Origin of the sequence: Pseudomonas oryzihabitans (assembly GCF_006384975.1) — a bacterium.
In the GTDB taxonomy this organism is placed as follows: Bacteria; Pseudomonadota; Gammaproteobacteria; order Pseudomonadales; family Pseudomonadaceae; genus Chryseomonas; species Chryseomonas psychrotolerans_B.
Genome location: NZ_CP021645.1, coordinates 2,308,042 through 2,534,083 on the forward strand (window position 1 = coordinate 2,308,042; position 226,042 = coordinate 2,534,083).

201 protein-coding genes, 2 tRNA genes, 3 rRNA genes, 1 other RNA gene, 2 pseudogenes and 1 riboswitch (1 of these 210 cut by a window edge) are annotated in these 226,042 nt (G+C 65.2%); of the genes and pseudogenes, 85 read left to right on the top strand and 124 right to left on the bottom strand.

All coding sequences use genetic code 11. The features are described 5' to 3' along the window. Positions 1-530 carry the 3' portion of a phosphonate ABC transporter, permease protein PhnE gene (gene phnE, locus CCZ28_RS24675; RefSeq protein WP_240795284.1) on the top strand. The gene continues 202 nt to the left of window position 1, outside the view, so 530 of the gene's 732 nt are visible here — the last part of the coding sequence; its start codon lies off the left edge, out of view; the stop codon is at positions 528-530. Positions 531-538: 8 nt separating this feature from the next. Here phnE and selA read toward each other — a convergent pair whose 3' ends face one another. Continuing rightward, a complete protein-coding gene (selA, locus tag CCZ28_RS10255) occupies positions 539-1,948 on the bottom strand; it encodes an L-seryl-tRNA(Sec) selenium transferase (protein WP_140217765.1) in 1,410 nt (469 codons plus the stop codon). Between the two features lie 256 nt (positions 1,949-2,204). Here selA and CCZ28_RS10260 point away from each other — a divergent pair, with 256 nt between their 5' ends. Next, complete coding sequence (locus tag CCZ28_RS10260) at positions 2,205-3,296, top strand: hypothetical protein (protein WP_140217767.1); 1,092 nt, start codon at positions 2,205-2,207, stop codon at positions 3,294-3,296. A gap of 93 nt (positions 3,297-3,389) precedes the next feature. Beyond that, positions 3,390-3,914 (top strand): ankyrin repeat domain-containing protein, encoded by a 525-nt coding sequence (locus CCZ28_RS10265; RefSeq protein WP_058766664.1) that lies wholly within the window; start codon positions 3,390-3,392, stop codon positions 3,912-3,914. Here the strand turns inward: CCZ28_RS10265 and CCZ28_RS10270 are convergent, their stop codons facing one another. From CCZ28_RS10270 to fdnG, 11 genes are all read right to left on the bottom strand, one after another. Beyond that, positions 3,915-4,838 (bottom strand): SdiA-regulated domain-containing protein, encoded by a 924-nt coding sequence (locus tag CCZ28_RS10270; protein WP_140217769.1) that lies wholly within the window; start codon positions 4,836-4,838, stop codon positions 3,915-3,917. Positions 4,839-4,906: 68 nt separating this feature from the next. Continuing rightward, on the bottom strand, positions 4,907-8,902 hold the full coding sequence (locus CCZ28_RS10275; protein WP_140217771.1) for a Pls/PosA family non-ribosomal peptide synthetase: 3,996 nt from the start codon (positions 8,900-8,902) through the stop codon (positions 4,907-4,909). A 96-nt stretch (positions 8,903-8,998) separates the two neighbouring features. After that, positions 8,999-10,234: an OprD family porin gene (locus CCZ28_RS10280; protein WP_140217774.1), complete on the bottom strand. Its 1,236-nt coding sequence runs from the start codon at positions 10,232-10,234 to the stop codon at positions 8,999-9,001. Positions 10,235-10,419: 185 nt separating this feature from the next. Beyond that, complete coding sequence (locus CCZ28_RS10285) at positions 10,420-11,340, bottom strand: dihydrodipicolinate synthase family protein (RefSeq protein ID WP_140217776.1); 921 nt, start codon at positions 11,338-11,340, stop codon at positions 10,420-10,422. Positions 11,341-11,413: 73 nt separating this feature from the next. Continuing rightward, entirely contained in the window at positions 11,414-12,847 is a 1,434-nt protein-coding gene (locus tag CCZ28_RS10290; RefSeq protein ID WP_140217778.1) for an MFS transporter, read from the bottom strand. 132 nt (positions 12,848-12,979) lie between these two features. Next, positions 12,980-13,813: an IclR family transcriptional regulator gene (locus CCZ28_RS10295; protein WP_140217780.1), complete on the bottom strand. Its 834-nt coding sequence runs from the start codon at positions 13,811-13,813 to the stop codon at positions 12,980-12,982. Between the two features lie 215 nt (positions 13,814-14,028). After that, positions 14,029-16,290: a catalase/peroxidase HPI gene (katG, locus tag CCZ28_RS10300; protein WP_140217782.1), complete on the bottom strand. Its 2,262-nt coding sequence runs from the start codon at positions 16,288-16,290 to the stop codon at positions 14,029-14,031. A 499-nt stretch (positions 16,291-16,789) separates the two neighbouring features. Next, the gene (fdhE, locus tag CCZ28_RS10305) at positions 16,790-17,707 is read right to left on the bottom strand and encodes a formate dehydrogenase accessory protein FdhE (RefSeq protein ID WP_140217784.1); all 918 of its coding nucleotides are present in this window, start codon (positions 17,705-17,707) and stop codon (positions 16,790-16,792) included. A 175-nt stretch (positions 17,708-17,882) separates the two neighbouring features. Next, the gene (locus CCZ28_RS10310) at positions 17,883-18,506 is read right to left on the bottom strand and encodes a formate dehydrogenase subunit gamma (RefSeq protein ID WP_058766656.1); all 624 of its coding nucleotides are present in this window, start codon (positions 18,504-18,506) and stop codon (positions 17,883-17,885) included. Positions 18,507-18,552: 46 nt separating this feature from the next. Continuing rightward, positions 18,553-19,512 (bottom strand): formate dehydrogenase subunit beta, encoded by a 960-nt coding sequence (gene fdxH, locus CCZ28_RS10315; RefSeq protein WP_140217786.1) that lies wholly within the window; start codon positions 19,510-19,512, stop codon positions 18,553-18,555. Then, positions 19,512-22,592, bottom strand: coding sequence for a formate dehydrogenase-N subunit alpha (fdnG, locus tag CCZ28_RS10320; RefSeq protein WP_140217788.1), 3,081 nt, complete (start codon positions 22,590-22,592; stop codon positions 19,512-19,514). Before fdnG ends, fdxH begins: the two co-directional genes overlap by 1 nt. A 499-nt stretch (positions 22,593-23,091) precedes the next feature. Between fdnG and CCZ28_RS10325 the strand changes: the two genes are divergently transcribed. Then, positions 23,092-24,552 (top strand): SulP family inorganic anion transporter, encoded by a 1,461-nt coding sequence (locus tag CCZ28_RS10325; protein WP_140217790.1) that lies wholly within the window; start codon positions 23,092-23,094, stop codon positions 24,550-24,552. 60 nt (positions 24,553-24,612) lie between these two features. Next, complete coding sequence (locus CCZ28_RS10330; RefSeq protein ID WP_140217792.1) at positions 24,613-25,461, top strand: universal stress protein; 849 nt, start codon at positions 24,613-24,615, stop codon at positions 25,459-25,461. A 185-nt stretch (positions 25,462-25,646) separates the two neighbouring features. On the opposite strand, the gene CCZ28_RS10335 is transcribed toward CCZ28_RS10330, so the two are convergent. Next, positions 25,647-26,522 (bottom strand): DMT family transporter, encoded by an 876-nt coding sequence (locus CCZ28_RS10335; protein WP_140217794.1) that lies wholly within the window; start codon positions 26,520-26,522, stop codon positions 25,647-25,649. A gap of 121 nt (positions 26,523-26,643) precedes the next feature. Between CCZ28_RS10335 and CCZ28_RS10340 the strand changes: the two genes are divergently transcribed. Further along, positions 26,644-27,522: a LysR substrate-binding domain-containing protein gene (locus CCZ28_RS10340; RefSeq protein WP_140217796.1), complete on the top strand. Its 879-nt coding sequence runs from the start codon at positions 26,644-26,646 to the stop codon at positions 27,520-27,522. Here the strand turns inward: CCZ28_RS10340 and arfB are convergent. The 5 genes from arfB to CCZ28_RS10365 all read right to left on the bottom strand — a co-directional run bounded on the left by arfB (position 27,519) and on the right by CCZ28_RS10365 (position 30,743). After that, positions 27,519-27,929 carry an alternative ribosome rescue aminoacyl-tRNA hydrolase ArfB gene (gene arfB / locus CCZ28_RS10345; protein WP_140221321.1) on the bottom strand — a complete coding sequence of 137 codons (411 nt, stop codon included), beginning with the start codon at positions 27,927-27,929 and terminating at the stop codon, positions 27,519-27,521. The two genes, CCZ28_RS10340 and arfB, sit on opposite strands and share 4 nt — an antisense overlap. A gap of 2 nt (positions 27,930-27,931) precedes the next feature. After that, positions 27,932-28,567 (bottom strand): DsbA family protein, encoded by a 636-nt coding sequence (locus CCZ28_RS10350; protein WP_140217798.1) that lies wholly within the window; start codon positions 28,565-28,567, stop codon positions 27,932-27,934. A 1-nt stretch (position 28,568) separates the two neighbouring features. Continuing rightward, positions 28,569-29,522 carry an oxygen-dependent tRNA uridine(34) hydroxylase TrhO gene (gene trhO / locus CCZ28_RS10355; RefSeq protein ID WP_140217800.1) on the bottom strand — a complete coding sequence of 318 codons (954 nt, stop codon included), beginning with the start codon at positions 29,520-29,522 and terminating at the stop codon, positions 28,569-28,571. A 264-nt stretch (positions 29,523-29,786) separates the two neighbouring features. Then, positions 29,787-30,098: a BolA family protein gene (locus CCZ28_RS10360; RefSeq protein WP_058759932.1), complete on the bottom strand. Its 312-nt coding sequence runs from the start codon at positions 30,096-30,098 to the stop codon at positions 29,787-29,789. 120 nt (positions 30,099-30,218) lie between these two features. Next, a complete protein-coding gene (locus CCZ28_RS10365; protein ID WP_140217802.1) occupies positions 30,219-30,743 on the bottom strand; it encodes a DUF2059 domain-containing protein in 525 nt (174 codons plus the stop codon). Between the two features lie 172 nt (positions 30,744-30,915). Between CCZ28_RS10365 and CCZ28_RS10370 the strand changes: the two genes are divergently transcribed. The 5 genes from CCZ28_RS10370 to CCZ28_RS10390 all read left to right on the top strand — a co-directional run bounded on the left by CCZ28_RS10370 (position 30,916) and on the right by CCZ28_RS10390 (position 36,378). Continuing rightward, the gene (locus CCZ28_RS10370) at positions 30,916-32,310 is read left to right on the top strand and encodes a class II fumarate hydratase (protein ID WP_140217804.1); all 1,395 of its coding nucleotides are present in this window, start codon (positions 30,916-30,918) and stop codon (positions 32,308-32,310) included. Further along, complete coding sequence (locus CCZ28_RS10375) at positions 32,297-32,917, top strand: NAD(P)H-dependent oxidoreductase (RefSeq protein WP_140217806.1); 621 nt, start codon at positions 32,297-32,299, stop codon at positions 32,915-32,917. Before CCZ28_RS10370 ends, CCZ28_RS10375 begins: the two co-directional genes overlap by 14 nt. Before the next feature lie 202 nt (positions 32,918-33,119). Further along, a complete protein-coding gene (locus CCZ28_RS10380) occupies positions 33,120-33,680 on the top strand; it encodes an RBBP9/YdeN family alpha/beta hydrolase (protein WP_140217808.1) in 561 nt (186 codons plus the stop codon). 531 nt (positions 33,681-34,211) lie between these two features. Further along, on the top strand, positions 34,212-35,624 hold the full coding sequence (gene dgt / locus CCZ28_RS10385) for a dGTP triphosphohydrolase (protein WP_140217810.1): 1,413 nt from the start codon (positions 34,212-34,214) through the stop codon (positions 35,622-35,624). Next, entirely contained in the window at positions 35,602-36,378 is a 777-nt protein-coding gene (locus CCZ28_RS10390; RefSeq protein WP_140217812.1) for a hypothetical protein, read from the top strand. The genes dgt and CCZ28_RS10390 overlap by 23 nt, the downstream gene beginning before the upstream one ends. A gap of 43 nt (positions 36,379-36,421) precedes the next feature. On the opposite strand, the gene CCZ28_RS10395 is transcribed toward CCZ28_RS10390, so the two are convergent. From CCZ28_RS10395 to CCZ28_RS10430, 8 genes are all read right to left on the bottom strand, one after another. Next, complete coding sequence (locus tag CCZ28_RS10395) at positions 36,422-36,637, bottom strand: TOBE domain-containing protein (protein WP_007163030.1); 216 nt, start codon at positions 36,635-36,637, stop codon at positions 36,422-36,424. A 23-nt stretch (positions 36,638-36,660) separates the two neighbouring features. Then, entirely contained in the window at positions 36,661-37,470 is an 810-nt protein-coding gene (ssuB, locus tag CCZ28_RS10400; protein WP_058780053.1) for an aliphatic sulfonates ABC transporter ATP-binding protein, read from the bottom strand. Next, positions 37,467-38,255, bottom strand: a complete 789-nt coding sequence (gene ssuC / locus CCZ28_RS10405; RefSeq protein ID WP_140217814.1) for an aliphatic sulfonate ABC transporter permease SsuC — start codon at positions 38,253-38,255, stop codon at positions 37,467-37,469. Before ssuC ends, ssuB begins: the two co-directional genes overlap by 4 nt. Positions 38,256-38,267: 12 nt before the next feature. Beyond that, the gene (gene ssuD / locus CCZ28_RS10410; RefSeq protein WP_140217815.1) at positions 38,268-39,416 is read right to left on the bottom strand and encodes an FMNH2-dependent alkanesulfonate monooxygenase; all 1,149 of its coding nucleotides are present in this window, start codon (positions 39,414-39,416) and stop codon (positions 38,268-38,270) included. A 24-nt stretch (positions 39,417-39,440) separates the two neighbouring features. Beyond that, positions 39,441-40,406 (bottom strand): sulfonate ABC transporter substrate-binding protein, encoded by a 966-nt coding sequence (locus CCZ28_RS10415; protein ID WP_140217817.1) that lies wholly within the window; start codon positions 40,404-40,406, stop codon positions 39,441-39,443. A gap of 14 nt (positions 40,407-40,420) precedes the next feature. Next, positions 40,421-41,008 carry an NADPH-dependent FMN reductase gene (ssuE, locus tag CCZ28_RS10420; RefSeq protein ID WP_140217819.1) on the bottom strand — a complete coding sequence of 196 codons (588 nt, stop codon included), beginning with the start codon at positions 41,006-41,008 and terminating at the stop codon, positions 40,421-40,423. A gap of 162 nt (positions 41,009-41,170) precedes the next feature. Then, the gene (locus tag CCZ28_RS10425) at positions 41,171-41,809 is read right to left on the bottom strand and encodes a peroxiredoxin (protein WP_140217821.1); all 639 of its coding nucleotides are present in this window, start codon (positions 41,807-41,809) and stop codon (positions 41,171-41,173) included. 318 nt (positions 41,810-42,127) lie between these two features. After that, positions 42,128-43,816, bottom strand: a complete 1,689-nt coding sequence (locus tag CCZ28_RS10430) for an AMP-binding protein (RefSeq protein WP_140217823.1) — start codon at positions 43,814-43,816, stop codon at positions 42,128-42,130. Positions 43,817-44,031: 215 nt separating this feature from the next. On the opposite strand from CCZ28_RS10430, the gene CCZ28_RS10435 reads away from it, so the two are divergent. The 8 genes from CCZ28_RS10435 (at position 44,032) to mnmC (ending at position 53,271) form a co-directional block, all read left to right on the top strand. Then, the gene (locus CCZ28_RS10435; RefSeq protein WP_058759918.1) at positions 44,032-44,430 is read left to right on the top strand and encodes a MerR family transcriptional regulator; all 399 of its coding nucleotides are present in this window, start codon (positions 44,032-44,034) and stop codon (positions 44,428-44,430) included. 49 nt (positions 44,431-44,479) lie between these two features. Continuing rightward, entirely contained in the window at positions 44,480-45,643 is a 1,164-nt protein-coding gene (locus CCZ28_RS10440; RefSeq protein WP_140217825.1) for an isovaleryl-CoA dehydrogenase, read from the top strand. 60 nt (positions 45,644-45,703) lie between these two features. Beyond that, a complete protein-coding gene (locus CCZ28_RS10445) occupies positions 45,704-47,311 on the top strand; it encodes a carboxyl transferase domain-containing protein (RefSeq protein WP_140217827.1) in 1,608 nt (535 codons plus the stop codon). 4 nt (positions 47,312-47,315) lie between these two features. Continuing rightward, positions 47,316-48,110 carry an enoyl-CoA hydratase-related protein gene (locus CCZ28_RS10450; protein WP_140217829.1) on the top strand — a complete coding sequence of 265 codons (795 nt, stop codon included), beginning with the start codon at positions 47,316-47,318 and terminating at the stop codon, positions 48,108-48,110. After that, on the top strand, positions 48,107-50,065 hold the full coding sequence (locus CCZ28_RS10455; RefSeq protein ID WP_140217831.1) for an acetyl/propionyl/methylcrotonyl-CoA carboxylase subunit alpha: 1,959 nt from the start codon (positions 48,107-48,109) through the stop codon (positions 50,063-50,065). The genes CCZ28_RS10450 and CCZ28_RS10455 overlap by 4 nt, the downstream gene beginning before the upstream one ends. Further along, positions 50,062-50,979 carry a hydroxymethylglutaryl-CoA lyase gene (locus CCZ28_RS10460; RefSeq protein ID WP_140217833.1) on the top strand — a complete coding sequence of 306 codons (918 nt, stop codon included), beginning with the start codon at positions 50,062-50,064 and terminating at the stop codon, positions 50,977-50,979. The genes CCZ28_RS10455 and CCZ28_RS10460 overlap by 4 nt, the downstream gene beginning before the upstream one ends. An 80-nt stretch (positions 50,980-51,059) precedes the next feature. Next, positions 51,060-51,275, top strand: a complete 216-nt coding sequence (locus CCZ28_RS10465; RefSeq protein WP_058765549.1) for a DUF6316 family protein — start codon at positions 51,060-51,062, stop codon at positions 51,273-51,275. A 55-nt stretch (positions 51,276-51,330) separates the two neighbouring features. Beyond that, on the top strand, positions 51,331-53,271 hold the full coding sequence (gene mnmC / locus CCZ28_RS10470) for a bifunctional tRNA (5-methylaminomethyl-2-thiouridine)(34)-methyltransferase MnmD/FAD-dependent 5-carboxymethylaminomethyl-2-thiouridine(34) oxidoreductase MnmC (protein ID WP_140217835.1): 1,941 nt from the start codon (positions 51,331-51,333) through the stop codon (positions 53,269-53,271). Here mnmC and CCZ28_RS10475 read toward each other — a convergent pair. Beyond that, on the bottom strand, positions 53,268-54,101 hold the full coding sequence (locus CCZ28_RS10475; protein ID WP_140217837.1) for an aldo/keto reductase: 834 nt from the start codon (positions 54,099-54,101) through the stop codon (positions 53,268-53,270). The two genes, mnmC and CCZ28_RS10475, sit on opposite strands and share 4 nt — an antisense overlap. A gap of 167 nt (positions 54,102-54,268) precedes the next feature. On the opposite strand from CCZ28_RS10475, the gene CCZ28_RS10480 reads away from it, so the two are divergent. After that, positions 54,269-55,252: a DctP family TRAP transporter solute-binding subunit gene (locus CCZ28_RS10480; RefSeq protein WP_140217839.1), complete on the top strand. Its 984-nt coding sequence runs from the start codon at positions 54,269-54,271 to the stop codon at positions 55,250-55,252. Here CCZ28_RS10480 and CCZ28_RS10485 read toward each other — a convergent pair. From CCZ28_RS10485 to CCZ28_RS10505, 5 genes are all read right to left on the bottom strand, one after another. Further along, positions 55,249-55,458: a hypothetical protein gene (locus CCZ28_RS10485; protein ID WP_140217841.1), complete on the bottom strand. Its 210-nt coding sequence runs from the start codon at positions 55,456-55,458 to the stop codon at positions 55,249-55,251. The genes CCZ28_RS10480 and CCZ28_RS10485 overlap by 4 nt on opposite strands. 220 nt (positions 55,459-55,678) lie before the next feature. Continuing rightward, positions 55,679-56,101 (bottom strand): group I truncated hemoglobin, encoded by a 423-nt coding sequence (locus tag CCZ28_RS10490; protein WP_167509294.1) that lies wholly within the window; start codon positions 56,099-56,101, stop codon positions 55,679-55,681. Positions 56,102-56,106: 5 nt separating this feature from the next. Beyond that, positions 56,107-56,940: a DUF3034 family protein gene (locus CCZ28_RS10495; protein ID WP_140221322.1), complete on the bottom strand. Its 834-nt coding sequence runs from the start codon at positions 56,938-56,940 to the stop codon at positions 56,107-56,109. A gap of 14 nt (positions 56,941-56,954) precedes the next feature. Beyond that, entirely contained in the window at positions 56,955-59,273 is a 2,319-nt protein-coding gene (locus CCZ28_RS10500) for a putative bifunctional diguanylate cyclase/phosphodiesterase (RefSeq protein WP_140217845.1), read from the bottom strand. Continuing rightward, positions 59,257-59,904, bottom strand: a complete 648-nt coding sequence (locus tag CCZ28_RS10505; RefSeq protein WP_167509295.1) for a methylamine utilization protein — start codon at positions 59,902-59,904, stop codon at positions 59,257-59,259. The genes CCZ28_RS10500 and CCZ28_RS10505 overlap by 17 nt, the downstream gene beginning before the upstream one ends. A gap of 244 nt (positions 59,905-60,148) precedes the next feature. Here CCZ28_RS10505 and lon point away from each other — a divergent pair, with 244 nt between their 5' ends. The 4 genes from lon to cmoB all read left to right on the top strand — a co-directional run bounded on the left by lon (position 60,149) and on the right by cmoB (position 64,761). Next, positions 60,149-62,539, top strand: a complete 2,391-nt coding sequence (lon, locus tag CCZ28_RS10510; RefSeq protein ID WP_140217849.1) for an endopeptidase La — start codon at positions 60,149-60,151, stop codon at positions 62,537-62,539. A 63-nt stretch (positions 62,540-62,602) separates the two neighbouring features. Continuing rightward, positions 62,603-62,995, top strand: coding sequence for a protease inhibitor I42 family protein (locus tag CCZ28_RS10515; protein WP_058764184.1), 393 nt, complete (start codon positions 62,603-62,605; stop codon positions 62,993-62,995). 63 nt (positions 62,996-63,058) lie between these two features. Beyond that, on the top strand, positions 63,059-63,796 hold the full coding sequence (cmoA, locus tag CCZ28_RS10520) for a carboxy-S-adenosyl-L-methionine synthase CmoA (RefSeq protein WP_140217851.1): 738 nt from the start codon (positions 63,059-63,061) through the stop codon (positions 63,794-63,796). Beyond that, positions 63,793-64,761, top strand: a complete 969-nt coding sequence (gene cmoB, locus CCZ28_RS10525; protein WP_140217853.1) for a tRNA 5-methoxyuridine(34)/uridine 5-oxyacetic acid(34) synthase CmoB — start codon at positions 63,793-63,795, stop codon at positions 64,759-64,761. The genes cmoA and cmoB overlap by 4 nt, the downstream gene beginning before the upstream one ends. 452 nt (positions 64,762-65,213) lie before the next feature. Here cmoB and rrf read toward each other — a convergent pair. The 6 genes from rrf to CCZ28_RS10555 form a co-directional block, all read right to left on the bottom strand. Beyond that, positions 65,214-65,329 (bottom strand): 5S ribosomal RNA (gene rrf, locus CCZ28_RS10530). Between the two features lie 158 nt (positions 65,330-65,487). Continuing rightward, positions 65,488-68,380 (bottom strand): 23S ribosomal RNA (locus tag CCZ28_RS10535). 317 nt (positions 68,381-68,697) lie between these two features. Continuing rightward, positions 68,698-68,773 (bottom strand) — tRNA-Ala (locus tag CCZ28_RS10540). A 6-nt stretch (positions 68,774-68,779) separates the two neighbouring features. Then, positions 68,780-68,856 (bottom strand) — tRNA-Ile (locus CCZ28_RS10545). A 96-nt stretch (positions 68,857-68,952) separates the two neighbouring features. Beyond that, a 16S ribosomal RNA gene (locus CCZ28_RS10550) occupies positions 68,953-70,489 on the bottom strand. Together the 16S, 23S and 5S rRNA genes with 2 tRNA genes alongside form the textbook arrangement of a ribosomal RNA operon. A gap of 509 nt (positions 70,490-70,998) precedes the next feature. Beyond that, the gene (locus CCZ28_RS10555) at positions 70,999-71,376 is read right to left on the bottom strand and encodes a hypothetical protein (protein WP_140217855.1); all 378 of its coding nucleotides are present in this window, start codon (positions 71,374-71,376) and stop codon (positions 70,999-71,001) included. A gap of 285 nt (positions 71,377-71,661) precedes the next feature. Between CCZ28_RS10555 and CCZ28_RS10560 the strand changes: the two genes are divergently transcribed. From CCZ28_RS10560 to copD, 8 genes are all read left to right on the top strand, one after another. After that, the gene (locus CCZ28_RS10560) at positions 71,662-72,459 is read left to right on the top strand and encodes an outer membrane protein OmpK (protein WP_140217857.1); all 798 of its coding nucleotides are present in this window, start codon (positions 71,662-71,664) and stop codon (positions 72,457-72,459) included. A gap of 69 nt (positions 72,460-72,528) precedes the next feature. Beyond that, the gene (locus tag CCZ28_RS10565; RefSeq protein WP_140217859.1) at positions 72,529-73,905 is read left to right on the top strand and encodes a uracil-xanthine permease family protein; all 1,377 of its coding nucleotides are present in this window, start codon (positions 72,529-72,531) and stop codon (positions 73,903-73,905) included. 70 nt (positions 73,906-73,975) lie between these two features. Continuing rightward, on the top strand, positions 73,976-74,641 hold the full coding sequence (locus CCZ28_RS10570; RefSeq protein WP_074528455.1) for a TetR/AcrR family transcriptional regulator: 666 nt from the start codon (positions 73,976-73,978) through the stop codon (positions 74,639-74,641). Next, a complete protein-coding gene (locus CCZ28_RS10575; protein WP_140217861.1) occupies positions 74,638-75,222 on the top strand; it encodes an IMPACT family protein in 585 nt (194 codons plus the stop codon). The genes CCZ28_RS10570 and CCZ28_RS10575 overlap by 4 nt, the downstream gene beginning before the upstream one ends. A 196-nt stretch (positions 75,223-75,418) precedes the next feature. Then, complete coding sequence (locus CCZ28_RS10580) at positions 75,419-76,630, top strand: ammonium transporter (protein ID WP_140217862.1); 1,212 nt, start codon at positions 75,419-75,421, stop codon at positions 76,628-76,630. A 233-nt stretch (positions 76,631-76,863) separates the two neighbouring features. Beyond that, on the top strand, positions 76,864-78,648 hold the full coding sequence (locus CCZ28_RS10585) for a SulP family inorganic anion transporter (RefSeq protein ID WP_140217864.1): 1,785 nt from the start codon (positions 76,864-76,866) through the stop codon (positions 78,646-78,648). A 33-nt stretch (positions 78,649-78,681) separates the two neighbouring features. Next, positions 78,682-79,056, top strand: a complete 375-nt coding sequence (copC, locus tag CCZ28_RS10590; RefSeq protein WP_140217866.1) for a copper homeostasis periplasmic binding protein CopC — start codon at positions 78,682-78,684, stop codon at positions 79,054-79,056. Positions 79,057-79,064: 8 nt separating this feature from the next. Then, entirely contained in the window at positions 79,065-79,964 is a 900-nt protein-coding gene (copD, locus tag CCZ28_RS10595) for a copper homeostasis membrane protein CopD (RefSeq protein WP_240795257.1), read from the top strand. A 33-nt stretch (positions 79,965-79,997) separates the two neighbouring features. Here copD and CCZ28_RS10600 read toward each other — a convergent pair whose 3' ends face one another. The 8 genes from CCZ28_RS10600 to ptsP form a co-directional block, all read right to left on the bottom strand. After that, positions 79,998-80,603 (bottom strand): hypothetical protein, encoded by a 606-nt coding sequence (locus CCZ28_RS10600; protein ID WP_140217868.1) that lies wholly within the window; start codon positions 80,601-80,603, stop codon positions 79,998-80,000. Positions 80,604-80,762: 159 nt separating this feature from the next. Then, positions 80,763-81,773, bottom strand: a complete 1,011-nt coding sequence (locus CCZ28_RS10605) for a class 1 fructose-bisphosphatase (protein WP_140217870.1) — start codon at positions 81,771-81,773, stop codon at positions 80,763-80,765. Positions 81,774-81,928: 155 nt separating this feature from the next. After that, positions 81,929-84,025, bottom strand: coding sequence for a glycogen debranching protein GlgX (gene glgX / locus CCZ28_RS10610; RefSeq protein ID WP_140217872.1), 2,097 nt, complete (start codon positions 84,023-84,025; stop codon positions 81,929-81,931). Positions 84,026-84,202: 177 nt separating this feature from the next. Then, positions 84,203-86,644 (bottom strand): glycogen/starch/alpha-glucan phosphorylase, encoded by a 2,442-nt coding sequence (locus tag CCZ28_RS10615; protein ID WP_140217874.1) that lies wholly within the window; start codon positions 86,642-86,644, stop codon positions 84,203-84,205. A gap of 243 nt (positions 86,645-86,887) precedes the next feature. Further along, on the bottom strand, positions 86,888-88,258 hold the full coding sequence (locus CCZ28_RS10620; protein ID WP_140217876.1) for a chloride channel protein: 1,371 nt from the start codon (positions 88,256-88,258) through the stop codon (positions 86,888-86,890). Positions 88,259-88,331: 73 nt separating this feature from the next. Further along, positions 88,332-90,089 (bottom strand): PTS fructose-like transporter subunit IIB, encoded by a 1,758-nt coding sequence (locus CCZ28_RS10625; protein WP_140217878.1) that lies wholly within the window; start codon positions 90,087-90,089, stop codon positions 88,332-88,334. After that, positions 90,086-91,054, bottom strand: a complete 969-nt coding sequence (gene pfkB, locus CCZ28_RS10630; protein WP_140217880.1) for a 1-phosphofructokinase — start codon at positions 91,052-91,054, stop codon at positions 90,086-90,088. The genes CCZ28_RS10625 and pfkB overlap by 4 nt, the downstream gene beginning before the upstream one ends. Then, entirely contained in the window at positions 91,051-93,933 is a 2,883-nt protein-coding gene (gene ptsP, locus CCZ28_RS10635; protein ID WP_140217882.1) for a phosphoenolpyruvate--protein phosphotransferase, read from the bottom strand. Before ptsP ends, pfkB begins: the two co-directional genes overlap by 4 nt. A 280-nt stretch (positions 93,934-94,213) precedes the next feature. Between ptsP and cra the strand changes: the two genes are divergently transcribed. After that, a complete protein-coding gene (cra, locus tag CCZ28_RS10640) occupies positions 94,214-95,206 on the top strand; it encodes a catabolite repressor/activator (protein ID WP_140217884.1) in 993 nt (330 codons plus the stop codon). Beyond that, on the top strand, positions 95,203-96,000 hold the full coding sequence (locus tag CCZ28_RS10645) for a TatD family hydrolase (RefSeq protein WP_140217886.1): 798 nt from the start codon (positions 95,203-95,205) through the stop codon (positions 95,998-96,000). The genes cra and CCZ28_RS10645 overlap by 4 nt, the downstream gene beginning before the upstream one ends. On the opposite strand, the gene ampD is transcribed toward CCZ28_RS10645, so the two are convergent. Beyond that, positions 95,997-96,548 (bottom strand): 1,6-anhydro-N-acetylmuramyl-L-alanine amidase AmpD, encoded by a 552-nt coding sequence (gene ampD, locus CCZ28_RS10650; RefSeq protein ID WP_140217888.1) that lies wholly within the window; start codon positions 96,546-96,548, stop codon positions 95,997-95,999. The two genes, CCZ28_RS10645 and ampD, sit on opposite strands and share 4 nt — an antisense overlap. Beyond that, positions 96,548-97,024 carry an FAD/FMN-containing dehydrogenase gene (locus tag CCZ28_RS10655; RefSeq protein WP_205894659.1) on the bottom strand — a complete coding sequence of 159 codons (477 nt, stop codon included), beginning with the start codon at positions 97,022-97,024 and terminating at the stop codon, positions 96,548-96,550. The genes ampD and CCZ28_RS10655 overlap by 1 nt, the downstream gene beginning before the upstream one ends. Before the next feature lie 83 nt (positions 97,025-97,107). Between CCZ28_RS10655 and CCZ28_RS10660 the strand changes: the two genes are divergently transcribed. Beyond that, positions 97,108-97,587, top strand: a complete 480-nt coding sequence (locus tag CCZ28_RS10660) for an MOSC domain-containing protein (protein ID WP_058766352.1) — start codon at positions 97,108-97,110, stop codon at positions 97,585-97,587. A 255-nt stretch (positions 97,588-97,842) separates the two neighbouring features. Further along, positions 97,843-99,135: an NAD(P)/FAD-dependent oxidoreductase gene (locus tag CCZ28_RS10665; RefSeq protein WP_140217890.1), complete on the top strand. Its 1,293-nt coding sequence runs from the start codon at positions 97,843-97,845 to the stop codon at positions 99,133-99,135. A 68-nt stretch (positions 99,136-99,203) separates the two neighbouring features. On the opposite strand, the gene CCZ28_RS10670 is transcribed toward CCZ28_RS10665, so the two are convergent. Beyond that, a protein-coding gene (locus CCZ28_RS10670) for an IS3 family transposase (protein ID WP_140217892.1) occupies positions 99,204-100,423 on the bottom strand; the annotation gives its coding sequence in 2 pieces (ribosomal slippage) (positions 99,204-100,075 and positions 100,075-100,423; 1,221 coding nt in all). Positions 100,424-100,528: 105 nt separating this feature from the next. Continuing rightward, positions 100,529-102,718: a DUF1631 domain-containing protein gene (locus CCZ28_RS10675; RefSeq protein WP_140217894.1), complete on the bottom strand. Its 2,190-nt coding sequence runs from the start codon at positions 102,716-102,718 to the stop codon at positions 100,529-100,531. A gap of 286 nt (positions 102,719-103,004) precedes the next feature. Here CCZ28_RS10675 and nadC point away from each other — a divergent pair, with 286 nt between their 5' ends. Together nadC and CCZ28_RS10685 are read left to right on the top strand one after the other, a co-directional pair. Next, the gene (gene nadC, locus CCZ28_RS10680; RefSeq protein WP_140217896.1) at positions 103,005-103,853 is read left to right on the top strand and encodes a carboxylating nicotinate-nucleotide diphosphorylase; all 849 of its coding nucleotides are present in this window, start codon (positions 103,005-103,007) and stop codon (positions 103,851-103,853) included. 119 nt (positions 103,854-103,972) lie between these two features. Next, on the top strand, positions 103,973-104,191 hold the full coding sequence (locus tag CCZ28_RS10685) for a hypothetical protein (RefSeq protein ID WP_058766354.1): 219 nt from the start codon (positions 103,973-103,975) through the stop codon (positions 104,189-104,191). On the opposite strand, the gene CCZ28_RS24680 is transcribed toward CCZ28_RS10685, so the two are convergent. Together CCZ28_RS24680 and purU are read right to left on the bottom strand one after the other, a co-directional pair. Next, positions 104,179-104,427: a hypothetical protein gene (locus CCZ28_RS24680; RefSeq protein ID WP_140217898.1), complete on the bottom strand. Its 249-nt coding sequence runs from the start codon at positions 104,425-104,427 to the stop codon at positions 104,179-104,181. The two genes, CCZ28_RS10685 and CCZ28_RS24680, sit on opposite strands and share 13 nt — an antisense overlap. Next, positions 104,399-105,250: a formyltetrahydrofolate deformylase gene (gene purU, locus CCZ28_RS10695; protein WP_058763590.1), complete on the bottom strand. Its 852-nt coding sequence runs from the start codon at positions 105,248-105,250 to the stop codon at positions 104,399-104,401. The genes CCZ28_RS24680 and purU overlap by 29 nt, the downstream gene beginning before the upstream one ends. A gap of 312 nt (positions 105,251-105,562) precedes the next feature. Between purU and mvaT the strand changes: the two genes are divergently transcribed. Then, on the top strand, positions 105,563-105,946 hold the full coding sequence (gene mvaT / locus CCZ28_RS10700) for a histone-like nucleoid-structuring protein MvaT (RefSeq protein ID WP_140217900.1): 384 nt from the start codon (positions 105,563-105,565) through the stop codon (positions 105,944-105,946). 344 nt (positions 105,947-106,290) lie between these two features. Here mvaT and sbcB read toward each other — a convergent pair whose 3' ends face one another. Continuing rightward, positions 106,291-107,745 carry an exodeoxyribonuclease I gene (gene sbcB, locus CCZ28_RS10705; protein WP_140217902.1) on the bottom strand — a complete coding sequence of 485 codons (1,455 nt, stop codon included), beginning with the start codon at positions 107,743-107,745 and terminating at the stop codon, positions 106,291-106,293. Positions 107,746-108,004: 259 nt separating this feature from the next. On the opposite strand from sbcB, the gene CCZ28_RS10710 reads away from it, so the two are divergent. From CCZ28_RS10710 to CCZ28_RS10720, 3 genes are read left to right on the top strand one after another with little or no spacing between them, the layout of a single operon-like run. Beyond that, a complete protein-coding gene (locus tag CCZ28_RS10710) occupies positions 108,005-109,234 on the top strand; it encodes a DUF4350 domain-containing protein (RefSeq protein WP_140217904.1) in 1,230 nt (409 codons plus the stop codon). Further along, positions 109,212-110,207, top strand: coding sequence for an AAA family ATPase (locus tag CCZ28_RS10715; RefSeq protein WP_140217906.1), 996 nt, complete (start codon positions 109,212-109,214; stop codon positions 110,205-110,207). Before CCZ28_RS10710 ends, CCZ28_RS10715 begins: the two co-directional genes overlap by 23 nt. Beyond that, on the top strand, positions 110,204-111,007 hold the full coding sequence (locus tag CCZ28_RS10720; protein ID WP_240795258.1) for a hypothetical protein: 804 nt from the start codon (positions 110,204-110,206) through the stop codon (positions 111,005-111,007). The genes CCZ28_RS10715 and CCZ28_RS10720 overlap by 4 nt, the downstream gene beginning before the upstream one ends. Here the strand turns inward: CCZ28_RS10720 and CCZ28_RS10725 are convergent. Together CCZ28_RS10725 and CCZ28_RS10730 are read right to left on the bottom strand one after the other, a co-directional pair. Beyond that, positions 110,992-111,354 (bottom strand): PilZ domain-containing protein, encoded by a 363-nt coding sequence (locus tag CCZ28_RS10725; RefSeq protein ID WP_058763602.1) that lies wholly within the window; start codon positions 111,352-111,354, stop codon positions 110,992-110,994. The two genes, CCZ28_RS10720 and CCZ28_RS10725, sit on opposite strands and share 16 nt — an antisense overlap. Before the next feature lie 55 nt (positions 111,355-111,409). Further along, positions 111,410-111,796 (bottom strand): tetratricopeptide repeat protein, encoded by a 387-nt coding sequence (locus tag CCZ28_RS10730; RefSeq protein ID WP_140217910.1) that lies wholly within the window; start codon positions 111,794-111,796, stop codon positions 111,410-111,412. A gap of 196 nt (positions 111,797-111,992) precedes the next feature. Here CCZ28_RS10730 and pyk point away from each other — a divergent pair, with 196 nt between their 5' ends. Beyond that, the gene (pyk, locus tag CCZ28_RS10735) at positions 111,993-113,444 is read left to right on the top strand and encodes a pyruvate kinase (protein ID WP_140217912.1); all 1,452 of its coding nucleotides are present in this window, start codon (positions 111,993-111,995) and stop codon (positions 113,442-113,444) included. Positions 113,445-113,545: 101 nt separating this feature from the next. Here pyk and CCZ28_RS24435 read toward each other — a convergent pair whose 3' ends face one another. After that, on the bottom strand, positions 113,546-113,716 hold the full coding sequence (locus CCZ28_RS24435) for a hypothetical protein (RefSeq protein ID WP_167371447.1): 171 nt from the start codon (positions 113,714-113,716) through the stop codon (positions 113,546-113,548). A gap of 124 nt (positions 113,717-113,840) precedes the next feature. Between CCZ28_RS24435 and CCZ28_RS10740 the strand changes: the two genes are divergently transcribed. After that, complete coding sequence (locus CCZ28_RS10740) at positions 113,841-116,456, top strand: DEAD/DEAH box helicase (RefSeq protein WP_140217914.1); 2,616 nt, start codon at positions 113,841-113,843, stop codon at positions 116,454-116,456. A gap of 204 nt (positions 116,457-116,660) precedes the next feature. Here the strand turns inward: CCZ28_RS10740 and CCZ28_RS10745 are convergent, their stop codons facing one another. After that, entirely contained in the window at positions 116,661-117,134 is a 474-nt protein-coding gene (locus CCZ28_RS10745) for a phosphate-starvation-inducible protein PsiE (RefSeq protein WP_140217916.1), read from the bottom strand. Positions 117,135-117,391: 257 nt separating this feature from the next. Between CCZ28_RS10745 and CCZ28_RS10750 the strand changes: the two genes are divergently transcribed. Then, on the top strand, positions 117,392-118,198 hold the full coding sequence (locus tag CCZ28_RS10750; protein WP_140217918.1) for a SirB1 family protein: 807 nt from the start codon (positions 117,392-117,394) through the stop codon (positions 118,196-118,198). Here CCZ28_RS10750 and CCZ28_RS10755 read toward each other — a convergent pair. From CCZ28_RS10755 to CCZ28_RS10765, 3 genes are all read right to left on the bottom strand, one after another. After that, a complete protein-coding gene (locus CCZ28_RS10755; RefSeq protein WP_140217920.1) occupies positions 118,195-118,884 on the bottom strand; it encodes an LrgB family protein in 690 nt (229 codons plus the stop codon). The genes CCZ28_RS10750 and CCZ28_RS10755 overlap by 4 nt on opposite strands. Beyond that, positions 118,877-119,260: a CidA/LrgA family protein gene (locus CCZ28_RS10760; protein WP_058773692.1), complete on the bottom strand. Its 384-nt coding sequence runs from the start codon at positions 119,258-119,260 to the stop codon at positions 118,877-118,879. The genes CCZ28_RS10755 and CCZ28_RS10760 overlap by 8 nt, the downstream gene beginning before the upstream one ends. A 100-nt stretch (positions 119,261-119,360) precedes the next feature. Next, positions 119,361-119,825, bottom strand: a complete 465-nt coding sequence (locus tag CCZ28_RS10765) for a flavodoxin (protein ID WP_140217922.1) — start codon at positions 119,823-119,825, stop codon at positions 119,361-119,363. Between the two features lie 213 nt (positions 119,826-120,038). Between CCZ28_RS10765 and CCZ28_RS10770 the strand changes: the two genes are divergently transcribed. From CCZ28_RS10770 to CCZ28_RS10785, 4 genes are all read left to right on the top strand, one after another. Continuing rightward, a complete protein-coding gene (locus tag CCZ28_RS10770; RefSeq protein WP_140217924.1) occupies positions 120,039-120,599 on the top strand; it encodes an antibiotic biosynthesis monooxygenase in 561 nt (186 codons plus the stop codon). 95 nt (positions 120,600-120,694) lie between these two features. After that, positions 120,695-121,393: a dihydromonapterin reductase gene (folM, locus tag CCZ28_RS10775; protein WP_140217926.1), complete on the top strand. Its 699-nt coding sequence runs from the start codon at positions 120,695-120,697 to the stop codon at positions 121,391-121,393. A gap of 15 nt (positions 121,394-121,408) precedes the next feature. Next, on the top strand, positions 121,409-121,702 hold the full coding sequence (locus CCZ28_RS10780; protein ID WP_140217928.1) for a DUF1244 domain-containing protein: 294 nt from the start codon (positions 121,409-121,411) through the stop codon (positions 121,700-121,702). After that, positions 121,699-122,037 carry a HopJ type III effector protein gene (locus tag CCZ28_RS10785; RefSeq protein WP_140217930.1) on the top strand — a complete coding sequence of 113 codons (339 nt, stop codon included), beginning with the start codon at positions 121,699-121,701 and terminating at the stop codon, positions 122,035-122,037. Before CCZ28_RS10780 ends, CCZ28_RS10785 begins: the two co-directional genes overlap by 4 nt. Before the next feature lie 58 nt (positions 122,038-122,095). Here CCZ28_RS10785 and lpxC read toward each other — a convergent pair whose 3' ends face one another. The 17 genes from lpxC to rsmI all read right to left on the bottom strand — a co-directional run bounded on the left by lpxC (position 122,096) and on the right by rsmI (position 140,498). Then, a complete protein-coding gene (gene lpxC / locus CCZ28_RS10790; protein WP_140217932.1) occupies positions 122,096-123,010 on the bottom strand; it encodes a UDP-3-O-acyl-N-acetylglucosamine deacetylase in 915 nt (304 codons plus the stop codon). Between the two features lie 109 nt (positions 123,011-123,119). Next, positions 123,120-124,301 (bottom strand): cell division protein FtsZ, encoded by a 1,182-nt coding sequence (gene ftsZ / locus CCZ28_RS10795; RefSeq protein ID WP_058763627.1) that lies wholly within the window; start codon positions 124,299-124,301, stop codon positions 123,120-123,122. A 54-nt stretch (positions 124,302-124,355) separates the two neighbouring features. Next, positions 124,356-125,600, bottom strand: coding sequence for a cell division protein FtsA (gene ftsA, locus CCZ28_RS10800; RefSeq protein ID WP_140217934.1), 1,245 nt, complete (start codon positions 125,598-125,600; stop codon positions 124,356-124,358). 16 nt (positions 125,601-125,616) lie between these two features. Next, on the bottom strand, positions 125,617-126,468 hold the full coding sequence (locus CCZ28_RS10805) for a cell division protein FtsQ/DivIB (protein ID WP_058763631.1): 852 nt from the start codon (positions 126,466-126,468) through the stop codon (positions 125,617-125,619). 65 nt (positions 126,469-126,533) lie between these two features. Then, positions 126,534-127,952, bottom strand: a complete 1,419-nt coding sequence (murC, locus tag CCZ28_RS10810) for a UDP-N-acetylmuramate--L-alanine ligase (protein WP_240795285.1) — start codon at positions 127,950-127,952, stop codon at positions 126,534-126,536. A gap of 34 nt (positions 127,953-127,986) precedes the next feature. Continuing rightward, positions 127,987-129,057 carry an undecaprenyldiphospho-muramoylpentapeptide beta-N-acetylglucosaminyltransferase gene (murG, locus tag CCZ28_RS10815; RefSeq protein ID WP_140217938.1) on the bottom strand — a complete coding sequence of 357 codons (1,071 nt, stop codon included), beginning with the start codon at positions 129,055-129,057 and terminating at the stop codon, positions 127,987-127,989. Then, complete coding sequence (gene ftsW / locus CCZ28_RS10820; RefSeq protein WP_140221324.1) at positions 129,047-130,246, bottom strand: putative lipid II flippase FtsW; 1,200 nt, start codon at positions 130,244-130,246, stop codon at positions 129,047-129,049. Before ftsW ends, murG begins: the two co-directional genes overlap by 11 nt. After that, positions 130,246-131,589, bottom strand: coding sequence for a UDP-N-acetylmuramoyl-L-alanine--D-glutamate ligase (gene murD, locus CCZ28_RS10825; RefSeq protein ID WP_140217940.1), 1,344 nt, complete (start codon positions 131,587-131,589; stop codon positions 130,246-130,248). The genes ftsW and murD overlap by 1 nt, the downstream gene beginning before the upstream one ends. A gap of 5 nt (positions 131,590-131,594) precedes the next feature. After that, a complete protein-coding gene (gene mraY, locus CCZ28_RS10830; RefSeq protein ID WP_058763639.1) occupies positions 131,595-132,677 on the bottom strand; it encodes a phospho-N-acetylmuramoyl-pentapeptide-transferase in 1,083 nt (360 codons plus the stop codon). Continuing rightward, positions 132,677-134,044: a UDP-N-acetylmuramoyl-tripeptide--D-alanyl-D-alanine ligase gene (locus CCZ28_RS10835; RefSeq protein ID WP_140217942.1), complete on the bottom strand. Its 1,368-nt coding sequence runs from the start codon at positions 134,042-134,044 to the stop codon at positions 132,677-132,679. Before CCZ28_RS10835 ends, mraY begins: the two co-directional genes overlap by 1 nt. Continuing rightward, positions 134,037-135,506 (bottom strand): UDP-N-acetylmuramoyl-L-alanyl-D-glutamate--2,6-diaminopimelate ligase, encoded by a 1,470-nt coding sequence (locus CCZ28_RS10840; protein ID WP_140217944.1) that lies wholly within the window; start codon positions 135,504-135,506, stop codon positions 134,037-134,039. Before CCZ28_RS10840 ends, CCZ28_RS10835 begins: the two co-directional genes overlap by 8 nt. Next, positions 135,503-137,197 carry a peptidoglycan D,D-transpeptidase FtsI family protein gene (locus CCZ28_RS10845; protein ID WP_437179216.1) on the bottom strand — a complete coding sequence of 565 codons (1,695 nt, stop codon included), beginning with the start codon at positions 137,195-137,197 and terminating at the stop codon, positions 135,503-135,505. The genes CCZ28_RS10840 and CCZ28_RS10845 overlap by 4 nt, the downstream gene beginning before the upstream one ends. A gap of 59 nt (positions 137,198-137,256) precedes the next feature. Then, on the bottom strand, positions 137,257-137,550 hold the full coding sequence (ftsL, locus tag CCZ28_RS10850) for a cell division protein FtsL (protein ID WP_140217948.1): 294 nt from the start codon (positions 137,548-137,550) through the stop codon (positions 137,257-137,259). Then, positions 137,547-138,488 (bottom strand): 16S rRNA (cytosine(1402)-N(4))-methyltransferase RsmH, encoded by a 942-nt coding sequence (rsmH, locus tag CCZ28_RS10855; protein ID WP_140217950.1) that lies wholly within the window; start codon positions 138,486-138,488, stop codon positions 137,547-137,549. The genes ftsL and rsmH overlap by 4 nt, the downstream gene beginning before the upstream one ends. Positions 138,489-138,490: 2 nt before the next feature. Beyond that, positions 138,491-138,946 carry a division/cell wall cluster transcriptional repressor MraZ gene (gene mraZ, locus CCZ28_RS10860; protein WP_058763651.1) on the bottom strand — a complete coding sequence of 152 codons (456 nt, stop codon included), beginning with the start codon at positions 138,944-138,946 and terminating at the stop codon, positions 138,491-138,493. A gap of 288 nt (positions 138,947-139,234) precedes the next feature. Beyond that, positions 139,235-139,590, bottom strand: an RNA gene (gene rnpB, locus CCZ28_RS10865) — RNase P RNA component class A. 62 nt (positions 139,591-139,652) lie between these two features. Further along, positions 139,653-140,498, bottom strand: coding sequence for a 16S rRNA (cytidine(1402)-2'-O)-methyltransferase (gene rsmI / locus CCZ28_RS10870; protein ID WP_140217951.1), 846 nt, complete (start codon positions 140,496-140,498; stop codon positions 139,653-139,655). A 123-nt stretch (positions 140,499-140,621) separates the two neighbouring features. On the opposite strand from rsmI, the gene CCZ28_RS10875 reads away from it, so the two are divergent. The 4 genes from CCZ28_RS10875 to CCZ28_RS10890 are packed head-to-tail and all read left to right on the top strand — an operon-like array spanning position 140,622 to position 143,975. Beyond that, the gene (locus tag CCZ28_RS10875) at positions 140,622-142,409 is read left to right on the top strand and encodes a penicillin-binding protein activator (RefSeq protein ID WP_140217953.1); all 1,788 of its coding nucleotides are present in this window, start codon (positions 140,622-140,624) and stop codon (positions 142,407-142,409) included. Further along, complete coding sequence (locus CCZ28_RS10880; RefSeq protein WP_058763658.1) at positions 142,406-142,780, top strand: YraN family protein; 375 nt, start codon at positions 142,406-142,408, stop codon at positions 142,778-142,780. The genes CCZ28_RS10875 and CCZ28_RS10880 overlap by 4 nt, the downstream gene beginning before the upstream one ends. Positions 142,781-142,812: 32 nt before the next feature. Then, positions 142,813-143,406 (top strand): phosphoheptose isomerase, encoded by a 594-nt coding sequence (locus CCZ28_RS10885; protein ID WP_058763660.1) that lies wholly within the window; start codon positions 142,813-142,815, stop codon positions 143,404-143,406. After that, on the top strand, positions 143,403-143,975 hold the full coding sequence (locus CCZ28_RS10890) for a BON domain-containing protein (protein ID WP_058763662.1): 573 nt from the start codon (positions 143,403-143,405) through the stop codon (positions 143,973-143,975). The genes CCZ28_RS10885 and CCZ28_RS10890 overlap by 4 nt, the downstream gene beginning before the upstream one ends. Positions 143,976-144,037: 62 nt before the next feature. On the opposite strand, the gene CCZ28_RS10895 is transcribed toward CCZ28_RS10890, so the two are convergent. Continuing rightward, complete coding sequence (locus tag CCZ28_RS10895) at positions 144,038-144,274, bottom strand: DUF2171 domain-containing protein (RefSeq protein ID WP_058763664.1); 237 nt, start codon at positions 144,272-144,274, stop codon at positions 144,038-144,040. A 144-nt stretch (positions 144,275-144,418) separates the two neighbouring features. On the opposite strand from CCZ28_RS10895, the gene CCZ28_RS10900 reads away from it, so the two are divergent. Next, the gene (locus CCZ28_RS10900) at positions 144,419-145,072 is read left to right on the top strand and encodes a sulfite oxidase-like oxidoreductase (RefSeq protein ID WP_140217955.1); all 654 of its coding nucleotides are present in this window, start codon (positions 144,419-144,421) and stop codon (positions 145,070-145,072) included. A 7-nt stretch (positions 145,073-145,079) separates the two neighbouring features. Here the strand turns inward: CCZ28_RS10900 and CCZ28_RS10905 are convergent, their stop codons facing one another. Both CCZ28_RS10905 and CCZ28_RS10910 read right to left on the bottom strand, forming a co-directional pair. Further along, on the bottom strand, positions 145,080-145,484 hold the full coding sequence (locus tag CCZ28_RS10905) for a hypothetical protein (protein WP_140217957.1): 405 nt from the start codon (positions 145,482-145,484) through the stop codon (positions 145,080-145,082). After that, complete coding sequence (locus CCZ28_RS10910) at positions 145,481-146,701, bottom strand: N-acetylmuramoyl-L-alanine amidase (RefSeq protein ID WP_140217959.1); 1,221 nt, start codon at positions 146,699-146,701, stop codon at positions 145,481-145,483. Before CCZ28_RS10910 ends, CCZ28_RS10905 begins: the two co-directional genes overlap by 4 nt. Before the next feature lie 278 nt (positions 146,702-146,979). On the opposite strand from CCZ28_RS10910, the gene osmE reads away from it, so the two are divergent. The 11 genes and pseudogenes from osmE (at position 146,980) to CCZ28_RS10960 (ending at position 158,605) form a co-directional block, all read left to right on the top strand. Further along, the gene (gene osmE, locus CCZ28_RS10915) at positions 146,980-147,318 is read left to right on the top strand and encodes an osmotically-inducible lipoprotein OsmE (RefSeq protein WP_058763673.1); all 339 of its coding nucleotides are present in this window, start codon (positions 146,980-146,982) and stop codon (positions 147,316-147,318) included. Between the two features lie 192 nt (positions 147,319-147,510). Next, positions 147,511-148,032 carry a hypothetical protein gene (locus tag CCZ28_RS10920; RefSeq protein WP_140217961.1) on the top strand — a complete coding sequence of 174 codons (522 nt, stop codon included), beginning with the start codon at positions 147,511-147,513 and terminating at the stop codon, positions 148,030-148,032. Positions 148,033-148,263: 231 nt separating this feature from the next. After that, positions 148,264-150,099: a dihydroxy-acid dehydratase gene (gene ilvD, locus CCZ28_RS10925; RefSeq protein WP_058763677.1), complete on the top strand. Its 1,836-nt coding sequence runs from the start codon at positions 148,264-148,266 to the stop codon at positions 150,097-150,099. Positions 150,100-150,446: 347 nt separating this feature from the next. Further along, the gene (locus CCZ28_RS10930; RefSeq protein WP_240795259.1) at positions 150,447-151,691 is read left to right on the top strand and encodes a maltoporin; all 1,245 of its coding nucleotides are present in this window, start codon (positions 150,447-150,449) and stop codon (positions 151,689-151,691) included. A gap of 63 nt (positions 151,692-151,754) precedes the next feature. Then, positions 151,755-152,783, top strand: a complete 1,029-nt coding sequence (locus tag CCZ28_RS10935) for a sugar ABC transporter substrate-binding protein (protein WP_140217963.1) — start codon at positions 151,755-151,757, stop codon at positions 152,781-152,783. A gap of 107 nt (positions 152,784-152,890) precedes the next feature. After that, on the top strand, positions 152,891-153,973 hold the full coding sequence (locus CCZ28_RS10940) for an ABC transporter permease (RefSeq protein WP_140217965.1): 1,083 nt from the start codon (positions 152,891-152,893) through the stop codon (positions 153,971-153,973). Then, on the top strand, positions 153,973-154,740 hold the full coding sequence (locus CCZ28_RS10945) for an ATP-binding cassette domain-containing protein (protein WP_058766380.1): 768 nt from the start codon (positions 153,973-153,975) through the stop codon (positions 154,738-154,740). The genes CCZ28_RS10940 and CCZ28_RS10945 overlap by 1 nt, the downstream gene beginning before the upstream one ends. Positions 154,741-155,719: 979 nt before the next feature. Continuing rightward, positions 155,720-155,950 (top strand): annotated as a pseudogene (locus tag CCZ28_RS25090) (HAMP domain-containing protein); the annotation flags it as partial. A gap of 144 nt (positions 155,951-156,094) precedes the next feature. Beyond that, the gene (locus tag CCZ28_RS25095) at positions 156,095-156,808 is read left to right on the top strand and encodes a methyl-accepting chemotaxis protein (RefSeq protein ID WP_437179217.1); all 714 of its coding nucleotides are present in this window, start codon (positions 156,095-156,097) and stop codon (positions 156,806-156,808) included. Between the two features lie 114 nt (positions 156,809-156,922). Further along, complete coding sequence (locus CCZ28_RS10955; protein WP_140217967.1) at positions 156,923-158,281, top strand: nucleobase:cation symporter-2 family protein; 1,359 nt, start codon at positions 156,923-156,925, stop codon at positions 158,279-158,281. A 123-nt stretch (positions 158,282-158,404) separates the two neighbouring features. After that, the gene (locus tag CCZ28_RS10960) at positions 158,405-158,605 is read left to right on the top strand and encodes a hypothetical protein (protein WP_058763689.1); all 201 of its coding nucleotides are present in this window, start codon (positions 158,405-158,407) and stop codon (positions 158,603-158,605) included. Here CCZ28_RS10960 and CCZ28_RS10965 read toward each other — a convergent pair. Beyond that, positions 158,602-159,096 (bottom strand): DUF523 domain-containing protein, encoded by a 495-nt coding sequence (locus CCZ28_RS10965; protein WP_140217970.1) that lies wholly within the window; start codon positions 159,094-159,096, stop codon positions 158,602-158,604. The genes CCZ28_RS10960 and CCZ28_RS10965 overlap by 4 nt on opposite strands. 24 nt (positions 159,097-159,120) lie before the next feature. Further along, on the bottom strand, positions 159,121-159,753 hold the full coding sequence (locus tag CCZ28_RS10970; protein WP_140217972.1) for a 2OG-Fe(II) oxygenase: 633 nt from the start codon (positions 159,751-159,753) through the stop codon (positions 159,121-159,123). A gap of 179 nt (positions 159,754-159,932) precedes the next feature. Here CCZ28_RS10970 and CCZ28_RS10975 point away from each other — a divergent pair, with 179 nt between their 5' ends. After that, positions 159,933-160,670, top strand: a complete 738-nt coding sequence (locus CCZ28_RS10975) for a DUF2059 domain-containing protein (RefSeq protein ID WP_140217974.1) — start codon at positions 159,933-159,935, stop codon at positions 160,668-160,670. A 6-nt stretch (positions 160,671-160,676) separates the two neighbouring features. Here CCZ28_RS10975 and CCZ28_RS10980 read toward each other — a convergent pair whose 3' ends face one another. Continuing rightward, complete coding sequence (locus CCZ28_RS10980) at positions 160,677-161,615, bottom strand: alpha/beta hydrolase (RefSeq protein ID WP_140217976.1); 939 nt, start codon at positions 161,613-161,615, stop codon at positions 160,677-160,679. Between the two features lie 180 nt (positions 161,616-161,795). On the opposite strand from CCZ28_RS10980, the gene CCZ28_RS10985 reads away from it, so the two are divergent. The 4 genes from CCZ28_RS10985 to CCZ28_RS11000 are packed head-to-tail and all read left to right on the top strand — an operon-like array spanning position 161,796 to position 166,526. Continuing rightward, complete coding sequence (locus tag CCZ28_RS10985; protein ID WP_140217978.1) at positions 161,796-162,266, top strand: MarR family transcriptional regulator; 471 nt, start codon at positions 161,796-161,798, stop codon at positions 162,264-162,266. Between the two features lie 3 nt (positions 162,267-162,269). Beyond that, positions 162,270-163,724, top strand: a complete 1,455-nt coding sequence (locus tag CCZ28_RS10990; protein ID WP_140217980.1) for an efflux transporter outer membrane subunit — start codon at positions 162,270-162,272, stop codon at positions 163,722-163,724. A 16-nt stretch (positions 163,725-163,740) separates the two neighbouring features. Beyond that, positions 163,741-164,952, top strand: a complete 1,212-nt coding sequence (locus CCZ28_RS10995; protein WP_140217982.1) for an HlyD family efflux transporter periplasmic adaptor subunit — start codon at positions 163,741-163,743, stop codon at positions 164,950-164,952. A gap of 47 nt (positions 164,953-164,999) precedes the next feature. Then, positions 165,000-166,526 (top strand): DHA2 family efflux MFS transporter permease subunit, encoded by a 1,527-nt coding sequence (locus CCZ28_RS11000; RefSeq protein WP_140217984.1) that lies wholly within the window; start codon positions 165,000-165,002, stop codon positions 166,524-166,526. On the opposite strand, the gene CCZ28_RS11005 is transcribed toward CCZ28_RS11000, so the two are convergent. Genes CCZ28_RS11005 through CCZ28_RS11015 form a run of 3 tightly spaced genes read right to left on the bottom strand, consistent with a single transcriptional unit; the run spans position 166,527 to position 168,561 of the window. Continuing rightward, positions 166,527-166,901, bottom strand: coding sequence for a c-type cytochrome (locus tag CCZ28_RS11005; RefSeq protein WP_140217986.1), 375 nt, complete (start codon positions 166,899-166,901; stop codon positions 166,527-166,529). After that, on the bottom strand, positions 166,898-167,710 hold the full coding sequence (gene mutM / locus CCZ28_RS11010; RefSeq protein WP_140217988.1) for a bifunctional DNA-formamidopyrimidine glycosylase/DNA-(apurinic or apyrimidinic site) lyase: 813 nt from the start codon (positions 167,708-167,710) through the stop codon (positions 166,898-166,900). Before mutM ends, CCZ28_RS11005 begins: the two co-directional genes overlap by 4 nt. 26 nt (positions 167,711-167,736) lie before the next feature. Continuing rightward, the gene (locus CCZ28_RS11015) at positions 167,737-168,561 is read right to left on the bottom strand and encodes an HDOD domain-containing protein (RefSeq protein ID WP_140221327.1); all 825 of its coding nucleotides are present in this window, start codon (positions 168,559-168,561) and stop codon (positions 167,737-167,739) included. Between the two features lie 219 nt (positions 168,562-168,780). Between CCZ28_RS11015 and CCZ28_RS11020 the strand changes: the two genes are divergently transcribed. Together CCZ28_RS11020 and CCZ28_RS11025 are read left to right on the top strand one after the other, a co-directional pair. Further along, positions 168,781-169,320 (top strand): type 1 glutamine amidotransferase domain-containing protein, encoded by a 540-nt coding sequence (locus CCZ28_RS11020; protein ID WP_140217990.1) that lies wholly within the window; start codon positions 168,781-168,783, stop codon positions 169,318-169,320. A 398-nt stretch (positions 169,321-169,718) separates the two neighbouring features. Next, a complete protein-coding gene (locus tag CCZ28_RS11025; RefSeq protein ID WP_140217992.1) occupies positions 169,719-169,919 on the top strand; it encodes a hypothetical protein in 201 nt (66 codons plus the stop codon). A gap of 330 nt (positions 169,920-170,249) precedes the next feature. Here the strand turns inward: CCZ28_RS11025 and CCZ28_RS11030 are convergent, their stop codons facing one another. The 8 genes from CCZ28_RS11030 to CCZ28_RS11065 form a co-directional block, all read right to left on the bottom strand. Then, positions 170,250-170,840: an LON peptidase substrate-binding domain-containing protein gene (locus tag CCZ28_RS11030; RefSeq protein WP_140217994.1), complete on the bottom strand. Its 591-nt coding sequence runs from the start codon at positions 170,838-170,840 to the stop codon at positions 170,250-170,252. A 107-nt stretch (positions 170,841-170,947) separates the two neighbouring features. Beyond that, complete coding sequence (locus tag CCZ28_RS11035) at positions 170,948-171,655, bottom strand: PqiC family protein (protein ID WP_140217995.1); 708 nt, start codon at positions 171,653-171,655, stop codon at positions 170,948-170,950. 85 nt (positions 171,656-171,740) lie between these two features. Beyond that, positions 171,741-173,993: a DNA topoisomerase IV subunit A gene (gene parC, locus CCZ28_RS11040; protein ID WP_140217997.1), complete on the bottom strand. Its 2,253-nt coding sequence runs from the start codon at positions 173,991-173,993 to the stop codon at positions 171,741-171,743. Positions 173,994-174,113: 120 nt separating this feature from the next. Continuing rightward, a complete protein-coding gene (parE, locus tag CCZ28_RS11045) occupies positions 174,114-176,012 on the bottom strand; it encodes a DNA topoisomerase IV subunit B (RefSeq protein ID WP_140217999.1) in 1,899 nt (632 codons plus the stop codon). Between the two features lie 7 nt (positions 176,013-176,019). Continuing rightward, positions 176,020-176,628: a YqiA/YcfP family alpha/beta fold hydrolase gene (locus tag CCZ28_RS11050; protein ID WP_140218001.1), complete on the bottom strand. Its 609-nt coding sequence runs from the start codon at positions 176,626-176,628 to the stop codon at positions 176,020-176,022. A gap of 85 nt (positions 176,629-176,713) precedes the next feature. Continuing rightward, a complete protein-coding gene (gene cpdA / locus CCZ28_RS11055) occupies positions 176,714-177,520 on the bottom strand; it encodes a 3',5'-cyclic-AMP phosphodiesterase (protein ID WP_140218003.1) in 807 nt (268 codons plus the stop codon). A gap of 139 nt (positions 177,521-177,659) precedes the next feature. After that, positions 177,660-178,115 carry a DUF1249 domain-containing protein gene (locus CCZ28_RS11060; protein WP_140218005.1) on the bottom strand — a complete coding sequence of 152 codons (456 nt, stop codon included), beginning with the start codon at positions 178,113-178,115 and terminating at the stop codon, positions 177,660-177,662. Further along, positions 178,106-178,726 (bottom strand): NUDIX domain-containing protein, encoded by a 621-nt coding sequence (locus tag CCZ28_RS11065; protein ID WP_140218007.1) that lies wholly within the window; start codon positions 178,724-178,726, stop codon positions 178,106-178,108. The genes CCZ28_RS11060 and CCZ28_RS11065 overlap by 10 nt, the downstream gene beginning before the upstream one ends. 200 nt (positions 178,727-178,926) lie before the next feature. On the opposite strand from CCZ28_RS11065, the gene CCZ28_RS11070 reads away from it, so the two are divergent. Beyond that, the gene (locus tag CCZ28_RS11070; protein ID WP_140218009.1) at positions 178,927-179,676 is read left to right on the top strand and encodes an RsiV family protein; all 750 of its coding nucleotides are present in this window, start codon (positions 178,927-178,929) and stop codon (positions 179,674-179,676) included. A 449-nt stretch (positions 179,677-180,125) separates the two neighbouring features. Here CCZ28_RS11070 and cytX read toward each other — a convergent pair whose 3' ends face one another. Then, a complete protein-coding gene (cytX, locus tag CCZ28_RS11075; protein ID WP_140218011.1) occupies positions 180,126-181,388 on the bottom strand; it encodes a putative hydroxymethylpyrimidine transporter CytX in 1,263 nt (420 codons plus the stop codon). A 253-nt stretch (positions 181,389-181,641) separates the two neighbouring features. Continuing rightward, positions 181,642-183,519 (bottom strand): phosphomethylpyrimidine synthase ThiC, encoded by a 1,878-nt coding sequence (gene thiC, locus CCZ28_RS11080; RefSeq protein ID WP_140218013.1) that lies wholly within the window; start codon positions 183,517-183,519, stop codon positions 181,642-181,644. Positions 183,520-183,621: 102 nt separating this feature from the next. After that, positions 183,622-183,748, bottom strand: a riboswitch (TPP riboswitch). A gap of 109 nt (positions 183,749-183,857) precedes the next feature. Between thiC and CCZ28_RS11085 the strand changes: the two genes are divergently transcribed. Beyond that, positions 183,858-185,354, top strand: a complete 1,497-nt coding sequence (locus CCZ28_RS11085) for a TolC family outer membrane protein (RefSeq protein WP_140218015.1) — start codon at positions 183,858-183,860, stop codon at positions 185,352-185,354. Here the strand turns inward: CCZ28_RS11085 and waaA are convergent. The 3 genes from waaA to CCZ28_RS11100 all read right to left on the bottom strand — a co-directional run bounded on the left by waaA (position 185,300) and on the right by CCZ28_RS11100 (position 189,752). Beyond that, a complete protein-coding gene (gene waaA / locus CCZ28_RS11090) occupies positions 185,300-186,565 on the bottom strand; it encodes a lipid IV(A) 3-deoxy-D-manno-octulosonic acid transferase (protein ID WP_140218017.1) in 1,266 nt (421 codons plus the stop codon). The two genes, CCZ28_RS11085 and waaA, sit on opposite strands and share 55 nt — an antisense overlap. A gap of 187 nt (positions 186,566-186,752) precedes the next feature. Next, entirely contained in the window at positions 186,753-188,537 is a 1,785-nt protein-coding gene (locus CCZ28_RS11095; RefSeq protein ID WP_140218019.1) for an IlvD/Edd family dehydratase, read from the bottom strand. Positions 188,538-188,570: 33 nt separating this feature from the next. Beyond that, positions 188,571-189,752 (bottom strand): fumarylacetoacetate hydrolase family protein, encoded by a 1,182-nt coding sequence (locus tag CCZ28_RS11100; RefSeq protein WP_140218021.1) that lies wholly within the window; start codon positions 189,750-189,752, stop codon positions 188,571-188,573. A 108-nt stretch (positions 189,753-189,860) separates the two neighbouring features. On the opposite strand from CCZ28_RS11100, the gene CCZ28_RS11105 reads away from it, so the two are divergent. The 4 genes from CCZ28_RS11105 to CCZ28_RS11120 all read left to right on the top strand — a co-directional run bounded on the left by CCZ28_RS11105 (position 189,861) and on the right by CCZ28_RS11120 (position 193,959). Then, positions 189,861-190,808 (top strand): LysR family transcriptional regulator, encoded by a 948-nt coding sequence (locus CCZ28_RS11105; protein ID WP_140218023.1) that lies wholly within the window; start codon positions 189,861-189,863, stop codon positions 190,806-190,808. Positions 190,809-190,976: 168 nt separating this feature from the next. Then, positions 190,977-192,347 carry an MFS transporter gene (locus CCZ28_RS11110; RefSeq protein WP_140218025.1) on the top strand — a complete coding sequence of 457 codons (1,371 nt, stop codon included), beginning with the start codon at positions 190,977-190,979 and terminating at the stop codon, positions 192,345-192,347. Then, positions 192,344-193,084: an SDR family oxidoreductase gene (locus tag CCZ28_RS11115; RefSeq protein WP_140218027.1), complete on the top strand. Its 741-nt coding sequence runs from the start codon at positions 192,344-192,346 to the stop codon at positions 193,082-193,084. Before CCZ28_RS11110 ends, CCZ28_RS11115 begins: the two co-directional genes overlap by 4 nt. Before the next feature lie 26 nt (positions 193,085-193,110). Further along, positions 193,111-193,959 (top strand): ureidoglycolate lyase, encoded by an 849-nt coding sequence (locus CCZ28_RS11120; protein ID WP_140218029.1) that lies wholly within the window; start codon positions 193,111-193,113, stop codon positions 193,957-193,959. Here CCZ28_RS11120 and CCZ28_RS11125 read toward each other — a convergent pair. Next, positions 193,947-195,224 carry an MFS transporter gene (locus CCZ28_RS11125; protein ID WP_240795261.1) on the bottom strand — a complete coding sequence of 426 codons (1,278 nt, stop codon included), beginning with the start codon at positions 195,222-195,224 and terminating at the stop codon, positions 193,947-193,949. The genes CCZ28_RS11120 and CCZ28_RS11125 overlap by 13 nt on opposite strands. A 222-nt stretch (positions 195,225-195,446) precedes the next feature. Continuing rightward, positions 195,447-196,331 (bottom strand): LysR family transcriptional regulator, encoded by an 885-nt coding sequence (locus tag CCZ28_RS11130; protein WP_140218033.1) that lies wholly within the window; start codon positions 196,329-196,331, stop codon positions 195,447-195,449. 84 nt (positions 196,332-196,415) lie between these two features. Between CCZ28_RS11130 and CCZ28_RS11135 the strand changes: the two genes are divergently transcribed. Further along, the gene (locus CCZ28_RS11135; protein ID WP_058763764.1) at positions 196,416-196,748 is read left to right on the top strand and encodes a DMT family transporter; all 333 of its coding nucleotides are present in this window, start codon (positions 196,416-196,418) and stop codon (positions 196,746-196,748) included. A gap of 22 nt (positions 196,749-196,770) precedes the next feature. Here the strand turns inward: CCZ28_RS11135 and CCZ28_RS11140 are convergent, their stop codons facing one another. Further along, positions 196,771-197,271, bottom strand: a complete 501-nt coding sequence (locus CCZ28_RS11140; protein ID WP_140218035.1) for a cysteine hydrolase family protein — start codon at positions 197,269-197,271, stop codon at positions 196,771-196,773. 111 nt (positions 197,272-197,382) lie between these two features. Here CCZ28_RS11140 and CCZ28_RS11145 point away from each other — a divergent pair, with 111 nt between their 5' ends. From CCZ28_RS11145 to CCZ28_RS11160, 4 genes are all read left to right on the top strand, one after another. Beyond that, a complete protein-coding gene (locus CCZ28_RS11145) occupies positions 197,383-198,321 on the top strand; it encodes a GlxA family transcriptional regulator (RefSeq protein ID WP_140218037.1) in 939 nt (312 codons plus the stop codon). Positions 198,322-198,411: 90 nt separating this feature from the next. Continuing rightward, a complete protein-coding gene (locus CCZ28_RS11150; protein WP_140218039.1) occupies positions 198,412-199,587 on the top strand; it encodes an FAD-dependent oxidoreductase in 1,176 nt (391 codons plus the stop codon). Then, entirely contained in the window at positions 199,584-200,390 is an 807-nt protein-coding gene (locus CCZ28_RS11155; protein WP_140218041.1) for an aldo/keto reductase, read from the top strand. The genes CCZ28_RS11150 and CCZ28_RS11155 overlap by 4 nt, the downstream gene beginning before the upstream one ends. A 99-nt stretch (positions 200,391-200,489) precedes the next feature. Then, positions 200,490-201,386, top strand: a complete 897-nt coding sequence (locus tag CCZ28_RS11160; RefSeq protein ID WP_140218043.1) for a metal ABC transporter ATPase — start codon at positions 200,490-200,492, stop codon at positions 201,384-201,386. On the opposite strand, the gene CCZ28_RS11165 is transcribed toward CCZ28_RS11160, so the two are convergent. From CCZ28_RS11165 to CCZ28_RS11200, 8 genes and pseudogenes are all read right to left on the bottom strand, one after another. Then, positions 201,383-202,126 carry a TIGR00266 family protein gene (locus CCZ28_RS11165; RefSeq protein WP_140218045.1) on the bottom strand — a complete coding sequence of 248 codons (744 nt, stop codon included), beginning with the start codon at positions 202,124-202,126 and terminating at the stop codon, positions 201,383-201,385. The two genes, CCZ28_RS11160 and CCZ28_RS11165, sit on opposite strands and share 4 nt — an antisense overlap. A gap of 310 nt (positions 202,127-202,436) precedes the next feature. Beyond that, positions 202,437-202,745: a chaperone modulator CbpM gene (locus CCZ28_RS11170; RefSeq protein ID WP_140218047.1), complete on the bottom strand. Its 309-nt coding sequence runs from the start codon at positions 202,743-202,745 to the stop codon at positions 202,437-202,439. Beyond that, on the bottom strand, positions 202,742-203,689 hold the full coding sequence (cbpA, locus tag CCZ28_RS11175; RefSeq protein ID WP_140218049.1) for a curved DNA-binding protein: 948 nt from the start codon (positions 203,687-203,689) through the stop codon (positions 202,742-202,744). Before cbpA ends, CCZ28_RS11170 begins: the two co-directional genes overlap by 4 nt. Positions 203,690-203,752: 63 nt before the next feature. Further along, positions 203,753-204,622, bottom strand: a pseudogene (locus tag CCZ28_RS11180) (transporter); the annotation flags it as partial. Positions 204,623-204,876: 254 nt separating this feature from the next. Then, a complete protein-coding gene (gene lysS, locus CCZ28_RS11185) occupies positions 204,877-206,379 on the bottom strand; it encodes a lysine--tRNA ligase (RefSeq protein ID WP_140218051.1) in 1,503 nt (500 codons plus the stop codon). 116 nt (positions 206,380-206,495) lie between these two features. Then, positions 206,496-207,591, bottom strand: a protein-coding gene (gene prfB, locus CCZ28_RS11190) for a peptide chain release factor 2 (protein ID WP_140218053.1) whose coding sequence is annotated in 2 segments (ribosomal slippage) — positions 206,496-207,518 and positions 207,520-207,591 — 1,095 coding nt in all. Because the reading frame shifts where the segments join, the coding sequence is not laid out codon by codon here. Positions 207,592-207,691: 100 nt separating this feature from the next. Further along, entirely contained in the window at positions 207,692-209,314 is a 1,623-nt protein-coding gene (locus tag CCZ28_RS11195) for an MFS transporter (protein WP_140218055.1), read from the bottom strand. A gap of 94 nt (positions 209,315-209,408) precedes the next feature. After that, positions 209,409-211,082: a GMC family oxidoreductase gene (locus tag CCZ28_RS11200; protein ID WP_140218057.1), complete on the bottom strand. Its 1,674-nt coding sequence runs from the start codon at positions 211,080-211,082 to the stop codon at positions 209,409-209,411. A 145-nt stretch (positions 211,083-211,227) separates the two neighbouring features. On the opposite strand from CCZ28_RS11200, the gene CCZ28_RS11205 reads away from it, so the two are divergent. Continuing rightward, the gene (locus tag CCZ28_RS11205) at positions 211,228-212,145 is read left to right on the top strand and encodes a LysR family transcriptional regulator (RefSeq protein WP_140218059.1); all 918 of its coding nucleotides are present in this window, start codon (positions 211,228-211,230) and stop codon (positions 212,143-212,145) included. Positions 212,146-212,148: 3 nt separating this feature from the next. Here the strand turns inward: CCZ28_RS11205 and CCZ28_RS11210 are convergent, their stop codons facing one another. Then, a complete protein-coding gene (locus tag CCZ28_RS11210; protein ID WP_140218061.1) occupies positions 212,149-212,850 on the bottom strand; it encodes a tellurite resistance TerB family protein in 702 nt (233 codons plus the stop codon). Between the two features lie 192 nt (positions 212,851-213,042). On the opposite strand from CCZ28_RS11210, the gene CCZ28_RS11215 reads away from it, so the two are divergent. Continuing rightward, complete coding sequence (locus CCZ28_RS11215; protein WP_140218063.1) at positions 213,043-213,513, top strand: nuclear transport factor 2 family protein; 471 nt, start codon at positions 213,043-213,045, stop codon at positions 213,511-213,513. Between the two features lie 47 nt (positions 213,514-213,560). Here the strand turns inward: CCZ28_RS11215 and CCZ28_RS11220 are convergent, their stop codons facing one another. The 13 genes from CCZ28_RS11220 to ffh form a co-directional block, all read right to left on the bottom strand. Beyond that, a complete protein-coding gene (locus CCZ28_RS11220) occupies positions 213,561-214,664 on the bottom strand; it encodes an NADH:flavin oxidoreductase/NADH oxidase (RefSeq protein ID WP_140218065.1) in 1,104 nt (367 codons plus the stop codon). Between the two features lie 299 nt (positions 214,665-214,963). Further along, a complete protein-coding gene (gene recJ / locus CCZ28_RS11225) occupies positions 214,964-216,685 on the bottom strand; it encodes a single-stranded-DNA-specific exonuclease RecJ (protein WP_140218067.1) in 1,722 nt (573 codons plus the stop codon). Then, the gene (locus CCZ28_RS11230; protein WP_058768642.1) at positions 216,685-217,224 is read right to left on the bottom strand and encodes a YaeQ family protein; all 540 of its coding nucleotides are present in this window, start codon (positions 217,222-217,224) and stop codon (positions 216,685-216,687) included. Before CCZ28_RS11230 ends, recJ begins: the two co-directional genes overlap by 1 nt. Positions 217,225-217,442: 218 nt before the next feature. Beyond that, a complete protein-coding gene (gene thrC / locus CCZ28_RS11235; RefSeq protein ID WP_140218069.1) occupies positions 217,443-218,852 on the bottom strand; it encodes a threonine synthase in 1,410 nt (469 codons plus the stop codon). Positions 218,853-218,898: 46 nt separating this feature from the next. Then, positions 218,899-220,203 carry a homoserine dehydrogenase gene (locus CCZ28_RS11240; RefSeq protein ID WP_140218071.1) on the bottom strand — a complete coding sequence of 435 codons (1,305 nt, stop codon included), beginning with the start codon at positions 220,201-220,203 and terminating at the stop codon, positions 218,899-218,901. Between the two features lie 53 nt (positions 220,204-220,256). Then, the gene (locus tag CCZ28_RS11245) at positions 220,257-220,991 is read right to left on the bottom strand and encodes a thioredoxin fold domain-containing protein (protein WP_140218073.1); all 735 of its coding nucleotides are present in this window, start codon (positions 220,989-220,991) and stop codon (positions 220,257-220,259) included. A 62-nt stretch (positions 220,992-221,053) separates the two neighbouring features. Continuing rightward, the gene (xerD, locus tag CCZ28_RS11250) at positions 221,054-221,944 is read right to left on the bottom strand and encodes a site-specific tyrosine recombinase XerD (protein WP_058768639.1); all 891 of its coding nucleotides are present in this window, start codon (positions 221,942-221,944) and stop codon (positions 221,054-221,056) included. After that, on the bottom strand, positions 221,941-222,354 hold the full coding sequence (locus CCZ28_RS11255; RefSeq protein WP_058768638.1) for an acyl-CoA thioesterase: 414 nt from the start codon (positions 222,352-222,354) through the stop codon (positions 221,941-221,943). Before CCZ28_RS11255 ends, xerD begins: the two co-directional genes overlap by 4 nt. A gap of 71 nt (positions 222,355-222,425) precedes the next feature. Beyond that, positions 222,426-222,776 (bottom strand): 50S ribosomal protein L19, encoded by a 351-nt coding sequence (rplS, locus tag CCZ28_RS11260; protein ID WP_007160957.1) that lies wholly within the window; start codon positions 222,774-222,776, stop codon positions 222,426-222,428. Between the two features lie 42 nt (positions 222,777-222,818). Next, positions 222,819-223,559 (bottom strand): tRNA (guanosine(37)-N1)-methyltransferase TrmD, encoded by a 741-nt coding sequence (gene trmD / locus CCZ28_RS11265; protein WP_058763822.1) that lies wholly within the window; start codon positions 223,557-223,559, stop codon positions 222,819-222,821. 3 nt (positions 223,560-223,562) lie between these two features. Continuing rightward, the gene (gene rimM / locus CCZ28_RS11270; RefSeq protein WP_058763823.1) at positions 223,563-224,099 is read right to left on the bottom strand and encodes a ribosome maturation factor RimM; all 537 of its coding nucleotides are present in this window, start codon (positions 224,097-224,099) and stop codon (positions 223,563-223,565) included. 5 nt (positions 224,100-224,104) lie between these two features. Next, complete coding sequence (gene rpsP, locus CCZ28_RS11275) at positions 224,105-224,353, bottom strand: 30S ribosomal protein S16 (RefSeq protein WP_058763826.1); 249 nt, start codon at positions 224,351-224,353, stop codon at positions 224,105-224,107. A 250-nt stretch (positions 224,354-224,603) separates the two neighbouring features. Then, a complete protein-coding gene (gene ffh / locus CCZ28_RS11280; protein ID WP_140218075.1) occupies positions 224,604-225,983 on the bottom strand; it encodes a signal recognition particle protein in 1,380 nt (459 codons plus the stop codon). Between the last annotated feature and the right edge of the window lie 59 nt (positions 225,984-226,042).

Genomic DNA, 226,042 nt, shown 5'->3' on the forward strand with positions numbered 1-226,042 from the left:
TGCTCGGACTGTCGCTGGCCCTGCCGGCAGCCGGTCGCCTTGGCCTGGCTGCCCTGGCGCTGGCCCGACTGCTGCTCAATGCCCTGCGCGCCGTGCCCGAGCTGGTCTGGGCGGCGCTGATGGTCTTGGCGGCGGGACTGGGGCCCAATGCCGGGACCCTGGCCCTGGCGTTGCACACTGCCGGGGTACTGGGTCGGCTGTTTGCCGAGGCCCTGGAAAACACGCCCAAGGCACCGGCCGTGGCGATCCGCCTGGCCGGGGGCGGCCCGCTGACGGCCTTTCTCTACGGCACCCTGCCGGCGGTCTGGCCGCAGTTGCTGGCCTATCTGCTCTATCGCTGGGAAAACAACATCCGCATGGCCAGCATCCTCGGCTTCGTCGGCGCGGGCGGCCTGGGACAGCAGCTGTATTTCAGCCTCAGCCTGTTCCAGCAGGCTCAGGCCGCCACCGTGATCCTCGGCATGCTGGTGCTGGTGTTGGGCGTGGATGGGTTGAGCAATTGGGCCCGGCAGCGTTGGGTGGTCCGTTAGGCGTTCGGCTAGCGGATCTCCGGCAGCAGCAACTCCGGCAACTGGGCGAGGAAATTCGCTTCGTCGTCGAGCTGGCGCAGGTCCAGCCAGAGGGCGTCGGCGTCGATCCGGCCCACCACCGGGATGGGTAGCTGACGCAGGCCCTCTTCCAACTGTCGCAGGGCACGCCCACGCAGCCGCTTGCTGACCTGGGGGCGACAGCGCAGCGCCGCGCCGGGCAGTCGCGCCACCGGCTGGGCGCCGCTGCCGATCATGCCCAGGGCCGGCTCCACACTGACCGCGTAGGTATCGCCCAGGACGGCGGCGAAGGTCGGCAACAGCCGCTGGGCCTGGGTGGTGATGTCCGCAGCCGGGCGCGACAGCAGACGCAGGCTGGGCAGCCGCTCGGCCAGCCGATCCGGATCGCGATAGAGCGCCAGGGTCGCCTCCAGGGCGGCCAGGGTCAGCTTGTCCACCCGCAGGGCGCGCTTGAGCGGATTCTTCTTGATGCGCTCGATGAGGTCGCGGCGGCCGACGATGAGGCCGCACTGGGGCCCACCGAGCAGTTTGTCGCCACTGAAGGTGACCAGGTCCGCACCGTCGCGCAGGGCCTGCTGCACCGTGGGTTCGGCCGGCAGGCCCCAACGGGTCAGGTCCACCAGGGTGCCGCTGCCCAGATCTTCCAGCAGGGGCACCTGGTGGGCGCGGGCAATGGCGGCCAATTCGGGAGTGGCGACGCTGGCAGTGAAACCCTGCACGCTGTAGTTGCTGGTATGGACCCGCATCAGCAGCGCGGTGCGCGGGCCGATGGCGGCTTCGTAGTCGCGGGCATGGGTGCGATTGGTGGTACCCACCTCCACCAGCTTGACCCCGGCGCGGGCCATGATGTCGGGGATGCGGAAGGCGCCGCCGATCTCGATCAGCTCGCCGCGGGACAGCACTCCCTCCTTACGCGCGCCGATGGCGTGCAGGGCCAGCAGCACGGCGGCGGCGTTGTTGTTGACCACGGTTACCGCTTCGGCACCGGTGAGTTCGCGCACCAGCTCGGCCACCAGGTCGTCGCGATCACCGCGCTTGCCGGTGGCCAGGTCGAATTCCAGATTCATCGGCTGGCGCGCCGCCTCAATCACCGCGGCGATGGCTTCCTCCGCCAGCAATGCCCGGCCCAGGTTGGTGTGCAATACCGTCCCGGTCAGATTGAACACCCGGCGCACCCGCGGCCGGCTGCTCAGGGCCAGGCGTTCGCCCAGCCGCCCGGCCAGTACGCCCTCTTCCACTTCCACGGCGGTGAGGGTGCCGGCTCTCAGGGCTTCGCGCAGATCGTCCAGCAACGAGCGGTAGCCACCGAGGACCTGCTCGCGGCCATGGCGCTCCTCCAGCGGACGCGAAGCGGGATGGCGCAGCAGGCGGTCGATGGAGGGCAGGCGGATGGCGGTCATGAAGGCCTCTTGGGTCGCGTCGATCCCCAGTGTAGCCCGAACTCCCGGCGGGTCGACCCCGCCTCCCGTCGTCCGCCCAGCTTGGCCGGAGCGACGCGGCGCCAGACCTCCAGCGTCTGGAAATGACCTCCGGGTTCCCGGTTTGCCGCGCGCCAGAGCCCGTCCTAGGATGGATTTTCAGGCCTTTTGCGCCCCGGCAGTCGAAGGCTTGGCGACGACCATGCCCACCGTCCACGACAACAACAAAGGTGCCGTCATGTCCAAGAAAGCGTCCCCCTGGGCGAGCGATACCCTGTTCGATAACAGCGACATCGTCAGCCTCGGCAACTTCACCTATCTGCACACCCTGCAGACCACCGCCGCGCAACCGACCCAGCAGACCGCCCTGGCCGCCACGCCAACGGTGAGCGAATTCCTCAACGGCGCCATCAGCGAATACGTGCTGGGTGGCACCCCGGATGGCATGCGGCCGTTCCTGGTCGATGGCCATCAAATGACGCTGCACAACTCGCTCAACGGCGCGGTGGCTCACACCTGGGTCACTGCCGAGAACCAGATCCTCATCACCTACGCCGGCACGACTAGAGGCGAGAATCTGCTGATCGATCCCCTGGCCACGGCGGGCGGCCTGCTCAGCGACCTGCAAATCCTCAGCCAGCAGGTCTCCAGTGCGCAGCGGCAGTCGCTGGGGTTCGCCCATCAGGTCATCGAGGCGGCGGCCAAGCAGGGCTACGGCACCCAGGACATCTTCGTCACCGGCCATTCCTTGGGCGGCATCTCGGCGGAATACGTCGCCCAGCAGACCGGCCTCGGCGGCATCAGCTTCGAGGCCTCGGGCATTCCCCGCGATGCCCAAGCCGCGGGCCACGGCGGCAACTTCGTCAATGTGGTCACCCTCGGTGATCCGGTAGCCAACTACAGCTCCGACATCCGTGGCGAGCAGCCTTTCGCCCCCACCTTCGTCAGCCAGGCCGAGGGTGGTGGCAGCCTGCCGCACTATGGCTCGCTGTTTTTGATCGGTGCCCAGTCCGACCAGCACGATCTGACCCAGGCCGCGGCCAAGGTGGGCCATCTGTTCAACGGCGACAACGGCGGCCAGGTCAGGCCGGTGGATGCCGCCCTGCATCCGCTCAGCGTGGCGGCAGGCTTGGCCGAGGCGGTGCGACTGGTCGCCGAATTCCACCTGCCGGCCGCCGAATACACCAACCTGGGGGTGACGCCCACCGGCGGCTTCCTCGACACCCTGCCCGCCCATATCGGCACGGCCCATGGGCCGGTGCTGATGGTCGGCAACTACAGCGTGGCGGAACTGCAGGCCTTTGCCGAGACCCACGCGACCTTCGGCTAGCCGCCAGGAAACTTACAGCCTGCCGTCTGGGTCTGCCTCCCTATCGCCCAGGGCCCTCAGGGTCCTGCTGCCCGTATTGACCAGGAGAGAGCCATGACCGACAACGGCCCCCAGCGCATGACCGACGAAGAAGCCCAGGAATTCGCCACAGAGGTGTTCAACCTCGCCCGTACCGGCAATGCCGAGATGCTGGGCCTGGTGCTGGACAAGGGACTGACGCCCAACCTGCGCAATCACAAGGGCGACAGCTTGTTGATGCTGGCCAGTTACCACGGCCATCTGGAGGCCAGTCGTGTGCTGCTGGAACATAAGGCCGATCCGAATCTGGCCAACGACATGGGGCAATCACCGTTGGCCGGGGCGGCCTTCAAGAACAACCTGGCCATGGCCGAATTGTTGCTGGACCAGGGCGCTGCGGTGGAAGGCGCCATGCCCGACGGCAAGACCGCGCTGATGATGGCGGCCATGTTCAATCATGTGCAGATGGTGGAGCTGCTGGTCGCCCGCGGCGCCGATCCGCAGGCGCGTGACGCCGCTGGCAACACGGCGCTGAGCGTGGCCCGGGCCATGGGCGCCCAGGACACGCCGGCGGTATTGGAGCGGCTGGGCGGCGCCTGATCAGCGCTTCTGGTAGCGATAAAAGAGGTTGGGTTCGCTGACCACATAGAGGTTGCCCGCCGTATCCAGGGTGACCCCTTCGGGCTGGCGGATACGCCGCGACAGGCCGCCGAAGGGGGCCAGCAGGGAGCGGGTATCCAGGGTGCGGCCCTCATCGTCGAGTTCGATCAGCATGCGCGATTCGTCGCTGAGCAACAGCAGGTGGCCGGTGCGGCGGTCGACATGGATGGCGGATAGATCGCCGGTGGCCGGCGCCTGGTCCAGCCAGGCCTGGCGATCGATGATGCGCAGGGCGAAGTCGCCATCGAAGCTCTTGAGCAGGCCGCGGATTTCATAGAGCTTGCGCGGTGAGTGCTCCTTGACCACGTAGAGGCGATCCCGGGCCGCGTCATAGTCCAGCCCTTCGAAACCCTGGTTGCCGCGGGGGAAGAGATCCAGGGTCAGGCTGCGATAGTCGCTACGGTGCAGGACATCGTCACCTTCGGGAATATTCACCAGGGTCAGGGCATTGGCGCCCTCTTCCGCCAGCAGCAGGCGGTCGTTGCCCAGATAGGTGACGCCCTCGACGTCGTCGAAGCCTTCCAGGCGGTGCCGCTCCAGCAGAGCGCCGTCACGACTCAGGGCCAGCAGTTCCGGTGGATTATTGACCACCGCCCACAGCCGGTCGCGCACCGGGTCGTAGCTGAGATCGGAGAGGTTCTCGCTGATGCCGACCACCGGCTTGGCTTCCACCACTACCCGGTAGCGGCCGAGTTCCAATGAAGTACGAGGCTCGCTCTGCCATTGCTGGCCGAGCCAGAACAGCAGTTGGCTATCCAGGTGGCTACTGCGCAGCCCCTGGGTGAGCCCCAGCGCCAGCAGCAGGGCCAGGCCCAGTAGCCAGCCCGTTCGGCCAATCCTGATCCGCCTTACCCATGCCGTCATCGCCTACGCCCCGTCATTGTTGTACGGGGCGGAGTATCTAGGGCTGTCTTTATAGTTGTATGACAGTCTCAGCGGCGCGGCTGGACCGGGTTACCTTCCCAGCGCGACCGTGCCGGCAGGGTTTCGCCCTTCATCACCAGTGACAGCGGGCCCAGCTCCACGTTGTCGCCGACCTGGGCGCCATAGAGCACCACGCTACGCGGCCCCAGGTTGACGCCCTTGCCCAGCTCGACTTCACCGACCTTCATCACCCGGTCTTCGAACAGGTGGGTCTGGGGCCCGGCCAGGGCGTTGAGTTCGCCATGGTCGCCGAGGCGCACGCAGTCGAATTCGGTGAGGTCGGTGGTATCCAGGTAGGTACCGCGGCCCAGGCGCGCGCCGAGCAGGCGCAGGGCCAGCGGCAGCCAGGGCGTACCGCGCAGGGGAGCGAGCAGGTTGGGCACCGCCAGGGTTTCGTAGAGGCTGGTGATGGCCTCGCTACGCCAGACGAAGAAGGTCCACATGGGCGCCGAACGCGGACGATAGCGCCCCACCACCAGCCATTTGAGCGCCAGCACCACCCCGAAGCTGGCCAGGGCGAAGAGACTACCGGCCGCCAGGGTCTCGCCCAGCAGACTCAGCCAGGCGCCCTGCTGCCACAGCGGCACCAGGGCTTCGGCGATGGCGCAGCCGGCGGCCACGGTGAAGCCGGTGGGCAGCACGATACGCAGGGCTTCGATCAGGCCGCGGACCAAGCGGCGCCAGGGCGCCGGGCGGAAGGTCAGGCTTTCCGGGTAGCCCGTGAGGGTTTCCCGCGCCGGCAGCCGCACCGCCGGCGAGCCGAGCCAGGTCTCGCCCTGGCGCAGGGGCACGCCTTCGTCGAGGCGTCCCAGCACACCGACCAGGGCATCCTCGGGGATATGGCAGCCATCGGCCACGTAGGCGCCATTGCCGACGAAGCTGCGGCGGGAGACGGAGGTTCTTTTGAGAGTGATCCAGCCCTGGGCGATCTGCTCGTCCCCCAGCATCACGGCATCGGCGATAAAGGTCTCGTCACCCAGCTCCAGCAACGAGGACACCGGCCCTGCGGCGGTGGAGATCTCCGCGTCACGCCCGACCCGGGCGCCCAGCAGACGGTACCAAAGGGACGAATAGACCGTGGCATAGAGCCCCTGCAGACTTTGCAGCGCCGATTCCTGGATCAGGTTGGCCAGCCACTTGCGCCAGTAGAAGAGACTGTCGATCGACCACTGGCCTTCTTCCAGGCGCGGCAGGATCAGCCGACGCGCCAGGGCGCAGCCGAGCAGGGTCAGGGCGACACTGACCACGCCCAGCGGCAGGGCCAGCACGCCGTACTGCACGGCGTCGAGCACCAGCGAAGAGGTGTGCCACCAGGGTAGGCCACCGAGGTTTTCCAGCTGGTCGATCAGCAGCGCCAGGGGGAACAGCGGCATGAAGAACAGTACGGATACCGCCAGGCCGCTCACCGCATAGAGTCCGTTCAGCAGACTGCGCCTGGCCCGGGAGCTGGCCGCCGGCGGGACGATGCGAGCGCCCACGGCGCCCTGGTCATGGGCCGGGGCACCGCCCCAGTTACGCCCCGCCGGGACGCTCTGCCCGGCGCGCAGCGCGGATTGGGCCTGCAGCCGACCCCTGTCACCGATGGCGGTGTCGCCTTCGAGGATGGCATAGGAGCCGACCTGGGCTTCCTGGCCGAGGGTCACGGCGCCGAGCAGCAACTCACCACGCAGCACCCGGGCGTTCTCGAAGTTGACGCCGTTGCCCAGGCTGACGCCCTGCCCCAGGGTCAGCAACTCGGGCACGCGCAGGGTGATGGTGCCGATGAACGCCTGGTCACCCACCTTGGCCCCCAGCAAGCGCAACCAGCCACGCGCCAGCGGCGAGCCGCTGAGCAGATAGGCCGGTGCCATAGCCAGGAAGCGCTCGCCGAGCCACCAGCGGTAGTAGGTCAGGCCCCACAGTGGATAACGTCCAGCTTCCAGGCGACCGGTCAGGCGTTTACCGACCAGGGCCACGGCGAATTCCAGGCCGATGGCTAGGACGAACAGCCCCAGGGCGGTCAACATGGCCAGCGGCAGCGCCGTGCCGGAATGGATCAGCAGGGGGAAGGCCAGGAAGGGCGCCAGCCAGCGCCCCAGGCGCAGGGTCAGCAGCGGCGGCAAGGCTACCGCCTGGGCCAGCCCACAACGCCAACGCCGCCAGCGACTGGGCGGGGCCCAGGCCTCGGTGGCCGTGGCCTGGCCCGCTTGCTCAGCATCGGCTTCGAGGGCCTCGGCGATGGCGCCCAGGGTCCGGCCGGCATAGACCGCCTTGACCGTGGCGCTGGCATAGCGCGGGTCCTGGCGCAGCCGCGAGACCAGGCGGGCGGCGAACAGCGAGTGGCCACCCAGGTCATCGAAGAAATCCAGCTCGGTCTGCAAGGGCTGGCCGGGGAACAGCTCGGCGGTGGCCGCCAGCACCGCACCCAGCGCGCCGCTGGCCGCGGCAACCGGGGCCACGGCGGCGATGGCCAGCGGGCGGGCGCGCAGTTGCTTGCGGTCGATCTTGCCGGAATTCAGTCGCGGCATCTCGCTGAGCCACTCGAAGCGACTCGGCACCATGTACAGCGGCAGGCAGCCGGCCAGTTCGGTCCGCAAGAGATCGCTACGCGGCGCCGGGCCGCCATCGCCGACCATGAAGGCCACCAGTTGCTCCACGCCACCCTCTTCGCGGAGCACCACGGCCACGGTGCCCACGCCGGGTTGGCGGGCCAGGGTGGCTTCGATCTCGCCCAGTTCGACGCGATAGCCGCGGATCTTCACCTGATCATCGACCCGGCCCAGGCAATGCACCTGACCCTGGGCATCGACCCGCGCCAGGTCACCGGTGCGATAGAGCTTGAGGTCGTGGCTGCCGCTGCTCCAGGGATTGGCGAGGAATTTCTCGGCGGTCAAATCCGGCCGGCCCAGGTAGCCATCGGCAACACCCGGACCGGTGATGCAGAGTTCGCCCACCTGCTCGCGCGGCAGCAGCGCCAGCGGCTGGCTGGCATCGGCAGGCACCACCAGCAGGCTGTAGTTGGGCAGCGGACGACCGATGGTCACCGGCTCGCCCGGCTGCAATGGCGCCAGGCTCGCCGAAACGGTGGCCTCGCTCGGCCCATAGGTGTTGAACAGCCGTCGCTGGGGTCGGCTCCAGCGCGCCACCAGCGGCTCCGGGCACATCTCGCCGCCGAGGTTGATCAGGCGCAGGCTGGGCACGTCTTCCGGCAGCAGCGCCAGCAGGGTCGGCACCACGTGCAGGACGCTGATGCGATTGGCGGTCAGCGCCCGGGCCAGGGCCTCGGGATCGGCGGTGATTTCCCGCGGGGCCAGCCAGAGGGTGGCGCCTACCAGGTAGCTGATCCAGATCTCTTCGAAGGACATGTCGAAGGCCACCGAGAAGCCTTGGTAGACCCGGTCGCCGGCCTCGATGCCGAGCAGCGCATTCTCGCTGCGCAGGAAGTGGCAGATGCTGTCCTGGCGGATACCGATGCCCTTGGGCTTGCCGGTGGAGCCGGAGGTGTAGATGAGGTAGGCCAGATTGTCCGGCGACACCTGACCGCGGCGGCGCAGGGTCTCGTCGGCCGCCAGGGGCGCGCTCAGCAGATCGGGGGTCCAGCACTGCAGGCCGGGGCGCGCCAGCAGGTCGGCGAAGGGCGCCCCGGTGATCACGCCCACCGCCTGGGCATCTTCCAGGCACAGCGCCACGCGCTCGACCGGGGTCTCGGCATCGCAGGGCAGCCAGGCGGCGCCGGTCTTGGCGATGGCCAGTTGCATCACCAGCAGCTCGATGCCGCGCGGTAACCAAAGGCCCACTACCCGACCGGGCCCGGCACCGGCCGCCAGCAGCCGCGAGGCGGCGCGATCGGCCCAGGCGTCCAGCTCGCCGTAGCTCAGGCTGCGCTCGCCTTCGAGCAGGGCGGGCCGCTCCGGCGCACGGGCCGCGGTGGCCTCGAACAGATCGGCGAGGACTTCATCGCGGCACAGGTCGGGACGGGCAGCGCCTTCGACCAGACTGAGGGAGAGTTCGGCAAGCGCTTCCATGGGGACAGCCTCTGGTTGTTTAGCGCAGTGTGTATCTCTCCGGTTACGCGCTCCTTAAGGCGGGCTTAGGGTTTGCTTAAGGCGAGGTGGCGTGGCTTATAGAAGGCTCAAGGGATAGCTGACGATGACCCGATTCTCGTCGTAATCGAGGTTACTGAAGTCACGCCTCACGCTGGCGTTGCGCCAGCGCAGCGACAGATCCTTGAGGGCGCCGCTCTTGAACACATAGGCCAGCTCGGACTCACGCACCCATTCGCGGCCATCCCGCACTTTGGCCAGGCGCACGTCGTCGCCCCTGACGTAACGGGTCATGAGCGACAGCCCAGGCAGGCCCAGACCGGTGAAGTCATAGTCGTACCTGAGTTGCCAGGAGCTTTCGTGGGGGTTGTCGAAGGCTGTGTTGAAGGTATTGTTGGCCAGGTAGATCCCGCCCGTGCCGTTCACCCTCATCCAGCCAGTCGCGCCCTGGTTGAGCTGGCGCCCCAGGCTGAAGACCTGCGCGCCGCTGCGCAGCGACACCAGCAACGAATAGGTGGTGTTGTCCAGATCTCCCGCCAGCGCCCGCCCCGTCTCCCGACCGCGATAGACGCCGAGGTTGGCGTCGAGCCGCCGGTCGCCGCCCAGCGGTAGGCTCTGGATCACCCCCAGATAGTGCTGTCGATAGACATCTTCCAGTTCGCCGCTCCAAAGGCGCAGGGTGGTCCTGGTCGCGGCGATCTCGTAGTCGGCGCCGACGAAGTCGAAGCTATCCGCGGCGATCTTGCCGTATCCCAGCTTCTCCAGACTGTCGTCGCTGCGCAGGCTGGTGCGCCGAAAGCGGCCGAGTTGGAGCTTTAGATCTTTGATCTCGGTCGAGGTCAGTTGCATGCCCTCGAAGGTCTGCGGCAGCGCACGGAAGTCGTCGGCATTGAGCAGCGGTAGATTGGGCATCCACTCGCCGTACTTGAATTCGGTCTTGGCAAAGCGGGCCTTGGCGGCCAGGCCAAGTCTGCCGAAATCCGCGGCGGGCTCACCGTCGCTGTGGCGCGGCAGCAACAGGGCGCCATAACGTCCGGCTCCGCCATCGAGCTTGACCGCGTACTTGCCCAGCACATCGACGCCAAAACCCACGGGGCCGGGCGTGAAACCCGAACGGGCATCGAGGATGAAGCCCTGGGTCCACTCTCGCGCCTGGTCGAGTGGATAGCTCTGCTGGGTGAAGTCGCGCTGGAAAAAGAAGTTGCGAAAGGTCAGGACCGCACGGGAATCCTCGAGGAAACCGGCTGCCTCGGCCTGACCAGTCAGGACGGCGAGGCTCAACAGCAGGAAGCGCTGGGCAAGACGAACGACCATGGCAAGTACTCCTAATTATAATTGTCGAGTCGTTGCGAACGGGTACGGCGCTGCCGTCCGCAGGGCAGTCGGCAGTTGCAGAAATGAGCGAGGGTGCCAGGAGTGCAACTTGGCGCCGCGTCCGGACAGGAGAACCCGGTCCGGGCGGGCGACCCGCGCCGAGGACCCGGCGCGGGCGGTAACGGTCAGATCAAGCCGGCGAATTTGAGCGCCTCGGCGATCTCGCGATCGGCCCCCTCCTGCAGCGGCAGCAGCGGCGAACGCACGGTGGCGTGTTCGAGGATGCCGCGCGCGACCAGGCCATGCTTGAGCGCCACGGTGCCTTCCATGTGCGATCCGCGGTGATAGACGCTCTTGGTCAGCGGCAGCAGGCGATCGTGCAGTTCGCGCGCCCGGGCATAGTCCTTGGCCTTGCCGGCGGCGATCAGCTCGATGAGCAGTTCCGGGGCGATGTTGCCGTAGCCGACCAGGGCGCCATCCACGTCGAACATGGTGTGCAGCAGGTATTCGTCGTGGCAGGTCAGCACCGGTACATTCGGCCGCTCCTTGCGGAACACCGGGATCTCGGTGTCCCAGCGACGCATGTTGCGCACCCCGTTCTTCATGGCGATGACGCCCGGCTGGGCGGCGATGTCGAGCAGCGTCTGCAGGTTGTAGGTGGCCTTGGTGACATCGGGGTACTGGAACAGGATCAGCGGCAGGCCGCTCTCTTCGTGGATGGCCTTGTAGCGATCCTGGGGGGCGCCGTCCTGGTAGCCGAAACGCAGCCAGCCGTGGGACGGATAGACCAGCCCGGCCGAGGCGCCGGCGGCCACCGCCCGCTTGGCTTCCAGGGCCGCTACCTGGGTCCCTTCCCCGGTGATGCCGGCGATGATCGGCAGGCGGTCACCGACCGACTCGCGGAAGCTGCGAATCACCGCGCACTGTTCGTCGGCGGTGAGGAAGGTGCCCTCCCCGGCATGCCCGAGGATCACCAGCCCCTTGACGCCCTCGAAGCCGGCCAGCCAGGAGCCGAGTTTCTGGATGGCGGCATGATCCACTTCGCCGTCGCGGGTGAAGGGAGTGACGGGGGCCGGAACCAAGCCTTTCAGATCGAAGTTTTTCATCTTGTTCTTCCTTTTGCTTGCACAGGGGGTTGTCCGCATTTGGCGTATGCGGGGACGCGGTAAAACGGATCGTTCAGGGCGACAGCTCTTCCAACACCTTGCCCTTGGTCTCGATGGCGAACAGCGCGGCCACCCCGGCAGTGGCCAGCAGCACCCCGGCGAAGGCGGCGAACACCAGGTGCACGCCGTAGCCGCCGATGATGAAACCCACCAGGATCGGGCCAGTGGCCGAGCCCAGGCGCAGCCAGGCACTGCCGACACCGGTACCGATGGCGCGCAGCCGGGTGGGATAGAGTTCGGCCGAATAGAGGTACAGCGAGAAGGTCACGGTCTGCACCGCGGCATAGGCCAGCGCGGCCAGCACCAGCACCTGGGTAGCGGAAGTAGCGCCGAGGGTGGCCAGGGCCAGCAAGGGCACGCAGGCCACCAGCAACGCCAGTACATACCAGCGCTTGCGCCCGACCCGGTCGATACAGAGGGCGCAGATCACCGCGGCGACCACACCCAGGGCCGAGGTCATGAAGCCGTAGGACAGACTGGTGTGCAGCGGCAGCTTGAAGGTCTCGCGATAGAGCGTCGGCAGCCAGGTGATCAGGCCGTTGGCGACCATGTAGGAACCGAACCAGAGCGCCCAGATGACCAGGGTGCGGCGGCAATAGACCCGGCTGAAGAGCTCACGCCAGTTGCTCTGTCCGGACGTGGCCACGGCCTTGACCGGTACCGGCTCCGGCAGGGCTTTGCCACTGGCCAGGACGCTGCGCTCCAGCCGCGCAACGATTTGATCCGCTTCCGCGTAGCGCCCCTTGGACGCCAGCCAACGGGGGGATTCCAGCAACAACAGACGCAGCGGAATCATCAGGATGGCGGGGATCAGGCCGACGACGAACATGGCCTTCCAACCATACAGGGGCACCAGCAGGTAGCCGATCGCCCCGGCCCCGACCAGGCCGAACAGGAACATCACCTCATAGAGCAGGAAGAACCGCCCGCGCTTCCTGGAGCCTATGTATTCGTTGATATAGGCGCTGGCGACCGGCACCTCGCCGCCCGTGCCTATTCCCTGCAGGAAACGGAACAGCATCAGCGAGCCGGCGCTCCAGGCGAACAGGCAGGCCAGATCCATGGCGACGAACAGCAGGATGGTGAAGGTCAGAACCCGCAACCGCCCCACCCGCTCCGCCAGCCAGCCGAAGCACACCGCGCCGATCAACTGCCCCAGGTAACCGAACGCCAGGATCATGCCGATCTGCGCGGGGGTCAGACTCCATTCCTTCACCAGTACCGGCATGGCGTAGGCGATGGCGATCACCGTGTAGCCATCGAAGAAGGTAGCGGCACCTATGACGTTGCGGGTCCAGAACACCCGCCGGGTAATGGGCAGGCGTTCGATGCGCGCACTGATATCCGCCTGCTCGGCGGCGAGGGTTGGAGCGGCGACGGCTGCCGCGGGATGCGTCGTCGCCGCGGACTGCGAATGGGGGCCTAGGGCCGAAGGTTCGGTCAACATGGAGCGTCCTCTTGTTGTTATGTGAAATCTGCTGGAACAGCGGTCGTTGAACCTCTTTCTCGGGGTGTAGCGACCCGCGCCCCTGCCCGAGGCAGGAACGAAGGCGTGAATCCGTAAGGGCGGCGGCCGGCGCTAGAGCGTGAAACCTATGCTGCCGCTGGCCGCCACGGCACCGGCGATCTGGCGGGCCGCCGCACTGGCCATGTCCAGGGCCCGCTCGCGCAGGTCGTCCGCCGAGCAGCGGACCATGGGTGCCGCGATGCTGATGGCGCCAATCGGATAGCGCTCGGTGTCCAGCACCGGCACGGCCAGGATCAGCAGGCCCTCGGTGAACAGCGAAGGCGACAGGGCATAGCCCTGAGCGCGAATGCCGGCGAGCCGTTCGGCGAGGTCGGTCGGCTGTTGCGCTGGCTGCCAGGCGGGTGCGCTATCGCGGTTCTGGGCCTCGATCTTCTGCAACTCGGCGGGTGGCAGGAAGGCCAGCATCGACTGACCAATGGCGGTCTGGGTCGCGGGTACGGTGGTGCCAATGCGGATATCCACCCCCAGACGGGTGATGCCGGCGCGGACCCGCTCGATGTAGAGCACATCGACGCCATTGAGCACGGCGAAACTCGCCGCCTCCTGGGTCTCGCTGACCAGGCCCTTGAGGATGGGTCTGACCAGGCTCCGCAAGTCACGGCGCGCGATGGCGTGGAAACCCAGGTCCAGCACCCGCAGCGTGAGGCTGAAGCGACGACTCTCCGGCAGGCGCGCCACATAGCCCAGGTCGACCAGGGTATTGAGCATGCGGAAGGTGGTGCCCGGGTCCAACTCGGCCGCCTGGGCGATCTGCGACAGGGTCATTTCCTCCTGCTCGCTGGAAAAGGCCTCCAGCACCCGGAAGCCCTTGGCCAGGGACTGCACGGTATTTCTCAGGCGCTTGTCGTCGCCATCGAGGATCGTCTCCGAAGTCTTGGTCGCCATGGTCACCTGCCTGATATTTTTTGTTTTTTCGGATTGCGAAAAATATTTCGTTCTATTAGGATAACACTATCCCTCCCTGCGGCCAGCTATCTTTGGTTATAGATGGCTAGCTTTTAATTACCTCAATTTGCTTACTCACCGCTGCCCTGCCAGCGGTTTTTGCTCCAGGCAAAAAAAACGCCTCCCGAAGGAGGCGTCTCATTGCCGCGTGGCGATCAACGCAGATCGAAGCGATCCAGTTCCATCACCTTGGTCCACACCTTGACGAAGTCCTTGACGAACTTCTCCTGGGAGTCGGCACTGCCGTAGACCTCGCTCAGCGCTCGCAGCTGAGCATGGGAGCCGAACACCAGGTCGACCCGGGTACCGGTCCACTTCACGGCACCGGTCTTGCGATCGCGGCCTTCGAAGGTGGTCTTATCCGGACCGGTGGCCTTCCACTCGGTGCCCATGTCCAGCAGGTTGACGAAGAAGTCGTTGGTCAGGGTCTGCGGCCGCTGGGTGAAGACGCCATGCTTGGCGCCGCCCACGTTGATGTCCAGCACGCGCAGGCCGCCCAGCAGCACCGTCAACTCCGGCGCGGTCAGGTTGAGCAGGTGCGCCTTGTCCACCAGCAGGAACTCGGACTTCACTTTGAACTGACCGCCGACGTAGTTGCGGAAGCCATCGGCCCAGGGCTTCAGGTGCCCGAAGGACTCGACATCGGTCTGCTCCTGGGAGGCGTCCACGCGACCCGGGGTGAAGGGTACGGTGATCGAGTGACCGGCGGCCTGGGCGGCTTTTTCCACGCCGACGCTACCGGCCAGCACGATCAGGTCGGCGATGGACACCTGCTTGCCCTGCCCTTGGAAGTCTCGCTGGATCCCCTCCAGCACGCCCAGCACCTTGGCCAGTTGCGCCGGCTGGTTGACCTCCCAATCCTTCTGCGGCGCCAGGCGCAGGCGACCACCGTTGGCCCCGCCGCGCTTGTCAGAGCCACGGAAGCTGGAGGCGGCGGCCCAGGCGGTGCCGACCAGTTCGGACACGCTCAGGCCGGAGACGGCCAGCTTGTCCTTGAGCACCTTGACCTCGGCGTCGCCCAACGGCGCGCCTTCGGCCTTCGGCAGCGGGTCTTGCCACAGCAGTTCCTCGGCCGGGGTTTCCGGGCCCAGGTAGCGGGCCAGCGGGCCCATGTCCCTGTGGGTCAGCTTGAACCAGGCGCGGGCGAAGGCGTCGGCCAGTTGGTCCGGGTTCTCCAGGAAGCGCCGGGAGATCTTCTCGTAGGCCGGATCGAAGCGCAGCGCCAGGTCCGAGGTGAGCATGGTCGGCTGGTGACGTTTGCTCGGATCATGGGCGTCGGGCACGGCGTTGGCACCGGCGCCGTCCTTCGGCCGCCACTGGTGGGCACCGGCCGGGCTCTTGAACAGCTCCCACTCGAACTTGAACATGTTCTCGAAGTATTCATTGCTCCAGCGGGTCGGCGTGGAGGTCCAGGTCACTTCCAGACCGCTGGTGATGGTGTCGGCGCCCTTGCCGGTGCCATAGCTGTTCTTCCAGCCCAGGCCCTGTTCTTCCAGGTCGGCGGCTTCGGGCTCGGCGCCCACGCTGGTGGCCGGACCAGCACCGTGGGTCTTGCCGAAGGCGTGGCCGCCGGCGATCAGGGCGACGGTTTCTTCGTCGTTCATGGCCATGCGGCCGAAGGTTTCGCGGATGTCGTGGGCCGAGGCCACCGGATCGGGGTTGCCGTTCGGACCTTCCGGGTTCACGTAGATCAAGCCCATCTGCACCGCGGCCAGCGGATTCTCCAGCACGCGGCTGGAACCCAGGTTGCGGCTCTGCTCGACCGGATGCTGCTCGGGCTGCGCGGTCAGCACGCCGTCGCCGGGCTGCTCCATCTGCTTGTGCTCGCCGTAGCGGACATCACCGCCCAGCCAGACGGTTTCCGAACCCCAGAACACCGCATCGTCCGGTTCCCAGACGTCCTGGCGACCGCCGGAGAAACCGAAGGTCTTGAAGCCCATGGATTCCAGGGCGACGTTGCCGGTGAGGACGATGAGGTCGGCCCAGGAGATCTTGCGCCCGTACTTCTGCTTGATCGGCCAGATCAGCCGGCGCGCCTTGTCCAGGCTGACGTTGTCCGGCCAGCTGTTGAGCGGGGCGAAGCGCTGCTGACCCTGACCGGCGCCGCCGCGGCCGTCACCCACGCGATAGGTACCGGCACTGTGCCAGGCCATGCGCACGAACAGCGGACCGTAGTGGCCGAAGTCGGCGGGCCACCAGTCCTGGGAGTCGGTCATCACGGCGCGCAGGTCGGCTTTCACCGCTTCCAGATCAAGGCTTTTGAATTCCTTGGCGTAGTCGAAATCCTCGCCCATCGGATCGGACAGGGACGAGTGCTGGTGCAGGAAGTTGAGATTGAGCTGGTTCGGCCACCAATCCTTGTTGGTGGTACCACCGCCGGCGGCATGATTGAACGGGCACTTGGATTCGGTCGACATCTTCTTGGCTACCTTAGGTCTTGTTCATCCGGTTGGTCAGCCGCGACGGCGCGCGGCGCTCTGGAATCGTGGTTCCGGCTGGAAGGTCTAGCGGACCAGCGGGCGCGGGTACCGGATTCGAGCCGGCACCACGGGGAGCCCCACCACGGGCAAAGCGGACGTTGCGTTCATTGTTATCCCCTCATCACGATGGGTACGCCGACGAAGCGGCGTAATGTCCATACTAGACAGCTTCTCGAAGGCGTGTGATAGAAGGTTTTTCGCTCATCGATAGACTCACTCTGCAGGATGACCGCGCCGTGACAAGGCCCTCCCTCTTCATCCTTTGCGCGATAACGAAGGATCTCGACCGCTTTGCCGAGGTTCGTGCGGCTTGACATCAAGAAGTACCGGGTCGCCCTGGGGAAGCAGGCCCGAGCGAGAGAGCGGCGCTCACATGCGGAAACAGAAAACCGTCGGGTAGCCGGTCGCCCTGCGCCGGGCGACCGGTCGATAGACCTCAGCCAGGCGCGAACAGCAGATTGGGTGCATGGCGCTGGTAGCCCTCTTCCGCCAGGCGCACGTCCAGCGCCAGGCTGGCGAGATCGGCGGAGAGCGGCTCGCTACGCGCGTCATGGTCGCGGTAGAGATGCTTGAGATAGGTCTTGCAGTGGGCGCAGGTCTCGGCGCGCAGGGGCGCCTGCTGGGCATTGGCGTCGTCGGTGCCCAGGGAGTAATAGCCCAGGCCCTTGCCGGTCTCGCAGTGGCTGCATTTGACCCGCACGAAGTGCCACTCACAGGCGCACAGCGAGCAGGTGAGGTATCTCAGGCCATTGGCCTTGCCCAGGTGATGGATGACCCCGGCCATGGGGGGCGACCCGCAGCAGGGGCAGGCCGTCTGGCTGCCCTGTTCGCGCAGGGCAGTGAAGTCGCTGCGCTGCAGCCAGTGGGTCCAGGCCACCTGCAGGGCGGCGCCAAGGAAGGGCACCACGCCGGCCGGCACCAGCTCGTAGCTGCCCGCCAGCAGGGCGATGGCCCAGGCCTTGCGCTGACCGGCATCGGCATGGCGCAAGGCGTCGAGGGCGGCCTGTACGGGCGACTGCTCGATCTGGAGGGCCGCCAGCAGGGCGTCCAGCGCCGGTAGCCAGTCGCCTTCGCGGACCAGGGTGTCGTAGCTCAGCGGCGGCAGGCCATGCTGCAGGCTCTGGGCGCTGCGCGCCTCGTCCAGCGGCAGGGGCGCGAGGCTATCGAAGACCTGCTGCTGGGCCTCGCAGAGGTCGGCCATCAGCAGGAGGTAGTCGCCGAGGGCATTGCCGGCAGCCAACAGGCGCAGGCGGTCGGCGCGATAGCCGAACAGCTCGCCACCGGGCAGCAGGATGAAATCGGGATTGACGGCCGCGGCTTCGATTTCGCCGGGCTCGAGGATCTGGCCCGCCATGGCAGGGCTCCTTAGGAAAACGGTGGAAGATTCAGGATAGCGGGAGGGTTGAGGTGTCGGGTTTCGTAAGTCTGCCCCCTCACCCCAACCCTCTCCCGGAGGGAGAGGGGGCAAAATGCCGCGTACCCCATCCGGTAGGTTGGGTTGAGCGTAGCGAAGCCCAACAGCAAAGGGCTCACTTCTTCTCGCGGGTGACCTTCTCGTACCACAGCGAGTGGTGCTTCTTGGCCCAGGCACGGCTCACCCAGCCGGTCATCATCGCGGTCACCGAACCCTTGATCCAGATCCCGGCATAGATGTGCACGATGATCGACAAGACCAGCACGAAGGCCGCGAAGGCATGAGCCAGAGCGCCCAGGCGGATCACCGGGATAGGGAACAGGTGGGCGAAGTACTGCCGCCAGATGACCACGCCGCTGACCAGCAGGACTAGCATGCAGGCCAAGAGCACCCAGAACAGGATCTTCTGCCCGGGGTTGTACTTGTCGATCGGCGGCAGCTTTTCCTCGCGGTTGTTCAGCACGTCGTTGATCTGCTTGAGCCACTGGGCGTCTTCGCGACCGATCTTGTTGTGCCGCCAGAAGCGGATCACCAGGAAGGCGAAGAAGACGAACATCGCCACGCCCATGAAGGGATGCAGGATGCGCGTCCAGGTGCCGCCACCGAACAGGTTGGACAGCCAGAACAGCGCGGGGTGGAACAGCGCCAGCCCCGACAGCCCGGCCATGAAGAACAGGATCGCCACGATCCAGTGGTTGGTCCGCTCGTTGGCGTTGTAACGCTGGATTTCCGGTTTCATCTGAAGTCTCCCAAGACGCCCCCGGCCTAACCGGGGGCCTCCGGCTCTAGGGCTGCTTGTCGTGCGGATCGAAGATCTGCACGGACGGACTCAGCTGCTTGACCTCGCCCTTGGGCGCATCGCCCGGGGTGGAGGGCGGCGCCTCGACCACCTCGTCGTCGTCATCGGTCCGGTTGGGGCCGACGCGCACGTAGTGGAAGAAGCCGGCCAGCACCGCCGCGCCCATGGCGAACAACGCCAGGGGTTTGGTGATGCCCTTCCACAGGCCCACGCTGGGGCTGATGGTCGGATCCTCGGGCAGATGGTTGTACAGCTGCGGCTGGTCGGCATGGTGCAGCACGTACATGACGTGGGTGCCCCCTACCCCGGCCGGGTCGTAGAGCCCGGCGTTCTCGTAGCCCCGGCTCTTGAGATCGACGATGCGCTCGGCGGCGTGCTCCTTCATGGCGTCCTTGGTGCCGAAGGTGATGGCGCCGGTCGGACAGGTCTTCACGCAGGCCGGTTCCAGGCCGACGCCGACCCGGTCCGAACACAGCGAGCACTTGTAGGCCTTGTTGTCCTTCTTCGAAATCCGCGGGATGTCGAAGGGGCAACCGGCGATGCAGTAGCCGCAGCCGATGCAGAGATCCTGGTTGAAGTCGACGATGCCATTGGCGTACTTGACGATGGCCCCCGGACTCGGACAGGCCTTCAGGCAGCCTGGCTCGGCGCAGTGCATGCAGCCGTCCTTGCGGATCAGCCACTCCAGCTTGCCGGCCTCGTCCTCGTATTCGGTGAACCTCATCAGGGTCCAGGAATCCGCGGTGAGGTCCGCCGGGTTGTCGTAGGTGCCATGGTTGTGGCCCACCTCGTCGCGCAGCTCGTTCCATTCCGAGCAGGCGACCTGGCAGGCCTTGCAGCCGATGCACTTGGACACGTCGATCAGCTTGGCCACTTCCGACTGGGTGCGCACGGACGAGTAGGCCGTGGTGGTCGCGGAGCGGGCATAGATATCTTGGCTTGCCATCACGCTTTCTCCACGTTGACCAGGAAGGACTTGAACTCGGGCGTCTGGGTGTTCCCGTCACCCACGAAGGGGGTCAGGGTGTTGGCCAGATAGCCCATGCGCGCCACGCCGGAGAAACCCCAGTGGATGGGGATGCCGACGTGGTGCACCGTCTCGCCGTTGACCTGCAGCGGCCGAATGCGCTTGGTCACCACCGCCTTGCAGACGATGTGGCCGCGCTTGGAGGTGACGCGTACCAGATCACCGGCGGCGATGCCCTTCTGCTTGGCCAGCACCTCGCCGATCTCGACGAACTGCTCGGGCTGGACGATGGCGTTGAGCCGGCAGTGCTTGCTCCAGTAGTGGAAGTGCTCGGTCAGGCGGTAGGTGGTGGCCGCATAGGGGAAGTCCTTGCGGTCGCCGAAGTCCGCCCAGTCGTCCTTGAGCACCCGTGCCGCCGGACTGTTCAGGGCCTTGCGGTTGTTGGGGTGCAGCGGGTTGACGCCGATGGGGGTCTCGAACGGCTCGTAGTGCTCCGGGAAAGGCCCCTCGGCCAGCTTGTCCAGGGCGAAGAAGCGCGCCACCCCTTCGGGGTTCATGATGAAGGGACTCATGCCGTCGGCCGGCTTGGCGTCGATCTTGTAGTCCGGCACGTCGGTGCCGCCCCACTTCTGCGCCTTGTCGTTCCACCACACCAGCTTCTTGCTCGGGTCCCAGGGCTTGCCCTGGAGGTCCGAGGAGGCGCGGTTGTAGAGGATGCGTCTGTTGTTCGGCCACGACCAGGCCCAGCCCAGGGTCTGCCCCATATGGAACGGGTCGCTGTTGTCGCGCCGCGCCATCTGGTTGCCCTGCTCGGTCCAGGAGCCGCAGAAGATCCAGCAACCCGAGGCGGTGCTGCCATCGTCCATCAACTGGCCGAAGCCGGCGAGTTGCTGACCGGCCTTGGCCGAGACCGCCCCCTTGGCGTCCAGCACGTCGGTGACGGCGTAGCCGTTGAACTCCTTGGCGAGTTCCTCCGGCGAAGGCTCCTCGGGCTTGGCGTAGGGCCAGGACAGCCCCAGGATCGGCTCGGGGAAGGCCCCGCCGTCCTTGGCATAGGCCTCGCGCAGCTTGAGGAACAACTCGGCCATGATGGCGATGTCGCTGCGCCCTTCGCCGGGTGCCTCGGCGCCCTTGAAGTGCCACTGCAGCCAGCGGCTGGAGTTGACCAGGGAGCCGTCTTCCTCGGCGAAGCAGGTGGTGGGCAGGCGGAACACCTCGGTCTGGATCTCGGCGGTGTTCACGTCGTTGTGATCGCCGTGGTTGCGCCAGAACTCGGAGGTCTCGGTGGCCAGCGGGTCCATGATCACCAGCCACTTGAGCTTGGACAGCCCACGCAGCACCTTGGCCTTGTTGGGGAAGGCGGCGATGGGGTTGAAGCCCTGGCAGACGTAGCCGTTGACCTGGCCCTTGCCCATCATGTCGAAGTAGCGCAGCACGTCGTAGCCGGCGCCGGTGACATCGACCTTGGGCAACCAGTGGTAGCACCAGTCGTTGTCCTTGGTGGCCTTGTCGCCGTACCAGGCCTTCATCAGGCTGACGTGGAACTTGCCGTAGTTCTGCCAGTAGCTCATCTGCCCCGGACGCAGCGGCTTGCTGGCGCGCCGGGTGATGAAGGCGTTGTAGTCCTGCTCGCCGTCGCCACCGATGGTCAGGTAGCCGGGCAGCTGGATCGACAGCAGGCCCAGGTCGGTGAGGCCCTGGATGTTGGAGTGACCGCGCAGGGCGTTCATGCCGCCACCCGGCATACCGATGTTGCCCAAGAGCAGTTGCACCATGGCGCCGCAGCGGATGATCTGCGCGCCGATGGAATGCTGGGTCCAGCCCAGGGCGTAGAGGATGGTCATGGTGCGACCGGGCGCCGAGGTCTCGGCGATTTCCGCCCAGACCTTCTGGATCGCCTCGGGAGGCGTGCCACAGGTCTGGCTGGCCACTTCCAGGGTGTAGCGGCTGTAGTGCTGCTTCATCAGCTGGAAGACGCAGCGCGGATCCTGCAGGGTCGGATCGATCTTGACGAAGCCGTCGTCGCCGATCTGATAGCCCCAGTTCACCTTGTCGGTGTAGGTGCGCTTCTCCGCATCGTAGCCGTTGTACAGGCCGTCCTCGAAGGTGAAGCCTTCCTTCACCAGGAAGCCGGCGTCGGTGTAGTTGCGGACGTACTCCTGCTGGATCTTGTCGTTCGTGATCAGGTAATTGATCAGCCCGCCCAGGAAGGCGATGTCGCTGCCGGTACGGATCGGCGCGTAGTAATCCGCCACCGAGGCGGAACGGGTGAAACGCGGATCGACCACGATCAGCCGGGCGTTGTTGTGCGCCTTGGCCTCGGTGACCCATTTGAAGCCGCACGGGTGCGCTTCGGCGGCATTGCCGCCCATGATGAGGACGAGATTGGCGTTCTTGATGTCACTCCAATGGTTCGTCATGGCACCACGGCCAAACGTCGGGGCAAGACCTGCCACCGTCGGGCCGTGTCAGACGCGTGCTTGGTTGTCGAAGGCCAGCAGGCCCAGACTCCGCGCGATCTTGTGCGTCAGATAACCGGTTTCATTGGAGGACGCCGAAGCGGCCAAAAAGCCCGTGGTCAACCAACGATTGACCGTCTGGCCCTTGTCGTTGGTGGCGATGAAGTTGGCATCGCGGTCTTCCTTCATCAGGGTGGCGATGCGCCCGAGCGCCTCGTCCCAGCTGATGCGGGTCCACTCGTTGCTGCCGGGCTTGCGGACTTCGGGGTACTTGAGGCGATTGGGGCTGTGGATGAAATCCAGCAGGCCGGCGCCCTTCGGGCAGAGGGTGCCGCGATTGACCGGGTGGTCGGCGTCGCCCTCGATGTGAATGATGTTCTGGGCCACGTTCTTGGCCCGGTCGCCCATGCTGTACATGATCAGGCCGCAGCCGACCGAGCAGTAGGGACAGGTGTTGCGGGTTTCCACGGTGTGCGCCAGTTTGAAATGGCGCACCTGGTCGGCGAAGGCAGCTGTGGGAGCCATGCCTAGCGCCGCCAGGCTGGATCCCGCAAGGCCGACTCCCGCGACCTTGAAGAATTGCCGACGGTTCATATCCACGGTTCTTATCCTCGTTTCAGGCTGGGCCCGGTACTTAGCCGGACCCTGAGGAAAGAGTAACCGAATCGTTTGGCTTATCTAGCGCTTCGCTGTGCTCGCCGATCAATGGAAGTAGCCCTTCCGTCCGCTCGTCCAAGACCTAGGCCTGGACCGGGGCCGCCGTAGCTTGACGACGAGGCCCTTGCGCCCTGTACCGGGAGGCGGGAATTCGCCAGACCATTAGCAGCAAGAGCGCAGGCGGCACCCTTGCAATGGCCTGCACGCCGTCCGGCCGGTTCGGCAGCAGCGGCAAGTCATGCTAAGCTCGCTGACTCTCCCAGCGATGTTCCGGACCCCTCTTGTCATGTCCAGTCGCCTGCTGACGCCGCCATAGCTGAGTCGCACCCTCTCGCCACCCGGTGACCGCTCCCGTCGCGGACCACCGGCGCTCGCTCGTCCTGCCGTTTGCTCATGTTTTCCGACCGCGCCTTGCCGCGCTGTCGCCTGTCTTGGATACGCCATGAAAAACGTTTCGCCCCGCGCCGACATCCTGGCCGGCCTCACCACGTCCTTCGCCCTGGTGCCCGAGTGCATCGCCTTCGCCCTGGTCGCCCATCTCAATCCGCTGATGGGGCTCTATGGCGCCTTCTTCATCTGTACCCTCACCGCTCTCTTCGGTGGCCGCCCGGGCATGATCTCCGGCGCCGCCGGCTCCATGGCGGTGGTGATCGTCGCCCTGGTGGTGCAGCACGGCGTGCAGTACCTGCTGGCCACGGTGGTACTCGGCGGACTGTTGATGATCGCCTTCGGCCTGCTGCGCCTGGGCAAGTTGATCCGCATGGTGCCGCACCCGGTGATGCTCGGTTTCGTCAACGGCCTGGCCATCGTCATCGCCCTGGCCCAGCTGGAACATTTCAAACAGGGCGAGGCCTGGCTCAGCGGCACGCCGCTGTACCTGATGCTCGGCCTGACCCTGGCCACCATGCTCATCATCTGGCTCTTGCCGCGACTGACCCGCGCCGTGCCGCCAGCCCTGGCCGCCATCCTCGGCGTGGGCCTGGCGGTCTACTGCCTCGACCTGCCGACCCGCACCCTGGGCGACATGGCCCATATCGCCGGCGGCCTGCCGCAGCTGGCGCTGCCCGACATTCCCTGGAACCTCGACACCCTGCAGATCATCCTGCCCTATGCGGTGCTGATGGCCCTGGTCGGCCTGCTGGAAACCCTGCTGACGTTGAATCTCACCGACGAGATCACCGAGAGCCGCGGCTATCCCAACCGCGAATGCGTGGCCCTCGGCGCGGCCAATCTGGCTTCGGGACTGTTCGGCGGCATGGGCGGCTGCGCCATGATCGGCCAGACCATGATCAACCTGAGCTCGGGTGGACGCGGGCGGCTGTCCGGCCTGGTCGCCGGGGTGCTGATGCTGCTCTTCGTGCTGTTTCTCTCGCCGCTGATCGAACGCATCCCGCTGGCGGCGCTGGTGGGCACCATGTTCGTGGTCGCCCAGCAGACCTTCGCCTGGGCCTCGCTGCGGGTGCTGCACCGGGTACCGCGCAGCGACATGCTGATGATCGTTGCGGTCACCGTCATCACCGTGTTCGCCGACCTCGCCACCGCCGTGCTCTGCGGCATTGTCCTGGCGGCGCTCAACTTCGCCTGGCAGCACGCCCGCCGGCTCTATGCCGACAGCCACCTGGACGCCGATGGCAGCAAGAGATACCAGGTGCACGGCACCCTGTTCTTCGCCTCCACCGCCACCTTCCTCAACCAGTTCGATCCCGCTGGCGACCCCGCCAGGGTGGTGGTGGACTGCAGCCATCTGAGTTTCGTCGACTACTCCGCCGTGGCGGCGCTACGCACCCTGCACGAGCGCTACGCAAAGGCCGGCAAGCGGGTATGGGTGCTGCACCTGTCCACTCGTTGCAAGCAGCTCTTGCGCCGGGGCGGTATGGCAGACGACCTCGCCCTCAGCGATTGAACCCAGGGCGTCGCCGCTGGGTCTGTCGCAGCAACACCTTGTTCTCGGAGACCCGCGGCCATGTCCAAGATCCTCGCCTGCCTCGACGGCTCGGCCGTCAGCGCCGCCGTCTGCGACTTCGCCGCCTGGGCCGGGACCGCCCTGGATGCCCCGCTGACCCTGCTGCACGTGCTGGACCAGCGGCGCTTTCCCCGCCCCGGTCACGGTACCCCGCCGCCCCTGCTGGTCAATCGTGAACACCTGCTCACCGAGCTGGCGGCGCTGGACGCCCGCCGTGGCAGCCTCGCGGAAGACCAGGGCCGGCTGCTGCTGGATGCGGCGCAATTGCGGGTCGAGGAACAGCAGGCCCGTTGCGCCGGCGCCGTGCTGCAACATGGCGACCTGATGGACTCCCTGGAAAGCCTGCAGGAGGATTTCGATCTCATCGTGCTGGGGCGTCAGGGCGAGGACAGCCCACCCAAGCGGCTGATCGGTCGCCACCTGGAAAGCGCCATCCGCCTCCTGCACCGCCCCCTGCTGGTGGCCGGCCACACCTTCGTCAAACCCCAGGGCGTGCTATTGGCCTATGACGACAGCAGCAGCGCGCGCAAGGCGGTGACCTGGGCGGCCAACTGCCGGCTGTTCGATGGCCTGGCCTGCCACCTGGTGACCGTCGGCCGCGACCGCGAAGAGCGTCGTGCTGCCCTTGCCCGCGCCGCCGACGAACTCCGCGCCGGCGGTCGCCAGGTCATCACCGCCCTCACCGACGGCGACGTGGAACTGGGTCTGGAACGCTATCGCAAGCAGCATGGCCTGGAACTGGTGGTGATGGGCGCCTTCGGCCATTCCCGGCTGCGTCACTTCTTCATGGGCAGCAATACCCGCAACATGCTGGAAACGGCCGGCAGTGCGCTGATCGTGGTGCGCTAGGCTCTGTACGAAAATTCGCCGAGCGAAGGTCAGGCGAGGCCTAGGCGGCCCCGCGAAAAAGGCTGAGGAAGCGGACCGGGCTCGCGAACGAGTTTACGAGCGGTAAATGAGCATTGCGACCGGGCTGGCGATCCAGGCCTTTTTCAACGAAGCATCACCGAGCGCAGGCATTTTTCGTACAGAGCCTAGGGTCTTCGTCCTGCCTGTACCACGGCGACCCCCAGCAAGATCACCCCGGCAGCCGCCACCTCGCGCAGGCCGACGGCTTCACCGTTGGCCCAGCCGATCGCCAGGGCGACGGTGGGCGTCAGATAGGTCGCGGCCGCCGAGGCCACTGCGCCCAGGCGTTCGAGCAGGGCGTAATAGAGCAGGAAGGCCATTCCAGTACCCAGCACGCCCAGCCCGATCGTCACCCCCACCAAGGCCCACGGATGCTGCCACAGGGCAGCCAGGCCGGAGGTATCGGTGACCAGCAGCAGCGCCAGCAAGGCCAGGCCCATCTGCCAGGTCACCAGCGCCAAGGGCGGCAGGCCATGGGGTGCGAGATACCGGCTGACGTAGACATAGGAGCAGCCGAACAAGGCAGCGGCTCCCAGCATCCAGAGCACGCCCTGGCCATCCAGTGCCAAGCCTGCGGCCTGCCAAGGTGCGATCAGCAACACCACGCCGAGAAAGCCCAGCAACACGCCCGCGACCATAGCCGCATTGGGCCACTCGGCGCGCAGCAACGCCAGGCTGGCCAGGGTGGTGAAAAGGGCGATGGTACCGCCCAAGACCCCGGCGACGGCCGAGGGCAACAGCGCGGTGCCCTTGGCGATGGCGAAGTAGTAGAAGGCCGTGGCCAGCAGCGCCATGACCAGGAAGTGCGGTAGCAGGCGCCACTGATCAAGGCGCAGCACGCCTCGCTGCCAGGCCACCACGGCCAGGGGGACGAAGCCACAGCCGACCCGCAGCAGCGTCATCTGGGCCGGCGAAATGAAATCGGCAGCCAGCTTCATGTAGATGAAGTTCGAGCCCCAGCACACACCGAGCGCGCCGAACATCAGGGTAGTAAGCCACATTTTTCCCTCCTGGCAGCTTGAGTCCAATCCTGCAATAGAGGCTTCTATGTAGCGGGTTTCGGTGAATTCCTGGCACGCTATCGGCTGTATTCAGCCAGTAGCCAAACTAGGGTCAGGAACCATGGCAGCCAACCCACGCCTACCGCCGTTGAAAGCGCTGCAAGCCTTCGAAGCCACCGGCCGCCGGGCCAGCTTCCAGGCGGCGGCCGTGGAGCTGTGCGTCACCCAGGCGGCGGTCGCCCAACAGGTGCGCCAACTGGAGGAACGCCTGGGTTTCCCCCTGTTCCTGCGCCAACGCCGCGGCGTGCAATTGACCGACCGTGGCCGCGCCTATTTTCTCGAGGTACAGCGCGCCTTCGACGTGCTGCGCGAAGCCACCGACGCCCTGCTCAGGCGCAAGCGAATCGTCACCGTCAGCGTGACGCCCAGCTTCGCCGCCAAATGCCTGATTCCCGCGCTGCCCGCCTTCGCCAGCGCCCATCCAACTATCGATCTACGGGTGCTGGCCAGCGATGTCCTGGCCGACTTCGCCCGGGATGGCGTCGATCTGGCCGTGCGTCTCATCCGCCGTCCCACCCTGCGCGGGGTGACGGCGGAATTCCTCTTCGCCGAACTGGTGGTCGTGGCCAGTCCCGCCCTGATCGGCGCCGAGCCGCTACCCCTGAGCGGCGCGGCGCTCGCCCGCTATCCGCTGCTCAACGATGGCCAGGCCGACTGGTCGGCGGTATTGGAAGGCGAACCGGTGCATCAGGAGCTGCACATGAACCAGGCCGCCCTGGCCATCGATGCGGCGCTGGCGGGCCAAGGACTAGCCATGGTCAATCGGCGCTTCGTGCACAAGGCCCTGGCGACCGGCCGCCTGCTCCAGGTGACGGCTGAGCCGGTACAGACCGAGTTGGGCTATTACCTGGTGATGCCCAGCCGTAGCCGCCAGGACCCGGCCCTGGTGGCAGTCAGCGATTGGCTGAAGACGCTGGCGAAGGAAGAGGCCGAATTCTAGAAATCCACCCGCCCGCGACTGGCCTTCAGCCCGCTGCGACGGGACTTGCCTTCCAGGCGGCGCTGCTTGGAACCGTAGGTCGGCTTGGTGGGGCGCCGGGGCTTTTCCGGGACGTTGGCCGCGGCGATCAGCGCGGCCAGGCGCTCCAGGGCGTCGGCGCGATTCTGCTCCTGGGTGCGGTATTGCTGCGCCTTGATCACCACCACGCCGTCACGGCTGATGCGCTGGTCGCGCAGCGCCAGCAGGCGCTCCTTGAGCGCCTCCGGCAGCGAGGACGCAGTGATGTCAAAGCGCAGATGGACGGCGCTGGAGACCTTGTTGACGTTCTGCCCACCGGCGCCCTGGGCGCGCACCGCAGTGAGCTGGATCTCCTGCTCGGGCAGCGTCAGGCGTTCGTCGATGACCAGAGTCACGCCGGTTGCGCGCCGCGGGTCAGCCAGGCGTCCAGCAGTGGCTCCAGCTCGTCCAGCGGTTGGTAGCCATTGGTGATCAGCGCCAGCTGGCCATTACGCTCGGCCAGCAGGGTCGGGAACCCAGCGATGCCCAGATTCAGCGCCCAGGCGAAGTCCGCCTGGGTGGCCTGGTGCGCCGGTTCGCCATCGAACAGCGGGGCGAATTCGATGCGCGGCAGGCCGCTGGCCTCGGCCAGCTCCACCAGCAGCGCCGGTTGAGTGACATCGCGCGCCTCGACATAGAAGGCCTGCTGGATACGCTTGGCCAGCCCCCAGACCGCATCTTCGTCGAGTTGGCGCGCGGCGACCAGGGCACGACAGGCCGGCTCGGTGTCGTACACCAGGCCTTCCGGCGGCCCCACATCCAGGGCGAAGGGTTGGCCGGTGGTCTCCTGTACCGCCTGCCAATAGGCCAGGGTACGCACCCGGCTGGCGGTGTCCTGGGCTACCCGCTCGCGGCGCAGGCCACCAACCACCAGGCGCAGGGGAATGCCATGGGCGGCCGCCCGCTCGGCCAGGCGATCCACCACCGGGGCGAAGCCCCAGCACCAGGAGCACATGGGGTCCATCACATAGAGCAGGCGACCGGGCATCCTAGACCTCCTCGGGGTGGGGTGTAGCATTCAGCCGCGGATCGCGGCCGATGGGATGGGGCTCGTTGCGCAGCCGGGCGAGCTCGATCTGCTTCTGCCGCTCACGCGCCCCGGCACGGGTCTTCTCCGACAGCGAATCCCAGCAGTGCGGGCAACTGATACCGGGGCTGTAGTGCGGTGATTGCATGTCCTGCGGCGAGACCGGATTGCGGCAGGCGTGGCACTGGTCATAGGCGCCTTCGGCCAGTTCATGGGTCACGGTCACGCGATTGTCGAAGACGAAGCACTCGCCTTCCCAACGCGACTCGGCCGCCGGCACCTCTTCCAGGTATTTGAGAATGCCACCCTTGAGATGGAACACCTCGGGGAAGCCCTCCTGCAGCATGAAGCTGGAGGCCTTCTCGCAGCGGATGCCGCCGGTGCAGAACATGGCGACCTTCTTATGCCGGGCTGGATCGAAATGCTCACGAATGTAGGCGGGAAAATCCCGGAAGCTCTTGGTCTTGGGATCGATGGCGCCCTTGAAGCTGCCGATGCCCACCTCGTAATCGTTGCGGGTATCGATCACCAGCACCTCGGGGTCGTCCACCAGGGCATTCCAGTCCTGCGGCTCGACGTAGGTGCCGACGCGCTGGTTGGGATCGACGCCCGGCACGCCCAGGGTGACGATCTCCTTCTTCAGCTTCACCTTGGTGCGGTAGAACGGCTGCTCGGCGCAGTAGGATTCCTTGTGGTCGATATCGACCAGGCGCGGATCGGCGCGCAACCAGGCGAGTACGGCATCGATGCCTGCACGGCTGCCGGAGACGGTGCCATTGATGCCTTCCTCGGCCAGCAGCAGGGTGCCCTTGACGTCGTGCGCCAGCAGGGTCTGCAACAGGGGTTCACGTAATTGGACGTAGTCGTCCAGGGTGACGAACTTGTACAAGGCCGCCACGACGATATTGTCGGTCATCTTCGATTTCCCAGAGGTCACCCGCGCAAAGGGCGGACCGGTTAGACGAAAACGCCGGTAAGAGTCTGTTCAAAGGCTCGCGAGCTAGAGACAAACAAGGCGAAAGGGGCGGAGGGAGCGCAGTTTACACAGCGTAAATGAGCATCCCGACGCCCTTTTCAACGCCGTTTGGCCGACGCGCAGCAGACTTTGGACGGGCTCTTGGAGCCGGCGCCGGTCAAATTTTAACCAAATGGCTGGGCGCCGAACAATGGCGCCTTGAGATCAGCCCGCCAGGTCGTGCTTGCTGCCGCCGCGGCAGGTGGGCGAATCCGGCGCCTGGCCCTGGCTGGCCCACTCCTCCGGCGTATAGGTGTGCAGTGCCAGCGCATGGAACTGGCCCATGAGTTCGCCGAGGGTGCCGTAGACCTTCTGGTGGCGCTTCACCGCGTTGAGTCCGGCGAAGTGTTCGCTGACCACCACCGCCTTGTAATGGGTCTCCTGGCCGCGGCTGTGCATGTGGCTTTCGTCCAGCACCTCCAGGTGCTCGGGTTGCAACAGGCCCAGGCTGGACTGGATACGTTCGCGCATGCTCATGGGGATACCTCGACTGTAAGAGCCGTCATTCTAACGAGCGCGGCCCCCGGCCGGAATCGCCGCCGTCGCCCGGAAACGACGAAGCCCGGAACAGGTCCGGGCTTCGCGTGGAGCAGAGGCTTAGCGCTTGGCGGGAGCCTCGCCAGCCGGCGGCTTGACGCCCAGCTGCTTGTCCATCTCGGCGAGGATGGCGTTGACCTTGGGCACCGCCTGCTCCAGCTTGGCCTGGGTCAGCTCGGCGGACTGGGCCGACAGGCGCGGCAGGTTGGCCAGCATCTTCTTGCCCAGATCCGACTGGTAGAACTTGATCAGGCTTTCCAGCTCGTCCTCGGTGAAGGTGTCGGTGTAGAGCTTGACCAGGTCCGGCTTGATCTTGTCCCAGCCGATGGTGCTGTCCAGCGCCTGGTTGGCGCGGGCCGTGTAGCTCTCCAGTACGGCCTTCTTGCCGGGCTCCTTGGCCTGGGCGAAGTGCTGGGCAAAGAGTTGCTGCACCTGGCCATAGACCGGGGCCGTCAACTTGTCGGCATTGGCCAACTGCAGGAAGCGCTCCGCGTCGGCCGCGTGGCTCTTGGCATCGGCCAGGGCGAAGCTGCTGGCGCTGGCGAGCAGGACTACAGCGCCGAGCGTACGGAGGGTCTTCTTCATGGGCGTCCTTCAGGATGCTGAAAATGGACCGCGAGTGTGCCATAGAGCGGCTGAACCTGGCCTGAATTTATCGAGGACGCACCAACAAATGAGAAAACTTCCTATTTGGGAACCCTGGCGCTAACCTGCTGCCCAAGGTAGCTTGACCCACACCTCATACATGGAGACCGCCATGAGCCGTACCGAAACCGATAGCATCGGCCCCATCGAAGTGGCCGACGACGTCTACTGGGGCGCCCAGACCCAAAGATCGCTGGAGAACTTCGCCATCGGCAACCAGCAGATGCCGCTGGCGGTGGTGCATGCCCTGGCCACGGTGAAGAAGGCGGCCGCGCGGGTCAATCTACGTCTCGGCGAATTGCCGGAGGATGTCGCCACCCTAATCGAGAAGGCCAGCAGCGAGATCCTCGACGGTTTCCATGACGACCAGTTTCCCCTGGTGGTCTGGCAGACCGGCAGCGGCACCCAGAGCAACATGAACGTCAACGAAGTCATCGCCGGGCGCAGCAACGAGTTGGCCGGCGCCGGGATGGGCGGCAAGAAGCCGGTCCACCCCAACGACCACGTCAATCGTGGCCAGAGCTCCAACGACTGCTTCCCCACCGCCATGCACATCGCCACCGCCTTGGCGGTACAGAACGATCTGCTCCCCGCCATCGCCGAACTGTCCGGTGGCCTGGCGCTGCAGTCGGCGCGCTACCAGCACCTGGTCAAGACCGGCCGCACCCACATGATGGATGCCACCCCGGTGACCTTCGGCCAGGAGCTGTCGGCCTTCGTCGCCCAGCTCGACCTCGCCGAACGCGCCATTCGCAATGCCCTGCCGGCAGTCCTGGAACTGGCTCAGGGTGGTACCGCCGTGGGCACCGGCCTCAATGCGCCCAAGGGCTTCGACGAAGCCATTGCCAAGGAAATCGCCGAACTCACCGGCCTACCTTTCGTCACCGCGCCGAACAAGTTCGCCGCCCTCGCCGGCCATGAGCCGCTGGTGGCCCTGCACGGCGGTCTCAAGACCCTGGCGGTGGCGCTGATGAAGATCGCCAACGACCTACGCCTGCTGGGTTCCGGTCCGCGTGCGGGCTTCGCCGAGGTCAAGCTGCCGGCCAACGAACCGGGCAGCTCCATCATGCCGGGCAAGGTCAATCCGACCCAGTGCGAGGCGCTGTCGATGCTGGCTTGCCAGGTGATCGGCAACGACGTCACCGTCGGCTTCGCCGCCAGCCAAGGCCATCTGCAACTCAACGTCTACAAGCCGGTGATCGCCCATAACGTGCTCGAATCCATCCGTCTGCTGGCCGATGGCTGCCGCAACTTCAACACCCATTGCGTCACCGGCATGGAGCCGGACGAGCACAAGATGGCCGAGCACCTGGAACAGGGGCTGATGCTGGTGACCGCGCTCAATCCGCACATCGGCTACGACAAGGCCGCCGAGATCGCTAAGAAGGCCTATGCCGAGAACAAGACCCTGCGCGCCGCCGCGCTGGAACTCGGTTACCTGACCGATGCCCAGTTCGACGAGTGGGTACGGCCGGAAACCATGCTGGAAGCCGGTGGCCGTGGCTGAAGCCCGCGGCGCCACGCCGCTGGAAGGGGATGGCCGGCGCCTGCTGGTCATCCAGGGCAATCCCAAGCGCACCAGCTTCTGCCAGTCGCTGGCCGACGCCTATGTCCAGGGCGCCCAGGCCAGCGGCCAGGTGGTGCGTCAGCTCAAGCTGGCCGAGGCCCAGTTCGACCCGGTGCTGCGCGAGGGCTATGACCTCTCGCAGACGCTGGAGCCCGATCTGTTGGAAGCCCAGCGGCAGATCCACTGGGCCGAGCATCTGGTGTTCGTCTACCCGGTGTGGTGGAACGGCCTGCCCGCCCTGCTAGCGGGCTTTCTCGAACGCGTCCTGCAACCGGGCTTCGCCTTCGCCCAGCGCGACCAGACCTGGGGCGGCGAGCCCCTGCTGACCGGGCGCAGCGCCGAATTGCTGGTCACCTCCGATACCCCACCCTCCCCCTGGCAACGCCTGCGCAACCAGGCACCCCACCGCCAGGGCATCCAGGAAGGCCTCGAAGCCTGCGGCATCCAGGTGCTGCAGGTGCACGAATACTCGCCGGTACGGGCGGCCGACGAGGAGCAGCGCTTGCGCTGGTTGCAAGAGGTGGAACGGTTGGGGCGGGGCGAGTAGGTCTGTCGCCAGGATTTATCGATGCTATCGCGGCCATGGGCCGCTCCTACAGGTACAGGCAAGACTGTAGGAGCGGCCCATGGCCGCGATATAACCGTTGTGTGTGAATATCCCGACATAACCAAAGCGCTTTTTATTCTTTCTCGTACGGATCATCCGCCGTCACTATCGGCTCTCCCCTTTCGTCCGCGGAGATTCCGCCATGACCCGCTATCTCATCCTTCCCGGCTGGCAAGGTTCTGGCCCCGATCATTGGCAAAGCCATTGGCAGCGCCGTCTGCCGGATGCCCGTCGCGTCGAGCAGGACGATTGGCAACGTCCCGACCCGCAGCGCTGGGTGGCCGCCCTCGACCAGGCCATCGCCCAGGCCACCACTCCTGTGGTGCTGATCGCCCATAGCCTGGGCTGCGTGACGGTAGCGCACTGGGCGGCCAGCGCCACGGTGGCGCGGCGGCAACGGGTGCTGGCCGCGCTGCTGGTGGCGCCGGCCGATGTGGAGCGCCCCGGCTGCCCGGCGGAACTGGTGGGGTTCGCCCCGCTGCCCCGGCATCCGCTGCCCTTCCCCTCACGGGTGGTGACCTCGGACAACGACCACGCCATCAGCTTGCCGCGGGCCGAAGCCCTGGCGCAGGACTGGGGCAGCGAGTTGGACATCCTGCCAGGTGCCGGGCACATCAATACCCGTTCCGGCCATCGGCAATGGGAAGATGGCCTGGTCTATCTGGCCAAGCTGGGTTCGCCCCAGGGATTGCGCGTCGCCTGAGCACGCTTGCGCTGTCAGAAGCGTATCACCGACTGGGTTTGGCCGACGCTGAGCTAACCGATAATCTACAAAACCAGAGCAATTTTACTGCTAATCTAACCTACGATGTGCAACTGACCTCGCCGGTTGCTAGAGCGAAGCTCCAGGCGACGCCAGCCAAGACGCTCTTACTCAGGGTCGATTCAGCCCCTGCACGACCGTTTGCTCAGCCGCCTACCAACGCCTAGCCGGGGTCATGCTCGAACTCGTGCTTCAGCCATGGTGAACACTGCAACTCGCCACGCTTCTTGGCTAGCAATACCGTCCGCAGCGCCACCACCAACGCAAGTGCCTATAGGACTATCGGTAAATAGGCTTTTTTTGCCGCATGACTATCCTTTGCCGTCAAATCCAGCTATTAAATACCTTTGGATCACAAATCCTTACCACTACCTCACCAACAGATTCCCGTATAAAAGTCAGCAGCTACTGCATAGCAAACAGAAAGATTAATCCAACTAAGACAGTAATCCAGCCACATAGAGAATAATCATGTCAAAATGGGAAATGGCTTTCAACCAAAGTCGTCGAAAAGACAAATTTAGCATTACAACTGAAAATAGTCTTGCTAACGGCAGGCTTGAAATAGAAAGAGACTACGACCGTATTTTATTCGCAGCACCAACCAGACGACTTGCAGATAAAACACAGGTCTTTCCTTTAGATAAAAACGATAGCGTCAGAACGAGACTAACTCACTCGCTCGAAGTTTCAGCAATTGCTAGAAATATTGGCACTAGATTGGCGTACGAAAGCCCGAGCATCTTTACAGGGCTAGAAGAAAAAACAATACAACGCTGCATACCCAGCCTACTAGCCGCTATAGGCCTTGTACATGACATGGGTAATCCTCCATTCGGGCACCAAGGGGAATATTCTATACAAGCCTGGTTTGAAAAGAATTGTGAAGAAGTTTTCGGAAGCAAGATAAACCACGCCCCACCCACTGCAAAAGATTTTTTAAAATTTGATGGAAACTCACAAACATTTCGACTTCTAACACGACTTCAGATACTTTCCGACAAATATGGCCTGAATCTTACATATGGTACACTTGCGGCACTTATAAAATATCCCGTATCTAGTGCAGATATAGGTCCGGGCAGCTGGAAAAAGCACGGATATTTTCATTCAGAGAAAGACGTTGCTGAAGAGATATGGAAAGAAACTGGCCTTGGCTTGGGCATACGTCATCCATTTACTTATATCATGGAGGCATGCGATGACATCGCATATGCCGTGATGGATGCAGAAGACACTATAAAGAAGGGATTAGCCTCTTTCCCAGATCTTGTAAACTTTCTTGAACAAAATTGTAGCGACGACAAACTCACAAAAAAAATCATAAATAAGTCCAAAGAAAAATATGATGAATTTAAGAAGATTGACCTTAGCCCAAGAGAACTAAACGATTGCGTAATGCAGATGTTTAGAGTTTATTCGATACACGAAATGACATCTGAAGTCACTAACTTCTTCGTAGACAAGGCACAGTCCTTACTAGGAGGAGAATGCTATTTTGACGGGATATTAAAAGAAACCCAAGCCGCCAGTTTCTGTAAAGCCCTAAAGAAATTTGACTTTACCTACGGATTTCGCCACAAAAGTGTATTAGAGCTAGAACTGAAAGGACACACATACATCCACACAATGATGGACATGCTGTGGGTTGCTGTTCATGGAAACCAAGAAAAAGCTTATGACTCCATTACTCCTTTTGGAAAATATGCATTCTCTAGAATATCTGAGAGCTATAGAAGAATATTTAAGGAAGACAACGGCTTAAGTCAAAGCTACAAAGAGGCTCAGCTAATCACCGATGCGGTGTCAGGTATGACTGACAGTTATCTAATATCTCTGCATGACGAGCTGCTCCCTTTTTATGAAAAACATTGCAAAAAATGAAGCAAATTTAAAAAAAAGGATAATTCGTTTTTTTGATGGCAAAAGCAACGGACGACCCGAACTAAGTTGCTTCATAGAAGAACTCCTACCTATTGGAGACGTACTTTTATTCGGAGGAACGCTTAGAGACATAGCCCTCTATGGAACAAAAAAATTCAAATCAGACATAGACCTAGTTATAGACACCAACCCGGAATCTTTAAAGATACTCATAGAAAACCTAGATATCAAATGCAAAAAAAACAGGTATGGCGGATATAGAACAGCAATAGGAGAGTGGGAAGTAGATCTCTGGCCAATTAGCGAAACATGGGCATTCAAAAACAACAAGGTAAAGCTAAACGACAAAAAATCACTAATAAAAACAACACTAACAAATTGGGATGCAATAGCCTACTCATTCTTGGAAAACAAAATAATTTGCAAAGAAAGTTATTTTTCAGAAATAACTGAAGGACTGCTCGACGTGATCCTTACAGAAAACAATGATGAGATAAGCGCTATTGTTAGAGTCTTAAGAAGCATATATGACAAGGAAGCAAAAAAACTTACTCCAAGAGCCACAGCTTACGTATCAGAATCACTAAAAAAATGGAACAAAGAGCTGATCTTCAAACACCAAATAAAAACCTTTCACAAAAACTATTTTTCAATAGCAGATTTGGAAGCTCTGGACAACCGAATAGGAAAACAACAAATATCGCTATTAGATGAAGATCTGGAGCAAATTCAGGATTGTTTTAATTTTAAATAAAAAACCCGCCACCAGGGCGGGTTTCGTCACGACCAAAGCCGCCTCACAGCTTGGCGATGGACACCTCGGTGGATTTGACGAAGGCGATCACCTCGCTACCCACTTGCAGCTCCAGCTCCTTGACGGAGCGGGTGGTGATGACGGAGGTGACGATGCCGGCGGCGGTCTGGACATCGATCTCGGAGAGTACCGAGCCTTCGATGATTTCCTTGATGGTGCCCTTGAACTGGTTGCGAACGTTGATGGCCTTGATGGTCATGGCAAAACTCCTCGGATGAACGATCAGTAGGCCCAGCGCAGTTGCGTGGGCAGGGGTTGCACGATTTCCGGTAGATCGGGATTGAGTGGCTGCTGCAGCACCCGGGCCAGTACCTCGGCTTCCAGGCGGGCCAGGTTGGCATCGCCCGCGGCGCGGGGACGCGGCAGGTTGACGTCGAGATCCAGGCCGACGTGGCCGTCTTCGATGAGCACCACGCGGTCGGCCAGGGCCACCGCCTCGCCCACGTCGTGGGTGACCAGCAGCACGGTGAAGCCGTGGCGCTGCCAGAGGCGCTCGATGAGTTGCTGCATCTCGATGCGGGTCAGGGCATCCAGGGCGCCCAGCGGCTCGTCCAGCAGGAGCAGGCGCGGCTGGTGGATCAGCGCCCGGGCCAGGGCCACGCGCTGCTTTTGGCCACCGGAGAGCGCCGAGGGCCATTCACCCGCGCGATCGGCCAGGCCGACCGCTTCCAGGGCTTCCAGCGCCTTGGGCTTCCAATCGCCCTTGAGGCCCAGGCCGACGTTGTCGATGATGCGTTTCCAGGGCAGCAGGCGCGCGTCCTGGAACATCAGCCGGGTGTCTTCGCGATGCTGGGCCAGGGGCTCGTCCTGGCCCAGCAGGTCGCCACCGCTGGCCTGGTCGAGACCGGCCACCAGGCGCAGCAGGGTGCTCTTGCCGCAACCGCTGCGGCCCACCACGGCGACGAACTGGCCGGCCGGGATATTCAGGTCGATCCCGTGCAGCACAGTGCGCTCGCCGAACTTCTTCACCACCTGTTGCAGCTTGAGGGCGATACCCCGCGCCAGCGGCGGGATGGCTTGGAGATTGGTCATGCGTTGGCCCCCTTCTGATAGGCCGGATGCCAGCGCAGCCAAGCACGCTCCAGGCCGCGGGCGGCGAGATCCGCCAGTTTGCCGAGTACGGCGTAGAGCAGGATGGCCAGCACCACGACATCGGTTTGCAGGAACTCCCGGGCGTTCATCGCCAGGTAGCCGATGCCGGAGCTGGCGGAAATGGTCTCGGCGACGATCAGCGTCAGCCACATCAGGCCGAGGGCGAAGCGCACCCCTACCAGGATGGACGGCAGCGCGCCCGGCAGCACCACGTGCCAGAACAGCCGCGCCCCGGAGAGGCCGTAGCTGCGGGCCATCTCCACCAGCGCCGGATCGACGTTGCGGATGCCGTGGTAGGTGTTCAGGTAGATGGGGAAGAACACCCCCAGGGCCACCAGGAACAACTTGGCCGACTCGTCGATGCCAAACCAGAGGATCACCAGCGGGATCAACGCCAGGTGCGGCACGTTACGGACCATCTGCAGGGTACTGTCGAGCAGGCGCTCGCCCCATTTCGACAGGCCGGTGATGAAGCCCAGCGCCAGGCCGATGCTGCCGCCGATGGCGAAGCCGATGCCGGCGCGCCAGCCGCTGATCGCAAGGTTTTGCCAGAGCTCGCCGCTCTTGACCAGGGCCCAACCCGCTTCCAGTACCGCCGCCGGGGACGGCAGGATGCGGCTGGACAGCAGGCCGCTGCTCACCGACAGCTGCCAGGCGACGATCAGGGCCACCGGCACCACCCAGGGTGCCAGGCGCTGCAATTGACGTTCGAGGGTGCTGTTCATGCCCGGCCTCCCTCAGCTCTGCGACGCTTTCTGCGGCAGGATGTCGTTGGCCACCATCTCGCCGAAGGGACTCACATAGTTGACACCTTCCACCTGGGTCGGCCGCTTGACCGGCAGGTGCGGGAACAGCAACTCGGCCACCCGGTAGGACTCTTCCAGGTGCGGATAGCCGGAGAAGATGAAGGTGTCGATGCCCAAGGCGGCGTATTCCTTGACCCGCTCGGCCACGGTGGGACCGTCGCCGACCAGGGCGGTACCGGCACCGCCACGGACCAGGCCGACCCCGGCCCAGAGATTGGGGGCGATTTCCAGGTTGTCGCGGCGGCCCTTGTGCAGGGCGGCCATGCGTTGCTGGCCGACCGAATCGAAGCGGGCGAAGGCGGCCTGGGCCTTCTCGATGGTGGCGTCGTCCAGGTTGGCGATCAGGCGGTCGGCGGCCTTCCAGGCTTCTTCATTGGTCTCGCGGACGATCACGTGCAGGCGGATGCCGAAGCGCACGGTGCGCCCCAGGGCGGCCGCCTTGGCCTTGACCGCCTCGATCTTCTCGCGCACCGCGTCCAGCGGCTCGCCCCAGGTCAGGTACAGCTCCACCTGCTCGGCGGCGAGGTCCTGGGCGGCATCGGAGGAACCGCCGAAATACAGCGGCGGACGCGGTTGCTGCAGCGGTGGATAGAGCAACTTGGCGCCCTTGACCTGGATGTGCTTGCCCTCGTAGTCCACCTGCTCGCCTTCCAGCACACGGCGCCAGATGCGGGTGAATTCCACCGAGGCTTCGTATCTTTCGCTGTGGGACAGGTGCAGGCCGTCACCGGCTAGTTCGTCCGGATCACCGCCGGTGACCAGGTTGAACAGCGCCCGGCCGCCGGAGAGGCGATCCAGGGTCGCCGCCTGCCGCGCCGCCACGGTGGGCGAGATGATCCCGGGGCGCAGGGCCACCAGGAACTTGAGTTTCTGGGTGACCGGGATCAGCGAGGCGGCCACCAGCCAGGAATCCTCGCAGCTGCGGCCGGTGGGGATCAGTACCCCGCCGAAGCCCAGGCGGTCGGCGGCCTGGGCGATCTGGGTCAGGTAGCCGTGGTCGACCGCGCGGGCGCCTTCGGCGGTGCCCAGGTAATGGCCATCGCCGTGGGTCGGCAGGAACCAGAAGATATCGAGACTCATGAGGCGTTCTCCAGCTAAGCGAAATCAGGGTTTGGCGGCGGCGGTCTGCAGACTGGCGGGCGGGGTCCACACCACGTCGCGGATGACCAGCGGCTTGGGAATCAACTTGAGGGCAGTGAAGGCGTCGGCGATCTTCTGCTGCTGCGCGGTCACCTCGGGGGTGATGAAGCGCGCGCCGTAGCCCTGGCGCTTGACCACGGTCAGGGCGGTATCCAGCGGCAGGTTGAGCAGCGGCGCCACCTGGGCGGCTACCTCGTCCGGGTGGGCCTTGGCCCAGTCGCCCACCGAGCGCACCTCGTCGACGATGGCACCGACCTGCTCGGGATGGGCCTTGGCGAAGCTGCGGGTGGCCAGATAGAACTGGTGGTTGTCGGCCAAGCCCGTGGCATCGGTCAGGGTGCGGGCATGCAGCTGGGTCTCGGCGGCGGCCTGGTAGGGGTCCCAGATCACCCAGGCATCCACCGCGCCGCGTTCGAAGGCGGCGCGGGCATCGGCGGGCGGCAGGTACACCGGCTGGATGTCCTTGTAGTCGATACCGGCCTTGGCCAGTGCCTGCACCAGCAGGTAGTGGACGTTGGAGCCCTTGTTCAGGGCGATCTTCTTGCCCTTGAGATCGGCCAGGGAATGGATCGGCGAATCCTTGGGCACCAGGATGGCCTCACTGGTGGGCGCTGGCGGTTCGTTGGCCACATAGACCAGATCGGCACCGGCCGCCTGGGCGAACACCGGCGGCGTCTCGCCGGTCACGCCGAAGTCGATGCTGCCGACGTTGAGGCCTTCGAGCAGCTGCGGGCCACCGGGAAACTCGGTCCACTGGACCTTGACGCCATCCTTGGCCAGGCGCTTCTCCAGGGTGCCGCGGGCTTTCAGGGTGATGAGGGTGCCGTACTTCTGGTAGCCGATACGCACCACCTCTTCCGCCTGGGCGAGGCCCGCGGCCAGGGTCAGCAGGGTGACGGCGAGAAGTGAACGCTTGAACGAAAACTGCATGGATAACGCTCCGATCAGATACCCCAGCGCGCCTGGCCTATCCGGTTGGCCAGGAGCTCGGGGGTCAGGGGCTGGGGACGTCGCGCCAGGGCGGCGTGGAATTGTTCGAGGGATTCGTACAGGCGTTGCTCCAGTGCCGGGACCAGGGCCACGCCGGTCTCGGTGTAGCTGACTTGGCTGTCGTCGGCGAAGACGCCATTGAGGATTTCCTGGGCCTTGAGCGCCGAGAGCACGGGCTTGAGTGCATAGTCGATGGCCAAGAGGTGGCCGCTGGAGCCGGCGGTGGCCAGGGGCAGCACCACCTTGTGGGTCAGGGCGCGCTCGGGCAGTAGATCCAGCAGGGTCTTGAGGGCGCCGGCCAGGGAGGCCTTGTACACCGGGGTGGCGATCACCAGGCCATCGGCGGCCTGCAACTGGGCGATCAGCTCCACCACTGGCGGACTGTCGAAACGGGCACCGATGAGATCGGCGGCGGGAAAGTCCTGAATGCGCCAGCGCGACAGTTCCACGCCGCGCGTCTGCAGCCAATTCGCCGCCAGATCCAGCACCCCACTGGAGCGCGACCGCGCTGCCGGACTGCCCGCCAAAGTCACCACCTGCATCGCCGTCTCCTGGATAAAAAAGAGCGGTGTCGCGCCGCTCGAAAAGGAATGAGCGGACCTTAGCAGTGGGCGTTTATTCCCTAAAAATATCCTTTAGGCACTTGGTTATAACCAGAAAAACAAAACCCCGGCCGGAGCCGGGGTTTCTTGTCACGGAGGATTTCAGCGATTGGGCTGCGGCGTCAGGCGTAGATAGGGTTTGACCGCGGTGTAGCCCTTGGGAAAGCGCCGCTTGATCTCTTCCTCGTCCTTGAGCGAGGGCACGATGACCACGTCGTCGCCATCCTTCCAGTTACCTGGCGTGGCGACCTTGTGGTTGTCGGTGAGCTGCAGGGAATCGATCACCCGCAGGATCTCGTCGAAGTTGCGCCCGGTGCTGGCCGGATAGGTGATGGACAGGCGCACCTTCTTCTGCGGATCGATGACGAACAGCGAACGCACGGTCAGGGTGTCGTTGGCATTGGGATGGATCATGTCGTAGAGGCCCGCCACCTTACGGTCGGCATCGGCCAGGATGGGGAAGCCCACGGAGGTGGCCTGGGTCTCCTCGATGTCCTTGATCCAGCCCTGGTGGGATTCCAGGCTGTCCACCGACAGGGCGATGGCCTTGACATCGCGCTTGGCGAATTCGTCCTTGAGCTTGGCGGTCAGGCCCAGCTCGGTGGTGCATACCGGGGTGAAGTCGGCCGGATGGGAGAAGAGCACACCCCAGCTGTCGCCCAGCCATTCGTGGAAGCGAATGCGGCCCAGGCTGGAATCCTGTTCGAAATCGGGGGCGATGTCGCCCAGACGGATACTCATTGGCAGTTCTCCTGATACAGGTAGGGATAAAGGCACTATGCCGCCCGCCGCGCACGACGGGAAAGATCGGATCGCGCTGTGGTTATAACGCGAAAGACCGCGCAGGCCGACCCCGGGGGGACGTGCCCTCGCCTATCCGACCATGCTCGGGCCGCCAGACTCCCGCCCTCTGCGCCCAGAGCCTGTTCAAAGTCTCGCGAGCTAGAGAAAAACAAGGCGAAAATGCCTGAGGAAGCGGAGTTTACGGGTGGTAAATGAGCATTCCGAAGGCATTTTCAACGCCGTTTGGCCGACGCGCAGCAGACTTTGAGCAGGCTATCAGAAGTTGTCCAGGCGCCCCTCGGCCAACAAGGCCAGGCTGAGTTCACGCATGCGGAATTTCTGGATCTTGCCGGTCACCGTGAGCGGAAAGGCCTCGGCGCGATGGAAATGCCGTGGCACCTTGAAATGGGCGATGCGCTCGCGCGCCCAGTCGCGCAGATCCGCGCCGCTCACCGCCTGGTTGGGATGCAGGCGCACCCAGGCCACCACCTGCTCGCCATAGCGCGAGCAGGGAATGCCGATCACCTGGACATCGGCGATGGCCGGATGGGTGAAGAAGAATTCCTCCAGTTCGCGCGGATAGATGTTCTCCCCGCCGCGGATGATCATGTCCTTGCTGCGCCCGAGGATGCGCACGTAGCCCTCGGCATCCATGGCTGCCAGGTCGCCGCTGTGCAGCCAGCGGCTGGCGTCGAGGATCTGGGCGGTGGCCTCGGGCTGCTCCCAGTAACCCAGCATCAGGCTGTAGCCCCGGGTGCAGAGTTCACCGATGGCGCCACGCGGCACGATGCGGCCGGCGGCGTCGACCAGCTTGGTCTCCAGGTGCGGCTGGGTGCGACCGACACTGGTCACGCGCCGCTCCAGGTCGTCGTCCGGACCGGTCTGCAGGGATACCGGGCTGGTCTCGGTCATGCCGTAGGCGATCTGAACTTCGCGCAGGTGCAACTCGGCGATGACCCGGCGCATGACCTCGATGGGGCAGGTCGAGCCGGCCATGATCCCGTTCCTCAGGCTGGACAGGTCGAAGTCGCCCCGGCGCGGATGATCGAGCAGGGCGATGAACATGGTGGGCACCCCGTAGAGCGCGGTGGCGCGCTCCTCGGCCACCGCCGCCAGGGTCGCCAGGGGATCGAAGGCCGCCTCCGGATAGACCAGGGTGGTGCCGTGGGTCAGGGCGCCGAGATTGCCCATGACCATGCCGAAGCAGTGATACAGCGGCACCGGCACCACCAGCCGGTCACGCGCGGAAAGGCCCAGGCTCTCCCCGACCAGGTAGCCGTTGTTGAGCAGGTTGTAGTGGCTGAGGGTGGCGCCCTTGGGCAGGCCGGTGGTGCCCGAGGTGTACTGGATGTTGGCCGGATCGTCGAATTCCAGGGTCGCCTCGCGCTCCGCCAGGGCCGCCGTCGACACCTCGTCCGCCCGCGCCTGCAAGGCTGGCCAGGCCAGGAAGCCGGCCGGTGGCGTGGCGGCCAGGCTGATCACCCCGCGCAACTCGGGCAGGTCGGCGTTGCGCAATTCGCCCAGCGGCGCCGTGGCCAGTTCGGGGAGCAGCTCCTGCAGCATCCCCTGGTAGTCGGAGGTCTTGAAGGCGGCGGCGCAGACCAGCCAACGGCAGCCGGACTGGCGCAGGCTGAATTCCAGCTCGCTACGGCGATAGGCCGGATTGAGGTTGACCAGGATGGCACCGACCTTGGCGCAGGCGAATTGGGTGATGCACCACTCCGCGCAGTTGGGTGCCCAGAGGCCCAGGCGATCGCCCCGCTGCAGGCCCAGGGCCAGCAGGCCACGGGCGGTGCGCTCCACCGCCTCGGCCAGTTCCGCCCAGGTGAATCTGAGCCCCTGGTGGCGGACCACCAGCGCCTCGCCCTGGGCAAAGCGCCTCGCGGTGGCATCGAAGGCCGCCCCCAGGGTCATGGCCAACAGCGCGGGCTCGCGGCTGCCGCAGGTATAGCTCAGGTGTTCCATGGTCGCCTCTTGTCGTTGTTTTGCGCCAGGGTGCCGCCAACCTCCGCAGAGACGGCGCACGGAATTACCTTTACGGAAACGTAAAACAGTCGCTGCTGACTGTCCAGCCCTGCGCGGCGCGTGCCGATCGGTCTGCACGTGCCAGCCAAGCCCCCTTGACGACCCGTGAACGGCAAGCCTACCTTTACGTAAAGGTAAAGCACCCAGAGTCGTCGATGGCCAAGACCTACAGCATTTCCGAACTCGCCCGCGAGCTCGACATCACCACCCGCACCATCCGCTTCTACGAGGAGCAGCAGATGCTATTTCCCGAACGGCGTGGCCTGGAGCGCATCTTCAGCGCCAAGGACCGGGTGGCACTCAAGCTGATCCTCAGGGGCAAGCGTCTGGGCTTCTCCCTGGGCGAGTGCAAGGAATTGATCGACCTCTACGACCCCAGCAGCGGCAATCGCCGGCAGTTGGAAACCTTCATGCAGAAGATCACCGCCCGCCGGGCCCAGCTCCAGCAGCAGTTGCTCGACATCCAGCAGATGCAGTTGGAACTGGATACCGCCGAGGAGCGCTGCCTGGCGGCCCTGGCCGATACCGAACGGGGGGTGGTGGGCCAGTCCTAGCCACCCCCCCGCCCTCGCCGACCGACAACAACAATGATGGAGGCGCCCCTTGTACTATCCGAGCCTGAACTTCGCCCTCGGCGAGACCCTGGATCTCTTGCGTGACCAGGTCCGCCAGTTCGTCGCCACCCAGGTGGCGCCCCGCGCCGCTGCCATCGACCGCGACAATGCCTTTCCCAACGATCTCTGGCGCCAATTCGGCGATCTGGGCCTGCTCGGGGTCACCGTCCCCGAGGCGGACGGCGGCGCCGGCCTCGGCTACCTGGCCCACGTGGTGGTGATGGAGGAACTCAGCCGAGGCTCCGGCGCCGTGGCGCTGTCCTACGGCGCCCATTCCAACCTGTGCATCAACCAGATCAACCGCAACGGCAGCGCGGAGCAGAAGCGCCGCTATCTACCCAAACTCCTCAGCGGCGAGCACATCGGCGCCCTGGCCATGAGCGAGCCCAACGCCGGCTCCGACGTGGTATCCATGCGCCTGCGCGCCGAGCGGCGGGGCGATCGCTTCGTGCTCAACGGCAGCAAGACCTGGATCACCAACGGACCCGACGCCCAGGTCTACGTGGTCTATGCCAAGACCCAGCCGGACCAGGGAGCTCACGGCATCACCGCCTTCATCGTCGAACGCGACTGGGCCGGTTTCAGCCGCAGTCCCAAGTTCGACAAGCTGGGCATGCGCGGCTCCAACACCGGCGAGTTGTTCTTCGACGATGTCGAGGTGCCGCTGGAAAACGTGCTCGGCGAGCTGGACGGTGGGGTGCGGGTGCTGATGAGCGGCCTGGACTACGAGCGGGTGGTGCTCGCCGGCGGGCCCACCGGGCTGATGCAGGCCTGCCTGGACGTGGTGCTGCCCTATATCCACGAGCGCCAGCAATTCGGCCAGAGCATCGGCGAATTCCAGCTGATCCAGGGCAAGGTGGCCGACATGTACACCGAGCTCAATGCCTGTCGCGCCTACCTCTATGCCGTGGCCCAGGCCTGCGACCGCGGCGAGACCACACGCAAGGACGCCGCCGGGGTGATCCTCTACAGCGCCGAACGCGCCACGCGCATGGCCCTGGAAGCCATCCAGATCCTCGGCGGCAACGGCTACGTCAACGACTTCCCCACCGGGCGCCTGCTGCGCGACGCCAAGCTCTACGAGATCGGCGCCGGCACCAGCGAGATCCGCCGCATGCTGATCGGTCGCGAACTGTTCAAGGAAACCCACTGAGCGCGCCCGGCGCCGCTTGTCGAGGCCACCTGTCGAGGCCACCTATCGAGGAGAGTGTCGATGGCCATCCTGACCACCCAGCTGGACCCACGCTCGGCGGATTTCGCCGCCAATCGCGCGGCCCTGCTCGCCCAGGTGCAACAATTGCGCGAGCTGCTGCTGCACATCCAGGCCGGCGGCGGCCCCAAGGCCCAGGCGCGGCACAGTGCCCGCGGCAAGCTGCTGCCGCGCCAGCGCATCGATCGCCTGCTGGACCTGGGATCACCCTTCCTGGAGATCGGCCAGTTGGCCGCCCATGAGGTCTATGGCGAAGAGGTGCCGGCCGCCGGACTCATCGCCGGCATCGGGCGCGTCGAGGGTGTGGAGTGCATGATCGTGGCCAACGACGCCACGGTGAAGGGCGGCAGCTACTATCCACTGACGGTGAAGAAACACCTGCGCGCCCAGGCCATCGCCGAGCAGAATCGCCTGCCCTGCCTCTACCTGGTGGATTCCGGCGGCGCCAACCTGCCGCGCCAGGACGAGGTGTTTCCCGACCGCGAGCACTTCGGGCGGATCTTCTTCAACCAGGCGCGGCTGAGCGCCCAGGGCATCCCCCAGATCGCCGTGGTGATGGGCTCCTGCACCGCCGGCGGCGCCTATGTGCCGGCCATGAGCGACGAGACCATCATGGTGCGCGACCAGGCCACCATCTTCCTGGCCGGTCCGCCGCTGGTGAAGGCCGCCACCGGTGAGGTGGTGAGCGCCGAGGCCCTGGGCGGCGCCGACCTGCATTGCCGCACCTCCGGCGTGGCCGACCACCTGGCCGAGGACGACGCCCATGCCCTGGCCCTGGCGCGCCGCTGCGTGGCCAATCTCAACTGGCACAAGCTCGGCCAGTTGGCCCAGCGTCCGGCGCGCCCCCCGCGGCTGCCCGCCGAGGAGCTCTATGGCGTGATCCCGGCCGACACCAAGCAGCCCTACGACGTACGCGAGGTCATCGCGCGCCTGGTGGACGATTCGGAATTCGACGAATTCAAGGCGCTGTTCGGCACCACCCTGGTGTGTGGCTTCGCCCACCTGCACGGCTATCCGGTGGCCCTCCTCGCCAACAACGGCATCCTCTTCGCCGAGGCCGCGCAAAAGGGCACGCACTTCATCGAGCTGGCCTGCCAGCGCGGCATCCCCCTGGTGTTCCTGCAGAACATCACCGGCTTCATGGTCGGCCAGAAGTACGAGGCCGGCGGCATCGCCAAGCACGGTGCCAAGCTGGTCACCGCGGTGGCCTGCGCCGAGGTGCCCAAGTTCACCGTGGTCATCGGCGGCAGCTTCGGCGCCGGCAACTACGGCATGTGCGGGCGCGCCTACGATCCGCGCTTCCTGTGGATGTGGCCCAACGCGCGCATCGGCGTCATGGGCGCCCAGCAGGCCGCCGGGGTGCTGGTGCAGGTCAAGCGCGAGCAGGCGGAGCGCGCCGGCCAGGCCTTGAGCGCCGCCGACGAGGCCGCGCTGGCCGCGCCCCTGGTCGAGCAATACGACCGCCAGGCCCAGGCCGTCTACGCCAGCGCCCGCCTGTGGGACGACGGCGTGATCGATCCCGCCCAGACCCGCGACGTGCTCGGCCTGGCCTTGTCCGCCAGCCTCAACGCCGCCATCCCGCCGACCCGCTTCGGCCTCTTCCGGATGTGACGCCATGCCCTGTGCCCAACTGATCGAGGATCCGCGTGGCTTCGCCACCCTCTGGCTGGATCGCCCGGAGCGCCGCAACGCCCTGGACGCCGCCCTGATCGACGAACTCAACACCCACCTGCAGGCCGTGGCCGCCCGGCCGCACCTGCGCTTCCTGCTGCTGCGCGGCCGTGGCGAGCACTTCAGCGCCGGCGCCGACCTCGCCTGGATGCAGGCCTCGGCGCAACTGGACTACGCCGCCAACCTGGCCGATGCCCAGGCCCTCGGCGAACTGCTCTACCGTCTCGATGCCCTGCCCCTGCCGACCCTGGCGGTGGTCCAGGGCGCGGCCTTCGGCGGTGCTCTCGGCCTGATCAGCGCCTGCGACTTGGCCCTGGGCAGCACCGACGCCCTGTTCTGCCTGTCGGAAGTCCGCCTGGGCCTGGCGCCGGCGGTCATCAGTCCCTTCGTGGCTCGTGCCCTCGGCCCGCGCCAGGCCCAGCGCTACGCTCTCAGCGCCGAACGCTTCGACGGCCAGCGCGCCCTGGCCCTGGGCCTGCTCAGCGACTGCCTGCCCGCGGATCAGCTGGAGGCCGGCGTCGAGACTTGGATCGCCCGGCTCCTGGCCAACGGGCCCCAGGCCATGCGCGCGACCAAGGCCCTGCTGCGGGCCTGCGGCGACCCTGCGCTCACGCCCGTCGCGCTGCGTGAGCTGACCGAAACCACCATCGCCCGCCTGAGGGTCAGTGCCGAAGGCCAGGAGGGTCTGCACGCCTTCCTCGACAAGCGCCAGCCCAGCTGGCAGGAGCGGCAGCCATGATCACCACCCTGCTGGTCGCCAACCGCGGCGAGATCGCCTGCCGCATCCTGCGCACCGCCAAGGCCCTGGGGCTACGCGGCGTGGCGGTACACAGCGCCATCGACCGCCAGGCCCGCCACGTGCGCGAAGCCGACCTGGCCGTCGACCTGGGCGGCAGCAAGCCGGCCGACAGCTATCTGCGCGGCGACCTGATCGTCGCGGCGGCCCTGGCCAGCGGCGCCCAGGCCATCCATCCCGGCTATGGCTTTCTCTCGGAAAATCCCGACTTCGCCCGCCAGGTGGCCGCGGCCGGTCTGCTCCTGATCGGCCCCCCGGTAGCCGCCATCGAAGCCATGGGCAGCAAGTCCGCGGCCAAAGCGCTGATGGCAGCGGCCGGGGTGCCCCTGGTGCCGGGCTACCACGGCGCGGCCCAGGACCTGGCGACCTTCCAGGCCGCCGCCGAACGCATCGGTTATCCGGTGCTGCTCAAGGCGGCCGCAGGCGGCGGCGGCAAGGGCATGAAGGTGGTGCAGGGCCCCGCCGAGCTGGCCGACGCCCTGGCCTCGGCGCAACGCGAGGCACGCGCGGCCTTCGGCGACGACCTCATGCTGGTGGAGAAATATCTGCTGCGGCCGCGCCACGTGGAGATCCAGGTGTTCGCCGACCAGCACGGCCACTGCCTCTACCTGCACGAGCGCGACTGCTCCATCCAGCGCCGCCACCAGAAGGTCCTGGAAGAAGCGCCGGCGCCCGGGCTGGCACCGGAGCTGCGCCGCGCCATGGGCGAAGCCGCCGTACGCGCGGCCCAAGCCATCGGCTACGTGGGCGCTGGCACCGTGGAATTCCTGCTGGACGAGCGCGGCGACTTCTTCTTCATGGAGATGAATACCCGCCTGCAGGTCGAGCACCCGGTCACCGAGGCCATCACCGGCCTCGACCTGGTGGCCTGGCAACTCAAGGTGGCGGCGGGCGAGCCGCTGCCCCTCGAACAGCACCAGGTCCCGCGCCACGGCCATGCCCTCGAGGTGCGCCTCTATGCGGAGAATCCGGCCCAGGACTTCCTGCCCGCCAGTGGCCGGCTGCTGCTCTATCGCGAACCGGCCGCGGGGCCGGGCCGGCGGGTGGACAGCGGGGTGGTCGAGGGCGACGAGGTCTCGCCCTTCTACGATCCGCTGCTGGCCAAGCTGATCGCCTGGGGCGAGACCCGCGAGGAAGCCCGCCTGCGCCTGCTGGCCATGCTCGACGAGACGGCCGTGGGTGGCTGCGCGACCAATCTGGCGTTCCTGCGGCGGGTCCTGGCCCATCCGGCCTTCGCCGCCGCCGAGCTGGACACCGGTTTCATCGAGCGTCACCGGGAGCGACTGTTGCCCTCCCCCCAACCCCTGCCAGACGCTTTCTGGCAGGCGGCCGCCGCGGCCTTCCGCCAGAGCGAACCCAGGCGCCAGCGTGCCGATGATCCCGCTTCGCCCTGGAGCCGGCAGGACGGTTGGCGTCTGGGCCTGCCGGCGGCGAGCGAGCTGGAGCTGAGCTGCCAGGGCGAACGGCGACAGGTCGCCCTGGGGCAGGCGCAGGCCGCCAGCTGGGAGGGCGACGCCTTGCTGCTGGAGTACCAGGGCCTGCGCCAGCGCTATCCGGCCCGGCGCCGTGGTGAGCGGCTGTTCCTCGACTGGGCGGGCGACAGCTACGAGGTCGAACGGGTGGACGTCCTGGCCCTGGCGGCGCAGCAGGCCGCGGTCGCCGGTGGTCTGACGGCGCCCATGAACGGCAGCATCGTGCGCTTGCCGGTCGCGCCCGGACAGCAGGTTGCCGCCGGTGAACTCCTGGTGGTGCTGGAGGCGATGAAGATGGAACACGGCATCCGCGCGCCCCAGGCCGGTATCCTGAGCGCCCTGCACTGCCGGGAAGGCGACCTGGTCAGCGAAGGCCAGGTGCTGGTCGCGCTGGAGCCCATCGCCGAGCCCGGGGAGGACGCCTGATGCTGCCGCCCCGGGTGCGACTGGTGGAGGTGGGTCCGCGCGACGGCCTGCAGAACGAATGCCGGCCGCTGACGGTGGCCAGCCGCGTGCAACTGGTCGATGACCTCACCGCCAGCGGCCTCACCCATATCGAGGTGGGCAGCTTCGTCTCGCCGCGCTGGGTGCCGCAGATGGCCGACAGCGCCGCGGTATTCCAGGGCATCGCCCGGCGCCCCGGGATCGTCTATGCCGCCCTGACGCCCAATCTGCGCGGGTTCGAAGCGGCCCTGGCGGCCGGCGCCAGCGAGGTGGCGGTGTTCGCCGCGGCTTCGGAAGCCTTTTCCCAGCGCAACATCAATTGCAGCATCGCCGAGAGCCTGCAGCGCTTCCTGCCCCTGCTCGACGCCGCGCGCCAGGCGGGCCTGCGCGTGCGCGGCTATGTGTCCTGCGTGCTTGGCTGCCCCTACCAGGGGCCGGTGGCACCCGTGGAGGTTGCCGCCGTGGCCGGTGAATTGCTGGCGCTGGGCTGCTACGAGATTTCCCTCGGCGACACCCTCGGCCTGGGCACCGCCGGCGCCACTCGCGCGCTGATCGACCAGGTCGGCGTCCGGGTCCCCCGTGAACGCCTCGCCGGCCACTTCCACGACACCTATGGCCAGGCCCTGACCAATGTCTACGCCAGCCTGCTGGAGGGCGTCGCCGTGTTCGATGGCGCGGTGGCCGGCCTGGGCGGCTGCCCCTATGCACCGGGCGCCACCGGCAATGTCGCCAGCGAAGACCTGCTCTATCTGCTCCAGGGGCTGGGCATCGAGACCGGCGTGGCGCTGGAGCCGCTCTGCCAAGCCGGTCAGCGGATCTGCGCCGCCCTGGGTCGTGACAATGGGTCGAAGGTGGCCCGCGCCTTGGCGGCCCGCCCGGCAGCGGTCACGTCCTGACGCCCGTCGCCCGCGCAGGCACCATCGGCAACCTGCGCTAGGCTTCGTGGTCAGTTGCCAAGACAGCAGGAGAATCGTCAATGTTCGACAAGCGCAGCAACGACCCCAACGCCTCCACGCACTTTCGCAGCGAGCGCATCAGCGTGGTCAATGGCCAATTCTTCTTCACCACCCGCGAGGGCACCCTGGAAGGTCCGTTCTTCAGCCGCGACGATGCCCAGCAGCAGATTGATCGCTATCTGGAACGACTGCAGACCGCCAAGGACCTCATGCGCCACTCCGTCAGCGACGCCTGACCGCTCTGCGCCGATCCTTTAGACTGCGCGCCCTGTTCCCCAGGCCGCGCCGTCCATGACCGACTTCCAGCACGCCCAGCTCGACTGGGACCCCACCGGGCAACCCCTGTCCCGCACCTATGGCGATGTGTACTTCTCCCGCGCCAGCGGCCTGGAAGAGACCCGCTACGTCTTCCTGCAACAGAATCGCCTGCCCGAACGCTTCGCCGCGCTCCAACCCAGCGAGGTGTTCTGCATCGGCGAAACCGGCTTCGGCACCGGCCTCAATTTCCTCTGCGCCTGGCAGCTGTTCGAGGCCCTGGCGCCCCAGAGTGCCCGCCTGCACTTCGTCAGCGTCGAGCGTTTTCCGCTCACCGCCGCCGATCTCGCCCAGGCGCTGGCGCTGTGGCCGGAGCTGGCGCCCTACAGCGCCGCGCTGCAACGGCAGTACCAGGCCATTCACCCGGGCTTCCAGCGCCTGATCCTGGGTGACGGCCGGGTCACCCTCACCCTGCTGGTGGGCGATGTGCTGGAGCGTCTGCCGGAGCTGGACGCCCGCTGCGATGCCTGGTTCCTCGATGGCTTCGCCCCGGCCAAGAATCCGGAGATGTGGACGCCCGCGCTGTTTGCCGAATTGGCGCGGCTATCCGGCCCCGCCACCACCCTCGCCACCTTCACCTGCGCCGGCTTCGTGCGGCGCGGGCTCAACGAAGCCGGCTTCGCCATGGGCAAGGTGCCCGGCTTCGGCCACAAGCGGGAGATGCTGGCCGGCGTACTGGAGCGCCCGGTCGCCACGGCAACGCCCCCCTGGTATGCCCGCCCGCCCCGCCCCACGGGCCCACGCACCGCCGTGGTGATAGGCGCGGGGCTGGCCGGCTGCGCCACCGCCGCCAGTCTCGCCCGGCGCGGCTGGCAGGTACGGGTGCTCGAACGGCATGCCGCCCCGGCGCAGGAAGCGTCCGGCAATCCCCAGGGCGTGCTCTACCTCAAGCTGTCGGCCCATGACACCCCGCTCAGCCGGCTGATCCTGGACGGCTTCGGCCTGACGCTGCGCGAATTGCAGGCCCTGCCGCCGGGATCGGCCTGGTCGCCCTGTGGGGTCTTGCAACTGGCACTGGACGCCAAGGACGCCGCGCGCCAGGCACAGCTTTCAGCGCACTTTCCCCATGGCCTGCTCCAGCCGTTGACCCAGACTGCCGCCAGCCAGCGTGCCGGGCTCGGCCTGACAGCGGGCGGCTTGTTCTTTCCGGAAGGCGGCTGGGTCCATCCGCCGGCGCTGTGCGCGCACTGGCTGGCTCACCCGAACATCGAGTTGATCACCGGCGTGGAGGTCGTCGACCTGCAGCAAACCCCAGCAGGCTGGCGTCTGGGCACCAACGATGCGGCCTTCGAGGCGACGGTGGTCGTCATGGCCAGCGCCGCCCAGGCCAAGACCTTGCTCCCCGAACTGCCGCTCAAGGCCATTCGCGGGCAACTGTCGAATCTGCCGGAAACCCCGCGCAGTCAGGCGTTGAACACCGTGGTCTGCGGTGAAGGCTACCTGGCCCCGGCGCGCGAGGGTCGGCACTGCCTGGGCGCCAGCTTCGTCTTCGACCGTGAAGATACCGAGCCCAGTCAGGCGGAGCATGCCAGCAACCTGGAATTGCTCGCCGAGCTTTCGCCCGAATTGGCCGCCAGCTATCGCGCCGCAGACCTCGACGGCCGCGTGGCCTTTCGCTGTACCTCGCCGGACTACTTGCCGTTGGTTGGCCCGGTGGTGGACGAAGCCCTGTTTGCCCAGCGTTATCAGGTACTCGGCCAGGACGCGCGCCAGGTACCGGATCTCCCTGCGCCCTGGCGTCCCGGTCTCTACCTGAACCTGGCCCATGGCTCACGCGGCCTGGTCACCACGCCCCTGGCAGCCGAACTGCTGGCTGCCTGGCTGGAGGACGAACCCCTGCCGGTGGCGCGGCGGGTCGCCGAGGCCTGTCATCCCAATCGTTTTCCCCTGCGCCGGCTGATCCGCGGCCAGGGTTAGACGATGGCCAAGGGCGTCTTGCTCTGCGGCGGCGGAAAGGCACCGTCGAGCAGGGCGAAATCCTCTTCGCCCAGGCGCAGGTCCAGGGCGCGGGCATTTTCTTCCAGGTGTCCGGCATCGCCGGCCTTGGGAATGGCGATGACGCCGGGCTGACGCAGGACCCAGGCCAGGGCGATCTGCGCCGGCGTGGCCTGATGTCGCTCGGCGAGGGTCGCCAGGGTGGGGTGGCGCAGCAGATCGCCGCCCTGCCCCAAGGGGCAGTAGGCCATCAGCGGCAGTTGCTGACGCTGGCACCAGGGCAGCAGATCATGCTCGATGCCGCGTTGCTCCAGGTTATAGAGCACCTGGTTGGCGCTGCAGCGGTCGTCCGCCAATTCGAGCATGTCATTGGTATCGAAGTTGGAAACGCCCCAATGGCGGATCTTGCCTTCGTCACGCAGCTTCTCCAGGGCCATCACCGTCTCGATCAGCGGCACCTGTCCACGCCAGTGCAGCAGATAGAGATCGATGACGTCGGTGCCCAGCCGCTTGAGGCTACGCTCGCACGCCAGGGGTACTCCGGCTTCCGTCGCGTTCTTCGGATAGAACTTGCTGACCAGGAAGACCTCGTCACGCCGCCCGGCGATGGCTTCGCCGACCAGTTCCTCGGCGCGGCCATCGGCGTACATCTCCGCCGTGTCGATCAGGGTCAGACCGAGATCCAGGCCCTGGCGCAACGCACTGATCTCCTGGCGGTGCAGATCGGGATTCTCGCCCATGTGCCAGGTGCCCTGGCCCAGCGCCGGAACGGTAGTGCCATCGGGCAAACGAACGGTTTGAGCGGTATTCATGGGCGCATCCTTCTCGTGGGTGTACCCCCTTAGAACGCCAGCGCGATGCCGATTCTCCCCGCCTTCCGCCAAACGGCAGTAAAGGCCCTCTGGCAGGGACTGCGACTCAGGGTCGCCCTGGTAAAGTAAGGCTATAAGGAATCCACAATAACAACCCAGGAGCCCCCATGAAGTCGCCTGCCCTTGGCCTATGCACCCTGCTGCTCGCTACCCTGCCTCTGATCAACGCCAAGGCCGACGTCATAACACTGAGATTTTCCCACGTCGTGGCGCCCGATACCCCCAAGGGCAAGGGCGCATTGCTGTTCCAGCAACTGGTGGCGCAGCGGCTCGCGGGCCAGGTCCAGGTGGAAGTGCTGCCCAATGGCACGGCCTTCGACGATGCCAACGAGTTGCAGGCACTACAGGACGGCAAGGTGGACATCCTCGCCCCGGCCATCAGCAAGCTCACCGCGCTCAGCCCGAAATTGAAGCTGTTCGATCTGCCGTTCCTGTTCGAGAGTCGTGCCGCGCTGGACCATTTCCAGACCCGTCCCAGCGGCAAGCAACTGCTACTCAGCCTGGAAAAGGTAGGCATCATCGGCCTGGCCTACTGGCCCAACGGTCTCAAGCAATTGTCGGCGCGCAAGCCGCTGCGCGAACCCGGCGATGCCAAGGGCCTGGTGTTTCGTATCCAGAATTCGGACGTACTCCAGACCCAGTTCGAAGTACTCGGCGCCAGCGCCGTCAAGCTGCCCTTCAACCAGACCCTGCCGGCACTCGCCAACGGCACCGTCAATGCCACCGAGAACACCTGGTCCAACTACTGGAGCCAGCGTCTCGACCAGCAGCAGCGCTACTTCACCGAAACCAACCACGGCGCCCTCGACTACCTGTTGATCGTCAGGGCCGACCGTTGGCGCACCCTGCCCTTCGCCGTGCGCAGCACCCTGGAAGAAATCATCGACCAGGTGACCTTCGAGGTGAAGAAGCAATCCGAAGCCGAGAATCAGCGTGACCGCGCCCGCATCGCGGCCACTGGCGGCAGTGAGATCCTGACGCTCACGCCCGAGCAGCGCGCCCGCTGGCGCGAGACCATGCGGCCGGTGTGGCAGCACTATGAGGGTGAGATCGGTGCCGCGCTGCTCAAGGCAGCGGAGACCTCGAACTAGAAGCGCCGCTGCGGCGGCTCGGCCCAACGCCGCAGGGGTACGCTGCCCGGCTCGCGGCACTGGAGATCGCGGAACGGCCCGGCGACCTGGGTCCAGCCCGGTCCCGGCGAGGTCTGGCTACAGAACTCCTGGCCATTGCTGGTGCTGCGCCAGCGCCAGTAGGCCGCCGGCTCGGCGAGAGCGTCCTGCGCCAGCATCGCCAGCATCGCGCCGGCCAATACCCGGCCGGCGCTCAGCCAGAACCTCCCTTGCGGTAGCCCGGTTGGTCTTTCGTCGTTGCCCAGGCTCTCGTCCTTCCCTCTTCGCCTTATGCGTAGCAAACCTACCCTCCTCGCCTTGGTCCTGGTCAGTACCAACCGCGTACCAGCGGTGTGCGCTCAGCTAGGAACGATACGGACAACGGCGGCTCGGATCCACCGTGACGACCTAGCGGCGCAGCATCTCGCCCCGTTGCGGCGCCAGGCGCGCCAACAGGCCATTCTGCGCGCGCTGCGGTACGCCCTGTTGCTGCATCGCCAGTTGCAGATCCTCTACCAAGGCATTGAAGTCGGCCGGTTGCAGATTCAGACCGCGATGACTCTCCGCCATGCTCGCCCCCTGGTAGCGACAGGGGCCGCCCGTCTCGGCACAGAATTGCTGGATGAGCAGCCTACGCAGACGGCCGATATCGACATTAGCGAAGTAGTGCCGAATACGCTCATCGCGCGCGACATTGAGCAACATGCCCTCGACGATCCGGGTGATGCCCGGCTGGCCGCCCAGCTCCTGGTAGAGCCGGTCATTCGCGGGCGGTTGGGGCGTACAGCCGAGCAGACTCGTCAGCAGGGCCACCAGCAGCCAAGGCTTCAGCTTCATCAGTAGCTCCCCTGCAACGACAGGTAGAGGCCCTGCTGGTGGTCCAGGGTGGCGATCTCGCCCAGCCAGGCGTAGGCCAGCACCAGCGACAGGTGCTTGTTGGGGAAATAGCCGACGAAGGTATCCACCCAGTCGCTCTCATGGGTGAAGGACAGATTCTGCGGCTTTTGCCGATACTCCATCCCCACAGCCCAGTGCGGATTGAGGAACACCGCCGCCGAGCCCTCTTTGAGCCACTGGCGACTGTCGTTGCGATCGCCACCGAAACCGAGCAGCCCCAGCTCGTTGGCGCGGCTGTAGCGCAGTCCGGCGTTCACCAGCAGGTTGTAGCCGAAGGCCCCACCGAGAAACAGCCGACTGGCGCCCAGATAACCTTCCACGTCACTGTCGCGCTGGGCACCCACCGCGGCGGGAATGGCGAAATCGCGCTGATGCTTGTACTGGATACCCAGGCTCACCTGCGGCATCCGGTCGTAGATCAGATCACCGGCGAGGCGCACCTTGGCGCCCACGACATCCTGGCTGAGGCTGTCTTCAGCGAGACTCAACCGGCGCCTCAGGGTTGGCATGTCCAACCGTTGGCGAGCATAGGACAGCTCCACCCGGTTGTCGTAGGCCACCGCGGCGCCGGCCACATCGAGTCGGTAATCGCCGGTCCATACGCGGGTGGCGAAGGCCGTCGCCCCGGGCTGCCCGCTTTCGCCATAGCCACCGATCACCGCCCAGGGCGTGATACCGCCGCCCGCGGCGCCCTCCAAACTGCTGGCGCCGCCGGTAGCCAGCAACTTGCCACCCTCAGCCTGCGCCCCCGTCGCCAGCAGCGCCAGGCCCATCAACCACCACCGCCTCACGAAAGCTCCTCTACCGCTGGCTCGGCCTGCCGTTCCATCCAGGCTTCGAACTCTCCGGCCGGAACCGGGCGGCTGATGTAGTAGCCCTGGATCACGTCGCAACCCCAACTGCGCAACAGTGCCAGGGTGCGACCTTCTTCGACGCCCTCGGCGACGACTTCCAGACCCAGGTTGTGCCCCATCTCGATGGTCGAACGCACGATGACGGCGTCATCGTTGCCCGGCTCCAACTCCCTGATGAAGGACTGATCGATCTTCAGCTCGTCCACTGGCAGGCGCTTGAGATGTGCCAGCGAGGCCTGGCCGGTGCCGTAATCGTCCACCGACAACCGGATGCCCATGACGGAGAGGCGCTTGAGCAGGGCAATGGCGGACTCGGGATCGGCCATGATGGCGCTCTCGGTGATCTCGAAGGTCAGCTGTCGCGCCGACACCCCTGCCTCGTCGAGCCAACGGATCACCCGCTCCGGCAGCTGGCTGTCGGCCAGATCCACCGCGGAGACGTTCAGCGACACCTTCACTTCGCGCCCCTCGGCCTGCCAGAGCGCCAGTTGACGAATGGCCGTCTGGATCACCCAGCGCGTGAGCCCAGCCATGCTGCCACTGCGCTCGGCCAGGGGAATGAACTCACCAGGCGAAATCATCCCCAGCTCGGCGTGCCGCCAGCGCAGCAACACCTCCGCCTGAGGCGACCCATCGCCACGCAAGGCCACCTTGGGCTGGAACACCAACATCAGCTCGCCGCGCTCGTCCGCCAGTGGCAGGTCGTGGACCAACTGCAGCCGTCGTTGCTGGGCCGCATCGCGTCCCTCGTCATAGACCCGCAGGCGATCCGGCAGCTGGCCGGCATCGAGCATAGCGCCACGGGCACGCTCGATCAGCACGCCGGCATCGTCACTGTGGCGCGGATACTCGGCGCCCCCGATCCGACAGCAGAGCCGGAATACCTGGCCCTCCCACTCAATGGGTTCGGCCAACAGCAGGCGCAGCTCCTCGGCCAACCCCACCGCGCCTTCGAGACTCATGCGACACACCTGCACGAGGAACTCGTCGCCGACCGGACGGGAAACGCAGCCACGGCCGGCGAGCAGGATCTGGGCGCGCTCGGCCACCACCTTGAGAATATGATCGCCGCCAGCGACCCCGGCGCTCTCGTTGATCGTCTGGAAGTCATCCAGGCCCACATACAGCAGCGATACCTGCGCCTGGGTCGCCATGAACACCCGTAGCCGCTCCTCGGCCAACATCCGATTGGGCAGGCCGGTCAAGGGATCGTGCAGGGCGTTGTGGTTAAGGCGCTGCTCCCGCTCGGCGATACCCTGCCGCATCCCCTCGAGCACCCGTCCCAGCCGGCCGAATTCATCGCGCCGCTGCACGTCCACCTTCACCGAATAATCGCCCTGGCCAATTCGCCAGGACACCACCGACAGCTGGCGCAGCGGCTGCGCCAGGTTGCGCGCCAGCAACAGGGCACCCAGCAGCGCCGCGAGCAGCGCGCCCCCGGCAATCAGCGCAAGTTGCCGCAGCAAAGGCTCGAACTCGGCCAAGGCGACGTCGAGCGAGCGCAGCAGATAGATGTACACCGGACTGTCGTTCGCGCCCAGCGTCAGCCGCTGGACCTGATAGAGATGACCCGCCAGGGTCACCTGCCAGGTATCGCCCACCGTCGGCGCCCCGGCAGCCGCCTGCACCAGCAATCGGCTCTGCTCGACCGGCAGCGTGCTGGCCACGGCCGACGCACCGCCCAGGAACACCACATGCAGGTTGATCAGCGAGCGAAATTCCTTCGCCATGGCCTGATCCATGGCGAAGGTCATCACCACCTGGGCGATGGGTAACGGCGCCCGTACCGGCACGGTTACCCTTAGCAGCGGCAGACCCGGACCTGCCACCACGCAACTGCCATCGTTGCCTGCAGCCGTCGGCGCGGGCAGGCGTTCGCCCTGGCTATGGGCCGCCACGGTACTGGCCATCAGCCGACCGTCCAGATCCAGCAAATAGGTATCACCGGCGCCAACCCGTGCGCCGTGGTTGGCCAGCACCGACCTCAGGGTCGGCACATCGCCATTGGCCACGGCATCGCGAAAGCCGAAATCGGCCGCCAGCACCTGCACCGCGTCGTTCAACCGGCGACAACGGCTATCCAGCACCTGGCGGAAGACCCGCGCACCGGTATCGAGCTGATCGTAGGACTGCCGGACCACACTGGCTTCGGTCGCGGCCTTGACCGTGAGATAGACCAGCGCAATCACCACCAGCATCAGCAGGAAGAGACTGCCGGCGATGCGGGTCTGAAAACTATGGATGAGTTTCATCGTGTGCCGCCTTGTGGAAGGCGTCCTCGAAGGCCGAGCTGGCCGGCTCCGCGGGTTGCGGTTTCGGCTGCACCGCCAGTTGGAGCCTGAGGGTCACCGGCTTGCCAGCTACGTTCAGATCGGGCTGGGCGATCTCGCGCTTGTCGCTCAGATCGGGATGCCAAAGTGCCAGCTTATAATGGCCGTCCGGCACCTCCAATCGGGCACGGCCCTGACCATCGGTCACCGCGGAGCGCCCTGCGGCCGTTACGTAGACATAGCCCACCATCCAGTCATGGATGTTGCAGCCCACCACCACCACGCCGGGTTGATCGAACACCACCGGCGTACTGGGAATGCCGTGATAGAGCGGTAGCTCGAAATGCTTGGGACTGGAAAAGGAATACACCTGGTGGCGGATGTCGTCGGTGTTGGGAAAACTGACCGCCGTCCCCGTGGGCACGACCAGGACATGGGGGACGAAACGGCGATTCTGCTGGTCGATGGCCGCGGAATGCCGCTCGGGCTGCAACCCCTGTCCGGACACCATCACCACCGCATCCGCCAGCGGCGCATCCTGGCTGTCGACCACCTGAACCGCGACCTCCGCGGCTTGCGTGGTGCCCAACGCCAACGCCAGCAACCCCACCATCACCTGCTTATTGTTCACTGCCTGACCTACCACACGCCTGTCCGATTCAACGCCGGCTATTCGGCGTGACCTCTGCTTTAGCGGCAATAGTCAGGGATTCTTTATCAGACAAGCGATGACTCATCACCCCAGCGGTCGCACTTCGCCCAACCAGCGGCGGTCAAGAGAGACAAGAGTCGCCCTGCGTTGAAAAAGCCACGGGCTCGCCCCATGTTGGCCTCACATCCAAGCCCAAGGTACGCCAATGAGCGATCAGGATAATCAAGCGGAAATTCTCAGCGAAGAAGCCGGCCAGACCGGCCTGGTACTGCCCGGCCAGAATCTTCCCGACAAGCTCTACATCATTCCCATCCATAACCGGCCATTCTTTCCGGCGCAGGTCCTGCCCGTCATCGTCAACGAAGAGCCCTGGGCGGAAACCCTGGAGCTGGTGGCCAAGACCGATCACCACTGCCTCGCGCTGTTCTACATGGACCAGCCACCCGCGGACGCCAACGACTTCGATCCCGATCAGCTCCCGCAGCACGGCACCCTGGTACGCATCCACCACGCCAGCCGCCAGGACGGCAAACTGCAATTCGTCGCCCAAGGCATCTCCCGGGTGCGTATTCGCGGCTGGCTGCGCCGCCAGCGTCCGCCCTACCTGGTGGAAGTCGAACACCTGCGCCCCAGCCCCGATCCCAGCGACGAGGTGAAGGCCTACGGCATGGCGCTGATCAACGCCATCAAGGAGCTGTTGCCGCTCAACCCGCTCTACAGCGAAGAGCTGAAGAACTACCTCAACCGCTTCAGCCCCAACGATCCCTCGCCGCTGACCGACTTCGCCGCCGCCCTGACCACCGCCCCGGGCGATGAACTGCAGCAGGTGCTCGACACCGTGCCCATGCTGCAGCGCATGGAGAAAGTCCTGCCGCTGCTGCGCAAGGAAGTGGAGGTCGCGCGCCTGCAGAAGGAGCTCTCCGCCGAGGTCAATCGCAAGATCAACGAACGCCAGCGCGAATTCTTCCTCAGGGAACAGCTCAAGCTGATCCAGCAGGAACTGGGTATCACCAAGGATGATCGCAGCAGCGATATCGAAAGCTTCCGCCAGCGCCTGGACGGCAAGGTCCTGCCCGAGGCGGCGCAGAAGCGCATCGACGACGAGCTCAACAAGCTCTCCATCCTCGAAACCGGCTCGCCCGAATATGGCGTCACCCGCAACTACCTGGACTGGGCCACCGACCTGCCCTGGGGCGTCCATGGCCAGGACAAACTCGACCTCAAACGCGCGCGCAAGGTGCTCGACCGGCACCATGCCGGGCTCGATGACATCAAGAATCGCATCCTCGAATTCCTCGCCGTAGGGGCCTTCAAGGGCGAGGTGGCCGGCTCCATCGTGCTGCTGGTAGGTCCGCCCGGCGTGGGCAAGACCAGCATCGGCAAGTCCATCGCCGAGTCCCTCGGCCGCCCCTTCTATCGCTTCAGCGTCGGTGGGATGAGAGACGAGGCCGAGATCAAGGGCCACCGCCGCACCTACATCGGCGCCATGCCCGGCAAACTCGTCCAGGCCCTGCGCGACGTCAAGGTGATGAACCCGGTCATCATGCTCGACGAGATCGACAAGATGGGCCAGAGCTACCAGGGCGATCCCGCCTCGGCACTCCTAGAGACGCTGGATCCGGAGCAGAACGTCGACTTCCTCGACCACTACCTGGACCTGCGCCTGGACCTGTCCAAGGTACTGTTCGTCTGTACCGCCAACACCCTGGACTCCATCCCCGGTCCGCTGCTGGATCGTATGGAGGTCATCCGTCTCTCCGGCTACATCGCCGAGGAGAAACAGGCCATCGCCAAGCGCCACCTGTGGCCCAAGCAACTGGACAAGGCCGGTGTGCCCAAGGACCGCCTGACCCTGACCGACAGCGCCCTGAAGGCCCTGGTGGAAGGCTACGCTCGCGAGGCCGGCGTGCGGCAACTGGAAAAGCAGCTGGGCAAGCTGGTACGCAAGGCCGTGGTCAAGCTCATCGAGACGCCAGAACTCAAGATCAAGATCGGCGCCTCGGATCTCGAGGACTACCTGGGCAAGCCCACCTTCCGCAAGGAGCAGGTGCTCTCCGGCGCCGGCATCATCACCGGCCTGGCCTGGACCAGCATGGGCGGCGCCACCCTGCCGGTGGAGGCGACCCGCATCCATACCCTGAACCGCGGCTTCAAGCTCACCGGCCAACTCGGCGATGTCATGAAGGAATCGGCCGAGATCGCCTACAGCTACGTCACCGCCCATCTCAAGGACTTCAAGGGCGACCCGAACTTCTTCGACCAGGCCTTCGTGCACCTGCACGTTCCCGAAGGCGCCACGCCCAAGGACGGCCCCAGCGCTGGCATCACCATGGCCTCCGCCCTGCTGTCGCTGGCGCGCAACCAGGCACCGAAGAAGAACGTGGCCATGACCGGCGAGCTGACCCTCACCGGCCAGGTACTGCCCATCGGTGGGGTCCGGGAAAAGGTCATCGCCGCGCGGCGCCAGAAGATCAATGAACTGATCCTGCCGGAGCCCAATCGCGGTGACTTCGAGGAGCTGCCCGCCTACCTCAAGGAAGGCCTGACCGTTCATTTCGCCCGGCGCTTCGCCGACGTGGCCAAGGTGCTCTTCTAAAAGCCGACCGCCCGGCCTCTTGGGGTATGCTCTGCGTTTTGCCGTCATACCCCGGAGGTTTCCATGTCCCCCCGCCACCTGTTCTGGAGCTGCCTGTTGCTGGCCGGTTGCAGCAGCACCCAGCCGAGCGGCAACCTCATCCTTGGCGACGACAGCGAATGCACCCCGCTGGCCATGCACACCGGCCAGGAGCTGACGCTGACCCTGCCCAGCGATCCCACCAGCGGCTATCGCTGGACCATTCTCCAGCGCAGCGACAACCTCAAGCAGCTGGGTCCGGAAGTCTTCCGCGAACAACGCCAGGATCAAGGCGGCGTCGGTAGCGCCGGTCAGTCTCTCTGGCGCTTCCGTGCCCAGAGTGCCGGCACGGCCCACCTCGAACTCCAGGCCCGCCAACCCTGGGATGCCGAGGCCGAGCCCCAGGCGCGCTTCGACTGCCGCATCGAAATCCGCTAGAGCAGCGTCCTGCGTCACCGGCCGGGGGTACAATGCCCCCTTTCGATTTTCCAGGTACCGCCCATGAGCGAAGCCGACCGCCTGTTCGCGTCGCCGCAGCCTCCTGCCGACTTCACCTTCAACGAAGACGTGGTGCGCGTCTTTCCCGACATGATCAAGAGATCCGTGCCGGGTTACCCCACCATCGTCGAAAACCTCGGCGTCATCGCTGCGCGTTTCGCCCAGCCCAACAGCCGCCTCTATGACCTCGGTTGCTCGCTGGGCGCCGTCACCCAAGCCCTGCGACGCCACGTCCGCGTCCAAGGTGCCCGCGTGGTGGCCATCGACAACTCCACGGCCATGGTCACCCGCTGTCGTGAATACCTGAGTGCCCAGGATTCCATGCATGAGGAGCTGCTGCCGGTGGATGTCATGGAAGCCGATATCCTCGAAGCTTCGCTCGAGCCGGCCTCGGTCATCGCCCTCAACTTCACCCTGCAGTTCATCGCACCGGAACACCGTCTGCCCCTACTCGGCCGACTGCGTTCCAGTCTGCTCTCCGGTGGCGCCCTGCTGTTATCGGAAAAGATCCGCTTCCCGGACGACCAGACCCAGCAATTGCTCAACGGCCTGCACCTGGACTTCAAACGCGCCAATGGCTACAGCGAGCTGGAAATCGCGCAGAAACGCACCGCGCTGGAAAATGTCATGCTGACCGACACCCTGGACGAACACCGCGCCCGCTTGCAGGCCGCTGGCTTCTCCACTGTCGTCCCCTGGTTCCAATGCCTGAACTTCGCCTCCCTGATCGCCCTGCCATGACCCTGCCTGCTTATATCGCTGAACTGCAACAGGCCCTTGCGGACACCCCACTCGCCAGTTGGTCCCACGCCCTCGAAGCCGTACTGGCCGCCAAGTACGCTCGAGGTCATGGCGACCTCCAGCGCTGGCAGGCCGGCCTCGATGCCCTGCCCGACCTCGTCGTCGAGCACGTTGAATTACGCGACAGGTTGCGCCTCGACGGCAGTCTTTCCACCGAGCAATACCAGGCACTGCGCGATGCCCTGTTGCAACTGCGTCCCTGGCGCAAAGGCCCCTTCCAACTGTTCGACCTGCACCTGGACACCGAATGGCGTTCCGACTGGAAATGGGATCGGGTATCTCCGCACCTCGACCTGCAGGGTAAGCGTGTCCTGGACGTCGGTAGCGGCAATGGCTACTACCAGTGGCGCATGCTCGGCGCCGGAGCCAGCACCGTGATCGGCGTCGACCCCAACTGGCTGTTCCACTGCCAATTCCAGGCCCTGCGCCGCTATCTGCCCGACCTGCCCACCTGGCACCTGCCCCTTACGCTGGAAGAATTGCCTGCATTGGAAGGCGGCTTCGATACGGTCTTCTCCATGGGTGTGCTCTATCACCGCCGCTCACCCATCGATCATCTGCTGGACCTCAAGAACTGCCTCGATAGCGGCGGTGAGCTGGTCCTGGAAACCCTGGTCGTCGAAGGCGATGCCACCACCGTTCTGGTACCCGAAGACCGCTACGCGCAGATGCGCAACGTTTGGTTCCTGCCCTCCGCGGCCGCCCTGCAACTCTGGCTGCAACGCGCCGGTTACCGCGACGTCCGCCTGGTGGACCTCACCCCCACGACGGTAGACGAACAGCGCTCCACCGAATGGATGGGCTTCCAATCGCTGCCGGACTTCCTGAATGCGGAAGACCCACGCCTGACCGTCGAAGGCCTCCCCGCCCCCCTGCGCGCCACCCTGATAGCCCGCAAACCCTGAACGCAAAAAGCCCGGCATCTACCGGGCTTTTTCTTGCTCTTGTAACGCTGTGGTAGGTTGGGTTGAGCGCAACGACGCCCAACATCCAGCTGATCGCGGCCATGGGCCGCTCCTACGACTTGCCTCCTAGTAAGAGCGGCCGCATCGGCGGACTGCCATGGCCACAACAGCCCGGCGCAGCCGGGCTGTTGTGGCAATTTTGCTCTTTTCGGAGTGCCACCAGTGACCGTCTAGCAGGCTCTGCGCCAAGCTCTCCGCCACTCCGCTCCTGGTCCCCTCTCCCCCGGGAGAGGGCTAGGGTGAGGGCAACCTCAGCGACTTAGCCCCAGGCTTTCGCTGGCCAATTCTCTGCCCCCAGCGCCTAGGCGCCCCGAGGCCCAGCCAAACTTTTTCCCGCCCCAAAGACAACACCCCCGCCAGAATGAACTGAGCGGGGGTGCTGGGTATTAGGCGCTTGACGATGACCTACTCTCACATGGGGAAACCCCACACTACCATCGGCGATGCATCGTTTCACTTCTGAGTTCGGGAAGGGATCAGGTGGTTCCAATGCTCTATGTTCGTCAAGCAATTCGGTTGGCTGGCCAGGCGATGACGCTGCCTGGTTGGCCCAATTGGGTCGGTGACAGAAGTAAACGTGTCGTCTTGGGTCTTGCGAACCCACGCGTCGTTTTCGGCGTCGTCTTCCTCACGCTCTGACACACGGTCAGATTGTTTGGGTGTTATATGGTCAAGCCTCACGGGCAATTAGTATCGGTTAGCTCAACGCCTCACAGCGCTTACACACCCGACCTATCAACGTCGTAGTCTTCGACGGCCCTTCAGGAAGCTCAAGGCTCCAGTGAGATCTCATCTTGAGGCAAGTTTCCCGCTTAGATGCTTTCAGCGGTTATCTCTTCCGAACATAGCTACCCGGCAATGCCACTGGCGTGACAACCGGAACACCAGAGGTTCGTCCACTCCGGTCCTCTCGTACTAGGAGCAGCCCCTCTCAAATCTCAAACGTCCACGGCAGATAGGGACCGAACTGTCTCACGACGTTCTAAACCCAGCTCGCGTACCACTTTAAATGGCGAACAGCCATACCCTTGGGACCGGCTTCAGCCCCAGGATGTGATGAGCCGACATCGAGGTGCCAAACACCGCCGTCGATATGAACTCTTGGGCGGTATCAGCCTGTTATCCCCGGAGTACCTTTTATCCGTTGAGCGATGGCCCTTCCATACAGAACCACCGGATCACTAAGACCTACTTTCGTACCTGCTCGACGTGTCTGTCTCGCAGTCAAGCGCGCTTTTGCCTTTATACTCTGCGACCGATTTCCGACCGGTCTGAGCGCACCTTCGTACTCCTCCGTTACTCTTTAGGAGGAGACCGCCCCAGTCAAACTGCCCACCATACACTGTCCTCGATCCGGATGACGGACCAGAGTTAGAACCTCAAGGTTGCCAGGGTGGTATTTCAAGGATGGCTCCATGGGAACTGGCGTCCCCACTTCAAAGCCTCCCACCTATCCTACACAAGCAAGCTCAAAGTCCAGTGCAAAGCTACAGTAAAGGTTCACGGGGTCTTTCCGTCTAGCCGCGGATACACTGCATCTTCACAGCGATTTCAATTTCACTGAGTCTCGGGTGGAGACAGCGCCGCCATCGTTACGCCATTCGTGCAGGTCGGAACTTACCCGACAAGGAATTTCGCTACCTTAGGACCGTTATAGTTACGGCCGCCGTTTACCGGGGCTTCGATCAAGAGCTTCGCTTGCGCTAACCCCATCAATTAACCTTCCGGCACCGGGCAGGCGTCACACCCTATACGTCCACTTTCGTGTTTGCAGAGTGCTGTGTTTTTAATAAACAGTCGCAGCGGCCTGGTATCTTCGACCGGCATGAGCTTACGGGGTAAACCCTTCACCCTCACCGGCGCACCTTCTCCCGAAGTTACGGTGCCATTTTGCCTAGTTCCTTCACCCGAGTTCTCTCAAGCGCCTTGGTATTCTCTACCCGACCACCTGTGTCGGTTTGGGGTACGGTTCCTAGTTACCTGAAGCTTAGAGGCTTTTCCTGGAAGCATGGCATCAACCACTTCCCCTTCTAAAAGAAGGGTCGTCATCAGCTCTCGGCCTTGACCGTCCGGATTTACCTAAACGATCAGCCTACCACCTTAAACTTGGACAACCAACGCCAAGCTGGCCTAGCCTTCTCCGTCCCCCCATCGCAGTAACTAGAAGTACGGGAATATTAACCCGTTTCCCATCGACTACGCCTTTCAGCCTCGCCTTAGGGACCGACTCACCCTGCGTCGATTAACGTTGCGCAGGAACCCTTGGTCTTTCGGCGTGCGAGTTTTTCACTCGCATTGTCGTTACTCATGTCAGCATTCGCACTTCTGATACCTCCAGCAAGCTTCTCAACTCACCTTCACAGGCTTACAGAACGCTCCTCTACCGCATCACCAGAGGTGATACCCGTAGCTTCGGTGCCTGGTTTGAGCCCCGTTACATCTTCCGCGCAGGCCGACTCGACTAGTGAGCTATTACGCTTTCTTTAAAGGGTGGCTGCTTCTAAGCCAACCTCCTAGCTGTCTAAGCCTTCCCACATCGTTTACCACTTAACCAGGACTTTGGGACCTTAGCTGACGGTCTGGGTTGTTTCCCTTTTCACGACGGACGTTAGCACCCGCCGTGTGTCTCCCATGCTCGGCACTTCTGGGTATTCGGAGTTTGCATCGGTTTGGTAAGTCGGGATGACCCCCTAGCCGAAACAGTGCTCTACCCCCCAGAGTGATACATGAGGCGCTACCTAAATAGCTTTCGAGGAGAACCAGCTATCTCCGAGCTTGATTAGCCTTTCACTCCGATCCACAAGTCATCCCCTACCTTTTCAACGGGAGTGGGTTCGGTCCTCCAGTCAGTGTTACCTAACCTTCAACCTGCTCATGGATAGATCGCCCGGTTTCGGGTCTATTCCCAGCGACTAGACGCCCTATTAAGACTCGCTTTCGCTACGCCTCCCCTATTCGGTTAAGCTCGCCACTGAAAATAAGTCGCTGACCCATTATACAAAAGGTACGCAGTCACCTAACAAAGTAGGCTCCCACTGCTTGTACGCATACGGTTTCAGGTTCTATTTCACTCCCCTCTCCGGGGTTCTTTTCGCCTTTCCCTCACGGTACTGGTTCACTATCGGTCAGTCAGGAGTATTTAGCCTTGGAGGATGGTCCCCCCATATTCAGACAGGGTTTCTCGTGCCCCGTCCTACTCGATTTCATTGATAAGAGCGTTTCGCGTACAGGGCTATCACCCACTATGGCCGCACTTTCCAGAGCGTTCCGCTACTCTCAAATCAACTTAAGGGCTGGTCCCCGTTCGCTCGCCACTACTAAGGGAATCTCGGTTGATTTCTATTCCTCAGGGTACTTAGATGTTTCAGTTCCCCTGGTTCGCCTCTTAACCCTATGGATTCAGGTTAAGATACCTAGGTTATCCTAGGTGGGTTCCCCCATTCAGAGATCTCCGGGTCACAGGTCATTTGCCACCTCACCGAAGCTTATCGCAGGCTATCACGTCTTTCATCGCCTCTGACTGCCAAGGCATCCACCGTATGCGCTTCTTCACTTGACCATATAACCCCAAGCAATCTCGCTGGCATCCAAGGATGCTACCGATCTGCAGGCGTTAGATGAGTGAAGACGACATTTCGCCGAAAACTTGCGCTTGAGTTCGCAAGATTTTACCTTGACGACATCGATTGCCAGTGAAAACAATCAATGCAGTCTACTTCTATCACTTTCCCAATTTTTTAAAGAACAGTTCTGATCAAAGACCAGACATCAGAGTTTGGGCAGCACCAAGCGGTGCATCAAACGCTCATGTCTGAGCTTTCAAGCAATTGTGTTAGTCAGGTGACTGGCAGTGACGCGCATGGGCCACCAAGGAAATGGTGGAGCCAAGGAGGATCGAACTCCTGACCTCCTGCGTGCAAAGCAGGCGCTCTCCCAGCTGAGCTATGGCCCCATCGATTGGTGGGTCTGGGCAGATTCGAACTGCCGACCTCACCCTTATCAGGGGTGCGCTCTAACCAACTGAGCTACAGACCCAATCGTCTTACCTTGAGTCTATCTAACTCAATTGCTCTTCTATCAGTGAATCAAGCAATTCGTGTGGGAGCTTGTCAGCAAGCTGACATCTTCGATTAAGGAGGTGATCCAGCCGCAGGTTCCCCTACGGCTACCTTGTTACGACTTCACCCCAGTCATGAATCACTCCGTGGTAACCGTCCTCCCGAAGGTTAGACTAGCTACTTCTGGAGCAACCCACTCCCATGGTGTGACGGGCGGTGTGTACAAGGCCCGGGAACGTATTCACCGTGACGTTCTGATTCACGATTACTAGCGATTCCGACTTCACGCAGTCGAGTTGCAGACTGCGATCCGGACTACGATCGGTTTTATGGGATTAGCTCCACCTCGCGGCTTGGCAACCCTTTGTACCGACCATTGTAGCACGTGTGTAGCCCTGGCCGTAAGGGCCATGATGACTTGACGTCATCCCCACCTTCCTCCGGTTTGTCACCGGCAGTCTCCTTAGAGTGCCCACCATAATGTGCTGGTAACTAAGGACAAGGGTTGCGCTCGTTACGGGACTTAACCCAACATCTCACGACACGAGCTGACGACAGCCATGCAGCACCTGTGTCTGAGTTCCCGAAGGCACCAATCCATCTCTGGAAAGTTCTCAGCATGTCAAGGCCAGGTAAGGTTCTTCGCGTTGCTTCGAATTAAACCACATGCTCCACCGCTTGTGCGGGCCCCCGTCAATTCATTTGAGTTTTAACCTTGCGGCCGTACTCCCCAGGCGGTCAACTTAATGCGTTAGCTGCGCCACTAAGATCTCAAGGATCCCAACGGCTAGTTGACATCGTTTACGGCGTGGACTACCAGGGTATCTAATCCTGTTTGCTCCCCACGCTTTCGCACCTCAGTGTCAGTGTCAGTCCAGGTAGTCGCCTTCGCCACTGGTGTTCCTTCCAATATCTACGCATTTCACCGCTACACTGGAAATTCCACTACCCTCTACCGCACTCTAGCCAGACAGTTTTGGATGCAGTTCCCAGGTTGAGCCCGGGGATTTCACATCCAACTTATCAAGCCACCTACGCGCGCTTTACGCCCAGTAATTCCGATTAACGCTTGCACCCTTCGTATTACCGCGGCTGCTGGCACGAAGTTAGCCGGTGCTTATTCTGTTGGTAACGTCAAAACTCACAGGTATTCGCTGTAAGCCCTTCCTCCCAACTTAAAGTGCTTTACGACCCGAGGGCCTTCTTCACACACGCGGCATGGCTGGATCAGGCTTTCGCCCATTGTCCAATATTCCCCACTGCTGCCTCCCGTAGGAGTCTGGACCGTGTCTCAGTTCCAGTGTGACTGATCATCCTCTCAGACCAGTTACGGATCGTCGCCTTGGTAGGCCTTTACCCCACCAACTAGCTAATCCGACCTAGGCTCATCCAATAGCGTGAGGTCCGAAGATCCCCCACTTTCTCCCGTAGGACGTATGCGGTATTAGCGTTCCTTTCGAAACGTTGTCCCCCACTACTGGGCAGATTCCTAGGCATTACTCACCCGTCCGCCGCTGAATCGAGGAGCAAGCTCCTCTCATCCGCTCGACTTGCATGTGTTAGGCCTGCCGCCAGCGTTCAATCTGAGCCATGATCAAACTCTTCAGTTAAGTAGACTGATCGGGTTTTGAGAAAACCCTAAACTTGGCTCAGCAATCGCAAAAAACTCATGAATTCACGAGTTACTTGTGTTGCTGATAATCTTGCGACATCAGACTTATCTCACAAGCACCCACACGAATTGCTTGATTCAACTTGTTAAAGAGCAGTTGGTTGCGACCGTGTCGTCAACCGAGGCGCGCATTCTACGCTAGCCTCACATCCTGTCAAGCGTTGATTTGAACTTTTTCGTTTCAACTCAACCACTTGCACCACCGTGACCAGATCAACCGATCGCGGCAGCGGGAGGCGAATCCTACAGCACCCCAAGACGCTGTCAACCCCTCCCCTTCATTTCGTCAGCACCCTGAGGTGAAGACTCAATGGCGAGGACTCTGTAGACCCCTCGCCCGGCTCAGATCTAAGTGCTTGATTTTCAAGCCCCTTCAGCGTCTGCGCCGGAAGTGGGGCGCATTATAGGGGAGTTTCGGAGCAGGTCAACAGGTTATTTCAAGAATCTTCAATAAAGAGGGGTAGGCGCCAGGCGATAGCCCGCCTCGGTCGCGATGATCCGGTACTGCTTGATCTCGCCCGGTGCTAGCAGGATGGACTGGGAGACGCTGCTGGCCATGGGGGCAGCACAGGCGCCGGGACCGGAAGAGGTAAGACTCACCGAGACTTCGCCAGGCGGGAGATTGAAGGAAGCACTCTGGCCGGCCATGAGGGTAGTGGCCAGGCGTCCCTGGATTATCAAGCCGATATCGCAGCCCGAGCCTGAATAGGCATCGCCGCGGGTCACCATGAGGATGCCCGGTTGCCCTGTACCGCCCTGGGGGACCTGGGCAAATACAGAGGCGCTACAGAGCAGGGTCGCGAAAACACCAGCAAGCCACTTCATGACGGTCTCCTCCAGGTCGTTACGAACCTTATCACCGGCCAGCCGGAATCGCGCTCTCTTTCGAAGCACACAGCCCGAACGAGCGCCGGTCACGCACAAAAACTGAGCGAGTGGTCAGGTTCAAGAGCCAGTCGACTAGCAAAAATCATCCAAAACATATCCTAAGTTATTGAAATAAATAAAATTATTAAAATTAAGAACTATTGGCTTCGATCTTGCTAACCACGGCGAGACCTGACCACAAGGACAGGAACTCACAATGAGAGAGTCTTCTGGGGAGCCGAAATGCAAAAAATCGTTATCGCCACGTTACTGACGAGCAGTCTGATGGCCGCTGGCGCGGCCAACGCCGCCGACAGTCCGCTGCTGTGGCATGGCGAAAGCCTCACCTATCTATATGGCAAGGATTTCCGGGTCGATCCGCGCATCCAGCAGACGGTCACCTTCGAACATGCCAGCTCCTGGACCTGGGGCGATCTCTTCCTGTTCGTCGATAGCATCTGGTTCAACGGGGCGAGCAATCCCAGCGATGGGCACCAGGGCTTCTATGGCGAAGTCAGCCCACGGCTGTCGTTTGGCAAACTTTCCGGCAAGGATCTCTCCTTCGGTCCCGTCAGCGATGTCCTGCTGGCCACGACTCTGGAATACAACCAGAACGATGGCAGGGGGGCTGGTAATGATCAGCGCAACTACCTGATCGGCCCAGGCTTCGATCTCAAGGTGCCAGGCTTCAACTATTTCCGCTTGAATCTCTACTACCGCAAACCCGATGGCGGCAGTGCCCCCTCGGGTGCCTGGCAGCTGACGCCGGCATGGGCCTACACCCTGCCCCTGGGCAATTCGGATCTGCTCATCGATGGCTATATGGATTGGGTGATGAACAACAAGGGCAGCTATCACGCCAACCTGCACTTCAATCCGCAGATCAAGTACGACCTGGGCAAGGCCCTGGGCTACGACGCCAAGCATCTTTATGTGGGTACCGAGTACGACTACTGGTCAGATAAGTACGGCATCAAGGACAGCAAGGGTTTCCGTACCGACCAGAGTGTCTTCAGCTTTTTGGTGAAGTATCAATTCTAAATCGTCCAGGGCCGCCTGCGGCCCTGGAGCTGTCGTTCATGTCGGCAGAGCCGATGCGAGGAACCACTCATGACCACTCCCCTTCAGGACGATCTTCTCTATGGCCTGGAAGAGCGCCCAGCGCCTCTTGCCGCCTTTTGCGCCGCTCTGCAGCACGTGCTGGCAAGCTTCGTCGGCATCATCACGCCACCGCTGATCATCGCTGGCGTGCTGGGCCTGCATGAGCACCTGCCCTATCTGATCAGCATGGGCCTAATGGTGTCGGGCGTCGGCACCTTCTTGCAGGCCCGGGGGGCTGGCGGCCTGGGGGCAGGCATGATTTGCCTGCAGGGCACCAGCTTCGCCTTCCTGTCAGCCGTGCTGGCGGCGGGGATGCTGGTCAAGCAGCGCGGTGGCACGCCGGAGGACATTCTGGCGATGATCTTCGGGGTGTGCTTCTTCGGCGCCTTCGTCCAGATCGGCCTGAGTCGCTGCCTGGGGCTGTTGCGTCGGGTGATCACGCCACTGGTGACGGGCATCGTGATCACGCTGATCGGTGTCAGCCTGATCAGGGTGGGCATCACCGACCTCGGTGGTGGCGCCAAGGCGACGAACTTCGGCGCACCGGCCAATCTGGCACTGGGTGGCCTGGTCTTGGTCATCATCATCGCCCTGAATCTGTCGCGGCGGCCCTGGCTACGGCTATCGGCGGTGGTGATCGGTCTGTTGGTAGGGTCACTGGCTGCCTGGGCCTGCGGCCTGCTGAAGCCACAGCCCTTGCCATCACTACCTTTGGTTAGCGTCCCCCTCCCCTTCCACTTCGGTTTCGCCTTCGACTGGTCGGCCTTTCTGCCCGTGGCGTTGATCTATGTGATCAGCACCATAGAAACCACCGGCGACCTGACCGCCAACTGCCTGATCTCGCGGCAGCCCATCGAGGGACCGGCCTATATAAGGCGCCTCCGGGGTGGGGTATTGGGTGATGGTGTCGCCTGTCTGTTGGCGGCGACTTTCAATACCTTTCCCAGCACTACCTTCGCGCAGAACAACGGGGTGATCCAACTGACCGGCGTGGCCAGCCGCTACGTGGGCTATTGGATCGGCGGCATCCTGCTGCTATTGGGGCTGTTCCCGGTGCTGGGCGCCATCCTGCAGCAGATCCCCAAGCCGGTATTGGGTGGCGCCACCCTGGTGCTGTTCGGCAGTGTGGCGGCAGCGGGTATCCGCCTATTGGCGCAATGCCGCCTGGATCGCCGCAACCTGCTGATCATCGCCACCTCGCTGGGCGTGGGGCTGGGCATTGCCAGTCAGCCGATGTTGTTGGATCAGTTGCCACCCCTGGTGAAGAATCTCTTCGATACCGCGATCACCAGCGGCGGTATCACCGCTATCCTGCTCAACCTGTTGCTACCCGAGGAGCGAACCGCTCAGGCGACAGAATGCAGCACGCCGGCGCCACACCCTTGAGTCGAGGCTTGTGTCCGAGGCGGGGGGTGCGCTATTGATGCCAACCTCGCCTTCGGACCCTGCAGTTGTCATGACCCTACTCGTACCCGCGCACCATGCCGGCCAGGACAAGCCAGCCGGACGGATTCGGCAGAAGAATGAGGAGTCGATCCTGATCGCGGCGGAGGAGGAATTCGCCCGCCACGGTTTCAAGGGCACCAGCATGAATACCATCGCCCAGCGCGTTGGGCTGCCCAAGGCCAACCTCCACTACTATTTCAACAACAAGCTCGGCCTCTACATGGCGGTGCTGGGCAACATCCTCGAGTTGTGGGACAGCACCTTTAACCACCTGACCGTGGATGACGACCCGGCCGAGGCGCTGGCCCGCTATATCCGCGCCAAGCTGGAATTCTCCCGGCGCCAGCCGCTGGCCTCGCGGATCTTCGCCATGGAGATCATCGGTGGCGGCACCTGCCTGTATGAATACTTCAACCAGGACTATCAGACCTGGTTTCGCAGCCGGGCCGCGGTGTTCGACGCCTGGATCGCCGCGGGGAAGATGGACCCGGTGGACCCGGTCCATCTCATCTTCCTGCTGTGGAGCAGCACCCAGCACTATGCCGACTTCGCCAGCCAGATCTGTCGGGTGACGGGCCGTACCCGGTTGACCCGCCAGGATTTCGAGGAAGCGGCGCAAACGCTCACCCATGTCATCCTCAAGGGTCTCGGCCTCAAGACAGCCGCAACCCCATGACCTTCACCCTCAGTAGCGAAGCCTCCTGCGAAGAAGAGGTGCGCAAGAGTCGTTTCCTCGCGCTCGCCGCTCCGGTCACCAGCGTGGAAGCCGCCATGGCCTTCCTCGAACGGGTGAGCGTGCCCACCGCGACGCACAATTGCTGGGCCTGGAAGCTCGGTAATCAATACCGCTTCAACGATGACGGCGAGCCTGGCGGCACCGCAGGCAGGCCGATCCTGGCGGCCATCGAGGGGCAGGAGTGCGATCAGGTCGTCGTGGTGGTCATCCGCTGGTACGGCGGGATCAAGCTGGGAACGGGTGGATTGGTGCGGGCCTATGGCGGTTGCGCTGCCCGTTGTCTGCAGCAGGCGGACAAGCAACCCCTGGTGGTGCGTGAGAGCCTTGGTTTCTCCTGCACCTATGCGGAATGGCCACTGATCAAGGCGCGATTGATGACGTTGGATGTCGTGGTGCTTGCTGAAGACTACCAGGCGCTGGAAGTCGCACTGCAGATCGCCGTGGAGCCACAGCGCCGGGATGAGCTGGCGACGCTACTGGCCAATGTCAGCAGCGGTCGTATCGTTTTGCGCGCCATTTAGCGGCACGACCTTTGCTTTTTAGCGGTGCACGCCCTCACGACTCGCACCGCCTTGGCGCAATGCTGCGCTAGCCCGGCCCTGTGTTTCGTCTGGCGGCAAGACTGAACCTGCCAAAGAGCTGCGTATCGCACCAAAAGCGATCAAAAAGCAGCCGAAAGGCATGTTTTTGGTGCAACTCTTTCAGACGACTGCCTTGATGAACGAACTGCCTTCCGCCGTGGCCACCCTGGTCCACAGTGCCAATACCCTATTCCTGCTGCTCGGCGCCGTGATGGTGCTGGCCATGCACGCCGGCTTCGCCTTTCTCGAAGCGGGTACGGTCAGGCACAAGAATCAAGTGAATGCCCTGTCCAAGATTCTCGCCGATTTCGCCATCTCGACCCTGGTGTACTTCTTCGTCGGGTACTGGATCGCCTATGGCGTGACCTTCTTCGCCCCGGCCCAGGTACTGACCGCCGACAGTGCCTATGGACTGGTGAAGTTCTTTTTCCTGGCGACCTTCGCCGCAGCCATTCCGGCGATCATCTCCGGGGGGATCGCCGAGCGCGCCCGCTTCGTCCCGCAACTGTGCGCCACCGCGTTGATCGTGGCCTTCGTCTATCCCAGCTTCGAGGGCCTGATGTGGAACAACAACCTGGGCCTGCAGGATGGCTTCGAGGCATTGTTCGGGGCGCGCTTCCACGACTTCGCCGGCTCGGTGGTGGTCCATGCGGTGGGCGGCTGGCTGGCGCTGGCCGCGGTGATGCTGCTGGGCCCGCGGCAGGGTCGTTATCGGGAGGGTCGCCTGGTGGCCTTTCCGCCGTCGAACATTCCCTTCCTGGCGCTGGGTTCCTGGATCCTGATCGTCGGCTGGTTCGGCTTCAACGTGATGAGCGCCCAGAGCTTGGCGGGCGTCAGCGGCCTGGTGGCGCTGAATTCGCTGATGGCCATGGTCGGGGGGACAGCCGCTGCCCTGCTGCTGGGACGCAACGACCCGGGCTTCTTGCACAACGGCCCCTTGGCTGGGTTGGTCGCCGTCTGTGCCGGCTCCGACTTGATGCATCCCATCGCCGCGCTGGTCACGGGGCTGGTGGCAGGCGCCCTGTTCGTCTGGGCCTTCACCGCCGTGCAGACGCGCTGGAAGCTGGATGACGTCCTGGGCGTATGGCCGCTGCACGGACTCTGCGGTGCCTGGGGTGGTATCGCTTGCGGTCTGTTCGGTCAGACGGCGCTCGGCGGACTGGGCGGCGTGAGTCTCATGGCACAGCTGGCCGGGACGGCGCTGGGCATCGCCATCGCGCTGGTCGGCGGGCTGGCGGTGTACGGTCTGCTCAAGGCGCTGCTGGGGCTGCGCCTGAGTCAGGAAGAGGAATACCAGGGCGCCGATCTGTCGATCCATCGCATCGCCGCCAACAGCCACGACGGCTGACCGCTCGGGTTACCCACAGGGCGCGTGCACAGGGATGTGGATAACCCGTGCATGAAGTCACGAGAACGCCATCCAGACCGCTTCGCCGGCGACTGGCGAAGAAATGAACACAGGGCCAAGGACCAGGAGTCGCCCTAGCCCTGTCGCGAGGACGATCATGGAAGGCGGGACATCGGTAGCCTGCTGACAGCCGGAGTCGGTAGAGTGGGCGACCCCTTTTCCAGGAGCGCCCCATGCCCGCCCTTTCCACCCTGCTGCCCTGGCTCCGCGAGGTGGACCGCACCAGTCTGAGGGCGGACCTCGGCGCAGGCCTGCTGGGCGCGGTGCTGGCACTACCCCAGGGCGTGGCCTTCGCTACCCTGGCCGGATTGCCGCCGCAATATGGGGTCTACGGGGCGGTGGTACCCTGCATCGTCGCGGCCCTGGCGGGCTCCAGCCGGCATGTGGTGACCGGACCGACCAACGCCAATTCCCTGGCCTTGCTGGCGGCACTGTCGCCCTTGGCGTTGGCCGGCTCCAGCCCCTATATCGACCTGGCCCTGGCGGTGACGCTGCTGGTCGGCCTGCTGCAACTGATGGTGGGGGCGCTCCGGCTCGGCGCGGTGGCCAACTTCATCTCGCCCTCGGTGCTGCTCGGTTTCATGAGCGGCGCCGCCGTACTCATCGGACTCTATTCGCTCAAGGATCTGTTCGGCCTGTCGCCGCCCCTGGGTACCTCGGCGTTCGGCGTGCTGGGCTACCTGCTCGCCCATCCCCTGGCGATCCACTGGCCGTCGCTGGCGATCGGCGTGGTGACCCTGGCCGCCACCCTGCTGCTGCGTCGGCTGCGGCCGCGCTGGCCGAACATGCTGCTGGGCCTGCTGGCCGGTTGCCTCTGCGCCTGGGTGCTGGAACGCAGCCTGCCCGGTGCGGCCCAGGGCATCGCCACGGTCGGCCGCATTCCTTCGGCGTTGCCGCCCTTTCACCTGCCCGACGTCACCCTGACGGACCTGGGCAATCTCTCCGGGATCGCCGTGGCCCTGACGCTGGTGGCGCTGGGACAGTCGCTGTCCATCGCCAAGGCAGTCGCCCAACGTTCCGGCCAGCGGCTGGACATCAATCGCGAATTCATCGGCCAGGGGCTGGCAAACCTGGCCGGCGGCTGCTTCTCGGCCTATGTCTCCTGCGGCTCGCTGAATCGCTCCATGCCCAATCTGGAGGCGGGTGCCCGTACGCCGCTGGCGGCGGTATTCGCGGCGTTGCTGGTCGTGGCCCTGGTGGCCTTCGGGGGCGCCCTGATCGCCACCATTCCGCTGGCGGCGATCTCCGCCACCCTGTTGCTGGTGGCACGAGGTCTGCTGGACCTGGGACGCTGGCGCGAGGTGCTGCAGGTCAGCCGTACCGAGGCGCTGGTCGCCGGCGTGACCTTCCTGGCGACGCTGACCATCCCGCTGGACCGCGCCGTACTGCTGGGCACCCTGGTGTCCCTGGTGGCCTACCTCTATCGCACCTCCCATCCGGCGATCCGCCCGCTGGTACCGGATGCGAGCACCCCTGAACGCCGCTTCACCCCGCTGGACGAATTGGGCCATCGGGCGCAGGAATGCCCACAGCTCAAGCTGGTGCGCGTGGAGGGCTCGGTGTTCTTCGGCGCCGTCCAGCATGTCACCGATCAACTGGATGGCTTTCGCCGTACCCAGCCGGGTCAGAAGCATGCGCTGTTCATGACCAAGAGCATGAATTTCATCGATCTGGCGGGTAACGATCTCTGGCGTCGCGAATGGCGCGAGCGACGGGGCCTGGGCGGTGATCTGTATTTCCATCGACCGCGCACCCCGGTGCTGCAATTGTTCGCCAAGACCGGCTTCCTCAAGGAACTGGGCGAAGGACACGTGTTTTCGTCCAAGGACCAGGCCCTGCGCAGCATCTATCCGCGGCTGGACCCGGAGGTGTGTCGGACCTGCACCGCGCGAATCTTCGTGGAGTGCGCGGCACGGGCGGCGGAACAGGCCAGGGACGAGACCCGCACGGACTGCTAAGCTGGCGGTTTTACCCTGCCGCTGGAGAAGCTCATGCCTGCCGTCCTGTCTCGCGCCCGTTCGCTCGCCCTGGCCTGCCTGCTGTTACCGGGCCTGGCGCTGGCCCATGGTCATCTCAAGAGCGCCGAGCCGGCGCCCGACAGCACCAGCAGCCAGGCACCGAAGCAGCTGAGCCTGACCTTTTCCGAAGGTATCGAGGCGTCACTGAGCCAGGTGCAGTTGCAGCGTCTGGATGGCCAGGCCAGCACGGCGATCACCACCGGCAAGGTCATTTCCGGTACCGATGCCCGGACCCTGGAAGTCCCGCTGGAAGCGCCGCTGCCGGCGGGCCGTTATCAGGTGAAGTGGCGGGTACTGGCCAAGGATGGACACAAGACCCAGGGCGACTACCGCTTCACCGTCCAATAAGCCTTCCCGTGTTGGAGGTCGGACTGGCGACGCCCGAGGCCTGGCGTCCGCTCACCCGCGCCCTGCTCCTGCTGCCGCTGCTGCTGACCTGGGGTTACCTGGCGCTCGCGCTCTGGCTGGCTCGGCCCGGGCTGCGCGCCTGGCTGCTGGAGCGGGCGCGAGGGAGCGCGCGGGCGTTGGGTGCCCTCCTGCTGCCCGGCGTCGTCGCGCAGTTGCCGGTGCAGGCTGCGCTGGTGGGCGATGGCTGGACGGACGCCTTCAACCTGGCGGTCTGGCGACTCTTCCTGGCCACCGACGCGGGACAGGCCTGGCGCTGGCAACTACCCCTGGGTGCGCTGGTGGCACTGTGGCTGCTGGGCGGACCCTTGAAAGGAGGCACTAGCGTGCTCTGGGGCCTGAGTGGCACGCTGCTGGCCAGCCTGGCGCTGGGCGGCCATGCGGCGGCAACGGGGGGCGCCCTGGGTATCGCGCACCAGCTGAATCAAGGGCTGCACCTGCTGAGCGCCGGTCTCTGGCTGGGCAGTCTGCCCGGCGTGCTGCTCTGTCTGCAGCGGCCACCGGCGACGCTGAAGGCCGAGGTCCGCGAGCTGTTGCGCGGTTATTCGTTGCCGGGTCAGGTGTGCGTGGCGCTGGCGCTGCTCAGTGGCGCGCTCAACACCCTGTTGATTCTGGGGCCTGCAGGACTCTTCCAACTGACGCCCTACTCGGGGCTGCTGCTGGGCAAGGTGCTGGTGGTGGCGGGGATGGTCGGGCTGGCGCTGCTCAATCGCTATGTGCTGGTGCCGCGACTGGCTCAGGGACCCGGTGCGCTGCTGTGGCTGCGGCGGGCCACCGCCATGGAGATCGCCCTGGGCGTGCTCGCCGTCGCCCTGGTGGCGGGCTTTTCCGGTCTCGATCCCTACAGCTAGCAAGTGGGGCGGCTCGCACCGCCCCGGTAATCCTCAGAAATAGACGTTCATGCCCAGGTAGATTTCCTTGGTGCTGTCGAGTTGGGTCGAGCCGAGCTTGGTGCCGTCTTCGTCGATGTCCGGCTTGGCGTTGCTGCGCAGGTAGCGATAGCCGGCTTCCAGCGAGGTGCGGTCGTTGACCTGCTGCAGGATGCCCGCCTGCACGCCGGCCAGGTAGCCGGTATCGCCGTTGTGGCTGTAGCTGGAGCCATCCTGGGTGACCCGCGTCAGACCCAGGGTGCCGCCGCCGAACAGCTTGGTGCTATTGCTCAGCGGGTAGAAGGCGTCGTAGCTGCCGGTGAGGTCTTGCTGGCGCAGCTTGATGCCATCGCTGCTGCCGCTGACCTGATCGAGGGTGGCGTAGTAGCGACCGGCATCGTTCTGCTGACCGAGGCGCAGACCCCAGGTGTTGTTGCCGTCGATGGCACCGTCGGTGTCGGGGCTATTCAGGTTGCTATTGAGCGCGTGACTGTTGTTGAAGTTGTCGTAGCTCCTGCCGTAGGTGAGGCCGGCAAAGTTCTGCGTATCAGCAGCGAAGACCGAGTGGCTGGCCACCGCCAGCAGACCGAAGAGGACGACACGGGATTTCAGGGCATTCATCTAACTAGCTCCTCACGCATTTCAGATACAGCCCGACCGGCTGTGCCGCCATCTTCGCTAGACGCAGGTTATCGGCGGATTAACGGTACTGAATCGGAGCTGAACGGCATGCGGAGGGGAGCGACCGGACCGCCCGTTGCAGGCGGTCCGGCAGAAGCATCAACGCTGACGGTGGTACTCGGTCACGCGCAGGACTTCTTCCTTGGAGCCCAGGAACACCGCGACCCGCTGGTGCAGGGCATCCGGCTGGACGTCGAGGATGCGCTGGTGACCGTTGGTGGCGGCACCACCGGCCTGCTCGACGAGCATGGCCATGGGGTTGGCCTCGTACATCAGGCGCAGCTTGCCGGGCTTTTCGGGCTCACGGGCATCGCGGGGGTACATGAAGATGCCACCGCGGGTGAGGATGCGATGGACGTCGGCCACCATGGAGGCGATCCAGCGCATGTTGTAATCCTTGCCCAGCGGGCCTTCCTTACCGGCCAGCATCTCGTCGACGTAGCGCTTGACCGGGGCATCCCAGTGGCGCTGGTTGGACATGTTGATGGCGAATTCGGCGGTGCTTTCCGGGATGGAGATGTCTTCGTGGGTGAGCACGAAGCTGCCCAGCTCGCGATCCAGGGTGAAGCCCTTGACGCCGTCGCCCAGGGTCAGCACCAGCATGGTCTGGGGACCGTAGATGGCGTAGCCGGCGGCGACCTGCTCGGTGCCCTTCTGCATGAAGGCTTCTTCGGTCACGTCACCGGTGGTGCTGCTGACGAAGTCCTTGCGCAGGATGGAGAAGATGGTGCCGACGGAGACGTTGACGTCGATGTTGGACGAGCCGTCCAGCGGGTCGAACATCAGCAGGTAGGCGCCCTTGGGGTAGTGGCCGGGGATCTGATGGACCTGGTCCATCTCCTCGGAGGCCATGCCGGCCAGGGTACCGCCCCACTCGTTGGCTTCCAGCAGGATTTCGTTGGACAGCACGTCCAGCTTCTTCTGCACCTCGCCCTGGACGTTCTCGGTGCCCATGCTGCCGAGTACGCCGCCCAGCGCTCCCTTGGACACCTCGTAGCTGATGCGCTTGCAGGCCCGTGCCACCACCTCGATGAGGAAGCGCAGGTCCGCAGGCGTCTTGTGGCTGCGGGTCTGTTCGATGAGGTAACGACTGAGGGATATGCGGTTCATCAGAGCGACTCCTTGTAATGATGGGCGCGAGTGTAGCGCCAAAGCTCAAGCTCCGTCTCAAGCAGAGCGGACAGACCAGCCAGGTCGGGACACGATGCACAGCAACGCCTGCCCGAAACGGGCGTTGCCATTATCACCGTTGGCGACGGCAGGCGTCAGGGCGCGTCCGGAGTCTCCACGGCCAGCAGTACGCCTCGGCCCACACGGAGATTTTCGGCGCTGGGATAGACTACCCCTTCCGGTTCCAGTTCAGGCTGGCTGCTGTCCAGCTGTATCACCCAGTGATGTCCGTCACGTGACGGCGGCAGACGCAGCTCGATTTGCTCGCGCCGTGGCTGGAAGGCCAGCCAGATTCGCGCGCCCTGGGCCTGGTCTTCGCCATCGAGGGGTTCGAAGGTGAGACTCAGCGGCAGGCTGCCAGGCGCCTGCCAGCGTCCTTCGTCCATCGCCGTAGCATCGGCGTCGAGCCACTCGATCCTGACCCAGCCATTGGCATCGGGCCGCCCCAGCAGTCGTTGCGCATGCAGGGCCGGAAGCCCCTGACGCAGGGCCATGAGCCGCCCGACGAAGGCGCTCTGCCGTTGCCCGGCGGGGCTGGCAGCCTGCTGCCAATCCAGCCAGGAGAGTTCGTTGTCCTGCACATAGGCATTGTTGTTGCCCTGTTGGGTACGGCCGAATTCGTCACCGGCCGTGAGCATGGGTTCGCCACCGGCGAGGATCAGGGTCGCCAGCAGGGCGCGCTGGTCGGCGGCGCGGGCCTCCTGCACGGCCGGATCATCGCTCGGCCCTTCCACGCCGTTATTCCAGCTCTTGTTGTCGGTGGTGCCGTCGCGATTGCCTTCGCCATTGGCCTCGTTGTGCTTCTCGGCGTAGCTGACCAGATCGGCCAGGGTGAAGCCATCGTGGGCGGTGATGAAGTTGACGCTGGTGCGCAGCAGACGATCGCCCGTGCCGAAGAGGTCGGCGCTGCCCGCCAGCCGGGTAGCCAGGGCGCCGCGCAGGCCTTCGTCGCCGCGCCAGAAGCGGCGCACGTCGTCACGGAAGGCATCGTTCCACTCCTGCCAGGGCGCGCGGAAGGCGCCGACCTGATGGCCACCGGGGCCGATGTCCCAGGGTTCGGCCACCAGTCGTACCTGGCGCAGCACCGGGTCTTGGGCCAGAGCCTGTAGCAGCGGCGCATCGCGGTCGAAGCCGCTTTCCAACCGGCCCAGAGCGGGGGCCAGGTCGAAGCGGAAGCCATCGACGCCCGCGGCGGTGACCCAGTGGCGCAGGCTGTCCAGGGTCAGGCGCAAGGCAGGCGGACTGTAGAGCGCCAGGCAATTACCGCAGCCCATGTCGTTGATGTAGCGCGCCGGATCGTCCGGCTGCAGCCGGTAATAGCCGGCATTGTCCAGGCCGCGCAGGTTGAAGGTGGGGCCGAGTTCGTCGCCTTCGCCCGTGTGGTTGAAGACCACATCGAGCAGCACCTCGAAGCCGGCGCCTTGCAGCGCCGCTACCGTCTCGCGCAACTCGCCCAGTGCATCGGCGCCCGCCAGGCGCGGATCGACGGCGGCCATGACTACCGGATTGTAGCCCCAGTAATTGGCCAGCCCGAGGGCCGGCAGATGGCGATCGTCGGCCCAGGCGGCGATGGGCAGGAGCTCCAGGGTGGTGACGCCGAGGCGCTGCCAGTGCTCGATCAGCGCCGGATGCCGCAGCGCGGCCAGGGTCCCGCGCTGACGCGCCGGAACCTTGGGATGCAGCTTGGTCTGGCCGCGCACGTGCAGTTCGTAGATGAGGCCAGCGTCGCGGCGCTTGGGGCTGGGCGCGAAAGTGTCCAGCGGTGGCAGGACGATGGCCTTGGGGACGTGGGCGCCGCTATCGCGCTCGTCCGCACGATTGGGGTCGTCGGGATGGAAGCCATAGGTGCTGGGATGGAGTTGGAAGGGTCGATCCACTGCCAGGGCCCAGGGATCTACCAGTAATTTGTGGGCATTGAACCTGAGGCCGTCCTGGGGTCGATAGGCGCCCTGGGCACGCAGGCCGTAACTCAGCCCAGGCTTGGCGCCGGGGAGGAAGCCGTGCCAGACACCGCCTTCGTGCTCGCGAAAGACCAGGCGCTGGGTCTCGGCTTCACCCTTGGCATCGTAGAGGCAGAGTTCGACGGCCTCGGCGGCGGGCGACCAGACGGCGAAGTTGATCCCGTCGTCGACGACGGTGGCACCGTAATGGGCGGGGCTGCCCGCCTCGAGGCGGGTGAAGGTACGGGGCATGGGGGCTCCAGGTGAAAGGCTGGCGGGACGGATTCTTCTGGGATGTAGACGTCGAGAGGGATGGGGGTTCTCATTCCGGGCGTTGCTTATCGCGGCCATGGGCCGCTCCTACAGGAGTTCAACTTTGTAGGAGCGGCCCATGGCCGCGATGGTCGGGATGACCACGTAAGAACCCTCTTACAACGCCTTCCAGATTTCCGTGGCGTACTCGCGGATGGTGCGGTCCGAGGAGAACCAGCCCATGCTGGAGGTGTTGATCACCGCCGATTGCCACCATTTGTCCGGCTGCTGCCAGCGGGTCTCGACCTGGCGCTGGGCGTCCCAGTAGGCGTCGAAGTCGGCGCAGACCAGGAAGCGGTCGTGCCAGGTCAAGACGTCCAGCAGGCTGTTGTAGCGCGCCGGATCCTCGGGTGAGAACTGCCCACCACGCAGGCCCGCCAGTACCTGGGACAACCGTGGCGAATTCTCGATGATGTCCGAGGAAATGCCGCCGCTGCGCTGGCGCTCTTCCACCTCGGCGGCCTTGAGGCCGAAGATGAACATGTGCTCGGCACCGATCAGTTCGCACATCTCGACGTTGGCGCCGTCGAGGGTGCCGATGGTGAGGGCACCGTTGAGGCCGAACTTCATGTTGCTGGTGCCCGAGGCTTCCATGCCGGCGGTGGAGATCTGCTCGGACAGATCCGCCGCCGGGATCATGACCTCGGCCAGGCTGACGTTGTAGTTGGGCAGGAAGACCACCTTGAGCAGGTCGCGGGTCAGGGGGTCGTTGTTGACCACCTTGGCCACGTCGTTGGCCAGTTTGATGATCAGCTTGGCCTGGTGGTAGCTGGCCGCGGCCTTGCCGGCGAAGATCTTGACCCGCGGCGTCCAATCGCCATTGGGGTTGTCGCGAATCGCCTGGTACAGCGCGATGGTCTGCAGCAGGTTCATCAGCTGCCGCTTGTACTCGTGGATGCGCTTGATCTGGACGTCGAACAGCGCGCTGGGATCGAGACTGATCTCCAGCCGCTGCTTGACCAGGCCGGCGAAGGTGTCCTTGTTGCGCTGGCGCTGCAGAGCGAAGCGCTCGCGGAAGGTGCTGTCGTTGGCGTAGGGCTTGAGCGCCGGCAGGGTCTTCTCGGGATCGTGCAGCACGCCTTGGCCGAGGGTGTCCACCAGCAGGTCGGTGAGCGCCGGGTTGGCCTGGTGCAGCCAGCGGCGGAAGGTGATGCCGTTGGTCTTGTTGTTGATCCGGTCCGGATAGAGCCGATGCAGCGAGCGGAAGACCGTCTTGCGCATCAGGTCGGTGTGCAGGCCGGAGACGCCATTGATGCTGTGGGAGCCGAGAAAGGCCAGGTTGCCCATGCGCACACGGCGGCCTTGGCTTTCATCGATCAGGGAGACGTAGGAGATCATGCCGCCGTCGGTCTCGCCGCGGGCACGCAGGGAGTCGAGGAACTGGGCGTTGATCAGGTAGATGATCTGCATGTGCCGCGGCAGCAGACGTTCCATCAGCTGCACCGGCCAGGTCTCTAGGGCCTCCGGCAAGAGGGTGTGGTTGGTGTAGCTGAGGGTGCCGACGGTGGTGCTCCACGCGGCGTCCCAGGGAATGCCGTGGACGTCCACCAGCAAGCGCATCAGTTCGGCGACGGCGATGGCCGGGTGGGTGTCGTTCAGTTGGATGGCGACGTGCTCGGGCAGGCTGAGCAGGTCGTGGTGCTGCTTGAGGTGGCGACGGGTCAGGTCGGCCAGGGAGGCGGCGACGAAGAAGTATTCCTGGCGCAGGCGCAGTTCTTGGCCGGCCTCGCTGCTGTCGGCGGGATAGAGCACGCGCGAGATGCTCTCGGCGCGGGCCTCGTTGGCCACGGCACCGACGTGGTCGCCGGCGTTGAAGGTCTCCAGGTGGAGGATCTCCAGCGGCCGGGCCCGCCAGAGTCTCAGGGTGTTGGCGCCCTCCCCGCCCCAGCCGATCACCGGGGTGTCGTAGGCCACCGCGCGGATGCGCTCGCCGGGATGCCAGATCTGCCGCCGCGGATCGCCTTCGCCATAGGGCGCGACGCTGCCGCCGAAGCCGATCTCGTACACCACCTCGGCGCGCTCGAATTCCCAGGGGTTGCCGAAGTCCAGCCAGTTCTCCGGTTGCTCCAGCTGGAAGCCGTCGGCGATCACCTGGCGAAACAGACCATGTTCGTAGCGGATGCCGTAGCCATGGCTGGCGATGCCCAGGGTAGCCATGCTTTCCATGAAGCAGGCGGCCAGACGGCCGAGGCCACCGTTGCCCAGGGCGGCGTCCGGCTCCAATCCGCGGATGCGTTCCAGGTCGACGCCGAGATCAGCCAGGGCCCGGCGGGTTTCCTCGAGGATGCCCAGGTTGGAGAGGCTGTCGATCAGCAAGCGGCCGATGAGGAATTCCAGGGAGAGGTAGTAGACCCGCTTCTGCCCGGTGCGATAGGCCTCGCGGGTACGGCTCATCCAGCGGTCGACGATGTAGTCGCGCGCGGCCAGGGCGGTGGCCTGGAACCAGTCGTGATCGAGGGCGTTGTCCGGGTCCTTGCCGACGGCGTAGGTGAGCTTGGAGAGGATGTTGGTGCGCAGGGCGGAAACTTCGTTGGGCGAGATGAAGCGGGGTCTCGTCATCAGGATTGACCTCTGCAAGCGCTTAGGAATCAGATCGCGAAGTGGCCGCGGATAAGGCAGCGCGTGCCGCTTTTCTTACTTTTTAGGCGAAACGACAGAGACGTCCAAGCTTTTTCGGACAGCAAGGCGGCGGAAGGCCCGCCGCTAGCAGGCTAATAGATGGCTTTAGTCGTTCTTTTCAGATGAACGCCGCTAATAAGCGTACCTCGCACGGGCTGGGATCGATGTCTTGCTGAGCACCTTTCAATCACGCTTGGGTGTCAGGGCGTCCAGCACCTGCTTCGACAGCGCGTGGTACAGCGGCACCGGCATCAGCCAGCCGGACACGGCGGAGGACAGCAGGCAGACTGCCAGCACCGGCAGCGTCATGTCCGGGCTGCCGACCATTTCCAGGGTGATGACGGTAGCGGTCAGCGGCGTGCGGGTGACCCCGGCCAGGTAGGCGGCCAGTCCCAGCAGGGCGCATTGCGCCAGGCTGACGCCCGGCAGCCAGTCGGCCATCCAGGGGCCCAGGGCGGCGCCCACGGCCAGGGCCGGCGAGAACAGGCCACCCGGGATGCCCGCCAGGTAGGAGACGACATTGGCGAGGAATTTCCACAGCAGGAAGCCGTCGCCGGTCACCGGTTCGCCGGAGAGGATGGCATGGGTCTCGGCATAGCCGGTACCGAAGACGTGCTGCCCCGAGCACAGCCCCAAGGCCGCCAAGGCCAGGCCGCAACCGGCGGCGAAGGCCACCGGGCGGCGCCGGCGCAGGGCGTTCATGCGCCCCAGCCAGCCCTTTTCAGTGGGCAGGATCAGGCGGCCATAGAAACCCCCGAGCACGCCACCGAGTACCCCGGCGACGGGGACCGCCAACCAGCCGATCCCCCAGGTCAGATGCAGGTTCAGGTCCCCGAGGTAGCTGTAGGGCCCCATGACCCCCAGGGTGACGATGCCGCCGAGCAGCACCGCGGTCAGCACCAGGCCGCTGAAGCGCTGCTCGAACATATGGGTGAGTTCCTCGATGGCGAAGACCACCCCACCCAGGGGCGTGTTGAAGGCCGCGGCGATACCAGCGGCACCACCGGCGAGAATCAGCCCGGACAGGGTGCGCCGGCCGTGCAGGCCAAGGCGCTTGCCGAAGCCATAGAGCAGCGCGGCCCCGACGTGCACCGTGGGACCTTCACGGCCTATCGAGCCACCTACCAGCAGAGCCCCCGCGGTGAGCATCATCTTGCCCAGGGCCACGGGAGCACCGAGCAAGCGCGCGCGCAGATCCGGCTCCTCGCGCTGGATGCTGGCGATGACCTGGGGAATACCACTGCCGCGAGCCTCGCGCAGCACCCCCTGGGTGAGCCAGGCCAGCAAGGCGAAGCCCAGCGGCGTGACCAGCCAGGGCCAGAAGGCGCTGTGCTGCAGCAGTTGCTGGAACAGTCCGAAGGAGTGATCGGACAGCCAGGCGAAGGCCAGGCCGGCCAGGCCCACCAGGACAGCCCCGACCCAGAAGGCGATGCGCTGGCGCCACTCGCGCAGGCGACGACGACGTCGATGCCGTTGCAGGTGCAGGCGACGGCGGGCAGCGACTTCGGGATCGGTATCGGGAAAGACGGGATCGGGCGAGACGGAATCGGACATGGATACGGCTACACCGGGAGGCTAGAGCCTCCCAGTGTAACCGCTTGTTACCGCAAAGTTGCTGCCGGCGGGATCAGGTCGCAGGAGCCAGCTCGACGGCCGTCGAGCTGCGCTTGAGCACGGCGTAAATCACGCCAGTCACCAGGCTGCCGGCGGCGATGGCGCCCAGGTACAGCCAGGCATGGCTGATGGCATTGGGGATCAGCAGCACGAAGAGGCCTCCGTGGGGCGCCATCAACTTGCAATTGAACAGCATCACCAGGGCACCGGTCAGGGCACCGCCGATGACGCTGGCCGGGATCACCCGCAGTGGGTCCTTGGCGGCGAAGGGAATCGCCCCCTCGGAGATGAAGCACAGGCCCAGCACCGAGGCCGCCTTGCCCGCTTCACGCTCGCTCTGGGCGAACTTGTGCCGCGCCAGCAGGGTGGCGATACCCATACCGATGGGCGGCACCATGCCGGCAGCCATGGTGGCGGCCATGGGGCCGTAGGTCTTGGACGCCAGCAGGCCGACGGTGAAGGCATAGGCCGCCTTGTTGATCGGGCCGCCGAAGTCGATGCACATCATGGCGCCGAGGATCAGGCCGAGCAGCACGGCGTTGCTGGTACCCAGGTTGTTGAGGAAGTCGGTGAGGCGGCTCAGGGCACCGGCGACCGGAGTGCCGACCAGGTAGATCATCACCAGGCCGACGATGAGGCTGGCGAACAGCGGGATGATCAGGATCGGCTTGAGCGCCTCGACGCTGGCCGGCAGTTTGACGTGCTGGGCGATGGCCTTGGCCACGTAGCCGGCCAGGAAACCGGCGATGATGCCGCCGATGAAGCCGCTGCCCAGACTGGCCGCGAGCCAGCCGCCGATCATGCCGGGCGCCAGGCCCGGACGGTCGGCGATGGAATAGGCGATGTAGCCGGCCAGTACCGGCACCATCAGCTTGAACGCCGAGTCGCCGCCGATCTGCATCAGCGCCGCGGCCAGGGTTCCCTGTTCCTTGAAGGCCTCGATGCCGAAGACGAAGGACAGGGCGATCAGCAGACCGCCCGCCACCACCATCGGCAACATGTAGGACACCCCGGTGAGCAGGTGCTTGTAGACACCCGAGCTTTCCTTCTTGGCCGGTTTGGCGCCCTCGCCCGCGGCGGGGGCGGCGCTGCCGGCCAGGGTCTCGCCCTCGGCCAGGGCCTTCTTGATCGTCGCCTCGGGTTGCTTGAGGGCGACGCCGGTGCCGCAGCGATAGACGCGCTTACCGGCGAAGCGCTCGACGTTGACCTCGATGTCGGTGGCCAAGAGCACCACGTCGGCCTCGCGAATGGCGTCGGCCGGCAAGGGATTGCGCGCGCCCACCGAGCCCTGGGTCTCCAGGTGCAGGCGATAGCCGAGCTTCTTGGCAGCGTTCTGCAAGGCTTCGGCGGCCATGAAGGTGTGGGCGACTCCGGTCGGACAGGCGGTGATGGCGACCAGCCGCGGCGTCTCGCTGGCGCTGGCCGGCGCACTGGGCGCAGCGCCACTGGCGGCCGGGGCCTGCTCCAGCACCTTGGCCTCGCTGGCGGCGCGCTGCAGGAAGGCGTCGACATCGCGCAGGGCTTCCGCCGGCGCGGCGCGGTAGACCCGCTTGCCGACGAAGCGCGACAGATCGACCGCGCCGGTGTGCACCACCACTACCAGTTCGGCACGGGCCAGTTGGTCGTCGGTCAGCAGGGTGGCCTCGGGGCCGTCGTGGATCTCGACGCTGGTGGTCCAGCCGCGGCGCTGGGCCGCGGCATCCAGCAGGCGCGCGCTGAGCACGCTGGTGACCATGCCGGTCGGGCAGGTCGTGACGATGGCGATATTCATGGGTTTACCCCTGATTCTTGTTCTAGCGGAAAGTCGGGAAGGACGCGCACCCGCACCTGGTTTTCGAAGGTTGCGAGTTGCGCCGGATCATTGATGCCGAAACCGATCTGGGTGACCGCCAGGGCGGCGATGGCGGTGGCCGTGGTCAGGGTGCGCTCCGGCGTCTGGCCGGTGAGCAGGCCGTGCAGCATGCCGGCCAGCAGGGAATCCCCGGCGCCGACGGTGCTGGCCACGGTGACCTTGGGCGGCTGCGCCTCCAGGGTCTGGTGACCGTACCAGCGCACGCCCTCGGCGCCCTGGGAGATCACCAGGTGCTCGATGCCCAGGGCGCGCAGTTGCTCGACCAGCAGCGCCTGCTCGGTGGCGGTCTCGGCGGGGGCGTTGCAGGCCTCGGCCAGTTCCTCGGTATTGGGCTTGATCAGCCAGGGACCGGCGGCCAGGGCGGCGCGCAGGGCGGCACCACTGGTGTCCAGCGCCACCGGCAGCCCCAGCGACTTGAGCCGGCCGATCAGCGCCGCCAGCCATTCGGGCGTCACCCCGCGCGGCAGGCTACCGGCCACCACCACGGCGTCATGCCCCGCGGCGATGCGGTCGAGGGTCGCCAACAATTCCTGCTGGGCGGCGGCGGAGACCTCGGGGCCGGGCCCGTTGATGTCGGTGATGCGGCCATCGGCCTCGGCCAGCTTGAGGTTGCTGCGCGTCTCCCCCGGCACCCGGATGAAGGCGTCGGTGAAGCCGCGGCGGGCGAACAGCGCATCGAAGGCACTGGCGTTGTCGGCGCCGAGGAAACCGCTCACGGTCAGCTCGTGGCCGAGATCGGCCAGCACCTGGGCGACGTTGAGGCCCTTGCCGGCGGCATGCACGATCACCGCCTCGCTGCGATTCACCGCGCCGGGCTTGAGTTCGGGCAGCTGGACGGTGAGATCCAGCGCCGGGTTGAGGGTCAGGGTGAGGATGCGACTCATCGCAGCGCCTCCACGCTCTGCCGCACTTCAGCGGCGGTGGCCAGCTCCAACGCCCGCGCGGCACAGGACTGCACCAGGCGCAGCTCCAGCTCGCGTACCCGCGCCTTCACCAGCGGCACGCTGCGCGCCGAGACCGACAGCTCGTCCACCCCCAGGCCGACCAGCACCGGCACCGCCAGCGGATCGGACGCTAGCTCGCCGCAGACGCCGACCCACTTGCCATGGGCATGGGCGGCGCGCACCGTCATGTCGATCAGGCGCAGCACGCTGGGATGCAGGCCGTCGGCCTCGCCGGACAGCAGCGGATGGCCGCGGTCGATGGCCAGGGTGTACTGGGTGAGGTCGTTGGTGCCGACGCTGAAGAAGTCCACTTCCGGCGCCAGCACCGGCGCCAGCAAGGCCGCCGAGGGCACCTCGATCATGATGCCGACCTGCAGGTCGGTGGTGGGAATCTCCTGGCGCAGGCGGTCCAGGATGTCGCGCGCCTGGCGCCACTCCTCGACCCGCCCGACCATGGGGAACATGATCCGCAACGGGCGACCATCGGCGGCCTTGAGCAGGGCGCGCAGCTGGGTTTCCAGCAGTTCGGGACGGCGCAGGGTGAGGCGGATGCCGCGGATGCCGAGGAAGGGATTCTCTTCCGGCGGCAGCGGCAGATAGGGCAGCGGCTTGTCGCCGCCGACGTCCAGGGTACGCACCACCAGTGGTTTGCCGGCCAGGCCATCGAGGGCGCGGCGGTATTCCTGCTCCTGGGCGGCTTCGTCGGGGGCGGCATCATGGCTCATGAACACCAGCTCGGTGCGCAGCAGGCCGACGGCTTCGGCGCCCTGCTCCACCGCGTCGGCGGCCTGGGCGGTATCGCCCAGGTTCACCGCGATCTCGACCTGATGGCCGTCGCGGGTGGTAGCACTCTCGAAACGGTGAGCCTCGGCAGCACGACGGCGCTCGGCCTGGAGCTCACGCTCACGCTGCACGGCTTCGATACGGCTGGCATCCGGGGCGATCTCCAGGGTGCCCTTGTCGCCATCCAGCAAGAGCACGCTGCGCGGCGCCAGCTCCAGCACCCGCCGGCCAGCGCCGACGATGGCCGGGATGCCCAGGGCGCGGGCGACGATGGCACTGTGGGAACTGGCGCCGCCACGGGCGGTGAGGATGCCGCAAACGCGCTCGCGGTCGAGCCGGGCCACATCGCCGGGGCCGACCTCGTCCATCACCAGCACATAGGGTTCCTCGGGTTCGCGGAGCTCTTCCACGCCACAGAGTTGGGCCAGCACCCGGCGGCCAACGTCGCGCAGATCGGCGGCACGCTCGGCGAGCAACCTGTCGTGCAGGGCCTCCTGCTGGCTGGCCGCCTCTTCGATCTGGGTATCCCAGGCCGCAGCGGCGCTGGCATTGGCCTTGAGCCGGGCGGCGATGCCCTGCTGCATATCGGGATCGTCGAGCATCTCCAGGTGGGTCTGGAAGATCTCGCGCAAGGCGCTGGACTCACTGCGGGCAATGAGCGCCTCGATATCGGCGCGCACCGTGGCCAGGGCCAGGTCCAGGCGCTGCCGCTCGGCGGCGGCGCCTTCGCCAGTGGCTGGATAGTCGAAGTGCTGGGGCGCCACCACATGGGCCGGGCCGACCGCCAGACCGGGAGCGGCGGCCACGGCCTGGGCGCGATCGCCCGGCGCCAGCGGCAGTTGTTCGGACGGGTCCACCAGGCTGATGGCGGTGACCCGGGCGGCACCGGCCGGGGCCGGGGCGCTGGCGGTGACCGGCTCGACTTCTTCGCCGAGTCCGGCCTGCACTGCGCCGATCAGATCGTTCAGGGCCGCCTCGGCCGGAGTGCCGGGTTCGACCAGGAATTCCAGGGTCTGGCCACGACGGGCGCCCAAGGCCAGCAGGCGCGACAGACTCTTGGCCGAGACCGGGGCGCCGCCGTCGACCCGCACACGGATCTCGCCGTCATAGGCCTTGGCCAGCCGTGCCAGCTCCTTGGCCGGACGGGCGTGCAGGCCGTGGGCATTGGCCAGGACCACCTGGGCACTGGGCCAGTCGGGAGCGACTTCGCCGCCCAGGGCTTCGAGCACGGCACGGCGCGAAGTGGCCTGGGCCAGCTCCTGGCCACGACCGGCGACGAGCAGATCGCAGAGGCGCTCGAGCAAGGCGCGATGGCCTTCGCCCAGGCTGGCCAGACAGAACAGGCCACGTACCGGCTGGTCCTGATGGTGCAGCAGTTGCAGCGGGGTGACGAAAGCCAGGCCCGGGCGCTTCACCGCAGTCTCGCTGTTCAGCCACCAGAGGCCGTCGCCCAGGGGCAGCGGTTGGCTGGCCTGCAGGGCGGCGGCGAAACCGGCATCCACGCATTCCATGTGCTTGAGCATGCGCGCGCCTTGCCAGGCCAGGTCTTCCAGGTCCTCGGCGTCGATGGCCAGCTGCACCAGCTCTTCGTCCAGGGCCAGGGCCTGGGGCGCCCCCTGCAGCAGATCGAGGATCTGCTGGGGTTCGCGGGCCTCGCGCAGGGCTTGTTGCAGCTCGCTCTCGCCGAGGGCGCGGGTCAGCAACTGCAGGATGCGCAGGTGCTCGTCGGATTTGGCGGCGATGGCGATGGCCAGGTAGGTCAGTTGGCCGTCGCCCCAGTCCACCCCGTCGGGAAACTGCATCATCCGTACGCCGGTGACGAATACCTGGTCACGGGTCTGGGGGGTGCCGTGGGGAATGGCGATCCCCTGGCCGAGATAGGTGGAGCCCTGGGCCTCGCGGGCCTTGAGCCCTTCGAGATAGCCCGGGGCGACCAGGCCGTCGGCGACGAGGGACTCAGCGAGCATGGCCAGGGCGGTCGCCTTGTCGGGCGCCTGTTGGGCCATGCGGATATGCTGGGCATTGAGTTCGAACATGGAAGGATACCTCCGGCGCCGCGCGCCCGATCCCGGCGCCGTGCCTTTCTTGTAATAGATGCTTGCCGGCTCGCTTAGCCCTGCGGACACGCCAGAAACAGCGGCGCAGGGCACTGGGTGTAGCGTGACAGCCCTCGGACAACAGAAAGCTGAAACGTTTCACCCAATGTAACTGGAACGTTACTCGATAATCGTCGATCCTTGAAGCACAACACACAATAAAGACCGTCCCGCTCGCGCCGTACAGCGCGAGACCTTTCAGGTCCGACGAGGTATAGGCGTGAAACTCAGCGACATCGCTCAACTGGCTGGCGTATCCCTCACCACTGCCAGCTACGTCATCAACGGCAAGGCCGAGCAGCGACGTATCAGCGCGGCCACCGTGGCGCGGGTCATGGCCGTGGTCGAAGCCCACGGCTACCAGCCCGACCAGCGCGCCGCCGGCCTGCGTCGCGGAGCCACCCATACCCTGGGTTTCCTGCTGCCCGATCTGGAAAACCCGAGCTATGCCCGCCTGGCCAAACAGCTCGAGCGGCGGGCACGTGCGCGTGGCTACCAGTTGCTGATCGCCTGCACGGACGACAACCCGGACAGCGAACGCCAGCTCATCGCGCTGTTCCGCGCCCGGCGTTGCGACGGCCTGTTCACCGCCAGCAGCCTGGCCGAGGACGACGCGCCCTACCGGCAACTGCAGGAGCACAACATCCCGATCATCGCCATCGACCGCCAACTGGATCCGATGCAATTCTGCTCGGTGGTCAGCGACGACCACGCCGCCGGTCGGCAGCTGGCGGCCACCCTGCTCACCCCCGACACCCACAGCATCGCCCTGATCGGCGCCCGCCCCGACCTGGTCATCAGCCGCGAGCGCGCCGCCGGCTTCGCCGCCGCCCTCGCCGACCATCCCGCGCGTCATTGGGAGCGTCACGCCCCCCACTACAGCCGCGACGGTGGTCGCGCCCAGGCGCAGGCGATGATCGACGAACTCGGCCATTGGCCCGAGGCGTTGCTGACCACCTCCTATGTCTTGCTGCAGGGCGTGCTGGACGTATTGCGCGATCACCCGCTCGCCGAAGGCGAAGACCTGCGCCTGGCCACCTTCGGCGACACCCAGTTGCTGGACTACCTGCCGTTCAAGGTCAACGCCATCTCCCAGCAGCATGAGATCATCACCGAGCGCGCCCTGGAGTTGATGCTGGACGCCCTGGAAAACGATCAGTACCTGCCGGGTGTCCGAGCCATACCGAGGGTCCTCAAACGCCGCCTGCCATGAGCCTGCTGATCGATACCCACAACCACCTGGACTATCCGGACTTCGACGCCGAGCGTCGGGCGCTGCTCGCTGACTGCGCACGGCTGGGGGTCGTCCGCCAGGTGCTGATCGGCGTCGAACTCAGCCAATGGCCGCAACTTTGGCAGGTCGCCACCGACCATGACGCCCTGTACGCAGCGCCGGGCCTGCATCCCTGCTACCTGCACCGTCATCGGGAGGACGATCTGGAGGCGCTGCGGGCCTTCTGCCTGGAACGCCGCGCGGATGCCCGTCTCTGCGCCCTCGGCGAGATCGGCCTGGACTACTACATCGAAGCGCCGGACAAGCCGCGCCAGGCCTGGTTCTTCGAGCAACAGGTGCGCCTGGCCATGGAACTGGAGCTGCCGGTACTGCTGCATGTGCGGCGCGCCCATGCCGAGGTGGTGAAGATCCTCAAGCGGCTCAGGCCACCCCGCGCCGGCATCGCCCACGCCTTTTCCGGCAGCTACGAGGAAGCGCGGGAATACCTGCGCCTGGGCTTCAAGATCGGCCTCGGCGGCGCGCCCACCTGGCCCCAGGCCAAGCGCCTGCAGCGCGTGCTCCCCCAGTTGCCGCTGGACGCCATCGTCCTGGAGACGGACGCGCCGGACATGCCGCCGGCGATGCACCCCGACGTGCGCAACAGCCCGGCCCATCTGCCAGCCATCTGCGCGGCCCTCGCCCCGCTGTGGCAGATCTCGGCCGAGACCCTGGCGGCGACCACCACCCTCAATGCCTGCGCGGTGTTCGGCTGGGACCCCGACCGTCTGATCTAGCCTTGCAACTCGGAGTGCAGACGCGCCCAATCGAAGGCCGGACCGGGATCGGTCTTGCGTCCCGGCGCGATGTCGCTGTGCCCCTGGATGCGCTCGGCGGTGATCGCCGGATAGGCCCGCTGCAGCGCTCGCGTCAGGCGGCCCAGGGCACGATACTGAGCCTCGGTGTAGGCCAGGTCGTCCGTCCCCTCCAGCTCGATGCCCAGCGAGAAGTCGTTACAGTTCTCGCGCCCCGCGAAGCAGGACACCCCGGCATGCCAGGCCCGTCGCTCGCAGGACACGAACTGGGTCACCGCCCCATCGCGCTCGATGAGAAAGTGGGCAGCCACCTTGAGCTCGGCGATTTCCGCGAAGAAGGGATGGGCCGAATGATCCAGGCGATTCTGGAAGAAAGCCTGGACGCAGCCGGTACCGAACTGCCCGGGCGGCAGGCTGATGTTGTGGATGACCAGCAGGGACACCTCGGTGCCGGCCGGACGTTCGTTGTGGTTGGGCGAAGGACACAGGCGCGCCTCGCGGTACCACCCCTCAACGAAGACGCCTTCCATCAGCGCGCCTTGGCCTTGAGCGCGTCACGCAGGGCATTGGCATCGCCGAATTCACGCTGGCCGACGAAGCGTCCATGGTCGAGCATCACCCAGAGCACCTTGTTCGCATCGCCGGGGAAACGCGGCACGACGCGTGATTGGCGATCCAGCAGCACGGGATAGCCGTACTTGCGCATGGCCGGCACGGCGAACATCCGGGTGATGGCCGCCGGCATGCTGCTGATGTCGGCGATATAGGCCACCCGGGTACCATCGATGAAATCCGCGGGCTGGTCGCGCATGGCTTCCTTCACCAGGCCGGAACCGGTCATGCTGCGGGCAACGAGCAGGACCTGCAGGCGGTCATCGAAGGTATAGGGCCGGTCGCGCTGATCGAGCAGCGTGAAAGGCGCGATGCGCTCCCCCGGCTCCAAAGCGAAAGCAGTCAACGGCAGTACCAGACACGACAGCAACAACGCCAGGCCTCTTGCGCGCATGGCATCCTCTCTTGAGCGACCTATCGAGGCCGTTATCCTGCCCTACCCTTCTGGCAGGCACCACCATCGCAGCGAGGAGCGGCATGATCCCACTCAAAGAATTGCTGGCCGAGGTTCCCCAGGCCGGGGCGGTACGCTGGATCGGCGTGCGGCCGGCTTCCCGCGCGCCCATGGTCGAGATCGAGGCGGTGGAAGCCCGCCGCGACGCCGGTCTCACCGGCGACCATGCCCGCCCCACCGCGCGCAACCAGCGCCAGGTCACCCTCATCCAGTGGGAGCACCTGCCGGTAGTGGCCGCCCTGATCGGCAAAGCCATCGCGCCAGCTGATCTCAGACGCAACCTGGCCATCGCCGGGATCAACCTGTTCAGTCTGAAGAATCGGCGCTTCCGTATCGGCCAGGCGGTATTGGAAACCACCGGCTGGTGCCAACCCTGCGCACGACTGGAAGAACGCCTGGGCGCCGGCACCTTCCAGGCCATGCGCGGCCACGGCGGCCTCACCGCGCGGGTGCTGGAGAGCGGCATCATCCGCCTGGGCGATGCGGTGCAGGTGCTGGATTGACCTCAATTTCCCGAGGGTCGAATGCCCGCGCCAGCCCGGTTAAACTAGGCTACCTCCCGTCGTCACAGACGTCTTTGCCCAGGCGGATGTATGCCGTTTCCCTTGAAAACCGCTGCTTTTCGCCCATCTTCCAGCCTAGACGCCGAGCTTTTCGCTCGAATCGACGCCTCCAGATTCCGTCCGATCCGGGACTGCGCCCGCTTGCGGCGACGCGCTCGGCTCGGCCACCGCTTTCCCTCTCTATGAGTACTCTCCATGACCCATCGCATCGTTATCGTCGGCGGCGGCGCCGGCGGCCTGGAACTGGCTACCCGCCTGGGCCGTAGCCTGGGCAAGCGCGGCCAGGCGCAGATCGTGCTGATCGACGCCAATGCCACCCATATCTGGAAACCTTTGCTGCACGAGGTCGCCGCCGGCTCGCTCAACTCCACTGATGACGAACTGAGCTACGTGGCCCAGGCCAAGTGGAATCACTTCGACTTCCAACTGGGTCGCATGACCGGCCTGGACCGCGAGCGCCGCAAGGTCCAGTTGGCTGCCATCGAAGACGACGGCGCCGTGCTGGTGCCCGAGCGGGAGATCGGCTACGACTCCCTAGTGCTGGCCATCGGCAGCACCACCAACGACTTCGGCACCCCCGGCGCCGCGGAAAATTGCATTTTCCTCGACACCCGCGCCCAGGCCGAACGCTTCCACCGCAAGTTGCTGACCCACTACCTGCGCGCCCATGTCAGCGAGCAACCGGGTGAATTCATCGAGGTAGCCATCGTCGGCGCGGGCGCCACCGGTGTGGAGCTGGCCGCCGAACTGCGCAACGCCGCCGAGGAGCTGCAGGCCTACGGTCTCGATCGCATCCGTCCCGAAGACCTGCGCATCACCGTGGTCGAAGCCGGCCCGCGCATCCTGCCCGCCCTGCCCGAGCGCATCGCCGACCAGGCCCATCGCACCCTGGAGAAGCTCGGCGTGCGCGTGCTGACCGGTTCGGCGGTCAAGGAAGTCCGCGCCGACGGCTTGCAGACGGCGAGCGAATTCGTCCCGGCCAGCCTCAAGGTCTGGGCGGCGGGTATCCGGGCCCCGGCCTTCCTCAAGGATCTGGCGGGTCTCGAGACCAATCGCATCAATCAACTGGTCGTGCACTCGACGCTGCAGACCACCCGCGATCCCAACGTCTTCGCCCTGGGCGATTGCGCCGCCTGCCCGCTCACCCCGGGCGACACCCGCACCGTGCCACCGCGCGCCCAGTCCGCGCACCAGCAGGCCTCCCTGCTGGTCAAGACCTTCAAGGCACTGCTGGACGGCAAGCCGCTGCCGGAATACCGCTACAAGGACTATGGCTCGCTGATCTCCCTGTCGCGCTTCAGCGCCGTCGGCAACCTCATGGGCGGCGCCCTGGGCAGCCTGACGTTGGAGGGCTGGCTGGCACGGACCTTCTACGTTTCGCTCTACCGGATGCACCAGGTCGCCCTCTACGGCCCGCTGCGCGCCCTGGCGCTGTTCGCCGGCGATCACCTCAGACGCAAGACCGAACCGCGCCTGAAGCTGCACTGAGTCCTAATCGCCAGGCTGTGTCTAGTCCTGAAATAGGTTTACAGCTGTTCAGGTAGGCCCGATAGGCCTCAAAACGCCCGGTGCACCGCCTCGGGCGTTTTGTATTTCAGGGCTGTGTGTGGTCGCTCCGTGTTGTAGATTCGCACCGCCTCCTCGACCATCTTCCTGGCTTGCTCCAGATTCTCCGGGTTGCGTAGCAGCAATTCTGTCTTGAGGATGCCATTGACTCGCTCGGCCAGCGCGTTCTGGTAGCAGTCGTACCCATCTGTCATCGAGCATCGAACGCCGTGTCGTTCGTGCAGGGACTGATACAGCGCCGAACAATACTGGATGCCCCGATCCGAGTGATGCACCAATTCATGCGGACGACTCCGCCTTCGCAACGCCTGCTTGAAGGCCTGTGCTACCGACTCGGCATGCAGACTCTCATGCACGTGGTGACCGACGATCTTTCGGGAGTACGCATCCGTGACCAGGCTGAGGTACAACGGGCCACTGCCTGAGGGTAGATAGGTGATGTCAGCCACCCAAACCTGCTCCGGTGTGGTCGGAACGATCTGATTCACGCCTGGCTTGAGTAAGTTGTGATGGCGATAGAAGCGATGAAAGCTCTGCGTGGTCTTGTGATACGCCCGAGTGGGACGCACCAGTAAACGGTGCTCGCCCAAGACCTGAAACAGGCGGTCGCGGCCCACCTGAAGTCGCCGGTCAGGCTGGCAATGCAAGAGATGGTGCAGCTTGCGAGTCCCCAGCCGAGGCTGTCGCATTCGAACCTGACAAACGAACCCTACGACTCGCTCTGCCTGAAGCGCTTTGTCATCGGCTGTTCGGTTGCGCTTGTAGTAAGCCTGCCGACTGATCCCTAGAAACTGGCAAGCCCTGACAATACTCAGTCCTGCGACTTGGTCTTGCGAGAGGACTTGCCGGGTCGCTTTTTTACGATCGAAACGCCGTAATCCTTCTCCAGCACCTCAACCACCGCTTCGAAGAATTGGGCCTTTTGGCTCATGAACTGCAGTTGCTGCTCCAGCTCCTTGATGCGTTGCTCAGGCGTCAGGTCTTTGGGATCAGTCACGGTTTGACTCCTGCCGGCTCGAATAGAGGCCCCCTGGCTCCAATCCTGCCGACCATGCTTACGCAACCATACCAAAACCGTGGACCTGCCTTGGATCCCATACCGCTCCTGAGCTTGCTTGTAGGTCAGCTCGCCCTTTTCGACTTGATCGACTACGGTCAATTTAAAAGTCAGCGAGTAATCACGCTGCGTGCGCTTTACACCTTGCTCCATCTGGCTCTCCAGATCGTGGGATGGAAGGTGTAAACCTTATTCAGGACGGGACACTGGCCACAAAAAAGCCGTCCCGAGGGACGGCTTTTTCCATTGCACAGCGCCTCAGGACGAAGACTGGCTGCGCAGGCTGCCCAGTACCGAGGTCATGGCCCGATCGAACAGCAGGGCGTCGTCGAGCAGTCGTACCCGACCCTCCTGATAATCCAGCGCCAGTTCCTCGCGGGTACGATCCAGCACCTTCATACCGGTACGATTGACGAACACCAGCCGCCCCATGGGCCGGATGACCGCCGCCAACTTGCAGCGCAGCTTCTGTTCGAGATCCAAGATCTCCAGCCAGGCGCCCACGGACAGGCCATCCACCCACTCCAGCGAATCCTGCTGCAGGCCGGCGATCCGATCACCAGCGCGCGGCAACTCGAAAGGCTCGTCGGCGATGACCGGCGCGGCCGGGGCCAGCTTGGCATCCACAGCGGCCGTATCCACCGACTCGGCACGGGCCTGCTGGAAGGTCTGCACGTGGAGCGATTCGAGCTCGGTGAAGAATTCGGAGGTGGAGAACGGATCGAAGGCGGCGCTCGCCAAGCCTTCGCGCAAGGCCTTGAGCAAGCCGGGCACCATCTCCAAGAGACGCTGGCGCGACGCCACGTCGTAGTGCGGCTGGATGCTCCAGATCAGGTCATCCATCGTCTGGAGCGCGGCGCGCCATTCGCTCGAGTCGTAGCCTTGCTTGAGGCAGGTCAGCAGCAGCACCTGGCTCCAGGCTTCGCGCAGCACCCGCTGCACGGCAGCCGGCAACTGATGTCCTTGCAGGCGCTGGCTCAGCACATGCTCGACCTGCAGGCGGGCAATTTCGGCGCGCGCCCTACCTTCTTCGGCATCGCGCGTGCGCTGCTCGAGCAACTCGCTGCGGCGCTGCTCGTCACCGACATAGGCCATGAAGTCGGCCAGCAACTCGGCGAAGATCTCCGGATCATCGACGAAATCGGTCAGCAGACGCTGCACGATCTGTTCGATCTTCTGATAGAGGCCATCGCGTTGCAGATCGCTCTGCTCGCCCCAGCCCAACGAGGCCGCGGCGATCTCGTTCAGCAGGCGCCGGGCCGGATGGCTGCCCCGGCTGAAGAAGGTCTTGTCGAGCACCGCTACCTTGAGCATCGGAATCTGCAGCCGCGCGATCAGGGCCTTGAGCGAGTCGGGCAAGGTGAGGTCGTCAAGGATGAACTCAAAGAGCATCGCCACCAGATTGATGACATCTTCATCGACCTGCCCCACTACCCGCTGTCGACCCGAGCGCTCGCTGATGCGTCCCAGCGCTATGCCCAGCTGTTGCTTCAGATCGTAGCCGTCCAGGGGCTGGCCGGAGATCTGTTGCTGCAGGTGGGAAAGCAGGCGCATGAGATCGTAGCTGGTGATCGCCTGGCTATCCCCGGAGGCCGCGGCCTCCCCGCCGGAGCCGGCACCAACGCCGCCAACGGCGGCCGGGTTACGCAATTGCGCCAGCAAGCCCTGCAAGGTACCGAAGAGTTCCTGACCGTCGTCCTCGGCATTCACATGGGCCGGGGTACGGCCGCTATAACCCTTGGCCGTGCGCCCCGGCACCTGTTGGGGAATGGCCTTGAGTTGCGGCAGCACCCCGGCATCCACCAGTTGCCGGTTGGATTCCGCATAGAGCTGGCCCAGGCCGTTGAGCACGAAGCGCTCGAACAGTTTGTAGATGATCAGCTTGACCTTGATGTCGGTATCGAGATCGCGACAGGCCTCGACGAAGGCCTCGCACAGCCGGCGCGGCCCCAGCGGATGGGTCGCATCGTCGACCTTGCTCGACAGCTGGGTATTGAACCTGATGGTGAGATGGCTGATGGCCATGGCGTTGTTGCTGAGCGCCTTGGCCACCATGGTATCCACGGCGACGCTCTCTTCCAGCGCATCGTTCTGCACCAGGCTGAGGTCTTCGTAGGACACGCTGTCCAGGCGCATTTCCGGCTTGCTGCCGACCACATTGTTCAGCGCCGCGAAGCGCTCGAAATACTGCTGCAGAAAACTGCGCTCGATACTCTTGCGCCGCAGACGCAGGTCGCGCATGGCTTCGAAGTAGAGGCTCTGTTCCTGATTGCTGCCGGCCCGGTCCGCCATCTCGAACAGGGCATCGTCAGCATTGTCGAACAGCTGCTGCAAAGAGGCATTGAGTCGCTGAGCGGCGCGATCTCGTACCGGCAAAAGTACCGCGGGCAATCGGGAAGAAGACTCCCCGAGCGCCTTGAAATGAACCACATTTACGTCGTTCTGCACCACCGCCTCCCACAACCGTTCTTGCGTTCGGCTGAATCGCGTTCCACTACAGGAGCATTGAACAACGTTGGCCGCCCTGGCCGCGAGGTGAAACGTTGTCGATGTGCCATTATTTGCTCAGCTAAGGCATCGACCAATCAGCATCTGCACAGTACATGACAGGGTTCACAGGGTACCTGTAGTACAACGCCTGCCCTTCAAATAATTCAACGTTGTCTATCTCGGATCGTCAACCTGCCATAAAGTTGCCGCCGGCGTCTCGCCGTCCCTTCATTGGAGTCCATTCATGTCCAGCGATACCCCGTCCGACCTCGCCCAGGTCATCACCGAAAACGTCGCCGCCGCCCTGCGCGAAGACATCGGCAGTGGCGATCTCACGGCGGGCCTGATCCCCGAGGGACAGAGCGCCCGGGCCCGCATCATCACCCGCGAGGCAGCGGTAGTGGCAGGTACTGCCTGGGTCGACGAAGTCTTTCGGGTGCTGGACCCGCGGGTCGAGGTCACCTGGCAGGTGCGCGATGGCGAAAGAGTCGCTCCCGATCAGGTGCTGTTCGAACTCCAGGGGCCGGCCCGGGCCCTGCTCACCGGCGAACGCAGCGCGCTCAACTTCCTCCAGTTGCTGTCCGGCACCGCTACCCGCTGCCGACATTACGCGGATCTGGTGCAGGAGACCGCCGTCCGGCTGCTGGACACCCGCAAGACCCTGCCCGGCCTGCGCCGCGCGCAGAAGTACGCGGTCACCTGCGGCGGCTGCTACAACCATCGCATCGGCCTGTTCGACGCCTTCCTGATCAAGGAAAACCATATCGCGGCCTGCGGCGGCATCGCCCAGGCGGTAGCGACCGCACGGCAACTCGCGCCGGGTCGTCCGGTAGAGGTGGAGGTGGAAAACCTGGGCGAACTGGAACAGGCCCTGACCGCCGGTGCCGACATCGTCATGCTCGACGAGCTGAGCCTGGCCGACATGCGCACCGCCGTCGCCCTGACGGCGGGCAAGGCCAAGTTGGAGGCTTCCGGTGGCGTCAACCAGGACACCCTGCTGGGCATCGCCCAGACCGGCGTCGACTACATCTCCATCGGCACCCTGACCAAGGACGTCAAGGCCATCGACCTGTCGATGCGGGTGCTGGCTTGAACCCGGTAGGCAAAGTTCTTCGCGGCGGCTAGACTTCGCAGCCGCGCCTCCTGCGCACCGGACTTCGAGCGGTCTCGTCGACCGCTCGCCCCTCGTGACACCCGAACAAGATCGAACCCGTGACCAAAGATCAACTGCGCGCTGAACTGGAACGCCAGGCCCAGCGCTATCAAGATATCTACGGTGGCGAAATCGTCACCTACGCCGCCCAGCCCAAGCCCGATCGCAAGCCCTGGAAGAAAAGGCCCACCGTGCAGGACGAGGTGTTCGCCTCGGAAGTGCGCAAGATCGCCGATCGCAAAGCCAAGACCGTGGCGGAAAATTCTCAGGAAGACTGAGGCGAACCGGCATCCCCCGCCGCTGCCGCGCCCTCTGCGGGTTCGGCACCCGCTGCTTCCACCTGCAGCCATCGCCACAGCGCGGCGGCGGCGCTGAAATCCGCGCCAGCCGCCTCGTCCATGGCCGCCACGTCGTAGCGCGCCAGGCACCCCTCGCCGAGGCACGGCGGTGCCTCCGCGGTACCTGGGGCCGCGCCGGACTCGCTGTCAGTCGAAGATGACGGTCTTGTTGCCATGGACCATGACCCGCTCTTGCAGGTGGTATCTCAGACCCCGCGACAGCACCATCTTCTCCACGTCCTTGCCCAGGCGCACCATGTCTTCGACGTTGTCGCGATGACTGACCCGCTCCACGTCCTGCTCGATGATCGGCCCGGCATCCAGCTCCTCGGTCACGTAGTGGCAGGTGGCACCGATCAACTTCACGCCCCGCTGCGCCGCCTGGTGATAGGGCTTGGCGCCGACGAAGGACGGCAGGAAGCTGTGGTGGATGTTGATCACCTGGTGGGCATAACGCGCGCAGAGATCGGGCGGTAGGATCTGCATGTAGCGCGCGAGGACCACCGTATCGGCCTGATGCAGATCGATCAGGCGGGAGACCTCGTCGAACGCCGGCTGTTTGTCACTGGGATCGACCGGCACATGGAAGAAGGGAATGCCGTGCCACTCCACCATGCTGCGCAGGGTGTCGTGGTTGGAGATGACGCAGGGAATCTCACAGTCGAGTTCGCCGCTGTGCCAGCGATGCAGCAGATCCGCCAGGCAATGGGATTCGCGACTCGCCATCAGCACCACGCGCTTGCGCTGGGCCGAATCGGTGATCCGCCATTGCATCGAGAACTCGCGGGCGATGGGCGCGAAGGCCTGGCGAAAGCCTGCCAGATCGAAGGGCAGGGAGTCGGCGCGGATCTCATGGCGCATGAAGAACCAGCCACTTTCCGTATCCGAATGATGGCTCGCTTCGGTTATCCAGCCGTTATAGGTCGCCAGGAAGTTGCTGACCTTGGCAACGATACCCACCCCGTCCGGACAGGCGATCACCAGACGAAACGTTTGCATAGGAAAACCTCGAGCGAAAAGGGGCTGCATTCTAGGCGTACTCGCGTGCAGCGTCGAGCGCGACACGGCGGGATCACGCCATGCCGCCAGTTCCTGCATTTGCCGAAAAAATCACAATTAGCCCGTGAAAAAGTTCCGCAATTAAATGACTATAAAATAATCACGACCGTGTAAACCGTCTGGCCTACGCACTACCAATGCGCCGCGACATTAATTGAGCGCGCCCCATGCGACTCCCAGTTTACTTATTCCAATAGCCAATCTATGATTAGGGCACTTTCATCTCTGCACCACCACGTACAAAGGCCAACCATGTCGCTCATCAATGAATATCGCCAAACCGAAGAAGCCATCAAGGAATTGCAGGAGCGCCTGAAGTCCCTGCAGGCAGACGACAAACTGCAAAAGGAACTGGAGTTCGAAAAGAAACTCCGTTCGTTGATGGGCGAATATCAGAAATCCCTGCGGGATATCATTGGCATCCTCGACACCGAAGCCAAGCCCGCTCGCCAGACTCGCACCAACAAGGCCGGCACGCCTGCGACTCCCAAGCGCGCCCGTAAAGTTAAGCAGTACAAGAACCCGCACAACGGCGAAGTGATTGAAACCAAGGGTGGCAATCACAAGACGCTGAAAGAGTGGAAGGCCAAGTGGGGCTCGGACGAAGTGGAATCCTGGGCCACGTTCCTGGATTGATCGAAAAACGCCGGCTTGCCGGCGTTTTTTTTGCCTTCTCGCCAGGCGCACGACCACAGCGCCTGGCGCAGACGCTCCCACCCAGGCTCTGCTTCAAAAGTCGCCGAGCTTAGGCACTGTCCGTACAGAAGCCAGAACGAATGCCATAGCTCGAACATGCATCCGCCCGGGCTCAAGTGATCCATCTCCCCGTCTATATTCGGAACGCCCCCTAATTTCGCATATCGGGATTCAGGCCTGTCTAGGCACATGAAGCGTCCGGAACGACATCTGCACTATGCTGGCCGATTATGGCGTTATTTTTTCCGAACCTTCACAAGCCAAGGGCGCCGATCTCCGTGACCTTAGGTCGCAGCGGCGACACTTTCATCCAGTCGCCGAATCAACGCCTGAACATGGGCGCACCAGGCATCCAGGATGGGCAAGACATCCACGGCTACTTCGCGGCGAAACTCCTCGGTCAGCGTCATGAATTGAGCGCACGTCAGTTGCCCCTGACGCTCTTCGCTCAACAATCGCTGGCGGCAGAAGTCGCGCCAACGGCTCCCCTCCTCCGCCGTCAGCAACTCCGGAAAGTTGCGGGCCCGGTAGCGAAAGAACAGCTCCGGATGCCGATCATCACGGAAGGGCCAAGTTCTCCCGGCAAGTTCCTCGGCCGGGCACAGTCGAACTTGCTCGCAAAGTTGCCGCTCCTCGGCATCGACAAAGCCGTCATAGAGCCGTAATTCGGCATCCAACTTTTCCACTTGAAAGGCTGAAGCCTCGGCATAGATCGCCTGCACCTTGGGTTGCCAGTTGGAGCGCTGCTCGAGAATCCGGCGGACGGTGCGCCACACCTCAGCCGGATCGAATTGCAGTCGCTCGCTATCTGCAGGACGCAATACGCTGAAAGGCGCCAGGATCGGACACTTGTTGATCTGCACCAGTTTGAGCGGTACGGGTAACTCACCCTCGACCAGGTCGTCCCGGCGGGTATAGAGGCGCTGGCGCAAGGTATCGGCATCGAGGTCGAACAGCGGGTCGGGCGCCGCGCCGAGATCGCAGACGATCAGCGCATTGCGATTGACCGGATGCCAGGCCAGCGGCAGGACGGGGGCGAGGAAGTGGCGCTCGGCGCTGAAGCGTCCGGACACGTGCAGCAGGGGCTCGAGCAGGCGAATGCGCGCCAGGGCCGCCTTCTTCTGCCGCTGCACCCAGAGATAGTCATACAGTCGCGGTTGGGCTTGCTTGACCAGGCGTGCCAGGGCAAGCGTCGCCCGCACATCCGCCAGGGCATCGTGGGCCTGCCCATGCTCGATGCCATTGGCCAGGGTCAGGCGATCCAGCCGCAGGGACACGCGAGCGTTTTCCTGCGGCCAATTCAGGCTTTCCGGGCGAAAGGCATAGAGCGCCCTGATCAACCCGAGCACATCCCAACGGCTGTTGCCTTGCTGCCACTCCCGCGCATAGGGATCGTGAAAATTACGGTACAGGCTGTGCCGCACCATTTCGTCATCGAAGCGCAGGTTGTTGTAGCCGACCGTGCAGGTCTGGGGTCGACTGATCTCGGCATGGAGGCGCTGCATGAAGTCCCGCTCGCGCAAGCCCAGACGCCGCAGCGTATCCGGCAGGATACCGGTGACCAGGCAGGCGGCAGGGTGCGGCAGGATATCGTCGCTCAGCCGACAATAGAGATTGAGCGGCTCCCCGATCTCGTTGAGGTCCAGATCGGTACGCACCCCGGCGACCTGCAGCGGGCGATCCCGCCGCGGATCGATACCCGTGGTCTCGAAGTCGTACCAGAAGATGCTCTGAGTCACACTACCCTCCCTCAAGGTTCTGTACGAAAAGTCGCCGAGCGAAGGTCAGGCAAGGCGAAAAAGGCTGAGGAAGCGGAGTTTACGAGCGGTAAATGAGCATTGCGACCGGGCTGGCGATCCAGGCCTTTTTCAACGAAGCATCACCGAGCGCAGGCAGTTTTCGTACAGAACCGAGGCACAGTCTAGCATCGCCTATTACCTTGCTCGCCAACGCCCGTACCCGCTAGGCTCTGGACCTTGTCCTCTCGCGTACCCTTGCATGCGTTCAGCTGATCGGCCCTCCCTTCGCGCCCGGTACCGCCTTGCCGGCCTGCGCCTGAGCGCCGCCGTCTTCGCCCTCGCCTTGTCCTGCGCCGCTCCGGCCCAACAGGAGCCGCTGTCCTGCCCATTGCCGCCGCAGTCGGATAGCGGCCCGGCGAGCCTACGGCTGACCCACCAGGCGCTCGATAGCCAGGCGGCGCGCCAGATCGTCATGCAACTGGCCAAGGCCAGCGGAGAAGGCGCCGAGCCCCTGGCCCTCGCCACGGCCTACCTGCAGCACTTCGGCAGCCAGGTGCACCACGAGCCCCCTGCGCAACTCGACGCGCTGCCTCCTAAGGGCGTACTGCTCTGGCTGGCCGGTAATTCGCCGCTTGCGGACGCTCAGGCGCAGCAACTACTGGACTGGGTGGCGGCGGGAGGACATCTGGTGGCGATAGCGGACGACAGTACCCTCGCCCTGAGCGCCACCCTCGGCGTACGGCCAATGCCCACTCGCGAACTGGGGAGCGTCCCGCAACCGATCATGGCGCTGCCGCTCTGGCCGAGTCTGACGCAACTCTATCTGGCCGAGGACGATGCCCCGGCCTACCTGGGCTTCGACGACAGTCGTCATCTCTATGATGTCGGCGATCAGGCGGTGGCCTGGGCCAGCAGCGCCAGCGCGACCCATATGCTCTTGCTGCCCTGGGGCGAAGGCAGCGTGACGCTGCTGTCGGATACCGAGCTCTGGAACAATGCCCACCTCCCCCAGTACGACAATGCCTGGCTGCTGTGGTACCTGACCCAGGGCGCGCCGGTCGCGATCATCGCGCCGCTGCCGCCGGTGCCCCTCTGGCAGCAGGCGCTGCAGCGCTTCGGCCTGGCAGCTGGCCTGTCGCTACTGGCCCTGTTCATCTGGCATTGGCATAGCCAGGGTTCCCCTCTCCCCCGGTGGCGGGCGCGCAAGGAGCACTGGCCAGACCTGATCGCCGTCTTGCAACGCGATATCCTGCGAGAATTGCAACGGCAACGACCGGAATTCGCCCAACAGGGCGTCGCCGAGCGCTGGCAGTACCTTGCCCGCCTGAGTGGCCTGACCACCCGCCTGGTGGGCGAGGCCATGCGGCCCTACCCCGCTCGTGCCTCGCGCAAGGCCTTCACCCGGCGCATTGCCCAGCTGCGACAGCTGCGCCTGGCCTTGCGCCCCCTATCCCCGAGGACTCCCGATGACCGACACCTCCCTTCCTGAAGGCAGCTCAGCGGACACCAGCGAAGCCGCTGTGAAAGCCCGCGCCCAGGCTCGGCTGCAGGCGCTGCGCCAGGCCCTGCTCAGGGTATTGCCGCAACAGGACGTTGTCGTGGACGGGCTGCTCGCTACCCTGCTGGCCGGCGGTCATCTGCTGCTCGAAGGCCCGCCCGGTGCAGGCAAGACCCTCCTGGCGCGGGCGCTGGCGGCCAGTCTGGAAGGCAGCTTCGGCCGCCTGCACTGTCATCCGGCGCAGTCCGCAGCCGAGGTGGCCGGCGAGATCGTCGTCGATGCCGGCAGCGAGAGTGCCCGTTTGCGCCGCGGTCCGCTGTTCAATCAGCTGATCCTGATCGAAGAGCTGCAGCGTGCGCCCGCCGTCATCCACAACCTACTGGGCGAGGCCTTGCAGGCACGTCAGCTCGTCCTGGAAGGTCGTAGCGTGCCGCTGCCCGCCCCCTTCATGGTGATCGCCACCCGTGCGGCGGGCAGCGATCTGCCCTTGACCCTGCGTGATCGCTTCCTGACCCAGCTACGCCTGGAGTGGCCGACGGAAAGCCAGGAGCTCGCCGCCTTGCGCCAGACCTTGCCGCAGGGTCATGCCGACCCGCTGGAGGCCGCGGCGCTGAAACCCCTGTTGCATGCTCGTGACCTGCCACCGCTACAACGCCTGGTGACGGGACTGCCGGCAGCGGAGCCGGTGCTGGATTATTGCCTGCGGCTGACTCGCCTGACGCGGGAATGGCCCGCCTTCGAACAGGGCGCCGGACCGCGCGCGGGTCAGGCGTTGGTTCGGCTCGCCCAAGCACTGGCCTTCCTGCGCGGCAGCGATGGCGTTGGCGTGGAAGAGGTGCGCAGCGTGCTGCCGGGCGTGCTGCGACCGCGTCTGCGCCTGACACCCGAGCGGGAATTCGAAGGCGACAGCCTCGATGGCCAGATTCTCAAACTGCTGGGACAGTGTCCGGCACCGCGCGCATGATCCCGAGTCGTCGCCTTGCGCTGCTCCTGACTGGCCTGGCGCTGGTCAGCCTGCTGCTGGGCCTGATCGCCCCGCCTATCTGGCAGGCATTGCCCGCTGCCGGTGGTGCGCTGCTGCTGGCGCTGGCGGTGCTCGAGCGTCTAGGTTCCAAGTGGCGCTGGCCCGGCCTCTGGCAGCACCCGCCACGGCCCAGCATCACGCCCCGTGCCCAGCGCAGCTCAGCCACCCTGCACCTGCTGCTCGACTGCCAGGCTCCAGCAGGCCGCATCCCTTGGCAACAGGATCGCGACCAGGCCCTGGGCTTCCTGCGCAGCCTGGCAGCCGGCGGCAACGCCGTCCGGCTGTATGGCTTCGCGCCCGAGTTGCGCCTGCTGGCGGCCAGCGTACCCGGTCAGCCCTTGATCCTGCCCAAGCTGACCGTTGGCACCCATGGCGAACTCAAGCTGGCCCTGGCGCGGCTCTGTCTGCAGGCCAGCCCTGGCAGTGTCATCGTGGTGATGGCGCCCATGACCGAGGAGATGCTGGACGGACTCGCCCGACTGGACCGCGTCCGACGCGGGCTGGACCTTTGGCTGGTCGACACCTCGCTGAGAATCATCCAGGAGCCGGCGCAGATCAGCGGCTGGCGCAGCGCCCAAGGCTACGCCGAGGCCTGGCGGGCGCGGCTACGCAGCGACCGGCTGGCCGCGCGCCTAGAACGATTGGGTATTCACTGGCTACCGGCCAGAGCTACGACGGACCTCCAGACTCGCCTGCGGCAACTCTGGGCAGAGCAAAGCGCCGGTCAGATCGCTGACTGAGACAGTTTGCCGAAGGTGAAATAGTGCTGCAGGACGCCGATCAACTCGGCGAATTCGACCGGTGGCTCGACGACGCTGAAACCGGAGTCGTAGTTGCCCGGTGTCACGTCTTCGTGACTCCACTGGCAGCGAGCATCGAAATCGATGAAGTGCAACTGGCCATCCTGCCCTGGAATCTTCAACCGCAGCTCGAAACGCGCATTCACCAGCATGGGCAATTGGCTGATCATCAGCAGTCCCTCGCGGGAAATGTTGCCGATGTAGCCCATGGGCTTGTCGGTGAAGCGGTTGAATACCTTCAGGTAGTAAGGCAGCTGGTGGCGCTCGATACGACGATTCTGAGTCATGGTGCGTTCATCCTGCACACGGTAAAGCCACTTTACCGACAACGTCCTGGAAAGCTCAGCGCTGCGGTAGTTTTCGCACCGGTTGGGGCGTCGCAACGGCCATTCCGCCATCTAGCCCCATTTGGCGCAGGGTGTCCAGTCGAGCCTGGGCTCGATAGGCATATTCACTGCCCGGATAACGGGCCTGGATGAAACGATAGGTCTGGGCGGCGTCCGCGTACAGCTGCTGCTGCTCCAGGCATTGGCCGCGCAGCATGGAGAACTCCGGCTGCAGCCAGGGCCGCGCCCGTCCCTTGCGCTCGGCCTGGGAGATCTCCAGCAGGGCGTTGGTACAATCACCCTCGGCATAGGATTTATAGGCGGCGTCGAGATAGGAATTCATCGAAACGCTGGTACAGCCGGTCAGGCCGACGAGCAGGCACAGGTAGAGATAAGGGCGCATGAAAAGTCCTCCTGTTCGCTAGATCGGCTCCGGGGCTGGCTTCTTGAGGCCAGACGACCACTGGTGTGACAGAGCTGCGAAAAGCCGTCATGTGCTGGCCACGCGAGAGCGCTACAATGAGCTGCGCTCCGTGTTCTACGTCGACTCGGCGCTGAGGCGTCGACTCATGGTTGCAATCCGCTAAAGGAAAGACTGCATGATTTATCGCCGTACCAAGATCGTCGCCACCCTAGGCCCGGCCAGCAATTCTCCGGAAGTCCTCGAGCAGCTCATCATCGCCGGTATCGACGTCGCCCGGCTGAACTTCTCGCATGGCACGCCCGACGAGCACCGGGCCCGTGGTCAGCTGGTACGGGATCTCGCCGCCAAGCACGGCCGCCACGTCGCCCTGCTCGGCGACCTTCAGGGTCCGAAGATCCGCATCGCCAAGTTCGTCAACAAGCGTATCGAACTCAAGGTCGGCGATCCCTTCCGCCTGTCCATCGCCCATCCGCGCACCGAAGGCACCGAGGAAGTGGTCGGCATCGACTATCCGGGCCTGGTCGCCGACTGCCGCGTGGGTGACGAACTGCTGCTGGACGACGGCCGCGTCGTGCTGCGTGTGGAAGGCGTGACCGCCAGTGAACTGCACTGCACCACCCTGATCGGCGGTCCGCTGTCCGACCACAAGGGTATCAACCGTCGTGGCGGCGGTCTCACCGCGCCGGCGCTGACCGACAAGGACCGCGAAGACATCAAGCTGGCCGCCTCCATGGAGGTCGACTACCTGGCCGTGTCCTTCCCGCGTGATGCCGAAGACATGAACGAAGCCCGGCGCCTGATGGAAGCGGCGGGCGGCAAGTCCTGGCTGGTGGCCAAGATCGAGCGCGCCGAAGCCGTGGCCAACGACGAAGCCCTGGACGGCCTGATCCAGGCCAGCGATGCCGTCATGGTGGCCCGTGGCGACCTCGGCGTGGAAATCGGCGACGCCGAGCTGGTGGGCATCCAGAAGCGCATCATTTCCCACGCGCGCCGCCTCAACAAGGCGGTGATCACCGCGACCCAGATGATGGAGTCGATGATCAGCAGCCCCATGCCGACCCGTGCGGAAGTCTCCGACGTGGCCAACGCCGTGCTGGACAACACCGACGCCGTGATGCTCTCCGCCGAGAGCGCCGCCGGCCAGTACCCGGTCGAGGCGGTCAAGGCCATGGCCCGCGTCTGCGTCGGCGCCGAAAAGCAGCCCACCAGCAAGCTGTCCAGCCATCGCCTGGGCCAGACCTTCACCCGTTGGGACGAGAGTATCGCCCTGGCCTCCATCTACGTGGCCAACCACTTCCCCGGCGTGAAGGCCATCATCAGCCTGACCGACACCGGATACACCCCGCTGATCATGTCGCGCCTGCGCTCCTCGGTACCGATCTTCTCCTTCGCCTCCAGCCGCGCCACCCAGGCGCGCACCGCGCTGTTCCGCAACGTGCACACCATTCCCTTCGACCCGACCACCATGCCGGCGAACAAGGTGAGCCAGGCAGCGGTGGACGAGCTGCTCAAGCGCGGTATCGTCGAGCACGGTGACTGGGTCATCCTGACCAAGGGCGACAGCTACACCAAGCGTGATGGCACCAACACCATGAAGATGTACCGCGTGGGCGACCTGCTGGTCTGACCCTAGTACCGGCCGCTGGCCGGTGCCAAATGAAAGCCCCGCGCAGGTGACTGTGCGGGGCTTTTTCATGGGCGGAAAAAAGCGGTGAGCCCGACTGCGGATCAGCCGCTGCCGAAGGCGAGATAGGCCAGATGCAGGGCAGCGGCGCTCACGACGCCCAGGCTGCAGACGATCAGAATGAGGCGCTGCAGCGAGCGCAAGCGACCTTCCCGTCGCTCCTGCAGTCGGGTGGCGTCGATCAGGGCTAGGCTGGCCAAAGGTTGTTCACGCATCGTCTCGCTCCTGTCTTTCTTAAATGCACTATATTCTCATTCTCAAATGAGTCAAGGGAGTCGGACGAGCATTGGTCAGACTGTGGCAGAATAGGCGGTTTGGTACGAACAGCCTGGGTGAACGATGGCGTTACGTTTCGAACGGCTCAAGTGGCAGGACTGGAAAGGCACCTTCACGGAGCGCAACTACGAGCGCGGCCGGCGGCTGGCGCTCGATGGCTTGGTGCGCATCCACTCGGCGGCCAATGGCCAGCTCTATGCCGAATGCAGCAGCCCGGCCGGCCCCGCCTATCGCCAGGCGATCAGCCTGCGCCCGGGCGAAACCGCCTGGCGCGTCCATGCCCGCTGTACCTGCCCGGTCGGCCGCAATTGCAAGCATGCCGCCGCCGCGCTCATCGAACTCGAACGCCTGCAACGCGCTGAGACCGAACTGCCCACCGCACCCGTCGTCAGCCCGGAGTTGCCGCAACCGGTCCTGACCCTCGGCAGCCATACCCAAATCGACTACGACCGCCACATCGGCAAGATGAGACCCACCGTCCGCCATCGCGCCGCCTTGGCTTTTCTGTACGGCAAGCGCCGCCTCTTCGGCCCACCACCCCGGCACCCGGACGGCGACTATCCCGCCCGGCAATTGCAGGCCGAACAACGCTGGCGGCAGATGCTGCTCGATTTCGGCCTACGCCTGGCCACCCGGCGCAGCGCCGCCTTGCCGGAAGAATGCGGCGAGATGTTCGAGCTGCCCGACGATCCCGCCTGGCTCAGATTCGTCCAGCAAGGACTGCCGACCCTGCGCGACGCCGGCTGGCAGATCGACGCCCAACCCGAGTTCACCTTCGACCTGACTCCGGTCGAAGGCTGGTACGGTCAACTCGAAGAAGTCGAGGACAAGGGTAGCGCCAGCGGCCTCTTCGACGTCGAGCTGGGTATCCGCCTGGGTCAGCGCCGCGTCAGTCTAATCCCCTTGCTGATCGAAGCCATCCGCCGCGAGCCCTCCCAATACGAGCCTACGATGCTGGCCAAGCGCGCCGACGACGAACCCGTGCTGCTGCGCATCGATCCGCCACGCCTGGCGGGCCAGCATGGCCGCGCGCAAAGGGTCGCCGTGCCCCTGGGTCGTTTGAAGCCGATCCTGCAGATACTGGGCGAACTCTATGCGACGACCGGCCTCGCCCAGGATCGTGCCCTACGCCTGCCCCGACTCGATGCCGCGCGCCTGGCGGAGCTGGACGAGCGCCTGCCGCTGGAATGGGAAGGCGGTGAGCGGCTCAGGAGTTTCGCCGAGCGCCTGCGCAGCTACGCGGCCGAACCGGTGGTATTGCCGGATACCCTGCACGCCGAACTGCGCCCCTACCAACGCGAAGGCGTGGCCTGGCTGCAGGCCCTGCGTGAGCTGGAGGTCGGCGGCATCCTCGCCGACGACATGGGCCTGGGCAAGACCCTGCAGACCCTGGCGCACATCCTCGTCGAGCAGGCAGCCGGGCGCCTGACCGCCCCGGCGCTGATCGTCATGCCGACCAGCCTGATTCCCAACTGGCAGGACGAGATCGCCCGCTTCGCCCCTGGCCTGCGCGTCCTCACCCTCCAGGGCAGTGCGCGCAGCAGTCGCTTCGAGCGCATTCCCGAACACGACGTGGTGCTCACCACCTATGCCCTGCTGCCCAGGGACGCGGAGCGCCTGGCCGACTACGACTTCCACCTGCAGGTACTGGACGAAGCCCAGTCGATCAAGAACGCCGCCACCAAGGCCGCCCAGGCGGCGCGTCATCTGCGCGCTCGCCATCGCCTCTGCCTGACCGGTACGCCGCTGGAAAACCACCTGGGCGAACTCTGGTCGCAATTCCACTTCCTCATGCCGGGCTGGCTGGGCGACGAGAAAAGCTTCAAGCAGCACTATCGTATCCCCGTCGAGCGCGAGGGTGATGTCCAGCGCCTGGCGGCGCTCAAGGCGCGGGTACGCCCCTTCATGCTGCGCCGCACCAAGCAACGGGTCGCCAGCGAATTGCCGCCCAAGACCGAGATCGTCCAGTTGGTCGAACTCAGCACGGCGCAGCGCGAACGCTACGAAACCCTGCGCCTGCTACTGGACGAGCGGGTTCGGGCGGAGATCGCTCGCCAGGGCATTGGCCGCAGCCAGTTGCTGATCCTCGATGCCCTGCTGCGCCTGCGCCAGGTCTGTTGCGATCTGCGCCTGGTGCCCAGTGAAGACGACACCGTGGCCAAGCCCTCGGCGAAACTGGCCGCGCTGAACGAAAGACTCGACGCCCTGCTGCCAGGCGGCAGCCGGGTACTGGTGTTCTCCCAGTTCACCAGCATGCTCGACCTGATCGCGGCGGACCTCGATCAGCGTGGCATCGAGTACGTCACCCTCACCGGCGAGACGCGCGACCGCCGCACCCCGGTGCAGCGTTTCCAGAACGGCGAGGTACCGGTGTTCCTGCTCAGCCTCAAGGCCGGCGGCAGCGGCCTCAACCTGACCGCCGCGGACACCGTGATCCACTTCGACCCCTGGTGGAATCCCGCCGCCGAACAACAGGCCAGCGACCGCGCCTACCGCATCGGCCAGGATCGTCCGGTGTTCGTCTACAAGCTGATCGCCCGAGGCACCCTGGAAGAGCGCATCCAGCAACTCCAGCAGGAAAAGGCCCGGTTGAGCGCTGGCATCCTCAGCGAGAACGCCGGCGATTGGCGCCTGACCGAAAGCGACCTGGCCCAGCTGCTGGCGCCCCTGGATCGTTAGGCCAGTGCTGGGAAGCAGGCGTCCGGCTGGGCTGGGCGGCCTGCCTCTCGCGGATCATCGAGGGAACTGTCCAGGCCGCAAACCCCTATCAGGCCAGGGTGCATGCTGGCGGAAGCGGCTATCGGCAGGCACCCTGCCTTGACCGCCACAGCTGGAAGGTTGGCTTCTGGCGCCTGACTCACACCGCTCGCCTGGCACCCCGTTCTATTTTTCTCCCGCGCTATCCCCTACGACATCTCCCGTCGCATCGATCGCCTTGCTGGAGGGAAATTTGTTCGAGGCAACCCTGACCGCCAGCACCGAGAGCGACAGCAGAAAGATCCCACCACAGAGATACAATAGGCCGACGTCCGGTGGCCGGTGATGCGATACATCACCGATCAGATAGCGGGTCAGCGCGGTAATGGCGATATAGAGCAAAAACCGGATCGGCAGGTGGTTGGTCTTGAAGTAGATGCCGACCATGGCACCCAGCTCCAGATAGATGAAGAGCAGGAGAATGTCATCGATACTCGCCTGGCCTTTGTCGAACATCTCCATGAAGGCCATCACCGAGGCCCAGGCCGTGGCCGCGCCGATGGCGAACAAACCGCAATAGTGGAAACCTTCCACCATCAGGTTGCCGAGCGAATTCGCGCCATCATGCATTCGTTTGCGACTGCCATCTGCCCACTTCATGCCGGGTCGCTCCATCCAGCCACCCTGCGATCACCGAGCAGGCCATCGGCCAGTTGCTGCATAAGCTCATGCAGTCGTTCGCTCAAAGACTCGTCCATGCTGGAAACTCCCATTCGTCAGGTTGCTCTGGCACCAGGGCCAACCGCTCTTATAGCGAGAAGCCGGGCGCAGGGCCAGCGCGCTACTGTCGCAGACTGGACGATCAGGCGTCGAAAGGCTACAACCTGAGGAAAAGCCCCGAGGGCCTGGAGTCTACCGTGGAGCCGCGTCTCGCCTGCCTCGCCTGCCTGGACCGGCCCGATCCCCGGCTGCTGGAAGCCGCCCTCTGGATCGCTGCCGAACATCATCGCGACATCGATCCTCCCGCCCTGCTGCACTCGCTGGACGATCTGGCGCTGCGCTTGCACGCCACCCTGGACGGCGACGCCAGCCATTCGGAGCGTGCCCAACAATTGTTACGGCAGTTGTGCGAGGCCGGCTTTCGTGCCGCCGAATGGCCGCTGCGCCCCAGCGCCGCCTTGCTCGATGAGGTCCTGGAGCGCCGGCGTGGCCAACCCCTGTCCATCGCCCTGGTGGCGCTGGAACTCGCCCGACGGCTGGAGCTGGATCTGCAGGGCATAGGCTTTCCCGGTCATTTCCTGCTACGCGTCCCCGGCGCCGATCATCTGCTGGAACCCTTCGGCGGGCGACGGCTGTACATGAACGATTGCCGCCAGCTCCTGGTGGATCAATTCGGCCCCACGGCGCGCTTGCAAGCCACGCACCTGGCCCCGCTCGCCCCGCGGCAAATGATGCAGCGTCTCTCGCGCAACCTGCGCGAATTGCATCGCCAGAGCGACCAGCCCCTGGCCGCGCTCAAGGACGCCCAGCGCGTCATCGAGCTCGGGGCGGTGGCTGTCGCCGATCACCTGGCCCGTGCCGATCTCTATCGCCAGCTAGAGTGTCCCCAGGCCGAACGCTACGACCTGCAGCACGCCCTACTACTCAGTGAGGACGACGCCGAGCGCGACCAGCTGCGGCGGCGCCTGGAGCGTCTCGGCACGCCTGCCACCACGCTGCACTAGCCGCGCAGCAACCAGAGCACCAGTTGGGCGCCCAACAGATTGCTCAGGCCGGCCAGCACCATGACCAGCCCGGCCACGGTGCCTTCCTCCAGACCGACCTCGTAGGCCTTGCTGGTACCGACGCCATGGGCGCCCATGCCGAACAGGGCGCCACGCGCCAGGGCGGATTTCAGCGGCAACAGCTTGATCAACAGGCTGCCGAGGATGGCACCACCCAGTCCGGTGATCATCACGAAGGCCGCCGTCAGCTCGGGTACGCCGCCAACATTGGCGGACATCGGCATGGCGAAGGGCGTGCTGATGGAGCGCGGCAACATGGACAGCAGCACCCGGTCATCGAGCAAGAACAGCCGGGCCAGCAACCAGGAACTGCCGATGGCGACACCACTGCCAACAACCAGCCCTGCCAGCAAGGCCTGCCAGTAGCGCGCCAGGAGCCGGCGCTGTTGCCAGATGGGCACGGCGAAGGCCACCGTCGCCGGCCCCAGCAGCATGATCAGCCAGCGGCTGTAGTGGGCGTATTGCGCATAGCTCACCTGCTGCCAGAGGGTCGTGGCATAGAGCAGCACCGTGACGAAGATGATCGGACTGACCAAGTACCAACGCAGTCGGGCATAGAGCAGGCGACTCACCACGTAGCCGGCCACCGTCAGCAACAGCCAGAAGAGTCCGGGCAGATCAAGCATCGCGACGTCCTCGACGGCGGAACATGAAGTCCACGGTCAGGGCGGTGGCCACCATGGTCAGCACGGTGCTGAGCAGGATGGCCAGCAGGATACGCACGCCCTCCTGGCGCAACAGCGGCCCGTAGTCGAGCAGACTCAGCAGGGCCGGAATGAAGAACAGCAGCATCTCACCCAGCAGCAGGCGCACCCCGTTCTGCAACCACTCCGGCTCGACGATACGGGCGGCCAGCAGTAGCAGCAGCATGGCAAGGCCCACTACACCACCTGGTACCGGCCAGGCGAAGTAGTTCGCCAGCAGTGTACCCAGTCCCCACAGCGCGCCCAGCGCGCACAGCTCCAGAGCCAGGCGCAGATATCTATTCACCCAGGGCTCCATCTCTGAACAATCAACCAGCTTGCAAGAATACCCAGGCTGGTTGGACGAAGACAGTGACCCGGAGACACAGTGCGGACTCAGGCAGGTAAAAGACCCTTGCTTACGATGAAACGTCCTTCGCCAACGCAGCCATGACTTCATCGATCCAGGGCGCGGCCTCTTCGTCCGGCGTCACCGTCTCGCTGGCATCGATCCGCCGTATGGGCAGCAGCTCGCGCAGCCCCAGTTCGGCGAACAACTCCTGCATCAGCTCGCCACCCCCGCAGTAGGTGTCGCCATAGCTGGAATCCCCCAACGCCAACACCGCGCCAGGCCGGCCCCGCCACGGCGGCAGACGATCGCGCAATTGAAAATACAGCGGCTCCAGATTGGCGGGCAGTTCGCCCATGCCGGTGGTCGAGGTAATGGCCAGCAGGGCATCCGGCGCAAAGGCCTCCAGATTGCCGAGTTCGGCATTCGGCTGGAGCCAGACCTCATGCCCCGCCGCCGTCAGACGCGTCTTCACCTGCCGCGCGATATCTTCCGCGGTGCCATATACAGAGCCATTCAACAGTGCGACTTTCATGCAGACCTCAAGCAGTGACGGCCGATCAGTATGCCTCGAACGACCCACACTTTGGCGTTTGCGGAATCCTTGAAACGACAGGCTCTGCCACGGGGTCTCAAGGCTTGTTATGCTAGCGCCGCCTGCTACCCCAGGCGTTTCCGCCACCTGCCCGCCTACCCGGCTGGCGTGACGGCGTCCGGCCTATCCGGCCCGATCGCCCGGAGTCAATGCATGAATCAGCCTGTTACCCTCATGGTCGCGCGGCGCGTCGCGGCCGGCCAATACGATGCCTTCCTGGTCTGGCTACGCGAAGGCGAAGCCCTGGCGACCAGTTATCCCGGCTATCTCGGCTCGGGTGTCCTGACCCCGCCACCGGGTGACAACCTGGTGCAAATCATCTTTCGCTTCGCCTGTCCGCAAACCCTCGACGCCTGGGAACACTCGGAGACGCGACGCCACTGGCTGGAGCGTGGCCAAGGCCTGTTCGAAGCGCCCCAGGCGCGACGTGCCCAGGGCATGGACGACTGGTTCGGTGCCGGCGTGCAAGCCCCGCCGCGCTGGAAGCAGAGCATCGCCGTCTGGCTGGCCTTCTTTCCCATCTCGCTGCTGTTCAATGCCGCCTTCGGTGACTACCTCGCGCATCTGCCGCTGCTGCCGCGCATCCTGCTGAGCACCCTGATCCTCACGCCGGTGATGGTCTGCGTCTTCATTCCATTGATCACCCGCGCGCTCAAGGGCTGGCTGCACAGCGCCTCGTCCAGGGCCGAGGAGCTCAGAGGCAGCGCCCGCTAGACGTAACGGATCGGCCTGCTTCCCGACGAGTCGAATGCGTACAATACGCACGGCCAGCTCCCTGGCCGTTTCGCTCTCAAGGATCGGGTACCCTCATGTCTGCAGCCCTTCCCCTTCTGGTAACCGGCGCCAATCGCCGCGTTGGCTTAGCCCTCACCCGTCGCCTTCTGGCGGAAGGCCAGCCGGTCATCGCGGTCTACCGCGACGATCCGGGTCCGTTGTGCGAGCTGGAGATCGAGGCCTATCAGGTCGATCTGGCCGAGGAACAGCAGCGCGACATCCTGTTGCAACAACTCCATGAACGCCATGGGGCACTGCGCGGGGTGATTCACAACGCCTCGGTCTGGGCGGAAGATGGCCTGGACAATCTGCGCCTGCTCTATCGCCTGCACCTGGAAGCGCCCTACCATCTCAACCTGGGCCTACAGGACCTGCTGCTGGCTGCTCCGCGCGCCGACATCATCCACATCGGCGACGACAGCGCGACGCGTGGCAGCCGCAATCACATCGGTTACGCTGCCACCAAGGCTGCCCTGCACAACCTGACCCTGTCATTCGCCGAAGCCCTGGCGCCCACCGTCAGGGTCAACACCATCGCGCCGGGCCTGCTGATCTTCAAGGAAGGCGCCGACGAAGCCTATCGCCAGGCGACCCTGGACAAGGCTTTGCTGGATTTCGAACCCGGCGCCGATCCCATCGTGGATACCGTGCTCTATCTGCTGTCGACAGCCTATGCGACCGGCAGCACCTTCACCGTCAACGGCGGGCGCCACCTGCGCCATGGCCGTCGCTAGCCAAAGGAGTCACCCATGACCGAACAAGACCGTCTGGAACTGGAGGCTGCCGCCTTCCGCACCCTGGTCCAGCACCTGCGCAAGCGCACCGATGTACAGAATATCGACCTGATGAATCTCTCCGGCTTCTGCCGCAACTGCCTGTCCAAGTGGTACAAGGCCGCTGCCGACGAAAAGGGCCTGGAGCTGAGCCTGGATGACGCGCGCGAAGTCGTCTACGGCATGCCCTATGCCGATTGGAAGGCCCAGTACCAGACCGAGGCCTCTCCCGCCCAGGCCGCTGCCTTCCAGGAGAAGCAGCCCAAATGAGCGACCTGTCCAACTTCCGTACCAGCCTGGCCAGCGGTAACCACGCCTTTGCCGACACCCTGGCGTTCGTGGCCGAGCATTACCACTACCAGCCGACCGCCTTTCACAACGGTGGCGTGGAAAACGCCGCCGGCCAGAACGAGGGCTCATGCAAGACCCTGGGCCTGGCCAAGCTCGAAGGCCTGAGCGATCAGGAAGCCCTGCTGGCCTTCGGCGAGCATTATCGCAGTGTGCTGGAGACCCCTGCAGGCAGCGATCACGCCAATATCCGTGCGCTCATGGCCAAGGGCCTAGCAGCCGTGCACTTCCAGGGAGAGCCCCTGAGTCGTCGCTGAGCGATCTTGCGCGCATAAAAAAGCCCTGCATTTGCAGGGCTTTTTCTTGGAACCGGGCTCAGACGGCAGCCGCAGGTCTCATATAGGAAATGGGTGCCAGACCTGAGTCTTCGAAGGTCACCACTTCCCAGGCATCGCGATCGGCCAGCAGCGCACGCAGCAGGCGATTGTTCATGGCGTGACCGGACTTGTAGCCGCGGAATTCGCCAATGAGGCTCTTGCCGAGCAGATAGAGATCGCCGATGGCGTCGAGGATCTTGTGCTTGACGAATTCGTCCTCGTAGCGGAGACCGTCTTCGTTCATCACACCCTTCTCGTCCACCACGATGGCGTTGTCGACGCTGCCACCCAGGGCCAGGTTGTGCGAGCGCAGGAATTCCAGGTCGCGCATGAAGCCGAAGGTACGGGCACGACTGACTTCCTTGAGGAAGGAGGTGCTCGAGAAGTCCACCGAGGCTTTCTGAGTGCGGTTGCTGACCACCGGATGATCGAAATCGATTTCGAAGGTCACCTTGAAGCCATCGAAGGGCACGAAGGTAGCGCGCTTGTCACCGTCGACGACGCTCACTTCACGCTTGATACGGATGAACTGCTTGGCCGCTTCCTGCTCTTGCAGACCGGCGGACTGGATCAAGAAGACGAAGGGACCAGCGCTACCGTCCATGATCGGCACTTCGACTGCAGACAGCTCGACGTAGGCGTTGTCGATGCCCAGGCCGGCCATGGCAGACAGCAGGTGCTCAACGGTGCCGACCTTGACGCCGCTTTCGCTGAACAGGTTGGTCGACATGGTGGTTTCACCCACGTTCTCAGCCCAGGCCGGGATTTCCACGACCGGATCGAGATCGATGCGACGGAACACGATCCCCGTATCGACCGGAGCCGGCTTCAGGGTCAGGTATACCTTTTCCCCGGAGTGCAGGCCGACGCCAGTGGCGCGAATGGTGTTCTTGAGGGTGCGTTGTCTAATCATGCCAGGGCCGCTCGGTCGCAAGGTGCGAATGGTGGTCAACGAAATCGCGATGATAGCAGAAGCGAAAATCGATGCCCACTAATCACACCCGCGCTTGTGATATACCCGATCAATCAGCCTGACGACGCAGGAAAGCCGGGATGTCCAGGTAATCCAGATCGTCGTTGGGATTGACCTTGGTCGCCGCTGCCGAGCCGCCATGATTCTGGCTGCCACGACCAGAGCGCATCGAGGTCGGGTACTTGAGGTCGTCGTAATTGACCGGAGCCGGCTCTTGGCGAGCGGCGGCCAGGGTCTGGGCGGTGTTGTCCACCACCTTGACCGGCTTCTCGATGCGCGCACCCAAGCCGGTGGCGACCACGGTGACGTGCAGCTCGTCGCGCATTTCCGGATCGATGACCGCGCCGACCTTGACGGTGGCGTGCTCGGAGGCGAAGTCCTCGATGATCTCACCCACGGCGGCGTATTCGCCCAGGGACAGATCCAGGCCGGCGGTGATGTTGACCAGGATGCCACGCGCGCCGTGCAGGTTGACGTCTTCCAGCAGCGGGTTGCGGATGGCGGCTTCGGTGGCCTCACGCGCACGATTCGGGCCACTGGCGTGGCCGGTACCCATCATGGCCATGCCCATCTCGCCCATCACGGTCTTGACGTCGGCGAAGTCGACGTTCATCAGGCCGGGACGCTGCATGATGTCGGAGATACCGCGCACGGCACCGGCGAGGACGTCGTCGGCCTTGGCGAAGGCGGCCAGCAGGCTGGCGTCCTTGCCCAGAATGGTCAGCAGCTTCTCGTTGGGGATGGTGATCAGCGAGTCGACGCATTCGGACAGGGCGCGGATACCCTCATCGGCGACCTGCATGCGCTTGCGGCCTTCGAAGGGGAACGGACGGGTGACCACGGCGACGGTCAGGATACCCATTTCCTTGGCGACCTCGGCGATGATCGGTGCAGCACCGGTACCGGTGCCACCGCCCATACCAGTGGTGATGAAGACCATGTCGGCGCCTTCGAGGACTTCGGCGATGCGCTCACGATCTTCCATGGCCGCCTGACGGCCGATTTCCGGGTTGGTGCCAGCACCGAGACCCTTGGTGACGCCTGGGCCGAGTTGCAGCACGGTACGGGATGTGACGTTCTTCAGGGCCTGGGCGTCGGTATTTGCACAGATGAATTCGACGCCTTCAACACCGCTTTTGACCATGTGGTTGACGGCGTTACCACCGCCACCGCCCACGCCGATGACTTTGATCACGGCGCTTTGTGGAATGTTGTCTACGAGTTCGAACATGGTCCCCTCTCTTCCTTTCGGATAATTCGCCTACTGCCGCGGTTTAATTGTGAATTACAAATTGCCCTGGACCCAACGCTTCATGCGCTCCAGGACTGTGGATTTGGTTTCGTTGCTGTATCCGCCAGAAACAACCGGCAAGGGATCGGTCTGCTTTTGCAGGCCATAGAGCAACAGGCCGACGCCTGTGGAATAGATCGGGTTGCTGATCACGTCAGTCAGACCCTTGATCGTCTGGGGTACCCCCAGGCGTACCGGCATATGGAAAATCTCTTCCGCCAGCTCGACCGCGCCTTCCATCTTCGCGGTACCACCGGTGAGTACGATCCCCGCAGGGATCAGGTCCTCGTAACCACTGCGGCGCAATTCCGCTTGCACCAGTGTAAATAGCTCATCGTAACGGGGCTCGACCACTTCCGCGAGGGCCTGACGCGACAATTCTCGCGGCGGACGATCACCCACGCTGGGTACCTTGATGGTTTCACCCGGGCCAGCCAACTTCGCCAAAGCACAAGCATACCGAATCTTGATTTCTTCGGCATATTGCGTCGGGGTTCTCAAGGCCATGGCGATGTCATTTGTGACTTGGTCGCCAGCAATAGGTATCACTGCGGTATGGCGAATGGCGCCTTCGGTGAAGATGGCGATATCGGTAGTACCGCCGCCGATATCCACCAGGCAGACGCCCAACTCCTTTTCATCGTCGGTCAATACCGAATAGGCCGACGCCAATTGTTCGAGAATGATGTCGTCGACTTCCAGGCCGCAGCGTCTGACGCACTTCTCGATGTTCTGGGCGGCGTTGACGGCGCAGGTCACTACATGGACCTTGGCTTCCAGCCGCACACCCGACATGCCTAGCGGTTCGCGCACGCCTTCCTGGTTGTCGATCACGTAGTCCTGGGCCAGGGTGTGCAGCACGCGCTGGTCGGCGGGAATGGCCACCGCCTGGGCGGCATCGAGCACGCGCTCGATATCCGCCGGGCTCACTTCGCGGTCGCGAATCGCCACGATGCCATGGGAGTTCAGGCTGCGGATATGGTTGCCGGCGATGCCGACGAAGGCCGAATGGATTCGGCAACCGGCCATCAGCTGGGCTTCTTCGATGGCCCGCTGGATGGAGGCGACGGTGGATTCGATGTTGACCACCACGCCCTTCTTGAGCCCGCGCGACGGATGGGTGCCGATTCCGACGATCTCGATCCGACCATCGGAAGACACTTCGCCGACCAGAGCCACGACCTTGGAAGTGCCGATGTCGAGGCCGACGATCATCTTGCCGCTTTGCACGCTTGCCATAGTAAGAAACTTCTCCTCAATGCTTGGCCGGTTCGGTCACGGGGGTGGCGGCGACAGCGGGATCACGCCAGGCCACGGCCAGACCGTTCGGGTAGCGCAGATCGATCCGCGCGATATTGTCCATCTGGGGCTTGAGCACCTGATCGTACAGGCGCATGAAGCGCCGCATCTTTTCCACCAGTTGGTCACGACCGAACACCAGTTCCAGGCCTTGACCGGTGGTGAGGTACCAGCTGCCGCGCTCGTGCATTTCCAGGCGCGCCACGGTGAACCCGAGCGGCCGGAGCATCTGGCTGAACATCTGGTACTGCTGCATCACTTGCTGTTGCGCCCGCTTGGGCCCGTACAGCCGCGGTAGATTGTCATAGTTGGCCAGATCCTGCGGGGCAAAAGCCTCACCCTGGTTATTCAGCAGGGCCTCATCACCCCAGCGGGCGATGGGCATCTGCTCTTCCAGGCGGATGCTGATCTCGTCGGGCCAGACCCTGCGCACCTCGGCATGGGCGATCCAGGGCATGGTTTCCAGCTCGTGGCGCATGTCGGCCAGGTCGACCTGGAAGAAGGTGGTGCCCACGAACGGCGCGATGCGCTGCTGCACGGCCTGCTGGCTGATGTAGGACAGATCACCCTTGACGCTGACCTTGGCGATCGGCCGGTCGGCGTAGGGCAGCAGCTTCTGGGCGCCCTCATAGGTACCGAAGCCCAGGCCCAGCAGCAGGAACGGCCAGAGGATGCGCTTGAGCAGGCCCAGGCTCGGCCGCGGCAGGCGCGTCGATAATGGCTCTTCGGCGACCAGACGGCTGGCGCCGCGCGGTTCGACCTGGCGCGAACGACTGAACGGCTGGTTGTGACGTAGGGTGGCGACCAAGGTTCAGCCCTCCACGTGGACGCCGGCAACGGGGATCGTCGCCAGGCGATGGACTAGATGACGGCTCATGCCGAACTCCCGGCTGCGCTGGCAGCCCCGGCGAACAGCGGATGCTTGAGCAGTTGCGGCGCCAGGGCGCCGATGTCGCCCGCGCCCTGGCAGAGCAGGATGTCGCCGGGACGCAGCAGCGGCTTGACCAGCGGGGCGATGTTGGCGCCGCGCTCCACATAGATGGGATCGAGCTGGCCGCGCTGACGGATGCTGTGACAGAGCTGACGGCTGTCGGCGCCGGGGATGGGCTCCTCGCCCGCGGGGTAGACCTCCATCAGCAAGAGGACATTGGCATCGGCCAGGACCTGGACGAAATCTTCGTAGAGATCGCGGGTACGGCTGAAGCGGTGCGGCTGGTAGACCATCACCAGCCGGCGCTCGGGCCAGCCGCCACGCACGGCCTTGATCACCGCGGCGACTTCGCGCGGATGGTGGCCGTAGTCGTCCACCAGCATGACGCTGCCGCCGGCGACCGGCAGTTCGCCGTACACCTGGAAGCGCCGCCCTACCCCCTGGAAGCCGGACAGGCCGTTGAGGATGGCCTCGTCGCTGACGCCTTCATCGGTGGCGATGGCGATGGTGGCCAGGGCGTTGAGCACATTGTGCACGCCCGGCATGTTGACCGAGACCGCCAGCGGTGCACGGCCGTCACGCAGGACGGTGAAATAGGTGCGCATGCCTTCCTGGCGGATGTCCACGGCGCGCACATCGGCGTCTTCTGCGGTGCCGTAGGTGACGGTGGGCCGGGCGACCTGGGGAATGATCTCGCGCACCACCGGATCGTCGACGCAGAGCACCGCCAGGCCATAGAACGGCAGGTTGTGCAGGAAGTCGACGAAGGTACGCTTGAGCCGATTGAAGTCACCCTCGTAGGTGCTCATGTGGTCGGCGTCGATGTTGGTGACCACGGCCACCATCGGCTGCAGGTGCAGGAAGCTGGCGTCGCTCTCGTCGGCTTCGGCGACCAGATAGCGGCTGGTGCCGAGCTGGGCATTGGTGCCGGCGGCATTCAGCCGACCGCCGATGACGAAGGTGGGATCCAGCCCCTCGGCGGCGAACACCGAGGCGATCAGGCTGGTGGTGGTGGTCTTGCCATGGGTGCCGGCGACGGCGATGCCGTGGCGATAGCGCATCAGCTCGGCGAGCATCTCGGCGCGGGGGACTACCGGAATGCGCTGCTCGAGGGCGGCGGAGACCTCGGGGTTGGATCTGTTGATGGCACTGGATACCACCAGCACGTCGACCTGATCCAGGTTCTCGGCGCGATGGCCGATGTAGATGCGCGCACCGAATTGCTGCAGGCGCGCGGTCACCGCGGACTCTTTGAGGTCCGAACCCGAGACTTCATAGCCCAGGTTCAGCAGCACCTCGGCGATACCGCACATGCCGACCCCGCCGATGCCGACGAAATGGATGCGCCGGATGCTGCGCATACGCCGAACTTCGGCCTGAATGGCGCTTTGCGACTTAACCACGGGCGACCTCCAGACAGGCGTCCACTACCGCACGGGTAGCGTCGGGTTTGGCCAGGGCACGGCTGCGGGTGGCCATGTCGGCAAGACGTTCGGGATGCATCAGGACCTCGGTAAGCTGCGCGGCGAGATCCGCCGGGCGGGTGGAGTGTTGGGGCAGCACCACGCCGGCACCGGCTCGCTCCAGGAAGCGGGCGTTGCTGGTCTGGTGGTCGTCGATGGCGTGGGGCAAGGGAATCAGCAACGCCGGCAGACCGGTGGCGGTGAGTTCGGCCACGGTCAGGGCGCCGGCCCGGCAGATCACCAGATCGGCCCAGGCGTAGGCGGCGGCCATATCGGCGATGAAAGGCTGGACATCGGCCTCCACGGCGGCGTTGGCATAACGCTCGGCGGTCACCTCGGCATGCTGGCGCCCGGCCTGATGGCGTACCTGCGGCCGCAGACCGGCCGGCAGTTGGGCCAGGGCTTCGGGCAGGAGCTTGTTGAGCGGCTCGGCACCCAGGCTGCCACCCAGCACCAGCAGGTTGGCAGCACGTTCGTCCAGCGGCGCGCGGGTCACCGGGGCGAAGAGTTCGGCCCGCACCGGATTGCCGGTGGACAGGCGCTTGGCCGAGGCCGGGAAGGTTTCGGCGAAGCCTTCGCAGACGCGGGCGGCCAGGGGCACCAGCATGCGGTTGGCGGTGCCGGCATAGGCGTTCTGCTCGTGGATCACCAGCGGGATGTTGCACAGCTTGGCCGCCAGGCCACCGGGACCGGTGACGAAGCCGCCAAGGCCCAGCACGCAGACCGGCTTGAGCCGGTGCATGAGGCCGACGGCCTGCAGCAGCGCGCCGCTGAGTTGCAGCGGTGCCTTCACCAGAGAACGCACGCCCTTGCCGCGCAAGCCGGTGACCTGGATGTGATGCAGGGGGATGCCGGCCTTGGGCACCACGTCGTTCTCGATGCCGCGCGGGGTACCCAGCCAGTGGACGGTATAGCCGCGGGCTTCGAATTCACGCGCGCAGGCCAGCGCGGGGAAGACGTGCCCCCCGGTGCCGCCGGCCATGATCAGGACATTAGCGGACATCGGCGAAGTCCTCCTCGCTGAATTCCACATCCTCGGTATCGACCAGGGTTCGTCGCTCCCACTCGATGCGCAGCAGCAAGCCCATGCTCACGCAGCAGATCACCAGGGAACTGCCGCCATAGCTGAGGAAGGGCAGCGTCAGACCCTTGGTGGGCAGCAGGCCGACGTTCACGCCGATGTTGATCAGGAACTGACCGATCCACAGCATCGACAAGCCGTAGGCCACATAGGCCGAGAAGAATTGCTTGGACTGCTCCGCCCAGTGACCGATGAACAGGCCACGCACGCAGACGAAGAGAAACAGGCCGACGGTGGCCATGGCGCCGATCAGGCCCAGCTCCTCGGCCAGCACGGCGAAAAGGAAGTCGGTGTGGGCCTCGGGCAGGTAGAACTGCTTCTGGATGCTGTTGCCCAGGCCGAGACCGGTCCAGCCGCCACGACCGAAGGCGATCAGCGCCTGGGTCAACTGGTAGCCGGAGCCGAACTGGTCGGCCCAGGGATCGGTGAAGGTGATCAGCCGCTGCATCCGGTAGGACTGGGTCTGCACCAGCACGAATACCGCCAGCACCGCGAGGGCGACCATCAGCAGGAAGCGGAACAGGCCGACACCACCCAGGAACAGCATGGCGCCGGCGGCGCCCATCATCACCACGGTGGCGCCGAAGTCGGGCTCGCGCAGCAGCAGCATGGCCATGGGCAGCAGCACGATGAACGGCTTGAAGAAGCCCGCCCAAGTATGGCGCACCTCGTGCTGACGACGGACCAGATAACCGGCCAGATAAAGCACCACGAAGACCTTGGCGATCTCCGAAGGCTGCACGTTGAAGAAGCCGAAGCCGATCCAGCGCAAGGAACCGTTCACCTCGCGGCCGATGCCGGGCACCAGCACCGCCACCAGCAGCAGGAAGGCGATGATCAGCAGCGGAAAGCCGAAGCGCTGCCAGGTGGCCATGGGGATCATCATGACCACGCCACAGGAGACGAAGCCGATGGCCAGATAGATCAGGTGGCGGTACATGAAGTACAGCGGATTGCCGGACTGGGCAGCGGCGACTTCGGACGAGGCCGAGGTCACCATCACCAGGCCGAGGCCGAGCAGCAACAGGCAACCGGCGAGCAGCGGAAAGTCCAGGTCGATGCCGTGGCGGCTGGCCAGCGGCGAGGGATAGGGACGCAGGAAGCTGAGGATCATGACAGCTCTCCCACGGCCTGGGCGAACAGCCGTCCGCGCTCTTCGAAATTGCGGAACATGTCGAGGCTGGCGCAGGCCGGCGACAACAGCACGGCATCGCCCGGCTGGGCCAGGGCGCGACTCTCGCGCACGGCGTCTTCCAGGGTGGCGACACGCACCTGTTGAACGGTCGGCGGCAGGATCTCGGCGATCCGCTCGGCGTCACGGCCCAGCAGCACCACGGCGCGGCAGTGACGAGCGATGGGCTCGCGCAGGGCGCTGAAGTCGGCGCCCTTGCCGTCGCCACCGGCGATCAGCACCAGTTGGCCGGCGATGTCGTCGCCCAGGCCTTCCACGGCAGCCAGGGCCGCGCCGACATTGGTTGCCTTGGAATCGTTGTAATAGTTGACGCCCGCCACCTCGCCCACCCACTGGCAGCGGTGTTCGAGACCGGGGAAGGCACGCAGGGCATCCAGCATGGGTTCCAGCGGCAAGCCGGCAGCCTGGCCCAGGGCCAGTGCGGCCAGGGCATTGCTGTGGTTGTGGGTGCCGCGGATCTTCAATTCCTCGACATCCAAGAGGTTGTCGAAGGCCAGCGCCAAATAGCGGCGGCCCTCCTCCTCGCGAATGCCGAAGACACGGAAATCGGGACGTCCCAGGCCAAAGGTCAGGCAGGGCACGCCATCGGCGATCAACGGACGGGAGAGCGGATCATCGCGATTGACCACCACCTGGCGGGCACCACGGAAGATACGGTGCTTGGCCTGATGATAGGCCGGCATGCCGGTATAGCGATCCATGTGGTCTTCGCTGACGTTGAGGACCGTGGCCACCTCAGCGTTCAGGCGCTCACAGGTTTCCAGCTGGAAGCTCGACAGCTCCAGGACATAGAGCTCGACATCATCGGCCAGCAGATCCAGCGCCGGGGTACCGAGATTACCGCCCACGGCCACGCGCTTGCCGGCGCGCAGGGCCATGTCGCCGACCAGGGTGGTGACGGTGCTCTTGGCGTTGGAGCCGGTGATGGCGACGATGGGCGCCTTGGCGTGGCGGACAAACAGGTCGATATCCCCCGACAACCGTACGCCACGAGCCGCGGCCTCTTGCAGCGCAGGCGTTTCCAGGGCCAGACCGGGGCTCACGTAGATTTCCGCCGCGCGGGCGAGGAAGTCGGCATCCAGCTCACCGCAACGCACCTCGACCTGGGGATACTGGGTCCGCAGCGTCGCAAGCTCCGGCGGCTGTTCCCGCGTATCGGCCACGGCAAAGGGCACGCCGCGGCGCGCGAGGAAGCGCACCAGCGACATGCCACTCTTGCCGAGGCCGACGACGATACGGAACTGGTCGGAAGCGATGAGCACTGCGATTACCTCAACTTCAGGGTGGCGAGACCGAACAGCACCAGGATCACGGTGATGATCCAGAAGCGCACGATGACCCGCGGTTCGGGCCAGCCCTTCAATTCGAAATGGTGGTGGATCGGCGCCATGCGGAACACGCGCTTGCCGGTCAGCTTGAACGAGGCGACCTGGATGACCACCGAGAGGGTCTCCATGACGAAGACGCCGCCCATGATGAACAGCACCACTTCCTGGCGGACGATCACGGCGATGGTGCCCAGGGCCGCACCCAGCGCCAGGGCGCCGACGTCACCCATGAAGACCATGGCCGGATAGGTGTTGAACCAGAGGAAGCCCAGGCCCGCCCCGATCAGCGCGCCGCAGAAGACGATCAGTTCGCCGGAGCCGTCGATGTAGGGGATCAGCAGGTAGTCGGCGAACTTCACGTTACCCGACAGGTAGCAGAAGATGCCCAGGGCGCCGCCGACCATCACGGTGGGCATGATCGCCAGGCCGTCGAGGCCGTCGGTGAGGTTGACCGCGTTGCTCGAGCCGACGATAACGAAGTAGGTCAGCACAACGAAGAAAATCCCCAGCGGGATTTCGATGTTCTTCAGCAGCGGCAGGATCAGTGTGGTTTCGATCGGAGCCTTGGCGGTCATATAGAGGAAGATCGCCGCCCCCAGGCCGAATACCGATTGCCAGAAGTATTTCCAGCGACTCGGCAAGCCCCGGGAGTTCTTCTCGATCACCTTGCGATAGTCGTCCACCCAACCGATGGCGCCGAACAGGAAGGTCACCGCCAGCACGGTCCAGACATAGCGGTTGTGCAGATCGGCCCAGAGCAGGGTGCTGATGCCGATGGTGGTCAGGATCAGGGCGCCGCCCATGGTGGGGGTGCCGGATTTGGACAGGTGCGACTGGGGGCCATCGTTGCGCACGGCCTGGCCGATCTGGCGGATCTGCAGGGTGCGGATCATCCAGGGGCCGAGCCACAACGACAGCAACAGGGCGGTCAGGACGCCCAGAATGCCGCGCAGGCTGAGGTATTGAAAGACGGCGAAGCCTTTGTAGAACTGTTGCAGGAACTCCGCCAACAGCAGCAGCATCAGTGTTTCTCCTCGGTATTGATGGCGCAGAGCGCGGCGACGACCTTGTCCATCGCGGCGCTGCGGGATCCCTTGATCAGCAGGGTGGTTCCGGCCCGGTCCTCGTCCGCCAGGGCCTCGATCAGTTGTTCGCGATCGGCGAAATGCCGGGCCTCGGCGCCATAGGCACGGGCCGCGTGGGCCATCGCAGGACCGACGCTATAGAAGGCGTCCACCTTGCCGCGGGCATGCTCGCCCACGTCGCGATGGCCCTCTTCCGTCCACTCGCCCAGCTCGGCGATGTCGCCCAGGACCACCACCCGGCGGCCCGGCAGGGCGGCCAGCAGATCGATCCCGGCTTTCATGGAGGCAGGGTTGGCGTTGTAGCTGTCATCGATGACCTGGGCGCCGCGCCGGCTGGTCCGGGTCAGGGTGCGCCCCTGGACCGGCGCGGCCGCGGCCAGGCCGTGGGCGACGGTGGCCAGGTCCAGACCCAGGCTGAGAGCGGCTGCGGCAGCTGCCAGGGCATTGCCGACGTTGTGGGCGCCCAGCAGTTGCAGGGCGATGCGCGCCTCGCCCTGGGCACTGTGCAGGGTGAAACTCGGACGGCCCTGGCTGTCGAGGCTGACGTCTGTCGCGCGAACATCGGCGCGGGCATCCAGGCCGAAGGCGACGACCTGGCGGCCGGCGGCGCGGCGCTGCCAGGTCGCGAAGGCTGCGTCGTCACGGTTGAGCACCACGGTGCCGCCCTCGCCCACGCCTTCGATGATCTCGCCCTTGGCCTCGACGATGCGATCGACGCCACCGAATTCACCCACATGGGCTTGTCCGGCATTGGTAATGATAACGACATCCGGGCGTGTCAGGCTCACGGTGTAGGCAATGTCGCCGACGTGCGAAGCGCCCAGCTCGATGACGCCATAGGCGTGCTCGGCGGCGAGTTGCAGCAGGGTCAAGGGCGCGCCCAGCTCGTTGTTGAGGTTGCCCTGGGTGGCCAGGGTCGCACCGCGCTGGCGCAGGATGGCGGCCAGCAATTCCTTGACGGTGGTCTTGCCACTGGAGCCGGTCACGGCAGCGATCTGGCCGTGGAAGAGATCGCGGTTGAAGGCGCCCAGGCGACCGAGCGCCAGGCGGGTATCGGCCACCACCAACTGGGGCAGGTGCACCTCGGGCACGGCGCGTTCGACCAGAGCCGCCGCGGCGCCCTGGGCCGCGACATCGGCCAGATAGGCATGGCCATCGAAGCGCGGCCCGGTCAGGGCGACGAACAATTGCCCGGCCACGGCCTTGCGGCTGTCGGTGCCAACGCCATCGAACAGGGCATCGGCGCCCAACAGATTGCCGGTCAGGGCTTCGGCCACTTCGGTGAGGGTGAAGGATCTAAGCATGTTGCTGCTCCCAGGCGGTCAGGGCCCGCTCGGCCTGGTCGAGATCGGAAAAGGGCTGACGAACACCGGCGATTTCCTGGTAGGGCTCATGGCCCTTGCCGGCCAGCACCACGATGTCCTGCGGCTTCGCTTCGGCAATCGCCAGGGCGATGGCCGCTTCGCGACGGCCGGCGAAACGAACCTGTTCGGGATTCTGGAAGCCGGCGCGGATGTCGGCGACGATGGCGGCCGGATCTTCCGTACGGGGATTGTCGTCGGTCACCACCACCCGATCAGCCAGGCGCTCGGCCACGGCGGCCATTTCCGGCCGCTTGCCGCGATCACGGTCACCACCGCAGCCGAACACGCAAACCAGCTGCCCTTGATCACCGACATGAGGTCGCAGGGCGGTGAGCACCTTGTCCAGCGCATCGGGGGTGTGGGCGTAATCCACCACCACCAGCGGCCGTCCGGCGCCGCCCAGGCGCTGCATGCGTCCGGCAGGGCCCTGCAGCTGCGGGAGGATGGCGAGGATGTCGGCGAGACGATGGCCCAGGCCCAACAGGGCGCCGATGGCGGCCAGCAGGTTGCTCAGGTTGAAGCGGCCGATCAACTGGCTGCGTAGCTCGCCTGTGCCCTGGGGCGTCACCAGGCGGGCATGTACGCCATGGTCATCGAACTGGACATCCTGGCAATGGAGACTGGCCGACGCCTCGCTCAGGCTGTAGGTCAGGGTTGAAGCGTCGCTAGAGCGCGCCGCCAGCTCACGACCGAAGGCGTCGTCCAGATTGAGCACCCGGGTGCCGAGCGCCGGCCAGGCGAACAGTTGGGCCTTGGCTTCGCCATAGGCTTCCATGGTGCCGTGGAAATCGAGGTGGTCGCGGGTCAGATTGGTGAATACCGCCACCTGGAAGGCCAGGGCGGCGACACGGCCTTGAGCCAGGCCATGGGAAGAGACTTCCATGGCCACGGTGGCAGCACCGCCTTCGGCCAGTTCAGCCAGGGTCGCTTGCAGCTTGAGGGCATCCGGCGTGGTGTGACGACCTTCGGCGAGCGCGCCATAGAAGCCGCTGCCCAGGGTACCGACGATGCCGCAACGCTGACCGAGCAGGTCACAGGCCTGGGCGATCAATTGGCTGACACTGGTCTTGCCATTGGTGCCGGTCACCCCGACCAGGGCCAGGCGCTGGCTGGGCTCGCCATGGAAACGACCGGCGATGGCGGACAGTTGTCCGGCGAGCCCCTGAATGGGGACCAGGGGAATATCCAGTGCCGGCAGCGCGGGAGCGTTGTCGGCTTCGTAGGCGATGGCGGCGGCGCCTCGCTCGGCGGCGCTGGCGATATGGGCACGACCGTCGCTGTGCAGACCGGGAATGGCGAGGAACAGGAAACCCGGCTGGACTTCGCGGCTGTCCAGCGCCAGGCCGGCGATCTCGACGGCGACGGTGGCATTCGGCAGGAGGTCGGTCAGCAAGCGGCTCATCGATCACGCTCCCCGACCAGCAAGGTCTTGGCGACGGCCTGAGCCTGCTGCTGTTGCACCGGCAGCGGCTGGAGATTGTCCGGCTGGATGTTCATCAGGCGCAGGGCACCGGACATGACCCGGCTGAACACCGGCGCCGAGACCACACCACCGTAGTAGCCGCCCTTGCTCGGACGATCGATCACCACCACCGCGACCAGGCGCGGATTGCTGGTGGGGCCGAAGCCGGCGAACAACGAGCGATAGGAGTTCTCGGCGTAGCCGCGGGTACCGGTGCTGGTCTTGCGCGCGGTACCGCTCTTGCCGGCGACGTGATAGCCGGGCACCTGGGCGCGGAAGGCACCGCCGGGGGCTTCCACCACTTGTTGCAGCATGCCCTGCAGGGTCTTGGCAACGCGTGCGTCCACCACTTGATCGCTAGCCGGCGCCTTGTCCAGGCGCACCATCGACAGGGGTACCGAGCGACCGTCGTTGGCCAGCACCGAATAGGCATGGGCCAGTTGCACGGCAGTCACCGCCAGGCCGTAGCCGTAGGACAGGGTGGCTGTTTCGGCCGGACGCCAGTTGCGATGGTTGGGCAGGTTGCCGACGCGCTCGCCGGGGAAGCCCAGGCCGGTATCCTGGCCCAGACCCACGGCGCGCATGGCGTTGTAGATGTTCTCGCCACCGACGTCGAAGGCGATCTTGCTCATGCCGACGTTACTGGACTTGATGAGGATACCGGTCAGGTCCAGGACACCATCGCTGTGGGAGACGTCCTTGATGGTGTAGCGCCCGATCTGCAGCGAGCCGGGGTAGACATTGACCTTGTCGGTGGGCTTCCAGCGACCGCTGGCCAGGGCGGCGGTCATGGAGATCGGCTTCATCACCGAGCCGGGCTCCATGACGTCGATCATCGCCCGGTTGCGCATGGCGGCCGGTTCGAGACTGCGCCGATTGTTGGGGTTGTAGGTGGGCATGTTGACCATCGCCAGTACCTCACCGGTCTTGACGTCGACGATGGTCAGGCTGCCCGCCTCGGCTTCGAACTGGGTCAGGGCGTTGCGCAGTTCACGGGCAGCGAGATATTGCAGACGCAGGTCGATGGACAGCGCCAGGGTGTTGCCCGGCTTGGCGTTCTTGGCGACCTGGACGTCGCGGATCAGGCGACCGCGGCGATCCTTGACCACCTGGCGACGACCCGGCACACCCGCCAGCCATTCGTTGAAGGCCAGTTCGATGCCTTCGCGACCCTGGTCGTCGATGTCGGTGAAGCCGACCACGTGGGCGGCTACCTCGCCGGCCGGGTAGAAACGGCGAAATTCCTCGATGTCGTAGACACCGGGGATCTTGTGCGCCTTGACCTGCGCCATCACTGCCTCACCCTGCTCGGGGGTCAGGCCGCGAGCGAGGTAGAGGAATTCCTTGCTGGCATTCTGCTCGATACGCTTGGTCAATTCGGCCCGGGGCTGGCCAACGGCATCGGCCAGGATCGCCCAGCGATCTTCGGCGCCGATCAGCTCCTTGGGATTGATCCACAGGGTAGTGACCGGCGTGCTCACCGCCAGCGGCTCGCCGTTGCGATCGGTGATCAGGCCACGGTGGGCCGGAATCGGAATGGTGCGCACGCTGCGCGCATCGCCCTGTCCCTTGAGGAAAGCCCGGTCGATCACGTGCAGGTCGACGATGCGCCAAACGATGGTAGCGACCATGGTCAGCAACAGCCCGATGATCAGGCTGAAGCGCCAGGGCAGGCGCGCGACCAGGCCCTTCACGGATTGACCATCCGGATTTCGGACGGATCGGGAATGCGCATCTGCAACTGGCCGCTGGCCAGGGCTTCGACACGACTATGGGCGGTCCAGGTGCTCTGCTCCAGCAGCAGACGGCCGTACTCGGCCTGGGCCTTATCGCGGATGGCCATCTCGCCATAGAGGGTGTTGAGCAGTTGGCGATTCCAATGGGCACTGTAGGCCACCGCCACCGCCGAAAGCAGTACGCCCGCGAAGAGCACCAGCATGACGCTGCTGCCCATTGGCAGTTTCTTCACGAACAGGCGGCTCATTTCAGTTTCTCGGCAACGCGCATGACGGCGCTGCGGGCACGGGGATTGGCGGCCAGTTCACCTTCGCTGGCATAGACGGGCTTGCCGAGCAGGCGCAACGAGGGCTCGAACGGGATGGCGCGGATGGGCAGGTCGCGTGGCAGCTGATCGGCTTCGCCCTTGGCCAGCCGGCGCATGAACTGTTTGACGATGCGATCTTCGAGGGAGTGGAAGCTGATCACCACCAGGCGGCCGCCGACCGCCAACTGCTCGTAGGCAGCCTGCAGGCCCTGTTCCAGGTCGCTCAATTCACGATTGATATAGATGCGCAGGCCCTGGAAGGCACGGGTGGCGGGATGTTTGCCTTTTTCCCAAGCCGGATTGGCCTCGGTGAGCACCTTGGCCAGGTCGGCGGTGCGCTCGAAGGGTTGCACCTCACGGCGCTGCACCACGGCGCGGGCCATGCGCTTGGCGAAGCGCTCTTCGCCGAATTCCTTGAATACCTGGGCGATGTCGGCCTCGGCGGCCGTGGCGATCCAGGCAGCGGCGCTCTGGCCCCGACTCGGGTCCATGCGCATGTCCAGCGGGCCGTCCTGCATGAAGCTGAAGCCCCGTTCGGGGTCGTCGAGCTGCGGTGAGGACACACCCAGATCCAGCAGTACGCCATCGACCTGACCGGCCCAGCCGCGACTGACCAGTTCGTCACCGAGTTCGGCGAAGCTGCGCTGGACGATCTCGAAGCGGGAATCCTCGGCAGCCAGGGCCTGGCCCGCGGCGATCGCCTGGGGGTCCTTGTCGAAACCCAGCAGCCGCCCTTCCCCACCCAGCAGGCGCAACACGGCCCGGCTGTGCCCGCCGCGGCCGAAGGTGCCGTCCAGATAACGACCGGCAGGCTGGATCGCTAACGCCTGTACGGCCTCGTCCAGCAGAACGGAGACGTGGTGGAAGACTGGGTTCATGGTCACAGGATCAAATCGCGCATTTCATCCGGCATACCGCCGGGTTCCTTAATTGCCTGGAGATCCGCATCGCACACGGCGCTCCAGGCGTCCTCATCCCATAACTGGAACTTGTTGAGCTGCCCGACCAGCATCACGCGCCGGTCCAGCTTGGCGTAGTCACGCAGGCGCGGCGGAACCAGGAAACGACCACTGCCGTCGAGTTCCAGATCCACCGCATTACCGATCAGCAAACGCTGCAAGCGGCGAGTTTCCTCACGTAGCGAGGGCAACTGCCGCAGCTTGCTTTCAATGATTTCCCACTCAGGAAGCGGATAGACGCAGAGGCAGGGATCGACGGCATCGATCGTCACGATGAGCTGGCCGGCACAACGCTCCATGAGCTCGTCGCGATACCGGCTCGGCATCGCGGCGCGCCCCTTGGCGTCGAGACTGATGGCGTTCGCTCCCCGGAACAATTTCGCGTCCTCTAATAAGCTGTCCTTGCCATTAAATCCCACTTCGCCCCACTTCGTACCACCGGCCGCCACTATATTGAGGAGGCCCTCTTGCAGTCAAGGTAAGCGAAGGGGTTCGGAGGCCGCGTGGGACGTGGATTTCGAGCAAATTGCACGAGTTCACGACCAGGGCGGACGACATCGATTTCCGACAAACGGAAATGAAGTCAATCAATTGGCGTGATTGATTAAAGTGATGTGTGAAGAGGTAAGTCTTGACGCCAGGCGCAGCGGCCTGGAGGGAGAGAGTGCGAGAGCCGACCTGTAAGCCGGGTTCTGTCGAGGACAGTCATTCCTCTGGGACAACCATCGCTGGCTGCCTCTAGCGACCTACCCGAATCCAGCGCGGGCCACGCCTATGGATTCCTATTTGGTCTTGCTCCAGGTGGGGTTTACCTAGCCACGAACTGTTGCCAGCCGTGCGGTGCGCTCTTACCGCACCTTTTCACCCTTACCGGCGCTTGCGCGCTTAGGCGGTTATTTTCTGTGGCACTTTCCGTAGGCTCACGCCTCCCAGGCGTTACCTGGCACCTCGCCCTATGGAGCCCGGACTTTCCTCCCTCGCAACCCTTGCGGATCACGACAGCGACTGCCCGGTCGGCTCTCGCGGCGCAAGGGTATAGAGAGTGCCGCGAGATAACAAGGACAGATGTCACCAAAGCGCCGTTCACTCGGCCTTGCGTTCCAGCGCCAGTTGGTAGAGCAGGTTCTTGCGCGCGCCGGTGATCTGCGCGGCCAGGGCCGCGGCGCGCTTGACCGGCAGCTCGGCCAGCAGCAGATCCAGGATGCGCAGCGTTTCGGCATCGACCTCGGCGTCCTCGGGGGCCGCCCAGCCAGCCACCAGCAGCACGCATTCGCCACGCTGCTGATCCAGGTCTTCGCGAATCCAGGCGAGCAGTTCCCCGGCGGGCAGGCCACGCAAGGTCTCGAAGGTCTTGGTCAGCTCGCGGCCGAGCACGAGGTGCCGGTCGGGGCCGAAGGTGGTCACCATGTCGGCGACGCACTCTTCGAGACGGTGGGGTGCTTCATAGAAGATGAGGGTACGTGGATCTTCGCGCAGCGCGGCCAGCCGCCCCTGGCGACCCACCGCCTTGGCCGGCAGGAAACCTTCGAAGCTGAAACGGTCGGAGGGCAGACCGGCCGCGGAGAGTGCCGCGATCAGGGCGCAGGCGCCCGGCACCGGTGAGACCCTGATCCCCTCGGCACGGGCCGCGCGTACCAGATGAAAGCCCGGATCCGAGATCAGCGGCGTACCCGCGTCGGAGATCAGGGCGACATCGTCCCCGGCCTGCAGCCGCGCGATGAAGCGCCCGCCGGCATCGCGCTCGTTATGATCATGGCAGGCCACCAGCGGTGTTTCGATGCCGAAATGTCGCAGCAGGCGCGCCGAATGGCGGGTGTCTTCGGCGGCGATCAGCGCCACGTCGCGCAAGACCTTGAGGGCTCGGGCGGTGATGTCGTCCAGGTTGCCGATGGGGGTGGCAACCACATAAAGAGTACCCGGCGAAATCATGATGAAACCTGACGGACTGGAAATAGCCCAACAGTGTACGCCGCTCTTGCCCCCGGCGTTCGCAGCGCCTGGGTGCTGTGAGACAATCGCCTCCTTTCCAGACAATTGCTCAGGAACCACCGCATGAAGTTCCGCCTGCGCCCGCTGCTCTGCGCCACCGCCTTCGCCCTGCTCGCCGCGTGCAGCAGTGCCCCCGTCACCAACTCCCTCGGCGAGCTGCCCCAGCCCAGCCAGGCCAGTATCGAGCAACTGTTGAACCAGGCCGGTGGCAGCCAATCCGAACAGGCCAACCTGCTGCGCCTGACCGCAGCCGACAAGGCCTATGCACAGCAGAACAGCCGCGAGGCGCGGCAGATTCTGGGCATGATCAACCTGCAAGGCCTCAAGCCGGCGCAGCAGATCTTTGCCCAGACGTTGCTGGCCCAGCTCGACCTGCTGGACAAGCAACCCGCCCAGGCGCTCAAGCGCTTCAATGATGCGAGCTTCGCCCAACTGGGCGAGTTGCCGGCGCAACAGCAGATCCGTAGCGGCCTGACCAAGGCCGAGGCCCTGGCGGCCAACGACCAGCCGCTCGCCGCCGCCCAGGAGCGCGTCTTCATCGGCCCCTTGCTACAGGGCGAGGCAGCCCACCAAAACCGCGAGCGGATCTGGCAACTGGTGAGTAGCCTGCCGGACGCCCAGCTCCGGCAGAACGTCAAGGATGCCGATCTCAACGGCTGGCTGGCCCTGGCCGCCGTGACGCGCGGCAACCTGGCACTGGACCAGCAACTGGCCGCCATCGAAGAGTGGCAGAAGCAGCATCCCGGTCACCCTGCCGCGCAGCAACTGCCCGACGACCTGGAGCGCCTGAAGACCCTGGCGCGGGAGCCACTCAACCGCGTGGCGCTGTTGCTACCCATGCAAGGCCAGCTCGCCGGAGTGTCCCGCGCCCTGCAGGACGGCTTCATGGCCGCCCGCTACGAAGCCCTGGCCGCCGGCCAGCCCGCCCCTGCCGTGACGCTGTACGACAGCACCCAGATCGGCAGCCTGGACAACTTCTACCGCCAAGCCCAGGCGGCAGGCATCCAACTGGTGGTCGGCCCGCTGGAAAAGAACCTGGTCAAGCAATTGGGCGACCGTCCTCAACTGCCTATCAATACCCTTGCCCTGAACTATGGCGACGGCCAGGGCGCTCAGCCGCCACAGCTGTTCCAGTTCGGCCTGGCCGCCGAGGATGAAGCCCGCGACGCCGCGCGCCGTGCCTGGGCCGATGGCAAGCGCAGCGCGGGCGCCCTGGTGCCCCAGGGCGACTGGGGCACCCGCGTGCTGGCCGCCTTTCAGGACGAATGGCAGAAGCTGGGTGGCCGCCTGGTAGCTGCCGAGCGGATCGGCCAGCCGGTCGAGATCGCCAATCGCATCAGTAGCCTGCTGCAGATGCGCCAGGGCATGGACTTCATCTTCCTCGCGGCGACCCCGGCACAGGCGCGCCAGATCAACCCTATCCTGGCCTACCAGAACGCCCGCGACCTGCCGGTGTATGCCACCTCCAACCTCAATAGCGGGGTCAACGAACCCGGGGTGAATCAGGACCTGAACGGCATCATGTTCTGCGAAACGCCCTGGCTGCTCGATTCCAGCAATCCGTTGCGCGCCAAGATCACCGCCCAATGGCCGCAAGCCGCTACCAGTATCGGCCGGCTCTACGCCATGGGCGCCGACGCCTATCTGCTGGCGCTGCATCTGCAGCAACTCAAGGCCCTGCCCAACTCCGAGCTGCCGGGGCTGTCGGGCGACCTGAGCGTCGCCGCCGACCAGCGCGTGGTCCGGGATCTGCCCTGGGCGGTATTCCGCAATGGCGTGGCCCAGCCGCTGCCAGCCAGTAGCGCCTCGTTGCCGGCTGCCAGCATCCCGCCGTCGCTCAGCACGCCGTGAAACAGGCGGCGCACCTCCAGCGCGGCAAGGACGGCGAAGACCGCGCCCTGCAGTTCCTGCAGACGCGCGGCCTGCGCCTGATCACCCGCAACTGGCGCTGGCGCGGTGGCGAGCTCGATCTGGTCATGCTCGACGGCGATACAGTAGTATTCGTCGAGGTACGCGCCCGTCGGCATGCCGCCTGGGGTGGCGCCGCGGAGAGCATAGATGCCCGCAAGCGGCAGCGTCTGGTCAACAGCGCAGCCCTCTTTCTGCAATCCGAAGCGCGCTGGGCCAAGCGGCCCTGTCGTTTCGACGTGATCGCGATCGGCCCCGGGGCCGACGCCTCCCCTCAGGCACTCGAATGGATCACCCAAGCCTTCGAGGCCTGAGGCCCCCCACTGCACAGGTCAAAGATATCGCGATGGACACCCACGCCCGCATCCAGAAACTCTTCCGGGACAGCATCGAAACCAAGCGTCAGGCCATGGAAGTCCTGATTCCTCATATCGATCTGGCCAGCCAAGTCATGGTTGCGGCCCTGCTCAACGAAGGCAAGATCCTCACCTGCGGCAATGGCGGCTCCGCCGGCGACGCCCAGCACTTCTCCTCCGAACTGCTGAATCGCTTCGAGCGCGAACGCCCCAGCCTGCCGGCCTTGGCCCTCACCACCGATACCTCGACGCTGACCTCCATCGCCAACGACTACAGCTACAACGAGGTGTTTTCCAAGCAGATTCGCGCTCTGGGCCAACCCGGCGACATCCTCTTGGCCATCTCCACCAGCGGCAATTCGGCCAACGTGATCCAGGCGATTCAGGCCGCTCACGACCGTGAGATGACCGTGGTCGCCCTCACCGGCCGCGACGGTGGCGGCATGGCTTCGCTGCTGCTGCCCGAAGACGTCGAGATCCGCGTACCCTCCAAGGTCACCGCCCGCATCCAGGAAGTGCACCTCTTGGTGATCCACTGCCTGTGCGACCAGATCGATCAGCAACTGTTTGGAAGCGAAGAATGAAGAAAGCTCCTCTGCTCGCCCTGCTGGCGCTGTCCTTCGTCGTGGCCGGCTGCAGCAACGTGGTCACCGCCAGCCGCGACAAGCCCATCGACGACAACCGTGGCACCCGTACCCTGGGCAGCACCGTCGACGATGCCCTGATCGAGACCAAGGCCGCGGTCAACATCGCCAAGGCCAGTCCGGGTCTGGCCGACTCGCACATCGTGGTGGTGAGCTACAACGGCGTGGTGCTGATCGCCGGCCAGGTCCCCCGTGCCGATCTCAAGCCGCTGGCTGAGCAGGCGGTCCGCAGCGTGCAGCGGGTCAAGACCGTGCACGATGAATTGCAGGTCACCGCCAATTCCTCAATGCTGGCGCGCAGCAACGACGCCTGGCTGACCACCCGCATCAAGACGCAGATGTTCGCCGACGAGGACATCCCCGGTTCGCGTATCAAGGTGGTGACGGAGAACGGCATCGTCTATCTGTTGGGCCTGGTGACCCAGCAGGAAGCCGCACATGCCGTGCAGTTGATTCAGAGCGTCTCGGGCGTCCAGCGCATCGTGAAGCTGTTCGAATACATCAACTGATGCCTCATCGCCCATGAAAAAGCCCCGCTCCGGCGGGGCTTTTTCATGGGCGGCTGTAGTTATCAGGCAGCCTGCCACTCGCGCTCGGCTTCATCGCGCGTCTTGACCAGGCGCACCTGGGTGCCTTCCACCGACTGCACCCAGCTCAGCGGAATGTAATGATGCTTGCCCTGGGCATCCTGGTCGCGCTTGGTCAGCTTGATGCGATCGGCGCCTTCCAGGTGGTCGACGGTGCCTACGTGTTCGCCGTCCGAACCTACGACTTCCGCATGCTCTTTGATCTGGGTTGCATCTACCATGGTCGTTTCTCCGGCAGTTTGAAGGGAAAGGCCTCTTGCAGAGCGCCTGCAAGATAGGAGGTGTAGAGCTCCGCCTGGGTTCGCCTGCCGCCGACGAAAGGCCATTGGCATGGTCATAAGCTCAGAACGCGAGAGGATCCTGCAATGAGCGACGAACCGAGCAAACTGACCCGCGCCAAGGAGCGCTGGGCCCAGGAGGGACGCTTCCTGACCGGCCATAGCGCCCGCCCGGAAAGCGAACGCCTGCCGCCCGGCCAACATCGCGTCAGCAACTGGCCGGTACTGGACCTGGGCGTACGACCGGAAGTCAGCCGTGAACGCTGGCAGCTAGCGGTGACCGGCGCGGTCCGCCAGACGCTGCGCTGGAACTGGGCAACCTTCGCGGCGCGGGCGACCACGCACGCGGTCAGCGACATGCACTGCGTCACCACCTGGTCGCGCTACGACAATCACTGGATGGGTTTGCCGGTCAGCGAATTACTGGACGAGGTGCAGCCGCGCGAGGAGGCGACCCATGTACTGCTGCACAGCTACGACGGCTACATCACCAACCTGCCCCTGGCCGATTTCGCCGCGCCCGGGGCCATGCTGGTGCACAGCTGGGAAGGCCAGCCGCTGACCGCCGAGCACGGCGGCCCGGTCCGGGCACTGATCCCGCATCTCTATCTGTGGAAAAGCGCCAAGTGGCTAAGACGCATCGACTTCCGGGTGGGCGATACGCCAGGCTTCTGGGAAATGCGTGGCTACCACGACCGTGGCGACCCCTGGCAGGAACAACGCTACTCCGAGGACGCCTGACGACGCCCTAGGGCGCCGCCGGAGCCAGCTGCAACTCCACGGGATCACCCGGATTGAGGCTGCGGATGCGGAATTCGTCGCGCTTGAGGCTGAGGATTTCCGTCGGGTAGGTGATGCCTTCCTCGATGAGGTTCAGCCCCTTTTCGGTGCGCGCCCAACGACCCAGCGACGGTTGGCTGCTGGGCGATGCCATTACCAGAGTGCCGTCGCTGAGGAAGACGTACAGCATGCCGGGTTCGATGCCGTTGCTGGTCTTGATCTGCCAGACCTTGTTGACGAAGCTTTCCTGGGCGCTGGTCGTTTTGTCACCACCGCTCTTGCCATAGCCGATCAAACCCGCCACGACGCACAGGGCGCCTATCGCCAATACCGCCACCCGCCAGTAGCGGCGTACCTTGTCTTGCAAACTCATGTCACTCCTTGGTTGTTCTTCAGGCTGGCCAGGTAGCTGCCCAGCGGCGGCCGCTCCTGGAAGTAGCCGTGCAACCCGGCGAAGATCGAGTCGGCCAATTGCTTCTGATGACGGCTGTCGAGCAGCCGACGGCAGTCGCGATCATTGGAGATGAAGCCCGTCTCGACCAGAATCGAGGGGATGTCCGGCGATTTGAGTACGGCGAAGCCAGCCTGCTCCACCCGTTTCTGGTGCAGGCTGGTGATGTTCGAAAGCTGCCCCAGCACCTTGTGGCCCAGATCCAGGCTGGAGGAGATGGTGGCGTTCATCGACATGTCCAGCAGCACCCCGGCGAGCATGGGATCGCGCCCCTTGAGGATCTCGTTGGCTCCGATCAGATCGACGTTGTTCTCGCTGTCGGCCAGGAAGCGCGCCGTGGTGGAGGTCGCTCCCCGCTCGGACAGGGCATAGACCGAGGCACCATAGGCCGTGCGCCGCGGCGCGGCATCGGCGTGTACCGAGACGAACATATCGGCGTTGTAGCTGCGTGCGACCTCGACGCGCTTGCGCAGCGGCACGAAGAAGTCGTCGTTGCGCACCAACTTGGCCTTGAAGCCCTTCTGCAGGTTGATGCGCCGCGCCAGGTTCTGGGCCACGATCAGGGCGATGTCCTTTTCCCGGTCACCGCGAGCGCTCAAGGCACCAGGATCCTTGCCACCATGGCCGGCGTCGACCACCACCACGATATCGCGCCCGGTGGCCAGGCCCTTGCCGCGCTTCACTTCCAGCGGCGGTTCGGGGTCGACGGGCTGGCGTGCTGCCACGGTAGGCGCACCGGCGCGCTTGAGGTCGAGTACCAGGCGGCTGGCCGCCCCTTCACCGGGGCCGAGGATGAAGCTTTCCATCTCCACCGGATGGGCCAGTTCGAGCACCACGCGGGTGTCCTGAGCGCCGTAGCGCGCGCTGCGCACGGCCCGTACCGGCGAACCTTGCAGGGCCAGGTGATTGAGCATCGCCGGCGCCTGGGTATCGGCGAGATCGATAATGATGCGATCCGGTGCGACCAGGGTGAAGGTCTTGTAGCGGACCGGGCCAGTGAGGTCGAAGACCAGGCGGAGCTTTTCAGCGTCCTGCCAGGCCCGGGCGTCCTTGAGTTGTTGCCGGGCGGCAAATACCGGTAACCCGACGGGCAAGGTCATGCCAGCCAGGATCAGATTGAGCAGACGACGGCGATTCATGGGGTCCTCGCGAGAAACGAGAAACGACAGGGAGTTACAACATAACGACAAAGATCGCCTGCCACCCGACTCCTGTCAACTGCCGTTCGAGCAAAATATTCCTTAAAAAACCGTGATATAGCGTTCGTTTGAAGAATCAGCTTTAGATACAGTCACTTGCCGCAGCCAAAGGCTGGTCCGTCAGAAAGACGAACGGCGAGAAGTGCGACGGAGAGCGAATTTATCGGCGGCGTCATCGTCGAAGTGTCAGGCACTTCCGCCTTTGAAGGGATCACACCATGAACAAGAAGATTGCAGTCGCGACCGCCCTGTTGGCTGGCACCGTCCTGGGGGGCTGCGCCTCGGTGAAGAACACCACCGACTACGCCGTGGGTCGCGTCGAATTTCGCGACCAGCCGCTGGTGAAGCAGGTGGAAAAAGGCATGTCCAAGTCCGAGGTCCTGCGTATTGGCGGCACCCCGTCCAGTACCTACACTCGCAAGTATCGTCCGGGCACCTGCAACAACTATGTGCTCAACAAGGATGGCAAGGAGCAGGTCTACTCGATCGGCTTCGACAGCATGAACCGCGTCGACAGCAAGGATTTCGAAACCTGCGAAAGCGCCGACCGCGCCTGAGCCCGAGATCCAGCCTGCCCCTGGGGCCGAGTGTCCTGAAGGGCCCAGGCGGCGTCTGATGGACAGGACGGGAGCGCGGCATCACCATGGTCGCTCCCGTCCGCGCCCATTGCGCCGATGTCCTGCACTGCGGATCGACGCAGGCCCGGCCAACGCCGCCACGTTCTACCCATCGTTCCAAGGAATTCAGGCATGTCCAGACGTCACCTCATACTCACAGCTGCGGTGCTTTCCCTGACTGGCTGCGGTGGCTATGACTACAGCTGCGATGCGGCCAAGACCGCTGAACTGGTGCGCCAGCAATACGCCCAGACCATCAACGAGATCTACGCGGACGACATCGCTGCCGGCCAGCCCCCACTGGAGGCCAGCCAGATCTCGCTGGTCGACATCAAGACCCAGGAAGAGCCGTCGGACAGTGGCGACGCAGGCTTCTATACCTGCAACGCGACCGTAGAGGCGACCTGGCCCAAGGCCGCGCTGGAGCGCCTGGCCCCTGCTGCTGCCCAACTGGCCAGCGTCGGTGCCATTCTCGAGAACGGCCATCTGCGTCACGCTCTCAGCTATGAGTCCTCATTGGAAGGCGGTGACAAGCAGCAGGTCGACATCACCCTGCCGGAAGCCGTCGAACTGAGCCTCAAGACCCTGGCCGGCCAGGAACCCATGGACGAATACCTGGAAGATGCTCCCGACGGCGAACAGGAAGCACCCTAGCCCCTCCGGGCACCAGGGCCGCTGTGCAGCCCTGGTGCCCGCGTGTATGATCCATTTCCCCCTCGCCAGCATCCTCCGGCGGGTTCGTGAGCCCTGGTGCCCCTGTGGTGATCCCGCATGACGTCGCCATCCTCCGGCCCGGCATTCGTCACTCCGCGTTTGCACCGTGCCCCGTCTGCGCTCACGATGAACAGAACCGTGACCTAGAAAGCCGCCTCGGAGTGCCGCTTCATGCCTGACTATCGCTCGAAAACCTCCACCCAGGGCCGCAACATGGCTGGCGCCCGGGCGCTCTGGCGCGCCACCGGGATGAAGGACGAAGACTTCAAGAAGCCGATCATCGCCATCGCCAACTCCTTCACCCAGTTCGTACCCGGCCACGTCCATCTCAAGGACCTCGGCCAACTGGTCGCCCGGGAGATCGAGAAGGCCGGCGGCGTGGCCAAGGAATTCAACACCATCGCCGTGGACGATGGCATCGCCATGGGCCACGACGGCATGCTCTATTCGCTGCCGAGCCGCGAGATCATCGCCGACGCCGTGGAATACATGGTCAATGCCCACTGCGCCGATGCCCTGGTGTGCATTTCCAATTGCGACAAGATCACCCCCGGCATGCTGATGGCCGCGCTGCGCCTGAACATCCCGGTGGTGTTCGTCTCCGGCGGCCCCATGGAAGCCGGCAAGACCAAGCTGGCCAGCCATGGCCTGGACCTGGTGGACGCCATGGTCATCGCCGCCGACAGCTCGGCCAGTGACGAGAAGGTGGCCGAATACGAGCGCAGCGCCTGCCCCACCTGTGGCAGCTGCTCGGGCATGTTCACCGCCAACTCCATGAACTGCCTGACCGAAGCCCTGGGCCTGGCCCTGCCGGGCAACGGCTCGACCCTGGCGACCCACGCCGACCGCAAGGAGCTGTTCCTCGAGGCCGGCCGCACCATCGTCGAGCTGTGCCGCCGCTATTACCAGGAAAACGACGAGTCCGCGCTGCCGCGCAACATCGCCTCCTTCGCGGCCTTCGAGAACGCCATGACCCTGGACATCGCCATGGGTGGCTCGACCAACACCATCCTGCACCTGCTGGCCGCGGCCCAGGAAGCCGAGGTGGACTTCGACCTGCGCAACATCGATGCCCTGTCGCGCAAGGTGCCGCAGCTGTGCAAGGTGGCGCCGAACATCCAGAAGTACCACATGGAAGACGTCCATCGCGCCGGTGGCATCTTCAGCATTCTCGGCGAATTGGCCCGTGGCGGCCTGCTCAACACCGATCTGCCCACCGTGCACAGCCGTACCCTGGGCGAAGCCATCGAGAAGTGGGACATCACCCTGACCCAGGACGAGGCGGTAAAGACCTTCTTCCTCGCCGGCCCGGCCGGGATTCCGACCCAGGAAGCCTTCAGCCAGTCCACCCGCTGGGACAGCCTGGACGATGACCGTGCCGGTGGCTGCATCCGCAGCGTCGAGCACGCCTACTCCCAGGAAGGCGGTCTGGCGGTGCTCTACGGCAACATCGCTCTGGACGGCTGCGTGGTGAAGACCGCCGGCGTGGATGAATCCATCCATGTGTTCGAAGGCAATGCCAAGGTGTTCGAAAGCCAGGACGCCGCGGTACGCGGCATTCTCGCCGACGAGGTGAAGGCCGGCGATATCGTCATCATCCGCTACGAGGGCCCCAAGGGCGGCCCGGGCATGCAGGAGATGCTCTATCCCACCAGCTACCTGAAGTCCAAAGGCCTGGGCAAGCAGTGCGCCCTGCTCACCGACGGGCGCTTCTCCGGGGGCACCTCGGGCCTGTCCATCGGCCATGCTTCGCCGGAAGCCGCGGCGGGCGGCGCCATCGGCCTGGTCCGTGACGGCGACAAGGTGCTCATCGACATTCCCCAGCGCAGCATCAACCTGCTGGTGAGCGATGAGGAGCTGTCCCACCGCCGTATCGAGCAGGACAAGCTGGGCTGGAAACCCGCCCAGCCCCGCGCTCGCCGCGTCACCACGGCGCTCAAGGCCTATGCCCTGTTGGCAACCAGCGCCGACAAGGGTGGTGTGCGCGACAAGGCACTGCTCGGCTGACCGCTACACTCGGGCGACGGCATTAGCCGTCGTCCCCTCCCCCTCTGCTGCACCTCTGTTCCGCATCCTAGACAGCACGCGCCAGCCCCCATTCCAGAGCGGCTGCAATGTTGCTTGGCTTGCTACTTTTGCAGAAACATTTCTTGTGATTCAGCTAACACTTAGCCGCAAGCGCAGCGCTAGGCCGTTGAGTGATCAAAGGCTACCCTCTGTCTGCCGCTGAATTGATTCAGCGGCCAGTTTGTAGTCTGGTTGACGTCAATGGTCACACCTTAAGAGCTGCTTCTGGAGCACAACTCGGTTTGACCAGGCTCTGCTGAATACAAAAACAATAAATAGGGAAAAACATGAGTAAGAAAAAGGCTATCCCCTTTGCAAGGGTTTCCGCTGCATCCCTGCTAGGCACCCTCCTCCTCGCCCCTACCGTTCACGCCTTCGAAACCACCGGCTACTTCCGTGCCGGCCTGGGTGACTCCTCTGGCCGCGATTCCATGCGCTGTTTCAAGCTGCAAGGTGCCCAGTCCAAGTACCGCCTGGGCAACGAGTGCGAGCAGTACGGCGAGTTCGCGGCCAAGCAGGATGTCCTCACGCTGGACGACGGTTCCGCCGTCGGTGTCTACGGCATGGCCAGCCTGAACAACCGGTATGATCGCACCCCGACCTTCCATGGCGACAATGGGGAGATCCGCATGCCCCAGGCCTATGCCTATTGGAACAACATCGCCGCCCTGAACGGCGGTAACCTCTGGGCGGGCCGCCGTTACTACAAGCGGAACGACATCCATATTTCCGACTTCTTCTACTGGAACCAGAGCGCCACCGGCGGCGGTATCGAGGACGTCAACATCGGTGGCCTCAAGTACAGCCTGGCCTTCTCGCGCAAGGACAACCAGAACCAGAAGGACTTCCAGAACCGCTACGACTTCAATGTCGCCGGCTTCAACACCAATCCCAATGGCTCGCTGGAGATCGGTGTCAGCTATCTGGACAAGCCCACCAACCAGCCCAATGCCAACAGCGGCGTGGCGGTGACGCTGCAGCACAAGCAGGCCAACTTCATGGGCTGGGGCGGCGTCAACACCTTCGCCGTGCAGCGCGGCCAGGGTCCGGGCACCGCCCTGGGCAGCACCGGCGATCCGACCCTGAGCAGCGCGGACGTCTCCTACCGGGTGGTGGACTTCTTCGACTGGCAGATCAGTCGCTACTGGGGTGGCCAGGTAGCCGCGGTGTACCAGAAGGACAAGCGCCCCAACGGTAACGACCTGCGCTGGACCTCGCTGGGTGGCCGACTGGTCTACGGCATCAACGACCAGTTCAAGTTCTCCACCGAACTGGGCCACGACCAGGTGGAAGCCCCTGGCGGCACCCGCAAGCTGACCAAGCTGACCCTGGCCCCCACCTGGTCGCCCAAAGGACCGGAATTCAAGACCCGACCGGAATTCCGCCTGTTCTACACCTATGCTGTCTGGAACCGAGCAGCGCAGAACGCCGCTGACCAGTTCGATCCGGGTTCGGCCCTGTCGAGCACCGGGACCTTTGGCAGCGACCTGCACGGCTCCAACATCGGCTTCCAAGTCGAGCAGTGGTGGTAACAGCTCCACCGCGACCGGCGTGCTGCCGGTCGCGTTCCTGTCTCTGAACCCGAGAGCATAACAATGAAAAGAACCGTCTCCCTCGCGTCCTTCGCCGGTTGCCTGTTGGCCGCCGCCCTCGCCAGTACCACCGCCCAGGCCGCCCCGGTGACGGCCTGCCTGATCACCAAGACCGACACCAACCCCTTCTTCGTCAAGATGAAGGAAGGCGCCACGGCCAAGGCCAAGGAGCTGGGTGTCAATCTCAAGGCTTATGCCGGCAAGATCGACGGCGACAGCGAAAGCCAGGTGGCCGCCATCGAGACCTGCATCGCCGATGGCGCCAAGGGCATCCTGATCACCGCCTCGGATACCAAGGGCATCGTGCCCAACCTGCAGAAGGCGCGCGACGCCGGCCTGCTGGTGATCGCCCTGGATACTCCGCTGGACCCGGTGGGTGCAGCCGACATGACCTTCGCCACCGACAACCTGCTGGCCGGCAAGCTGATCGGCCAGTGGGCACGGGAAACCCTGGGCGCCAAGGCCAAGGATGCCCGGGTGGCCTTCCTCGACCTGAACGCCTCGCAACCCTCGGTGGACGTGCTACGCGACCAGGGCTTCATGCTCGGCTTCGGCATCGATCCCAAGGATCCGAACGTCATCGGCGACGAGACCGATCCGCGCATCGTCGGCCACGACGTGACCAACGGCAACGAAGAAGGCGGTCGTGCGGCGATGGAGAATCTGCTGCAGAAGGACCCGACCATTAACGTGGTGCACACCATCAACGAACCGGCCGCCGCTGGTGCCTACGAGGCGCTCAAGGCCGTCGGCCGCGAGAAGGACGTGCTGATCGTCTCCATCGATGGCGGTTGCCCGGGCGTGCACAACGTGGCGGACGGCGTCATCGGCGCCACCTCCCAGCAGTATCCGCTGCACATGGCCGCGCTGGGCATCGAGGCGATCAAGACCTTCGCCGATACCGGCAAGAAGCCGACCCCGACCGAAGGCAAGAACTTCGTCGATACCGGGGTGAAGCTGGTGACGGACAAGCCGGTGCCGGGCATCCAGTCCATCGACAGCAAGACCGCCCTGCAGAAATGCTGGGGCTGATGGTCCGTCGTCCCGGCTGAAGAAGCCAGATCGACTGCGCTCGCCCGCCAGCGGCGGCAGCGCGGTCGATCCACTCACAGCCGCTTTCCCGCTATCAGGAGATTGCCATGAGCGATCCGATCTCGCCCTCCTCGTCCGGCCAGCCGTTCGAGCAGGTGCTCAAGCACAGCGCCACGGAGGTGGCCTCCTTCACGCGTGACGAGCGTAGCGCTCTGCTCAAGTTCCGCCATTTCCTGCATTCGCGCCCCTCGGCGGTCTCGCTGCTGGTGCTCTTGCTGTCGCTGGGCATCTTCGGCGCCCTGCTGGGCGGCAAGTTCTTTTCCGCCTTCACCCTGACCCTGATCCTGCAGCAGGTGGCCATCACCGGTATCGTCGGCGCCGCTCAGACGCTGGTGATCGTCACCGCCGGTATCGACCTCTCGGTGGGTGCCATCATGGTGCTGTCCTCGGTGGTCATGGGCCAGTTCACCTTTCGCTACGGTTTGCCGGTGGAGTTGTCGATCCTCTGTGGCCTGGCGGTGGGCACCCTCTGCGGGATGGTCAATGGCTGGTTGATCGCCCGTATCAAGCTGCCGCCCTTCATCGTCACCCTGGGCATGTGGCAGATCGTCCTGGCCGCCAACTTCCTCTATTCGCAAAACCAGACCATCCGCGCCCAGGAGATCGGTACCACGGCGCCCTTGCTGCAGCTGTTCGGCGAGAACTTCCGCCTGGGCGGCGCCGTCTTCACCTATGGGGTGATCGCCCTGGCGGTGCTGGTCGCGCTGCTCTGGTACGTGCTCAACCATACCGCCTGGGGTCGCCATCTCTATGCGGTGGGCGACGATCCCGACGCGGCGGCCCTGGCCGGGGTCAACGTCAGGCGCATGCTGATCACGGTGTATGGCTTGTCTGGACTGATCTGCGCCTTCGCCGGCTGGGTGCTGATCGGCCGCATCGGCTCGGTCTCCCCTACGGCCGGCCAGTTCGCCAACATCGAGTCCATCACCGCGGTGGTGATCGGTGGCATCTCCCTGTTCGGCGGCCGCGGCTCCATCCTCGGCATGCTGTTCGGGGCCCTGATCGTCGGCGTCTTCGCCCTCGGCCTGCGCCTGCTGGGCACCGACGTGCAATGGACCTATCTGCTGATCGGCACGCTCATCATCGCGGCCGTGGCTATCGACCAATGGATCAGAAAGGCGGCCAGCTGATGACTACCGAACCCCTACTGATGGCGCGCGGCCTGGTGAAACGCTACGGCCGCGTCACCGCCCTCGACCATGCCGACTTCGACCTGCTGCCCGGCGAGATCCTCGCCGTGATCGGCGACAACGGCGCCGGCAAATCCTCGCTGATCAAGGCCATCTCCGGCGCCCTGCGCCCGGACGAGGGCGAGATCCGCTTCGAAGGCCAGCCGATCCAGTTCGCCTCGCCCATCGCCGCGCGGCGCGCCGGCATCGAGACGGTCTACCAGAATCTGGCGCTGTCGCCAGCACTGTCCATCGCCGACAACCTCTTCCTCGGCCGCGAGCTACGCAAGCCGGGTCTGCTCGGTACCCTCTGCCGCACCCTGGATCGCAAGGCCATGGAGCGCATCGCCCGGGAAAAGCTCTCCGAACTCGGGCTGATGACCATCCAGAACATCAACCAGGCGGTGGAGACCCTCTCCGGTGGCCAGCGCCAAGGCGTGGCGGTGGCCCGTGCCGCAGCCTTCGGCTCCAAGGTGATCATCCTCGACGAACCCACCGCGGCCCTGGGGGTGAAGGAGTCGCGCAAGGTGCTGGAGCTGATTCTCGATGTGCGCGCCCGGGGCATCGCCATCGTGCTGATCTCGCACAACATGCCCCATGTGTTCGAGATCGCCGATCGCATCCACATCCATCGGCTGGGACGGCGGCTGACGGTGATCGACCCACGGGAGCACTCCATGGCCGATGCCGTGGCGCTGATGACCGGCGCCCAGACCGTGGCCGCCTGAGAGGAGGTCAAGCCGGGACCTTCCAGCCGGCATCCGCGCTGGAAGGCCCCGGCTAGGCCGTCTCGCTTGGGCCAATGTGGTCTTATTTTTTTCGCATAAAGCCTGACCAAAAGCTCAAGTTATCCTGTACGGACACCGATAAAGGATTACTAGTAATTCTTATCGGGGTCACTCAGTCATGCCCACTGCCTTGTCGTTGAAACAGAAGCTGTCGTTGTCGGCCACTGCGGCCGTCCTGGTCGTCGGTGTCGGCCTGACGACCATCAATTTCTTCAATACCCGCGCCGCCCTCGAAGCCTCCACGGTCGAGCAACTGAAGACGGTCAGCTTCGTCTTCAACGGTGGCGTCCAGCAATGGCTGGATGGCAAGGCCGCCGCGCTCCGCGCCCTGGCGGCCGAGACCCCGGAGGCGAACCTTCCGGCCAGTCTCAACCAGGTCAGGCTGTCCGGGAGCTTCGACAATGTCTTCTATGCCCGCGGCGATGGCAGCCAGGTGAATGCCAACGGTGTCCAGTTGCCGCCGGACAACAACGATCCCCGCAAATGGCTGTGGTACCAGCAGGCATTACAGAATCCCGGCCAGGTGTTCTTCTCCATCCCCACCGTCGCGGCGGCGACCAAGCAGAACGTGCTATCGCTGGGCTGGGCGCTGCAGGCGGGCGGCAAGCCCGTGGCGGTGCTCGGTGCGGACGTGAGCATCCGCGACATCCTCGAGCAGCTCAAGCGCGTGCAATTGCCGGGTGCCGGCAGCGCCGTGCTGATCAACGGCCAGAGCATCGTGCTGGGACATGAGGATGCCGCCCTGCTGGCCAAGCCCATCACCGAACTCTACCCCTTGCTGACGGCGGATACGCTCAAGCATCTGGCCCAGGCGCCGGGCGAGAGCTACGTCGAGACCGCGGCTGGCCAGCGCCTGTACGCAGCGCCCATGAACCACAACGGCGAAACCCTGATCATGATCGTCGACGAGGGGGTGCTCATGGCGCCGCTGCAACGGCAGCTGTGGATCAGCATCGTCATCCTGGCCGTGGTACTCGGGGTATCGCTGCTGCTCATCAATCTGCTGTGCAGCTATCTGCTCCGGCCGCTCGGCGTGGTCTCGGCGGGCCTGCAGGTGATCGCCAACGGCCAAGGGGATCTGACCCGGCGGATCGCCGTACAGAGCAACGACGAAGTCGGCGGCCTGGCGGGGCACTTCAACCAGTTCGTCGCCAGCCTGCACGGCCTGATCGGCGGCGTGCGCCAGCATGCCGAGGATGTCGATGCGGAGTCGCAAAACGTCCTGCAGCGTAGCGCTGCGGCCACCCAGGAGCTGGGGCGCTTGCAACAGGAAATCACCCTGGTGGCCACGGCGGTGACGGAAATGTCCTCCGCGACCCAGGAAATCGCCCGCAACGCCGAGCAAACGGCCGCGGCCATCCGGCAGTCGTCTAACAGCACCACCCAGGGTCTGAACCTGGTGCAAACCAGCAAACTGTCCATCAACAGCCTGGCCCAGGAAGTGGATGACGCCACCCGGGTGATCGGCGAGCTGGACCATCACTCGCAATCCATCGCCAAGGTGCTGGACAGCATCCAGAGCATCGCCGAGCAGACCAACCTGCTGGCCCTGAACGCGGCCATCGAGGCGGCCCGGGCCGGCGAGCATGGCCGGGGCTTCGCGGTGGTGGCCGACGAAGTACGGACGCTGTCGCAGCGAACCCAGGCGTCGACGCGCGAAATCAACGAGACCATCGGCACGCTCCAGCAGATGACCCGCCAGGCGGTGCAGCGCATGGACAGCAGCATGGCCATCGCCGAACGCAGCGTCGCCGACGTGGAGCGCGCCTCCAGCGCCCTCGAAGAGATCGCCCAGAGCGCTGGCGTGATTTCCGAGATGTCGCTGCAGATCGCCACGGCGGCCGAGGAACAGACCTCGGTCACCGAGGAAATCACCCGCAACGTGATCACCATCAAGGGACTGGGCGATACCCTGGCCAGCGGCGCCGAGGATTCGGAACGGCAATCGCGCTCCCTGCAGCATCATGCCGCCGATCTCAGCCGCGACGTGGCGCGCTTCATCCTGTAAGGGATTGGCGTCGATGCAGATACCCGCCCGCTGGAAGGCTGGCGGGTATCCACTCGACCTGCGGCTACGGGCGGGCATCCGGTAAGATCGGCGCTTTGCCGTGACGACCCGCCCATGTCTCAGACTCCCCGCTCCGAATTGCTCTATGGTCCCGCCGACCGCCCACGACCGCTGATCGCCCTGCTGGCCGCCATCCAGCACCTGTTGGCGATCATCGTCCCCATCGTCACGCCCGGCTTGCTGATCTGCCAGGCGCTGGGCGTCGCGCCGCGCGACACCAATATGATCGTCTCCATGTCGCTGGTGATCTCCGGCATCGCCACCTTCGTCCAGTGCCGCCGCTTCGGGCCCTTCGGTGCCGGGCTGCTGATCGTCCAGGGGACCAGTTTCAACTTCGTCGGCCCGCTGATCGCCGGCGGCGCCCTGATGGTGAAGAACGGCACCCCGGTGGAAGCGGTGATGGCGGCCATCTTCGGCGTGGTCATGGCCGGCTCCTTCGTCGAGATGGGCGTCTCGCGGATCCTGCCCTTCGTCAAAAGACTCATCACCCCGCTGGTGACCGGCATCGTGGTGCTGATGATCGGCCTGACGCTGATCAAGGTCGGCCTGATCAGCATGGGCGGCGGCTTCGCCGCGCTGGGCAACGGCACCTTCGCCAACGGCGAGAACCTGCTGCTGTCGGGCACGGTGCTGGCGACCATCGTGGTACTCAACCGACTTCCGCTACGCGGCTTGCGCAGCAGCGCCATCGTCGTCGCCCTGCTGCTCGGCTACGCCCTGGCCGCCTGGCTGGGTCGGCTGGATTTCACCGGCATGCACCAGGCCGCCTGGATACAGCTGCCCCTGCCGCTGCACTTCGGCCTGGGCTTTTCCTGGTCGCTGTTCGTACCGCTGCTGGTGATCTATCTGGTGACCTCGCTGGAGGCCATCGGCGACATCACCGCCACCAGCAAGGTCTCCCGCGAGCCGGTGGAAGGGCCGCTGTGGATGCAGCGGATCAAGGGTGGGGTGCTGGTCAATGGTGCCAATTCGCTCCTGGCCGGGTTGTTCAACACCTTTCCCAGCTCGGTGTTCGCACAGAACAACGGGGTGATCCAGCTGACCGGCATCGCCAGTCGCCACGTCGGTCTGTGGATCGCCGCCATCCTGGTGCTGCTGGGACTCTTTCCGGCGGTGGCCGGGGTCATCCAGGCGGTGCCCGAGCCGGTGCTGGGCGGTGCGGCCATGGTGATGTTCGGCGCGGTCGCCGCCTCGGGGATCAACATCCTCGCTGGCGTCGACCTGGATAGACGCGCGCTGCTGATCATCGCCGTATCCCTGGCCCTGGGCCTGGGCATCTCCCAGGTGCCGGAATTCCTCGCGCACCTCCCCGCTGGCCTGCGGGCGGTGCTGGAATCGGGTGTCGCCACCGGTGGCCTGTGCGCTCTGCTGCTGAACTGGTTCCTGCCGGAAACGCCGAAGGCCCCTAACTAGACTGACCTTTTTCATCCGACGAGTTGAAGTTCCCCTAAGGGATGCCGATAGCCCGGCAAGTAAACTGTGGATCCGCGCACGGTCGTCGCTTCGACCCTGCGCCATCCACCCAGCAGAGCGCCCATGATCAGCCCGGATGTTCCTGTCGTTAAGGTCCCGCTGCGCGAGTATGCGGCCCTGGCCCGTGCCATGGGGGCCACGGTCTTCGCGCAGAACCTTGAGAAGCGGCCCGGCGAGCTGGTCGGCTGGCGCTTTCCCAAGGGCTGCTTCGTGCAGAAGGCGCATTTCCAGCTGTTGCTGGGGCGCCTGCCGGACACTCTCTAGCCAGCCCCTTCCAGCTCTGCCAGCAGGCGCTGCGCCGCAGCCAGTTCAGTCTCGTTGAAGACGGTGACACCTACGCGCTTCAGTGCCGCCGCCGTGACGCCCTCGCCCGCGACCCGGGTGTCACTGAAGCTGCCGTCGTAGTTTTCGCTATTGCCGCACGACGGACTACGCGCCTTGAGCACCGCCAGGCGGATGCCATGGCGCGCCACCAACTCCAGTGCGGCCTCGGCGCCAGCGACGAAGGCGGCGGTCACGTCCGCGCCACTGTCGGTCAGTACCGGCAGCTGGCCATCCAGCACGGCGCCACCCTGGCCACCAGCGATCTCGGCCGGCGGGCGCGGCGTGGGCAAGCCACCCGCCACTTCCGGGCAGAGGGGCACGATGCGGCCTTCCGCCTGCCAGCTACCCAGCAGATCGAAGGGACCATGGGCGCCGCCGTCGTAGCGCACCCTATGCCCCAGCAGGCAGCGACTCACCAGTATCTTTTCCATGGTGCCTCCGGTAGTCCCACTACTTTAACCCTGCAGCGGATTCTCGCCACGGCGCCGGAACCAGCCGGTCAGCGACAGTCGCTCGCGGGTGGCGGGCAGCACCTCGTGGGGCAGTTGGCCGGACAGGAAGCAGACCAGGCTACCGCCCTGGGGCAGGACGTCCTGATGGCGCTGCTCGTCCAGGTGGAGGCGCAACTCTCCGCCGTGCTCCGGCAGCCAGGCGTCGTTGAGATAGAGCACCAGGGAGACCATGCGCCGGTCGTCGTCGCGGAAACGATCGAGATGCCGGGCATAGAAGGCGCCGGGCGGATAGAGGGCGAAGTGGCTTTCGTAGTCCTCCAGCCCGAGGAACAGGCTGCGATTGAAGGCCTCACGCAGGGTATCCATGAGGTGCAGATAGCGTTGCACGCCCGGATGGGCGTCATCCGGCTCCAGCCAGGCGATGTGATCGCCGCGCACCCCCTCGCGGATCTGCGGGCTGTCGCCACGGCCGATGCCGGCGCGTTCGAGTTCGCCGCGAGCATGGCGCAGCCGGCATTCGGCGGCCAGTTCGGCGGTGAGATCCAGCGGCAGGAAGATGCTCTGCCGCGACCAGCCATGCTCGGCGAGATCGTCGACGATACGTTGCAGCAGGGGATGCTCGGGGTGCAGAGCCATCGCGAAAACCGTGAGGAACCGGACAGGACCGGCGGGATGCCGAGTGTAAGAGAAGTGGGCCGCTCCTGCGCGGCTGTCTGGACCAGGCGACGAATGCCCCGGACCAGCGCCTCGACAGCTAGGCCGCGGTTACCGACAATGACGGACTTTCCGGCTCTGCGCCGCTGCCCGAGGTGTCCATGCGCGTTCTGTTCGCTTCCCTGCTTTTCGCCGTCGCCCTGCCGACCCTGGCCGATGATGCGGTCAGTCTCTATCAGGCCGCCGGTTGGCCCGAACAGCGCGGGCATTTCCGCGATGCCCTGCAGGCCGCCCAACAGCGCTACCAGAACAGCCTGCCGCCGGCGCTGTATCAGAGCCTGGTGGACAACAGCAACAAACGCTACACCGCCGGCGCCATCGACCAGCGCGCCCTCGCCGCCCTGCGCCAGAACCTGCCCGCCGAGGGTCCGGCGCTGCAATTCTTCCAGTCGCCGGTAGGCCAGAAGGTGGTCGCCGCGGAAATCGCCGCCACCCGGAGCGACCAGTTGGCCAAGAACGCCAACGGCGTGCCGCAGATGCAGGCCAGTGCGGCGCGCCGTGCCCAGGCCAAGCGCCTGGCTGCGGCCCTGCCGGTGCGCGAAGCGGGCGCCGAGGTGAGCGTGGCCCTGGCGGGGCTGGCCGCCGACAGCCTGAGTTCGATGCTGCCGGGCCTGATGGGCCAGCAGCAATCCGGCGGCATGATCGAACAGCAGCGCCAGAGATTCATCCAGCAGATGAACGCCGGTGACCTGGAAAACACCCTGCTCTATGTCTACCGCACCCTGAGCGACAACGAACTCAGCCAGTTCGCCGACTTCGCCAGCTCGCCCAATGGCACGGCCTACTACCGCGCCGCCGTGGCCGCGCTGCGGGCTGGGCTGGGTAGCGGCGGCCAATAAAAGCTCTCAGGCCAGGCGCTCATCCAGCCAACGGAAATAGCGCTGGCGCAGGGCTGCGGTCTCGTTGACCAGGTGGTGACGTGCCTCGGGCAGGCGCAGCACCTCCGGCCGGGCGAACTTGGCTTCCAGCACACCGAGGTTGTGCCGCCAGTCGACGGTGAAATCCTGCTCGCCCTGGATCACCAGGGGCGTGCGGGTGCTGGGCGCTGCGCCCTCCAGCTGCGGGATCCAGCGCGCCAGCGCTCCCACCCACTGAGCGGGCAACTCCCGCGGCTGCAACCCGTCCTGTTGCAGGAATTCAAGAAAAGCCGGATCGCCGGAATTCACCGAGAAGCGCCGCGGCAGCGCCCGCACGAAGGGCTTGACCAGGCGATAGGTCCATAGGCCCTGGCGCCAGGCATGAGGCCGTACCAGCGGCGCCAGCAGTACCGTCTGGCCCAACTCATCGGCGGGATTTCCCCGCAGCAGATAGTCCAGCAGGATGGCCCCGCCGGTACTCTGGCCGAGGAGATGCCAGGGGCGCGGTAGCTCCAGGCGCCGCGCCTCGGCGATCAGCGCCGTGAGGGTGGTCTGGTATTCAGCGAAGTCATGGATGCTGGCGCGGGCCCCGCTCGACAACCCGTGCCCAGGCAGGTCGCAGGCCAGTACCGCCAGTTGCCGCGACAGTGCCCAGTCCACGACATGACCATAGAGCCCCATGTGATCGTAGTAGCCGTGCAGCATCAGCAGGCTGCCGCGCGGCTCACGTGGCCACCAGCCCTGCACGGCGAGTTGGTAATCACCGGCGGGCAGGCGGCCCAGGGCGACGGTCACCTCGGGCCGTGCCAGGCTGTCGGCCAGGCGATAGAAGGCGCGATAGCCCTGGTGGTCGGCATCGGGCGGCAGGTCGAAGCGCAAAGGCACCAATGCCTGGCGAAGCCGGTCTAGATCGAAGGAAGCAGTCATGGGCGCTCTGACAAGCAAAGGGCGTCCATGATCAACGTCCGCACCGACTGCGGACAAGTCCTCCGGCAGTCATTTCCAATTGTTTCAAATCGCGCAATGTAGCGCTGCGCAGAGAAGACTGAATATTTCACTGCCTAGGCAGTATTATCAATACGCTTGATTGCCTGGGCAGATACTGCAATGTCACATTTTGACCGTAGCAATTTTCCGCTGCGCTATTCCGTCGGCCACCTCATCCACCTGGCGAACCAATACAAGGACCGCCTGCTGGATAGCCATCTGGTGCCCTATGACATCACCGCCGCCCAGTTCAAGGTGCTGCTGCTGCTCGCCCGCGACCTGACCGGCACCCCGGCCGAACTCAGTCGCTGCCTGTCCCTCGACAGTGGCGCCATGACCCGCATGCTCGACCGCCTCGAAGCCAAGGATCTGCTGCGCCGCGTGCGCAGTCTCAGTGATCGCCGCCAGGTGCGGCTGGAATTGACCGAACAGGGCAAGGCACTGAGCAGCGAACTGATGCAGATCGGCGTGGATGCCCTCAACGACCTCACCCAGTGCCTGGATCGCCAGGAACTGGATGAACTGGAACGCCTGCTTCGCCGAGTGCTCGGCCCCTCCGGCCTGTTGCCGGAGAACTCTGGAGATCTCTGACCCATGACCTTTCGCCTGCCGTTGACCGCCCTCTGCGCCGCCCTGCTGCTGGCAGGCTGCGTGTCGTCCGAGGGTCTGAACCCCCAGGGGCACGCCGTGGACCCGGCGACCCTCAAGGGTGAGGCCACCTTCGCCAGTGATCGCCTCTCGCCCGCCCAATGGCCGAGCGCCGACTGGTGGACGCGCCTGGGCGATCCGCAACTCGACGGCCTGATCCGCGAGGCCCTGCGCGACAGCCCGTCGCTGCAGGAAGCCGATGCACGCAGCCGTCAGGCCGACGCCGCGGTGCTCGCCGCCGATGCCAATCGCGAACCGCAGATCGATGCCAGCGGCGGTGTCACCCGCTCGCGCCTAGCACGCCCGGACGACCCCCTGGGCCAGGGCGATCGCTACAGCACCCTGCGCCAGCTCGATGTGAGCGGCAGCTACAGCTTCGATCTCTGGGGCGGCCAGCGTGCCGCCTGGGAAGCCGCCCTGGGCCGAGCCCGTGCCGGCGAGGTGGATCGCCAGGCCGCGCGCCTGACCCTGGCTGCCGATGTGACCCGCGCCTACAACCAGCTCGGCCTCGCCTACACCAACCTGGACGTGGCCCAACAGGATCTGGAACGTACCCGCGGCATGCTCGACCTGGCCCAGCGCCGGGTCAGCGCCGGCCTCGACAGCGACTATCAGCTGCAGCAGACCCAGAGCCTGGAAGCCAGCTCCGCCTCGGCCCATACCGCCGCCGAGCAGCAGGTGCGCAGCGCCCAGATCCGTCTCGCCGTGTTGCTGGGCAAGGGCCCCGACCGTGGCGCCGAGATCCCGCGGCCCAAGCTCATCGCCCCCGCTGCGGTAAACCTGCCGGCGCAACTGCCCGCCGAACTGGTCGGCCGGCGCCCGGACCTGATCGCCGCTCGTTGGCGGGTGGAAGCCGCGCGCAAGGACATCGCCGCGAGCAAGACCAACTTCTATCCCAACCTGAACCTGACGGTAGCCGCCGGCAGCAAGGCCATCCTCGGCGATGCCCTGTTCGGTGGTCCGGCGCGCTTCTTCAACGTGGGGCCGGCGCTGTCGCTGCCGATCTTCGATGGCGGTCGCCGGCGGGCGGACCTGGCCAGCCGGGACGCCGACTACGACCTGGCCGTGGCCCAGTACAACCAGACCCTGGTCCAGGCCCTGGGCGACATCGCCGACGCCATCACCCGCCAGCGCTCGCTGGAACAGCAGCTCGTCGATCAGCAGCGGGCACGGGACATCGCCAAGAGCTCCTTCGACATCGCCATGCAGCGCTATGGCGCCGGCATCGGCAACTACCTCGACGCCCTGACCGTCGAGCAACAGCTGCTGCAAGCCGACCGCCAGCTCGCCAGCCTCCAGGCCGACCGCATCGACAGCGGCGTGCTGTTGATGCAGGCCCTGGGTGGCGGCTTCCAACCGTCCACATTGCCGCCGGCACCCGCCGCCGCCACCTCACACTGATATCGAGATCGCGATCATGGCCGATTCCGCCGCAACCGCTCACGACAACGCCCAGGAGCAGCCGAACAAGGGCTCCGGCAAACGCAAATTCTTCCTGCTGCTCCTGCTGCTCCTGGTGATCCTGGCCGGTGCGGGCGTCTACTGCTACCACCTGTTCTATGGCCGCTTCCATGCCAGCACCGACGATGCCTACGTCAATGGCAACCTGGTGCAGCTCACCCCCCAGGTGGCCGGCATCGTGACCCGCATCGCCGTCGATGATGGCGACTTCGTGCGCGAGGGCGACGTTCTGGTGGAGCTCGATCCCAACGACACCAGCATCGCCGAGCAGAGCGCCGAGGCCAACTTGGCCCAGACCGTGCGCAAGGTGCGCGGTCTCTACAGCAATGTGGACGGCTACAAGGCCCAGGTCGCCGCGCGCAAGGTCGAGGTCGAGCGCGCCCGTGCCGACTACGCCCGCCGGCGGAAACTGGCCCAGGGTGGCGCCATCTCCCAGGAAGAACTGGCCCACGCCCGTGACACCCTGGCCGCCGCCGAGAGCTCCCTGACCTCCGCCCAGCAGCAACTGGATACCAACAAAGCCCTGGTGGACGACACCCAGATCGCCTCCCACCCGGACGTCAAGGCCGCCGCCGCCCAGCTGCGCCAGGCCTACCTGAACCATGTCCGCACCAAGCTACTGGCGCCGGTGAGCGGCTACATCGCCAAGCGCTCGGTACAAGTCGGCAGCATGGTGCAGCCTGGCGCCGCGCTGATGGCGGTGGTGCCCCTGGACCAGATCTGGATCGATGCCAACTTCAAGGAGACCCAGCTCGCCGAGATGCGCATCGGCCAGCCGGTGGAAATCCATTCCGACTTCTATGGCGACGACGTCCGCTACCGCGGCACCGTGGAAAGCCTGGGCGTGGGTACCGGTAGCGCCTTCTCGCTGCTGCCGGCGCAGAACGCCACCGGCAACTGGATCAAGATCGTCCAGCGCCTGCCGGTACGGATTCGCCTGGAGCACGACAACCTGGACAAGCACCCGCTGCGGATCGGCCTGTCGACGGTGGTCGATGTCGACCTGCACGACCAGGACGGCGCCCGCCTGCCCGCCGCCACGCCGAAGCAGCCGCGCTACAGCACGGACGTCTACGACCATCAGTTGGCCGACGCCGAGCAGTTGATCCAGCAGATCATCCACAACAACGGTCCGGCGGCGCGCGCCTCCGGTGTCACCAAACGCTGAGGTCGCGGGGCCCGCGCAGAGGCCCCCACCCCTTCTGGTAATCCGTCATGAGCGATAATGCCTTTCGCCCGGCGAGCCTGGTGCTCGCCACGGTGGGTCTGTCCCTGGCCACCTTCATGCAGGTGCTCGACACCACCATCGCCAACGTCGCCCTGACCACCATTTCCGGCAACCTCGGGGTCAGTCAGGAACAGGGCACCTGGGTCATCACCGCCTTCGCCGTGAGCAACGCCATCGCCCTGCCCCTGACCGGCTGGATGGCGCGCCGCTTCGGCGAGGTCAAGCTGTTCATGGCCGCCGTGGTGCTGTTCGTCATCACCTCCTTCCTCTGCGGTATCGCCACCTCCATGCCCGAACTGGTGGTATTCCGCGCCATGCAGGGCTTCGTCGCCGGCCCGCTCTACCCCATGGCCCAAACGCTGTTGCTGGCGATCTTCCCGGCGGCCAAACGCGGCATGGCCCTGGCGCTGCTGGCCATGGTGACGGTAGTGGCGCCCATCATCGGCCCCATCGCCGGTGGCTGGATCACCGACAACTACAGCTGGCCGTGGATCTTCTTCATCAATGTGCCCATCGGTATCTTCGCCACCCTGGTGGTCTGGAGCCAACTGGGCAAGAAGCCGGAGAAACTGGTCGCCCAACCCATCGACTACGTGGGGTTGATCCTGCTGGTGATCGGCGTCGGCGTGCTGCAGGTGGTGCTGGACAAGGGCAACGACCTGGACTGGTTCGAATCCAACCTGATCTGCCTGGGCGCGGCCATTTCCGCCATATCCCTGACCGCCCTGGTGATCTGGGAGCTGACCGACAAGCATCCCATCATCAATCTACGGCTGTTCCGCTATCGCAATTTCAGCTTCGGCACCCTGGCGCTGGTGCTGGGCTATTCGGGCTTCTTCGGTATCAACCTGCTGCTGCCCCAATGGCTGCAGACCCAGCTCGGCTACACCCCGGTATGGGCTGGCCTGGCCGCGGCGCCCATCGGCATCCTACCGGTGATCCTGTCACCGCTGGTGGGCAAGTTCGCGCACAAGACCGACCTGCGCCTGCTGGCTGGCGGTTCTTTCCTGGTGATCGGCGCCTCCTGCTTCATGCGGGCGACCTTCAACAACGAGGTGGACTATCGCCACATCGCCGAGGTGCAGACCTTCATGGGCCTGGGCGTGGCGCTGTTCTTCATGCCCACCACCAGCATTCTGCTGTCCAGCCTCAAACCCTCGGAGCTGGCCGATGGCGGCGGCCTGGCGACCTTCCTGCGGGTCCTGGGTGGCAGCTTCGCCTCGTCGCTGACCACCTGGATCTGGCAGCGCCGCGCCATCCACCACCACGCCCAATTGACCGAGGACGTGACCGCCTACAGCCCGGCTACCCAACATTACCTGGACGCGCTCGGCGGCCCGTCGCAACACGCCTATGCCCAGATCGACAAGGTCGTGGAGAGCCAGGCCTATATGCTGTCGACGATAGACTACTTCACCCTGCTCGGCTGGACCTTCATGGGCCTGTTCCTGATCATCTGGCTGGCCAAGCCGCCCTTCGCCGCCAAGCCGGGGGCTGGCGGCGGCGATCACTGATCAGGGCGTGGTGTTCTGGGTCTGCAAGTAATCGGCGATGTCGCGCAAATCCTCGGCATCGCCGATGCCCCAGAATCTCATCTTGGTACCCGGCACCTGCTGCTCGGGATCACGCAGGAAGGCCTCCAAGGCCTTGCGATCCCAGGCGAAGCCAGCGCTACGCATGGCTTCGGAATAGCTGTAGCCCGGCAGGCTGCCCGCCTGGCGACCGAAGAGATCGTTGAGCTGCGGGCCGAAGCCGGACTGGGCATTGGGCCCTACGGAATGGCAGTTGTGGCAGCGGCGCAGGAAGAGATTACGGCCGTTGTCGGCATCGGCCCAGGCCAGCTCTCCACTTAGCAGCGTCAACAGGCCCAGCCCGGCCAACGTCTTCATCGCTGGCATTTGCGGCAGTAGACGCTCGCGCGTTGGCCCAGGCGGATCTCTTGCAGCCCGGTACCACACACCTTGCAGAATTCGCCCTTGCGGCCGTAGACGAACAACTCCTGCTTGAAATAGCCGGGTGCGCCATCGCCCCCGATGAAGTCGCGCAGGGTGGTACCGCCGCTCTCGATGGAGCGCGCCAGCACTTTCTTGATCTCCTCGGCCAGGCGGTCGTAGCGTGCCCGCGAGATGCTGCCGGCGGCGCGGCGGGGATCGATACCGGCCGCGAACAATGCCTCGGCGGCGTAGATGTTGCCCACCCCCACCACCACGGCGTTGTCCATGATGAAGGGCTTGACCGCCATGCTGCGTCCACGCGACAGCTCGAACAGTCGGCCGCCGTCGAAGGCGTCGGTCAGGGGCTCGGGGCCCAGCTTGCTGAGCAGCACATGGGCATGGGGGTCCTGGGTCCAGAGCAAGGCGCCGAAACGCCGGGGATCGGTGTAGCGCAGCGACAGCCCGGACTCCAGCTCGATGTCGACATGCTCATGCTTGGCCGGCGGCTGATCCGCCGGCACCAGCCGCAGACTGCCGGACATGCCCAGGTGGCCGATCAGGGTGCCGCTCTCGGCACGGATCAGCAGGTACTTGGCGCGCCGCTCCACGGCCTCGATGCGCTGGCCGGAGAGACGGACGTCCAGGTCCTCGGGCACCGGCCAGCGCAGGCGGGCGTCACGGACGATGACCCGACATACACGCTGACCGACGACATGGGGCTCGATGCCCCGGCGGGTGGTTTCGACTTCAGGTAGTTCGGGCATGGAGATCCAGGAGAGCTACGGATGCACTAGTAATTGATCCGACCGCTGCCCATTTCAAGGATGGTCTCCTTGAGCGACTCGAAGTCGTACTCGGACAGCCCGACATGATCCAGCACCCGGGAGGCGATGGCCGTCCACTCGTGGTCCTCGTCCTGGCCACCGAGGGCGCGATAGCAGCCGCAGATGTGCTCGGCCATCTTCAGCAGAGCCAACAGATTCTTGATCTGGACATCGGTGGTAGCCCCTTCGTCGAACACAGACTGGACATTGTGATGATTGGCGATGGCCTGGCCGACAGCTTCCGGCAGGCGCCAGGAGCGGGAGATGAAATAGCCCACCACGGAGTGGTTGGTGTTGAACAACCGATTCTCCACGTCCACCACCCGCACCTGCTCGCTCACGCTGGCATAGGCTTCTTCCAGCACCGACATGTAGTTGGGGAAGCGCTTGAGCATCAGCGGGATGCCACAATTGTGGAACAGCCCCAGAGCATAGGCCTCGTCGGGAGTCGGGTAGCCGGTCTTCTTGGCCAGACTCAGGCAGGTCTCGGCCACGTCCTGGGCGGTGTCCCAGAAGCGGTTGAGGGTGACGATGGTCTCGTCGCTGAGTTCACCCTTGATCGACTGGGCGTTGATCAGATTGATCACTGACTGGCTACCCAGCAGATTGACTGCCCGCTGGATGGAGGTGACCCGGTTGCTCAGGCCGAAGTACGGCGAATTGACCAACTTGAGCAGCGCCCCGGACAGCCCCGGATCCTGACCGATCAGTCGCGCGATGACCTTGAGATCAGGGTTCGGCATGATCTGTTCGAGCTGCAGATCCACCATGATCTGCGGTTGCGGGGGAATGCTGATGCCTTGCAGAGCCTGACGGATCTGCACCTCGGTCAGCGAGGGGGAGGTTGGGGACATGAAAGCTACTCTGCGATGGATGTCGCAAATTTACTCTTCGCCGCTTGGGGATGCCATCGGGCGCAATGAAGGAACTTCGTATAGCTCACATGAGCCGGATCTATGAGCGCTGGCAAAAGGCTAGCCCATCCGAATTCCAAACGAGGTACCTGCACCATGGCTACATCCCTGAACGGCAAGAAAATCGCCATCCTGGTCACCGATGGCTTCGAACAGGCCGAACTCACCGGCCCCAAGCAGGCCCTGGAACAGGCGGGTGCCCAGACCCACATCATTTCCGCCGAAGCCGGTCAGGTGCAGGGCTGGAACCACACCGATCCGGCCGACAGCTTCCCGGTGGACCTGACCTTCGATGCCGCCAACGCCGGTGACTACGATGCCGTGCTGTTGCCCGGGGGCGTGGTCAACGCCGATACCATCCGTACCGATGCCAAGGCCCAGCAACTGACCAAGCAGATAGCCGACGCGGGCAAGCCGGTCGCCGTCATCTGCCATGGCGCCTGGCTGCTGATCTCCGCCGGCCTGGTGCAGGGCAAGACCCTGACCAGTTGGCCATCGCTGACCGACGATCTCAAGAATGCCGGCGCTACCTGGAAGGATCAGGAAGTCATCGTCGATGGCCAATGGGTGAGCAGCCGCAAGCCGGACGACATCCCGGCCTTCAATCGCGAGTTCATCAAGCTGCTGGCGAGCTAGATACCGCTCGGCAACCTCGGAAACCAGGGCACTGCCACACTGCAGTGCCCTGGCCAGGCAGCCAGTCACCTGGTTGCCGAGTGACAGATAGGCTGCTCGGCTACAGACAACCGTTGAGACCGGCGGCAGTCACGCTCACCTTGAGTAGCCGGTAACGATTTGCCTGATTCACTCAAGTATCGCCTCGGTCGCTGCGACTCGATGATTCCTTGGATGCATCGAACTCAGCAAGTGCAACGTGCTGATGACACTTTTTGGAAGAGGTAGTGGCTGTCCGCTAGATTGTTACCGCGGTTTTGCGAAGCGCTTCGTTTGGATGCTAGATATCGCGATAGCCAATGAAGCTCGTTGGGGTACGCTATTCGGACTTATATCACCACCATGCAAGGATGCATGCAATGCCCTACCGAAGCCCCGATCTAGAGATGATGGAGCAGAAACCCTTGCTCGAACTGGAGCGCGAGGTCGAGCGACGTCGACGCAACGTCGAGTCGAATCGCCGTTGGGTGAAGCATCAGCTCTACCGCCTTGCCAAGCAGCAAGAGGATCTGGAAACGCTGGAAGCCTTGCTCGAGCGCAAGCGAGCACTCGGTCGCTGACGGACCTCGCCTCGCGACCTAAAACAGATTCCGCGTGCCACCGCTAAAGCCGCGGCATCCCTCTCGCTCTTCTTGCGGGCAAACCCCCTGTTCGATTGCCCACCTTTTCGAATCTGCGGTGCGCGGATCCCCTACTGCGAGAAGGCTCGGCCTGTGTCCTTCGCTCGGCCAGACAGCAACTGGACCGCAACTTGTCCGAAGCGTCAAAAAGACTGGCACTTTGATCTCACAAGACTGAACTTGTGGCAAAGTGCCAGGGTCTTAACGAATGCCCCCAAAGCACTTTTAGCCCGCCCTGCCCGGCGGGCTTTCTTTTGCCTGGCGTTTGGCTCAGGCCTGAAAATCGCCTTGCAGATCGACCAGATGACGTTCGATATCGGCCAGGCGCTGGCCTTGGTCGCTCAACTCCAACCAGTCCAGCTTGAGCCCGACCTCGAACGGCAGTAGATAGGCCAACTGATAGCCCAGCGCTTGCCTATCGGCGACTTCTCCACCCATGCCCAGGCTGGCGACCATGGGATGTTGCGCCAGGGCGATGAGCAAGGCCACCAGATCGGCGTCCGTATCGCGCAAGGGCTGGGGCGCGGCCTCGGCCAGCCACTCCACCTCGCCCACCACCAGATGATCGGGCTGCTCTTCCTGGCTCAGCAGACGAAAACGACGTCCACCTTCGATGCGGATACCCAGCAGGCCATTGCTCTGCTGCTGCCAGTCGCGAATCAGCGCCTCACAGCCATAGGCACCCAGCCGATTGGGCGCCGCGCCGGTCTCCCGGCCTTCGAGGATGGTGACCACGCCAAAGCTGCTGCCCTGCTTGAGGCAGCGACCGAGCATGTCGAGGTAACGGGCTTCGAACAGCTGCAGATCTAGGCGGCAGCCGGGAAACAGGGTGGTGTTCAACGGAAACAGGGGTAGCGTCATGAAACCTCCGAGGCCTGATAGCCTTTTAACAGGCTCTAAGGGTCCTGCGATGGGATCACCGGACGCCACGAACATTCCCCGCGCGGCGACGCGCGGGGGCTGTCAGGTCAGAAGCGGTAGACCTCGGCACCGGTGCGGATGGGGACCACGGCCGGCAGGGTCGGCCGGGCCTGGGCCTCTTCCACGGGTTGCTTGGGCTCCTTGCGGGCCACGTCGCTGGAACGCCGACTGCGCTGGGCCACCTTGGTCAGATCCGTGGCGAGACGCCCGGCCAACTGTTGCAGCAACTCACTCTGCGCCCTGACTTGGGCAGCGCGATCACCGGCATGGCGAGCCTGCACGTGGATGACCTGATTATCCAGTAGCTTGCCCTGGGCATCGCGCAGCTGCCAGCTGGCATCCAGGGTAGCGGGTGTGCGGTCACCGGCATCCAGGCGGGTCACGTTGAGTTCGAGGCGATACTGCGGCGCGAAGCCCTCCGGCTGCTCACCGACCACCACCCGGCCGCTGTTCAGGCGGCTGGCGAGCTGGCGTTGCAGCAGCTGGCGGATGTTGGCATTGAGCGGACCCGCCCAGTGATCGCCGGTAGTGGCCAGGCTACCGTCCGGCTGCCGCTCCAGCAGCACGTCGCGCTGCAGATAGTCGGCCAGCTGCAGGCTTTCGAGCCAGACCGCGAGACCGCGATCCGCACTGGCCGGTGCCTTGGCATTGCCGCCATCGAGCTGATAGTAGTGGGTGGGGCCGAGGCTGGCACAACCACCCAGGCCGGCCAGCCCAGCCACGAGCGCCAGCCTGGCGAGACACATCCGTTTCATCGAGGCTCTCTCTCGACGGGCACCGAGGCCCGGCGAGTCCTGGTCGAAAAAATCGGGCCTATGCTAGCGGCTGGCCGCAGGCGGCTCAAGTTTCCACCTGCAGCGAGTCCACCCGCTGGAAGCCACGCGGCAGCTTGTTGCCTCGCCGGCCGCGCTCGGCGCGGTAGTGCTCCAGGTCACTGCCCTTGAGGGTATAGGGCCGCTTGCCGGCCTGCAGGGTCAAGGAGGCGCCCGCCGGGACCACGGCCAGGTCGACCACGTATTCCTCGCGCTTGGCGACCCGCTCGCCGGGGATGGAGATCAGCTTGTTGCCCTTGCCCTTGGCCAGCTGCGGCAGCTCGCCGATGGCGAACACCAGCAGGCGACCCTCGTTGGTGACCACCGCGATGGAACTGTCCTCCAGGGAGGCTACCGGCTTGGGCGGCAGCACCTTGGCGCCGTTGGGCAGGCTGATCAGCGCCTTACCGGCCTTGTTCTTGGCCTGCAGATCCTCGCCCTTGACCACGAAGCCGTAACCGGCGTCCGAGGCCAGCACATAGAGGCCGTTGTCGTCCGGCAGGAGCAGGCATTCGAAGCTGGCGCCCGGCGGCGGCGTCAGGCGGCCGGTGAGCGGCTCGCCCTGCCCCCGCGCCGATGGCAGCGAGTGGGCCGCCACCGAATAGCTGCGCCCGGTGGAGTCGATGAACACGGCGAACTGGTTGGAACGGCCCAGGGCCGCCGCCTTGAAGCCGTCGCCGGCCTTGTAGGACAGTCCGGTCGCATCGACGTCGTGACCCTTGGCCTGGCGGACCCAGCCCTTCTCGGAGAGCACCACGGTCACCGGTTCGGTGGGCATCAGTTCGGTTTCCGACAGGGCCTTGGCTTCGGCACGCTCGACGATGGGCGAGCGACGGTCGTCGCCATAGGTCTCGGCGTCCTTGATCAGCTCGTCGCGGACCAGGTTGCGCAGCTTCTTGTCGCTGCCCAGCAGGGTCTGCAGGCGCTTCTGCTCCTTGAGCAGCTCGGCCTGTTCGCCGCGGATCTTCATCTCTTCCAGCCGCGCCAGCTGGCGCAGGCGGGTTTCCAGGATGTAGTCGGCCTGTTCCTCGGAGAGTTCGAAGCGGGCCATCAGCGCCTGCTTGGGATGCTCCTCGGTACGGATGATGTGGATCACCTCGTCCAGGTTGAGGAAGGCGATCAGCAGGCCATCCAGCAGGTGCAGGCGGCGCTCGACCTTATCCAGGCGGAATTGCAGGCGGCGGCGCACCGTGCCGATGCGATAGATCAGCCACTCCTGGAGGATCTGCCGGAGGTCCTTGACCTGGGGCTTGCCGTCCAGGCCGATGACGTTGAGGTTGACCCGGTAGCTGGATTCGAGATCGGTGGTGGCGAACAGGTGCTGCATCAGCTCGTCGGCATCGATGCGGTTGGAGCGCGGCACGATGACGATGCGGGTCGGGTTCTCGTGGTCCGACTCGTCGCGCAGGTCGGCCACCAGGGGCAGCTTCTTGGCCTGCATCTGGGCAGCGATCTGCTCCAATACCTTGGAGCCAGAAACCTGGTGCGGCAGCGCGGTGATGACCACGTCGCCGTCCTCGCGGCGATAGACGGCGCGCATGCGCACCGAACCGCGGCCGGTCTCGTAGATCTTGCGCAGGTCGGCGCGCGGCGTGACGATCTCGGCCTCGGTGGGGAAGTCCGGTCCGGGCACGTGTTCGAGCAGCTCGGGAATGCCGGCGATGGGATCGTCCAGCAGGCGCACGCAGGCGGCCGCCACCTCGCGCAGGTTGTGCGGCGGGATGTCGGTGGCCATGCCCACGGCGATGCCGGTGGTGCCGTTGAGCAGCAGGTTGGGCAGCCGTGCCGGCAGTACCGCCGGCTCGTTCAGGGTACCGTCGAAGTTGGGTACCCAGTCCACGGTGCCCTGCCCCAGTTCGCTGAGCAGCACCTCGGAATAGCGCGACAGCCGCGCCTCGGTATAACGCATGGCGGCGAAGGACTTGGGATCGTCCGGGGCGCCCCAGTTGCCCTGACCATCCACCAGCGGATAGCGGTAGGAGAACGGCTGGGCCATGAGCACCATGGCTTCGTAGCAGGCCGAGTCGCCGTGGGGGTGGTATTTACCGAGGACGTCACCGACGGTCCGCGCGGACTTCTTGTGCTTGGCGTCGGCGTCCAGGCCCAGTTCGCTCATGGCGTAGACGATACGCCGCTGGACCGGCTTGAGGCCGTCGCCGATATGCGGCAGGGCGCGGTCCATGATCACGTACATGGAGTAGTTCAGGTACGCCTGCTCGGTGAAGTCGGCCAGCGAGCGGCGTTCGACGCCGTCCAGGCTCAGGTCGAGGGGTGCACTCATGGGAATCCTTTGGTGTTACGTCGGTAATCGGGGTGCCTTGCCTTATCGCGGCCATGGGCCGCTCCTACAGAGACCGTAGGAGCGGCCCATGGCCGCGATAAATACGGCCAGGTCGGGATTTCAGATCAGCACTTCCGCGCGGTCGCCCTTGGATTCCAGCCAGCTCTTGCGGTCGCCGGATCTCTTCTTGGCCAGCAGCATGTCCATCATCTCGAGGGTGCCGGGCACGTCCTCCAGGGTCAGCTGCACCAGGCGCCGGGTGTTGGGGTCCATGGTGGTCTCGCGCAGCTGCAGCGGATTCATCTCGCCGAGGCCCTTGAAGCGGGTGACCTGGGGCTTGCCGCGCTTCTTCTCCGCCGCCAGGCGATCGAGGATGCCATCGCGCTCGGCTTCGTCGAGGGCGTAGTGGACTTCCTTGCCGAGGTCGATGCGGTACAGCGGCGGCATGGCTACATAGACGTGGCCGGCATCCACCAGCGGACGGAAGTGCTGCACGAACAGGGCGCACAGCAGGGTTGCGATGTGCAGGCCGTCGGAGTCGGCGTCGGCGAGGATGCAGATCTTGCCGTATCTCAGGCCGCTCAGGTCGGCGCTGCCCGGATCGATGCCGATGGCCACGGCGATGTCGTGCACCTCCTGGCTGCCCAGCACCTCGCTGCCGTCCACTTCCCAGGTATTCAGGATCTTGCCGCGTAGCGGCATGATGGCCTGGAATTCCTTGCTACGCGCCTGCTTGGCGCTGCCGCCGGCGGAGTCACCCTCCACCAGGAACAGCTCGGATCTCATCGGGTCCTGGCCGGCGCAATCGGCCAGCTTGCCGGGCAGTGCCGGGCCCTGGGTGATCTTCTTGCGCTCGACCTTCTTGCCCGCCTTGAGGCGGCGGCCGGCATTGTTGATGGCCAGCTCGGCGATCTGCTGACCCAGCTCCGGATGGGCATTGAGCCAGAGGCTGAAGGCGTCCTTGACCACCCCGGCGACGAAGGCGGCCGCCTCGCGGGAGGACAGCCGCTCCTTGGTCTGGCCGGAGAATTGCGGCTCCTGCATCTTCATCGAGAGGACGAAGGCGATGCGCTCCCAGACGTCTTCCGGGGCCAGCTTGAGGCCGCGCGGCAAGAGGTTGCGGAATTCGCAGAATTCGCGGATGGCATCCAGCAGGCCCTGGCGCAGGCCGTTCACATGGGTGCCGCCCTGGGCGGTGGGAATCAGGTTGACGTAGCTTTCCTGCACCGACTCGCCGCCCTCGGGCAGCCAGAACAGCGCCCAGTCCACCGCTTCCCGGGCAGACGCCAGGCTGCCGTGGAAGGGCGCTTCGGGCAGCCGCAGGGCGTCGCCCACGGTGTCCACCAGGTAGGATCTCAGGCCGTCTTCGTAATGCCATTCGATACGCTCGCCGCTGGCTTCGTCGTGGAAGCTCACGGCGAGGCCCGGGCAGAGCACCGCCTTGGCCTTGAGCACGTGCTTCAGGCGACTGACGGAAAACTTGGGCGAATCGAAGTACTTGGGGTCCGGCCAGAAATGCACGCTGGTGCCGGTATTGCGCTTGCCGACGCTGCCGACCACCGCCAGTTCGCTGGCCTTGAAGCCGTCGGCGAAGGCCATGGCGTATTCGTTGCCGTCGCGCTTGACGCGCACCTCGACCCGGGTCGACAGGGCATTCACCACCGAGATGCCCACGCCGTGCAGGCCGCCGGAGAACTGGTAATTCTTGTTGGAGAACTTGCCGCCGGCGTGCAGCTTGGTGAGGATCAGCTCGACGCCGGAGACGCCCTCTTCCGGGTGAATGTCCACCGGCATGCCGCGGCCATCGTCGATCACTTCGAGGGAGTTGTCGGCGTGCAGGATCACCTGCACCGCGCGGGCATGGCCGGCCAGGGCCTCGTCCACGCTGTTGTCGATGACTTCCTGGGCCAGGTGGTTGGGCCGCGAGGTGTCGGTGTACATGCCGGGGCGCTTGCGCACCGGGTCGAGTCCGGAGAGGACTTCGATGGCGTCGGCGTTGTAGGCGTTTTGCGTGGCCATGGGGTCTCTATTCGAAGGTGTTGAAATCCAGCTCGCGCCAGAGCGCCGGGTCGAAGCCGGCCAGCTCCAGCAGCAACGGCAGCTGGCGATGGAAGCCCTGGAAGCCATGGTCGCCGCCCTGCTCGATGCGCAGGGTACAGGCACCGTAGTAGCGTTCGGCATCCCGGTAATCGAGGGTCTCGTCGCCGGTCTGCAGCCAGACGTGGATGCGCTCGGGGTCCGCCGGTGCCGCGACTTCCAGTGCCCGCAAGGCCTCGACGTGGGCCTCGGTCAGGGTCCAGGTCTCGCCGCTGTAGTGGTTGCGCTGGGGGCCCAGGTAATGCTCCATGAAGCGCCAGGGGCGCACCGCCGGGTTGATCAGCACGGCCTTGAGCCCGTGGCGCTCGGCGAGGACGGTGGCATAGTAGCCGCCCAGGGAGCTGCCGACCAGCAAGGGCGCGTCCAGCGCGGCCAGCTCGCGCTCCAGCAGCGCGCAGGCGGCGCCGGCATCGTTGGGCAGCGCCGGCGCGCGCAGCCAGTCTGCCAGGCCGAGGTGGCTCATGCAGGCGGTGAGCTGGCGCGCCTTGAAGGAAGCGGGAGAACTGTTGAAGCCATGGATGTAGAGGATCGACGGCATCGGGCCGCTCCTACTGGATAAAAAAACAGGTATAGGGTAACCCGTTTCGACCCCCGTCACCAAGGTCGACGACCGGCGTACAGCCTCAGTAGCCTGCCGCCTCGTGGTCCACGGTGAACTCATGCTGTTGCAGTCGCGAGACACCGGTTTCCAGTTCACCATCGGGCAGCAGCCGCAGCCAGCGATAACCGGGAGCCTGGTCGCCCGCCTTGAAGTCCTGGCTGCCCGGCTCGAATTGCAAGCCCGTGGAAGGCGACGCCAGCAGGCGCACGCCGTTGCGCACCTGATCGAATTCCTGGTGGATATGCCCCCAGAGCACCACCTTGACCTGGGGATGGCGATCCAGCACGGCGAACAGCTCGTCCGGACGATGCAGACCGAGGGGCTCCATCCAGTCGCAGCCCACCGGCACCGGATGGTGGTGCAGGCAGATCAGCGCTGGCCGTTCGGGCGCGGCGCTCAGGGCCTGGTCCAGGGCCTCGAGCTGGGTCTGCTCCAACTCGCCGAACACGCAGCCGCGCACGGTGCTGTCGAGCAGGATCAGGCGCCAGGCCCCCAGGTCGGTGACCATCTCGAGGAAATCGCGATTGCCACAGGCCTTGGCCATGGGCGCGTTCTCGTCATGGTTGCCCGCCAGCCAGCGCATGGGGGCCGCGAGGGGGCCGGTCAGTTCGCAGAATCTTTGGTAGGAGGCGACCGAGCCATCCTGGGAGAGGTCACCGCTGGCCAGCAACAGATCGATGCGTGGCTGCTCCGCCACCACCTGAGCCACGACCTGCCGCAGACTGGCGGCGGTATCGATACCCAACAACTTGCCATCGGCACGGGCGAACAGATGACTGTCGGTCAACTGGACGACGAGGGGAGCGTTGACACTATCCGGCAGACTCACCGAAGCCTCCTAGGCATAAGGGAACAACGAGCGCAGGCAGGGTGCAGAAAAGTTCCCGGGAACTTGCGTGCACAGTTCACATTTTCGCAGCTTGATTATCGCGACGGAAGATGCGCCTGTCAGCGTTGCGCTGTGGTGCTCACCGTTGCAGGATCGGCTCGGCCTCGTGGCCACAGGCGAGGCAGTGGCTCAGCCACTCGCCAAGGAACAAATTAAGCTGACTTTTTTCGTCCGGCTGATGCATCGCCTGGTTCGGATAGGGATAGCGTCCGAGCAGGTGGCGAGAGTTGCCCGCCGAGACCACTTCCGCCATGCGCGCATCGTGGTACACCCGGACTTCGAGTTCCGGTACCGGCAGCCAGGGTAGCCCCAGTTCCTGGCGGACCCGCAGCGCCGTCGTGTAGGGACAGGCTTCGGTGACTTCGAGCGCGAGCACCCCCAGCGGGCGCTCGCCTTGTGACAGCATGACGCGACGCGAAACCATGGCTTCGCGCATCTTGGGCAGAAGCCGCATCAGCCGCACGTAGTTGGCCTCGCACGCGGCCTGCAGGCCCGGCAGGTCAACTCGATAGCGATCTCGCAGTTTCAGCCCCATAACCCTCTTACCTCGGCGCGATTGAGCGCCAGCCATTGCAGGGCGATGATCGCCGCTGCGTTGTTGATTCGACCGTCGCGGAGCCCGGCCAGTGCCTCATCCAACGACCAGACATGCACGCGAATGTCTTCGCCCTCCTCTTCCAGGCCATGGACGCCACCGGCGTCCGCCGTGCTGCAGCGACCCAGGTAAAGATAGACCTGTTCGTTGCTGCCGCCGGGCGAGGGGAAGTAGGTGGAGATAGGCCAGAGCGATTGCAAGGTCAGCCCGGCTTCTTCTTCGGCTTCCCGATGAGCGACCGTCTCAATCGCCTCGCCCTGCTTGTCCACCAAGCCCGCCACCGGCTCAAGCAGCCAGGGATGAGCGGTCTTTTCCATGACGCCGACGCGAAACTGCTCGATCAGCACCACCTCGTCGCGCACGGCATCATAGGGCAGCACGCAGACGGCGTCGGGACGCACGAAGACCTCACGTTCCAGCTCGGGGCCGAGGCCGCCGGAGAATTGCCGATGGCGCAGCCGGAAACGGGCCATCCGGTAGAAGCCCTGGAAGCAGATCTCGCGACTCAGGATCTCGACGGCGGGCGCCTGGGATTCGTTGGCTTGGTTCATGGGCGCTCCAGCGCTGGTGAAAGGTAATCAGATCATCCTAGCGCGCCGCTTGCACTCGTGCAGCCCCCGGCGGGACAAGTCGCGAAACGGGCAACAAGCCAGGAATCCTTTGCCCAGCCCTGGCAAACTTATGGGGCCAGACGGGTTCGAAAGCCGTCGCCCCCTGTTTCGACCTCAAGGTTTCAACGACAAGGAATCTCATGCGTATCCGCCCGCTCCTCTTGCTCGCCGCCCTGATGCTCGGTGGCTGCCAAAGCGTCTTCGGCCCCAATCTCGACAAACCCCTCACGCCCCGCCACCTGGCCTGGGAGCACAAGCCCGCCGGCTGCCAGGGCGAAGACTGCCCCCTGGTCAACATCGATTACATAGAATTCGGCGAACCGACGCTGGACGCCCTGGTGCAACGCCACCTGCTGGGCCTCGCACGAGCCGAGCCGGGGGCGCCCATTCCCGCCTCCCTGACCAGCTACGAGCGCGATTTCCTGGCCCAGGCCCAGCCACGCTGGAGCAGCTATCTACAGGCTAAGGTGCGCGAGCAGCACGACGGCCTGGTAATCATCGAATTTTCCAGCTACCTGGCCAACGGTGGCGCCCACGGCCTGGCCGGGCGTGACTTCGTCACCTGGGATCGCCACCTCAATCGCGAGATCACCCTGGCCGACATGCTGGTTCCCGGCCAGGAAGGCGCCTTCTGGCAGCTGGCCCAGCTGTCGCGGGAGGCCTGGATGATCAGCAACGGGGTGGACAACGCCGAATTCCGTCAGCAATGGCCGTTCCTCAAGACCGACAACGTCTCCCTGGACTTTGGTGCCCTGACGCTCAAGTACGGCACCGGCAGTATCGCGCCCTACGCCATGGGTCATCCGGAACTGAAGATTCCCTATCCCAAGCTCAACGGCGTTCTCAAACCGGAATACTTCCCCGGTCGCGGCAAGAGCCGCCAGCCGTAGGGTCTGGCGTGTGGAAAACATTAGGCGGTTTTCCACGCCACCCTGTTGAAACATCAGCGGGCACCCCAGTGCCCCGTTTGGCCGGCCGAACGACAGTGTCGAGGAAGCGGGTAAGCGGCAGGGATGCCGCGAGAGGGGCCGAGGGCAAGGACTGCCCTTCGGCCCCGGCCCGCTGGAGCGGCGCTGTCGTAAGGGCATCCGGCGCGAAGCGCAGGACCGGCCAGTCGGGGCGAGCATTTTTGGTTACTTTTTTGCGACTGAAAAAAGTAACCCGCCCGGCGGGGGCGGAACATAAGGTATCCGAAGACATCGTGAATCAGCTGGGCGCCCCCCACCCCAACCCTCCCCCGCACGCGGGAGAGGGGGCCGTTCGGCATCCGGGATAACCTTTCCGAAGGTCACGACCCGCGTAGGTTGGGCTGAGCGCAGCGAAGCCCAACAGTTGGAGCTTATACCCGCTTCAACCCCAACACCGCCTGGGCAGTGCCCGCCACCACGATGGCCGGCAGGGTCGCGCCCCAGGCCGGCAGCAGCAGCGGCAGCAGGTGGTAGACAGCCACGCCCAGCGCCCAGGCGATCAGGGATTCCAGGCGCAGTGCCCTCACCCGCTCCGGTGCCCGGCGGCGGCGCAGCAGGAAGTGATCCACCAGCACCACGCCGAACAGCGGGGCGAACACCGAGCCGATCAGCAGCAGGAAGTGCTCGTATTGCGCCAGGGGCACCAGCAGAGCCAACAGGGTGCAGAGGATGCCGATGGCCAGGGTCAGTTGCCAGATCTTCAGTTGGGCCAGGAAACCCGTCGCTACCGCCGCCGAGTGATAGGCGGCGAAGGCGTTTTCCGACTCGTCCAGCAGGATCAACAGTAGCGGTAGCCCCAGGCCGGCCACGGCCAGGGCACGCAGCAGGGCATCCGCCTCGCCACCGCTGGCGAAGGCCAGGGTGTAGACGAAGCCCAGGCCCATCAGCCAGAGGTTGCCGCAGAAATAGCCGAGCATCACCCCGCGGCCAGCGCTGCGACCGGTGCGGGCGAAGCGGGTGTAGTCGGCGATCACCGGCAGCCAGGACAGCGGCATGGCCACCACCAGGTCGAAGCCCAGCGCCTGGGTCAGGGAGCCATCGCCTTGGCGCTGCCAGAGCGCGGCCAGGTCGGCGCGCAGGAAGAGGTCCAGGGTCAGCCAGGTGCAGGCGCCGAGCAGCAGCCAGATGCCCCAGCGACTGAGGAAGCGTCGCACGAAAGTGAGGGGGCCGGCCACCGCCAGCGCCGTGGCCAGGGCGCCGAACACCAGCGTCCAGAGCATCGGCGAGGCCCAGGCTTGCAGGCCCCAACTGCCCAACAGCACGCTGGCCGCCTCACGCATCACCACCAGTTCGAAGGCGCCCCAACCTATCAGCTGGGTGATGTTGAGCACCGCCGGCAACAGGGCGCCGCGCTGGCCGAGGCTTTGGCCCAGGGCCGTCATGCCGGCGAGACCGGTGTCGCTGCCGACCAGGCCGGCGGCGGCCAGCAGCAGCACCCCGACCAGGGTGCCGAGCACCAGCACCAAGAGGCCGTCGGCCAGGCCCAGTCCGGGTGCCAGCAAGGCGCCGGCCTGGGCCACCATGAGGCCGAGGCCGAGGGAGAACCAGAGGGTGAAGAGATCGCGTCCGCCGAGTACGCGGCGATCCGCCGGAACCGGAATGGTAGGGGTATAGAGGCCGGGAGCCTGGGCCATGTTGGGTCTCGTGAGCAAGAGATTGAGGAAGGCGTAGGTTGGGCTGAGCCAGCTCTATCGTCGAAGCCCAACGGTGCAGGATCGACCGGGCATTGTTGGGCTTCGCTGCGCTCAGCGCCAACCTACGGAAACAGTGTGTGGGCCTAGCAAACGTAGGTTGGGCTGAGACAGCTCTATCGTCGAAGCCCAACGTTGCGAGGTCGACCCGGACAACGTTGGGCTTCGCTGCGCTCAGCGCCAACCTACGAAAGCCCTATACCTGCTTGTAGATCACTCCGCCTTCGTCCTTGAAGCGCGCGGCCTGTTCCTGGAAGCCGGCCTCGATGGCCTTCTGCTCGTCGGTCAGGCCGTTTTCCTTGGCGTAGTCGCGAACCTCCTGGGTGATCTTCATGGAGCAGAACTTGGGTCCGCACATGGAGCAGAAGTGCGCCACCTTGGCCGAGTCCTTGGGCAGGGTCTCGTCGTGGAAGGCGCGCGCCGTGTCCGGATCCAGGCCCAGGTTGAACTGGTCTTCCCAGCGGAATTCGAAGCGCGCCTTGGACAGGGCATTGTCGCGGATCTGGGCACCGGGATGCCCCTTGGCCAAGTCGGCGGCATGGGCGGCGATCTTGTAGGTGATGATGCCTGTCTTGACGTCGTCCTTGTTGGGCAGGCCGAGGTGCTCCTTGGGCGTGACGTAGCAGAGCATGGCGCAGCCGAACCAGCCGATCATGGCGGCACCAATGCCGCTGGTGATGTGGTCGTAGCCGGGGGCGATATCGGTGGTCAGCGGGCCGAGGGTGTAGAACGGCGCCTCGTCGCAGCATTCGAGCTGCTTGTCCATGTTCTCCTTGATCAGTTGCATGGGCACGTGGCCGGGGCCTTCGATCATGGTCTGGACATCGTGTTTCCAGGCGATCTTGGTCAGCTCGCCGAGGGTTTCCAGTTCGCCGAACTGGGCGGCGTCGTTGGCGTCGGCGATGGAGCCGGGGCGCAGGCCATCACCCAGGGAGAAGCTCACGTCGTAGGCCTGCATGATTTCGCAGATGTCTTCGAAGTGGGTGTAGAGGAAGTTTTCCTTGTGGTGCGCCAGGCACCACTTGGCCATGATGGAGCCGCCGCGGGAGACGATGCCGGTGACGCGCTTGGCGGTCAGGGGCACGTAGTGCAGGCGCACCCCGGCGTGGATGGTGAAGTAGTCCACGCCCTGCTCCGCCTGCTCGATGAGGGTGTCGCGGAACAGTTCCCAGGTCAGTTCCTCGGCGACGCCGCCGACCTTTTCCAGGGCCTGGTAGATGGGCACGGTGCCGATGGGGACCGGCGAGTTGCGGATGATCCACTCGCGGGTCTCGTGGATGTGCTTGCCAGTGGACAGGTCCATCACGGTGTCGGCGCCCCAGCGGATGCCCCAGGTCAGCTTCTCCACCTCTTCCTCGATGGAGGAGCCCAGGGCGCTGTTGCCGATGTTGCCGTTGATCTTCACCAGGAAGTTGCGGCCGATGATCATCGGCTCCAATTCCAGGTGGTTGATGTTGGCCGGGATGATGGCGCGACCGCGGGCTACCTCGTCACGGACGAATTCGGGCGTGATCTCCTGGGGGATGCTGGCACCGAAGCTCTGGCCACGGTGCTGCTGGCCGAGCAGGCCGGCGGCGCGGGCCTCTTGCAGTTTCATGTTCTCGCGGATGGCGATGTATTCCATCTCCGGGGTGATGATGCCCTGGCGGGCATAGTGCATCTGCGAGACGTTGCGCCCGGCCTTGGCCCGGCGCGGCTGGCGTGCCAGGTCGAATCTCAGGGCGGCCAGGCTTGGATCGGCGAGGCGCGCCTGGCCGAATTCGGAAGAGAGCCCCGCAAGCAGCTCGGTGTCGCCGCGCTCTTCGATCCAGCGCGAACGCACGTCCGGCAGGCCCTTGCGCAGGTCGATGCGCACCGCCGGGTCGGTGTAGGGACCGGAGGTGTCATAGACGAATACCGGGGCGTTCTGTTCACCGCCGAAGGCGGTGGGCGTATCGGCGAGGGAGATTTCCCGCACCGGCACGCGGATGTCGGGTCGCGAGCCGGTCAGGTAGACCTTGCGCGAGTTGGGCAACGGCTGGGTGGACTGGCGGTCGACGCGGGTGAAGTCGGTAACGTTGTTCTGCTTGTTCATCGAGGCTCTCCTGGTGGGCGCGTTGCCGAGGGAAGAACCTGGACGAAGGGTGGGCGCACGGAGAAGACGCAAGCCCGGACGGATGGCGGCCATGGAGATGGAAGCGGACGCCCTCTTGTTCCCTACGCAGGTTGACGCACCGCCATGCGGCGCGCCTAGCCTGATCAGGTTCAACGGGATCCGGGACTACCCGATCTCAGCGCCTCGTAGCGCACCCCGACAAGAACGCGGCCAGTGTAACCCCAGGCCGGCGGAAACTTCGACCGCTATTTCTTCTCCTATGGCGGATTCGGACGAAGCCCCTACACTGGGGCGGTCCCTCAAGGAAGGCTCCAATAATGCGACTATTCCTGCTGCTCGCGGCGCTCTACAGCGGCGCCGGCCTGGCCCAGGCCCAGGTCGCCGGTAGCGGCCTGCTCGACGTCTACCGCGAGGCGCTGGACAACAACGCCGACCTCGCCGCCGAGCGCGCGGGTCTCGGCGCCCAGCGCGAGGCGGTGCCCCAGGCCCGCGCCGGCCTGCTGCCGCAACTCGGCCTCGGCGCCCAGTTCAACGACACCCACACCAGCCTCCAGCTCAAGGACAACCCGGCGCTGGGCGTCCAGGGTGGCCGCTACAGCAGCGATCGCAGCAGCCAGCTGATCCAGGCCAGCCTCAGCCAGCCGCTGTTCCGTGCCGATCGCTGGTTCCAGCTCAAGGCCGCCCAGGCCGCCACCGAGCAGGCCGAGCTGCAATTCTCCGCCGCCCAGCAGCAACTCATCCTGCAGACCGCCGAGGGCTATTTCAGCGCCCTGCGCGCCCAGGACGCCCTGGCCACCGCCCGCGCCGAGGAAAAGGCGCTGTACCGCCAGCTGGACCAGTCCCGCGAGCGCTACAAGGTCGGCCTGACCGACGACACCGACGTGCTCCAGGCCCAGGCCAGCTTCGACAACGCCCAGGCCAACCGATCCCAGAGCGAGCAGCAGGTGGCCGACGCCTTCCAGGCCCTGACCCGGCTGACCGATCGCGACTACGGCAGCATCGCCGGCATCCGCCACGACCTGCCGATCCTGCCGCCACAGCCCAACGATGCGCGGCTGTGGGTGGACACCGCCATGCGCCAGAATCTGCAGTTGCTGGCCGCCGGTCAGGGCGTCAACGCCGCCCAGGAGACCCTGCGCCAGCGTCGCGCCGGGCACCTGCCGACGGTGGATGCGGTGGCGCGCTACAGCCACAGCGACAACGACGCGGTGAACCTGCCCAACGCCGAGCAACTGGCGTTGTTCGGCAGCCCGGTCAACAGCCGCAGCATCGGCATCCAGGTGGAGGTGCCGCTATACAGCGGCGGCGCCACCAGCTCCCAGGCACGCCAGGCCTATCAGCAGCTGGATCAGAGTGAACAGCGCCAGGAGAGCCTGCGCCGGCAGGTGGTGCAGAACACCCGCAACTACCACCGCGCGGTCAATACCGATATCGAGCAGATCCGCGCCCGCCGGCTGTCCATCGCGTCCAGCCAGCGCGCCATGCGCGCCACGGAAATCGCCTACCAGGTGGGCAGCCGCACCATCGTCGACGTGCTCGACGCCCAGCGGCTGCTGTACAACGCCGTGCGCCAGTACAACGACGCCCGCTACAACTACATCCTGGATACGCTCAGACTCAAGCAGGCGGCCGGCACCCTGGCGCCCAACGATTTGCTGGCGCTATCCGGCTATCTCGATCCCCACTACGATCCGGATCGCGACTTCCTGCCGCCGGATCTGGCCAAGACCCGCGCCGAGGTACTGCCAGTGCGTTCGGCTCAGGGTTTGAGCAGTCCGTCCAGCCCGGACAGCAGGCGTTCCAGCGCGCCCTGATTGGCGGCCAGCACGGCCAGTCCTGCCTGGCGACGGCGCTCGGCCTCGGCCGGCTCCGCCCATAGCCGGGCCACGGCGGCGGCGATGGCTGGAGCCTCCGCCACGGTTTCCAGGGCGCCGGCATCGCGCAACTGGGCGACGATGTCGAGGAAGTTGAACACGTGGGGCCCGCTGAGTACCGGCAGGCCCAGAGCGGCCGGCTCCAGTGGATTGTGGCCGCCGCGCTCGATCAGGCTACCGCCGACGAAGGCCACGTCGGCCAGGGCATAGAGAAAGAGCAACTCGCCCATGGTGTCGCCCAGTAGTACCTGGGTCTGCGGCTGCACCGCCTCTCCCGTCGAGCGCTGCACCACGCCGAAACCTTCACGACGCACCTCGGCCAATACCTCGGGAAAACGCTCGGGATGGCGCGGCACAAGGATCAGCAGGGCATCGGGGTGTGTGGCCAGCAGTTGGCGATGGGCCTGGAGCAGGATTTCGTCTTCACCGGCATGGGTGCTGGCGGCGATCCACACCGGGCGACGGCCCCAGCCTTGGCGCAGCTCAGCCGCGCGGACTGGCAGCTCGGGATCGATGCGCAGGTCGAACTTGATGGAGCCGGTCACCATGACCCGCTCGGCGCGGGCGCCGAGGGCACGAAAGCGCTCGGCCTCCACCGGCGTCTGCACCGCCAGCCAGGCCAGTTCCGCCAGCATCGGCCCCGTTACCCCACCCAGCTTTCCGTAGCCACGAGCCGAGCGCTCGGACAGCCGGCCATTGGCCAGGGCGATGGGTATATTGCGGCGCGCCGCCTGGTGGATGAAGTTGGGCCAGAGTTCGGTTTCCATCACCACCCCCAGCCGCGGCCGTAGCCGGTCGAGGAAGCGCCCGGCCAGCCAGGGCAGGTCGTAGGGCAGGTAGCAATGGTGGACATCATCACCGAACAGGGCGCGAATGCGCTCCGAGCCGGTGGGCGTCATGCAGGTCACGGTGATCGGCAGGTCGGGATGGCGCTGGCGCAGGGCGCGGATCACCGGCGCGGCGGCGATGCTCTCTCCCACCGACACCGCATGCAACCAGATGCCGCCGGGCGGCACCGCAGGCAAGCCCAGCGCCAGGCGCTCGCCGATGCGGTGTCTATAGGCGGGAGCCTTGCGCCCACGCCAGAGCAGGCGCAGCAGGATGAAGAGCAAGGCCAGGGTGAAGATCAGGGTATAGAGGGTACGATTCATGGCGGCAGAGCTTAATGAAGCAAGGCCGCCAGTGCGAGCCATTCCAAGGCTTCGTCTGAAAAGTCGCCGAGCGAAGGTCAGGCAAGGCAAAAGTCCGTGAGGAAGCGGAGTTTACGAGCGGTAAATGAGCATTCCGAACGGATTTTTAACGCCACCTGACCGAGCGCAGGCACTTTTCAGACAAGCCTCAATGCGAATGCCGCGGCACCCCACCCTCGCGGGCGATGACCTTGAGGTGCAGGGTGGCCGGTTCCAGGCAGCCGCCGGTGGAGAGCTGGCCCACCAGCTGCCGGTAGAGCTCCTGCCAGGGGGTCTGGGCCGGCGGCAGGTTGGGCGTCCATTCGGCGCGGCGGCGCTCCAGTTCGCCATCGTCCAGCAGCACGTCGACGCGGCGGGCATTGAGGTCCACGCGCAGCCGGTCGTTGGTCTGGAGCAGCGCCAGGCCGCCGCCCACCGCCGCCTCGGGTGACATATTGAGGATCGAGGGGCTGGCCGAGGTGCCGCTCTGGCGACCGTCGCCCAGGCACGGCAGGGAGTCGATGCCCTTCTTGATCAGGGCCGCCGGCGGCGCCATGTTGACCACCTCGGCGCTGCCCGGATAACCCACCGGGCCGGCGCCGCGGATCACCAGGATGCAGCGCTCGTCGATGTCCAGCGCCGGGTCGTCGATGCGCGCGTGGTAGTCCTCCGGGCCTTCGAAGACGATGGCCCGCGCCTCGAAGCTGTTTTCCTTGCCCGGCTCGGCCAGGTAGGTCTGGCGGAAGGCCTCGCCCACCACCGACATCTTCATGATGGCGCTGTCGAAGAAGTTGCCGCTGAGCACGATGAAGCCGGCGCGGTGCTTGAGCGGCGCCTCATAGGGCTGGATCACCGCGGGATCGGCGCTGGCGGCGCCCTCGGCGATGCTGCCGATGGTCTTGCCGGAGACGGTCAGGCAGTCGCCGTGCAGGCGCCCGGCCTTGAGCAATTCGTGGAGCACCGCCGGCACCCCGCCGGCGCGGTGGAAGCCTTCGCCCAAATACTTGCCGGCCGGCATGCAGTTGGCCAGCAGCGGGATGTCCTCGCCCAGGCGCTGCCAGTCGTCCAGCGACAATTCGATGCCCATGTGCCGGGCGATGGCGATCAGGTGTGGCGGGCAGTTGCTGGAGGCGCCCAGGGCCGAGGCCACCACGATGGCGTTCTCGAAGGCCTCGCGGGTCATGATCTGCGAGGGGCGGACGTCGTCCAGCACCAGCTGGCAGATGCGCTTGCCGGTGGCATAGGCCATCTGGCCGCGTTCACGGTAAGGCGCGGGGATGCTGGCGCAGCCGGGCAGCGACATGCCCAGGGTCTCGGCCAGGGCATTCATCGACAGGGCCGTGCCCATGGTGTTGCAGTGGCCCACCGAGGGCGAGGCGGCGGTGGTCAGGGCCATGAAGCCCTCGTAGTCGATCTCGCCGGCCGCCAGCAGGTTGCGCGCATGCCAGAGCACGGTGCCGGAGCCGATCAACTCGCCCTTGAAGTGCCCGTCCAGCATGGGCCCGCCGGACAGCACGATGGCCGGCAGGTCGGTGGTCGCCGCGGCCATCAGGCAGGCCGGGGTGGTTTTGTCGCAGCCGGTGGTGAGCACCACGCCGTCGAGCGGGAAGCCATGCAGGACCTCCACCAGGCCGAGGTAGGCCAGGTTGCGATCCAGCGCCGCGGTGGGGCGGCGACTCTGCTCGGCGATGGGATGCACCGGGAATTCCATGGGGATGCCACCGGCGTCGCGGATGCCGGCCTTGACCCGCTGGGCCAGCTCCAGGTGATGACGATTGCAGGGGGTGAGGTCGCTGCCGGTCTGGGCGATGCCGATGATGGGACGACCGGATTGGAGTTCGTCGCGGGTCAGGCCGTAGTTCATGTAGCGCTCGACGTAGAGCGCGGTCATGTCGGCGTGGGCAGGGTCGTCGAACCATTGCTGGCTGCGCAGCGGGCGTTTGGCGGAGGTCATGGCGGTCTCTAATTGTTGTTATGGAAGAAACGATTAGCGGCCCAGCAGGCCACGGGCGGCGAGGTTGTGCATCAGGGCGCCGAGGCCGAAACGCCAGGGCGGCGCCTGGTCGCTGGTGGTGACACGGTTGTGCAGGGTACCCAGCAGCGGGCTGGCGATGCTCACCACGTCACCCAGCTTGTGGGTGAAGCCACTGCCGGGGGCGTCGCGGTCCTGGGTCGGGGCGAACAGGGTGCCGAGGAACAGCAGGAAGCCGTCCGGGTACTGGTGGTTGGCATTGAGCGTCTGGGCCGCCAGGTCCGAGGGATCACGGCTGATCTGCGCCATGGAGCTGCTGCCGCTCAGTTGGAAGCCGTCTTCGCCCTGCACTTCCAGGGTCACCACGCACTGGCGGACCCGATCCAGATCGAAGGTTTCGTCGAACAGGCGGATGAAGGGCCCGAGGGCGCAGGAGGCGTTGTTGTCCTTGGCCTTGCTCAGCAGCAGGGCGCTGCGGCCCTCTATGTCGCGCAGGTTGACGTCGTTGCCCAGGGTGGCGCCATGGATGCGACCGCGGCTGTCCACCACCAGCACCACCTCGGGCTCGGGATTGTTCCACTGGGAGACGGGATGGATGCCGATGGCGCTGCCACTGCCGACCGCAGCCAACACCGGCGCCTTGGTGAAGATCTCGGCGTCCGGGCCGATGCCCACCTCCAGGTACTGCGACCACAGACCCTGCTTGATCAGCAGCGCCTTGAGCGCCTGGGCACGCGGACTGCCCGGCTCCAGGCCCTGCAGGTCACTACCTAGCACCCCCTGCACCTGCTCGCGGATGGCCGCGGCGCGCCCGGCGTCGCCACCGGCCTGCTCCTCGATCACCCGTTCCAGCATGCTGGCGGCGAAGGTCACCCCGGCCGCCTTGATCACCTGCAGATCGGCGGGTGGCAACAGGTGCAGTCGCGCCGGATCGGCCCGCTCGCCGCTATTGGCCAGCAATTCGTCGAGACTGCCCAGGTAGCGCCCAGGCGTGTCGCGCAGGGCCTGCAGCGGCTCGGCTTCTTCGAACAGGGCACTCAGGGTGGCGAAGCGCTGGGAGACATCGAAGACACCATCTTCGCGCAGCACCACGGGCGAAGGACCAGCCAGAGGGCCCGGCACCCAGGCGCGCCCCACCAGGGTGCCGGCCAGGCCGTCGGTGGGAAGGGTGTTGGCGGGCGTGAGACGAAGGGACATGAGCAGGACTCCGGAAGGGATGAGTCCACGCTAGGCAGCCGGACTGATAAACTCAAATGGGCTTATCTCATCATTCGATAACCACTGCTTATCGCGCAGGAGGCATCCATGTCCGAGCCATCGTTCAGCCAGATCTGCCACTGGCTCAAGTTCCGCCACCTGCTGCTGATCGATACCCTGGGGCGCACCCGCAACATGCACCTGGCCGCCCAGCAGATGAATCTCAGCCAGCCGGCCATCAGCAAGATGCTCAAGGAGATCGAGCACCTGCTGGGCTTCGCGCTGTTCGAGCGCCAGCCACGCGCCATGCCGCCCACCGCCCTGGGCGAGCACGTGCTGCGCTACGCCCGGGTGGCGCTCAACGATGCCCGCGACTTCGCCGAACAGATCGACAGCCTGAGACGCGGCGGCCATGGCCAGCTCAAGGTCGGTGGCATCTTCGCCGCCACGGCGGTGGCCCTGCCGGAGGCCATCGTCGAGATCAAGCAGCGCTGGCCGCTGCTAGCCATCGAGGTGGTGGAGCACACCAGCGACCACCTGATGGAAATGCTCGACGACAGGCTGCTGCACCTGGCGGTCGCGCGCTTCACCGACGAGGCCCAGGCCCAGCGCTTCGACTTCCAACCGCTGGCGCCCGAGCCCTTCCATTTCGTGGTCAACCGGCACCATCCGCTGGTGGGAGCGGGTTCCGTGGCCCTCGACCAGGTGCTGAACTGGCCATGGATCCTCTATCCCCGGGGCACGCCCATTCGCGGACGCATGGAGCGCGCCTTCGCCGCCGCCGGACTACCGGTGCCGAGCAACACCATCGACACCATCTCCATGCAGACCTTTCTGCGGGTGCTGCACGCCGGCCCCATGATCGGCATGCTGCCCGAGGCCATGGTGGGGCCCTATCTCGCCAGCGGCGCCCTGAGCATCCTGGAACTGCCGCTGCACCTGCCGGCCCAGGACTACGGCATCCTCACCCGCAAAGGCGAATCCCTCGGCGAGGCCGCGCGAGAATTCGCCGCCATTCTGTTGGCCCATGCCGGCCGGGATGAATCGGCGACCTAAAGAGCTCGATAACGTTCTGTTATCGAATGATCCGCAAATGCCATTGGGAAAGAATCGCTCGTCCTCCTAGAGTGGCCTGGCGTTTCAGACGGCCGGCTCCCGTTCTCGCAGGCCGCCTTCGACCTCTTCAATAACAACAATGGGCTCCAAGCCCCGAAGGTCATTCCCATGTTCGAGACCACCGCTCCCCAGGGCGCCGCTGGCGACGCCTTCGAAGAACGCACCTACCGCAAGGTGGTGCTGCGCATCCTGCCGATCCTGTTGCTGTGCTATATCGCCGCCTACCTGGATCGCGTCAACGTCGGCTTTGCCAAGCTGGACATGCTGGGCGACCTCGGCTTCAGCAATACCGTCTACGCCCTTGGCGCCAGCATGTTCTTCTGGGGCTACTTCCTCTTCGAGGTGCCCAGCAATCTGTTGCTGCACCGCTATGGCGCGCGCTTCTGGATCGCCCGCATCATGCTCAGCTGGGCGATCATCTCCATGGCGGTGGCCTTCACCCAGCCACTGGCGCAGTTCTTCGGCATGCAATCGAGCACCCTGTTCTATGTGCTGCGCTTCCTGCTGGGCGTCTGCGAGGCGGGCTTCTTTCCCGGCGTGATCCTCTATCTCAACTACTGGTTCCCGACCAGCCGCCAGAGCCGGGTGATGTCGGGCTTCCTGATCGCCCTACCCTTTAGCCTGAGCTTCGGCAGCCTGCTCTCCGGCTGGCTGATGAGCGCCCTGCACGACTGGCACGGCCTGGCCGGCTGGCAGTGGATGTTGCTGGTGGAAGGCGTGCCCTCGATCATCATGGCCGTGGTGGTGTTCTGCTGCCTGAGCGACAACATCGACAAGGCGCCCTGGCTGGATGCCCGGGAAAAGGCCCTGCTCAAGCGCAACCTGGACCAGCACAACGCTGGCAAGGCTTCGCGCCTCGGCGAGGTGTTCCTCAATCCGCGGGTCTGGCTGCTGGTGTTCATCCTGCTGACCTTCAACACCGGCTTCTACGGCCTGGCCTTCTGGATGCCCTCGATCATCAAGCACGCCGGCGTCAGCGGTAGTCTGCAGATCGGCCTGCTCACCGCCATCCCCTACAGCGTCGCCCTGGTAGTCATGCTGCTCAACGCCCGCCATTCGGCGCGCACCGGCGAGCAGCGGCTGCATGCGGCGGTGCCGGCCTTCGTCGGCGCCCTGGGCCTGGTGCTGAGCGCCTGGTTCATCCACCACATCGCGCTGTCGATCTTCTTCCTCACCGTGGCCGCCTCCGGGCTGCTGGCGCTGATGCCGATCTTCTGGTCGCTGCCCGGCACCCTGCTCTCCGGCGTCGCCGCGGCGGCCGGCATCGGCATGATCAACGCCATCGGCAACCTCTCCGGCTTCACCGGTTCCATGATCACCGCAACCATGGAAACCCTCACCGGCGACATCAATAACGGCACCTATGTACTCGGTGCCTGCCTGTTCGTCAGCGGCCTGCTGATCCTGGTGATCCCGCGCTCGATGCTGCAGGGACACCGGCAGCAGGCCACCTTGCCCCTGACCCCGGAGGCCGCATGAGACTCGACGGCAAACGCGCCCTGATCACCGCTGCCGGCCAAGGCATAGGCTTGGCCAGCGCCCGGCTGTTCGCCGAGGCGGGGGCCGAGGTCATCGCCACGGATATCCGCCTGGATGCCCTGCACGACCTTCCCGGCGTCGAGCCCCGAGCGCTGGACGTCACCTCGGCCGCGGCCATCGCCGAGTTGTCGGCCTCCCTGGGCGGCATCGACGTCCTCTTCAACTGCGCCGGCTACGTCCATAGCGGCACCATCCTCGACTGCGATGAGAGCGCCTGGCAGCGTTCGTTCGATATCAACGTCACCGCCATGTACCGCCTCATCCGGGCCTTCCTGCCGGCGATGATCGAACGCGGCGGTGGCTCCATCATCAACATGGCATCCGTGGCCTCCAGCGTGAAAGCCGTCCCGGATCGCCTGGCCTATACGGCCAGCAAAGCCGCGGTGATCGGCCTGACCAAGGCCATCGCGATCGATCACGTCCGCCAGGGCATCCGCTGCAACGCCATCTGCCCCGGCACGGTCGACTCACCGTCGCTGCAGCAGCGTATCGCCGCGGCTGCCCAGGCGGAAAAGCTGCCGCCGGAAGCCGTCCGGGAACGCTTTATCGCCCGGCAACCCATGGGGCGCTTTGGCCAAGCCGAGGAAATCGCCCGGCTCGCACTCTATCTGGCCAGCGATGCGTCCCTCTATACGACGGGGGCCGTCCAGGTTATCGATGGCGGCATGAGCCTCTAGCTTTTCTATCCCGACAGGAGAACCCCATGAAACTGTTGCGCTATGGCGAAAAGGGCCAGGAAAAACCCGGCCTGCTGGATGAGCAGGGCATCCTGCGCGATCTGTCCGCTCACATCCCCGACATCACCGGCGCCACCTTGGGCGCCGAAACCCTGGCCAGCCTCGCCCGCCTCGATCCGGCCAGCCTGCCGCGCGTCGAGGGCCAGCCGCGTATCGGCCCCTGTGTCGGTAACGTCGGCAAATTCATCTGCATCGGCCTCAACTACGCCGACCACGCCGCCGAAGCCGGCATGGCGATCCCCGCAGAGCCGATCATCTTCAACAAGTGGACTAGCGCCATCTGCGGACCCAACGATGCGGTGGAGATCCCCCGTGGCTCGCTGAAGACCGACTGGGAGGTCGAGCTGGGCGTCGTCATCGGCAAGGGCGGCCGCTACATCGACGAGGCGAACGCCCTGGACCATGTGGCGGGCTATTGCGTGGTCAACGACGTATCCGAGCGCGAGTGGCAACTCGAACGCGGCGGCACCTGGGACAAGGGCAAGGGCTTCGACACCTTCGGCCCCCTCGGCCCCTGGCTGGTGACCCGCGACGAGGTGGCCGACCCGCACGCCCTGGACCTCTGGCTGGAGGTCGATGGCCAACGCTATCAGGACGGCAATACGCGCACTCTGATCTTCAAGATCCCGCACCTGATCGCTTACCTGAGCCGCTGCATGAGCCTGCAACCAGGCGACGTCATCTCCACCGGCACGCCGCCCGGCGTCGGCATGGGGATCAAGCCGCAACCGGTCTTCCTCAAGCCCGGCCAGACCATGCGCCTGGGCATTACCGGGCTGGGCGAGCAGAGCCAGATCACCGTTCAGGCCGACTGAGCGACGCCTACCCCTTGAGCCGACCGGCGTCCTATCCCCAAGGCCATCAGCGCCGCCAGGATGCCGGTCAGCCCGGCCAGTACCAGGGCTTCCTGGTAGGAACCGAAATGCTCGCGCAGGGCGCCAGCGAGGAAGGCGGCGCAGGCGGCACCTAGCATATGGCCGCAGAATACCCAGCCGAACACCACCGGCGCGGTCTTCTCGCCGAAGCTCTGGTTGGTCAGCTTGACCGTGGGCGGCACGGTGGCGATCCAGTCCAGGCCGTAGAAGATGCCGAACAGCAGCAACTGCTCGGGCGCGAAGCCGGAGAACGGCAGGTAGATCAGCGAGAGTCCGCGCAGGCTGTAGTAGACGAACAGCAGGCGGCGCGGATCGTATCTGTCGGTCAGCCAGCCGGAAGCGGTGGTGCCCACCAAGTCGAAGAGGCCCATCAGCGCGAGGATGCTGGCGGCCTGGACCTGGGACAGCCCGTGGTCGTGGCCCATGGCGATGAAGTGGGTGCCGATCAGGCCGTTGGTGGTGAAGCCGCAGACGAAGAAAGTCAGGAACAGCAACCAGAAATCCCGCCGGCGACTGGCCATGGCCAGGGTACCGAGGGTGATGCGCAGCAGGTTGCCCGGTGCGGTGGCGGCCGGTGCCTGGAAGTCCGCCGGGGCGCCATGTGGCCGCAGGCCGACGTCCGCCGGCCGCTCCGGCAGCAGCCAAGCCACTAGCGGGATCAGGGCAGCGCTGGCCACGGCCACGGTCAACACCACGGTCTGCCAGCCTTCGTGGCTGGCGAGATGGGCCAGCAGCGGCAGGAACACCAGGTTGCCAGTGGCGGTACTGGCTGCCAGCAGGCCCATCATCAACCCACGCCGGGCGACGAACCAGCGATTGACGATGGCGGCGCCCAGCACCATCGCCACGCAACCGGTGCCCAGGCCGCTGAGCACGCCCCAGGTGGCTACCAGATGCCAGGGCTCGCGCATCAGGGTGCTCAGGGCGGTGGCCAGGCTGATTAGGGTCAGGCCACCGAGCAGGGTGCGGCGAATGCCCAGGGTCTGCATCAGGGCGGCGGCGAAGGGCCCCACCAGGCCATAGAGGAAGATACCCACGGCGGCGGCGAAGGAGACCGTCTCGCGACTCCAGCCAAAGGTGTCCTGCAAGGGCAGCAACAGCACGCCGGGGGTGGATCTCACACCGGCTGAAACCAGCAGGGCGAGAAAGATCAGCGCCAGGACGACGAAGACGTAGCGCTGGCCGAGGGCGGGAGGTGTGGTCATGGTGATCATCCCAGATCAGGAAGGAATGCCCCGAGTATCGCAGCGCGCGCGGCCTGGCGCTGGTCAAGCTGCCCCACGGATCTGGCCAGAATGGGCATTCACAGGAATGGGCGATGGGTGAGTGCTGAAGGTTTGTCTTGTTGGGCTTCGCGGCGCTCAACCCAACCTACGCAGGGCACCCGTAGGTTGGCGCTGAGCGCCGCGAAGCCCAACACGTCCAGCTCAACCGATCGCCCGCAATTCCTCCGCCAATCGCTGCGCCAGCCAGCGCGCCGCCGGACCGGGCGCGGCGTTGCGGCGCCAGGCTAGTTCCACCACCAGGGCGGGCGGTACCCAGTCGCAGTCCAGTTCGGCCAGCAGTCCCTGGTAGGAGGGATAGCGCGCCACGTGGCGAGGCAGCCAGCCCCAGCCCAGACCACGCATCAGCAATTCGGCGAGCAGATAGAAGCTATCGGCGCGCCAGACCTGGGGGGCGATCTGTTCGCCACCGGGATAGGCATTCTCCAGCGGCGCGATGAGCAACTGCCGATGCCGGGCCAATTCGCGGCGCCCTACCCAGCGCTGTCCGGCCAGGGGATGGCTAGCGCTGCAGGCGGTGACCTGGGCGATGTCGCCCAGGGCCTGGCGCTCCAGCGCCTGGGGCATGCGCTCGTGGCGAAACAGCAGGCCCAGGTCGGCCTGATCGGTCAGCAGCTTGCGCGCCACATCGCCCTGGGCACCGCTGGTGAGCTGGACTTCCAGATGGGGAAAGGCCGTGGCCAGGGCATCCAGGGCATCGAGCACCGGTTGATAGGGCATGGCCTCGTCCAGCGCCAGGCGCAGCAGGGGCTCCTGTCCGGCGCACAGGGCCTGGGCCCGACTATCCAGCCGCTGGCACTGGCGCAAGACCTCGCGGGCCTCCTCCAGCAGGGCGAGTCCGGCCGCGGTGATGACCGGCGTGCGGCCATTGCTGCGCTCGAACAACGCGACACCGAGATCGGTCTCCAGCAGGGCGATGGCCGAGCTGACCGCCGACTGGGCCCGTCCCAGGCGGCGGCCCATGGCGGAAAAACTCGCGCCCTCGGCGATCCCGACAAAGATTTCCAACTGCTCCAGATTCCACTGCACAACCCATCTCCCTATCAGATAGGTATTAACTTTTACCTATCACAACCTCAGGCACAATGGGGGCATTCGAAAGGAGGACTCACCATGAGCGGATACGTCTACCTGGCCATCGCCATCGCAGCTGAAGTCGTCGCCACCACCTCCATGAAGGCCGTGAGCGGCTTCAGCAAGCCGCTGCCACTGATCCTGGTCATCGGTGGCTATGCCCTGGCCTTCTCGATGCTGACCCTGGTGGTGCGCAGCATCCCCGTCGGCATCGCCTATGCCATCTGGGCCGGGCTGGGCATCGTGCTGGTCAGCATCGCCGCGGCCTTCCTCTACAACCAGAAGCTGGACCTGCCCGCCATGCTGGGCATGGGCCTGATCGTCGCCGGAGTGGTGGTTATCCAGCTGTTTTCGGGTAGCACGGGGCATTGAGGTCCGGCGCTGGCGTCGTCTATCACCAGAGGTCCGCCGTGTCGCGGACCTTGGTCTTGGAGGCCAGCGCATTCAGCGCAATGCGATGCACCACTTCCAGCGGTGCGGTGCAGAGGTCGCCGACGACGGTCACGTCACGACTCGCAGCCAGGGCGGTCAAGGTCGTGAAGGCGACGCAGTTCTGCGTCATCATGCCGCCGATGAGCAATTCGTCGACACCGGACAGATGAGTCGCCAGGGTCGTCTCCTGGAAGGCATCGGCGACCCTCTTGGTCACCACGGGTGCGTCACCCGCTGCCGCGACGATCTCCGGCCGCAACTCGCAGCCGGAACCGCCCATGGCAAACAGCCCGCTCGGTGCGTTGGATAGGTGCTGGATCAGTATCACCGCGTCGCCCGCCTGGCGGGCCTTGGCGATGGCCTCGACGAGGCGGCGCTCCACGGCCTCCGCCTCCCAGAGTGGCAACACGCCCCCGGGAAAATAGTCGTTCTGGATATCGACGATCACTAGGGCACGGCTCATGCTGGATTCCTTTGGCGGCAGACGTGGATTGGTCTGGATGGGCGCCATGGTGACAGCCGGGTGACGCCGGCCAGCAGTGTTCAACGAGACAATTGAGGTAAAAATCGGGCAATGCACATCGCCGTCCTCGCCTATTCCGGTATCAGCCCCTTTCTCCTGTCGACGCCGTTGGCGGTGTTCGGCGAGCCCTTTCTGGACGCGGGTCACCAGCTTTCGGTCTGCGCGAATCCGGGACGGCTGGGCGGCTTCGGCGGTCTTGCCCTGGAAACCAGCTGGCCACTGGACCGAGCGCGCGAGGCCGATGTGGTCATCCTGCCCGGCTGGCGCGACCCGGATGAACCGGTCAGCGAAGATCTGCTTAGCGTACTGACGGAGGCCGCCGCACGCGGTGCCCTGGTGGTTGGACTCTGCCTGGGTGCCTTCGGTCTAGCGGCGGCTGGCTTGCTCCAAGGGCGCCGCGCCACCACCCACTGGCGCCATACCGAGACCTTCGCCCGCCGCTACCCAGAGATCCAGGTCGATGCCCAGGCGCTGTTCGTCGACGAAGGGATGGTCGTGACCTCCGCAGGTGTCGCCGCCGGACTCGACTGCTGCCTACATCTGCTGGGCCGACTGATGGGCACCGGCGAAGCCAATCGCGTGGCCCGGCATCTCGTGGCCCCGCCGCAACGGGCGGGCGCCCAGGTGCAGCTCCTCAAGCAGCCGACGCTGGGATCATCGGCAGCCCAACGCATCAACGCGGCGCTCGAAGAGCTGCGTGCCGATCCCTGTCGCTCACCGTCACTGGACGAACTCGCCGCGCGCGTCGGCATGAGTCGACGCAACCTGTCGCGTCATCTTCGTGAAAGAACCGGGGGCGGTCTCAAGGATTGGCTCCGACGGATGCGGATCGCCCAGGCCCAGGCGCAACTCGCGGCGGGTGCCCGTGGACTGGAAAGCATCGCCAGTCGCTGCGGCTTCGCCGATGCCCATGCCCTGCGCGCAGCATTCCGCACCGAATTGGGCCTGACACCCCTGCAATGGCTGGCGCGGCAACCACCAGCGCTGTAGTGGGACGAGCCACCGACCTAAGCAGCAAGGCCAGGTGTCCGTCCTAATATGTAAGAATCTCCCTTTGATTTCCCACCATGTAGGCTGTTCATGTCCCAACCCTGGTCCACCGATCTCCTCATCGTCGGCGGCGGCGTCGCCGGCCTCTGGCTCAACGCCCGCCTCAGGCGCGCCGGCTATGCCACCGTGCTGGTGGAAACCGGCGCCCTGGGTGGCGGCCAGAGCGGCAAGTCCCAGGGCATCATCCATGGCGGCACTAAGTACGCCCTGACCGGGATGCTCACCGGCGCCTCCGAGGCCATCGCCGACATGCCGCGGCGCTGGCGCGAGAGCCTGGCCGGCACGGGCGAGCTGGATCTGTCCGGCGTGCGCCTGCTCTCCGAGGCCCACTACCTCTGGTCGCCCGGCAGCCTGGCCGGCAATCTCACCAGCTTCTTCGCCAGCAAGGCGGTACGCGGCCGGGTGGATGCGGTCAAGGGCGACGAACTGCCCCCGGCCCTGCGCGACCGTGCCTTCAAGGGCAAGGTCTATCGCCTGGCCGAATTGGTGCTGGACGTGCCCAGCCTGGTCACGCGCCTGGCCGAACTGGCCGGCGACAGCCTGCTGGCCGGGCGGAATCTCCAACCGCTACGGGAAGACGGCGAGCTGACCGGCCTGGTGGTGGACGGCCAAGCCATCCGCGCCCGCCGTATCGTGCTCACCGCCGGTGCCGGCATGGCCGACCTGCTCAGGGCCCTGGGTCTCGAACAGCCAGCCATGCAGCGCCGGCCGTTGCACATGGTGGTGGTCAAGGGGCCCATGCTCAAACCCCTCTATGCCCACTGCCTGGGCGGCGGCCCCAAGCCGCGGGTGACCATCACCAGCCATCCCACCGCCGACGGCCAGTGGCTGTGGTACCTGGGCGGCGACCTGGCCGAAGCCGAGGGCGTGGCCCGCGAACCCGCCGAGCAGATCGCCACGGCGCGGGAAGAATTGCAGCGCCTGCTGCCCTGGATCGACTTCGCCGGCGCCCAGTGGGCGACCCTGAGAGTGGATCGCGCCGAGCCGGCGCAATCCGGCCTGGTGCGACCGGACAACGCCTTTCTCGCCGAGGAAGGCCGCCTGCTGGTGGGCTGGCCAACCAAGCTGGCCCTGTCGCCGGATCTGGCCGACCGGGTCCTGGCCCATCTCGACCGGGATGGTATCGCGCCAGGGCAGCACCCCGTCCTGCCCGTCCATCACCAGCCGCCGGTCGCGGCGCCCTTCTGGGAGGAACTGCTGCCATGAATCTGCACGGCCTGCACCGCCCCCTGGGCAGCACCGGTCTCGAGGTGTCCCCCCTGGGCCTGGGCACGGTCAAGTTCGGCCGCGACCAGGGCGTGAAATACCCCAACGGCTTCACCATTCCCGACGACCGCGCGGCCGCCGATCTGCTGAGCCTGGCCCGCGAGCTGGGCATCAATTTGCTGGATACCGCCCCGGCCTATGGCCGCAGTGAGGAACGCCTGGGGCCACTGCTGCGCGGCCAGCGCCAGAACTGGGTGATCGCCAGCAAGGTCGGTGAGGAATTCGACGGTGGCTTGTCCAGCTTCGATTTCAGCCCGGCCCACACCCGCCGCTCGGTGGAGCGTAGCCTGCGCCGGCTGGAGACCGACTGGCTGGACCTGGTGCTGGTGCATTCCGACGGCAACGACCTGGCCATCCTCCAAGACAGCGGCTGCTACGAGACCCTCGCCGAACTCAAGCGCGAGGGGCTGATCCGTGCCTTCGGCTTTTCCGGCAAGACCGTGGCCGGTGGCCTCAAGGCCCTGGAGACCGGCGATTGCGCCATGGTCACCTTCAATCTCAACGAAGACGCCGAGATTCCGGTGATCCAGGCCGCCGCGGCGGCGGGCAAGGGCATCCTGATCAAGAAGGCCCTGGCCAGCGGGCACGCCGTGCTGGGCGCCGGCCAGGATCCGGTGCGGGCCAGCTTCGCCCGGGTGTTCGGTGAACCCGGGGTGAGCGGCGCGATAGTCGGCACTATCGATCCCCTGCACCTGTCACATAATGTCCGTACCCTGGCCGAAGTGATTACCGCTCGGCCCTGATCCAGAGCGTTTCGCTGATCCTTCGCATTCGTCCGCTGGACGCCCCCTCCCAGCCACTGTGGGTGTGCGTCTTCGGCATACAACAAACAGGAGTCGGCCATGCCCCAGCTCATCGCCCGCCACAACCCCAAGGCGTTCAAGACCCTGCCCCTGCTGGTCGAGGCCTCCGCGGAAGGCCTCACCTACCAGGCCCTCGGCCAACCACTGAATTTCGCCGAGATGTTGCAACGCCGCCAGCCCATCGAGCTCGCCGATGCCCAGCACTTCAGCGTCAAGCTGGCCAACCTGGGCGTCTCCGTACGGCTGACGCTGAATTGGCAAGGCCAGGACCATTGGCTGCTGGTACGCCAGCGCCGGCCCGATCGCGGCGACGTGGTGCTCAAACTGATTTCCGGCTACATCCCCGCCCACGAACTGGCGCTGCCGCTGCTCACCGCCGTGCAGGAGGTGGCCGAGGAATGCCTGATCGAGACGCCGCGCGGCTGGCTGGGTGGGCGCTTCGCCGATACCTGGCTACCGACGCCCTACGCCCCCGCCCTGCCCTATCGCGAGGATGTGGCCTTTCGTCTCACTCCGCGCTCGGGCGCGGCGCGGCCGGTACGCTGTGGCAGCCTGGCGCTGCTGGAGCGTCCGCGCGCCTATGTGCATACCCCCACCGCCTCGCTGCAGCTGGTCTACGACCTGCTCCTGGAATTGCCCAAGGAGTGCAAGGCGCCGAGCCTGTTCCATGTCGACGAGAAGATCGAGAACGGTCAGTTGCTGGCGCGGCTGGACCGGCAGCGCCCCGATCTCTATCTGGTCGCCCTGGCTAATGGCAAGCCTACCGGCGAGCTCTATACCCTGTCGGCTGGACAACGGGTGCCGGTCTCGACCCGTGGCCTATGGCTGTCGGAAAGCTTCGCTCGCCAGGACGGCTGGCTGGTCCACGACAGCCGGGTACGCTGGCGCGACTGGCTGGAGCGCATGGCGCCGCAAAACGCCTTGCAGCGAGCCTAGTCGCCGCCGGCGCGGCGCTCGCCGGTGACGCCGCCGGCCGCGGCCTGGACCCGGCCGGCTAGCCGCGAAAAGGGCAGCGTCTGGATCCACACGGTGCCATGGCCACTCAGGGTAGCCAGCACCAGGCCCTCGCCACCGAACAGCATGCTGCGCAGGCCACCGGCCAGCTTGATGTTGTAGTCGATGCCGCTGGTGAAGCCCACCAGGCAACCGGTATCCAGGCGCAGGGTCTCGCCCTTGAGTTCCTTGCGGATCACCGTGCCGCCGGCATGCACGAAGGCCATACCATCGCCTTCCAGCCGTTGCAGGATGAAGCCTTCGCCACCGAAGAAACCGGCGCCCAGGCGGCGGGTGAAGGCCACGCCGATACGGGTGCCCTTGGCCGCGCAGAGAAAGGAATCGCGCTGGCAGAACAGGGTGCCGCCCAGGGCCGCCAGGTCCAGGGGCACCACCTGCCCCGGATAGGGTGCGGCGAAGGCGACGTGACGCTTCGTCCGGCCTTCGTTGGTGAAATGGGTCATGAACAGCGACTCGCCGCCGAGCATGCGCTTGCCGGCGCCCCAGAGCTTGCCGAGCAAGCCAGCGGAGCCGTCGCCCATGCGTGCGGTGAAGTCGATGTCGGCTTCCATATAAGTCATGGCACCGGCCTCGGCGATCACCGTCTCGCCGGGATCGAGGCCGATCTCCACAGCCTGCAGGGACTCGCCGAGGATGCGATGGTCGAGGATATGGCTGGGCATGGCTGTCGAACTCCTGGTGTAGCGTGGAAAACGGCGCAGCCTTTTCCACTCGGTGACGCGATGAACTTAGTGGTTCTTGCTCGAGGATGACGTCGAATGGCGGCTCACGTGGAAAACGCTGCGCGGTTTTCCACCCTACAACATCGTGATCATTACCGGTGCCACCTGCCTTCCCTCACACCAGCCCTCTCCTGAGGGAGAGGGCTGCTCGTGTAGGTTGGGTTGAGCGCAGCGAAGCCCAACACGGCCCGCCTCGACCACGACTGTTGGGCTTCGGCGATGGAGCTGCCTCAACCCAACCTACCCTCCTTCACACATCCCGCAGCTCACCGGCAAACCGCTCCAATCTCTGGCGCAGCCGCTGATTCTCCCGCCGCAGCTCCTCCACCTCGTCCAAGAGGTGCAAGGCCAGGGCCGTGGCGGCCCAATCCAATTCCAGCTCCTGGCGCAGGCGGACGGCGCGGCGGGCGCGGTACAGGGCTCCGGTGTCGAAATGCCATTCGGCCGGGCGCTTGCCGCGTTGCGGGGCCAGGATGCCGTGTTCGACGATCTCCACCACCACGGGCTCGCTCACCTCGCAGAGCACGCAGAATTCCTGCAGGACGATCAGACTGCTCATCGGACTTTCCTCCAGTCGTGGCGGGGATCGAAGGCCGCCCGCTCGGCCAGTTGGCGCCACAGCGCCTGGGTTTCTTCATCGCCCTTGGGTGGCATCACCACCTTGAGCAACGCATGCAGATCGCCCTGCCCGCCCTTGCCGGCGAGGCCCTTGCCGCGTACTCGCAGGCGCGCGCCGCTCTGGCTGCCAGCCGGAATGCTGAGCATGATCTGGCCATCCAGCGTCGGCACCTGCACCTTGGCACCCAGGGCCGCTTCCCAGGGTGCGAGCGGCACGCTGACCACCAGGTCCTGGCCATCCACGTCGAACAGGGGGTGCGGCACCAGACGGATGACCAGATAGAGATCTCCGGCCTCCGCCCCGCCGATACCCGGCTCGCCTTGGCCTTTCAGGCGGATGCGTTCGCCGTCGGTACTGCCGGCGGGAATCTTGACGTTGAGGGTCTTGGTGGTCTCGCCGACCCGCCGGCCGAGCTCATCGCGCTGCGGCAGGGAAAAACTCAGCGGCTTGGTGGTGCCGGCATGGCTCTCTTCGAGAAACAGCGGCAATTCCAGCTCGACGTCGCGCCCGCGGCGGGCGAAGCCGCCCTGCTGCGAGCGCCCGGCAGCACCGAACAGGGATTCGAAGAAATCGGAATAGTCCGCGCCAAAGCCGGCATGGGGATCGCTGTAGTCATCGCCCGAACCCGGCTGCCAGTCCGGCGGCACCTGGAAGCGCTCGCCCTGCTGCTGGTAGAGGCGCACCTGGTCGTACTCGGCGCGCTTGTGCGGATCGCGCAAGACGTCATAGGCCTCGGCCACCTCCTTGAAGCGAGCTTCGGCATCGGCCTCCTTGCTCACATCGGGATGGTACTTGCGCGCCAGTTTGCGATAGGCGGTCTTGAGCGTCTTGTCGTCGACGTCGGGGGTTACGCCGAGCACCTCGTAGTAGTCCTTGAAGTCCATTGCGGTCTCCAGCAGCTATTCCCCTAGAGACCGCGACGGCCCCAGGGGGTTGCATGGCACCACTCAGTCGCCGCGCTTGCGAAACGCCCAGCTACCGGCCAGCACCGTGAAGGTAGCCACCAGCGCCACCAGGATCCAGAAGCCATGGGGCGAGCTGGCCAGCGGGATGCCACCCACGTTCATGCCGAAGAAGCCGGCGATGATGTTGATCGGCAGGGCCAGCACCGTGACCAGGGTCAGGGTGAACAGGGTGCGGTTGGTCTGCTCGGCGGAGGCGGCGGCGATCTCTTCCTGTAGCAGCTTGAGCCGCTCGACCAGGGCCGCCAGGTCGTCCAGTACCCGGTCGAATTCTTCGGTAGCTTCGCGCAGGGTCTGGATGTCGTCGCGGCGGAGCCAGGCCGGTGGCCGGTTCAGGAGCCGCAGCAGAGAGCCCGGTTCCAGGGCCAGCAGCCGCTGCAGCCGCACCAGGGCCCGCCTCAGGCTGCCCAGCTCGGCGCGGCTGGCGGCCAGCCGCTGGGACAGCAGGCGATCCTCGATGGCGTCCACCTTGACCGTGGTGTCGCGGATGATGCCGGTGAGCACATCGGCCTAGTCGCGCAGCAGGTGCACCAGCAATTCCAGGGTCGAACCGAAGCCCTCGCCACGACGCACCGCATGGCGCAGGCGATCCACCGAGCGCAGCGGCTGGGCGCGGGCGGTCACCAGCAACCCCGGCCGGGCGCAGGCCCAGAGGGTGGCGACGTCCACCGAGACCTGGCCATAGGCGAGGGTCACGTCGTTCACCACCCCGAGCAGGGTGTCGTCGGCCGGCTCTAGACGGGTCGAATGGGAGCCGGCGTGCAGGGATTCGAAGAATTCCTCGGGCAATCCCAGGTGCTCGCGCATCCAGCGCTCGGCGGCGGCGTGGGCCAGGTTGAAATGCAGCCAGCGAAAACCGCCCTCTTCCGCCTCCCAGGGATCTTCCGGTGCCATGGTCAGGGCGTGGCCGGGCTGGCCGGAGGTGAAGTGATAGGCATAGAGCAGCCCCAGCCGTTCGGCGGCCGGATGCAGGGGAATCAGGGTGTTGGTCATGGCTACCTGCGGGAGAAACGCGACATCAGGGCTCTGTTAGCAGGCTCAGATGAACCTTTGATGACAGAGCCCCGGTCGACAGGAGCCGGAGCGACGCCCCGAGCGGGGCGCCCCCCTTATTGCGGACGCATGTGCGGGAAGAGGATGACGTCGCGGATCGACGGCGAGTTGGTCAGCAGCATCACCAGGCGGTCGATGCCAATGCCTTCGCCAGCGGTGGGCGGCATGCCGTATTCCAGGGCGTTGATGAAGTCGGCGTCGTAGTGCATGGCCTCGTCGTCACCGGCGTCCTTTTCCTGGACCTGCAGCATGAAGCGCGCGGCTTGGTCTTCGGCGTCGTTGAGCTCGGAGTAGGCGTTGGCGATCTCGCGGCCACCGATGAACAGCTCGAAACGGTCGGTGACGTTGGGATTCTGGTCGTTGCGGCGCGCCAGCGGCGAGACCTCGAAGGGGTACTCGGTGATGAAGTGCGGCTGCTCCAGCTTGCTCTCCACCAGCTCCTCGAAAATCATCACCTGCAGCTTGCCCAGGCCTTCGTGACCGAGCACCTTGGCGCCGGCTTTCTTGGCGATGGCGCGGGCCTTTTCGACGTCGTTGAGATCGGCCGCGGTGATGTCCGGGTTGTACTTGAGGATGGAGTCGTACACCGACAGGCGCACGAAGGGCTCGCCGAAGTGGAAGACCTTGTCGCCATAGGGCACGTCGGTGCTGCCGAGCACGGCCTGGGCCAGCTCGCGGAACAGTTCCTCGGTGAGGTCCATGTTGTCTTCGTAGTCGGCGTAGGCCTGGTAGAACTCGAGCATGGTGAACTCGGGGTTGTGCCGGGTCGAGACGCCTTCGTTACGGAAGTTGCGGTTGATCTCGAAGACCTTCTCGAAGCCACCCACTACCAGGCGCTTGAGGTACAGCTCCGGCGCGATGCGCAGGAACATGGCCATGTCGAGGGCGTTGTGGTGGGTCTCGAAGGGCTTGGCCGCCGCGCCGCCGGGGATGGTCTGCAGCATGGGGGTTTCCACTTCGAGGAAACCGCGCTCCATGAGGAACCGGCGGATGTGGGCGATGACCTGGGAGCGCACGCGGAAGGTCTGGCGGACCTCTTCGTTGACGATCAGGTCGACGTAGCGCTGGCGATAGCGCAGCTCGGTGTCGGTCAGGCCGTGGTGCTTGTCGGGCAGCGGACGTAGCGACTTGGTCAGCAGGCGCACGTCGCTCATGTTGACGTAGAGATCGCCCTTGCCGGAGCGGGCCAGGATGCCCTCGGTGGCGATGATGTCGCCCAGGTCCCAGGTCTTGACCGCTTCCAGGGTCTCGGCCGGCAGGGTCTTGCGGTCGACGTAGACCTGGATGCGCCCGCTGGTGTCCTGCAGCACCATGAAGGCGCCACGGTTGAGCATGATGCGCCCGGCCACCTTGACCTTGATGCCCGCGGCCTCCAGCTCTTCCTTGGTCTTGTCGGCGTACTGCTTCTGCAGGTCACCGGCCAGGCTGTCGCGACGGAAGTCGTTGGGGAAGGGAATGGCCTGCTGGTCGCGCAGCGCGGCAAGCTTTTCCTTGCGCTGGGCGATCAGCTTGTTGTCTTCCTGTTCCTGGGCTTGGGAGTCTAGGGGTTGTTCGCTCATGTCTGCTGTTTACCTGGGGAGTGCTGGTTGTAGGAGCGGTCCATGACCGCGATCCTAGCGGGGAATCGCGGCCGTGGCGGTGCGCCGATGCGACCGCTCCTACAGAGATAAGTTGGTTAGATGCCCTGCTTGAGGCTGGCTTCGAGGTATTCGTCCAGATCGCCGTCGAGCACCTTGTCGCAATCGCTGCGTTCCACGCCGGTGCGCAGATCCTTGATCCGCGAGGCGTCGAGCACATAGGAGCGGATCTGGTGGCCCCAGCCGATATCGGACTTGGAATCTTCCAGCGCCTGGGAGGCGGCGTTGCGCTTCTGCATCTCCAGCTCGTACAACTTAGCCCGCAGCATCTTCATGGCGGTGTCCCGGTTGGCGTGCTGGGAGCGCTCGTTCTGGCAGGCCACCACGGTGTTGGTGGGCACGTGGGTGATCCGCACCGCGGAGTCGGTGGTGTTCACGTGCTGACCACCGGCGCCGGAGGAGCGGTAGGTGTCGACGCGCAGGTCGGACGGGTTGATCTCGATCTCGATGTTGTCGTCGATCTCGGGCGAGACGAACACCGCGGTGAAGGAGGTGTGGCGCCGGTTGCCCGAGTCGAAGGGACTCTTGCGCACCAGGCGGTGCACGCCGATCTCGGTGCGCAACCAGCCGAAGGCGTATTCGCCCTTGATATGCACCGTGGCGCCCTTGATGCCGGCGACCTCGCCTTCGGAGAGTTCGACGATCTCGGCGCTGAAGCCGTGCTGGTCGGCCCAGCGCAGGTACATGCGCAGCAGCATGTTGGCCCAGTCCTGGGCCTCGGTGCCGCCGGAGCCGGCCTGGATGTCCAAGTAGCAGTTGTTGGGGTCCATCTCGCCGCTGAACATGCGGCGGAATTCCAGCTTCTCGAGGATGCCGCGCAGGCGCTCGACCTCGGTCGCCACGTCATCGACCGCACCCTGGTCTTCCTCTTCGGCGGCCATCTCCAGCAGATCACTGGCATCGGCCAGGCCACCGCTCAGCTCGTCCAGGGTACCGACCACCTGGGCCAGCTGGGCGCGCTCACGGCCGAGGTTCTGGGCGTACTCGGGCTTGTTCCAGACATTGGGGTCTTCGAGCTCGCGCTCGACTTCGACCAGACGATCCTTTTTCAGATCGTAGTCAAAGATACCCCCGAATGGTCTGGGTACGGCTGGTTAGGTCCTTGATGCTGGTGACGATCGGGTTGATTTCCATGGGGGAAACACTCGCGAGAAAAGCTGTGGAAAAGCTCGCGAGTATAACCCAATCGGCGGCGAAACTCAGAGTGCGGCGGCCCGCGCTGCCGCTCTTTGCCTCAATCGGCGTCGAGGTCGCGATGGCGGGTTTCCGGCAGGCACAGCAGCCCCACCACCAGGCTGATGCCGGTCACCAGCACCGGATACCAGAGGCCGTAGAAGATGTCGCCGGTATAGACCACCAGGGCGAAGGACACCGTGGGCAGGAAACCGCCGAACCAGCCATTGCCGATGTGATACGGCAGCGACATCGAGGTGTAGCGGATGCGCGTGGGAAACAGCTCCACCATCAAGGCTGCCAGCGGTCCATAGCAGAGGGTGGCGATAAGGATCAAGGCGAAGATCACCGCCACCACCATGGGCTTGTTGACCTGGGCGGCGTCGGCCTTGGCCGGATAGCCGGCGGCCTGTACGGCGGCGCGCAGGGCCGGCTCGTCGTAACCGACGATGAGCTTGTCCCCGACGTGGACCTGCACGGCATCGCCCGGCGCACCCGCCACGCTACGGTAGGGCAGACCGCTCTTGGCCAGCAGCGTCTTGACCCGGTCGCAAGGGCTGTCGAAGCGCGCCTTGCCCACCGGATCGAACTGGAAGGTGCAGGTGGCCGGATCGGCGGTCACTACGATGGGCGCCTGCTGACTGGCCTGGTAGATCTGCGGATTGGCGTAGTGGGTCAGGGCCTTGAACAACGGGAAGTAGAGCACCGTGGCCAGCAGCAGGCCGAGCATCAGGATCGGCTTGCGGCCGACCTTGTCCGATAGCCAGCCGGCGATGACGAAGAAGGGCGCGCCGAGGATGACGCTGATGATCAGCAGGTTGTTGGCCAGCACCGGATCCAGCTTGAGCGTCTGGGTGAGAAAGAACATCACGTAGAACTGCGACAGGTAAAAGGTCACCGCCTGGCCGCCGTTGATGCTGAACAGGGCGATCAGCACCACCTTGAGATTGCTCCAGTTGGTGAAAGAATCACGGATCGGCACCTTGCTCTGCTTGCCCTCGGCCTTCATGCGCAGGAAGGCTGGGGATTCGTGCATGGACATGCGGATCCAGGTGGAGATGGCCAGCAGGAAGATCGACAGCAGGAACGGCAGGCGCCAGCCCCAGACCTCGAACTGATCGCCGGTCAGATAGCGGCAGACCAGGATCACCACCAGCGACAGCAAGAGGCCCAGGGTCGCGGTGGATTGCAGCCAGCTGGTATGGGCGCCGCGCTTGCCGGGCGGTGCGTGCTCGGCGATGTAGGTGGCGGCGCCGCCGTATTCGCCGCCCAGAGCCAGCCCCTGCAGCAGGCGCAGCACCACCAGGATGATGGGCGCGGCCACGCCGATGCTGGCGTAGGTGGGTAGCAGGCCGACGCCGAAGGTGGCGATGCCCATGAGGATGATGGTGGCGAGGAAGGTGTACTTGCGCCCGACCAGATCGCCCAACCGGCCGAACACCAGGGCGCCGAAGGGCCGCACCACGAAGCCGGCGGCAAAGGCCAGCAGGGCGAAGATGAAGGCGGTGGTGTCGTTGACCCCGGCGAAGAATTGCTTGCTGATCACCGCCGCCAGGGCGCCGTAGAGAAAGAAGTCGTACCACTCGAAGACGGTCCCCAGGGACGAGGCGAAGATCACCTTGCGTTCTTCGCGGCGACTGACGACCGCGGTAGGTTGTACCCGGGGTTGGGCATAGTCGGACATCGCACGTTCTCCTGGCCCGGGAGCGCCGGGCTGATTGTTGTTATGGGCGACAGCTACTACGGTGGAAACGGCGGGCGGCCCGCCATCGGTAACACTAGGCGGCCGAGACCCGATCCGGCCGGGCGACCGCCGCGGGCAACTCGACGATTCCCTGCTCCCGCGCCTCGGCCAGCATGAAGCGGGCCGCCTGCTCGGCGATCATCAGGGTCGGCGAACAGCTGTTGCCGGAGACCAGGGTCGGCATGATGGAAGCGTCGGCGACCCGTAGGCCGGGGATGCCATGCACCCTTAGCCGGGCATCCACCACGGCATCCGCGTCCTGCCCCATGCGGCAGGTGCCGGAGGGATGGAAGATGGTGGTACCTATGGCGCCCGCGGCCTGCTGCAATTCCTCTTCGCTCTGGTAGGCCAGTCCCGGCAGGTATTCCTCGGGTCGGTAGGCGGCCAGGGCCGGGGCGGCGACGATGCGCCGGGTCAGGCGGATGGCGTCGGCGGCCACCTTGAGATCTTCCTCCGCGCTCAGGTAGCGCGGCTGGATCAGCGGCGCGGCTTGGGCATCGGCACTGCGGATGGCCACCTGACCGCGGCTGGCCGGGCGCAGGTTGCACACCGAGGCGGTGAAGGCGGGAAAGCCGTGCAGGGGCTCGCCGAAGCGCTCCAGCGACAGCGGCTGCACGTGATACTGCAGATTGGCCGAGGGCTGGCCCGGATCGGAGCAGGCGAAGGCGCCCAGTTGACTCGGCGCCATGGCCAGGGGGCCGCTACGCCGCCAGAGGTACTCCAGGCCCATGCCCAGCTTGCCCCAGAGGCTGCCGGCCAGGGCATTGAGGGTCGGTACGCCGTGCACCCGGTAGATCAGCCGCAGTTGCAGGTGGTCTTGCAAATTGCCGCCCACGCCTTCCAGCCGATGCTGGACGCCGATGCCGAGTCCTTCGAGCAGGGCCCGCGGCCCGATGCCGGAGCGCTGCAACAGGGTCGGCGAGCCGATGGCCCCGGCGCAGAGCACGATCTCGCGCCGCGCCACCAGCCGCTGGGGCTCGGCCTGGCCCGGCAGCCGCGCCAGTACCGCCCGCGCCCTGCCCTCTTCCAGCAGCACCCGCTCCACCTGGACGCCGGTCAGCACCTCCAGATTGGCGCGCTGGCGGATCGGCCGGAGAAAGGCCTTGGCCGCATTCCAGCGCACACCGTTGCGCTGGTTGACCTGAAAATAGCCGCAGCCTTCGTTGTCACCGGTATTGAAGTCCTCCACCGGCGCGATACCGGTTTCCCCTGCGGCGCTGCGAAAGGCGTCGAGCAGCGTCCAGTGCAGGCGCTGGCGCTCCACGCGCCATTCGCCGCCGGCGCCATGAAAGGCCGAGGCGCCGTCGCAGTGATCCTCCATTGCCTTGAACAGCGGCAGCACGTCTTGCCAGCCCCAGCCAGGGTTGCCGGCGGCGGCCCAGCCATCGTAGTCCCGCGCCTGGCCGCGCATGTAGATCATGCCGTTGATGGAGGAGCAGCCGCCCAGCACCCGGCCACGCGGATAGTTGAGCGCCCGACCGCCCAGGCCGGCTTCCACCTCGGTCTTGAAGCACCAGTCGGTGCGTGGATTACCGATGCAGAACAGGTAGCCGACCGGGATATGGATCCAGGGATGGTTGTCGCGCCCGCCCGCTTCCAGCAGGAGCACGCGATGGGCCGGATCGGCGGAGAGTCGATTGGCCAGCAGGCAGCCGGCCGGACCGGCGCCGACGATGATGAAGTCATAGTCCGCAGCAGGACGGGGCATGACGTTCCCTCGTGTTTTGTTGTTGTGGCTCCTATCCTAGTGGCGTCATCCGCGAACAACAGTCGCAGAAAACGGGCAACGGCTGTGCATTTCTGCACAGCCCCGTGGAAGCGCTCTGCTAGACCAGAACAAGAGAGGCAGTGGCATGTTCGACTGGAACGATCTGCGCGTTTTCCTGGAGGTACAACGCCATGGCCGGCTGTTGACCGCCGCCCGCAGCCTGGGCGTCAGCCATGCCACCGTGTCGCGTCATCTGGAGGCCCTGGAACGCGCCCTGGGCAGCCAGTTGCTGGTGCAACAGGCCAGCGGCTATCAGCTCACCCCGGCCGGCCAGGCGCTACTGGCCCATGCCCAGGCGATGGAAGAAGCCGCCCTGCTGGCCCAGGAGGCCGTGACGCAAAGACTCAACCCCCTGGGCCAGGTGCGGGTCGGCGTGACCGAGGGGTTGGGCACCGGCTTCCTGGCCCGACGCCTGGGTGGATTGTTGCGGGATTACCCGGGCCTGGAGGTGGAGCTGGTCTCGGTGCCGCGCTTCGTCAGCGTCACCAACCGCGAGGCGGACATCGCCATTACCTTGGAGCGCCCTACCGCCGAAGGCTTGATCGGCCGGCGGCTGACGCCCTATCGGCTGCGTTTCTACGCCAGTCGCGCCTATCTGGATCGGGCCCCACCGCTGGATGCCGAGGCCGACCTGGGCGAACAGACCTTCATCGGCTACGTCGACGACCTGCTGTTCTGCCGCGAGCTGCAATTCATCCAGGGTCTCTGCCCGGAGCCCCGCCTGGTCTTTCGCAGCACCAGCGTCATCGCCCAGCGGGAAGCGGCCTGCGCCGGACTCGGCCTGGCGGTGCTGCCCTGCTACCTGGTGGGCGCCGACAGCCCGCTGGAATGCGTGCTGCCGGAAAGATCCTTCACTCGCGAATACTGGATCTCGACCCACCGTGAGCTGCATCGCTCCACCCGCCTGCGCGTGGTCTGGGACTTCCTGCTGCAGCTCTGCGCGGCGGAACGGACCCTGCTCCTGGGTGAAGAGGCCTTGAGTGAACAGCCGTTGGCCGACTAGTCGTCAGACCGCCGCGGCCTGACGCTCCAGCTCGGCACGCAAACCGGGTTCCAGGTGCAACTGACGCGCCAGCTCGTCCAGGTAGGCCTTCTCCATGTACTGCTGGTCGTCGATCAGCATTAGGCTGGCGAGGTACATCTCGGCGGCGATTTCCGGGGTTTCGGCAGCGGCGGCGACCTTGGCCGGGTCCAGTGGCTGCTCCAGCTCGCGCTGCAGCCAGCTGCGCAGCTCGGGGTCATTGTCCAGCTTGCCCATCTCGGCCTCGATGGCCTGGCGTTCCTGGGCATCCACGTGCCCATCAGCCTTGGCCGCGGCGATCAGGGCGATGAGTACCGCGCGGCCATGGGCCTCGGCTTCATGCTCGGGGACCCGGTCCACGGTGCGCGGCTCGACCGTTTGCCCGCCTTGCGCCTGGTTGGCTTGCCAGGATTGATAGGCCTTGTAGGCCACCATGCCGAGCGCCGCCAGACCACCGTAGCCGACCGCCTTGCCGCCCAGGCTGCGGCCCCGCTTGCTGCCCAGCAGCGCAGTCAGGGCACCCGCTGCCAGGCCGCTGTTGCCCAGGCCCGACAGCAGGCCGCCGAGACCGTCCTTGCCGGCAGGAGTCGCGCCAGCGCCTGGTCGCGTGGTCGAATGGCCGGTCTTGTTGGCCAAGGCTTGCTGGCCAGCCTTGAGCAGTTGATCGAGCAGACCGCGGGTGTTCATGGGCAACCTCCACAGGGGATTTGGATTCAGCCTGTTGAGACCACTCGCCGGGTCGTCTGGCTCCCCGTAGCTGCTTACCGGATGTTGCAGTCGAACAGGCGATGAGTCGCAGCCGATACAAAATATTTCTGACCGCGGGCCGGCCGCAGCGCTACTCTTGCGCCTCCCCCTTGCAGTTGTCGGAGACACCCCATGCGTTCGCGTCTGGCTGTGCTGTTCGCGCTTTCGCTTGCCCTCATCGCTGGCCAGGTCCAGGCCGCGGCCGAGGATGCTCGCGTCATCGCCAATCGCTATCTCGATGCCTGGAATGACCATGATGCCGAAGCCGCCAGTGCCTTGCTCGATCCCAAGGTGCAGTACTTCGATAGCGGTACGGCGACGACCGAAACCAGCCGCACCCAGGCCCGAGACAGGATCGTTCGCGTCACCCTCAAGGCCGTGCCCGACCTGCAGGTGAAGATGGTGCACAAGCCGGTCATCGGGCCGCGCAGTATTGCCTTCGAGTGGGAACTCACCGGCAACACGACCATCGCTGCCGGCAAGCAACCGGTCAAGATCCGCGGTGCCAGCATCATGCGAATTCGCGACGGCCGCATCTGGTACCTGGGCGACTACTACGACAGTGATGCCCTGGAAGCGCTGCTGCGACCCGCCAAGCCGTAACGGATCTCACCAAGAGCCACCCGCCTGGGTGGCTCCTACAAGCGCCCCTACTCCGCGCCGAAGGGCTTGCGCAGCGGTGTATCCCGATGCGCCGCCCGCACGTACTGCGGCGGCCAGGAGACCTTCTCCCGTAGTGCCTCGGCGGCGTTCAGCGGCCAATAGGGATCGCGCAGCAGTTCCCGCGCCAGCAGCACCAGATCGGCCTGGCCGGTACGCAGCACGTGCTCGGCCTGGGCCGCATCGGTGATCATGCCCACCGCGCCGCTGGGAATCTCGGCTTCCTTGCGCACCCGCTCGGCGAACTGGGTCTGGTAGCCGGGGCCGGTGGGAATATCGGCCTGGGCCGCGGTGCCACCGGAAGAGACGTCGATCAGGTCGACGCCCAGGGTTTTCAGCCGGCGTGCCAGTTCCACCGTCTCATCGACGTCCCAGCCGTCCTCCACCCAATCGGTGGCCGAGACCCGCACGAACAGCGGCAGCTCAGCCGGCCAGACCGCGCGCACATCGGCGGTGACCTCCAGCAGCAGACGGATGCGATTCTCGAAGTTGCCACCATAGTCGTCGTCGCGCCGGTTGGAGAGCGGCGAGAGGAATTGGTGCAGCAGATAGCCATGGGCCGCATGGATCTCGGCCACCTTGAAGCCGGCCGCCAGGGCGCGCTCGGCGGTGTCCACGAAGGCCCGGCGAATGCTGGCGATGTCATCGCGATCAACGGCAGTGGGTCGGGTGTGCTGGGGGTCGAAGGCGATGGCCGACGGTGCCACCGGGACCCAGCCGCCCTCGGCGATGGGCACGCTGCCATGCTTGCCGGCCCAGGGCTGCCAGGTACTGGCCTTGCGCCCGGCATGGGCCAGCTGGATGCCGGCGACACTGCCCTGGCCTTCGATGAACTGGGTGATGCGCCGCAGCGGCTCGATCTGCTCGTCCTTCCACAGGCCGAGATCCTGGGGCGTGATACGCCCGTCGGGGGTAACCGCGGTGGCCTCGAAGATCACCAGACCGGCGCCGCCAACGGCGCGACTGCCGAGGTGGACCAGGTGCCAGTCGTTGGCGAAGCCGTCTTCGCTGGAGTACTGGCACATCGGGGAGACCACCACCCGGTTGGGCAGGGTCAGCTGACGCAGGGTCAGGGACTGGAACAGGAGACTCATGGCAGACCTCGTCTGATCGGGATTCACCGCATTGGAGTGTTCCCGAACAGAATAGGTCGCTGTTCCGACAGGGCTCGTCTGAAAAGTCGCCGAGCGAAGGTCAGGCAAGGCGCAACGACCAACGGGAGTAACAGCCAACGGCTGGCCCGGAGGGTGAGCGCCAGCGAATCAAATCAGCGAGGAAGCGGATCGGACTCGCGCTCGAGTTTACGAGTGGTAAATGAGCATTCCGATCGGACTGGCGATCCAGCTGATTTTTAACGCAGCATCACCGAGCGCAGGCACTTTTCAAACGAGACCTAACGTGGTGCCAGGTGCACCACCAGCAATTGCACGCTCTCGTTACCGCGGAATTCGTTCACGTCCAGCCGATAGGCCACTTCGGCCCAACGGATGTTCGGATCGGGCCAGGTGTCGCGATCGATGTTGAAGGCGATGCCGTCCAGCTCCGGGCCGCCCTGCTCGCTGCGCAGGGTCAGCTTCAGATGCCGCTCCTTGAGCAGGCGCTGGGAGAGGATCTCGAAGGTGCCGTGGAACAGCGGCTCGGGAAATTGCTGGCCCCAGGGACCGGCTTGGCGCAGGGCCTGGGCCAGGTCGAGCTGGAACTCGGTCGGAGCGAGGCAGCCATCGGTCTGCAATCGCCCGCTGAGGTCGTCGGCCTGCAGGTGGCGGCGCACCTCGGCGTCGAAGGCCACGGCGAAGGTCTCGTAGTGCGCCTGGGGCAGACTGAGGCCGGCCGCCATGGCATGACCGCCGAACTTGGTGATCAGGCCCGGATGGCGGGTCGCCACGGCGTCCAGGGCATCGCGGATGTGCAACCCGGCGACCGAACGCGCCGAGCCCTTGAGCATGCCGGTGCCGCTGCCGTCGTCGGCGAAGGCCAGCGCCGGGCGGTGATACTTTTCCTTGAGCCGCGAGGCGAGGATGCCGATCACGCCCTGGTGCCACTCCGGATCGAAGAGGCAGAGGCCGAAGGGCAGATCGTCTTCCGGCAACTCCTTGAGCTGCTTGAGCGCCTCGCGCTGCATGCCCTGCTCGATGCTCTTGCGATCCTTGTTGAAGTCATCCAGTTGCTGGGCATATTCGCGCGCCAGCTCCGGGTCCTCGCAGAGCAGCAGCTCGATGCCGATGGACATGTCGTCCAGGCGACCCGCGGCATTGAGCCGCGGCCCGAGGATGAAGCCCAAGTCGCTGGAGGCCACCTTGCCCGGCTGGCGCCCGGCGACTTCCAGCAGTGCCTTGAGCCCCGGCCGTGCCCGGCCGGCGCGGATACGCATCAGCCCCTGGTGCACCAGGATACGGTTGTTGGCATCCAGCGGGACCACATCGGCCACGCTGCCCAGGGCCACCAGGTCGAGCAACTCGGCCAGGTTGGGCTCGGCCAGGCCCTGGCGGGTGAACCAGCCGTTTTCGCGCAGGCGACTGCGCAGGGCCAGCATCACATAGAAGATCACCCCCACCCCGGCGATGCACTTGCTGGGGAAGGCACAGGCTGGCTGGTTCGGATTGACGATGGCATCGGCGGCGGGCAGCTCGGCGCCCGGCAGGTGATGGTCGGTGATGACCACCTGCAAGCCAGCGGCCTTGGCCGCGGCCACGCCGTCCAGGCTGGAGATGCCGTTGTCGACGGTGAGCAGTACTTCCGGCTCACGTTGCAGGGCCACGGCGACGATCTCGGGCGTCAGGCCATAGCCGTACTCGAAGCGATTGGGTACCAAATAGTCGACCCAGGCCGCGCCCAGGCGACGTAAGGCCAGCACACCCACGGCACTGGCGGTGGCGCCATCGGCATCGAAGTCGCCGACGATGAGGATGCGCCGGCGTTCTTCCAGGGCACGGGCCAGCAGCTCGACCGCCGCCTCGATGCCCTTGAGCTGGTGATAGGGCACCAGCCGCGCCAGGCCCTTGTCCAGCTCTTCCGGTTGGGTCACGCCACGGGCGGCATAGAGCCGGGTGAGCAGCGGCGGCAGGTCACCCAGGTCGGGCAATACCGGCGGTAGCGGGCGGGGCTCCAGACGCATCAACGCTCGCCCAGCAGCCATTCCAGCTGCAGTTCGTGCTGACCGCGGTCGTCGGTGACGAACAGGGTGCCCTCGCTGATCATCACCTGCCAGGAAATGCTCCGCGGCAGGTCGCGGGCCAACTCGGCCAGGGGCTCGGCGGGGACCGCGGCGATATGCAGATTCTTCAGCGTCTTGACCGCATCCACCACCTTGGTCTGCCAGACGCGCAGGTTGCCATAGGCCAGCAGGCTGGTGCGTTCGGTACGGCGGCTGCACCAGGTCAGGCGCTCGGCATCGGGCTGGCCGACCTCGATCCAGTGCAGCACCCGGCCATCGAGACTCTTTTCCCACAGCGCCGGCTCGTCGACATCGGACAGGCCGCGCCCGAAGGCCAGCTGCTCGTTGTACCAGAGCACATAGGCCAGCAACCGCACCGCCAACCGCTCCTCGGTCTCGGAAGGATGCCGCGCCACGGTCAGGCGCAGGTTCTCGTAGACGCCACGATCCAGATCGGTGAGGTTGAGTTCGACTTTGTAGGGCGTGGCTTGCAGAGCCATGGGCGGGTCACCGGCAGGGAAAGCCGGGCATTGTACCGGAAAAGGCAGCAGGGCTTGGGGACGGTAGGACAGTAGGTTGGGTTGAGCGCAGCGAAGCCCATCAGCGACGGTAGAGTCCGCCGTGTTGGGCTTCGACGATGGAGCCGTCTCAACCCAACCTACAGGTCCGTGTAGGTTGGGTTGAGCGCAGCGAAGCCCAACACGGGTGTACTAGCGCCTTACAGCGGCTGCCCACGCTTGCCGTGGCGGCTGACGAAGGCCTGGACGGCGGCCAGGTCGTTGGGCAGCACGGTGCAGCGCTCTTCACGCTGCAGCAGGTCGGCCAGGTGGGTCGGCAGGCTGAGGGTGGCGCCGATACCGGCCTTTTCCACCGCTTCGGGGAATTTCACCGGGTGGGCGGTACCCAGCACGACCATGGGCGTGGCCAGGCTGCGGCGGCATTCGCGAGCGGCGCGGACGCCGATGGCGGTGTGCGGATCCAGCACCTCGCCGGTCGCGGCATAGACCTCGGCGATGGTGGCGCAGGTGTCTTCGTCACTGACCGCCAGGGAGTCGAACAGCTTGCGCGCCTCGCTCCAGCGATCATCCGCCACCGACAGCTTGCCGCTGGCGCGGAAGCCGGCCATCAGCTCGGCCAGGGCCTGGCCGTCGCGACCGTGCAGGTCGAACAGCAGGCGCTCGAAGTTGGACGACACCATGATGTCCATGGACGGCGACAGCGAGGCTTCCAGCTCCTGCTTGTCGTAGCGGTTGCCGGACATGAAGCGGTGCAGGATGTCGTTGCGGTTGGTGGCCACCACCAGCTGACTTACCGGCAGGCCCATGTTGCGCGCCAGGTAGCCGGCGAAGATGTCGCCGAAGTTGCCGGTGGGCACCGAGAAGGCGATGGAGCGCGCCGGGGCGCCCAGCTGCAGGGCCGCGTGGAAGTAGTAGACGATCTGGGCCATGATCCGTGCCCAGTTGATCGAGTTGACCGCCACCAGCGGGGTACCCTTGAGGAAACCCTGGTCGGCGAAGCTGGCCTTGACCATCTCCTGGCAGTCGTCGAAGTTGCCTTCGATGGCGATGTTGTGGATGTTGTCGCCCAGCAGCGTGGTCATCTGCCGACGCTGCACTTCCGACACCCGCTGGTGCGGATGCAGGATGAAGATGTCCACGTTCTCGCAGCGCTTGCAGCCCTCGATGGCCGCCGAACCGGTATCACCGGAGGTGGCGCCCATGATCACCACACGCTCGCCGCGCTTGGCCAGCACGTGGTCGAGCAGACGACCCAGCAGTTGCAGGGCAAAGTCCTTGAAGGCCAGGGTCGGGCCGTGGAACAGCTCCAGCACCCATTCGTTGGCGTCCAGCTGGCGCAGCGGCGCGATCGAACTATGGGCGAAACCGGCGTAGGTCTCTTCCAGGATGGCCTTGAATTCGGCATCGGCGATGGAGCCGGCGACGAAAGGCTTCATCACCCGGAAGGCCAGCTCGTGGTAGGGCAGACCGGCCCAGGAAGCGATCTCCTCCAGGGAAAAGCGCGGCAGGTTCTCCGGCACATAGAGACCACCGTCGCTGGCGAGACCCGCCAGCAGGACTTCTTCAAAATTCAGCGCGGGCGCCTGGCCGCGGGTACTGATGTAACGCATGACTCGACCTCGGGAAAGACGGCGGCGCCGCGCGCCGCCAGGCTGCTCAGTTCAGGTGCTCGACCCGGATGCGGACCACGTCGCCGATGACATCGTCCAGGGCTTCCAGCGCGGTGATGGCCTCGACCATGTGGCGCTCGGTCACGCGGTGGGTGATGAGGATCATGGGCACCAGGCCGTCATGCTCCTCGGCTTCCTTCTGCATGATGGACTCGATGTTGATGCCACGCGCCGAGAGGATGCTCGCCACCTGGGCCAGCACGCCCGGATGATCCTTGGCCTGGATGCGCAGATAGTAGGCGCTCTCGCAGGACTCGATCGGCAGCACCGGATGGTCGGACAGCGCATCGGGCTGGAAGGCCAGGTGCGGCACGCGATTCTCCGGATCGGAGGTCATGGCGCGGACCACATCCACCAGGTCGGCCACCACGGCCGAAGCGGTAGGCTCGCGACCGGCACCGGCGCCGTAGAACAGCGTCGAGCCAACGGCATCGCCGTTGACCATCACCGCGTTCATCACGCCGTTGACGTTGGCGATCAGGCGATCGGCCGGGATCAGCGTCGGGTGCACCCGCAGCTCGATGCCCTGAGCGGTGCTGCGCGCCACACCCAGGTGCTTGATGCGATAGCCCAGCGCCTCGGCATAGCCGACGTCGGCGGTGGTCAGGCGGGTGATGCCCTCGGTGTAGGCCTTGTCGAACTGCAGCGGGATGCCGAAGGCGATGGACGCCAGGATGGTCAGCTTGTGGGCAGCATCGATGCCTTCCACGTCGAAGGTCGGATCGGCTTCGGCATAGCCCAGTGCCTGGGCTTCGGCCAGGACGTCGGGGAAGGTACGACCCTTCTCGCGCATCTCGGACAGGATGAAGTTGCCGGTGCCATTGATGATGCCGGCCACCCAGTTGATGCGGTTGGCCGCCAGGCCCTCGCGCAGCGCCTTGATCACCGGGATGCCGCCGGCCACCGAGGCCTCGAAGGCGACGATCACGCCCTGCTCACGCGCCTTGGCGAAGATCTCGTTGCCGTGCACGGCGATCAGCGCCTTGTTGGCGGTGACCACGTGCTTGCCGTTGGCGATGGCACGCAGCACCAGCTCGCGGGCCAGGGTGTAGCCGCCGATCAACTCGACGACCACGTCGATCTCGGGATTGTCCGCCACCGCCAGGACATCGGCGGTGATCGGCGTGCTGCCGGTATCGCAATGGGGATTCGGCCGGCGCTGGGCGATCTGCGCCACCTCGATACCCCGCCCGGCGCGCCGGGCGATTTCCTCGGCGTTACGCTTGAGTACGTTGAAGGTCCCGCTGCCCACGGTACCCAGACCACAGATGCCTACTTTGACCGGCTTCACACCCTTATCCCCATGTCGTGTTGCGCCGCTCCGCGGCGCCATTGAAGTCTTAGTTACGGCGCCGCTTGAGCGCCGATTGCGGCTTCCGCCAACTGGTCGGCCGGCTGATAACCCGGGATCATCTGGCCATCGGCGAGGATGATCGCCGGCGTGCCTTGGATACCCATGTTCTGTCCCAGCGCGAATTGCTGGGCGACTGGATTCTTGCAGGTCTCGGACTTGACCTCACGCCCGGTGAACATCTGGTTCAGCGCCGCGGGCTTGTCCTTGGCGCACCACACCGCTTCCAACTGCTTGGAACCCGGCGAGCTCATGCCCTGGCGCGGGAAAGCCAGGTAGCGTACCTCGATGCCGCGCTTGTTCAGCTCGGGCACCTCGGCATGCAGCTTCTGGCAATAGGGGCAGGTGGTGTCGGTGAAGACGGTGATGTGCGCCTTGGTCTCGCCCTGGGCCGGATAGATGATCATCTGGCTACGGTCGAGGCCGTTGATCTGCCGTGCCACGGCGGCGTTCTCGGCCTTCTCGGTCAGGTTGGCGGCCTTGCCGTCCTTGACCTGGTACAGATAGCCCTGCATGACGAACTGGCCATCGCCGCTGGCGTAGAGCACGCGACCGCCCTTGAGCTGGACCTGGTAGAGGCCTTCCAGCGGACTCTTAGCGATGGACTCGATGGCGAGATTGGGTTGCAGCGCGGTCAGGCTCTGGCGGATGGCCTGCTCAGGTTCGGCCTGAGCCAGTTGCACGCCGAGCCCCAGGCAAGCGGCGAACAACAGCTGAGAAATACGCATGTTTGACTCCTATTGAGACGCCGGCAAGCCTACCACAGACGTACCGGCTACGGCGGTCCACCCTAGCCGCGCGGATGGTGCTGGGCGTGCAGTTGTTGCAGGCGCACCCGGGCGACATGGGTGTAGATCTGGGTGGTGGAGAGACTGGTATGGCCGAGCAGCATCTGCACCGTACGCAGGTCGGCGCCGTGGTTGAGCAGATGGGTGGCGAAGGCGTGCCTCAGGGTATGCGGCGACAGCGAGGTGCGGATGCCGGCCACCTGGGCGTGCAGCTTGATACGGTGCCAAAAGGTCTGCCGGGTCATGACCGTGCCCCTCTGACTGGGAAAGAGGACGTCGCCGGGCTGACCACCCAGCAGCAGCGGTCGCGCCGTCTTGAGATAGTCCTCCAGCCAGGCGATGGCCTCCTCGCCCAGGGGAATCAGCCGCTCCTTGCTGCCCTTGCCGAATACCCGCAGCGACCCCTCGCGCAGATTGACCTCGTCCAAGGTCAGGCTGACCAGCTCGGTCACCCGCAGGCCGGTGGCATAGAGCACCTCGAGCATGGTGCGATCACGCAGGCCGAGGGTGTCCTCGGTATCGGGCGCGGCCAGCAGGGCTTCCACGTCCGCTTCGGACAGGCTCTTGGGCAGGGGGGCGCCCAGCTGCGGCATGCTCACCAGCAGCGTAGGATCCTCGGCGATGCGGTTCTCGCGCACGGCGTATTTATAGAAGCTGCGCAGACCGGAGAGAAAGCGCGCAGTGGAACGTGCCTGGTAGCCTTCGCTCAGCCGCCAGCCGAGATGATCGAGCACGGCGTCGCGGCCGACCGTCTCCAGGGTCAGGCCCCTAGCCTCCAGCCAGCGGGCGAAGGCTAGCAGGTCGGTCCGGTAGGCGCTGCGGGTATGGGGCGACAGGCCCTTTTCCAGCCACAGGGCGTCGAGGAATTCCTCGATCAGCCGTTCGCTGCTCACGCGGCGAATCCAGGCAGGACCGGCGTTGGCTTGCCCGCCTCATCGACGGCAACGAAGCTGAAGGCGCCATTGATGGCGCGCTCGCGCCCTTCCGCCAGCATGCCCTCGACGAATACCTCGACCTGCACCTTGAGGCTAGTGTTGCCGACCTTCACCACCCGCCCGATCAGCTCGACGATGGAACCGGCAGGAATGGGATGGTTGAAATCGATGCGATCGGTGGAGACCGTTACCAGCTTCTTGCGGCAGAATCGCGTCGCCGTGATGAAGGACACCTCGTCCATCCAGGCCAGGGCGGTGCCGCCGAACAGGGTGTCGTGGTGATTGGTGGTGGGCGGGAACACCGCCTTGGCCACTCGGGTTTCCGCCAACGCGGTACGCCGTTGGATTTCCGCTTCGCGGGTCGTCATGCCTTACCTTTACCTCGAACCTCAGAAACGAAAAAAGCAGCCGAAGCTGCTTTTTTCTGGTCACGCCGCGATCAGGAAAGCTTTTCCTTGATGCGGGCAGCCTTGCCGGACAGCTCGCGCAGGTAGTACAGCTTGGCCTTACGCACGTCGCCGCGACGCTTGACGCTCAGGCTGTCGACCAGCGGGCTGTAGGTCTGGAAGGTACGCTCGACGCCAACACCGTTGGAGATCTTGCGCACGGTGAAGGCGCTGTTCAGGCCGCGGTTACGCTTGCCGATCACCACGCCTTCGAAGGCCTGCAGACGCTGACGGTCGCCTTCCTTCACCTTCACCTGGACAATCACGGTGTCGCCGGGGGCGAACGCCGGGATTTCTTTGTTCATCTGCTCAGCTTCGATCTGGGCAATGATTTTGTTGGTCATGTCACTCTGCTCCTAAGACAGGCCGCGGCCCGCCATCGATACCTAACTATCGTTCCGCTGACGAAGATATTCCGCCAACAGGTTCTGCTCTTCTCCAGAAAGCGAGCGGCCATCCAGAAGATCGGCGCGTCGCTCCGCAGTACGTCCCAGGGACTGCTGCAGGCGCCAGCGCCGGATATGCTCGTGGTTACCACTGAGCAACACATCGGGTACGCGACGTCCCTCGTACACCTCGGGTCGGGTGTAGTGCGGGCAATCTAGCAGACCGTCGGTGAACGAGTCCTGCTCGGCGGAATCCACATGCCCCAAGGCTCCGGGCAGCAGTCGCGTCACCCCATCGATCAGCACCATGGCCGGCAATTCACCGCCGGACAGCACATAGTCGCCAATCGACCATTCCTCATCCACGTGCGTCTCGATGAAACGCTCGTCGATGCCTTCGTAACGCCCGGCGATGAGGATCAGATGTTCCTCTTGCGCCAGTTCCCGTACCGCCGCCTGGTCGAGCTTGCGACCCTGGGGGGACAGGTAGATCACCTTCGCCGCCGCCGATTCACCCTTGGCATCGGCCAGGGCACGCTCCAGCGGCTGGATCTTCATGACCATGCCGGGACCGCCGCCAAAGGGCCGGTCGTCCACGGTCTGGTGGCGATCCTCGGTATAGCTGCGCGGGTTGTAGCAGGTCAGCTCCAGGAGCCCCTGCTTCATCGCGCGACCGCTCACGCCATAGGCGCTCACGGCCTCGAACATCTCGGGAAAGATGCTGATGACATCGATACGCATGGATTAGAAATCCGCGTCCCAGTCGACCTGCATCTCACCCTTGGCCAGATCGACCGCCAGTACGTACTGGTCGGGCAGATAAGGCAGCAGACGCTCACGATCGTCGAGGCTGCCAGCACAGGGCTTGACCACCATGACGTCGTTGGCCCCGGTCTCCAGCAGATGATCCACCACGCCCAGCCACTGGCCTTCGCGATTGATCACCTTGAGACCTTCCAACTGATGCCAGTAATAGTCACCGGCGCCCAGCTGGGGCAATTCACTGCGCGGCACGCAGATCTCGAAGCCGGCCAACAGACGGGCCTCTTCGCGATCATCCAGGCCCTGCAGACGTACCGTCAGGACCTTGCCGTGCAATCGTCCGCCGAGCACCTTGACCTGCCGGGTCTCGCCATCGCGCCTTAGCGTCCAGGTCCGATAGTCCAGCAGATTGTCGAGCGGATCGGTGAACGAGTAGATCTTGAGCTCACCCCGTACGCCAAAGACCGAAACAATCTTGCCCAGGACCACCAGGTCGGGGGCGGAGGTCGGCGTACTCATGGTCTTCAGGCGGTAGCCTGAGCGCTCTTGAGCAGCTGAGCGACGCGCTCGGACGGCTGAGCGCCCTGAGCCAGCCAGTAGTTGGCACGCTCTTGGTCTACCGACAGACGGACTTCGGCGCCGCTGGCGATCGGGTTGAAGAAACCGATGCGCTCGACGAAGCGACCATCGCGCGCATTGCGGCTGTTGGTCACGGTCAGGTGGTAGAAGGGGCGCTTCTTGGAGCCGCCACGGGCTAGACGGATGGTTACCATTGAACTTCGTTCCTGTAGTCGGTGCTTGAAACAGTGGGCACGCTGGGCCACATGGCCCGAAAGGCCGCATATTCTAAGGGCTGTTACCCCATTTGCCAATGGCTTTCAACGAAGCTGCCGGCAATGGGATGAGACGAAGATCTGCGAGGAGAAGCCACGGCGCTCGCGAAGGCGCACCAGCACTGGCGGCGACACCTCTTGCAGAGCCGTTTCCGGCGCCGACCGTCTGGCGACGGGCGGCACCCGGAGATCACATCTTGGGCATGCCGCCGCCGGGGAACATGCTGCCCATGCCCCGCATCATCTTGGCCATGCCGCCCTTGGCGGTGACCTTCTTCATCATCTTCTGCATCTGCTTGTGCTGCTTGATGAGGCGACCGACATCCTGCACCTGGGTGCCGGAGCCGAGGGCGATACGCTTCTTGCGCGAGCCGCTGATCATCTCCGGATCGCGGCGCTCGGCCGGGGTCATGGAGTCGATGATGGCTTCCATCTGCTTGAAGTGCTTCTCGGCCGCGCCCTGGGCGTTGCCCATCTGCTGGATGTTCATGCCGCCCATCATGGTCGGCAGCTTGTCCATCAAGGAGCCCAGGCCGCCCATGTTCTTCATCTGGCGCAGCTGGTCGCGGAAGTCTTCGAGATCGAAGCCCTTGCCCTTCTTGAGCTTCTTGGCCAGCTTGTCGGCCTTCTCGCGATCCAGGGTCTGTTCGGCCTGCTCGATCAGCGAGAGGACATCGCCCATGCCGAGGATGCGCGAGGCGACACGATCCGGGTGGAAGGGATCGAGGGCCTCGCTCTTCTCGCCCATGCCGATGAACTTGATCGGCTTGCCGGTGATATGGCGCACCGACAGGGCGGCACCACCGCGGGCGTCACCGTCGACCTTGGTCAGGATCACACCGGTGAGCGGCAGGGCATCGTTGAACGCCTTGGCGGTGTTGGCGGCATCCTGACCGGTCATGGCGTCGACCACGAACAGGGTCTCGGCCGGCTTGGTGGCGGCATGGACCTGCTGGATCTCGTCCATCATCTCGCTGTCGACGTGCAGACGACCGGCGGTGTCGACGATGACCACGTCGATGAACTTGAGCTTGGCCTCGCGAATGGCGGCCTGGGCGATGTCCACCGGCTTCTGGCTGAGGTCGGAAGGGAAGAAGGTGACGCCCACCTCCCCCGCCAGGGTTTCCAGCTGCTTGATGGCGGCCGGACGGTAGACGTCGGCGGAGACGACCATGACGGTCTTCTTCTTGCGCTCCTTGAGGAAGCGCGCCAGCTTGCCGGCGGTGGTGGTCTTGCCCGCCCCCTGCAGGCCGGCCATGAGGATCACCGCGGGCGGCGCCACGTTGAGCGCCAGGTCTTCATTGGCCGCGCCCATGATGGCTTCGAGTTCGGCGCGGACGATCTTCACGAAGGCCTGCCCCGGGGTCAGGCTCTTGGACACCTCGGTGCCGACTGCGCGCTCCTTGACCCGGTTGACGAACTCCTTGACCACCGGCAAGGCCACGTCCGCCTCGAGCAGCGCCATGCGCACCTCGCGCAGGGTGTCCTTGATGTTGTCTTCGGTGAGCTTGGCCTTGCCGGTAATGTGGCGCAGGCTTTGTGACAGGCGGTCTGTGAGATTCTCGAACATGCGGACATCCAGGGCAGAAACGGCGGCTGACCGCCGAGTATAGCGAAGACCGCCAGGCC

What these genes read in the sequence shown, in the direction of transcription:
- CCZ28_RS11210 (WP_140218061.1), bottom strand. Translation starts at nt 212,850, where the DNA reads ATGAACACCCGCGGTCTGCTCGATCAACTGCTCAAGGCTGGCCAGCAA.
- ilvD (WP_058763677.1), top strand. Translation starts at nt 148,264, where the DNA reads ATGCCTGACTATCGCTCGAAAACCTCCACCCAGGGCCGCAACATGGCT.
- CCZ28_RS10725 (WP_058763602.1), bottom strand. Translation starts at nt 111,354, where the DNA reads ATGACTCAGAATCGTCGTATCGAGCGCCACCAGCTGCCTTACTACCTG.
- CCZ28_RS10730 (WP_140217910.1), bottom strand. Translation starts at nt 111,796, where the DNA reads ATGCGCCCTTATCTCTACCTGTGCCTGCTCGTCGGCCTGACCGGCTGT.
- CCZ28_RS11115 (WP_140218027.1), top strand. Translation starts at nt 192,344, where the DNA reads ATGAGACTCGACGGCAAACGCGCCCTGATCACCGCTGCCGGCCAAGGC.
- CCZ28_RS11220 (WP_140218065.1), bottom strand. Translation starts at nt 214,664, where the DNA reads ATGAGTCTCCTGTTCCAGTCCCTGACCCTGCGTCAGCTGACCCTGCCC.
- rplS (WP_007160957.1), bottom strand. Translation starts at nt 222,776, where the DNA reads ATGACCAACAAAATCATTGCCCAGATCGAAGCTGAGCAGATGAACAAA.
- CCZ28_RS10760 (WP_058773692.1), bottom strand. Translation starts at nt 119,260, where the DNA reads ATGGAGCCCTGGGTGAATAGATATCTGCGCCTGGCTCTGGAGCTGTGC.
- CCZ28_RS11070 (WP_140218009.1), top strand. Translation starts at nt 178,927, where the DNA reads ATGCGTATCCGCCCGCTCCTCTTGCTCGCCGCCCTGATGCTCGGTGGC.
- lysS (WP_140218051.1), bottom strand. Translation starts at nt 206,379, where the DNA reads ATGAGCGAACAACCCCTAGACTCCCAAGCCCAGGAACAGGAAGACAAC.
- CCZ28_RS10905 (WP_140217957.1), bottom strand. Translation starts at nt 145,484, where the DNA reads ATGAGTTTGCAAGACAAGGTACGCCGCTACTGGCGGGTGGCGGTATTG.
- lon (WP_140217849.1), top strand. Translation starts at nt 60,149, where the DNA reads ATGAGCGATCAGGATAATCAAGCGGAAATTCTCAGCGAAGAAGCCGGC.
- CCZ28_RS11020 (WP_140217990.1), top strand. Translation starts at nt 168,781, where the DNA reads ATGGCTACATCCCTGAACGGCAAGAAAATCGCCATCCTGGTCACCGAT.
- CCZ28_RS10890 (WP_058763662.1), top strand. Translation starts at nt 143,403, where the DNA reads ATGAAGAAAGCTCCTCTGCTCGCCCTGCTGGCGCTGTCCTTCGTCGTG.
- CCZ28_RS11035 (WP_140217995.1), bottom strand. Translation starts at nt 171,655, where the DNA reads ATGAAACGGATGTGTCTCGCCAGGCTGGCGCTCGTGGCTGGGCTGGCC.
- trmD (WP_058763822.1), bottom strand. Translation starts at nt 223,559, where the DNA reads ATGCGTATCGATGTCATCAGCATCTTTCCCGAGATGTTCGAGGCCGTG.
- CCZ28_RS10665 (WP_140217890.1), top strand. Translation starts at nt 97,843, where the DNA reads ATGACCCATCGCATCGTTATCGTCGGCGGCGGCGCCGGCGGCCTGGAA.
- CCZ28_RS10335 (WP_140217794.1), bottom strand. Translation starts at nt 26,522, where the DNA reads ATGTGGCTTACTACCCTGATGTTCGGCGCGCTCGGTGTGTGCTGGGGC.
- CCZ28_RS11100 (WP_140218021.1), bottom strand. Translation starts at nt 189,752, where the DNA reads ATGTCCCTTCGTCTCACGCCCGCCAACACCCTTCCCACCGACGGCCTG.
- CCZ28_RS10620 (WP_140217876.1), bottom strand. Translation starts at nt 88,258, where the DNA reads ATGTCCGATTCCGTCTCGCCCGATCCCGTCTTTCCCGATACCGATCCC.
- CCZ28_RS11110 (WP_140218025.1), top strand. Translation starts at nt 190,977, where the DNA reads ATGTTCGAGACCACCGCTCCCCAGGGCGCCGCTGGCGACGCCTTCGAA.
- CCZ28_RS11195 (WP_140218055.1), bottom strand. Translation starts at nt 209,314, where the DNA reads ATGTCCGACTATGCCCAACCCCGGGTACAACCTACCGCGGTCGTCAGT.
- CCZ28_RS10935 (WP_140217963.1), top strand. Translation starts at nt 151,755, where the DNA reads ATGAAAAGAACCGTCTCCCTCGCGTCCTTCGCCGGTTGCCTGTTGGCC.
- CCZ28_RS10325 (WP_140217790.1), top strand. Translation starts at nt 23,092, where the DNA reads ATGAAAAACGTTTCGCCCCGCGCCGACATCCTGGCCGGCCTCACCACG.
- CCZ28_RS10615 (WP_140217874.1), bottom strand. Translation starts at nt 86,644, where the DNA reads ATGACGAGACCCCGCTTCATCTCGCCCAACGAAGTTTCCGCCCTGCGC.
- CCZ28_RS11255 (WP_058768638.1), bottom strand. Translation starts at nt 222,354, where the DNA reads ATGACGACCCGCGAAGCGGAAATCCAACGGCGTACCGCGTTGGCGGAA.
- ftsL (WP_140217948.1), bottom strand. Translation starts at nt 137,550, where the DNA reads ATGAGCCGCCTGTTCGTGAAGAAACTGCCAATGGGCAGCAGCGTCATG.
- CCZ28_RS10960 (WP_058763689.1), top strand. Translation starts at nt 158,405, where the DNA reads ATGATCAGCCCGGATGTTCCTGTCGTTAAGGTCCCGCTGCGCGAGTAT.
- CCZ28_RS10265 (WP_058766664.1), top strand. Translation starts at nt 3,390, where the DNA reads ATGACCGACAACGGCCCCCAGCGCATGACCGACGAAGAAGCCCAGGAA.
- CCZ28_RS10430 (WP_140217823.1), bottom strand. Translation starts at nt 43,816, where the DNA reads ATGGAACACCTGAGCTATACCTGCGGCAGCCGCGAGCCCGCGCTGTTG.
- CCZ28_RS10285 (WP_140217776.1), bottom strand. Translation starts at nt 11,340, where the DNA reads ATGAAAAACTTCGATCTGAAAGGCTTGGTTCCGGCCCCCGTCACTCCC.
- CCZ28_RS10715 (WP_140217906.1), top strand. Translation starts at nt 109,212, where the DNA reads ATGACCGACACCTCCCTTCCTGAAGGCAGCTCAGCGGACACCAGCGAA.
- CCZ28_RS10260 (WP_140217767.1), top strand. Translation starts at nt 2,205, where the DNA reads ATGTCCAAGAAAGCGTCCCCCTGGGCGAGCGATACCCTGTTCGATAAC.
- cytX (WP_140218011.1), bottom strand. Translation starts at nt 181,388, where the DNA reads ATGGCCCAGGCTCCCGGCCTCTATACCCCTACCATTCCGGTTCCGGCG.
- CCZ28_RS10565 (WP_140217859.1), top strand. Translation starts at nt 72,529, where the DNA reads ATGACCACTCCCCTTCAGGACGATCTTCTCTATGGCCTGGAAGAGCGC.
- CCZ28_RS10555 (WP_140217855.1), bottom strand. Translation starts at nt 71,376, where the DNA reads ATGAAGTGGCTTGCTGGTGTTTTCGCGACCCTGCTCTGTAGCGCCTCT.
- CCZ28_RS11200 (WP_140218057.1), bottom strand. Translation starts at nt 211,082, where the DNA reads ATGCCCCGTCCTGCTGCGGACTATGACTTCATCATCGTCGGCGCCGGT.
- purU (WP_058763590.1), bottom strand. Translation starts at nt 105,250, where the DNA reads ATGCAAACGTTTCGTCTGGTGATCGCCTGTCCGGACGGGGTGGGTATC.
- parE (WP_140217999.1), bottom strand. Translation starts at nt 176,012, where the DNA reads ATGGCCACGCAAAACGCCTACAACGCCGACGCCATCGAAGTCCTCTCC.
- pyk (WP_140217912.1), top strand. Translation starts at nt 111,993, where the DNA reads ATGATTTATCGCCGTACCAAGATCGTCGCCACCCTAGGCCCGGCCAGC.
- CCZ28_RS11165 (WP_140218045.1), bottom strand. Translation starts at nt 202,126, where the DNA reads ATGCCCAGCCATATCCTCGACCATCGCATCCTCGGCGAGTCCCTGCAG.
- CCZ28_RS10770 (WP_140217924.1), top strand. Translation starts at nt 120,039, where the DNA reads ATGAATCAGCCTGTTACCCTCATGGTCGCGCGGCGCGTCGCGGCCGGC.
- CCZ28_RS10495 (WP_140221322.1), bottom strand. Translation starts at nt 56,940, where the DNA reads ATGGGCCTGGCGCTGCTGGCGACGGGGGCGCAGGCTGAGGGTGGCAAG.
- CCZ28_RS11030 (WP_140217994.1), bottom strand. Translation starts at nt 170,840, where the DNA reads ATGACGCTACCCCTGTTTCCGTTGAACACCACCCTGTTTCCCGGCTGC.
- CCZ28_RS11050 (WP_140218001.1), bottom strand. Translation starts at nt 176,628, where the DNA reads ATGCCGTCGATCCTCTACATCCATGGCTTCAACAGTTCTCCCGCTTCC.
- trhO (WP_140217800.1), bottom strand. Translation starts at nt 29,522, where the DNA reads ATGACCGACAATATCGTCGTGGCGGCCTTGTACAAGTTCGTCACCCTG.
- thiC (WP_140218013.1), bottom strand. Translation starts at nt 183,519, where the DNA reads ATGAACAAGCAGAACAACGTTACCGACTTCACCCGCGTCGACCGCCAG.
- CCZ28_RS10370 (WP_140217804.1), top strand. Translation starts at nt 30,916, where the DNA reads ATGAGCCGTACCGAAACCGATAGCATCGGCCCCATCGAAGTGGCCGAC.
- katG (WP_140217782.1), bottom strand. Translation starts at nt 16,290, where the DNA reads ATGTCGACCGAATCCAAGTGCCCGTTCAATCATGCCGCCGGCGGTGGT.
- parC (WP_140217997.1), bottom strand. Translation starts at nt 173,993, where the DNA reads ATGAGTGCACCCCTCGACCTGAGCCTGGACGGCGTCGAACGCCGCTCG.
- CCZ28_RS10835 (WP_140217942.1), bottom strand. Translation starts at nt 134,044, where the DNA reads ATGCTTAGATCCTTCACCCTCACCGAAGTGGCCGAAGCCCTGACCGGC.
- selA (WP_140217765.1), bottom strand. Translation starts at nt 1,948, where the DNA reads ATGACCGCCATCCGCCTGCCCTCCATCGACCGCCTGCTGCGCCATCCC.
- CCZ28_RS10330 (WP_140217792.1), top strand. Translation starts at nt 24,613, where the DNA reads ATGTCCAAGATCCTCGCCTGCCTCGACGGCTCGGCCGTCAGCGCCGCC.
- cmoA (WP_140217851.1), top strand. Translation starts at nt 63,059, where the DNA reads ATGAGCGAAGCCGACCGCCTGTTCGCGTCGCCGCAGCCTCCTGCCGAC.
- CCZ28_RS10845 (WP_437179216.1), bottom strand. Translation starts at nt 137,197, where the DNA reads ATGGTCGCTACCATCGTTTGGCGCATCGTCGACCTGCACGTGATCGAC.
- cbpA (WP_140218049.1), bottom strand. Translation starts at nt 203,689, where the DNA reads ATGGACTTCAAGGACTACTACGAGGTGCTCGGCGTAACCCCCGACGTC.
- rsmI (WP_140217951.1), bottom strand. Translation starts at nt 140,498, where the DNA reads ATGATTTCGCCGGGTACTCTTTATGTGGTTGCCACCCCCATCGGCAAC.
- mraY (WP_058763639.1), bottom strand. Translation starts at nt 132,677, where the DNA reads ATGCTGCTGCTGTTGGCGGAGTTCCTGCAACAGTTCTACAAAGGCTTC.
- CCZ28_RS10340 (WP_140217796.1), top strand. Translation starts at nt 26,644, where the DNA reads ATGGCAGCCAACCCACGCCTACCGCCGTTGAAAGCGCTGCAAGCCTTC.
- cmoB (WP_140217853.1), top strand. Translation starts at nt 63,793, where the DNA reads ATGACCCTGCCTGCTTATATCGCTGAACTGCAACAGGCCCTTGCGGAC.
- CCZ28_RS10425 (WP_140217821.1), bottom strand. Translation starts at nt 41,809, where the DNA reads ATGAGTATCCGTCTGGGCGACATCGCCCCCGATTTCGAACAGGATTCC.
- CCZ28_RS11120 (WP_140218029.1), top strand. Translation starts at nt 193,111, where the DNA reads ATGAAACTGTTGCGCTATGGCGAAAAGGGCCAGGAAAAACCCGGCCTG.
- CCZ28_RS10295 (WP_140217780.1), bottom strand. Translation starts at nt 13,813, where the DNA reads ATGGCGACCAAGACTTCGGAGACGATCCTCGATGGCGACGACAAGCGC.
- ffh (WP_140218075.1), bottom strand. Translation starts at nt 225,983, where the DNA reads ATGTTCGAGAATCTCACAGACCGCCTGTCACAAAGCCTGCGCCACATT.
- CCZ28_RS10310 (WP_058766656.1), bottom strand. Translation starts at nt 18,506, where the DNA reads ATGAAACCGGAAATCCAGCGTTACAACGCCAACGAGCGGACCAACCAC.
- CCZ28_RS11215 (WP_140218063.1), top strand. Translation starts at nt 213,043, where the DNA reads ATGCGTTCGCGTCTGGCTGTGCTGTTCGCGCTTTCGCTTGCCCTCATC.
- CCZ28_RS10515 (WP_058764184.1), top strand. Translation starts at nt 62,603, where the DNA reads ATGTCCCCCCGCCACCTGTTCTGGAGCTGCCTGTTGCTGGCCGGTTGC.
- ampD (WP_140217888.1), bottom strand. Translation starts at nt 96,548, where the DNA reads ATGGAAGGCGTCTTCGTTGAGGGGTGGTACCGCGAGGCGCGCCTGTGT.
- osmE (WP_058763673.1), top strand. Translation starts at nt 146,980, where the DNA reads ATGAACAAGAAGATTGCAGTCGCGACCGCCCTGTTGGCTGGCACCGTC.
- CCZ28_RS10720 (WP_240795258.1), top strand. Translation starts at nt 110,204, where the DNA reads ATGATCCCGAGTCGTCGCCTTGCGCTGCTCCTGACTGGCCTGGCGCTG.
- glgX (WP_140217872.1), bottom strand. Translation starts at nt 84,025, where the DNA reads ATGCCCCGTACCTTCACCCGCCTCGAGGCGGGCAGCCCCGCCCATTAC.
- ssuE (WP_140217819.1), bottom strand. Translation starts at nt 41,008, where the DNA reads ATGCAGGTGGTGACTTTGGCGGGCAGTCCGGCAGCGCGGTCGCGCTCC.
- CCZ28_RS10895 (WP_058763664.1), bottom strand. Translation starts at nt 144,274, where the DNA reads ATGGTAGATGCAACCCAGATCAAAGAGCATGCGGAAGTCGTAGGTTCG.
- lpxC (WP_140217932.1), bottom strand. Translation starts at nt 123,010, where the DNA reads ATGATTAGACAACGCACCCTCAAGAACACCATTCGCGCCACTGGCGTC.
- CCZ28_RS11205 (WP_140218059.1), top strand. Translation starts at nt 211,228, where the DNA reads ATGTTCGACTGGAACGATCTGCGCGTTTTCCTGGAGGTACAACGCCAT.
- ftsA (WP_140217934.1), bottom strand. Translation starts at nt 125,600, where the DNA reads ATGGCAAGCGTGCAAAGCGGCAAGATGATCGTCGGCCTCGACATCGGC.
- CCZ28_RS10450 (WP_140217829.1), top strand. Translation starts at nt 47,316, where the DNA reads ATGCCCTGTGCCCAACTGATCGAGGATCCGCGTGGCTTCGCCACCCTC.
- thrC (WP_140218069.1), bottom strand. Translation starts at nt 218,852, where the DNA reads ATGCGTTACATCAGTACCCGCGGCCAGGCGCCCGCGCTGAATTTTGAA.
- CCZ28_RS10655 (WP_205894659.1), bottom strand. Translation starts at nt 97,024, where the DNA reads ATGCGCGCAAGAGGCCTGGCGTTGTTGCTGTCGTGTCTGGTACTGCCG.
- CCZ28_RS10660 (WP_058766352.1), top strand. Translation starts at nt 97,108, where the DNA reads ATGATCCCACTCAAAGAATTGCTGGCCGAGGTTCCCCAGGCCGGGGCG.
- CCZ28_RS10980 (WP_140217976.1), bottom strand. Translation starts at nt 161,615, where the DNA reads ATGACTGCTTCCTTCGATCTAGACCGGCTTCGCCAGGCATTGGTGCCT.
- CCZ28_RS11150 (WP_140218039.1), top strand. Translation starts at nt 198,412, where the DNA reads ATGTCCCAACCCTGGTCCACCGATCTCCTCATCGTCGGCGGCGGCGTC.
- CCZ28_RS10600 (WP_140217868.1), bottom strand. Translation starts at nt 80,603, where the DNA reads ATGAATGCCCTGAAATCCCGTGTCGTCCTCTTCGGTCTGCTGGCGGTG.
- CCZ28_RS10390 (WP_140217812.1), top strand. Translation starts at nt 35,602, where the DNA reads ATGAAAAACATTGCAAAAAATGAAGCAAATTTAAAAAAAAGGATAATT.
- CCZ28_RS11060 (WP_140218005.1), bottom strand. Translation starts at nt 178,115, where the DNA reads ATGGGGCTGAAACTGCGAGATCGCTATCGAGTTGACCTGCCGGGCCTG.
- ssuC (WP_140217814.1), bottom strand. Translation starts at nt 38,255, where the DNA reads ATGAACAGCACCCTCGAACGTCAATTGCAGCGCCTGGCACCCTGGGTG.
- CCZ28_RS10840 (WP_140217944.1), bottom strand. Translation starts at nt 135,506, where the DNA reads ATGAGCCGCTTGCTGACCGACCTCCTGCCGAATGCCACCGTCGCCGTC.
- CCZ28_RS10475 (WP_140217837.1), bottom strand. Translation starts at nt 54,101, where the DNA reads ATGAATACCGCTCAAACCGTTCGTTTGCCCGATGGCACTACCGTTCCG.
- CCZ28_RS11105 (WP_140218023.1), top strand. Translation starts at nt 189,861, where the DNA reads ATGTCCGAGCCATCGTTCAGCCAGATCTGCCACTGGCTCAAGTTCCGC.
- CCZ28_RS10605 (WP_140217870.1), bottom strand. Translation starts at nt 81,773, where the DNA reads ATGAACCGCATATCCCTCAGTCGTTACCTCATCGAACAGACCCGCAGC.
- CCZ28_RS10945 (WP_058766380.1), top strand. Translation starts at nt 153,973, where the DNA reads ATGACTACCGAACCCCTACTGATGGCGCGCGGCCTGGTGAAACGCTAC.
- CCZ28_RS10990 (WP_140217980.1), top strand. Translation starts at nt 162,270, where the DNA reads ATGACCTTTCGCCTGCCGTTGACCGCCCTCTGCGCCGCCCTGCTGCTG.
- CCZ28_RS10415 (WP_140217817.1), bottom strand. Translation starts at nt 40,406, where the DNA reads ATGCAGTTTTCGTTCAAGCGTTCACTTCTCGCCGTCACCCTGCTGACC.
- CCZ28_RS10885 (WP_058763660.1), top strand. Translation starts at nt 142,813, where the DNA reads ATGGACACCCACGCCCGCATCCAGAAACTCTTCCGGGACAGCATCGAA.
- CCZ28_RS10465 (WP_058765549.1), top strand. Translation starts at nt 51,060, where the DNA reads ATGTTCGACAAGCGCAGCAACGACCCCAACGCCTCCACGCACTTTCGC.
- CCZ28_RS10875 (WP_140217953.1), top strand. Translation starts at nt 140,622, where the DNA reads ATGAAGTTCCGCCTGCGCCCGCTGCTCTGCGCCACCGCCTTCGCCCTG.
- CCZ28_RS11025 (WP_140217992.1), top strand. Translation starts at nt 169,719, where the DNA reads ATGCCCTACCGAAGCCCCGATCTAGAGATGATGGAGCAGAAACCCTTG.
- CCZ28_RS11155 (WP_140218041.1), top strand. Translation starts at nt 199,584, where the DNA reads ATGAATCTGCACGGCCTGCACCGCCCCCTGGGCAGCACCGGTCTCGAG.
- CCZ28_RS10985 (WP_140217978.1), top strand. Translation starts at nt 161,796, where the DNA reads ATGTCACATTTTGACCGTAGCAATTTTCCGCTGCGCTATTCCGTCGGC.
- CCZ28_RS11000 (WP_140217984.1), top strand. Translation starts at nt 165,000, where the DNA reads ATGAGCGATAATGCCTTTCGCCCGGCGAGCCTGGTGCTCGCCACGGTG.
- CCZ28_RS10975 (WP_140217974.1), top strand. Translation starts at nt 159,933, where the DNA reads ATGCGCGTTCTGTTCGCTTCCCTGCTTTTCGCCGTCGCCCTGCCGACC.
- CCZ28_RS10920 (WP_140217961.1), top strand. Translation starts at nt 147,511, where the DNA reads ATGTCCAGACGTCACCTCATACTCACAGCTGCGGTGCTTTCCCTGACT.
- CCZ28_RS10765 (WP_140217922.1), bottom strand. Translation starts at nt 119,825, where the DNA reads ATGAAAGTCGCACTGTTGAATGGCTCTGTATATGGCACCGCGGAAGAT.
- CCZ28_RS10445 (WP_140217827.1), top strand. Translation starts at nt 45,704, where the DNA reads ATGGCCATCCTGACCACCCAGCTGGACCCACGCTCGGCGGATTTCGCC.
- CCZ28_RS10395 (WP_007163030.1), bottom strand. Translation starts at nt 36,637, where the DNA reads ATGACCATCAAGGCCATCAACGTTCGCAACCAGTTCAAGGGCACCATC.
- CCZ28_RS10275 (WP_140217771.1), bottom strand. Translation starts at nt 8,902, where the DNA reads ATGGAAGCGCTTGCCGAACTCTCCCTCAGTCTGGTCGAAGGCGCTGCC.
- CCZ28_RS10290 (WP_140217778.1), bottom strand. Translation starts at nt 12,847, where the DNA reads ATGTTGACCGAACCTTCGGCCCTAGGCCCCCATTCGCAGTCCGCGGCG.
- CCZ28_RS10350 (WP_140217798.1), bottom strand. Translation starts at nt 28,567, where the DNA reads ATGCCCGGTCGCCTGCTCTATGTGATGGACCCCATGTGCTCCTGGTGC.
- CCZ28_RS10785 (WP_140217930.1), top strand. Translation starts at nt 121,699, where the DNA reads ATGAGCGACCTGTCCAACTTCCGTACCAGCCTGGCCAGCGGTAACCAC.
- CCZ28_RS11095 (WP_140218019.1), bottom strand. Translation starts at nt 188,537, where the DNA reads ATGACCTCCGCCAAACGCCCGCTGCGCAGCCAGCAATGGTTCGACGAC.
- CCZ28_RS10940 (WP_140217965.1), top strand. Translation starts at nt 152,891, where the DNA reads ATGAGCGATCCGATCTCGCCCTCCTCGTCCGGCCAGCCGTTCGAGCAG.
- CCZ28_RS11125 (WP_240795261.1), bottom strand. Translation starts at nt 195,224, where the DNA reads ATGACCACACCTCCCGCCCTCGGCCAGCGCTACGTCTTCGTCGTCCTG.
- CCZ28_RS10955 (WP_140217967.1), top strand. Translation starts at nt 156,923, where the DNA reads ATGTCTCAGACTCCCCGCTCCGAATTGCTCTATGGTCCCGCCGACCGC.
- ftsZ (WP_058763627.1), bottom strand. Translation starts at nt 124,301, where the DNA reads ATGTTCGAACTCGTAGACAACATTCCACAAAGCGCCGTGATCAAAGTC.
- CCZ28_RS10380 (WP_140217808.1), top strand. Translation starts at nt 33,120, where the DNA reads ATGACCCGCTATCTCATCCTTCCCGGCTGGCAAGGTTCTGGCCCCGAT.
- CCZ28_RS10970 (WP_140217972.1), bottom strand. Translation starts at nt 159,753, where the DNA reads ATGGCTCTGCACCCCGAGCATCCCCTGCTGCAACGTATCGTCGACGAT.
- murC (WP_240795285.1), bottom strand. Translation starts at nt 127,952, where the DNA reads ATGCGCAGCATCCGGCGCATCCATTTCGTCGGCATCGGCGGGGTCGGC.
- CCZ28_RS10995 (WP_140217982.1), top strand. Translation starts at nt 163,741, where the DNA reads ATGGCCGATTCCGCCGCAACCGCTCACGACAACGCCCAGGAGCAGCCG.
- CCZ28_RS10585 (WP_140217864.1), top strand. Translation starts at nt 76,864, where the DNA reads ATGCCCGCCCTTTCCACCCTGCTGCCCTGGCTCCGCGAGGTGGACCGC.
- CCZ28_RS10965 (WP_140217970.1), bottom strand. Translation starts at nt 159,096, where the DNA reads ATGGAAAAGATACTGGTGAGTCGCTGCCTGCTGGGGCATAGGGTGCGC.
- CCZ28_RS10745 (WP_140217916.1), bottom strand. Translation starts at nt 117,134, where the DNA reads ATGAAGTGGGCAGATGGCAGTCGCAAACGAATGCATGATGGCGCGAAT.
- CCZ28_RS10455 (WP_140217831.1), top strand. Translation starts at nt 48,107, where the DNA reads ATGATCACCACCCTGCTGGTCGCCAACCGCGGCGAGATCGCCTGCCGC.
- recJ (WP_140218067.1), bottom strand. Translation starts at nt 216,685, where the DNA reads ATGCGTCTGGAGCCCCGCCCGCTACCGCCGGTATTGCCCGACCTGGGT.
- mnmC (WP_140217835.1), top strand. Translation starts at nt 51,331, where the DNA reads ATGACCGACTTCCAGCACGCCCAGCTCGACTGGGACCCCACCGGGCAA.
- CCZ28_RS11245 (WP_140218073.1), bottom strand. Translation starts at nt 220,991, where the DNA reads ATGCGTATTTCTCAGCTGTTGTTCGCCGCTTGCCTGGGGCTCGGCGTG.
- CCZ28_RS10280 (WP_140217774.1), bottom strand. Translation starts at nt 10,234, where the DNA reads ATGGTCGTTCGTCTTGCCCAGCGCTTCCTGCTGTTGAGCCTCGCCGTC.
- CCZ28_RS10755 (WP_140217920.1), bottom strand. Translation starts at nt 118,884, where the DNA reads ATGCTTGATCTGCCCGGACTCTTCTGGCTGTTGCTGACGGTGGCCGGC.
- CCZ28_RS10580 (WP_140217862.1), top strand. Translation starts at nt 75,419, where the DNA reads ATGAACGAACTGCCTTCCGCCGTGGCCACCCTGGTCCACAGTGCCAAT.
- pfkB (WP_140217880.1), bottom strand. Translation starts at nt 91,054, where the DNA reads ATGAGTCGCATCCTCACCCTGACCCTCAACCCGGCGCTGGATCTCACC.
- copC (WP_140217866.1), top strand. Translation starts at nt 78,682, where the DNA reads ATGCCTGCCGTCCTGTCTCGCGCCCGTTCGCTCGCCCTGGCCTGCCTG.
- CCZ28_RS10560 (WP_140217857.1), top strand. Translation starts at nt 71,662, where the DNA reads ATGCAAAAAATCGTTATCGCCACGTTACTGACGAGCAGTCTGATGGCC.
- CCZ28_RS24680 (WP_140217898.1), bottom strand. Translation starts at nt 104,427, where the DNA reads ATGGCAACAAGACCGTCATCTTCGACTGACAGCGAGTCCGGCGCGGCC.
- CCZ28_RS10625 (WP_140217878.1), bottom strand. Translation starts at nt 90,089, where the DNA reads ATGAATATCGCCATCGTCACGACCTGCCCGACCGGCATGGTCACCAGC.
- mvaT (WP_140217900.1), top strand. Translation starts at nt 105,563, where the DNA reads ATGTCGCTCATCAATGAATATCGCCAAACCGAAGAAGCCATCAAGGAA.
- folM (WP_140217926.1), top strand. Translation starts at nt 120,695, where the DNA reads ATGTCTGCAGCCCTTCCCCTTCTGGTAACCGGCGCCAATCGCCGCGTT.
- fdhE (WP_140217784.1), bottom strand. Translation starts at nt 17,707, where the DNA reads ATGGCGGGCCAGATCCTCGAGCCCGGCGAAATCGAAGCCGCGGCCGTC.
- CCZ28_RS10645 (WP_140217886.1), top strand. Translation starts at nt 95,203, where the DNA reads ATGAGCCTGCTGATCGATACCCACAACCACCTGGACTATCCGGACTTC.
- CCZ28_RS11005 (WP_140217986.1), bottom strand. Translation starts at nt 166,901, where the DNA reads ATGAAGACGTTGGCCGGGCTGGGCCTGTTGACGCTGCTAAGTGGAGAG.
- CCZ28_RS10360 (WP_058759932.1), bottom strand. Translation starts at nt 30,098, where the DNA reads ATGAGCATGCGCGAACGTATCCAGTCCAGCCTGGGCCTGTTGCAACCC.
- CCZ28_RS10500 (WP_140217845.1), bottom strand. Translation starts at nt 59,273, where the DNA reads ATGAAACTCATCCATAGTTTTCAGACCCGCATCGCCGGCAGTCTCTTC.
- CCZ28_RS10710 (WP_140217904.1), top strand. Translation starts at nt 108,005, where the DNA reads ATGCGTTCAGCTGATCGGCCCTCCCTTCGCGCCCGGTACCGCCTTGCC.
- CCZ28_RS10480 (WP_140217839.1), top strand. Translation starts at nt 54,269, where the DNA reads ATGAAGTCGCCTGCCCTTGGCCTATGCACCCTGCTGCTCGCTACCCTG.
- mutM (WP_140217988.1), bottom strand. Translation starts at nt 167,710, where the DNA reads ATGCCCGAACTACCTGAAGTCGAAACCACCCGCCGGGGCATCGAGCCC.
- fdxH (WP_140217786.1), bottom strand. Translation starts at nt 19,512, where the DNA reads ATGGCAAGCCAAGATATCTATGCCCGCTCCGCGACCACCACGGCCTAC.
- CCZ28_RS10505 (WP_167509295.1), bottom strand. Translation starts at nt 59,904, where the DNA reads ATGGTGGGGTTGCTGGCGTTGGCGTTGGGCACCACGCAAGCCGCGGAG.
- CCZ28_RS10900 (WP_140217955.1), top strand. Translation starts at nt 144,419, where the DNA reads ATGAGCGACGAACCGAGCAAACTGACCCGCGCCAAGGAGCGCTGGGCC.
- CCZ28_RS10930 (WP_240795259.1), top strand. Translation starts at nt 150,447, where the DNA reads ATGAGTAAGAAAAAGGCTATCCCCTTTGCAAGGGTTTCCGCTGCATCC.
- CCZ28_RS24435 (WP_167371447.1), bottom strand. Translation starts at nt 113,716, where the DNA reads ATGCGTGAACAACCTTTGGCCAGCCTAGCCCTGATCGACGCCACCCGA.
- nadC (WP_140217896.1), top strand. Translation starts at nt 103,005, where the DNA reads ATGTCCAGCGATACCCCGTCCGACCTCGCCCAGGTCATCACCGAAAAC.
- rpsP (WP_058763826.1), bottom strand. Translation starts at nt 224,353, where the DNA reads ATGGTAACCATCCGTCTAGCCCGTGGCGGCTCCAAGAAGCGCCCCTTC.
- CCZ28_RS11140 (WP_140218035.1), bottom strand. Translation starts at nt 197,271, where the DNA reads ATGAGCCGTGCCCTAGTGATCGTCGATATCCAGAACGACTATTTTCCC.
- CCZ28_RS11135 (WP_058763764.1), top strand. Translation starts at nt 196,416, where the DNA reads ATGAGCGGATACGTCTACCTGGCCATCGCCATCGCAGCTGAAGTCGTC.
- ssuB (WP_058780053.1), bottom strand. Translation starts at nt 37,470, where the DNA reads ATGACCAATCTCCAAGCCATCCCGCCGCTGGCGCGGGGTATCGCCCTC.
- CCZ28_RS10570 (WP_074528455.1), top strand. Translation starts at nt 73,976, where the DNA reads ATGACCCTACTCGTACCCGCGCACCATGCCGGCCAGGACAAGCCAGCC.
- CCZ28_RS10910 (WP_140217959.1), bottom strand. Translation starts at nt 146,701, where the DNA reads ATGAATCGCCGTCGTCTGCTCAATCTGATCCTGGCTGGCATGACCTTG.
- CCZ28_RS10575 (WP_140217861.1), top strand. Translation starts at nt 74,638, where the DNA reads ATGACCTTCACCCTCAGTAGCGAAGCCTCCTGCGAAGAAGAGGTGCGC.
- CCZ28_RS11170 (WP_140218047.1), bottom strand. Translation starts at nt 202,745, where the DNA reads ATGAGCAGTCTGATCGTCCTGCAGGAATTCTGCGTGCTCTGCGAGGTG.
- murG (WP_140217938.1), bottom strand. Translation starts at nt 129,057, where the DNA reads ATGTCCGCTAATGTCCTGATCATGGCCGGCGGCACCGGGGGGCACGTC.
- waaA (WP_140218017.1), bottom strand. Translation starts at nt 186,565, where the DNA reads ATGAATCGTACCCTCTATACCCTGATCTTCACCCTGGCCTTGCTCTTC.
- ptsP (WP_140217882.1), bottom strand. Translation starts at nt 93,933, where the DNA reads ATGTTCGAACTCAATGCCCAGCATATCCGCATGGCCCAACAGGCGCCC.
- ssuD (WP_140217815.1), bottom strand. Translation starts at nt 39,416, where the DNA reads ATGAGTCTCGATATCTTCTGGTTCCTGCCGACCCACGGCGATGGCCAT.
- CCZ28_RS11230 (WP_058768642.1), bottom strand. Translation starts at nt 217,224, where the DNA reads ATGGCTCTGCAAGCCACGCCCTACAAAGTCGAACTCAACCTCACCGAT.
- CCZ28_RS10435 (WP_058759918.1), top strand. Translation starts at nt 44,032, where the DNA reads ATGGCCAAGACCTACAGCATTTCCGAACTCGCCCGCGAGCTCGACATC.
- CCZ28_RS10780 (WP_140217928.1), top strand. Translation starts at nt 121,409, where the DNA reads ATGACCGAACAAGACCGTCTGGAACTGGAGGCTGCCGCCTTCCGCACC.
- CCZ28_RS11065 (WP_140218007.1), bottom strand. Translation starts at nt 178,726, where the DNA reads ATGAACCAAGCCAACGAATCCCAGGCGCCCGCCGTCGAGATCCTGAGT.
- CCZ28_RS10365 (WP_140217802.1), bottom strand. Translation starts at nt 30,743, where the DNA reads ATGAAGAAGACCCTCCGTACGCTCGGCGCTGTAGTCCTGCTCGCCAGC.
- rimM (WP_058763823.1), bottom strand. Translation starts at nt 224,099, where the DNA reads ATGAGTACGCCGACCTCCGCCCCCGACCTGGTGGTCCTGGGCAAGATT.
- CCZ28_RS11085 (WP_140218015.1), top strand. Translation starts at nt 183,858, where the DNA reads ATGCGACTATTCCTGCTGCTCGCGGCGCTCTACAGCGGCGCCGGCCTG.
- CCZ28_RS11145 (WP_140218037.1), top strand. Translation starts at nt 197,383, where the DNA reads ATGCACATCGCCGTCCTCGCCTATTCCGGTATCAGCCCCTTTCTCCTG.
- CCZ28_RS11160 (WP_140218043.1), top strand. Translation starts at nt 200,490, where the DNA reads ATGCCCCAGCTCATCGCCCGCCACAACCCCAAGGCGTTCAAGACCCTG.
- CCZ28_RS10270 (WP_140217769.1), bottom strand. Translation starts at nt 4,838, where the DNA reads ATGACGGCATGGGTAAGGCGGATCAGGATTGGCCGAACGGGCTGGCTA.
- CCZ28_RS10485 (WP_140217841.1), bottom strand. Translation starts at nt 55,458, where the DNA reads ATGCTGGCGATGCTGGCGCAGGACGCTCTCGCCGAGCCGGCGGCCTAC.
- rsmH (WP_140217950.1), bottom strand. Translation starts at nt 138,488, where the DNA reads ATGAACCCAGTCTTCCACCACGTCTCCGTTCTGCTGGACGAGGCCGTA.
- CCZ28_RS10740 (WP_140217914.1), top strand. Translation starts at nt 113,841, where the DNA reads ATGGCGTTACGTTTCGAACGGCTCAAGTGGCAGGACTGGAAAGGCACC.
- dgt (WP_140217810.1), top strand. Translation starts at nt 34,212, where the DNA reads ATGTCAAAATGGGAAATGGCTTTCAACCAAAGTCGTCGAAAAGACAAA.